General features: G+C 25.5%; 165 protein-coding genes, 3 tRNA genes, 3 rRNA genes, 1 other RNA gene, 3 pseudogenes and 1 riboswitch (1 of these 176 cut by a window edge). Of the genes and pseudogenes, 83 read left to right on the forward strand and 92 right to left on the reverse strand.

The features are described from left to right. Nucleotides 1-511, reverse strand: partial view of an alpha/beta fold hydrolase gene (locus MCAV_RS03030; RefSeq protein WP_391591651.1) — the 5' portion only. Its footprint begins 308 nt before the window's first position; 511 of the gene's 819 nt are visible here — the first part of the coding sequence; it begins with the start codon at nt 509-511; the stop codon falls past the left edge of the window. A 203-nt stretch (nt 512-714) separates the two neighbouring features. Between MCAV_RS03030 and argS the strand changes: the two genes are divergently transcribed. From argS to MCAV_RS03045, 3 genes are all read left to right on the forward strand, one after another. Further along, entirely contained in the window at nt 715-2385 is a 1671-nt protein-coding gene (gene argS / locus MCAV_RS03035) for an arginine--tRNA ligase (RefSeq protein ID WP_391591652.1), read from the forward strand. 101 nt (nt 2386-2486) lie between these two features. Further along, on the forward strand, nt 2487-4403 hold the full coding sequence (locus MCAV_RS03040) for an MPN338 family protein (RefSeq protein ID WP_391591653.1): 1917 nt from the start codon (nt 2487-2489) through the stop codon (nt 4401-4403). Next, on the forward strand, nt 4396-6363 hold the full coding sequence (locus MCAV_RS03045) for an MPN338 family protein (protein ID WP_391591654.1): 1968 nt from the start codon (nt 4396-4398) through the stop codon (nt 6361-6363). The genes MCAV_RS03040 and MCAV_RS03045 overlap by 8 nt, the downstream gene beginning before the upstream one ends. A 3-nt stretch (nt 6364-6366) precedes the next feature. Here the strand turns inward: MCAV_RS03045 and MCAV_RS03050 are convergent, their stop codons facing one another. Beyond that, on the reverse strand, nt 6367-7068 hold the full coding sequence (locus MCAV_RS03050) for a uracil-DNA glycosylase (protein ID WP_391591655.1): 702 nt from the start codon (nt 7066-7068) through the stop codon (nt 6367-6369). Between the two features lie 194 nt (nt 7069-7262). Here MCAV_RS03050 and MCAV_RS03055 point away from each other — a divergent pair, with 194 nt between their 5' ends. The 4 genes from MCAV_RS03055 to MCAV_RS03070 all read left to right on the forward strand — a co-directional run bounded on the left by MCAV_RS03055 (nt 7263) and on the right by MCAV_RS03070 (nt 11638). Beyond that, complete coding sequence (locus MCAV_RS03055) at nt 7263-8129, forward strand: phosphotransferase (RefSeq protein ID WP_391591656.1); 867 nt, start codon at nt 7263-7265, stop codon at nt 8127-8129. A gap of 16 nt (nt 8130-8145) precedes the next feature. Beyond that, the gene (locus MCAV_RS03060; RefSeq protein WP_391591657.1) at nt 8146-8934 is read left to right on the forward strand and encodes a hypothetical protein; all 789 of its coding nucleotides are present in this window, start codon (nt 8146-8148) and stop codon (nt 8932-8934) included. A gap of 3 nt (nt 8935-8937) precedes the next feature. Next, the gene (obgE, locus tag MCAV_RS03065; protein WP_391591658.1) at nt 8938-10218 is read left to right on the forward strand and encodes a GTPase ObgE; all 1281 of its coding nucleotides are present in this window, start codon (nt 8938-8940) and stop codon (nt 10216-10218) included. A gap of 97 nt (nt 10219-10315) precedes the next feature. After that, nucleotides 10316-11638: a dihydrolipoamide acetyltransferase family protein gene (locus MCAV_RS03070; protein WP_391591659.1), complete on the forward strand. Its 1323-nt coding sequence runs from the start codon at nt 10316-10318 to the stop codon at nt 11636-11638. 104 nt (nt 11639-11742) lie between these two features. On the opposite strand, the gene MCAV_RS03075 is transcribed toward MCAV_RS03070, so the two are convergent. Next, nucleotides 11743-12306, reverse strand: a complete 564-nt coding sequence (locus MCAV_RS03075) for a hypothetical protein (protein WP_391591660.1) — start codon at nt 12304-12306, stop codon at nt 11743-11745. A gap of 661 nt (nt 12307-12967) precedes the next feature. On the opposite strand from MCAV_RS03075, the gene MCAV_RS03080 reads away from it, so the two are divergent. The 8 genes from MCAV_RS03080 to MCAV_RS03115 all read left to right on the forward strand — a co-directional run bounded on the left by MCAV_RS03080 (nt 12968) and on the right by MCAV_RS03115 (nt 32360). Next, the gene (locus tag MCAV_RS03080) at nt 12968-16930 is read left to right on the forward strand and encodes a DUF3713 domain-containing protein (RefSeq protein ID WP_391591661.1); all 3963 of its coding nucleotides are present in this window, start codon (nt 12968-12970) and stop codon (nt 16928-16930) included. A 54-nt stretch (nt 16931-16984) separates the two neighbouring features. After that, nucleotides 16985-21010: a DUF3713 domain-containing protein gene (locus MCAV_RS03085; protein WP_391591662.1), complete on the forward strand. Its 4026-nt coding sequence runs from the start codon at nt 16985-16987 to the stop codon at nt 21008-21010. Nucleotides 21011-21031: 21 nt separating this feature from the next. Beyond that, on the forward strand, nt 21032-25138 hold the full coding sequence (locus tag MCAV_RS03090) for a DUF3713 domain-containing protein (RefSeq protein WP_391591663.1): 4107 nt from the start codon (nt 21032-21034) through the stop codon (nt 25136-25138). A 179-nt stretch (nt 25139-25317) separates the two neighbouring features. Next, entirely contained in the window at nt 25318-25563 is a 246-nt protein-coding gene (gene secG, locus MCAV_RS03095; protein WP_391591664.1) for a preprotein translocase subunit SecG, read from the forward strand. A 110-nt stretch (nt 25564-25673) separates the two neighbouring features. Further along, nucleotides 25674-28268, forward strand: a complete 2595-nt coding sequence (rnr, locus tag MCAV_RS03100) for a ribonuclease R (protein ID WP_391591665.1) — start codon at nt 25674-25676, stop codon at nt 28266-28268. A gap of 34 nt (nt 28269-28302) precedes the next feature. Next, nucleotides 28303-28731: an SsrA-binding protein SmpB gene (smpB, locus tag MCAV_RS03105; protein ID WP_391592248.1), complete on the forward strand. Its 429-nt coding sequence runs from the start codon at nt 28303-28305 to the stop codon at nt 28729-28731. 206 nt (nt 28732-28937) lie between these two features. Beyond that, on the forward strand, nt 28938-31349 hold the full coding sequence (locus MCAV_RS03110; RefSeq protein ID WP_391591666.1) for a GH32 C-terminal domain-containing protein: 2412 nt from the start codon (nt 28938-28940) through the stop codon (nt 31347-31349). Nucleotides 31350-31445: 96 nt separating this feature from the next. Beyond that, on the forward strand, nt 31446-32360 hold the full coding sequence (locus MCAV_RS03115) for a hypothetical protein (protein WP_391591667.1): 915 nt from the start codon (nt 31446-31448) through the stop codon (nt 32358-32360). A 10-nt stretch (nt 32361-32370) separates the two neighbouring features. On the opposite strand, the gene MCAV_RS03120 is transcribed toward MCAV_RS03115, so the two are convergent. The 6 genes from MCAV_RS03120 to MCAV_RS03145 all read right to left on the reverse strand — a co-directional run bounded on the left by MCAV_RS03120 (nt 32371) and on the right by MCAV_RS03145 (nt 43064). Then, nucleotides 32371-34392 carry an ABC transporter ATP-binding protein gene (locus tag MCAV_RS03120; RefSeq protein ID WP_391591668.1) on the reverse strand — a complete coding sequence of 674 codons (2022 nt, stop codon included), beginning with the start codon at nt 34390-34392 and terminating at the stop codon, nt 32371-32373. A 2-nt stretch (nt 34393-34394) separates the two neighbouring features. Then, complete coding sequence (locus tag MCAV_RS03125) at nt 34395-36161, reverse strand: ABC transporter ATP-binding protein (protein WP_391591669.1); 1767 nt, start codon at nt 36159-36161, stop codon at nt 34395-34397. 225 nt (nt 36162-36386) lie between these two features. Further along, nucleotides 36387-37085, reverse strand: a complete 699-nt coding sequence (locus tag MCAV_RS03130; RefSeq protein ID WP_391591670.1) for an MBL fold metallo-hydrolase — start codon at nt 37083-37085, stop codon at nt 36387-36389. Between the two features lie 163 nt (nt 37086-37248). Next, nucleotides 37249-39114, reverse strand: coding sequence for a tRNA uridine-5-carboxymethylaminomethyl(34) synthesis enzyme MnmG (mnmG, locus tag MCAV_RS03135; protein ID WP_391591671.1), 1866 nt, complete (start codon nt 39112-39114; stop codon nt 37249-37251). A 96-nt stretch (nt 39115-39210) separates the two neighbouring features. Beyond that, nucleotides 39211-41331: a type I DNA topoisomerase gene (gene topA, locus MCAV_RS03140; protein WP_391591672.1), complete on the reverse strand. Its 2121-nt coding sequence runs from the start codon at nt 41329-41331 to the stop codon at nt 39211-39213. A gap of 35 nt (nt 41332-41366) precedes the next feature. Continuing rightward, nucleotides 41367-43064, reverse strand: a complete 1698-nt coding sequence (locus tag MCAV_RS03145) for a hypothetical protein (protein WP_391591673.1) — start codon at nt 43062-43064, stop codon at nt 41367-41369. A gap of 333 nt (nt 43065-43397) precedes the next feature. On the opposite strand from MCAV_RS03145, the gene MCAV_RS03150 reads away from it, so the two are divergent. The 7 genes from MCAV_RS03150 (at nt 43398) to MCAV_RS03180 (ending at nt 49902) form a co-directional block, all read left to right on the forward strand. Beyond that, nucleotides 43398-43853, forward strand: a complete 456-nt coding sequence (locus MCAV_RS03150) for a hypothetical protein (RefSeq protein WP_391591674.1) — start codon at nt 43398-43400, stop codon at nt 43851-43853. Nucleotides 43854-43936: 83 nt separating this feature from the next. Beyond that, nucleotides 43937-44902, forward strand: a complete 966-nt coding sequence (gene recA, locus MCAV_RS03155) for a recombinase RecA (protein ID WP_391591675.1) — start codon at nt 43937-43939, stop codon at nt 44900-44902. Nucleotides 44903-45274: 372 nt separating this feature from the next. Beyond that, complete coding sequence (locus tag MCAV_RS03160; RefSeq protein ID WP_391591676.1) at nt 45275-45664, forward strand: hypothetical protein; 390 nt, start codon at nt 45275-45277, stop codon at nt 45662-45664. Beyond that, nucleotides 45657-46610 (forward strand): ABC transporter ATP-binding protein, encoded by a 954-nt coding sequence (locus MCAV_RS03165; protein ID WP_391591677.1) that lies wholly within the window; start codon nt 45657-45659, stop codon nt 46608-46610. The genes MCAV_RS03160 and MCAV_RS03165 overlap by 8 nt, the downstream gene beginning before the upstream one ends. Next, on the forward strand, nt 46603-48285 hold the full coding sequence (locus MCAV_RS03170; protein WP_391591678.1) for an ABC transporter ATP-binding protein: 1683 nt from the start codon (nt 46603-46605) through the stop codon (nt 48283-48285). The genes MCAV_RS03165 and MCAV_RS03170 overlap by 8 nt, the downstream gene beginning before the upstream one ends. Before the next feature lie 145 nt (nt 48286-48430). Then, nucleotides 48431-49135: a DUF402 domain-containing protein gene (locus tag MCAV_RS03175; RefSeq protein WP_391591679.1), complete on the forward strand. Its 705-nt coding sequence runs from the start codon at nt 48431-48433 to the stop codon at nt 49133-49135. 14 nt (nt 49136-49149) lie between these two features. Then, on the forward strand, nt 49150-49902 hold the full coding sequence (locus MCAV_RS03180) for a DUF3196 family protein (protein ID WP_391591680.1): 753 nt from the start codon (nt 49150-49152) through the stop codon (nt 49900-49902). A gap of 21 nt (nt 49903-49923) precedes the next feature. On the opposite strand, the gene MCAV_RS03185 is transcribed toward MCAV_RS03180, so the two are convergent. The 3 genes from MCAV_RS03185 to greA are packed head-to-tail and all read right to left on the reverse strand — an operon-like array spanning nt 49924 to nt 51428. Next, nucleotides 49924-50457, reverse strand: coding sequence for a hypothetical protein (locus tag MCAV_RS03185; RefSeq protein ID WP_391591681.1), 534 nt, complete (start codon nt 50455-50457; stop codon nt 49924-49926). 6 nt (nt 50458-50463) lie between these two features. Beyond that, complete coding sequence (locus MCAV_RS03190) at nt 50464-50925, reverse strand: hypothetical protein (protein ID WP_391591682.1); 462 nt, start codon at nt 50923-50925, stop codon at nt 50464-50466. 26 nt (nt 50926-50951) lie between these two features. Then, nucleotides 50952-51428, reverse strand: a complete 477-nt coding sequence (gene greA / locus MCAV_RS03195) for a transcription elongation factor GreA (protein ID WP_391591683.1) — start codon at nt 51426-51428, stop codon at nt 50952-50954. A gap of 108 nt (nt 51429-51536) precedes the next feature. Here greA and ssrA point away from each other — a divergent pair. The 5 genes from ssrA to ylqF all read left to right on the forward strand — a co-directional run bounded on the left by ssrA (nt 51537) and on the right by ylqF (nt 60079). Next, nucleotides 51537-51982, forward strand: a transfer-messenger RNA (tmRNA) gene (gene ssrA, locus MCAV_RS03200). A gap of 566 nt (nt 51983-52548) precedes the next feature. Then, nucleotides 52549-54561 carry a hypothetical protein gene (locus MCAV_RS03205; protein ID WP_391591684.1) on the forward strand — a complete coding sequence of 671 codons (2013 nt, stop codon included), beginning with the start codon at nt 52549-52551 and terminating at the stop codon, nt 54559-54561. Nucleotides 54562-54997: 436 nt separating this feature from the next. After that, entirely contained in the window at nt 54998-57775 is a 2778-nt protein-coding gene (locus MCAV_RS03210) for a hypothetical protein (protein ID WP_391591685.1), read from the forward strand. 246 nt (nt 57776-58021) lie between these two features. Next, on the forward strand, nt 58022-59206 hold the full coding sequence (locus tag MCAV_RS03215; protein ID WP_391591686.1) for a YitT family protein: 1185 nt from the start codon (nt 58022-58024) through the stop codon (nt 59204-59206). Between the two features lie 9 nt (nt 59207-59215). Further along, the gene (gene ylqF / locus MCAV_RS03220; RefSeq protein WP_391591687.1) at nt 59216-60079 is read left to right on the forward strand and encodes a ribosome biogenesis GTPase YlqF; all 864 of its coding nucleotides are present in this window, start codon (nt 59216-59218) and stop codon (nt 60077-60079) included. Here the strand turns inward: ylqF and MCAV_RS03225 are convergent. Further along, nucleotides 60010-61170 (reverse strand): bifunctional folylpolyglutamate synthase/dihydrofolate synthase, encoded by a 1161-nt coding sequence (locus MCAV_RS03225; protein WP_391591688.1) that lies wholly within the window; start codon nt 61168-61170, stop codon nt 60010-60012. The two genes, ylqF and MCAV_RS03225, sit on opposite strands and share 70 nt — an antisense overlap. A 120-nt stretch (nt 61171-61290) precedes the next feature. Here MCAV_RS03225 and MCAV_RS03230 point away from each other — a divergent pair, with 120 nt between their 5' ends. Then, a complete protein-coding gene (locus MCAV_RS03230) occupies nt 61291-61605 on the forward strand; it encodes an HPF/RaiA family ribosome-associated protein (RefSeq protein ID WP_391591689.1) in 315 nt (104 codons plus the stop codon). 76 nt (nt 61606-61681) lie between these two features. Next, nucleotides 61682-62932 (forward strand): serine hydroxymethyltransferase, encoded by a 1251-nt coding sequence (gene glyA / locus MCAV_RS03235; RefSeq protein WP_391591690.1) that lies wholly within the window; start codon nt 61682-61684, stop codon nt 62930-62932. Between the two features lie 47 nt (nt 62933-62979). Here glyA and MCAV_RS03240 read toward each other — a convergent pair whose 3' ends face one another. Beyond that, entirely contained in the window at nt 62980-63906 is a 927-nt protein-coding gene (locus MCAV_RS03240) for a hypothetical protein (protein ID WP_391591691.1), read from the reverse strand. Between the two features lie 287 nt (nt 63907-64193). Here MCAV_RS03240 and MCAV_RS03245 point away from each other — a divergent pair, with 287 nt between their 5' ends. Continuing rightward, nucleotides 64194-65381, forward strand: coding sequence for an acetate/propionate family kinase (locus MCAV_RS03245; RefSeq protein ID WP_391591692.1), 1188 nt, complete (start codon nt 64194-64196; stop codon nt 65379-65381). A 3-nt stretch (nt 65382-65384) separates the two neighbouring features. Next, the gene (locus MCAV_RS03250; protein WP_391591693.1) at nt 65385-66242 is read left to right on the forward strand and encodes a GNAT family N-acetyltransferase; all 858 of its coding nucleotides are present in this window, start codon (nt 65385-65387) and stop codon (nt 66240-66242) included. Nucleotides 66243-66256: 14 nt separating this feature from the next. Here the strand turns inward: MCAV_RS03250 and MCAV_RS03255 are convergent, their stop codons facing one another. From MCAV_RS03255 to MCAV_RS03265, 3 genes are all read right to left on the reverse strand, one after another. Beyond that, nucleotides 66257-67393 carry a J domain-containing protein gene (locus tag MCAV_RS03255; RefSeq protein ID WP_391591694.1) on the reverse strand — a complete coding sequence of 379 codons (1137 nt, stop codon included), beginning with the start codon at nt 67391-67393 and terminating at the stop codon, nt 66257-66259. Between the two features lie 85 nt (nt 67394-67478). Beyond that, nucleotides 67479-68384: a glycerol-3-phosphate 1-O-acyltransferase PlsY gene (gene plsY, locus MCAV_RS03260; protein ID WP_391591695.1), complete on the reverse strand. Its 906-nt coding sequence runs from the start codon at nt 68382-68384 to the stop codon at nt 67479-67481. Between the two features lie 127 nt (nt 68385-68511). Next, nucleotides 68512-69795: a hypothetical protein gene (locus tag MCAV_RS03265; RefSeq protein WP_391591696.1), complete on the reverse strand. Its 1284-nt coding sequence runs from the start codon at nt 69793-69795 to the stop codon at nt 68512-68514. Between the two features lie 545 nt (nt 69796-70340). On the opposite strand from MCAV_RS03265, the gene MCAV_RS03270 reads away from it, so the two are divergent. The 5 genes from MCAV_RS03270 (at nt 70341) to MCAV_RS03290 (ending at nt 78404) form a co-directional block, all read left to right on the forward strand. Then, nucleotides 70341-71339: a hypothetical protein gene (locus MCAV_RS03270; RefSeq protein WP_391591697.1), complete on the forward strand. Its 999-nt coding sequence runs from the start codon at nt 70341-70343 to the stop codon at nt 71337-71339. A gap of 189 nt (nt 71340-71528) precedes the next feature. Then, on the forward strand, nt 71529-72620 hold the full coding sequence (locus MCAV_RS03275; protein WP_391591698.1) for a M42 family peptidase: 1092 nt from the start codon (nt 71529-71531) through the stop codon (nt 72618-72620). Between the two features lie 292 nt (nt 72621-72912). Continuing rightward, entirely contained in the window at nt 72913-74307 is a 1395-nt protein-coding gene (locus tag MCAV_RS03280) for a substrate-binding domain-containing protein (protein WP_391591699.1), read from the forward strand. A 41-nt stretch (nt 74308-74348) separates the two neighbouring features. Beyond that, nucleotides 74349-75797, forward strand: coding sequence for a substrate-binding domain-containing protein (locus tag MCAV_RS03285; protein WP_391591700.1), 1449 nt, complete (start codon nt 74349-74351; stop codon nt 75795-75797). A 1155-nt stretch (nt 75798-76952) separates the two neighbouring features. Then, nucleotides 76953-78404: a substrate-binding domain-containing protein gene (locus tag MCAV_RS03290; RefSeq protein ID WP_391591701.1), complete on the forward strand. Its 1452-nt coding sequence runs from the start codon at nt 76953-76955 to the stop codon at nt 78402-78404. Between the two features lie 104 nt (nt 78405-78508). Here MCAV_RS03290 and rplA read toward each other — a convergent pair whose 3' ends face one another. The 5 genes from rplA to rplU form a co-directional block, all read right to left on the reverse strand. Next, the gene (gene rplA, locus MCAV_RS03295; RefSeq protein WP_391591702.1) at nt 78509-79189 is read right to left on the reverse strand and encodes a 50S ribosomal protein L1; all 681 of its coding nucleotides are present in this window, start codon (nt 79187-79189) and stop codon (nt 78509-78511) included. Nucleotides 79190-79203: 14 nt separating this feature from the next. After that, nucleotides 79204-79659 carry a 50S ribosomal protein L11 gene (gene rplK, locus MCAV_RS03300; RefSeq protein ID WP_391591703.1) on the reverse strand — a complete coding sequence of 152 codons (456 nt, stop codon included), beginning with the start codon at nt 79657-79659 and terminating at the stop codon, nt 79204-79206. A 172-nt stretch (nt 79660-79831) separates the two neighbouring features. Further along, the gene (rpmA, locus tag MCAV_RS03305; protein ID WP_391591704.1) at nt 79832-80134 is read right to left on the reverse strand and encodes a 50S ribosomal protein L27; all 303 of its coding nucleotides are present in this window, start codon (nt 80132-80134) and stop codon (nt 79832-79834) included. Between the two features lie 25 nt (nt 80135-80159). Continuing rightward, entirely contained in the window at nt 80160-80462 is a 303-nt protein-coding gene (locus MCAV_RS03310; RefSeq protein WP_391591705.1) for a ribosomal-processing cysteine protease Prp, read from the reverse strand. Between the two features lie 3 nt (nt 80463-80465). Beyond that, nucleotides 80466-80819, reverse strand: coding sequence for a 50S ribosomal protein L21 (gene rplU, locus MCAV_RS03315; protein ID WP_391591706.1), 354 nt, complete (start codon nt 80817-80819; stop codon nt 80466-80468). A 118-nt stretch (nt 80820-80937) separates the two neighbouring features. After that, a riboswitch (TPP riboswitch) is annotated at nt 80938-81045 on the forward strand. A 76-nt stretch (nt 81046-81121) separates the two neighbouring features. Between rplU and MCAV_RS03320 the strand changes: the two genes are divergently transcribed. The 3 genes from MCAV_RS03320 to MCAV_RS03330 all read left to right on the forward strand — a co-directional run bounded on the left by MCAV_RS03320 (nt 81122) and on the right by MCAV_RS03330 (nt 84375). Continuing rightward, nucleotides 81122-81859: an ATP-binding cassette domain-containing protein gene (locus MCAV_RS03320; protein WP_391591707.1), complete on the forward strand. Its 738-nt coding sequence runs from the start codon at nt 81122-81124 to the stop codon at nt 81857-81859. Between the two features lie 6 nt (nt 81860-81865). Further along, on the forward strand, nt 81866-83596 hold the full coding sequence (locus tag MCAV_RS03325; protein WP_391591708.1) for an ABC transporter permease subunit: 1731 nt from the start codon (nt 81866-81868) through the stop codon (nt 83594-83596). A 119-nt stretch (nt 83597-83715) separates the two neighbouring features. Continuing rightward, nucleotides 83716-84375, forward strand: coding sequence for a superoxide dismutase (locus tag MCAV_RS03330; protein ID WP_391591709.1), 660 nt, complete (start codon nt 83716-83718; stop codon nt 84373-84375). Nucleotides 84376-84483: 108 nt separating this feature from the next. On the opposite strand, the gene MCAV_RS03335 is transcribed toward MCAV_RS03330, so the two are convergent. The 3 genes from MCAV_RS03335 to MCAV_RS03345 form a co-directional block, all read right to left on the reverse strand. Continuing rightward, nucleotides 84484-89319 (reverse strand): type ISP restriction/modification enzyme, encoded by a 4836-nt coding sequence (locus MCAV_RS03335; RefSeq protein WP_391591710.1) that lies wholly within the window; start codon nt 89317-89319, stop codon nt 84484-84486. A 755-nt stretch (nt 89320-90074) separates the two neighbouring features. Then, a complete protein-coding gene (locus MCAV_RS03340; RefSeq protein WP_391591711.1) occupies nt 90075-90344 on the reverse strand; it encodes a hypothetical protein in 270 nt (89 codons plus the stop codon). Nucleotides 90345-90456: 112 nt separating this feature from the next. Then, on the reverse strand, nt 90457-90789 hold the full coding sequence (locus tag MCAV_RS03345) for a hypothetical protein (protein WP_391591712.1): 333 nt from the start codon (nt 90787-90789) through the stop codon (nt 90457-90459). 256 nt (nt 90790-91045) lie between these two features. On the opposite strand from MCAV_RS03345, the gene MCAV_RS03350 reads away from it, so the two are divergent. After that, nucleotides 91046-91180: a hypothetical protein gene (locus MCAV_RS03350; protein ID WP_391591713.1), complete on the forward strand. Its 135-nt coding sequence runs from the start codon at nt 91046-91048 to the stop codon at nt 91178-91180. Between the two features lie 918 nt (nt 91181-92098). Next, nucleotides 92099-92497, forward strand: coding sequence for a hypothetical protein (locus tag MCAV_RS03355; RefSeq protein WP_391591714.1), 399 nt, complete (start codon nt 92099-92101; stop codon nt 92495-92497). Between the two features lie 684 nt (nt 92498-93181). Here MCAV_RS03355 and MCAV_RS03360 read toward each other — a convergent pair. Next, nucleotides 93182-94354, reverse strand: a complete 1173-nt coding sequence (locus tag MCAV_RS03360) for a hypothetical protein (protein WP_391591715.1) — start codon at nt 94352-94354, stop codon at nt 93182-93184. Nucleotides 94355-95108: 754 nt separating this feature from the next. On the opposite strand from MCAV_RS03360, the gene MCAV_RS03365 reads away from it, so the two are divergent. After that, nucleotides 95109-95546: a hypothetical protein gene (locus MCAV_RS03365; protein WP_391591716.1), complete on the forward strand. Its 438-nt coding sequence runs from the start codon at nt 95109-95111 to the stop codon at nt 95544-95546. A gap of 527 nt (nt 95547-96073) precedes the next feature. On the opposite strand, the gene MCAV_RS03370 is transcribed toward MCAV_RS03365, so the two are convergent. The 24 genes and pseudogenes from MCAV_RS03370 to MCAV_RS03485 all read right to left on the reverse strand — a co-directional run bounded on the left by MCAV_RS03370 (nt 96074) and on the right by MCAV_RS03485 (nt 131904). Beyond that, on the reverse strand, nt 96074-96361 hold the full coding sequence (locus tag MCAV_RS03370) for a hypothetical protein (RefSeq protein WP_391591717.1): 288 nt from the start codon (nt 96359-96361) through the stop codon (nt 96074-96076). Nucleotides 96362-96603: 242 nt separating this feature from the next. Continuing rightward, nucleotides 96604-97206 carry a hypothetical protein gene (locus MCAV_RS03375; RefSeq protein WP_391592249.1) on the reverse strand — a complete coding sequence of 201 codons (603 nt, stop codon included), beginning with the start codon at nt 97204-97206 and terminating at the stop codon, nt 96604-96606. A 107-nt stretch (nt 97207-97313) separates the two neighbouring features. Then, a complete protein-coding gene (gene gatB, locus MCAV_RS03380) occupies nt 97314-98753 on the reverse strand; it encodes an Asp-tRNA(Asn)/Glu-tRNA(Gln) amidotransferase subunit GatB (RefSeq protein WP_391591718.1) in 1440 nt (479 codons plus the stop codon). A gap of 2 nt (nt 98754-98755) precedes the next feature. Further along, a complete protein-coding gene (locus tag MCAV_RS03385; RefSeq protein ID WP_391591719.1) occupies nt 98756-100201 on the reverse strand; it encodes an amidase family protein in 1446 nt (481 codons plus the stop codon). Continuing rightward, on the reverse strand, nt 100191-100478 hold the full coding sequence (locus MCAV_RS03390; protein WP_391591720.1) for a hypothetical protein: 288 nt from the start codon (nt 100476-100478) through the stop codon (nt 100191-100193). Before MCAV_RS03390 ends, MCAV_RS03385 begins: the two co-directional genes overlap by 11 nt. A 14-nt stretch (nt 100479-100492) precedes the next feature. Beyond that, nucleotides 100493-100963 carry a peptide-methionine (S)-S-oxide reductase MsrA gene (gene msrA, locus MCAV_RS03395; protein ID WP_391592250.1) on the reverse strand — a complete coding sequence of 157 codons (471 nt, stop codon included), beginning with the start codon at nt 100961-100963 and terminating at the stop codon, nt 100493-100495. 99 nt (nt 100964-101062) lie between these two features. Beyond that, a pseudogene (msrB, locus tag MCAV_RS03400) lies at nt 101063-101443 on the reverse strand (peptide-methionine (R)-S-oxide reductase MsrB); the annotation flags it as partial. An 89-nt stretch (nt 101444-101532) separates the two neighbouring features. Continuing rightward, the gene (locus MCAV_RS03405) at nt 101533-101880 is read right to left on the reverse strand and encodes an HU family DNA-binding protein (protein ID WP_391591721.1); all 348 of its coding nucleotides are present in this window, start codon (nt 101878-101880) and stop codon (nt 101533-101535) included. A 103-nt stretch (nt 101881-101983) separates the two neighbouring features. Further along, the gene (gene der / locus MCAV_RS03410; protein WP_391591722.1) at nt 101984-103321 is read right to left on the reverse strand and encodes a ribosome biogenesis GTPase Der; all 1338 of its coding nucleotides are present in this window, start codon (nt 103319-103321) and stop codon (nt 101984-101986) included. A 3-nt stretch (nt 103322-103324) separates the two neighbouring features. Continuing rightward, on the reverse strand, nt 103325-103969 hold the full coding sequence (locus MCAV_RS03415; RefSeq protein WP_391591723.1) for a hypothetical protein: 645 nt from the start codon (nt 103967-103969) through the stop codon (nt 103325-103327). A gap of 16 nt (nt 103970-103985) precedes the next feature. Continuing rightward, on the reverse strand, nt 103986-104828 hold the full coding sequence (rsgA, locus tag MCAV_RS03420; protein WP_391591724.1) for a ribosome small subunit-dependent GTPase A: 843 nt from the start codon (nt 104826-104828) through the stop codon (nt 103986-103988). Nucleotides 104829-104958: 130 nt separating this feature from the next. Then, nucleotides 104959-107049, reverse strand: coding sequence for a DUF31 family putative serine protease (locus tag MCAV_RS03425; protein ID WP_391591725.1), 2091 nt, complete (start codon nt 107047-107049; stop codon nt 104959-104961). A gap of 363 nt (nt 107050-107412) precedes the next feature. Further along, nucleotides 107413-109428 carry a DUF31 family putative serine protease gene (locus tag MCAV_RS03430; protein WP_391591726.1) on the reverse strand — a complete coding sequence of 672 codons (2016 nt, stop codon included), beginning with the start codon at nt 109426-109428 and terminating at the stop codon, nt 107413-107415. 130 nt (nt 109429-109558) lie between these two features. Then, nucleotides 109559-111562 carry a DUF31 family putative serine protease gene (locus MCAV_RS03435; RefSeq protein ID WP_391591727.1) on the reverse strand — a complete coding sequence of 668 codons (2004 nt, stop codon included), beginning with the start codon at nt 111560-111562 and terminating at the stop codon, nt 109559-109561. 359 nt (nt 111563-111921) lie between these two features. Then, nucleotides 111922-113952 (reverse strand): DUF31 family putative serine protease, encoded by a 2031-nt coding sequence (locus MCAV_RS03440; RefSeq protein ID WP_391591728.1) that lies wholly within the window; start codon nt 113950-113952, stop codon nt 111922-111924. Between the two features lie 29 nt (nt 113953-113981). After that, nucleotides 113982-116600: an ABC transporter substrate-binding protein gene (locus MCAV_RS03445; RefSeq protein ID WP_391591729.1), complete on the reverse strand. Its 2619-nt coding sequence runs from the start codon at nt 116598-116600 to the stop codon at nt 113982-113984. 18 nt (nt 116601-116618) lie between these two features. Beyond that, complete coding sequence (locus MCAV_RS03450) at nt 116619-119822, reverse strand: hypothetical protein (protein WP_391591730.1); 3204 nt, start codon at nt 119820-119822, stop codon at nt 116619-116621. A 112-nt stretch (nt 119823-119934) separates the two neighbouring features. Beyond that, a complete protein-coding gene (locus MCAV_RS03455) occupies nt 119935-120633 on the reverse strand; it encodes a hypothetical protein (protein ID WP_391591731.1) in 699 nt (232 codons plus the stop codon). Between the two features lie 2 nt (nt 120634-120635). Then, nucleotides 120636-123341, reverse strand: a complete 2706-nt coding sequence (locus tag MCAV_RS03460) for an ABC transporter ATP-binding protein (protein ID WP_391591732.1) — start codon at nt 123339-123341, stop codon at nt 120636-120638. 106 nt (nt 123342-123447) lie between these two features. Next, a complete protein-coding gene (locus MCAV_RS03465; protein WP_391591733.1) occupies nt 123448-124419 on the reverse strand; it encodes an ABC transporter permease in 972 nt (323 codons plus the stop codon). A 25-nt stretch (nt 124420-124444) separates the two neighbouring features. Continuing rightward, entirely contained in the window at nt 124445-125404 is a 960-nt protein-coding gene (locus MCAV_RS03470) for an ABC transporter permease (RefSeq protein ID WP_391591734.1), read from the reverse strand. 354 nt (nt 125405-125758) lie between these two features. Beyond that, nucleotides 125759-127519, reverse strand: a complete 1761-nt coding sequence (locus MCAV_RS03475; protein WP_391591735.1) for a hypothetical protein — start codon at nt 127517-127519, stop codon at nt 125759-125761. 318 nt (nt 127520-127837) lie between these two features. Further along, the gene (locus MCAV_RS03480) at nt 127838-129622 is read right to left on the reverse strand and encodes a hypothetical protein (protein WP_391591736.1); all 1785 of its coding nucleotides are present in this window, start codon (nt 129620-129622) and stop codon (nt 127838-127840) included. 905 nt (nt 129623-130527) lie between these two features. Continuing rightward, nucleotides 130528-131904 carry a hypothetical protein gene (locus tag MCAV_RS03485; protein WP_391591737.1) on the reverse strand — a complete coding sequence of 459 codons (1377 nt, stop codon included), beginning with the start codon at nt 131902-131904 and terminating at the stop codon, nt 130528-130530. Between the two features lie 106 nt (nt 131905-132010). Here MCAV_RS03485 and MCAV_RS03490 point away from each other — a divergent pair. Beyond that, a tRNA-Ile gene (locus tag MCAV_RS03490) sits at nt 132011-132087 on the forward strand. A gap of 1 nt (nt 132088) precedes the next feature. After that, nucleotides 132089-132164: transfer RNA gene (locus tag MCAV_RS03495), tRNA-Ala, on the forward strand. A 176-nt stretch (nt 132165-132340) separates the two neighbouring features. Here the strand turns inward: MCAV_RS03495 and MCAV_RS03500 are convergent. The 8 genes from MCAV_RS03500 to MCAV_RS03535 form a co-directional block, all read right to left on the reverse strand. Further along, nucleotides 132341-135745, reverse strand: coding sequence for a hypothetical protein (locus MCAV_RS03500; RefSeq protein WP_391591738.1), 3405 nt, complete (start codon nt 135743-135745; stop codon nt 132341-132343). Nucleotides 135746-136119: 374 nt separating this feature from the next. Beyond that, nucleotides 136120-136989, reverse strand: coding sequence for a hypothetical protein (locus tag MCAV_RS03505; protein ID WP_391591739.1), 870 nt, complete (start codon nt 136987-136989; stop codon nt 136120-136122). A gap of 238 nt (nt 136990-137227) precedes the next feature. Next, on the reverse strand, nt 137228-139024 hold the full coding sequence (gene lepA, locus MCAV_RS03510; protein ID WP_391591740.1) for a translation elongation factor 4: 1797 nt from the start codon (nt 139022-139024) through the stop codon (nt 137228-137230). Between the two features lie 11 nt (nt 139025-139035). Beyond that, nucleotides 139036-139407, reverse strand: coding sequence for a hypothetical protein (locus MCAV_RS03515; RefSeq protein WP_391591741.1), 372 nt, complete (start codon nt 139405-139407; stop codon nt 139036-139038). An 81-nt stretch (nt 139408-139488) separates the two neighbouring features. Further along, nucleotides 139489-140274 carry a hypothetical protein gene (locus MCAV_RS03520; protein ID WP_391591742.1) on the reverse strand — a complete coding sequence of 262 codons (786 nt, stop codon included), beginning with the start codon at nt 140272-140274 and terminating at the stop codon, nt 139489-139491. Between the two features lie 22 nt (nt 140275-140296). Further along, nucleotides 140297-141043 (reverse strand): thymidine kinase, encoded by a 747-nt coding sequence (locus tag MCAV_RS03525; protein WP_391591743.1) that lies wholly within the window; start codon nt 141041-141043, stop codon nt 140297-140299. A 21-nt stretch (nt 141044-141064) separates the two neighbouring features. Continuing rightward, on the reverse strand, nt 141065-142165 hold the full coding sequence (gene ychF / locus MCAV_RS03530; RefSeq protein ID WP_391591744.1) for a redox-regulated ATPase YchF: 1101 nt from the start codon (nt 142163-142165) through the stop codon (nt 141065-141067). 38 nt (nt 142166-142203) lie between these two features. Next, on the reverse strand, nt 142204-142611 hold the full coding sequence (locus MCAV_RS03535) for a hypothetical protein (protein WP_391591745.1): 408 nt from the start codon (nt 142609-142611) through the stop codon (nt 142204-142206). Between the two features lie 226 nt (nt 142612-142837). On the opposite strand from MCAV_RS03535, the gene MCAV_RS03540 reads away from it, so the two are divergent. Both MCAV_RS03540 and MCAV_RS03545 read left to right on the forward strand, forming a co-directional pair. Continuing rightward, the gene (locus MCAV_RS03540; protein WP_391591746.1) at nt 142838-144496 is read left to right on the forward strand and encodes a phospho-sugar mutase; all 1659 of its coding nucleotides are present in this window, start codon (nt 142838-142840) and stop codon (nt 144494-144496) included. A 403-nt stretch (nt 144497-144899) separates the two neighbouring features. After that, nucleotides 144900-145712 carry a hypothetical protein gene (locus MCAV_RS03545; RefSeq protein ID WP_391591747.1) on the forward strand — a complete coding sequence of 271 codons (813 nt, stop codon included), beginning with the start codon at nt 144900-144902 and terminating at the stop codon, nt 145710-145712. Nucleotides 145713-145771: 59 nt separating this feature from the next. Here the strand turns inward: MCAV_RS03545 and MCAV_RS03550 are convergent, their stop codons facing one another. Together MCAV_RS03550 and MCAV_RS03555 are read right to left on the reverse strand one after the other, a co-directional pair. Then, nucleotides 145772-146347 carry an L-threonylcarbamoyladenylate synthase gene (locus MCAV_RS03550; RefSeq protein WP_391591748.1) on the reverse strand — a complete coding sequence of 192 codons (576 nt, stop codon included), beginning with the start codon at nt 146345-146347 and terminating at the stop codon, nt 145772-145774. Nucleotides 146348-146515: 168 nt separating this feature from the next. Continuing rightward, nucleotides 146516-146589: transfer RNA gene (locus MCAV_RS03555), tRNA-Gly, on the reverse strand. 280 nt (nt 146590-146869) lie between these two features. Between MCAV_RS03555 and secA the strand changes: the two genes are divergently transcribed. From secA to MCAV_RS03585, 6 genes are all read left to right on the forward strand, one after another. After that, a complete protein-coding gene (gene secA / locus MCAV_RS03560) occupies nt 146870-149521 on the forward strand; it encodes a preprotein translocase subunit SecA (RefSeq protein WP_391591749.1) in 2652 nt (883 codons plus the stop codon). Nucleotides 149522-149523: 2 nt separating this feature from the next. Next, entirely contained in the window at nt 149524-151524 is a 2001-nt protein-coding gene (uvrB, locus tag MCAV_RS03565) for an excinuclease ABC subunit UvrB (protein ID WP_391591750.1), read from the forward strand. A 150-nt stretch (nt 151525-151674) separates the two neighbouring features. After that, entirely contained in the window at nt 151675-153984 is a 2310-nt protein-coding gene (locus MCAV_RS03570; protein WP_391591751.1) for a sigma-70 family RNA polymerase sigma factor, read from the forward strand. A gap of 8 nt (nt 153985-153992) precedes the next feature. Continuing rightward, entirely contained in the window at nt 153993-154808 is an 816-nt protein-coding gene (locus tag MCAV_RS03575) for an alpha/beta fold hydrolase (protein ID WP_391591752.1), read from the forward strand. Continuing rightward, nucleotides 154772-155362 carry a peptide deformylase gene (gene def / locus MCAV_RS03580; protein ID WP_391591753.1) on the forward strand — a complete coding sequence of 197 codons (591 nt, stop codon included), beginning with the start codon at nt 154772-154774 and terminating at the stop codon, nt 155360-155362. The genes MCAV_RS03575 and def overlap by 37 nt, the downstream gene beginning before the upstream one ends. A gap of 15 nt (nt 155363-155377) precedes the next feature. Continuing rightward, entirely contained in the window at nt 155378-157570 is a 2193-nt protein-coding gene (locus tag MCAV_RS03585) for a ribonuclease J (RefSeq protein ID WP_391591754.1), read from the forward strand. 15 nt (nt 157571-157585) lie between these two features. On the opposite strand, the gene cmk is transcribed toward MCAV_RS03585, so the two are convergent. After that, complete coding sequence (gene cmk / locus MCAV_RS03590) at nt 157586-158269, reverse strand: (d)CMP kinase (protein WP_391591755.1); 684 nt, start codon at nt 158267-158269, stop codon at nt 157586-157588. A gap of 167 nt (nt 158270-158436) precedes the next feature. On the opposite strand from cmk, the gene MCAV_RS03595 reads away from it, so the two are divergent. Beyond that, a complete protein-coding gene (locus MCAV_RS03595; protein ID WP_391591756.1) occupies nt 158437-159591 on the forward strand; it encodes a lysylphosphatidylglycerol synthase domain-containing protein in 1155 nt (384 codons plus the stop codon). Here the strand turns inward: MCAV_RS03595 and MCAV_RS03600 are convergent. Beyond that, a complete protein-coding gene (locus tag MCAV_RS03600) occupies nt 159580-160230 on the reverse strand; it encodes a hypothetical protein (RefSeq protein WP_391591757.1) in 651 nt (216 codons plus the stop codon). The genes MCAV_RS03595 and MCAV_RS03600 overlap by 12 nt on opposite strands. Before the next feature lie 421 nt (nt 160231-160651). Between MCAV_RS03600 and MCAV_RS03605 the strand changes: the two genes are divergently transcribed. The 8 genes from MCAV_RS03605 to MCAV_RS03640 all read left to right on the forward strand — a co-directional run bounded on the left by MCAV_RS03605 (nt 160652) and on the right by MCAV_RS03640 (nt 172851). Beyond that, nucleotides 160652-162049, forward strand: coding sequence for a hypothetical protein (locus MCAV_RS03605; RefSeq protein WP_391591758.1), 1398 nt, complete (start codon nt 160652-160654; stop codon nt 162047-162049). A gap of 127 nt (nt 162050-162176) precedes the next feature. Next, nucleotides 162177-163127 carry an RluA family pseudouridine synthase gene (locus MCAV_RS03610; protein ID WP_391591759.1) on the forward strand — a complete coding sequence of 317 codons (951 nt, stop codon included), beginning with the start codon at nt 162177-162179 and terminating at the stop codon, nt 163125-163127. A 2-nt stretch (nt 163128-163129) separates the two neighbouring features. Beyond that, nucleotides 163130-163741 carry a hypothetical protein gene (locus tag MCAV_RS03615; protein ID WP_391591760.1) on the forward strand — a complete coding sequence of 204 codons (612 nt, stop codon included), beginning with the start codon at nt 163130-163132 and terminating at the stop codon, nt 163739-163741. Then, on the forward strand, nt 163734-164540 hold the full coding sequence (locus MCAV_RS03620) for an HAD-IIB family hydrolase (RefSeq protein WP_391591761.1): 807 nt from the start codon (nt 163734-163736) through the stop codon (nt 164538-164540). Before MCAV_RS03615 ends, MCAV_RS03620 begins: the two co-directional genes overlap by 8 nt. Before the next feature lie 171 nt (nt 164541-164711). After that, nucleotides 164712-167309: a hypothetical protein gene (locus MCAV_RS03625; RefSeq protein WP_391591762.1), complete on the forward strand. Its 2598-nt coding sequence runs from the start codon at nt 164712-164714 to the stop codon at nt 167307-167309. 112 nt (nt 167310-167421) lie between these two features. Then, a complete protein-coding gene (locus MCAV_RS03630; protein WP_391591763.1) occupies nt 167422-170028 on the forward strand; it encodes a hypothetical protein in 2607 nt (868 codons plus the stop codon). 524 nt (nt 170029-170552) lie between these two features. Continuing rightward, complete coding sequence (locus MCAV_RS03635; RefSeq protein WP_391591764.1) at nt 170553-171482, forward strand: Mbov_0400 family ICE element protein; 930 nt, start codon at nt 170553-170555, stop codon at nt 171480-171482. 211 nt (nt 171483-171693) lie between these two features. After that, nucleotides 171694-172851: an Mbov_0400 family ICE element protein gene (locus MCAV_RS03640; protein ID WP_391591765.1), complete on the forward strand. Its 1158-nt coding sequence runs from the start codon at nt 171694-171696 to the stop codon at nt 172849-172851. A gap of 620 nt (nt 172852-173471) precedes the next feature. On the opposite strand, the gene MCAV_RS03645 is transcribed toward MCAV_RS03640, so the two are convergent. From MCAV_RS03645 to MCAV_RS03665, 5 genes and pseudogenes are all read right to left on the reverse strand, one after another. Next, nucleotides 173472-174446 carry a type ISP restriction/modification enzyme gene (locus tag MCAV_RS03645; protein ID WP_391591766.1) on the reverse strand — a complete coding sequence of 325 codons (975 nt, stop codon included), beginning with the start codon at nt 174444-174446 and terminating at the stop codon, nt 173472-173474. After that, nucleotides 174410-177172 carry a helicase-related protein gene (locus MCAV_RS03650; protein ID WP_391592251.1) on the reverse strand — a complete coding sequence of 921 codons (2763 nt, stop codon included), beginning with the start codon at nt 177170-177172 and terminating at the stop codon, nt 174410-174412. Before MCAV_RS03650 ends, MCAV_RS03645 begins: the two co-directional genes overlap by 37 nt. Further along, a pseudogene (locus MCAV_RS03655) lies at nt 177173-177793 on the reverse strand (DEAD/DEAH box helicase family protein); the annotation flags it as partial. Nucleotides 177794-177838: 45 nt separating this feature from the next. Then, nucleotides 177839-178114: pseudogene (locus MCAV_RS03660) on the reverse strand (restriction endonuclease); the annotation flags it as partial. Between the two features lie 33 nt (nt 178115-178147). Next, entirely contained in the window at nt 178148-178291 is a 144-nt protein-coding gene (locus MCAV_RS03665; protein ID WP_391591767.1) for a hypothetical protein, read from the reverse strand. Between the two features lie 293 nt (nt 178292-178584). Between MCAV_RS03665 and MCAV_RS03670 the strand changes: the two genes are divergently transcribed. The 9 genes from MCAV_RS03670 to MCAV_RS03710 all read left to right on the forward strand — a co-directional run bounded on the left by MCAV_RS03670 (nt 178585) and on the right by MCAV_RS03710 (nt 190006). Beyond that, on the forward strand, nt 178585-181182 hold the full coding sequence (locus tag MCAV_RS03670; protein WP_391591768.1) for a hypothetical protein: 2598 nt from the start codon (nt 178585-178587) through the stop codon (nt 181180-181182). Nucleotides 181183-181236: 54 nt separating this feature from the next. Further along, nucleotides 181237-183759 carry a hypothetical protein gene (locus MCAV_RS03675; RefSeq protein ID WP_391591769.1) on the forward strand — a complete coding sequence of 841 codons (2523 nt, stop codon included), beginning with the start codon at nt 181237-181239 and terminating at the stop codon, nt 183757-183759. A gap of 441 nt (nt 183760-184200) precedes the next feature. Next, complete coding sequence (locus MCAV_RS03680; RefSeq protein ID WP_391591770.1) at nt 184201-184833, forward strand: hypothetical protein; 633 nt, start codon at nt 184201-184203, stop codon at nt 184831-184833. Beyond that, a complete protein-coding gene (locus tag MCAV_RS03685) occupies nt 184833-185504 on the forward strand; it encodes a hypothetical protein (RefSeq protein WP_391591771.1) in 672 nt (223 codons plus the stop codon). The genes MCAV_RS03680 and MCAV_RS03685 overlap by 1 nt, the downstream gene beginning before the upstream one ends. After that, entirely contained in the window at nt 185497-185796 is a 300-nt protein-coding gene (locus tag MCAV_RS03690; RefSeq protein ID WP_391591772.1) for a hypothetical protein, read from the forward strand. The genes MCAV_RS03685 and MCAV_RS03690 overlap by 8 nt, the downstream gene beginning before the upstream one ends. Nucleotides 185797-185807: 11 nt before the next feature. Further along, the gene (locus MCAV_RS03695) at nt 185808-186263 is read left to right on the forward strand and encodes a PTS sugar transporter subunit IIA (RefSeq protein ID WP_391591773.1); all 456 of its coding nucleotides are present in this window, start codon (nt 185808-185810) and stop codon (nt 186261-186263) included. After that, entirely contained in the window at nt 186253-186528 is a 276-nt protein-coding gene (locus MCAV_RS03700; RefSeq protein WP_391591774.1) for a PTS galactitol transporter subunit IIB, read from the forward strand. The genes MCAV_RS03695 and MCAV_RS03700 overlap by 11 nt, the downstream gene beginning before the upstream one ends. 12 nt (nt 186529-186540) lie before the next feature. Beyond that, a complete protein-coding gene (locus MCAV_RS03705) occupies nt 186541-188076 on the forward strand; it encodes a PTS ascorbate transporter subunit IIC (RefSeq protein ID WP_391591775.1) in 1536 nt (511 codons plus the stop codon). After that, the gene (locus MCAV_RS03710) at nt 188069-190006 is read left to right on the forward strand and encodes a transketolase (protein ID WP_391591776.1); all 1938 of its coding nucleotides are present in this window, start codon (nt 188069-188071) and stop codon (nt 190004-190006) included. Before MCAV_RS03705 ends, MCAV_RS03710 begins: the two co-directional genes overlap by 8 nt. A 208-nt stretch (nt 190007-190214) precedes the next feature. Here the strand turns inward: MCAV_RS03710 and MCAV_RS03715 are convergent, their stop codons facing one another. Genes MCAV_RS03715 through tmk form a run of 4 tightly spaced genes read right to left on the reverse strand, consistent with a single transcriptional unit; the run spans nt 190215 to nt 193928 of the window. Further along, nucleotides 190215-191015, reverse strand: a complete 801-nt coding sequence (locus MCAV_RS03715) for a TatD family hydrolase (RefSeq protein ID WP_391591777.1) — start codon at nt 191013-191015, stop codon at nt 190215-190217. Between the two features lie 5 nt (nt 191016-191020). Then, complete coding sequence (mnmE, locus tag MCAV_RS03720; protein ID WP_391591778.1) at nt 191021-192373, reverse strand: tRNA uridine-5-carboxymethylaminomethyl(34) synthesis GTPase MnmE; 1353 nt, start codon at nt 192371-192373, stop codon at nt 191021-191023. After that, nucleotides 192360-193226 (reverse strand): hypothetical protein, encoded by an 867-nt coding sequence (locus MCAV_RS03725; RefSeq protein WP_391591779.1) that lies wholly within the window; start codon nt 193224-193226, stop codon nt 192360-192362. The genes mnmE and MCAV_RS03725 overlap by 14 nt, the downstream gene beginning before the upstream one ends. A gap of 6 nt (nt 193227-193232) precedes the next feature. Next, the gene (gene tmk, locus MCAV_RS03730) at nt 193233-193928 is read right to left on the reverse strand and encodes a dTMP kinase (protein ID WP_391591780.1); all 696 of its coding nucleotides are present in this window, start codon (nt 193926-193928) and stop codon (nt 193233-193235) included. Nucleotides 193929-194261: 333 nt separating this feature from the next. On the opposite strand from tmk, the gene MCAV_RS03735 reads away from it, so the two are divergent. After that, complete coding sequence (locus tag MCAV_RS03735; protein ID WP_391591781.1) at nt 194262-196106, forward strand: P80 family lipoprotein; 1845 nt, start codon at nt 194262-194264, stop codon at nt 196104-196106. 268 nt (nt 196107-196374) lie between these two features. On the opposite strand, the gene MCAV_RS03740 is transcribed toward MCAV_RS03735, so the two are convergent. Continuing rightward, complete coding sequence (locus MCAV_RS03740; RefSeq protein ID WP_391591782.1) at nt 196375-197142, reverse strand: MIP/aquaporin family protein; 768 nt, start codon at nt 197140-197142, stop codon at nt 196375-196377. Between the two features lie 3 nt (nt 197143-197145). Further along, nucleotides 197146-198693: a glycerol kinase GlpK gene (gene glpK / locus MCAV_RS03745; RefSeq protein ID WP_391591783.1), complete on the reverse strand. Its 1548-nt coding sequence runs from the start codon at nt 198691-198693 to the stop codon at nt 197146-197148. 376 nt (nt 198694-199069) lie between these two features. Between glpK and MCAV_RS03750 the strand changes: the two genes are divergently transcribed. Then, the gene (locus tag MCAV_RS03750; protein ID WP_391591784.1) at nt 199070-199720 is read left to right on the forward strand and encodes a hypothetical protein; all 651 of its coding nucleotides are present in this window, start codon (nt 199070-199072) and stop codon (nt 199718-199720) included. A gap of 94 nt (nt 199721-199814) precedes the next feature. Here MCAV_RS03750 and rrf read toward each other — a convergent pair. The 4 genes from rrf to MCAV_RS03770 all read right to left on the reverse strand — a co-directional run bounded on the left by rrf (nt 199815) and on the right by MCAV_RS03770 (nt 205752). After that, a 5S ribosomal RNA gene (gene rrf, locus MCAV_RS03755) occupies nt 199815-199906 on the reverse strand. Between the two features lie 109 nt (nt 199907-200015). Next, nucleotides 200016-202941, reverse strand: a 23S ribosomal RNA gene (locus MCAV_RS03760). Between the two features lie 311 nt (nt 202942-203252). After that, nucleotides 203253-204764, reverse strand: a 16S ribosomal RNA gene (locus tag MCAV_RS03765). Together the 16S, 23S and 5S rRNA genes form the textbook arrangement of a ribosomal RNA operon. A gap of 490 nt (nt 204765-205254) precedes the next feature. Then, on the reverse strand, nt 205255-205752 hold the full coding sequence (locus MCAV_RS03770; RefSeq protein WP_391591785.1) for a GNAT family N-acetyltransferase: 498 nt from the start codon (nt 205750-205752) through the stop codon (nt 205255-205257). A 272-nt stretch (nt 205753-206024) separates the two neighbouring features. On the opposite strand from MCAV_RS03770, the gene MCAV_RS03775 reads away from it, so the two are divergent. Beyond that, nucleotides 206025-206834, forward strand: coding sequence for an alpha/beta hydrolase (locus tag MCAV_RS03775; RefSeq protein WP_391591786.1), 810 nt, complete (start codon nt 206025-206027; stop codon nt 206832-206834). Here the strand turns inward: MCAV_RS03775 and MCAV_RS03780 are convergent. From MCAV_RS03780 to MCAV_RS03790, 3 genes are read right to left on the reverse strand one after another with little or no spacing between them, the layout of a single operon-like run. Further along, nucleotides 206815-207852: a lipoate--protein ligase gene (locus MCAV_RS03780; protein ID WP_391591787.1), complete on the reverse strand. Its 1038-nt coding sequence runs from the start codon at nt 207850-207852 to the stop codon at nt 206815-206817. The two genes, MCAV_RS03775 and MCAV_RS03780, sit on opposite strands and share 20 nt — an antisense overlap. After that, nucleotides 207843-208706: a deacetylase SIR2 gene (locus tag MCAV_RS03785; RefSeq protein WP_391591788.1), complete on the reverse strand. Its 864-nt coding sequence runs from the start codon at nt 208704-208706 to the stop codon at nt 207843-207845. The genes MCAV_RS03780 and MCAV_RS03785 overlap by 10 nt, the downstream gene beginning before the upstream one ends. Before the next feature lie 4 nt (nt 208707-208710). Then, complete coding sequence (locus MCAV_RS03790; RefSeq protein WP_391591789.1) at nt 208711-209046, reverse strand: glycine cleavage system protein H; 336 nt, start codon at nt 209044-209046, stop codon at nt 208711-208713. A gap of 91 nt (nt 209047-209137) precedes the next feature. On the opposite strand from MCAV_RS03790, the gene MCAV_RS03795 reads away from it, so the two are divergent. Beyond that, nucleotides 209138-210319, forward strand: a complete 1182-nt coding sequence (locus MCAV_RS03795) for an NADH-dependent flavin oxidoreductase (protein WP_391591790.1) — start codon at nt 209138-209140, stop codon at nt 210317-210319. Nucleotides 210320-210398: 79 nt separating this feature from the next. Here the strand turns inward: MCAV_RS03795 and MCAV_RS03800 are convergent, their stop codons facing one another. The 6 genes from MCAV_RS03800 to MCAV_RS03825 all read right to left on the reverse strand — a co-directional run bounded on the left by MCAV_RS03800 (nt 210399) and on the right by MCAV_RS03825 (nt 217684). Then, nucleotides 210399-211259, reverse strand: coding sequence for a DegV family protein (locus MCAV_RS03800; RefSeq protein ID WP_391591791.1), 861 nt, complete (start codon nt 211257-211259; stop codon nt 210399-210401). 61 nt (nt 211260-211320) lie between these two features. Then, nucleotides 211321-213051 carry a phosphoenolpyruvate--protein phosphotransferase gene (ptsP, locus tag MCAV_RS03805; protein WP_391591792.1) on the reverse strand — a complete coding sequence of 577 codons (1731 nt, stop codon included), beginning with the start codon at nt 213049-213051 and terminating at the stop codon, nt 211321-211323. Nucleotides 213052-213146: 95 nt separating this feature from the next. Continuing rightward, complete coding sequence (gene rlmB / locus MCAV_RS03810; protein WP_391591793.1) at nt 213147-213917, reverse strand: 23S rRNA (guanosine(2251)-2'-O)-methyltransferase RlmB; 771 nt, start codon at nt 213915-213917, stop codon at nt 213147-213149. Between the two features lie 8 nt (nt 213918-213925). Beyond that, nucleotides 213926-215242, reverse strand: coding sequence for a cysteine--tRNA ligase (gene cysS / locus MCAV_RS03815; protein ID WP_391591794.1), 1317 nt, complete (start codon nt 215240-215242; stop codon nt 213926-213928). Continuing rightward, nucleotides 215229-217280 carry an NAD-dependent DNA ligase LigA gene (gene ligA, locus MCAV_RS03820; protein ID WP_391591795.1) on the reverse strand — a complete coding sequence of 684 codons (2052 nt, stop codon included), beginning with the start codon at nt 217278-217280 and terminating at the stop codon, nt 215229-215231. Before ligA ends, cysS begins: the two co-directional genes overlap by 14 nt. Nucleotides 217281-217306: 26 nt before the next feature. Continuing rightward, on the reverse strand, nt 217307-217684 hold the full coding sequence (locus MCAV_RS03825) for a hypothetical protein (RefSeq protein ID WP_391591796.1): 378 nt from the start codon (nt 217682-217684) through the stop codon (nt 217307-217309). Between the two features lie 231 nt (nt 217685-217915). Here MCAV_RS03825 and hpt point away from each other — a divergent pair, with 231 nt between their 5' ends. Beyond that, nucleotides 217916-218461: a hypoxanthine phosphoribosyltransferase gene (hpt, locus tag MCAV_RS03830; protein WP_391591797.1), complete on the forward strand. Its 546-nt coding sequence runs from the start codon at nt 217916-217918 to the stop codon at nt 218459-218461. Between the two features lie 6 nt (nt 218462-218467). Here hpt and MCAV_RS03835 read toward each other — a convergent pair whose 3' ends face one another. Together MCAV_RS03835 and MCAV_RS03840 are read right to left on the reverse strand one after the other, a co-directional pair. Next, the gene (locus tag MCAV_RS03835; protein ID WP_391591798.1) at nt 218468-219241 is read right to left on the reverse strand and encodes a Nif3-like dinuclear metal center hexameric protein; all 774 of its coding nucleotides are present in this window, start codon (nt 219239-219241) and stop codon (nt 218468-218470) included. Then, nucleotides 219234-219899, reverse strand: coding sequence for a tRNA (adenine(22)-N(1))-methyltransferase TrmK (locus tag MCAV_RS03840; protein ID WP_391591799.1), 666 nt, complete (start codon nt 219897-219899; stop codon nt 219234-219236). Before MCAV_RS03840 ends, MCAV_RS03835 begins: the two co-directional genes overlap by 8 nt. Nucleotides 219900-219993: 94 nt before the next feature. Between MCAV_RS03840 and MCAV_RS03845 the strand changes: the two genes are divergently transcribed. Then, nucleotides 219994-220482, forward strand: a complete 489-nt coding sequence (locus tag MCAV_RS03845; RefSeq protein ID WP_391591800.1) for a Holliday junction resolvase RecU — start codon at nt 219994-219996, stop codon at nt 220480-220482. A 4-nt stretch (nt 220483-220486) separates the two neighbouring features. On the opposite strand, the gene MCAV_RS03850 is transcribed toward MCAV_RS03845, so the two are convergent. Next, nucleotides 220487-221410, reverse strand: coding sequence for a DUF5385 family protein (locus tag MCAV_RS03850; RefSeq protein ID WP_391591801.1), 924 nt, complete (start codon nt 221408-221410; stop codon nt 220487-220489). A gap of 283 nt (nt 221411-221693) precedes the next feature. On the opposite strand from MCAV_RS03850, the gene rpsT reads away from it, so the two are divergent. From rpsT to MCAV_RS03880, 6 genes are all read left to right on the forward strand, one after another. Then, complete coding sequence (gene rpsT, locus MCAV_RS03855; RefSeq protein ID WP_391591802.1) at nt 221694-221954, forward strand: 30S ribosomal protein S20; 261 nt, start codon at nt 221694-221696, stop codon at nt 221952-221954. Nucleotides 221955-222027: 73 nt separating this feature from the next. Next, complete coding sequence (rpsU, locus tag MCAV_RS03860; RefSeq protein ID WP_391591803.1) at nt 222028-222192, forward strand: 30S ribosomal protein S21; 165 nt, start codon at nt 222028-222030, stop codon at nt 222190-222192. A gap of 85 nt (nt 222193-222277) precedes the next feature. Beyond that, nucleotides 222278-223636 (forward strand): trigger factor, encoded by a 1359-nt coding sequence (gene tig, locus MCAV_RS03865; RefSeq protein WP_391591804.1) that lies wholly within the window; start codon nt 222278-222280, stop codon nt 223634-223636. A 161-nt stretch (nt 223637-223797) separates the two neighbouring features. Next, entirely contained in the window at nt 223798-224778 is a 981-nt protein-coding gene (locus MCAV_RS03870) for a hypothetical protein (RefSeq protein WP_391591805.1), read from the forward strand. 30 nt (nt 224779-224808) lie between these two features. After that, nucleotides 224809-225156, forward strand: coding sequence for a thioredoxin domain-containing protein (locus MCAV_RS03875; protein WP_391591806.1), 348 nt, complete (start codon nt 224809-224811; stop codon nt 225154-225156). A 67-nt stretch (nt 225157-225223) separates the two neighbouring features. Then, complete coding sequence (locus tag MCAV_RS03880) at nt 225224-226351, forward strand: ECF transporter S component (protein ID WP_391591807.1); 1128 nt, start codon at nt 225224-225226, stop codon at nt 226349-226351. A 95-nt stretch (nt 226352-226446) separates the two neighbouring features. On the opposite strand, the gene MCAV_RS03885 is transcribed toward MCAV_RS03880, so the two are convergent. Further along, entirely contained in the window at nt 226447-227130 is a 684-nt protein-coding gene (locus tag MCAV_RS03885; RefSeq protein WP_391591808.1) for a signal peptidase II, read from the reverse strand. Between the two features lie 3 nt (nt 227131-227133). Further along, nucleotides 227134-227691, reverse strand: a complete 558-nt coding sequence (locus MCAV_RS03890; RefSeq protein ID WP_391591809.1) for an inorganic diphosphatase — start codon at nt 227689-227691, stop codon at nt 227134-227136. A 303-nt stretch (nt 227692-227994) separates the two neighbouring features. On the opposite strand from MCAV_RS03890, the gene MCAV_RS03895 reads away from it, so the two are divergent. Beyond that, nucleotides 227995-228522, forward strand: coding sequence for an adenine phosphoribosyltransferase (locus MCAV_RS03895; RefSeq protein WP_391591810.1), 528 nt, complete (start codon nt 227995-227997; stop codon nt 228520-228522). A 44-nt stretch (nt 228523-228566) separates the two neighbouring features. Here MCAV_RS03895 and MCAV_RS03900 read toward each other — a convergent pair whose 3' ends face one another. Next, complete coding sequence (locus MCAV_RS03900; RefSeq protein WP_391591811.1) at nt 228567-230648, reverse strand: SGNH/GDSL hydrolase family protein; 2082 nt, start codon at nt 230646-230648, stop codon at nt 228567-228569. Between the last annotated feature and the right edge of the window lie 38 nt (nt 230649-230686).

A 230686-nucleotide genomic window follows, 5' to 3' on the forward strand; every position in this document is an offset into this window, starting at 1 on the left:
TTTCTTTAACAGTTTTTGGATTTGATAAACCACGATGAAAATCATATTCAAAATTTTTTGATGCTATTACAAAATCATCAAATGATTTAGGAAAGAAAACTGGATATAATTGTGGGCCAATTGCTTGAATCGTTTTATTAACTGGACCAATCATAACTACTTTTGCAATTAAATCTAAATTAATTTGATTGCAAACTAAAGCACTAACTGCTCCACCCATAGAATGACCAATTAAAATAATTTTTGTTAATTTTTTTAACTTAATAAATTCAACAACAATTCTAGCATAAACATGAATACTAAAATCAGCAATACTTTTAGCTACATTTAAACCATGACCAGGAAAGTCTAAAGAATAATAATCATAATCTAATAATTTAGCTTGAACTGGCAAATGAATTTGCATATCACTAGAAAAACCATGCAAAAAAATAATTGTTCCTTTAGGTTTTAATGCATGATATTCAAAATAATGAATCAAATGATCAAAAATCTGAATTTTTTTTATCATTAACTTAATTTTTCTTGATTTAAAATTAATTGTTCTAACAAAATTTAAAAAAAATAATTAATTTAATTCTAACAATAAATTAAGAAAGTAATTATTTACATTTAATTATAATGTCAAATTAAAAATTTATTTTAGGCAATAAAAATTAGATTAATTTTTTAATTATTTAATAACTAAAATCACAAAGAAAGAGAAAATAAGTTTTGATTCAAACTATTAAACAAATGATTAATGAGGCAATTAATAAAAATCATTATCAATTAAATCAAGTAATTAAACTAGAAAAAAATAAAAAAATTGCCTTTGGTGATTTTAGTACTAATGTTGCTATGATTATTGCACAATCAACAAAAGAAGATGTTGAACAAATTGCTGCAACATTAATTAAAGATTTAAGTAAACATCAAATTTTTAGTAAAATAACATTTGCTCAACCAGGTTTTATTAATTTCACATTAAATTTAGATCATTTAGTTCATTTTGCTAAAACAGTTCAAATTCAAAAAGATCATTTTGGTTTTCAACCAAAAAAAGCATTAGCATATTTAGTTGAACTAATTTCTGCTAATCCAACTGGTTTATTACATGTTGGTCATGCGCGTAATGGTATTTATAGTGATGTTTTAGTTCGTTTATTAAGAGTTAATGGACATGTTGTATTAACTGAATATTTAATTAATGATAGTGGTAATCAAATTAAAAATTTGATTAAATCAGTTTATTATCGTTATTTACAATTATTAAATCAAAAAGTATCATTAGATGAAAATAGTTATCATGGTGCTGAAATTATTGAATGTGCTCAAGCGTTTTATCAACAATATCAAAATCAGTATTTAAATCAACAACCTGAATTACTAGAAGATTTTGCAATTAATTTTTTTATGGATCAAATTAAGCGTGATTTAGCACAATGTAACATTGCCATTGAAACTTATTTTTCTGAAAAAAAGATGGATCAAAATCATGAAATTAAAGCTGTTTTTCAACAATTTCAAAATGATATTTATCAAAAAGATCAAGCAACATGATTTGCTAGTTCTAAATATTTGGGAATTAGTAAAGATGAAGTTTTAATTAAATCTGATCAAACAATTACTTATTATGCTAAAGATTTAGCATATCATTTAAACAAATTAAACCGAATTAAAAAAATTAGTCCAAAATATCAACTCATTAATGTTTGAGGTGCTGATCATCATGGTCATGTTTTAAGAATACGAGCATTTTTAAAAGCGATTAATGAAGATCAAAATGTAATTTTTTTAATTACTCAATTAGTACGCTTAATTAAAGATAATCAAGAAGTGAAAATGTCCAAACGTTCTGGTAAATCATTATTATTAAAAGACATTTTCAGTCTTCTAGGACAAGCAGAATTACGTTGGTTTTTAGTAAGTCAATCAATTAATTCTCACATTGATATTAATTTAAACATTGTTGGTCAAAAATCAAGTAATAATCCAGTATATTATGTGCTTTATGCTTATGCACGAATTTGACAAATTATTCATAAAGTGCCAAATTATCAGTTTGAACCAGAAAAGTTTAATTTACTAACAACGACAATTGAACGTGAAATGATTAATCAATTATATTGTTATGAAACAACAATCATTCAAGCAGGACAAACTTTTGAACCATATCATATTTGTAATTACTTATATGATTTAGCAAAATTATTACATAGTTTTTATAATCAAAATCCGATTTTAAATTTAAATGATCTACAATTAAAAAAACAACGATTAGATTTAATTTATCTTGTCCAACAAATTATTCATAATGGATTAAATATTTTAGGAATCCAACATTATGATCGAATGGATTTTTTAGAAAAACAATTTGATCAAGAAAATAAAAAATTAGTTTAATAAACTAAAAGATTTATAATTAATAAATTAGTGTTTTTATCAAAGAACAATAAAAAAATTTATAAGGATGTGACTATTTTGGGAACGATTTAATTAATGGCTTGAAGCTAAGAAATGTTTACACATTCTTTATTGATAACATCAATCAATTTTATTTTGATTACACACAAAAATTAAAAAATCGCAATATTAGTTTTTTTCATCATAAAACTACTGTTGAATTAGATAGTGAGCAAATTTATTTTAACTTGAACGTTAAAATTTTGCACGCAATTAAAACCTTACTTAATAATTCTTTACTAAGAATTAGTCGTAAAATCGCAGAACAAAATACATCAATTTTTCTTTTTGAAAATAATTGGTGTATTTTTGAGTATGAAAAAATTAATGATTTTAAAATTATTGGTCATAAAAACTTTAACCGCCAATATAATTTTGAAATCAAAATTAATCCTACTAGTTATGTTTATCATTATGCTCAAAAAATTCAATTATCATTTTATTTAGATGAAAAAAATCAAATGGTTTCTGGTGGTTTTTCTGTTAACTGGGGTGAAGTTAGTCAAATTGAACAAAGTTTTAATCAAATTACTAATCAAATTTTTTTAAATGATGTTTGCAATACTTTTATTAGCAAAGAAATTGTTAATATTTCAATTAATAAAATCATTGAATTAATTGAAGAAAAAGATACACCTAAAAAATCTGGTAAATATCCTTCATTATTTGCTAAATGATTAAAATTGTTAGAACAACGTTATCCACTCCAATTTGATCAAATGATCAAAACTAAACAAGCACATAAGTGATATTTTTCATTACTAATTATTTTGTCAGCTAATTTAATGATGTATGAAGATTTGCGCAAATTTTTTCAAAACAAACGACCGATTGCTATTATTAATAAAATTACTAAACATAAATTTCAACCATTAATTATTAAAAACGAAAATAATAAAATTAATCCTAAAAAAGATTGAATTGCTGTTGTTAAAATTATAAGGCAATTTTATTCAAGTACTTTTAATGTTAAAGATGTGAAAAACTTAGAAGATATTGAAAGTATTGTTGAAACTGCATGAACTAAAAGTGAAGATAAATCTTTTTTACTTCCAGTTCCATCATATGAAATTACTCGTAAATCAACCCAAAGTTTTATTGATGAAGAACAACATATTTTTTTAAATAATAATAATTTCAAAATTTTTTTTCTATTAACTATGGCACCAAGTTTGTTTGGTTTAAATGAAGATAGTGATCGTAATATTAGTTATGAAAAATTTATTGAAAAAATCAACCATTTAAATGATGATATTTTATTTGAAGAAACTTTAGCAGATTATGTAGAACAAAACATTTGTGAATGAAATTATGATTATGCTGGTTTTGTTAATAAAAATTTAGTGACATTAATTATTAAAAATGAAAATCCTACCATATTCACCCAATCAGGTTTAGATGTTGTTGATGTTAACTTAACGATTTTTAATAATTATTTTTGAGCAATGATTTACACTCAAGCACGATTTTGAAAATTAACAGTTTTTGAAGAGCAATACAATCAAATTTATAATCAAGATCCTAGTAAATTAAGAACGATTTTATATGAACTCAATAAGCTTAAATTTGACTGAAATGATGATTTTTATAATATGAAAGAAATTAGAAAATTAGTTAAACGTTATGTTGCTAATAATAATTTTGAAAAATATTTAAATTTATTAATTAATCGTGTTAATCGTAAGGATCATAGTTATGGCAAAAGTAAAGAACGCAATACTTCTCATTTTGCTTTAATTACTGCAGCAATTTTTGGTTTATTAGATTTTTTTACCACAATTTATTCAATTTTACCAGTCAGTCAGGCAAAAGCGAACGAATTATCAGTTGATGGTTTAATTTTTATTATTATCGGCTCGATCTTATCATTAGTTTTAATTATCACCTTCTTTATAATTTGATACAAATTTTATTGAAGAAAAAAAATTTTAATTTGAAAGAATAAAAAAAATGGATAATTTTGAAAACACTACAATTAAACGATTAAAACTAAAAGAAATTTTTCCTTTTTATATTTCTGATATTAATGATAAATTTTTCATTAGTTTAAACAATCATCCTAATAAAACTTTTACCCAAAAAGTTTTACCAGTTTTAATGAAAAATTTAAAAGAAGAAGATATTGAAGAATTAAATTCATTAGATAATTTAACTAAAGCTGAAAAAATTAAATTAATGTTAAATTTAACTTTAAAAAAAATTATTGCTAAAACTAATGGTTCTAAATTTAAGTTTTTCAAAGCCCAATCAAATTTAAATAATAATCCAATTTATATTGATTATATGCACAATTATAATCAAGAAGGCAGTAATCAAGACGAATTTAGTCAAATTGAACGACGTTACAATTTTTTTATTGATATTGATAATCAATCTTATTTACATAAATACATTCAACAAATTCAATTATCATTTTATTTAGATGAAGATAATGAAATTTTATCTGGTGGGTTTTCACTAAACTATGAAACGCATGAAAACATTAGTTTTGCTGATTCAGTTCAAAAAATTTATTTAAGAACATTGATTCGCAATTTTATTCTCAAACAATTATATCCAATGTCATTAGATAATATTTTTGAATTAATTAAAAATTATTGTCCTGAAAAAACTAAAATTAATAAAAAATCAAAAACTAATCGATTGCAATTTGTCAACATTACTGTTAATGATATTAAAAATTGTTGAATTGATTTAATTGATAAAAAATACTTAAATTATATTAATGTTGATGAAACAGTAAAAAAACATTTTCATGATGATTTATTTTTTGCAATTATGACAACAACATTTGTTATTTTGTCATTATATGAAGAATTAAGAATTTATTTTACTAGTGAAAGTCCTGAAATTATTTTAGGCTTATTAAACAAACCAGAAATTTTTGAAGAACAATCTGATCCTAATCCTGAATCTGATTTTTTATCTTTATCAAAATTTTTAGTACAAAATTATTTCAGTCAAAAAAGTAAGATTGACATTCAAAAAGTTAAAACAACTGAAGAATTAATTGAAATTGCTGCTTGAGCAAATGCTAAAAAAGGTTATGAATCTTTTGGTTTTCCTTTACCAGTTTATGAATTTTTGGATGATCAAAATAAAATCTTAATTTCTGCTGATAGTTTTTTTAAAGAAAATGACAAAATGAAATTGTTCTATTTAATGACAATATCACCTGAATTATTTGGAATGGATGAAGATTCTGGTCATTTTATTGAATATGGTCAACTATTAAATGTGCTTGCAACTAATAAATTCACTTCTAAAAACATGCCATTATTTTATGAAAAAGTCCAAAAAACTAATTGTGAACTAAATTATAATTTTGCAACATATCTTAATGAAAAAACGATGTTGATTTTAAAAAACGAAAAAGTTCATGTTTATCATGATTATTTTTGAGCTCAAATTTATGCCCAATCAATTAACTGAATTCGTAAGGACATTGAATTTGATTTTGATAATGATCTAAATCCTAAAAAAAATAGTTTGTTATATCAAGAAAAAATTAATACTTTAGAAAACTTAATTTTTGACTGACAAGATGAATTTTATGGCATTAGTCAAATTAAGCATATTGTTTATAAAATTGATGAAATTAATAATTTAAAAACTTCGATTCAATTATTAATTGAAAGAATTAATGAAAAAGATCATATTTATAAAAAAGATATTGAACGAAGCATTTTAATTTTTGCTTTCACTATAGCAGCATTAATTGGTTTTAATAATTTTTTTGGCATGATTTATACTATATTATCTGTTGGTCAAGATGTTAATTTACCAACTGCTAATATTATCACAATTGCTTTTTCAGCAATTTTAGCTTGTATTTTAGTTGGTCTATTAAGTTGATACTTAATTCGTTTTTTTCGCAACAAAAAATATGTCAAAAACAAAAAAGGATCAATTGTTTAATTTTTATCACCAAATAATTGGGGTTTGATTTAGTTTTTGTAAAATTAAATTAATCGCTTTAAAAATTGGGGTTTTAAAAAAAGAAATTTGTGCTGATAATGGTGAAGGGTGAGAACAGAAAATTTTATATTTAGCATTAAAACAATTAGTTAAAATCATTTTTTGTGCAAAATTGCCCCAACCAACATAAATTAAATTAGGATGATATTGTGCGCAAAATTGCATTAAATGATTACTAAATTCAGCTCATAAATAACTATGACTATTAGGTCGATTAGTAATTACTGATAATGCTGTATTAATTAAAAAAACACCTTGAACAGCTCATTTTTTCAAATCAAGTCATGAAATCATTTCTCTTTTATATTCTTGACTTAATTTTTTAATAATATTTTTTAATGATCCAGGAACAGTAGAAGAAGAATTAATTGCAAATGCTAAACCAATTGCTGTTTTTGGTGTAGGATAAGGATCTTGTCCTAAAATCATTACTTTCATTGTTTCAATTGGTGTTAATTCAAAAGCTAAAAACAAATTAGTGATTTCTGGACTAACATTTTCTTTACTATAAGCTTGACTTAAATTATTGATCAGTTTAATTCATCATCTTGTTGTAATAATTTGATTAAAAAAACTTTTTCAACCATCACTTAATTTGTTAATTCTAGTAGTAATTATTTGAATAATTTGATCATGATTGTTCATTACTTAACCTATTTGATAATTGTTAAATTAATTTTAATCAATAAATTTATGGAATCATTAACTAATTCTCTTAATCATTGTAATTAATTATTAGTTTTTAATTATTAAGTTTAAAATTTATTTATAATTTATTATTTTAAGTTAATTAATCAATTTAACCAATTAACATTTAATCAAAAAAAGAGGAAAAAATAATGGATCCAAAAAATTTTTTTGTTAGTAACACAAAATATCAATTAGATGATATTGTTGAATGTGAACAAATTAAATTAGGATTTAGTAATGAAATTTATCGTCTTAAAACGAAAAATAACAAAAATTTTCAAGTTCGTTTTGGTTTAAACAATGATATTATTTTTCGCGATAATGAAAAAGCGATTTTAAAAATTATTAATGATCATACTTATTTGTATTATGATCTTAAAACTGGTAATAGTATTCGCAAATGAATTGAAGGTCGTAATCCAATAACTAGTGATTTAGACATTAATTTTTTAAAAAAACTAGTAGAAAAAGTTGAAATCATTCATCAAGCAGACATTAGTGTTAATGCTGCAAAAAAAATTAGAACTCATGATAATTATATTTTTGAAAAATTTATCGATCAACGTTTAGATCCAAAATATTATCAAAAATATTTAGAATTAGTTAAGTTGTATGAAAATTTACCAAAATGTTTATCACACAATGATTTAAGTTTATTAAATCTAATCTATAATGAAACAACTAAAGATATTACCATTATTGATTATGAATGAGGTAGAATTAATAACTATTATTGGGATTATGCTAATTTTGTACGTGATTGTGATTTAGATTTAGAACTAGCAACTTGATTAGCTAATTTTGCCAAACTAGAATGAAAAATTCTTAGAGACCATATTTTTATTGTAACTTGTTTTGCATGTCAATGATCAATGAGTATGGAACCAACTTCAGGTATTAATGCTTATTTAGCAAAATCTTTAAAATTATTAGAAAAGTATTATCAAAAGTTTTATAAATCAAAGAAAAAAAATAATTCAGTTATTTTTAAACCTAAATTTAAAACTTTTGTTTAAATTAATAAAGTTAATTATGAAATTAAAAATTAAGAGCAATCCTTTAGTATTATGAATTTGATTAACAATATTTGTTATTGTTCCAATTATTGTTTTTTATCTTTGTTTTGGTGAAATTAATTTATTAAATACTAATTGAATTATTGCTAAACAGCAAAATACCCCCTACTTAACTTTTCCTGTTAATAAAAGTAGTTTTAGTAATAATTATTTTTCATGAGTTGCTAATTTACCAAAACAATATCATGAATATTTCACAAACAATTTTTCTAACTATCAAAATCAGTACTATATCAATAATGTTTTAACAATTAATAATCAAGTTCAAAAAACTGATCTTTTAGCAACCTTTTTTTATCCTTTTGCCACAGTTCAAGTTTTACCATTATTAATTTTTTTAACTTTTCTGTTTATTTATTTAACTTTATTAGGAATGTATCATTTCATTTGCAAAATCTTCTTAAAAGAACCAATTCTAAAAACTGATAGTTATGTTTTTTTAGTTGCTTTTTGATTTGTTGGTCTAATTTGATTTTATTCAGGTGCATTTCCTGGATTTGCTAATGGTTCGAATTTAGTATGATATGTCATTATCATTCGCATCATAATTATTTTATTAGCAATTTATTTTGGTTTTAAACTACCGTTTCTTCTATTTAATTATTTAAACCGTAATTTAAATGAAGTAGTTTATTTAAATAATTTAGAAGAATTTAAAGCCGAATTAGAAGAAGAAAAAATTGATCAAAAAACCAATTTGCAACATCAGAAAAAATGATCTAATTTTATTAAATTAAGAAAATAGTTTATGAATCAGCAATTTATTGATGTTTGCATTTTAAAACTACAAGCTGGTAATGGGGGTAATGGTGCTTTAGCATGAAGAAGAGAAGCACATTATCCACAAGGTGGACCTTTTGGGGGTAATGGTGGTAATGGTGGAGATATTGTGATTGTTGGTGATCAAAATTTAAATAATTTGTTTCATTTACGTCATCTGAAAACTATTAAAGCTGATAATGGTGTTAATGGTGCAACTAAAATTCAACATGGTGCTAATGGAGCAAATAAAATTATTAAAGTGCCTTGTGGTACAGTTGTTATTGATTTAGCAACTAATGAAAAAATTTGTGATATTGTTTTTCACCAACAATCACAAAAATTATGTCAAGGTGGTAAAGGTGGTAGGGGTAATTTTTATTTTAAATCAGCTACTAATCAAGCACCATCATTATATGAACGTGGTGATTTAGGTGAAACTTTAAATGTTAAATTAGAAATTCAATCAATTGCTGATGTTGGTTTATTTGGTTTTCCAAATGCAGGTAAATCAACTTTTTTATCACAAATTTCAAATGCTAAACCAAAAATTGCTGCTTATCCTTTTACAACATTAGAACCAGTATTAGGATTAGTTGAACATCATCAAGAAAAATTAGTTTTTGCTGATATTCCTGGTTTAATTGAAAATGCTGCACAAGGTTGTGGTTTAGGTCATGATTTTCTCAAACACTTAAACCGTTGTAAAATATTAATTCATTTAATTGCGACTGATAATGAATTAGATTTAGTAACTAGTTATCAAATCATTAGTAAGGAAATTGCTCAATACTCTTCTTTATTAGCTAATAAACCAACAATTATTGCAATTAATAAAATTGATTTAGGTTTTGATCAAAAACAGTATGAACAACTAATCACTCTTAGTAAAAAAAATGTTTTTTTAATTAGTAGTGAAAAGCAAACTAATTTTCAATCATTATTAGATTGTGTGTTTCAAACTTTTAAACAATTACAACAACAAATTGAGCAAAAAGTTTTAGAAATTAATAATACAATTAGCAAACAAGAAGAAAAAATTGATTTAAAAATTATCAAAAATGAATCAGGATGATCAATTCAACACCCTCATATTGCCTATTGAATTCATAAAATTCCCCAAAACACAATTGATAATCGCTTACGTTTAAAACAAAAATTAGCTAAATATCAAATTGAAACTAAATTATTAGCATTAGGTGCTAAAAAAAATGATCAAATTTTTGCTTATGGTTTAACATGAAGTTTTTTAACTAATAATGATTATTAGTTTAATCATTTATAATTATCTAATGTTAAATATCATTAATCAATTAATTAATAAAATTAAAAATTATCGTTGATAAGTTGGAAAGAATAAATAACAAATGTATTATTTTAAATTTGCTGACATCGGTGAAGGTTTACATGAAGGAAAAGTAACTAAAATTCTTGTAAAAGTCGGTGATACAGTTAAAGATGGTGAGCCTTTATTTGAAGTTGAAACTGATAAAGTAACTTCAGAAATTACTGCACCAATTAGTGGTAAAATTCATGAAATTAAAATTACTGTTGATCAAACAATTCATGTTGGTGAAGTTGCTTTTATTATTGATGATGGATCAAATTCTCAAACTGATGATCAAGCAATAGAAGCAAAAACTTCTAGTGAACAACTTAAATCACAATCTGTTCAACAACAGAAAATAATGACAATTACACAAGAAACTAATACTACTGCAAGTGATTTAGCAACTAATGTTAGTCAACAAGCACTAACTTCTGATTTTAGTCAAATTAAAATTTCATCACTTGCTAGAAAAATTGCTTTAGCTGAAGCAATTGATTTAACTAATATTAAAGGAACTGGTCCTCAAAATCGCATTATAGTAGCTGATTTGAAACGAAGTGAACTAGTTATTGAAAAACCAGTTATAACTGAAACAGTTGCATCAAAACAAATTATAAAATCTGAACCATTAGTGACACTTAATAAAACATTCAGTCGCACTAGACAAATGACTAAAGAACGTCAAAAAGTAACTTCAGTTCAAATAGCAAATGGTTTAAACTGAAAAAATTCTTGAGAAAATGTCGCTTATGTCACTCAAGTAGTTGAAGTAGATGTGACTAATTTATTAGCATTAATTGCTAAACATCAAAAAATTGTCAAAATGAGAACAGGAATTGAATTAAATAATTTAGCTTTTGTTGCAAAAGCAACATCATTAGCTTTATTAGATTTTCCGATCTTTACTAGCACATATGATTCTAAAACTCAAGAATTAGTTTATCCTGAAACACTAAATTTAGGCATTGCTGTTGAAAGTCCTAATGGTTTAATTGTACCTAATATTAAAAACGCACAAACCCTATCAGTTTATCAATTAAATCAAAAAATTGAACAATTCAAAATCCAAGCGCAAAATCAACAATTAAGTGAAGATAGTATGGTTAATGGTCATTTTACTATTACTGATTATAGTTGTTATCATGCTATTTTTGGAGTTCCGATTGTTAAATTTCCAGAAATTGCCATTTTAGCAGTTGGTTCAGTGTTTCATCGTTTTGGACATGATCAAAAAGAACACTATTACATTTATTTAACTGTAGGTGCAGATCATCGTTTTGTTGATGGAGCAACAATTGCTAATTTTGCAACAAGAATTAAAAATTATTTAGAAAACCCTTTTTTATTAGCGGTTTTCTAAACTAATCACCAAACAAAATAATAAAAATACTCCTTATTAATTAATCAACAAGTAAGGAGTATTTTTTATTGTTAAAGATGAAATAATATTAAAAATAATTTAATTTAAGCATTAGCCTTTTGATTAATTGATTGTTCAATTTCTTTCAATAAAGATTTTTTAGCACTTTTTTTATCAGTTTTCAGTTTTCTAATTTGGATTTTTTCACCAAATTTCTTTAAGTAAAAATGACTAACTAAAAAACCAATTAATGGAAAGAACATGGCACTAATACCAATATTTAAAACAAAAGTGTTTTTTGATTTATAACCTAAATAAATTAAAACAACACTAACAATAAAATTAAGCACCACAAAAACAATTGTTAGTGGATAAAAACCTAAAACTAATTGTCAATAAGTTCCATTACCTAATGGTGCACCAAAAAAAGCAGCAAAACCATTGGCACTAATATATCCATAACCAAAACCAGCAGCAATTGTATTGTTATTATCATCAGTACTAATATTTTGACCATTAGCACTAAGAACTTGATAGTTATTAGGTAATAAAACCCCAAACTGATAGAAGAAAATTATTATTAATAAAGTAATAATAAAAAAAAATGAACTAAGATTAAAAACACAACTTGCAATAATTCATTTTTTTAACAATGAATTTAATTTCATCAAATCTCCACTAATTAATAAATTTGCATCTAAAAAATTAATTAATTCTTTTTTTAAAATTTATAATTCTAAAAATTATAAATTAAAAATAATTAATATTAAACTTTGTTTTTTTAGATACAAACTACTTACAAAATAATTAAAAATCAAATATTAATATTAAAATAAAAAAAATAGTATTCTATACTGATTTATTTTAAAATAATAAGCAAAGTAATAATAATTCGTCTTTTAACTAATTTTAATACAATTGATTATATAGAATCAAACTAGTTTTTAAAATAAAAAACACATAATTCTACCTCTTAATTAAAATTTTTTTAAAAATATTATTAAAAGTAAAGTAAAATCTAATGTAGTTCTTAATAGATTCAATTCGTCTTGAATCAAATTAGCGTATTGATAGAAATGTTTATATTTGTTCAAGAATCTTATATCTATAGTCATGTAGCGATAAAATTACTTTTTAATTGTTAAGACAATTGAAAATACATCCTTTTATTAATAAATTTTCGTTTTTATTTTGCAATAAAAAATTTTTTAATTAATCCAGAATCAATTAATTGCAGAGATTTTTTGTTTTAATTTACACTAAAGTTAGGTAGGATTGAATTATTAAGTTCGATTGCTGAAAATTTAATTTAATTAATATTTATTAACAATGAAACGATATTTGTTTAAAAAGTCGTCCAAGTATTACTTAGGACTTTTAAGTTTTATTTCAATATCTGGAATAATATTATCAGCTTGTAGTGGCGTTCAGGTTGGTAGTAAATCAAATGCCTTAATTAATGTTGGTGATCGTAGTAAATTCAGTAGTGATAGTAAATATTCAATATCACAATTTACTGAAAATGTTTTAACTAAAACTGATGCTAGTAAAACGATTTTACACAAATTTGTTCAACAATTAATTACTAATTGGTTTGAAAAACAATCAAAAATTGATCCTAAAAAATCAATTAGTATCCTAACAGATGTTCCCAAACTATATCAAGATACTAAAAAAAGATTACGCGATCAGTTAGCTAAACAATTAAGTAGTCAAGGCGGAGATATTGGTAGCGCTAGTGCTTTTTCTCAAAGAGAAATTTTAGATGCTAGTGGTGGAAACTCTCAAACATATTTAAATGATAAGTTACTAGATAGTTTTTATGAATCATTTAGAACTAGGTTTGCTACTTTAAATATTGATAGTTTTAGTTTAAAGAAAAATGCTACTTTTGAAGCTGACAATAAATTAAAATATGATCAAAAATCTTATTTAAGTGAAAATGATAGTGATCAATTCACTAAAGATGATTTATATACTTCAACTAATTGGTCAAAAATTGGTTTTTATCCTCTTTTAGACCAATCTGAACATAATGCTGATAATAAAAACATTGCTATTGGAATAGCAAGTTTTGCTAATTATGCTTATAGTAAGTGGCAAGAGACTGCTAAACCAGTTAATGTTGTCATGTCGTTGTGAAAATATGATGATAAAGCTACTAAAAGTCAATTATTACAAGTTTATAATGAAGCAAAATTAGAAAATCATTTTCCAACTAAAGCGAATTATAAATTTCCTTATTATGGTCAAAAACCTGATGCTAACAATAATTTAGCAACTAATAATGCTGTTGTTAAGTTTGAACAGTTTACAAAAAATCTGGACCAATTAACACCAACTAGTGCTTCAAAACCAGATTTTAATATTCCTTTAGCATATACTGATGATAATGGAACAAGTATTACTGCTAACTTAAATGACATTTTTGATAAATTATTCCCACAGTTTGCTGCTGGGGTTGTTCATAAGTTTTTACAAGCAACAGGTGGTAAGGATTGGAATGATAAAACTAATTCAGTAGCAAACGTTAATAAAATCAGTAAAGATGATCTAAAACAAAAAGACTTAATTAGTTTATTTCTTGCTAAAAAAACAGATGCAACTACAAACCAATACTCAGGAATTGAAATTAATCCTGAAATTTTCAGTTCATCAAATTATAAAGGTAGTAGTGGTAGTGAAAATAATTTTGTTTTAGATCAACGTGATGTCGAAAATACTCCCTGATTATTTTTACGTAATATGGCTGGAGTTCATGCGATTGCAATTGATGGATATCAATACATTAAACATGGGCCAAATGGTTCAAGTTCAACTACTAATAGTGAACCTGATAAAACTCAAGACGCACTAAAACGTAGTTATCAATTTTATAATTTTAAAATTTTAGAAAAAATTTCTGCTAGTAGATTAAACATTCAAGACAAACAACTAATTAATACTGAACCGTTTGCTGATGCTAATAAATTTATTGTTGATAATTTTGATGCAGTTATTTATGATTATTATCAAACTCATAAAAATGATCCAAATTCAATTTTTCATGGTGTACAAGATCCATCAGATCAATTATTAGGTTCACTAAGAGTTGATGGTAAACTTGATAAAATTAGTAATCCATCAGCATCTGAAGATTTAAAAAAGGCTTTAGACGCATTAGTTAAAATCGAACTAGCAACACCGTTTCTAACGATTTTAAATAACATGGGCACTAAATTGCAATCTGAATATTTAAAATTCAATTTAGAACCTGAGCAAAAAACCAATGGTAGTACTACAGATTTAGTATCTAATAAAGAAAATGGTTTAGCATCAGTATTACCATATCCAATTGATGCTGATTTTAGTAGTAGTTCAACTATTAATACTAATACTGGTTGATATCAAACTTTAGCACCAATTTATAATAATGATAAATATAGTTCTTTTAGTGATATTTTTGATTATTCAAACACTACTAAAAATAATTTAAAAAAACTTAAAAAAGAGCATGATGATGCTATTAAAAGTTTAATTACTAAACTTAATCTAAGACCATCACAAAATTTAGAAAACCCTAGTGGAACCCAAATTATTTTAAGTAATGTTGATGTTTTTAATAGTGCATTAAATAGTTATTTAAGTAATGATAGTAATATTGCATCGATTATAACAACTAATTATAATTTAAATGACTATTTAAAAAATTGGATTGATCATAGTAATTATTCATTAAACCAAGATAGTAAATTAAGTAATAATTTAAATTCAGTAAGTTCAAATAGAACACAATTAAATCCAGATAATCAATCATCTACTACTAATAAAATACCACTTAATAATGCAATTAATAATACTTTTTTTGCTAAAAGTTATTTATCAAGTGAAAACCCACTAATTTATGGTGGTTTTCAGTTTTCTCAAAGTCAAGCAACAAAAACAACTAGTACACAAAGTTCAGCAAGTAATTCAACTAATGTTTCAATTAATCAATTTGCTAGCAACTTTAATAGCAAACAAAAAAATTTATTTGATCGCAAATTTTATTATGAAACTAAAAATGGTTATTCACCATATTCTACTAATAATAATGATTATTTCAAATACTTACAAACTTTAGAATATTTAACTAAAGATCGTTTTGAAAATTTACGCTTATATTTAAAAAGTGCTTTTTCAGCACAAACTAATGCTGCTTTTGCTTGAATTGTTGATGTTGATAAAAATGATAATACTAATTTAAATACAACATCTGCTGCTACTGAAAAATTTAGCAATGTTAAATTAAATTATCAAAACAAGTTAATTAATCCGTTTGTTAATACAAAAGCAGATTTTAATTTTTATAATAAAGAATATACAAATTCACTAAATTTCACTGAAGTAAAAAACACAAATAATACTAGTTCAAAAGCCAAACGTGATGTAGCAAATACTAGTTCTGCAAAAACAACATATCGTGGTTTTGAAGGATTAATTATTGAAAATCCGAATCGAACTTGAATAACACCTAATAGTGCTAGTACAGTTATTGATGCACTAAAAAACATTCAAAGTTATACTAATAGTGCTAAAAATGGTGTTTTATTTAGTTTTGGTAGTCGAGCTAATTTAACTAAATTTATTAATAATTTTGATACTGAATCAGATGTTACAAAAACTGCTGAAAAGTTGCAAAATTTAGTAAATACTTTTGATATTAGTTCAATCAAAACTACTGTTGTTCAATTAAAAAAAGATACTAATGATTCTAATCCAACAACTCATGTTTTAAATTTCTTTGAAAAGAAAAATGCCTTATTAGCTTTAGTCAATAATCATAAAGCCCCTAATGTAACTTCAGCTATTACTTATGAAGAATTTAAAAATTTTTATGGTACTGATCCAACTAATAATTTTGTTTCAGTTAACAATAAATATGAAACTAAAACTAGTGGCACTGATTTTAATTCCAACATCGCTGATGGATTGTTCCAACGTCTAAATGATGTTTTTGAATCTACTAATAATAAAGATAAAACTAATAATAAATTTGCTTTTCCAATCGCTAATAATAATCAGTTTAATCAATTAATTTATAGCATTCAAGTTAACGCTAATGACTTTGAAACTAAAGAAAACTTTTTAAACTTAATTGCTAATAGTTTAGGTGATAATGTTTTTGCTAATTGATTAGCACAATTGGCTAGTGAAAAATTTTTCCAAGATTTAGCTAGTGCTGATTTTGAATCAACAATTAAACCTGTTACTGTATATGATGCTCGATTTTTAAAAGCATTAGCTCAAAAATACATTACTAATCCCAAATAAAGAAAGATAATATTGAGATAAGTTTATTGAAATTAAATTTATCTTTTTTCTGATATGCCAAATTTTTTTAAAAAAAGAATTTCAAAAAACGGTTTATTCTTTGTCGCTTTTGTACTTTTATTATCATCTTGTTCAACAATATCCCAACAAAATATTGATAATAATACTGCTTCTAAAGTAACTAAATTGGATAATGAAACTTTAGCAAAAATCGATGGTAAAGATTATAAATTAAAAGATGCAACAAAAGATTTTATTGCAACTGTTACTGGAAATAAAGTTTTTGTAAAAAGTTTTAATGACTTATTAATTTATAACTTTTATAACTCATTAGTATTTTTAAATCAAGCTGATAGTCAAGCATCATTTGTTGCTAATAATTTATTAAACCAATTTAATACTGTTGTTAATGAAGTTAATAGTGAATGAGATAAAACTGAAAAACTAATTGAAAATTCCAAAGATCCTGAAAAAATAGTTGAATCACGACAAACAAGTTTAGATGCTTTTGGTGGTAATTTAATTCGATATAAAAAATTTAAGGCAATTGAAAAATTACGCACGAATTTTATTAATAGTCTTTTAAGTACTAATTACTTAAATTATGATGGTAATGATTTTGTTGACAACACTCAATTAAGCCAGAGTCAAAATTGAAGTAAATTAAAATTCAAAAATGATAAATTAACTGATTCAGTTGCTAAAGTTTTTGCTAATTTTCAAGATTTCTTATTTAATGATTGATTTGAGTATGAACGACCAGTTCCTGTAGTTACTGTTTCTTGAAAATATGCTGCTGCTGATTTGAAATTGAATAGTGGTGCATCAATTTTAGAATCAATTTATGATAAAGATCAATTATCACAAAAAGGAATAACATTACCAAATGCAGCGAACTATAATTTCCCAGCATTTGATAATGTTTCTAATAATGCTAATAACACTGCAACTAAATTTAAAAACTTTGCTACTAATTTAAAAACTAATACTTGTAATGGTGTGATTCCTGAAAACGTGAGAAACTTTTCAGACACACCTGAAGAAACTTATAAAATTATTAGTTTAACTAATTTAGGATCACAAAGCAACACATCACAACGTAATGCTGCAATTTTGCAAGTTTATAACTATAATACTGGTCTTGCTAATTTAGTTAATGCATTAGAAAGCGATAAAATTGATTCAGATAATTTACTAAAAAATTTCTTATCATCATCAAAACAAAATATGCAAATGATGCACACTCAAGCGCATAATAATCAAAATAATAAGTCGATTAGTATTGCTGGAAATGTGCTTTTTAAACAAGATACAAGTACTAATTCTTCTAATTCTAATATAAAATATCATGAAGTTAATGAAGTTAAAGATTTAGTTCAAATTATTGAAAAAAATACTTCTGGTGGTTCGCAAATGAATCATGAATGTTGAATATTATATAAAGATATTAATGGTGCACATGCTTTAACAATTGATGGAATTAAAAATATTAAGACTGATGCTGAATTTATTAAACAACTTATTTTGTTTAATAGCATGCAGTTTAAAAATAATTCTGCTATTGATTCAATTAAAAAATATGATTTATTTTCAACATTAAAAACATATTTGCAAAATAATTTTGATGCAATTATGTTACGTTACTTAATCAAAAATTTTACTGATACAAATAAAAGTACTGACAAAATTGAAGCAACACTAAAAAAATCAAACCAAACTAATATCACACCAACTCCATCAATTAATAATACTAATGCATTTAATGGTCAATTAGTTACAAATGATAAGAATTTATTGTTTTATGGTACTTATAATCCTTTTTGAAAAAATGATGAAGTAACTACTGGAAAAAATAAACCAAGTTCTGATCCTGATATTGTTGAATTACTAAAAAAAGCATCTGATTTTTTAAATGCAACTTTTTTTGAAAACAAACTTTTCAGTTTACGCCAAAAATTAACAGCAAGTTATAGTGGTTTTATTACTACTCAACCATATCAAAATGATACTGGTACTACTGGTAATACTAATCAACAAAATAATAATTATGTTGCTAATTTAAACAATGGTCTTGCAAGTAGATTACCTTATAAAATTAGTGCTGATTATAATAAAGATCCAATTAATTTTGAACAATTAAACCAATCAAAAAATCCAGTTAAAAATGCACAAGTTGTTTCATCGCCACAAAATAATAATTATGCTAATAATGATAATAATGGTGGTTATCATGAATTAGAAAACTTTTATTTAAAAGATTGTTGCATGTTATCACAAGATAAGTGTACTTGTCCAATGGGTGATAATGTTTATCAAAAATATTTCTTACCTGGTAAAATTCAAGCAACATATAATGCTTATAAAGTGCAATTGGATGCTTACTTCAATCAAAAAAAATTTGACTTTAATTTTAAATATGATAGTGAAGCTGCTCAAAAAGTTTCTTCTAGTTTACATTTTGCTGAAGATTTAACAATTGAAAAAAATCGATTATTGATTTCTAATATTGATCAAGAATTAATGGAAGCAACAAAAATTGCTGCTGATCAACAAAATGGTTTTAGTATTTTAATTCAACAGCAACAATATGCTAAAAAAGGAACGGATTTTTTTTATGATTTTATTAAAAATCAATTTACTAAGACAAAATTAAAGAATCCTAGTTCTTGAATTTATACAGAAACACTTGAAAGTGCAATTCAAAAACATTTTTATTTAAAAAAAGTTGGATCAGATTTTATTAATGAATCTGTTAAACATATTTTTGGTGGTTATAAAACAAGTGGTAGTTCAAATTTAGAAGAATTTAATAAATTATTAAAAAATATTTGATATCAAAAATATTATGTTAATTCAGCAAAAGGTTATGATTTATTAGGAACTGATCTTTTAAATGAATATCAATATTTCTTAACTTTATACTGATTAATTAAAGATGATTTTGCTAACTTTAGAAATTATTTAGCAAATTATATTGGTGTTAATAATGTTGCTGGTTTTGTTTGAGAAAACCAAAACAATAAAAACGGATCATTAAATGCTACTTTTGGTGCTAGTCCCTTTTCAGCAACAAACAATAATGATTATAAATTTTCAACTAATCCTTCTAATATTTTAGAAACACCATATATTGCTGATAAAAAATTCCAACCAATTATGAATTTTAATACGGCAACTAATAATTGAAGTTTTGCTAATATTAAAATTAATCAAAATGGTATGAATAAAACAACAACAACAGCAACAAAACAAGAAGTAGTTGGTTTTAAAGGTTTAGTTAAAATTGATGATGCTACAACTAAAACTAATGCTACTGTTGGACCATTATTGTTTGTTAATTTTGAATCTAATGATAGTAGTGGTAATAAAGTAGGAAAATTGTATAAATGAGGTAGTTTAAACAATTTAGTTAATACAATTAAAGCAGTAAAAACATATAGTGAATTAAATGAAATTACTAGTTCATTAGCTAAAGATTTTCCTAATGTTTCTTTTGAAAATGTGAATCGCAATGAGATTAAAAGTCCAGTAGCTAATTCATCAACAATTAGATTATCATTACAACAAAAAATTAATGCTTTATTAAATATTGTTTATGGTTATAGTTATACTTATAGAACTGAAAGTGAACAAGTTTTCAATACTTCTGTTCAAAGAATTTATAACACCACACCAACAACACCACAAACTAATATTCCAACTGATACTGAAACAATTACTAGTGCAGCATTTCAACAATTTTCAGGATCAATTCAAAATGGTAATGAAAATTCTACTAATAAATATGCTATTCCTGAAACTAGTTCTAGTTTTACTAACTATGTTGCTTATTTTCAACAAATTAATTACAATGATGTTATTAGTGCAACCAACTTTAAAAGTTTTTTAAACAACATTTCATCAGATGTACTAATACAAACCATTTTAGATGTTGCTAAAATAGCTGATATTCAAAATGAAGCTAATTTTGAGTTTTTAAATAGTTCTGATTTTCAAAAAATTGTTGTTTATGATCAAGCCTTAAAAAATGATTTAGGTAATAGATGATCAATTACTAAATCAGAAGCTGAAAAAAAATAAGAAAATCAATCATAACTTATAATGAATTGAAACAAAATAAGAAAAAACAATCATTTCAAAAAAATTAAATGAGTTGGTTTTTTAATAACAAGTTCACTAATTCTTAGTGCTTGTTCAAGTATTATCAATCCTAGAATTGATCCTAAAGCCAATACTACTAATCAATTAGCTAATAATTTTAATTTAACTAATTTAAAGCAAAATAATTTAACAAAAGCAATTTTATTAGCTGATTTAAATAAAACACGAACTAAGTTAATTGATGTTATTGCTAATAAACTAAAATTCAATTGAGTTAAAGATTTTGCCCAAGACACAACAGTTGATCAAGGTAGTAGTTTATTTGCAACTCAAACAACAATTAAAAATTTTGTTGAAAAAGGTGAAGAAAGTTTTGATAATTCTTTAAAAAGTTATCAAAATGGTAATAGTTCTAATTGAGATCAATTATTTCAAAGAGTTATTAATCCTTTTGGTGGGACTAAAGATGGTTGAATTATTAATCATGTTGGTCCTGCAGTTAATAAAAGTTTAGTTGAAGCAATTTTTAATCAGTTGTTTTTGAATTATAAAAAAACAGAAAATAAAACAACAATTATTACTAAAACTGCTAGTGCAAGTGATATTAATAATCCAAGTAATTTTAAAAATTTTGTTTTTGAACCAAGTCAAGAAGATTTAGAAATTGGTAATCAAAAATATCAAAAAATGTTTGCTAATTTTCAAGCCTTTGTTTTTAATTATTGGTTTGAACATGAACGACCATTTTTAGGTTGAAATGTTGAATGAAAATATGGCACTTCAAGTATTAATAGTTTAACTAATATTTATAGTACTAATCAATTAGCTAAACAAGATGTTAATTTACCAACTGATCCTAATTATAACTTTCCTGCATTTGATATTGGTGATAGCAATACCACTCAAGGGATTTTACCATCTTTTAATCGTTGACAAATTGGAGTAAAAAGTGGTTCATTATTTAACAATCAAACTGGTGGACTTAGTTTAACTAGTGTTTTTAATGATAATAAACCTGATTCAACAGCTCTAACTTCTTGAAGAATTTATACTAATGAAGAAATCGCCAACATTAATGATGGTTATTTATCATCAGCAATTGTTCATCAGTACAATAAATTATTTGATACTAATACTACTAATCCAAGTGGAAATTCTAATCAATTAATTAATAAAATTGATTTAACTGGAAACAATAATTGAACTACTAATAAATATGACAAAGATCCCTTAAATTTATTTTTAAAAAAAGATAGTAATCAAGTAGTTACTACTGCATCAATTCCTACTACAAATTCTGAACCTGGAATTAAAATTGATCAGCAAATTTTTAATCAACTAAATGATAAAAAAGATACTAATTTCATTTATCCTTTAAGAGATATTGAAACTGAATCAAAAAATTCTAATCAAGCATCTAATGACAATCAAGCATCTAATAGCAATAAACATTCTTATTGAACTGTTGCACGATCACAAACTGGTTTTAATGCACTTACAATTGATGGTGCTCCATTAATTGCTAAAGAAACTACTTTAGTAAATAAATTAGAAAAAGTTAAACAAAATTTATTATGACGTCAAGCAGCATTTAGTTTAAATCCACGCAAAGATGTTAATGCTGTTTTTGATCCTAATTTATTAGAAGTACTAAAAAAATATGCTGAAGATAATTTCAATCAAATTTTAGTCGCTTATGCTCTTAGTCAAACAACTAATCCAAATACTAAGTTATCACAAAACACTAATAACGATTATTTTTTTAGTCAACAACAAAATTATTTAACTAATACAACAAAATATCAAACCTTAATTGCTTTAGTGCAAGAATTAGAACAATTAAATCAAGGAATTAATAGTCAAAAAACCTTAATTGATTTTCTTAATAAATTAGCTCAAACAGTTTCTAGTTTAGCAACTAGACCATTTCGTAATTCATCTAGTTCTAATGTTGTTAATAATCAACAACAATCTAATGATTTAAAACCACCATATGCTAATGGTTTAGCAACCCCATTAGCCTTTAAACGAAATTTAAATACAACTAGTGATGATCCAGTTTATCAACCATCAGATCAAATGACTAAAAATAAGCAAACGAATCAAACTTATCAAAATGATGGTGATTATCCTGAAATTACTAAATTTTATAAGAGTGAAAAAATTAATACTAATGCTAAATATTTTGGAATTAATTTCTTATATCAAAATAGTAAAACAATTGCAACAAAAGTTGAAAATTGATTAAAAACTTTAAAAAATTCTAATGATGGTTTATTTTTCAATCAAGATTTGATTCATTTAGATAGTTTAGAATTTAATTATTTACTACAATCATTATTAGATGAGCAAGATAGTAATTTAAAAACTTACATTCAAAATTTGTATTTAGCAAATGAAATTAAATATGATTATCAAACTGATCGAATTGATTATGATTTTGAGAATAAAACCTCATTAGCAACTGATTTTTCTAGTGAAAAAGATAATTTAAAAACTGAAGTGGAAAATGCTATTGCTGAAACTGTTTATTCAGAAGCTTATTTAGGATCAGTTAATAACATTAATAATGGTCGGGATTTTATTGGTGGATATAAAATTGAAGAAGTTACTACACCTAAATCTCAACCAATGATGCCTATGGCTCAAGTAACTAATGATCCTAATCAAAATAACATTAAAAGTTATAATGACAAAGTTAAATCTTATTGAAAACAAATTTTATATTCCTTTAGTAATCAAGGTTGAGAACTAGGTTCAAACTATACTTCTAAATACATTAGAACACTATACACCATACAATGATTATTAGAAGATAATTATGCCAATTTACTTAATTATTTACAAAGTCAAATTGCTGCTAATAGTTATGGTGCAATTGTTTGAGCTCAAGAAAAATCATTAAATGAAGATGCTAAATCTGGTGAAGCAAAAACTAGTGGAACTAATAGTGTTAATAGTGAATTAGCAGATTTTGCAACTAATTTTCAGTTTAATCCAAATCCTAATAACGTTTTATCTAATCCTTATTTTAGTTATAACTTAAATGCACCAACAACTAGAGCATCTAATAGTAGTTTATTTAATTATGTAACTGCAAAAGCACCAACTCAAATTACTAATTCCAATACTGCTAACACAACAAGATTAAATGGTTTTTATGGTTTAGTATTAGATAATAAACCATTACCTAATACTCTACCACAAGTAGTTCAAGATGCTTTATTTAAAAACTTTGCTAAAGCTAATCCTGATGGTAATTTAAGTGCTTTTGATAGTACTAATAATAATTCTAATAATAAAGAAGTATTATCGCGTGGAAAGTTATTTGGTTCAGCCATTAATAGTAAAACTTCTAATGTTAGTTCAACTTTAAACTTTATTTTTGAATCAGTCAAAAACATTAGAACATTTAATGCTTTTAATCAGTTAGGGCAAAACTTAAGTAACTTGTTTCCTAAAATTGCTAATTATATTAATGATGTAATTAATACTAATCAAGTTAGTCAATTAGAACCTAAAAAAGATAGTAATGGTCAAGTAATTAATAACCAATTTCAAGATTCAAAAACATTGCCACCACTAAAAATTAATTTAAGTCAAAAAATTAAAGCCTTAACTAATGTTTTAAATGGTATAGAATATAAATTAGATCGAACTAATAATGATCGATTAATTGCTTCATTTAAGAGTATTTATGATCAAATTCAACCTAAAAAAGTTAATTTTAATTTAATTAATTCATCAGATTTAGAACGGTTTGTTGGAACATTACAAAATCCTGATAATCAAGATTCAATTTATACTAATTTAAAGTACTTTCTACCAAGTTCAAAAAATTCGCGAATCGGTTATGTTGCTTATGCATTTCAAATTAATAGTAATGATGTTAGTGATGTAACTAATTTTAGAAATTTTATTAAACTATTAGGTTTTGATGCTTTTATTAAAACTGTTGTTAATTTAGCGCGATCTTCTGAAGTACAATCACTAGCTTTTGATAGTTTCATTTTAAGACCTAGTTTCAATCGTTTAGTTACAAAAGATGAACGAATTGTTAATCTATTAGGTTTAAGTTGAGCTACTTTAGAAAAAGATCAAAAATAAATTATTATTAATAAAATAAAAAAATTGATTCGATCATTCTTAATAAATCTAAAAAATTAATTTATGATAAAATAAGTTAATTGTTAAAAATTAGTTGTTATTATTAAGCAATTTAATTAATCAAAATGATCAAAAAATTAATTAAGTAAATTTTGATCATTACTAAAAATAACTATCACATGAGTACGCTTGAAATTATTGTATATGTAATTGCCATTATTATTTTAATTATTGGTTTATTATTGTCTAATTCTGGATCAACAGAAGGATTAGCATCTTTATCAGGACAAGATTTGGAAATTTTTAAAAAAACTAAAGATCGTGGATCGATCAAAATTTTACAAATTATTATGTTCAGTCTAGTATTTTTATTAGTAATTGTTGGCATTGTTTATCGGATTGTTATTGCTAATCAAATACAATAAATTAAAAATGAAATTTAACACTGACAAAAACAGTTCTACTAATTTTTAAAGACTAGTGGAACTGTTTTTTGCAGTTTCAATCAATCTTATTAAATTACAAGAAAATAGTGATGAAATTTAAAAATAAAAATCAGAATCGGACTAATAAATTTTCTGATTCAAGAAAAAAAAGTTTTAATCAAGAATGATCAAATCAAAACTCTAAATTTGATCATCATAAAAATAAAAAAACAAAGCATAATTATCAAGAAGATAGAAAACATTCTTTTCATTCTCAATCTAAATCAACAAAAACTAATCAATGATCTTATCGTGAAGCTAATCGAATTAATTATCAGCAAAATTCTCGGTTTGATTTTAATCAAAATAAAAAAAATTATCCTTTCAACAATGATGATAAACCAATTCCAATTCATAATAATGATTATTTAGAACAACTATTAACCCAATCAGTAATTCAAGTGTTAAAAGATGATCAGTTTGCTATGCCTTTATTTGTTTTAATTAATAAAACAATTAAAGAAATGAAAAAAACTGATTATCACCACTATATTGAAAAAGGTCAAGTTTTATGAATTATTAATTTACTTGAAGAACGTAATATTATTGCTAAAAACTCACGTGATAAATATTATTTAGATTATTTAGAATATCCTGAAATTCCTAATAGTGAAGGTGAAGGAACTTTTAAATGTAATATTCGTGGTAATTTTGGTCATATTATTGTTAAAAACTCTGATCAAGAACCAATTTCTTATTATGTTCACAAACGCAATTTTAATCATGCAATTGATGGAGATACTGTTAAATTCATTCAATTAGACACATCTTCATCAAACAAAATCAAACAATCACAAGATGTGAAAATTCTTGAAGTTTTAGAACATCAAAAAGATCATTATGTTGGTGAAGTAAAAATTGATCTTACTACAGGAATTGCTGCTGAATCTTATTATGCTTTATTAGATAATCCTAAAATTAAAACTTTAGTGAAAATTACTAATCCAATTGGTATTGTTGAAGGTCATAAAGTTTTATTAAAAATTACTGATTTTAATTCAGTTCGAATGGTTGGTGAAATTGTTAAAATTTTAGGTCATAAAAATGATGTTGGAATTGATATTGAATCAATTGTTTATGATAATGGCATTGAAATTGATTTTCCTCATGAAGCAATTAAAGAAGTTGAAAAAATTGATCATGATTTTAGTCGTTTTGAACAACAAAAATGTCGCATTGATTTAACAGATGTTCCTTTTTATACAATTGATCCAAGCACATCAAAAGACTTTGATGATGCTATTCATGTTCAAAAAGAAGTTGATCATTATTTATTGCGTGTTGCAATTGCTGATGTTTGTTCATATGTGCCAATAAATTCAGCATTAGATCATGCAGCAGAAAATCGTGGTACATCAGTTTATTTAATTAATGCTGTTATTCCAATGTTACCCCATCTTTTATCAAATGATTTATGTTCACTAAACCCTCATGTTAAACGTTGTGCTATAGTGTGTGATATTAAAATTGATTTCAATGGAAAAATTGATTTTAGTGCAACTAAAGTTTTCCCTGCCTTAATTAAATCACACAAGCGTTTTAGTTATGATCAAGTTAATGAATACTTTCGTCAAACAACTGATTTTAATCAAGAAGCAATTGCAGTGAAAACAAGTATTGATGTTGCTTATGAGTTGTTTAAAAAATTAGAAATTGTCAAAAAACAACGTGGTTACATTAATTTTTTTGCCATTCATGAACCTAAAATTATTGTTGATGAAAATAATGAACCACTAAAAATTGAAATTTATCAAACTTATCATGCTCAGCAAATGATTGAAAATTTTATGGTTGCTGCTAATGAAGCAGTAACTGCTTATGCTCATCTTCATAAAATTCCTTTTATTTATCGTGTTCATGGTTTACCAGCATTAAAAAAATTAGAACATTTTAGTTTAGTTGCTAAAAAACTTAATTTTAAAATTACAACTAAAATTAATAATCAAATTAGTTCAGGTGACATTGCTAAATGAATTGATGATAATCATGATCATCCTTATAATCAAATTATTCATATGATGTTATTACGTTCAATGGATAAGGCAATATATTCAAACATTAACACCTATCATTTTGGTTTGGCTTCACAACATTATACTCATTTTACTTCACCAATTAGAAGATATCCTGATATGATTGTGCATCGTTTATTTTGAATGTATCTTTTTGATCCAACAAATTATACTGATGCTGAACGTAATATTTTTAAAAATCGTTTAGAAGAATTGTGTGCTAAATGTTCTGAACAAGAACTAAAAGCAACTCAAACAGAACGTGATGTTAATGATTTAAAATTTGCTCAATACATGCAACAATTTATTGGCAATGAATTTGAAGCAATTGTTTTAGAAGTTAATGCTAAAGGTTGTTATGTCCAATTATCTAATTTAATTCAAGGATTTGCTCCAATTATTTTAACTAAATATGATTTTTTTAAATTTGATCAAGTTGATGAATCATTAATTGGTCAAAGAACACAAAAACGTCTAACAATTGGTAGTGAAGTTTTAGTTAAAGTCAATAAAGTTGACTTACATTTACGTAGTATTGATTTTGAAATTGTTGACATTTTAAACCAACCAAAATTTTATCAACCTTTAATTAGTCAAGATGATCAAGAAAATCAAGAAACTGCTGCTTATTAATTATTAATCATTTTTAAGATCTTATTTTATGAAAATTCTTGCTAAAAACAATAAAGCTTTTTATAACTATACAATTTATGATACTTATGAAGCAGGTGTTGTATTAAAAGGAACAGAAGTTAAAAGTTTAATGAAAGCACACACTAGTTTAAAAGAAGCTTATGTTTTAATTAAAAATTATCAAGCATATCTTTTCAATGCTCATATTCCTTGATATGATCATGGTAATATTTTTAATGTCGATCCAACTAGAACAAGAAAATTATTGTTACATAAAAAAGAAATTATTAAATTAAACTTATTAGTTAAACAAGAAAAATATGTTTTAGTGCCCCTAAATTTTTATTTGAAAAAAAATAAAATTAAACTTAGTTTTGCTACTGCTAAACCAAAAAAACTTTATGATAAACGTGAAGATTTAAAACTAAAAGATCTAAAACGAAAACATGCAAAAATTTTTTAATTGCAAAATTTGAAAATGATAATTGATATAACAAGATTTTTCTAAATAATAAATGATTAATCAATAATCATTAAGTGATTAATTTTATTATGTTATGATTAAGCAAAATTATTAATAATAATTAAAAAAGTTAATTGTGAACCAAAAATTATCTTTATAAGTTTTATAAAAATTAAAATGAGTCACTAATTTGGTAATTATTAGTTATGAAATATCAATCAAAAAATCCACGGCATCTTTTTAGTGAGTGTTACTATTATTTAAAAAACTTTTGGTTAAAACAGCGTTATGGAATTGCAACTCATTTTAATGAAATTTATAAAAATAATTTATTAATCAAAAATGATCCTTATTATAACCAATTGCATTTAAATGGTTGTGGTGGGGCTGTCATTGAACCGCGTAGCTTTATTAGCACACAACAAAAAATTAATTTTTTTTATCAAGCCAATCCCTTTATTCCATTAGAAAATTTTAGGTGTTGTCATCAGTACACTACTACTGATTTTATTAATTATCTTCCTATAAATATTAAAAATGATGATCCAAACCCAGCATTTGGATCGATTTTTTTTGTAATTATGATTGAAAATTACTATTTTTATTTTTGATTACAAAAAAAACAAGAATTACAAAACAACCAAAACAAAAATATTTATTATTGTTGTGTTAGTAGTGATAATCCTAAGTTTTTCAAAAATAATGCTAAAGTGGTTTTGCAACTTGATGCTACTAAATATTCTCAAGGATTTGGTACACCCAATTTAATTAAAATTAATGATCAATATTATTTAATAATTAGTGTTCAAAAAATCGATCATACAGCTAGTTTAATTATTTATCACTATCATCCTGAACAACAAAACGCTACTTTTTATGGAGAAATTAATTTTTTAAAACAAAACTTTCTAAAACCAAAAGTGATGATTAAAAATTTTAGTTGAAAAAATATTAATAAACAAACACTATTAGTTTTTTGTTTGCAAGAAATTAAAATTAGCAATCAGAAAAAAGAAATTATTAATGCAACCATTTTTGTTAAAGGAGTAATGAATTGATCTAATTGTCTTTTTGAAGTTGATCATATTCAATCAGTTGATTTAAGTAATGATTTTAGTAAACCAATTTTTTTAGAACATAATCATGATTTATATTTAATTGGGTGTCTAAAAGCAACTAATAGTAGTATGATTCATCAATGAGATTATATGCATACTAATTGTTTTAGTTTATTAAGAAAGTTGCAAATTACTAATAATTGAATTTATCAAACACCATTTACTAATTTTAAAAAACTACGAATAACTAGTAAGCAAAATTTGTTAAACCAAATGATTTTTAATCAGCGCCTAAAACAATTTTATTTCACTCCTAATAAACAAGATTTTAGTTTGCAATTTTCTGCTGCAGAAAATTTTAAACATCGCGTTTTAATTAAATATCAAAAGCAACAATTAATTATTGATCGTTCATCAATGAGTCAAGTTTTTTTAGAAAAAAATCAAAACATACTTAAATTTGATATTAAAGAAATTAAAAACATTGATTTAATTCTTGATCAAAATGTAATTGAAATTTATTTAAATCAAGGTCAATATGTCATTTCTTTAAATTATTTTTTATTAAATGATTTAGTTTATTCTTCAGAAAATTTATGAGGTTGTTTTTTTGATTTAAAACCAATTAATATAATTGAACCTTCACCACAAAAAATTTTAATTCCATCTAATCTTGTTATGGATTATTGAAGTTATAAAACCAAGCAGAAAAAAATAGTTGCTAATCCAACAATTAATATTGCAACTATTTTAAAAAAATGAGATTATCAGCCTTGTTTATTAACTGAAATTAAAAATCATGGAACCAATCAATTAATTCAAGAGCAAATTGAAACTAATCAATTAAAAAGTGAATTGATTAAAATTAATGATGAAAATGATCCTAAAACAAATAATTATGAAACACAAACTAAAATAACTAAATTAATTGATCAAACTGATTATTTACTACTTTGTGATCCTGAAGCTTTTTTTAAAAATGATATGCACAAAATTTATCAAGATTTAATAATTGAAGCACAAAAGCAACAAAAAATAATTATTTTTGCTCCCAACTTAAAGAAAAAAATTGCTGCGCATGAAATTAAAAATTGAACAATATGAGTTGAAAAAAATTTAATGACAGCTAATCTTGTTTGTTTATCTCAAGCAGAATTAAATTTATTAGTAGCAAACCATCATTTAACTAAGCAAATTAAATGACTTCAAACAATGAATCCTAGTTTATTTTTAATTGTGCAAAAAAATCAAGAATATATTATTGCAACAAAATCTAGTTTTGGTAAAATTAAAACAATTGGCAATGATACAAATAATTCAAAAAATTATCAAATTATTAATTATGATGGGTTTTTAGCCACGTTTATTGCTCAATTAATTAGTTATCCATCTTTTCAATTAACAAAAATCAAATTAGAACAATTAATTAGTACTACTTTTTGAGCTAATTTAGCAAATAATTTAACTAATTTAGCTCAAACTAAAAAAACAAAAATGCCCTCATTATTAGATTTACAAAAAACTTTTAATCAATGAGTTTATCAAACAAGTAAAAAATAGTTTTTTAACTATTAATTGCCTTCTTCTTATTTTTGATTTAATTTTTAATTTTAAATTATTAATTTCTAAAATAAAAACAATTAATCACTTTTTATTATGACATTGAAACAAAATAAATTAATTAAACTAACTAATCAAACTGCTTTAGATCAAATCAATCAAACTCAAAGTGCTAGTGTGTCATCACAAATTGATTATTGAAAAGCAAGTATTTTTTATTCTTATCAAAACAAAATTACTTATTTAATTAAGAAAAAATTTAAAACTAAACACCAATTAATTCAAAAATATATTGATCAAAAATTGATTTATAAGCCAGATTTTAATGATTTTAAATATTGTCTTAATGCTGATTTATCTCATAATACTTGTCAAGATATGATTAGAGAATTAGTTAATGATCAATTCATTATTTTTCGTGAATTAACTTCTTCAATCGAATATTTCAGCACTAATGATCAAGAAAAATGAATTCAAATGAAAAACCAGTTCAGTCATAAAGATCGGTATTTCCCACTAATCATTGAAGATTTTGAACGTTTAATTCCTAAATTTTTTAATTGAAACATTATTAATGATTTTTGTGAAATTGAAATTTTTAAGGCAAAAACATTTGATCAAGCATTAATACTAACAATTAGTAATCTAATTTTTGATCATTTAGCAGAATTTATTCCAAAAATTAGCATTATTATTCGTCATCAAGAAATTGCTGATCACACCCCTTTTGCAATCAATCATGAGCGTATTTTACTTTTATGAAAAAAATGTTTAAATCTTTGACATGCAATTATTCTTAAATATTTAGCACCAACAGAAATTTTTGAACAAGAATTTTATAAACTTTTAAATTTAAGTTCCAAAATTGCTGCCTATCGTTCCACTTTAAATCCTTATACACAAAATGAAATTATTCGTGATTCACCAAGAGCCAAAAAACAATTAATTAAAATTACTCATAATCAGCCAAAAAGAAAAAGATGATTAATTGCTAAACTTTTAAAAAAATAAAACAATTTTTTTATTCAAAATTAGTTTGAGAATGATACATTTGAGCATATAAACCATTTTTTAGAGTTAATAATTGTTCATGAGTTCCTTGCTCAATAATTTCACCAAATTTTAGAACAATAATTAAATCAGCATTTCTAATTGTTGATAAACGGTGGGCAATTAGAAATGTTGTTTTGTTTTTCACTAAATTTAGCATTGCTGCTTGAATCTCAACTTCTGTACTAGTATCAACTGAAGAAGTTGCTTCATCTAAAATCAATAATTCTGATGGTGATAAAATCGCTCTAGCAATTCCAATTAATTGTTTTTGTCCATGAGATAAATTTTCACCATTGTTTTTTAAAACTGTATCATAACCATTTTCCAATTGCATAATGAAGTTATGAGCTTTAGCCATTTTAGCAGCTTGAATCACTTCTTGTTCAGTTGCATTCATATGACCATATTTAATGTTATTGAAAATCGTATCACTAAAAATCACATTATCTTGTAATACAATTGAAACATTGCTACGCATACTTGGTTTAGTAATTTTTTTAATAGATACACCATCAAATAAAATATCACCTTTACTAATATCATAAAACTTAGTTAATAGGTTAATAAAAGTTGATTTACCACTACCAGTTGGACCAACAATGGCAACAGTTTGTCCTTGTTTTACAGTGAAATTAATGTTTTTTAAGACCCACTTATTAGGTTCATAAGCAAATGATAAGTTTTTCACTTCAATGTTTGTGTGCAAATGAACTGTTGGTAAATAATGATAATATGCTGGTTTTAAATAGGGCAAACGTTTTTCACTGACATATTTTTGATAAATATTCAGATTTTTTTGGTTTAAAAATGCTGGTAGTGGTTGAATTGTTTTTTTAGTTAATTTATCAGTAATTAATTTCACATTCAAATTTTCTGAATCCAAAAATTCTTCAGTTGCATCAGATAATTCTTTTAAACGCTCTGATGAAGAGAAAAATGATTGCATCACATTCATTGTATTAATCACTTGATATAATGGCTCTTGAAAGTTGCGTAACATTAGTAAAAAAGTGTTAATAATGACAATATAACTACCATAATAACTAATTTGGTTTAATGGCTGATTAGCATTTAAAGGAAATAACATATAATCATAAATCCCATAAGTAGCAATATTGTTATAAGCAAAACTTAAACCAATGACATTAATCATAATTAACATTAATTGACCAACAAAACGGTTTCATGGAAAAATGAAAGAAAATCAAAAATCAACTTTATACTGATTTTTTGAATAATTAGCATTTAATTTATTAAATTTTTCTAAAAACTTAGTTCTTTGATTAAATAAATTAACTTCATGTTGTCCACTAATTGCTTCTTCAGCAAAAGCGTTTAATTCACCTAATGTCGCTTGACGAACCCGATAATATTTTTGTGATTTTTTCACAATGAAAATTGCACCTAAAAAAGAAATTGGTAAAATTAAACCAACAAAAACTGTTAATAACGGACTAATAATTAACATTGCAATTAACATTGATATTACAATTAAAATCGTTGCAAAAATTTGTGATAAAGTTTGGGGTAATTGCGCAATCGCTGCATCAATATCATTATTTACCCGGCTTAAAAATTCACCTGTTTTCATACGATCATAATAAACAACTTGGGTTCGTAAAATTTTCGCATATAAAAAATCAGTTAATCTTTTTCCCATTGATTCAATCACATAAGAAATTGTTAGTGATAAACCATAATTAATGATAAATGTTAAGCAATATATGGCAATTAATATTCCACCATAAAAATTAATTGTTGCATTACTAATCACTTCATTTCTAGCACGAGCATCAATTTGTTGGTGAATCAAAGAATTAAATTGTTGGGCTAAAAAGACGTTTGCTAAACTTAGAGCACTAACAAAAACAGCAGCAATTGATGCACCAATAATAAATTTTCAACCTTTACTTAAAAAAGAAAACATAAAGCTAATAATTGCTTTGCGATTCATTTTTCTGCGACTTTGATTTTGTGTGTGCTGTTGCATTTTTAGTGTTTTGCTCCCATCATTTGTAAATCAAAAATTTGTTGATAAATTTGACAATCGTTTAATAAATCATGATGTTTACCTTTAGCAACAATTTGGCCTTGATCAAAAACTAAAATTTGATCAGCATGAATAATTGAAGAAATTTTTTGGGACACAATAATTTTTGTTAAATTATTGATTTGATTTAAATTAGCAATAATCTTTTGCTCAGTTTTAGCATCAAGTGCTGAAGTTGCATCATCTAAAATTAAAATTCGTGCTTTTTTTAATAATGCTCTAGCAATACATAAACGTTGTTTTTGTCCTCCTGAAAGATTAGAACCACGTTGTCTGATTTTAGTATATAAACCATCAGTTTTTTCTTTGACAAAATCTGCAGCACAAGCGATTTCTAAACTATCCCACATTTCTTTTTCTGTCGCATCATCTTTAGCCATTTGTAAATTAGAAGCAACCGTACCTGAAAATAAATTATTTTTCTGAGGAACCATTGTTACTAAATTACGTAATTGCATAAAATTAATTTGACTAACATCAATTCCACCAATTTTAATTACTCCTGATGTTGGATCATATAATCGAGCAATTAAATTAATGAATGAAGATTTACCACTACCTGTTTTACCAATAATGCCTCAAGTTTGATTAGCATTAATTGTTAAATTAATATTTTTTAAAACTAAATCTGAATGATCAAAATAAGCAAAATTGACATTATTAAAACTAATTTCATTACTATTAATCATTTGCTTATTTGCATCACTAACAAATTTCATAATTGGTTGATGATTTAAAACTTGATAAATTCGTTTAGCAGCAACATTAGTTCTTCCTAAATTACTTAAAACAAAACTAGCAATAATAATTGATAAAACTAAATAGGATAATGTTTGAGTAATCGCTAAAATTTGTGACAAGTTAAGTAATGATAAATAATTACCAACCCAAATAACAATTAAAATTAAGAAACTAATTAGTAAAGTAATTACTGGACTAAATAACATTTCATAACGATAAGTTTTCATAATTTTTTGACGAAATGTTTCAGTAATCGTTGCGTTTTTATCATACATTGCTGTTTCTAAATTATATGATTTAATAAAATGAATTCCTAGAAATGTTTCTTGAATGTTATTGTTTAGTTGATCACTAACTACTTGAGTAGCTTGATAAGTTCGTGAAATATAAAATTGTGAAATACCAAGAAAAACTAAATTTAAGATCACAAAAGCTAATACAATTAAAATGATAATGTATCTTAAATGTTCATTAGGACTAATAATATTATTAAATGGACTATATAAAATAAAAAAGGTTGCTAATGCCCCACCAATAAACATAAAAATTGAACGTAATAAAACTTGATTAGCAAAAATTAATCATCCTAAAATATGATTTAAGTTTTTACCCAAACGATTAATTAGTGAACTTGAAGGAAAAACATTTAAATCAGCATCAGTAAAACTAGTTACTTTCTGATAAAACTCAGAACGAATTGTTGCACCAAATTCAATCGTAAATTTAGCACCAATAATTCTAGCAATAACACCAATAATAAATCCAGTAATATTAATGGCAAACATTGAAACTGCTAAAATTACAATCATTTTAGTAACTTGATCAACTGGTTGTTCAAAAATACTAATTAATCTTTGTAATAAAATTGGAATCGCTAAATCACTAACAACTTGTAACAAAAGTAAAATTTGTACTAAGATGTATAATTTATAATGTTTTTTTAAAACAGCTTTAATTATTTCAAACACAAAAATGCCTTTTAGATGTTAATCATCAACTTGATAAAAAAACAATTAGTCAATATTTTGAATCTATTCTTAATAAATATTGAAAAATTTAATAACAAATTTTAATTAAATTAATATTAATTAATAATCATTGTTTGATTCTAAATCAAAAAAATTGATTTAATCGAAAACAACGTCTTAAATTTTTAAGTTTTGATTTAATCGAAAATTAAATCACTGATTTTCTTAGTGAATTATCTTCATTTTTTTTAAGTTGTGATAAACATCACAAACTCTAACTTTAAAATCAAGATGACCAGGTAATACTGTTTGGTTACGATCATAATGATCAAAAAATTTTTTTAAACTATGATCCATTAACTCAGCTTGATTATGTTCTAAATCAGTCCGACCAATTGAATCAGCAAAAACATGATCACCAGAAAAAACATAATCTTCTACTGAAAAACAAACTGAACCAGGAGTATGACCAGGAGTGTGTAAAACACCTAATTGAAAATTATTAATTTTAATCACATCATGATCTTTTCAATCATGAAATTCAATTGCCTCAATTGCTAAATCATCAGATTGAAAATGCGGATCAATTCTTTTAATCGATTTTCAAGCAGATTCAACTACGACTTGATCTTTAAGATGACAATAAATTGGTACTTTAGCATATTCAACTAATGATTTGGCATTAATTCAATGATCCCAATGACCATGAGTTAATAAAATCGCTTTAATAATAATTTTATGTTTTTGACAAAACCTAACAAGATAATCACCTAAAAAACTAGGATCAATCACTAAACCATAATTATCATCTAATAATAAATAACTAGTGTTTTCTAATCAATTATCATCATTATAAAATTGTAATAATTGATTAGTGATTCTAATTAATTTTGGTTTAGTTTGATACAAGTCAATTGTGTTCAATTTTAGTTGTGCTCCACTAACAAATTATTTCTAATTTTATAAGATTTAAAATATTTTAAATTATTTATTACTAAACTTTAATTTTAGCATTTAATTTGAATCCTTTTTTTAAAAAATCATCTTAAACATGTAATAGAAGCAAAAATTAAATTCTTAATTGAAATTAAAAAGAATTAGTTTCAATCATTTTCTGTTTTTCTAAATAAACTTTAATATGAATAATATCATTAAGATTAATTCCAGCAATTTTCATTGCTGCTTGAACTGTTAATGGTTGTGCCCGGTTTAATTTTTCAACTGCTTCAGCAGCTAAATTAGGAATTTGAGAATAATCTTTAATAACAGTTAATTTCGTTTTTTGTCATTTGGCAATAGCATTAATTTTAATTTCTTGTTTGCGAATATAACCTTGATATTTAATTTTAATCATTAATTTTTCAATTGCTGCTTTTGATAGGGGTCGTAATTGATCAGCAAGAATAGTAGCTACTTGATGATAAGTAGCTTCTGGTCGTTTTAATCAATTTAATAAACTTAAAGGACCAACATCACCACTAACTAAACCATAAGATGGTGCATAATGTTTTTCAAGAATTGCAATATTAGTATCAATGTCTTTTCATTCTTGACTAATTCTTTGATAAACATCTTGATCAATTAAACCAATTTGATAACCATAATTAATTAAGCGTTCATCAGCATTATCATTACGTAAATGTAAGCGGTTTTCAGCACGAGAAGTTAGTAAACGATAAGGATCATTAACACCTTTTGAAGTTAGATCATCAATTAAAACACCAATGTATGCTTCATGACGTTGTAAAATTAATGGTTCTTGTTTTTTAATTTTTAATGAAGCATTAATTCCAGCCATTAAACCTTGACAAGCAGCTTCTTCATAACCTGATGTTCCATTAATTTGTCCAGCAAAATAAAGCCCACTAATTTTTTTACTTTCTAATGTTTTATGCAATTGAATTGGATTAATTGCATCATATTCAATTGCATAAGCATAAGATTTAATTCTTACATTTTCAAAACCTTTTAGTGTTTTTAAAATTTGCAATTGCATCTCTTGAGAAAATGAAGTTGATAAACCACCAACATAATAATAATTATAATTTTTTGCAATTGGTTCAATAAAAATCTGATGTTGTAAACGATCAGGAAATCGCACAATTTTATCTTCAATACTAGGACAATATCTTGGCCCAATCGCATCAATTGAACCATTATAAATTCCTGATAAATGAATGTTATTTTCAATTAACTGTTTTGTTGCTAATGTCGTAAAAGTTAAATAACAACTCATTTGTTGATCAAAATCAAGTTTAATTGGTTTCACAAATGAAAAAGATAAATCAGCATCATCACCACGATCTTCTTGCATTTGACTTAAATCTAATGAATCAAAATAAACGCGTGGGGGTGTGCCTGTTTTTAATCGTAATAATTCAAATCCTTGTTGTTTTAAAAATGAAGATAAAAAATTAGCTGCAGGATTTTGATCAGGACCTGAATCAGCAAATTTTTGTTCGCGAAATAATGCTGCTTTTAAATAAGTTCCAGTTGTAATAATAACTGCTTGAGCATAATAAATTTCATTTTGATTAACTTTTAAACCTTGAATTTGATGATTGTGAACTAATAATTCTTTCACTTCAGCAATAATTAAATCTAAGTTTGTTTGTTGTTTAATTTGCTCTAAAAACCAATGATGATAATCTTCTTTATCAATTTGAGCACGATAACATCAAACACCAGGACCTTTAGAATAGTTCAGTTTTTTAATTTGAATTTTAGTGGCATCAACAGCAATTGCTTGCATGCCTCCTAGTGCATCAATTTCTCGAGTAACAATTCCTTTAGCAGGTCCACCAACCGATGGATTACAAGGTAAATTAGCAATACTTGCAATGTTTAAATTAAATAAACCTGTCTTCAACCCCATTTTAGCACTAGCAAAAGCAGCTTCTAATCCAGCATGACCTGCACCTACTACAAGAACATCATAATGTTTAATATTCATTCATTATCTCTTAATATTATTTCTTTGTGATTTTTGATTAATAAAACTAATAATAATTAAAAAATTAATTTTTGATTTTGATCATATTTGCATTAATTATTTTTCAGTTTTAGTTTGATTTTTAAAATTGTTTTTTCGTGGTTTTGGATTATCAGGATCTTCTTTAATAAAACGACATTTAGGAAAACTACTGCAACCAAAAAAAGTACTACCATAACGACTTGTCCGTTTAACTAATGGTTGCTGACAATCAGGACAAGTTTCATCAAGTAAAATTGGTTTAGATATTGGTTCACTAAATTTACATTTAGGAAAATCACTACAACCAATAAAGCGTGAAATTCTTGATTTACGAAACGAACGACGATAAATTAATTCATGCTGACATTCAGGACACTTACGATTAACATATTCAACTTCAGGTAAGGGTTGTGATTGATTTGCTTCATATAATGTTTTTTCAAATTTAGCAAAAATCACTTTTAAAAAATCTTTTCAGTTAACTTTATTTTCAGCAATTTCATCTAATCCTTCTTCCATTTTTCTTGTATAGTCAAAAGAAATAATATCAGGAAAGATTTTTTGTAAATTAGCAACAATTTTCATCCCAACTTCAGTTGGAACTAATGCTAAATTTTTTTTATTAGCATATTCACGCTTTAAAACAGTATTAGCAATTGTTACATAAGTTGAAGGTCGACCAATTCCTTCTTTTTCTAAAGCACGAATTAATGTTGCTTCATTATACCTAGCAGGTGGGTTTTTATCATGTTGTTCAATTTTGGTATCTTTAACTAAATAATTTTCATTTAATTTTAATTTGGCTAATTGTGCTAAATTGTTTATTTGATTATTTTGATCATTAGTTTTTCATAAATGATATTGTTGATAAATTTTTTCATAACCATCAAAAACTAAGCTACGACTATAATTATTAAACAAACAACCTTTGTTTTCAAAATCATAATAACGATATTGATAAACACTATTTGTCATTAATGATCCTAAAGCACGAACTCAAACTAAACAATATAATTGGTATTTAACTTTATCTAAATAAGGCTTAACTACTTCAGGAGGATATGATAAATCAGATGGTCTAATTGCTTCATGAGCTCCTTGAACTAAATTAGTTTTAGTTTGATCATTAGTACTAGTTTTTTTCTTTTTAACACCAGATCAGTATTCAATACCATAATGATCTTTAATATATCTTTCAGCATCACTAATAAAAGTATCAGATAAATCATCACGATCAGTTCTTGGATAAGTAATTAATGAAATTGTTTGCCCATTAATTTCAACCCCTTCATACAATTTTTGTGCTGTTGCTTCAATTGTTTTTGAAGATAATTTAAACCTACTAATTGCTTCTTGTTGCATTGTTGCTGTTTTTAGAGCTGATTTAGGTTTATTTTGTTCTTTTTTAGGTGGGTGTTCACAAACAAAAGTATAGTTTGGACTTAAATAATCCAAAATTTTTTGAGCATCTTGAATTGTAGTAAAATTAACTTTACCATCATTAACTGAATCATTTAATTGGTAATTAGTTAAATCACTACTAATTTTTCTTAAATCTAAAATTAAGCCATTTTTTAAAAATGCTTTAATTGTAAATCATGATTCAGGAACAAAACTATTAATCTCATCTTCACGAATTTTTAAAAACTTTAAAGCAACACTTTGAACTCTTCCAGCAGAAATACCACCTAAAAATTTTCTGACAAAACTTGAAAGTTTATAACCAAAATTACGATCTAAAATTCTTCTGGCCAAATAAGAATTAACTTGATTTAAATCAATATCACGAGCATGGTTTAATGATTCATTAATTGCTCTTGCAGTAATTTCATTAAAAACAACACGAAAACATTTTTTCTTATCTTGATCAGATAATAATGATCAAACATGTCAAGCAATCGCTTCACCTTCACGATCAGGATCAGTTGATAAATAAATCTCATCAGCCCTAGCAGCTGCAGCATGAATTTGTTCTAAAATTGATTTATTATCTGCTTGATCTTTATTTTTAGTTTTAATATTACGATCAACAAGCACTCATTTGGGTTCTAAATCTTTACTAAAACCCATACCAAATTTTGATAAATCACGTAAATGACCATAAGTGGCTAATAACTCAAAATCTTGGTCTTTTAAATAATGAGCAATTGTTTTAATTTTATTGGGCGATTCAATAATCATTAATTTTTTGGACATATCAATTTTTATCACCTTATTATTAATTTTTTAAATTAAGGAGTAACGTTAAATTGACCAATAGTAATTAAAACTAATGGTTTTTTTTGTAATTGACGATCAATTAAACGTTGGATAATTTTTTTTAATTGTAATTTTAATGCTTTTAAATCTAAATCACGATTTTCTGCTAAAGCTAAATTTTTTAATAATTCATTTTTAACCATTTTAATAATTAATTGATCAAGATCAGAATTTTTATCATGATCAGAAGAAATTAAACCAATACTACTAATTTCAGGCTCACTAAAACATTTTTTTTCTTTGCAATAAATAAAATTAATGTTCACTAAACCATAAGTGTACATATTTTGCCTTTCTAGTAAGGCTGAAGTTTTAATATCAACAACACCATTAAAATCAACATATTGTTCATATATTGGATAATGAAACGTTTTTGGTAATGATTTCTGATCTAAAATTGCTACTTCACCATTATCTAAAAAACGCACAATATGAGGATTAATGACTGAACTAACTGCTTCTAGATAAGCATTAAAATCTTTATGATAACCAATAATTGGAAAAATTCATTTAGGATTTAAAAGATTAACTAAAAACTTATGATCTTCATTGCCAGCAATTGGTGCATGAATCGTTCGCTTAATTTTTTCTGTAGCAACATCTTTGCGTGATATTTCATCTAATAATCGCGCTTCACGTAATTCAATTCCTGATTGGGTAATGGTATTTAAAACAAATAAATCTTGAGAATTAAAACTAATATTTTGATCTTCTCCAGTTAAAATTTTATGCATTTTATGATACAAACGATCTTGATTGCCAGTAATAATGACAATTAAATCTTGATCATTAGGTACTTTTTTACTATCAATAAAAACTAAATGATCAATATTAACATAACCCATTTTCACCATTTGATTAAAAATTTTGGTTCACGTATTAGAATAAATCATTACTTTTAAACCATAATTACGAGCAATTTCCACTGCATTTAATACTGTCATAAAGTCATGATCATAACAAGCAATTAAAATACGATTAGTACTATTAGCAATAATTCTTTTTAAAAAACCATAATTTTGATAATTAGGAACAGCATAACCTAAATTTTTACCAACATTTTGTAAACCCACAATTAAAGCTAAAACAGAATTTTGAGTAATTCTAGGCAAATAATGAATTTGTGATTCAAAACCTGGTTTTTTACTGTTGGCTAAAATAAATTGGTCAATAAAAACAATTGATCCTTTAGTTGTTTTAAAGGCTCAACCAAATGAATCAGGCATACTATTATAAACTTTAAAGGGAGTAACTTCAACATTACCAACAGTAATTGTTTTTAGTGGTCGACAAACTTTAATTTGGGCATACTTTTTACGAAAATTTTCTGATTTACTTTTTCTTGAAAACCAACTAGTAATAATTGTTTTACCAATTTTAGAAGTAAAAATTGGTACATCTTCTAATGTTTCAAGAAAAAATGGTAAAGAACCAATGTTTAAAAATTCAGGTGTACCTAAAAAGATTCCTTTAATCCGTTTTTTATTCTCTTTTAGAAAATTTAGATCTGGAATAACTTTAGAAATACCAAATTGGTTGGTAATATCATCACCAATTCCCGTATTTAAAATAAAAATTTGATCATCAATTTCAAGTACGCCTGAATATTTTGCTTTCTCATCTTGACCACCAAGAGCAAAATATTTAATGTTTTTTGAATAATTTTTCATCATTTTTTAATTTTTTGATCATTTATTGATCATATAAAATATCATATATCAACTATTTTGGGTATTAAATCGTCTGATTTAATAATTTTATACTGATTGTTTTTTTATAATTAAATAAATATCTGAAAATATTTTATTTGTTTTAAATAAAAAAAATCATAAAATCATTAAATCAATAAATGTTATAAAGATCATCATAATTAACTTAATAAAAATTTTTCATTTTGCTTTATTAAAAAAAGATTCTGCTTTTGCATTTTTTATTATTAATAAAATAAGTGTAGGAAAAATTAATTGATTTCTAAAAAATTAAGATAATCAATCTAATTGCTTATGAACAATCAAATCACAACAATCATTAATAAAATTACAGGAATAATTAAAACTATTTGTGTGTTTGAAGATGGTTTTAATGGTTTGATTTTGAATCAATTTCAAGAACATTTCAAGCAAAAATGCACTATTTATGGTTGAGTTGATCAGCAATTAAAGTTATATCAAAAGGTTTTTGATCAAAAAAAATTATTATATGTAAAAGATGATCAAATTGAGTTTCCAGCATTAACATTAAAAGTAATTACTGCTAATATTTTTAAAAAAACTCAAGATGATCTAATTTTAGCAGCAATAATTTATCAAGATCATGCATATGTTGCTTTAAACTTAATGGGAACTTACTTATATGAATGTCAATTTCAATTAATTAATAATGATGATCATGATAGTAAAATTTATAGTGCTTATACAAAAATTATTGAATTCATTCTTGAAATTATTTCTAGCATATAATGAGTAAAAAAAGTCATCATCTTAAGTTACAACAACTTGAATTATTTTCCTACCAAAAGAATAATCTTCCCAAAGGAAATGCAATGAAATCAGAAGAAAATAAGCAATTAAGTGAAATCCAGAGTTTTATTGGTTCACAAAAAGTTTTTTTAGCAAATGATCAATCTTACAACGTTAATTTTTTTTCTACTGGATCTTACTATTTAGATCAAATTTTAGGCACTAATGGTTGGCCTAAAGGACGTATTATTGAAATTTTTGGCTCTGAATCATCAGGAAAATCAACTTTAGCACTAAAAGCGATTGCTGAATGCCAAAAATTTGATGGTAATGCTGTTTATATTGATTCAGAAGGTAGTTTTGATATTAAATGAGCTGAAAAGAATCAAATTGATACTAATAAACTAATTTTGGCAAGACCTGAAACTGGTGAACAAGCAATTACGATTATTAATGCTTTAGTTAAAACTAAATTAGTTGATTTAATTATTGTTGATTCAGTTGCTAGTATGACACCAGTTGTAGAAATCGATGCTAATATTACTGATCAAAGTATGGGATTACACGCTCGTTTAATGTCTAAAGCGATGCGTTTAATTCAATCTAGTCTGCTAACTAACAACCGTACAACAATTTTATTTATTAATCAAACTCGAGCAAAAATTGGTAATGTTTATGGTTCAAATGTTACTACAACAGGTGGTAATGCCCTAAAATTTGCTGCTTCAATGCGCATTGAACTGAAAAAATATGAAGCGATTCGTGATGGGGCTGATATTATTGGTTATCAAATTAAAGCAACTGTCATTAAAAACAAATTAGCTGCTCCAATGAAATCAGCCCTTTTACCTTTTTATTTTGATACTGGATTTGATATTAATGCTGAAATCATTCAAGAAGCGATTAGAAAAGAAATCATCATTAAAAAAGGTACTTGATATTACTTTGATAAAAAAAATATTGGTCAAGGATTAGTTGCTGTTAAAGAAAAACTAAGTAAAGATCGTGAAATTTTTAATGAAATTAAAAAACTAGTTTATCAAAACTAAATTGATTAACTTCTAAAACTTATCTTAAAATTTAACTTATCTAAAATATCTTATCAAAAATTAAATCTAGAAATGAAGTATTAAAAAATTTCATTTCTAGATTTTTAGTTTATATAATTCTTTTTATATAAGATATTAATTAATTATTCACTATTAAACTAGATTTTTACTAGTTAATAAATTAATAATTTTTTAGTAAAATAAATTATAAGTTAATTCATAATTTTTCTAAAATTAAACCAAAGTTTTGTTTTTGATTAACAAATATATTAATTACTTTTTATGATATGATACTTTAACTATTATTAGATTAAGGGTTTGCACTAATTTTTAGTATAAAAAGTGATTTTCAATTAATCTGGAGTAAATTGTATGATCTTAAAAAATCGTCTTTTTTTCAATTTCCGCTTTCAAGGTTGAAATAAAAAAGCGAAAAATAACAAAACAAGCATAATTCAACAAATTTATGATGCAGAAGCCAAACAAAAATTAAATCGTTATGATTTGCGTGTTCTAAAACGAAAAACACGCATTTTATCTGCAAAAAATGTTAAAGCAAGACTACTTGAAGAACCTAAAGACACTAAAGTCCTAAATCATTTACCAGTTCAGAAAAAAGATGAAGAAATTACAAAATTCTTTAAAGTTTTTGAAGAATCTGGTTTTGCTGATGGATCATTAGAATTATTAAGAAAGCAAGAGCAAGAAAGATTAATTAAAGACAAAAAAATCTTTCGCATCGATTGATCTAATAATGATTAAAAGAAATACTAATAGACAAACGCTTGATTATTTTAAAAAGACTTTTTTAAATAAAAATAAGCTAAAAAACCAACAAGATGATTTAGCAAACAACTTGCAAAAACCAGAAAAAGATGCTAAGTTAGAACGAGAAGCAAAAAGCAAAAACCGTCGTGCAGTTCGTTTAGTTAAAAGAATGAATTCACGCAAACGCAGTGGTAGTATTTATTATAAAAATTCACCCAATTGCATTATTGAATTAGAAAATGTTTCTAAGTGATACACTAATAATTTTACTGTTAATAAAATTCTTGAAAACATTAACTTAACAATTAAACGTGGTGAGTTTGTAGTTATTCTAGGTCCAAGTGGATCAGGTAAAACAACTTTATTAAACATTATTTCTGGTATGGATCGGGCTTCTAATGGCCAAGTAATTGTTTCTGATCATAATTTAATTACAATGTCAAATAAACAACTAACAAGATTTCGTCGTGAATATGTTAGTTTTGTTTTTCAACAATATGGATTATTAAATGATTTAAAAATTCGTGAGAACATTGAATTAGGTGCACAATTACAAGAAAATTATCGCAAACGTTTAGATATTGATGAAGTAATTGAAAATTTAGGTATTCTTCAACATAGTTTAAAATTTCCCCGTGAGATTTCTGGTGGACAACAGCAAAGAGTAGCAATTGCAAGAGCATTAGTAAAAAATCCTGAAATTCTTTTTGGTGATGAGCCTACAGGTGCTGTTGATGAAGAAACTTCAAAACAAATTTTAAAAATGTTTTGTGAAATTAATAAAATTTATAAAACAACAATTGTTATTGTTACACACAACCCAATCATTGCTGAATTAGCAACTAAAGTGATTAGAGTTAGTGATGGAGCACTAAAAGAAGTTAGAGAACAAATACCTAAAACTGTTGATCAATTAAATTGGACCATTCAATATGAATAATCAAAACCCCAAATTTCAAACTCAAATTTTTGACAAAGATTTTGTTATGAATCAATGTCTGAAATTCGTTGAATCAAACAGACAAAAATTACGTAATGACCGTCCTTTTAAGTATTGGGCGCTAAATCAAGATGTTTATATCAATTTAACAATTATTTTATGATTGATTTGACAAGCTTGATCTTTATCAGTGATTTTGCCTAAACCAACTTCGATTAATGAGCATTATAATAATCCTGATTTATTGCCTGTTGATTTTTATTTAAAAACCGTTTTTTGAAAGATCGGTAGTATTACTGATAGTTTAGTCCAAAATGAAGATACGGTCTCTGTTTTATATTCTTATGAAGCCTATATTTTCAATGCTTTCACGATTCTTGTTTTCTTAGTTTCAATTTATACTTTAGTTGTTACTACTAAATATATTAATGAAATTAAAAAAGCGACCCAAAAAAACAACATTAAATCATGAAATATTAAAGTTAATATTTTTTTAGTTTTTGTTTATATTTTTGCTTTTTATGGTCTAATCATGTTTGGTTGATTGCTTTTTGGGATGTTTTATATTCCTGCAGCACAAGTCAGTCAAGATTTTGAAACTTGAGTTTTTCAAATTCCATCTAAACAAGCCTTAATAGCTAATACGCCAATTACTTTCACTACTTCAGGAATTGCTTTAATTATTAGTAATGCCATTAATTTAGCAATTTTATTATCTTTATACATCTATTATTTACACCAACGTTTTATTGGTTATCGTTACTTTTTTTCTTTTGAGAAAAAAGCGTGAAAGAAAATTAATTATGTTGGTGAAACTATGGGTTGACGCGAAGAGTATAAACTTAAAAAAGATAATAAGGCTCACAAAGGAAGTGAAATTGCTGTTAATAATCCTGGTTATATTATTGAAATTAAAAAAGTTAATAAATTTTTTTTAAGTCATGGTTTAAAACTACATGCTTTAAAAGACATTGATTTAAAAATTAAGGCTGGTGAGTTTGTTGTTATTTTAGGTCCAAGTGGATCTGGTAAAACAACACTATTAAACATTATTTCTGGAGTTGATCGACCAACTAATGGCGAAATTGTTGTTGCTAACCGTAACATTATTAACATGAAAACTGAAGCTTTGACTAAATATCGTAGAGAAAAAACCGGTTATATTTTCCAACAATATAGTTTGTTACCTAATTTAACTGTGCGTGAAAACATTATGATTGGTACATATTTAGCTAAAAGTAGAACTAAAGAAATTAATAAAGCAAAACAACAAAAACGCTTTAGTTTTAAAAATTTGAGTTTCCGTTCAACTAAAAATAGAATGGTTGATGAAATTCTAAAATTATTAGATTTAGAAATTCATGCTAATAAATATCCCTCACAACTTTCAGGTGGACAACAACAAAGAGTTGCAATTGCTAGAGCTTTTGTGAAAAATCCTGATATTCTTTTTGGAGATGAGCCAACTGGAGCAATTGATGTTGAAATGTCCAAACAAATTTTAGAATTGTTCCATTTAATTAACAAACTTGCTAAAACAACTGTTTTAATGGTAACTCATAACCCAGTAATTGCCCAAATGGCAACAAGAATTATTGAAGTTAATAATGGTCAAATTACTAAAAACATTATTAATCCATATCCAAAAAGAGTTAATGAAATTAATTGGGAATAAAAATTTAATTAACTTTTATTTCTAAAATATTAAACAATAAAAAATCCATTTTGTTTTCTAAATTAACAAGATGGATTTTTTTAATTACAATTTAATCTAAAAAAAATCTTATGATCAAACTTAAATAATTTAAAATATCTAAGTTATGTATAAACCTAAAAAATATATGATTCATGCCTATAAATATAATGGTTGATTATACCGAATTGTTGAATCACCTTATGTTTTATATGAAACTTCAGATGTTTTATGTTTATATTTACCAGTTCAAAGTGTTCATTCAATTAAATGTGAAGAATATGGTAAACGTAATTTTCGTTATGTGAACACTTTACAAAAATTTTGGTTCTTTTTTAGAAAAAAGTGATTTAACATTATCGTTCATATTTTTGAAGATCGTTACAGTTTTTATGTTAATGTTGCTAGTCCTTACATAATTGAAGAAAATGCGATCAAATATGTTGATTTAGATTTAGATTTTAAAATTCAAAATAATGATAGTTACTCGATTTTAGATGAAAATGAATTAGAAAATAATTGTCAAAAATGAAATTATCCTCAAGAATTACTAAACAAAATCGAACAAGCAAAAAACGAAGTAGTTCATCTAATTAAAAGCAAATGGTTTCAAAAATTGTTTAATCCCAAACAATTAAAATTTGCTAACCAATTAATTTTAAAAAAATTTGCTGATTATCCTGAATTATGTCGATCATTAATTTATTTATCAGATAATTTAGCAAAGCAATCATCTACTAAACCAGCAACAATTAAAAATTTTACTAAAAAATCATCAAAGCGCTTATTTTCTAGACTTAAAAGAGCAAACAGTGAAAGAAATAAACAATAATTAAATAAAATCTTATGATCTTATCATCCTTACATGAAAATTTAAATGAAATTAAAAATGATATTAAAAATGGCGAATATCAAATCGCTCACATTAAATTAGAAACATTAATTAGTGAGTCAAACTTGAATCAAAAAGATCAAACAGCATTAATTGATTTAAAAAATCAATTTGAAAAATGTTTTTTAAGTCAAGATCATTCATTAAATAACTTATTTGACTGTGCTTTTTTTGCTAATCTCTTTTTAGATGATTATTTTTTTAAATGAGTTAATGCTTTTGCTGAAACTGAAATTTTTGAATTAAACCAAAAACAATTAAAAACATTAGCTAATTTTTTTACAAGTGAAATTATTCCAAACTTTAATAAATGTCTTGTAATTGAAAGTTTAGCATTTCTAAAACTTGATTTAGATGTTAATTATTTAAATGTTGCAATTAAACAACTTGAAACAATTAATACTTTAGAAATAAATGAATTACCAATATATCAAAGAAGAGATCAATTAATATCCCAATTAGATAATATAGTTTTTCAAGATCCTAGTTTAAAAAATATTGTTAATACCTTAATTTTAGGGCTTTTTTGATATCATTTTCCTAAAGATATTAATTTTAGTAATCAAGAATTACTTGATGGTTTAATTAAATATGCTCAAACACAATTAGAACCTGATAAAAAAGAAATTTTTTTGCAACTAGAAAACAAAAAATTATTGAAATTTTTAATTAATTTATTAGAGTCTAAAGAATTCTATTACTTCTAAAAATGTTAAAAAAATAATAACTTATTGTTCGGTTTTATTTTTTTTAATGCAACAAAATTTTTTAGTTCGATTGTATTTTTTAGACCAAATTGTTTCAAAATCAATTGGTTCAATTGTTTTTTTAGTTTTAATTAAACATTTTTTTGATAATCAATGATTTAGTGCTTGATTTAAACTTTGAAAATGTCGCATTGTTGGGATTGGTTTAAATTTTTTAGCGATTTCTTCAGGATGAATTTGCTTATAAGATAAGTTTCAATAAAAATTAACTTTAACTGTTTTACTAATTTGGACTGATGATTTCACACCATTTAAAACCATGAAAGAATAACGACCATTAAGTTTGAGAATATCTGCATTTTGTTCAAATTCACTAATTTGACTTTTACAACAACGACCGATTTTACCATCAAAATAAACATAACAACAACCATTAGGTTCAATTTTAAAAACTTGACCACTAACAATAATTGGATTATTATCTAAGTTGTTTTTAGTTTGGTTTTGTTGTTTATTTTTTAAATTCTGCTGTGTTTTAGAATCGATCTTGTCCATAAAAAATTATTGAGTTTGTTCTCAAGTGATTGATGCATAAATTTCTCTAATATCTAAAACATCTTTACTAAGTTTATATTTCTTTCAATTAATTTGATCTAAAAAACGATCGTGTCATTTACGAGTTATTGCTCTAGTCATTTTCATGTTTGCTTGAATGATCACTATATCTTGCATGTCAATAATTAATCCAATAAACAATTCTAATTTAGCATGACTTAACTTTCAATCATAAATTGGATCATAAATAATAACTGGATTTTTACATGAAGGATTATTACATTTAAAACATTCTTTAGAAGAGTAATAAACTAATTGCTGATTTTTACAACTAGAACAAACTTTAAGTTTTTTGCTATGCACTAATAAATCAGCTAAAATTTTTTTGGCTTTTTTAATTGTAGCAAGACTAGGACGATAAATCGGACTAATTAAGATTTTGGCTTTTTTATTAGTATTTGTTGTCATATTTAATTAAATTACAATTAAATCTTTTAATTAATCGCAATAATTTTTACTTTATAAGGATTAGGAATACCACGAACTTCAACAACATCATCAATTTTATTGCCTAAAATGCTCTTAGCTAATGGTGAATCATTAGAAATTTTATGATTTTCAGGATCAGTATCAAAAAAACCAACAATTTCATAACTCATAGTTTCATTAGTTTTTAAATTAATTAAACTAACTTTATTACCAACTGAAACAACTTTATTAGCATCATTATCATGCTGGTTTTCTTGAATTAGTTCATAGTGTTGCAACATATCTTGCAACTCTTGAATCCGTGATTCAATCACTGTTTGTCGTGCTTTAGATGCATCATAATCAGAGTTTTCTGATAAATCACCTTGATCACGAGCTTGTTGAATTTCCTTAATAATTGCAGGACGTTGAACTTCAACTAAATTACGTAATTCTAGTTTGATTTTTTGTAAACCTTCAACGGTTAAAAGATGTTTTTTCATATTTCAACTAAATATTAATTAATAAAGATTCTTTCATTTTCTTATAAATTTTAAACAATTTATATTATAAAATAATAATGATTTATTCTTAGTGATAAATTTTAATTTGGGAGTGTCAAGGTTTCGACGTGATTTTTAGACATTTAGATGCAGTGGGGTGTGGCCCCTTATAGCTGAAGGTTTCAATAACCGCAAAACCAAAAAACACAAATTATGAAGAAATGGTGGATGTAAATCTATTAGCTTCTTCAAATTTAAATCTAGCTTTAGTTTAAAATAGTTTTTCATTAACTTACAATAAACTTTTATAATAGTTTATTCTTAAATCTAGGCAAAAATAATAATTGATGCATAATAAATTATTGTTTTTTTCATTATGTATTATTTGTTTGTAATGATTATTAACATCCAAATAATTATTTTTATATAATCTTACTAAATAATTAATGTTTTAGATTGATTGTTTAGGACATCTTCTTATTCTAAAACTAAACTGTAGACTCTATTTGATAAGAAAATTGCGGAAAGGGGTTCGATTCCCCTCACTTCCACCATTTTATAATTAAAAAACCATTCATTAGTTAAAGTGAATGGTTTTTTTATTGCCATTAAACTTTTTTTGATTGTTTTTAAACACTTATTGTTCAATTAAGAAGTGGCAATAAAAATTTTATTAATTTTCATTTTTTTCAATTATAATTTGACCAACTATTAATTTTCAAATTAAGTTTTGAATATTTTCTTTTATGAATAATATTTCCATTAGCTTTTTTTGATTCATATTTTTTATTTTTATTATTTAGCAATTTAAAATCTTAATTTTTTCTTTTTTCTTAAGATCTTTTTTTATAAAAGATTCATGTAGAAATAAAAAAATTAATTCTTTGCTATTTTTATTAAACAAAACTAATGATTTTTTTAATGATCATTATTCTTGCTCTTGTTAATAGATCATTTCTTTATTAAAAAATCATTGGCTAAATTCTTATTGACTTATCTAAATTAGTTTCTGTATTTTTTTAAAACAAAATTTAACTTCAAAACTTAATTTAGCAACAAATTATTTATAAATTTTTAATTTTATTAAAAAAATTTTTATTTCAAGAAAGGCAATCATATTTTGAAAACCAAATTAAAATATCAAAAAAGAAATTTTCTAAAAATTTCTCTACTTTTATTACCAATCTCAACAATTACTTTATCTGCATGTGCTCAAGAGCAAAATTTTAAAATTTTATCAAATTATAATGGACAAGCTGATTTGCTCTTATCATTACAAATTCCACCTGATTATTATCCTTATCAATATCAAGAAAATAGTTATCGATCATATTTAAGTAAACCAAGTGAATATATTAAAGTTAATCAGCATACAAGTGCAACAAAACGAACATTAAACCAAAAAATTGACCAACGTTTTCAAAAATTATTAAGTCAAGTTCGTGCTAATGGTCCCAGTTTGTGAAATAATGCAATTTATGATTCAGGAACAGTTAGTCGCAACCAATCATTTTGAACTAATAAATATGCTGCATTATTATTTATGGAACGTTTTGTGCTTGATGATTATCAAACAATAGCAGAAGCAAGAAAAATTTTACCTAATTCTGAAACAATTATTGAAACTAATTTTCGTGCAAGTCGTGATCCGTTCACTACTTTTGGAACTAAAGTTTATCAAGCTGCAGAAAATTTAAATACTCAAAATAGAAGTGCACCAATAAGTGATGAGCAGAAAATTGCAACTGGTTTAGAAAATTATAAAAATCAGTTTCCTAGTCAAGATCCACCTGATGCTTTATACCGTTATCAGTCTTATATTAACTTTTGAAATCAACATATTGAAAAAAACAAAACAACTTTAAATCAATATGGTTTTAATCAATGAATTAAAAATTGATCTGATCATACTAATAATAAAAAAACACCGATTTTTTATTTAGGTAATGAAGCCATTGATCAAAAATTAGCTGAATTGTATTCAAAAGTAATTTTAAGTAATGCTGAAACAAAAACGATTAATAATTTTATTAATCCAAATCAAAATAATTGAAAAATTAATTATCTTGATTCAACTGCTACTGTAAGTTCAGAACCTAAAAAACATAATAAAAAAGTCAAGGTTTTAGATCATCATCCTGCTTTTGAACAACAAGCCAATCCAGGTAGTTCACCAGCTGCTGAAGGTAGTCAAAGAGATACAATGGTTTATTTGTATCAATTAGCAGCAGGAATTGATCAATATACTAAAACTAAAAAAGCCCTTTTTGACAAAAACTTCAAAGATGATCCAAGATATCTTTTCATGCAACATGCTTTAAGTAATGTTAGTTTAATTGCTCAAAACATGCAAAATCGTTTTAAAGCAATTAAAGCGTATTTAAAAGCAATTAATGTTGTTGATCAAAATTATGATCCAGAAAATGACAATTTTATTAAAGATAATTCTAAAGTGTTAAGTATTGTAACTTATCCACCAGCATTTAATGGTAATGCTACAATTCAAACAATTTCTAAATTTGCTTTTATTTATTATGATATTGGTTTAAAACAACCACTACCAGTGCAACATAATCAAACTGAATCAACAAAAAATCAAACAAATCCTGATTTAAGTTGAGTTAAATATGCTGGTGAAACAACTCAAAATTTAAGTAATGATAATCCAGAAAAGGGTAGTGAAATTTTTAACATTGATGATAATGGTTGATGATGAAACTTAGGTGATGGTAAAAAAAGTACAGAAAATTTACAAAATTTCAATAAAACTAGTGATACAGTAATTATTACCGCTACTGATCAAGACTGATCAACCCTAACAGGAAATGCTACATCTGGTTCAAATCCATATGTTAAAAGTTTAGCTTCAATTTCAAAAACTTATCAAAACAATGATCCAATTAATAAAATTAATAGTGATCAATATTCAGTCCATCATGTTGGTTATGGTTTGTGAAACGAAGGTTTAAGATCACCATTTTCAGTCAATATGGTATTAGATCGCTTAGTTGAAATTTTACAAAAACAGTATGATCCTAATTTTAGCAAACCTGATTTGTATAAATCAGCAATGGATTGGGGTAATTATTGATCTGATCATTTCATTAATGGCACTAATGTTGTTCAAAAATAATTAAAAATCATTTTATTTGAATATTAGTTTATTTCAAACTATTATTAAACAATTTTTTAAAATAATCATTTTTCACATAATGAACTTCTTAAAATTAATTATTATAAGAAGTTCATTTTTTTATTAAATTGTTTAAAAATAAAAACAATTTTATTAATGATTAAACTAATCATTAATCATCTAATAAGATCTAGTTATAATTTTCCCCTTTTAATTTAAAACTAGTTTTGTTTAATTATTTATTTCTATTTATATAATGAAATACCAGTTCATAAAGTAGTTTTAAAAAAATTAATAAACTATTTGTGAAAATAATTTTTAAAAATAGATTTATATAAAATCATGTAACATTTTTAAAAATTTAATAATTGTAATGATCAAAACAAATTAAAAGATTTTGTTTTTTTCAAATAAGAAAGTGAATTATCATAGATCAATGGCGATTTTTAAGAAAAAAAAGAAATTTTTAAAATCTAGTTTGATTTTATTAGGATTAGGAATTTTTAACATTCCAATTTTATCTGCTTGTGTTTCTCCAACTCAAGATGTTGCTAAATATTCAACACGAGTTAAAAATAGACCTGAAACATATAAGTTTAAAGCAGCTCAACATACTCCTAATTACTATAAGCCACCAAGATTAGCTTCACCAATTGAAATTGATTCAAAATACACTGGCATCTTTCCTAATTTTGATCAAGATCCTAATAGTGCATCTAATTCTGATGTTAATTCAGTTGAATTTGTTTTAGACCCATCCTTAATTCCTGAAGGCAGAATTTATCAACAAACAATTGCTAATTTAACTAAAGATGATATTAAAAACGATCTTCTAGATTCACTAATTGAAATTATTGAAAACAATCCTAATGTTTATCTTGATTTTAATAAATTAGAACTTGATTTTCGTCTAATTAAACAAAGTTCATCTAGACTTTTAATTAATTCGTTTTTAATGAAACTTGTTTTTAGCAACAATGGGATTAATGCCTTTAATTTATTTAATAGTATTAGTATTCCAGGACAATCAACAGTTGAATTAACAATTAATTTATTTGAAGGAACAATTCGTCCTGATTATAGTGTTGGTTCAGATCGTAATGGTTTACCAGGATCATATGCAGCTTCATGAGCGATTGAAGCAAACGCCTTTGATTTTACTGTTAACACAAAATATATTGCTGGAGCACTATCAGGTAATGAAACTAGTTTTAATCCTAAACGAATTAATTTCATTACTTCACGCAGTTTTGCCATTAACACTTTTTATGCAGGATTTTCATCAGTTACAACTTATGAAATTCTAAAACAAACAGCTAATTATGATTTGGCTAAATTAGATTCTGAAACAATTAAAAAAGATATTAATGATTGATGAACCCAATATTTTCGTTTACAAGCTAGTTTAGGTTATCAAGATGTTGAACGAATTATGAATTATCTAATTGCACCATCAATTAAAGATAGTGATGGTATATTAAGAACGCCATTGTACATTTTGCTAGTTGATAAAAACAAACGTGAAGAAATTTTAAAAATTGCTTTACATAATCCAGGTTTGCGTAACATTATTAATTCCGTCTTAGATCAGAAAATTTTTAATTTTAATGGTAGTGATAAAGATAAACAACAAAAAGCAGCACAAGAGTATGTTGATAATGTCACAAATTTCTTTAAATATTTATTAAATTTAAATTTAAGTACTTTTTTTGATCAAGGAATCGAAGTTCGCGTTGAATGAATTAAAGATCCAGTTTTATACACTACTAACATTAATGATCCTCACATTTCCTTTCAATATAGAGTTAAAGTAACATTTAAAGAAAATTTAAAAATTGATTCTAAGGCTAAATTTATCAATCAAGATAATAAAGAATATCAATATGATATTGCTTCATTTTTACAACTTGATAAAATCATTATTGGTCTTAGTCGTGAAAGTAATAATAAGAAAAACAACACTTCACAAACAGATGCGCTTTTAAATTCATTTGCTAAATTGTTTGCTTTAGATAAATTAGAAGTTAAAAAAGGTGAATCAATTACTTTTGGTTTTGAAGCGACACAATCACCTTTAACATTAGCAGTTAGTCAAACTTTAGATGTTGCTAAAGCTGAAAATGTTAATTTAGGTTGAGAAGCAACTGATACTAAACTAACAGTTGATCTATCAAAAATGCAAACCTTTTGAGAAATCATTTATCATAAAATGAATTTAATCACATATAAGGGTGGTAATACTGGTGGTTTAATTAATGCTTTTAAAGGAATTGGTGAAATTAAAGCTTTAGCTGATCGGGTGAAAAAAGGTGAATATGACATTTTATTTCAAATTTTAGATTATTTATTTGTTAGTGATGCACAACGTCAATTAGTAAATCATCCTAGAAATAAACGTGAAGCACGACCTGTAGAAGTCTTATTTGATACGATTACTAATCAAGAATATTCAGTTGCATCATATCCAATGCGAATTAATTTATCGCGAGCTTTTTATTATTTAGCAGATCAATTTAATAGCAAACCTTTATGAGTTGCAACTAATAATACTAATGCTGATTTTGCTAAAAATACGATTATTAATAATCCTGATTTAAGCTTAACTGATTTAGTACCAACTTTAGGATTTAATATTGAAAATACGCTTGGTAATAATAATACTAATTATGATAATCAAACTAATTTTGCCCTATTGTGAAAAAAACAACAATTTTTAGATCAAACTAATAGTTTTAGTTATCAAGGAATTTCTGCTAAAACTAGTATTTATAAATATGAAGCTGCAGCAGAGCAAATTAAAGCAATTTTAAGTAAAGTGAAAACTGATGAACAGTTATATCAAAGTCAACCACAAATTTTAGATATAGTTAAAAAGAATTTTATTAATCATACTAATTATCAATTTAATCCTAAAGTTTCAATTACTAAAATTCCATTAGATCAAGCAATCCGCTCTGTCTTTCATAAAAGAGTTCAAGCAGGAATTGGTGGTCTTGCTCATTTTGTTAATTTCTTTGATTCAAGTAAATATGATATTAATAGTGCAGCTGATCATATTGTTGATTTAAATCCGCACATAATTAATGTTAATTTACAAATTCCTGATTTCATTTTAGGTGAAAATAGTAGTGGCATTTATACTACTAAAGTTAGTGAAGTAACCACTTGATTTGTTGCTCCAATTGTTGATCCTAATAAAATTAAAATCGATTAATTAAAAAATTAATTAATTTAAAAAAATAAATAACCAAGATTGAATTTTTTGATCTTGGTTTTTTTACTGATTAGTTTTTTAATTAGATTTAAATAAATTATTTTGTTTATAATTAGTTTTTTTAAATTTTTGATTTGGTTATTAATTTATTGTTTAATTTTTTTTATAAAAAAATAATATAATTTAGCAATAATTTTTTAGTTTGATAGTTAAGAAATTATTTGATTAGTTTTGGAAAATTAGTTTGTGAAAAATAAAAAAAATAATAATGCTTTAAAAAATATTTTTATTAAAGATTGAGATTGTGGCCAAGTTAATGTGAAAAGAATTAATTTTGGTAGTTGAAATTTTTTTTCTTTTTATGAACGAGAAAAAATTTTTAAAAGATATCTTTGATCAGCAATATTTGGCTTATGAATTGGCATCACCAGTTTTTTCTTTTTGCAAAAAACTGGAATATATAACTTAGGTGCAACAGGATTTTTTCAAGGTTTATCACGTTTAGCTTTTTTTGGATTAACATATTTCCACAATTACACTACTGAGCAAGCAGAAGTGTTTTATAACATTTTGTTTTGAACGATGAATTTGCTTTTTAATATTCCTTTAGCGATTTTTGGCTACTTTAAAATTGGTAAACAGTTTTCTTTTTTATCAATTATTAATATTGCTGCTTCATCAATCATTGGTTTAATATTAGGAGCAATTCCTGCATTAAAAGATTTTTATATTTTTACTAATCCATTAACTAATAATCAAAGTTTAATTAATAATAACATTCAAGTGCTTGAATGATCTGGAGCTAATGATACTTCAAAAATTATTATTTTACTAATTTATGGAATTGTTTTAGGAGTTTTAGGTTCGATTTCAACAACATTCATTTATATTATGGGTGGATCAACTGGAGGAACAGACTGATTATTGTTTTATCATTCTAAAAAAAATATTTCCTTATTTGGTACAACTAGTTTAATTATCAATTTGATCATTACCATCATTTCCTTTATTATTGGTACTTATATTCCTTATAGTATTGTCTTAAATAATGCAATTAATACTAGTTTACTAGTTGCTAATTTTTTTTCACCAATTTTAATTGCAACATTATTATCAGTAATGTTACGCAAAATGATTACTAAAAAATTTTATCCCCAATTTGATGTTGTCACAATCAAAATCTATACTGATAAAATTGATTTAATTCGTGCTCTTTTTATTAAACAAAAATTAGTCCATGCTTTTACTTTAAATCGATCAACTGGAGGTTATTCACTAAAACCCCACCCTAATATTGAAATGGTCTGTTTTTATCGTGAAGTACCAGAAGTGATATCAATGGTTCGCAAACACGATCAAGATTGTTTAATTATTTCCAGTCCAGTTATTAGTGTCCAAGGTAATTTTCGAATTAGGTCTGATTTTGATTAAAATCTTAATATGAATGATAATTACCAACACAAAAAAGATTTAAGTAAACAAGCAACAAAAATTAATTGGTTTCCTGGTCATATGCATCAAACTATGAACCAGATTATGAAATTAAAACCACAAATTAATTTAATTATTGAAATTAAAGATGCACGAGCAGTCATTGCAAGTGATAATTACCAATTAAGTGCAATTTTTACTAATAAACCGATTTTAAAAATTTATTTAAAAAAAGATTTAGCTGATCCTAATTTATGTCCAAAATTAAGTTTTAATTCTTTTGATTCAAACACAAGAGATCAAATTATTGCTGCATGTGAAACTGCACTAGATTCACAATTAAAAAAAGCACAAAATAAAGGAATGTTAAATCCGATTTTACAAATTTTAGTTTGTGGTTTACCTAATTTGGGTAAATCAACAATTATTAATAAATTAGTTAGAAAAAATGTTGCATTAACGGCTGATACACCAGGATTAACTAAAAAATTTACTGCTTTTAAGTTTCATAAAAATATGTGGGTTTATGATACTCCAGGAGTTTTTTATAAAAAAGTTAGTAATGAGCAAATTGGTTATCAATTAGCACTAATTGGTGCAATTAAACGCGAACTAATTCCACTACAAGAAACATTAAAATATGCATATCAGTTTTTAAGTAAAAATTATTATCATTTACTAACAAATTTAGTTAATCAGCCTTTAAATCATGATTTTGATCAGTTTTTACTACTTTTAGCTCAAAAACAAAATTTTAAAATTAAAAATAATAATTGAGATTTAGATAAAACAATGTGATATTTTTATGATTTAATTCGTACAGGTAAAATTGGTCCGATTTCTTGAACTTTATCTAATGATAATCATTGATAAACAGTAGCAATAAAATAAATTGAACCACAAAAAATAACTCAATGGTTATTAGTTCACTGCTCAATTATTGTTTTTATTGTTGCTAAACTAATCAAATTGACTTGAACATTAAGATCATTTTGTTTAATTGCATTTTTATGATCAAAAAAACTAACATAAAAATTATTAGGAAATTGACTTTTTAATCAACTAATAATTTGTTTGAAATCTTTTGTCTTTAATGAAGAGTAAACAATTATTTTTGCTTGATTAGCAAAATTGTGATTTAAATTAGCAACTAATTTTTTAATTCCATCTAAATTATGAGCTCCATCTAAAATAATTTGATTACTAAAACAAGTTAGTCTCCCTAAAATGTTACGTTTAAAAATTTGATAGTCAATTTGATAATTAAAATGTTGGCAAAAACTAATTACTAATGATGCTGATTCATTAATAAAAAAATCATTACTAATTTTCTGATCTTTAGCAAAAATTAAATTACCGTTAATTTTTTTTAAAATTGTGGCATATTTTTGATTACTATAACTAACAAAAACTGGTTCAAATTTATTAGCAATGCCTAATTTTTGATTAACAATAGCAGTAATTGATGATCCTAATGTATCTTGATGATCATAACTTAAACTAGTTAATAAGGTTGCAATTGAATTACTAAAAAGATTCGTACTATCTCATTTGCCACCAATTCCAGCTTCAAAAACAGCTAAATCACATTTTTCTTCAAGAAAAAATTGAATTGCAATTCAAGTAAAAATTTCAAAAAAATTAATTGGTTGGTTTTGAACGATTTTTTTAATTTGCTGCAAAATTGTCATTAATTGCTGATCACTAATAACAAAATCATTAATTTTAATTCGTTCATTATGTTCTAGAAATGCTGGTGAAGTAAATAAACCAACTTTTAAATTATTTAATCTTAAATTTTTGGCTAAATAATTTGCGCTACTTCCTTTACCATTAGTACCAACCACATGAATTACTTTTAGTTGGTCTAAATCTAATTTTGCTTGAATTAAATATTTTTTAAAACGATTTAAGTTACCTGTTGTTAAATTAAATGAAGTAAAAATGTTAACACTAGTTTTCATACAATAAAATCTTTTGAAATAAAAAATATTAATCTTAAAATAATTATAATAAAATACAATAATAGTTTATACTATCTAACATTTTATTTAAATTAAATTATTAAAATAAGAATCAAAAAAATGACCAATTTAAATTTACAAATCCGTTGAAAAAATATGGATAAAGATGTTCTTGCTGAAGAATATTTTTATAACAAAATAACTAAATTATTAGATTTTAATTTCGTTAATGTTGATGAAAAATTTAAAGCAGAAATTACTTATTATGCTAAAAGTAATAAATATAAATCTAGTCTTTCTTTTGCTATTAAAGGTCGACCAGATGTTCATGCTAAATCTAATGAATATAGTAACTTACAACATTCAATTAATGAATTAGTTGAAAAAACATTAGACCAATTAAGAAGAATTAAAACCCAATTCAAAAATAATTAATAATTAAATCAATTTAGTTTTGAAAATCACATTAATGATTTTTGAAACTATTTTTTTTATTAAAAAAGGAATTAGAATGAATCAAAAATATCAAAACACAATTAAACAAATTTATGATTTAGTTGCAGCTGAACAATTACGCCAAGATCAGCACATTGAACTAATTGCTAGTGAAAACTTTGTTTCTCAACAAGTTTTAGCACTAACAGGTAGTATTTTAACTAACAAATATGCTGAAGGTTATCCTAATGCTAGATATTATGGTGGGTGTGAAAATATTGATGCCATTGAAACTATGGCAATTCAATTAGTCACTGAAATGTTTGATTGTCAATTTGCTAATGTTCAACCTCATGCTGGTACTCCTGCAAATTTTGCTGTGTTTTTAGCATTAGTACCACCACAAGGTAAAGTTTTAGGGATGGATATTAACTCTGGTGGTCATTTAAGTCATGGCACTAAAGTTTCTTTTTCAGGCAAATTATATCAATGTGCTACTTATCAAGTTAATCCTGAAACATTTTTATTAGATTATGATGAAATTGAACGAATTGCTTTAATTGAAAAACCAGACTTAATTATTGCTGGTGCTTCTAATTATTCACGCATAATTGATTTTAGAAGATTTAAAGATATTGCTAATAAAGTAGGTGCTTATTTATTAGCTGATGTTTCTCATATTGCTGGTTTAATTGTTGGTAAACAACATCCTAATTGTTTTCCTTATGCTGATGTGATGATGACAACAACTCATAAAACTTTACGTGGTCCAAGAGGAGCGATTCTAGCTTGAAACGATCCAAAACTAACTAAAAAACTTAATAGTGCTGTTTTTCCTGGAGCACAAGGTGGACCATTAGGACATGTTATTGCTGCAAAGGCTGCTGCGTTTGCTGAAGCACTAACACCAGAATTTAAAGATTATGCTGCTAAAATCATTAAAAATTGTCGCGCTTTTTGTCAAGCCTTCATTGATAAGGGTATTCAAGTAATTACTAATGGAACTGATAATCATTTATTTACAATCAATGTTTTAGCAAGTTATCATGTCACTGCTGATTTAGTTGAAAAATGATTAGAAGCTGCTAATATTACTACTAATAAAAACACAATTCCTTTTGATACACAAACACCTAGAAAACCAAGTGGTTTGCGTTTAGGTGTAGCAGCAATGACAACTAAAGGTTTTAATGAAACTGATTTTATTCAAGTGGCTGATTGAATTCATGAAATTATTATTAGTCATGGTGATCAATCAAAAATTAGTACTATTAAAAAAGCGGTGATTGATTTTTTAGCAACTAAAAAACAAACACAAATAAGTTAATATTATTTATTATTTGATTAAAACTAATTATTTTTTAATGCTCATTATTAAAAATTTTCAGTTTTAGATTCAAAATAATTTTTTAAAAAAACATTTTGACGATAAGATAAAATCCGTTTAGCAATTTTTAGTAAATTGTTAAAGATTTTTTCATAACTTTGATCTCAAACAACAAATTTTGCCACACTTTTTTTTCATAAACTAATAAATGGAGCTCAAACAGATAAAATATCTTCTAGTTTTTCATATTTTGTTGCTAACTTTTTTCTAACTTGATATTGTTTTAGTAAAAAATGATTAAATTTGCCAACATCATCTTTTTGAAAAAATCATGATGTCATTAAATAAATAAAGGCATGATCAAAACTAGTTTTTCGTTCAATAATTAAATTTTCAATTTCACTATTAAAACTTTGTCAATCAAAAAAACCAGGAGCAAGATTTTCAAATTCACTAATAATTGCTTTTAATTTTTGATTTTTTTGATCTAAAAAGGATTTAACTTGCTGATATTCTTCTTGATTAGCAAATGTTTTTACTAAAAACGAAGTTTGATAATTACGAAAAATAATTAACTTGTTATTTTCAATTGTTTGAATTAATTTTTGATAATCACTAATTGTTTTTAATTGATCAAAACTGTATCGATTTAATTTTCGATTGTAATTAATTTTAATTTTAAATTGCTGCAAAATTTTTGTATGATCAAATTTAACTTTTTTTAGTAGTGATAAAGTGTAATTATGATAAAAATGCAATAATGGTTTTAAATCATAAGTTTCAAAACTTTTAATTAATTGAATAATATGATCTGAATTATTATTTTTAGTTGGATCATTTTTTAGGTTTGATTCAGTCACTAGTTGGTTATTAGTTACTAGTTCTTTATTAGTAGTAACTACACTATTTTTAGTATTATCTAAATCTAATTTTTTAACTTGATCAGAACGATCATTTTGATTAAAAGATGACATATAATTGAACTAACTCACTTAATAAATTGATCTAAAATAAAAATTTTATTTACTAAATAATTAAAATCTTCTTATTAATAAAATAATTGCAATTTTATTTTATTAATCAAATAAATTATTTTAAATTATTATTTTAAGATTAATGATATTTTAAAAATTATTGAACTAATCTTTTTAAGAGCATAATTAATTTAAACAAATTTTCTTGTAATAATTTTTAAAATAAAGTTTAAAATTTAACTCTAATTTTAATTGATATTTATTAGAAGATTTTAACAAGTATTATTGTGCAACAACAAATTTTAATTATTAACGCTGGTAGTAGTTCGATCAAATATTCAATTTATTCAATCCAAACAGCAAGCCCCATTACTGAAGGAATTTGTGAACGAATTGGAGTTGATGGTTCATTTACGATTAAATTTAACGATCAAAAAACAACTTTAAATGCTGATTTTCCTAATCATGCTCAAGCTTTAAAATTTCTATTTGATTATTTAGAGAAAAATCACATTTTATCTAATCGTAATTCAATTATTGGTGTAGGTCACCGTATTGTTCAAGGTGGTAATTATTTTAAAGATTCAGTTATTTTAAAAGCAACTGAAATTGCTAAAGTTAAAGAATATATTCCTTTAGCACCACTACATAATGAAGCAGAAATAACAATTGTTGAAGAATTACAAACAATTCTTCCTAATGCCATTAATGTTGGTGTTTTTGATACTGCATTTCATCAAACATTAACTGCTGAAAATAAAACTTATGCGATTAATGCTGATTTAGCTGCAGAATTAAAAATTCAACGTTATGGTTTTCATGGTACTTCATATAAGTACATAACTGAACAAATGCAACAAATTTTAAAAAAAGATCAAGTCAATTTAATTGTTTGTCACTTAGGTAATGGTGCATCAATTACAGCAATTAAAAACAATCTTTCCATTAATACTTCTATGGGACTAACACCACTTGAAGGTTTAGTGATGGGAACAAGAAGTGGTAATATTGATCCGGGAGTAATTAAATATTTAGCTGATGTGAAAAAATATGACATTAAAAAAATTGATACTTTATTAAATAAAGAATCAGGACTATTAGGACTTTGTGGCACATCTGATATGCGTGATTTAATTGCTAATGTTAAAGCTAAAGATCCAAAAGCAATTTTAGCACTAAATGTCTTTTGTAAACGAGTTGCTGATTATATTGTGATTTATGCTAATGATTTAGCAAACCAAATTGATGGTATTGTTTTTACTGCTGGAATTGGTGAAAACGCTAGTGTGATTCGTAAATTAGTTAGTGAAAAAGTATCTTTACTATCATTAAAAATTGATGATCAACTTAATGAAGGCAAAATCGATCGTTATCAAAAAATTTCTCATCCTGATTCTAAAGTTGCTTTGTATGTTGTTAGAACTAATGAAGAATTAATGATTTTTAATGATGTAAAACGCTTGTTAAAAATTTAGTTTATGGTTTTATTGAAATTTAGTGATCATTCTGATGCTTATTATCAAGCTTCTCTTTTATTTCAACAATCATTTCATGAAAAACCAAATGCTTTTCACTATTTATGACAAGCAAGTGATTTAAATCATTCTTATTTTTTTAGATCAAATAATTCTTCAGAAATTATTGGGATGTGCTTGAACACAACTAAAACTTTTAATTTAGTTAATCAAGCAAAAATATCAACGATTTCATTATCTTGTGTTTGTATTGCCCCTAAATATCGCAAACAAGGTTTAAGTCGAATTTTTTTAGATCAAGTGATTAAAAAAGTTGAAAATGAATTTGACTATATTTTATTACAAGCAGAAAATTTTAATTATTATCGCCATTTAAATTTTTATGATGCAATTAATTGTTATCAAACAGAATGAATTCCTCAATATGATAATCAACTATTAATTAATTTAAAAATTTATAAGTACAACCAATTGATCAATTGAAAGCAGTTATATTGTTTGTTTCAAAATGATCAAAAACGTCATAATTGTCAATGATTATTATCTTATGATCATTTTGTTAAATTCAGTAAGTATAAATTAGTTAATCAAGAAATAATTTATCATTATCAAACTAGTTTTTGTTTTGTTGATAGTGATCAGTTAATTTCTGCTTATGGTTTTAGTGATGTTAATCATTTTATTGAATTATTAAATCATTTACCACATCAAAAACTAACTTTAATTTTAGATCAAGAAGATTTTGATTTAATAAATCAAAAAACAAAAAAATTATTAGTTCAAAACAAAGTTTTAATGGTGCAAATTAATCAAAAATCAGGTAGGAAACACCAATTTTGTTTGTGAAGTTATTTTGTTTAATTAATTTTAATTTTTTAAATAATTTTATTCTCTTCAATTTCATCAATCGAAAAATTATCCATATGATAATCAATTACCATTTGACTATTTTCAAAACCAAAATTTTTCTTAGGAATTAATTTTAAAATTAAATCACCCATAAAATTTTCATTACGATTACCAAAATTTTTATAAACAATCGTTTTAGTAGATAACTGATCTTTTTTTCAAGCAATATTAACTGCCATTCGCTCTTTTAAATAACGTTTATTAAAACAAAAATGACAATAATTATTTTTATGATGTGATGTTGATTGACAAAAATTACATTGATACAAACGATAATAACGAATGATTTTTTGAAAATCTTGACTTAAATAAAATTCATCAAAATAAAATTTTGCTGATAAATTTAGTTGTTCTTTTTGCTCATCAACGCTTTTAACAAAAGTTTGATAGTCTTCACTATGAACAATGACACTTTTAAAAACGTTTTCAGCTAAAATTTGTTTAGCACTTAAACGATAATGATCAAAAAAATGTTGTTGATAATAACAACGCAAATAAATTTCTTTTCTTGCTAAATTTGATTCGTTTAAAATTTTTAGCACTACTGCTCAATCAATTTGAAATGCTTGACAATATTTTCGAATAATTTTACGATCAATTTTAATGTCAAAGGAATTATCAAAATAATCATTTCAACTTTTAGTTTCACGATTGGTTTGATTATGATCTTGATATTCTTGAGAAAATTCAGTAGAATCATCATAATTGTTTCAAAAAGTTTTAGTGTTTCTAAAATCAGAATTATTAAAATCAGAAGTGGTTGTTTCATTAAAGCGATTATTAAAACCATAAATTTTATCAAAAACAGAAGTGGTTGATCGCCCTTCTTCTCAAGCATCTGATTTATAGTTTTCAAAAAAATTATCAAAATCTTGATCCAAATAATTTTGTCCAAAAAATTTTGAATCATAATTACGTCGTGATGCTTCATCAGATAGAACAGCATAAGCCTGATTAATTAAAATTGTAATTTCATGAGCATCATCTTTTTTATAAACATCAGGATGAAATTTTTTTAAAAGTTTATAATATGATTTTTTAATTTCGTTGATATCAGCATTATAATCAACTTTTAAAATTTGATAGTAATTGATTTCTTTCATATTACACTTTTAGCAATAATTTATAAATAGATTCAAATAATTTTTTAAGATTAAAAATTATTTTTTAATGTTGTTTCATGACAATTTAGACATCAGTTGGGTTTTTATTAAAAACACTAGTAATTTTATTTAATATTTTTTTAAATGTACGATTGTCTAAAACATCAAATTTTTTCTCTTGATGGTTCAATAAGCGTTTAATATTGGCTTTATGACGTAAAATAATTAAAACAACTGAACAGAAAATTAGGAAAAAAACATAAGTAGTTAATACTCAATCGACTGAAAGTCGTTCTTGCATCGATCCACCACTATTACTATAATCAAAAAGAAAAAAGCCATGAGCAATTAAATTGTTTTGACTAATTCAATAAAATGATCTTAATTCATTAATTCAATAAATAATAGCAATAATAATTACAGAAATAATTGATGATAAAGAAACATATTTAAATGCAAATTGTAATGTTCATCAAATAATTACTAATGCTATTCCTAATCAAGGTGAAATAAAAAAAGATAAGCCTAAAAACGAAGCCACTCCTTTACCACCATTTCTAAATTTAGAATAAATTGGAAAACAATGAGCAAAAACAGCTACAACAGGAGTTAAATAAATAATAAAAATGATTTTATAAGGAAAATCATTATGCTTGAAGACATTGCTGAAAAAAATATTGGGAACAAAATCATTTGGATTATTAATAGATGCATTATTAAAATTAAAAATGATTCGACCAACATAATAAGCAAAAAGATAAAAGAAAAAACCAGCTAAAATTACTTTTATCATGTCAAAAAAAGCAACTAAAAAACCTAATCAAAGTTTACTTAAACGGGCTAGATTTGTTGCGCCAGCATTTTTACTACCTTGATTTAAAATATCAACTTTAACTAATTTGCTTAAAATAAGAGAAAATGAAATTGATCCAAATAAATAACCAATAATAATCGCAACTAAAATAAAGCAAATCATAATTAAAACAATCATAAAAACAAATATTTCTTCCTAATAAGATATTGATTATTATTGAAAATCATTTAGTTCAAAAATTATTATAATAATTATTAACTTATAATAATTCAGATTGCTTAATTATATCTTAACAATTGATAGATTAGTTAATTAACTTTGAAATTAGCACAAATCCAACAATATATCCAATCATCATTAAAAAAATCAAATTAGTAGATAACCAACTACGTTTACAACTAGGTCTACTTGCAGATGTTGCTAATAAAACATAAAGAATAATTGAAAAACCCATTCATGGTATTAATCGTTTGGCATCTTGATTGTCAATTGAAGGATCATTTAGTAATTTAGCAAAATTATTGCCATATAATGGATTGAAACTAATAAGATTACTATAAAAGGGAATTGATAAATTAAAAACACTAGAGCCTAAAATACTTGCTCCTGCAGTTGCAAATAATCTTTTGCGACATAATGTGATAAATAAAGTTATTTCAGGCAAACTAGTAGCAATACTTAAAAAGAAACTAGCAGCAGCACTTTTAGGAATGCCAATCACTTCTGAGCGATTAACAATTCCACTATTAAGATAAGCAAAAAACGCTAATGAAGCTGAAAAAAAGATAATGAAAAAAATTAAAAAATATGGATTAATTTTTCAAGCTCATGTTTTTGTTAATGATGGACTATACAAATCTTCTGATTCAGGATTAAATTTATAAGTATAAATCGAATAAGTTAATCAACTTAGAAAAAATAAAAAATTAATAAAACTAAAACCATTAACACTAAAAACTTCACCTCAAGATGGTACTAGTAAAAATAATAAAATCAATAAATATTCAATTAATGTAATTAATCATAAAATAAAATTAACTTGAATGATTGGATTTCAATTAGATAAATAAAATTGATTTAATTTTTGGTTCTTATTAATTAACTCATTAGTTGTTTCAGATGTCTTACTACTAATGGAGCTATAATAATAATTAGATATAGTTTTAAAAGGCAAAAAAACAACTGATTGTTTGATTCGATCTAGTTTAGAACGAAATTGTTCTTTATTTTTAAAATAAATTAAAAATAAACTAAATCCAAAAATTGACAAAATAAAAATTTGTACAGCATTAGCACCAGTAATATTGAAAAAACTAAATAAAGTTTTTTCAGGTAAATTTGTCAAACGATCACTAACACCTGCATAAATGCTTGTAAAAAATTCAGGCAATGATGTAAAGGTTGATAAAACAACCCCACCAATAAAAGTTGGAGAAATTTTAAATTTAATCGCAAAAATTTTAATGCATTTTGCAGCAAATGAAACACTAACAATTACTAAACACGAAAAAAGAAAAAATCAGCCAATAATTTGTGGACCATTTCACAAATGATCTGGAAAAGGAATCCCACCTATATCATTTAACATTATTAGATCAATTCTAATTTTTTAAAAATAATTCTTATTTAGTTGTAATTTAATTGATTAAAAAGTAATATTTTCATTTTTTCAATCAAAAACACAACTTATTATCTATTTTTTAATTTTTTTTAGGCAAATAAGCCTTGAATTATAACTTGCTGAATCAAACTATACATGAAATTATTGATTTACTTATATTTTTTTATTTATTTCTGATTAATAACAATTAAACTAAAAAATTAAGATTATTCAAAAATAATCTTCTTATTGTGATAAAATCAATCGTGATTAAATTATTTTTAATAAACCAAGTGTTTATTTTAAGCATTTTGGCTTATAAAATAATCATCATAATTACTTTTTTTATAAATAATAAAAGTAAGTTATTAAAACGAATTTTGTTTTAAACAATTAGAATAATTTCAAGGATTAATAGAAAAAATAGATTATATCTTCTTCTATTTGAAATTAAAATTAATTTAATTAAATCATTAAATATAAATTGCATTATCATAAAATGATTTTTGCTAAATTTAATCAAAAAATCTAATATGAAAAATTTAATCAAAAAAAATAAAAAAACTCAGCCTTTACTAAGCAAACAAAATAAAAAACTAAATGCAATTACTGAAGTTAAAGTCGATCTTTCTAGTTCTAGAAAATCATTTGCACCTTTTACTAAAGTCAATAAAGTAAAATTAAGTAAAGGTTTGTTTGCCAAAATATTATTATCATTAATTGGTTTTAGTGCCTTTGCTTTTGTTCCATTAGCAACTTTAACAGTTAGTGATAATGATCCATATAACACTAGTTTGTTTCGTGAAATTAGTAGTAAAGATATTGATAATGAAACAGAATATGCTAAATTACCACTTGTTCCAGTTTCATATGGTGAATTAATTAGAGGCACTACTCGTTATAATGATGGTAATTATGTTTTATATTTAGGGACTGGAGCATGTTCACATTGTACTGAATTTTTGTTTGATGAAGCAAAATATGCCAAAAATGGTGTGCCACCATTAGGCAAATCAGAATCTAATGCTAGATGATCAAGGGGGATTTGAGGTAAAGGAATTAAATACGCATCAACTAATTTAACTCCTAATAAAATCAATTACTTAAAATCAAGCATTAAATTTGTGATGTTTGAAGATGAGCCACCATCATCAATTCAAAGTTATAGTGATCGTTTATATACTTTTCCATGAAAAAAAGAAGAAGCTAATAATTTAAAAAATGGCATTATTGCTGGTCAGTATGTTAGATATGATCAGTCTGCTCATAATTTCCGTAAAATCTTTGCTTATGCTAAATCAATTCATTCAGAAATTATTGGTACACCAACTGTAATGGCGTTTAGAGCGGGTAAATTCTATTGGTATGATTTTAATAAATCTGCTCCAACTCCTGCTCCAGCTAAAACTGATGATAAAGATAAAAATAAAGATAATAATGAGAAAAAAAATAATACTACAGAAGTAACATCATCAGGCTCATACACTAGTTTTGCTACTTTTTTAAATAGTACTTATCAAACCCTATTTTAAGCATTCAAAATTTTCATAATGATAATTGCTAAAATCACTACTTTAAAACTTTAATTAAGGTAGTGATTTTTATTGTTAAAAATTAATTAATAATGATATTTTAAATTTTTCCTTTTAAAATTAATCCTAAATTTTAAAATTGATAAAATAAGAAAAAATATTTTTGAGAAAATAATTAAATTGCTAATTATGAATGATGAATTGAAAAAAAGTTATCAAACAATTATTAAATACATGCAAGTTGATGGTCTTTCTGGTTATGAAGAAGCTGTAGTTGATCTTTTTAAACAAGAAACTGCAAAAATTGCTTCACACAATCAATTAAGTTATCAACGTGATGGTTTAGGATCGATTATTGCTCATTATCCTAATGCCAAAGGACCAAAAATTTTATTAGTTGGTCATTTAGATGAAATTGGGTTTTTAGTTCAAGACATTTATGATAATGGTCAAATTGCAATTGCTAATGTTGGTGGAATTTGACCCCAAGCAATTACTGCTGCTAAAGTTGAACTAACAACAAGTTCACAAAAAAAGTTTTTAGGTGTAATTGGTCATACATCAATTCACATCCTACCATTTGAAAAACAAAATCAAGCCTTGAAAATGAAAGATTTATTTGCTGATTTTGGTTTTGTTTCAAAAGATGATGCAATTGCTCATGGAGTTGAAGTTGGTGATCTGATTCATTTTAAAACCGAACCATTTTTAATGCAAAATAATTTATTTGCTGGTAAAGCAATTGATAATCGAATTTCTTTAGCAATTCTAGAACTATTAATTGAAAATTTAAAAGATGATAATTTAATTAATAATCCTTATTTTGTTGCTACTAGTCAAGAAGAAGTTGGTTGTCGTGGTGCTAAAACAATTGCTACAAAAATTAAAGCTGATCTTGCAATTGTGATTGATGTTTGTGCTTCTCATGATACTCAAGGAGCAATTCCAGGTAACACTAAATTAAATCAAGGTGTTGCAATTGCTGTTAAAGATGCTTATAATTTGATTAATCCTAAATTATTAAAATACATTGTTAATTTAGCTCAATCGCACCAAATTCCCATTGTTAAATATATTTCTCAAGGTGGTGGAACTGATGCTAGTGAAATTCAGTTTGGTAGTGATGGTTTACCAACTTTAATTGTAAGTATTCCTGAACGTTATTTACATTGTAGTATTGGTGTTAGTAGTTTAGATGATTTTAATCATTTAGTTAATTTACTAACTGTTTTTATTAAAAGTTTTAATTCAGAATCACTAAAACAAATTCAGTATCATTAACTTAAATTGTTTTTTAATCAATTAAAATTTGACAATAATTTTTCGTTTTTGAATTATTAATTAAAGGTTTAAATAACTGATTAATCAAATCAAACTAATCAGTTTAACTATTAATTAACTAAGATATTGAATAGTTAACTATAATGTCAGTATAAGATTGTATTAAATATTAAATATCCAATATTTCTTCTTATTTAAATCAAAATTATAAAATATTCAATTTATTAATTAAATTAAAGTTATTAATTTAATTAATACTTAAATTATTAAAATCATAAAGAAAATTTATTATATGAAATTGAAGCGATTCAAGAAAAACAGCGTCTTTTTTGGACTGCTTGCAATCAGTGGTAGTTTAGTGCTGAGTGCATGTAGTAACAATGTTGCAACTGTTGGTGAATCTAATACTGATCGTATTTTGGTTGGTTTAGCTGATCCTGATAATCCTAGATGAGTTAATGCTAGAAAAGAAATTGTAAATAGTTTATTGCAATATAAAGATAAAGAAAATAAAACATATAAAGTAACATCAAATATTACTAAAAGCCAAGTTGAGCAAACTAATTTTTTGCAAACCCAATTATCATTAAATCCAATTCCAAAAGCGGTTGTTGTTGGCGCTAATGATGATGGTGCTGCTACTATTGCTAATGAAGCAAAAGCCAAAAACATTCCTTTTATTGCATATGATCGTTTAATTAATTCTAGTGACCAATATTATTTTTATGCAGCTTTTGATAATGCTAAAGTTGGTGAATTACAAGGTTTATGATTAGCATCCAAAATATTAGGTAAACTTACTAACAACAAATTATTTCAATCAAAAACTGATTTAGAAACTTGAATCAAAGCGGGTGAAACAAGTGGAAACCATGAAGTGGGCAAACCTCATTTAGATCAACTTGAAGAACAATATATTTATGCAATTGCTGGAGCACCAACAGATAATAATGCTAAGTTTTTCTATAGTGGTGCAATGGGTGTTCTTGATCTTATTACTAAAAATGATAAATTAAAAAATAAAGTAAAAATTGTTGGTGGTACTGAAACTTTTGATAAAGCAGCAATTGCTAACTGAAATTATAGTGCTGCTCAAACAAAAGTCGCAGGATTTTTAAGTAGTCCTGAATTTGCAAAAACTAAAGCCTTTTTAGCACCAAATGATGGTATGGCATTAGCAGTTATTAATGCTTTAGAAGCTAATAAAAATGATGCTAAAAAATATTACATTAGTGGTCAAGATTCCAATTCTGAAAATTTAAAAAGAATTTCTGATGGTTATCAATTAATGACCATTGCAAAATCTGATAAATGGAATGCAAAAGTTGTTGCGATTTGAGCTGATTACATGATTAAAAATAATCCAGTCCTTACTAAAGAAAATAGTAAAACAATTGCTCAAAATGTTTTAATTGAAATTAACAAAGATACAACAATTGCAAAATTCAAAGCAGATTTGAAAAAATTAAGTGGTTTTCCAACAACAACTTCTAGTGGACAACCTACAGATACACAGATAATGATAGATAATTTTGTTACATTAGATCAAACGACTTACAAACCTACTAACTCGGCTGGTGGTGAGTTTGATCCAGTAAATACATTCTTATTAAATCCAATTTTAGTTGATGGTGCTAATATTAATGTATATAATCAGATTTTTTCAGAATCTAAAGAATCTAAATAATAAAAAAATTAATTAATAAAATCTTACAGAAAGTTTATTACATGAAATTTAAGCGATTTAAGAAAAACAGTGTCTTCTTTGGACTACTTGCAATTAGTGGTAGTTTAATACTGAGTGCATGTAGCAACAATGTTGCAACTGTTGGTGAATCTAATACTGATCGTATTTTAGTTGGTTTAGCTGACCCTGATAATCCTAGATGAGTTAATGCAAGAAAAGAAATTGTAAATAGTTTATTGCAATATAAGGATAAAGAACAGAAATCATATAAAGTAACATCAAATATTACTAAAAGCCAAGTTGAACAAACTAATTTTCTTCAAACCCAATTATCATTAAATCCAATTCCAAAAGCGGTTGTTGTTGGCGCTAATGATGATGGTGCTGCTACTATTGCTAATGAAGCAAAAGCCAAAAACATTCCTTTTATTGCGTATGATCGTTTAATTAATTCTAGTGACCAATATTATTTTTATGCAGCTTTTGATAATGCAAAAGTTGGTGAATTACAAGGTTTATGATTAGCATCTAAAATACTAAGTAAACTTACTGGCGGTACTGTATTTCAATCAAAAAATCAATTAGAAAATTGAATAAAAATGGGTGAAGCAAAAGGAGCGCACGGTACTGGTGCTGGAGGTATGGGTGGTGATACTATAGGCATGAGTCCAATGGGTATGGAAACCGCTCATTTAGCTCAACTTGAAGAACAATATATTTATGCACTTGCTGGAGCACCAACAGATAATAATGCTAAATTTTTCTATGATGGTGCAATGGATATTCTTAAAGTTATTACTGAAAATAATGTATTAAAAAATAAAGTAAAAATTGTTGGTAGTAGTAGTTTTGACACTGCAGCAGTTGCTAACTGAAATTATAGTGATGCTCAAAAAAGAGTTGCAGGCTTTTTAGGTACTCCTGAATTTCAAAAAACTAAAGCCTTTTTAGCACCAAACGATGGGATGGCATTAGCAGTTATTAATGCTTTAGAAGCTAATAAAAATGATGCTAAAAAATATTACATTACTGGTCAAGATTCTAATTCTGAAAATTTAAAAAGAATTGAACAAGGTTATCAATTAATGACCATTGCAAAATCTGATAAATGAAACGCAAAAGTTGTTGCAATTTGAGCCAATTACATGATTAATCATAAACAAACACTTGATAAAAATAATAGTAAAATGATTGCTCAAAATATTTTAACTGAAATCAATAAAGATGCAACAATCACAAAATTCAAAGATGATTTTAATAAATTAAGTACTGCTAAACCTAAAACAACCTCTGCTACTCCAGAAACAGCGGCTATGCACACAATGGTAGATAGTTTTGTTACATTAGATCAAAATACTTACAAACCTACTAACCCAACCGGTGGTTCATATGATCCAGTAAATACATTCTTATTAAAACCGATTTTAGTTGATGGTAATAATATTACAACATACAATCAAATTTTTTCAGATTCTACTCCTAAACAATAAATAAAAGTTAATTAGTAAAATATAAAAACCATTTCTTCTATGTTTTTAGAGGAATGGTTTTTTTATGATTTTTTTTAATAATTGAAAATTCTAACTTAAAAATAAATTCAAATTCGATTTTTAATGTTGATTTCATTGTTGTTGCAAGAGAAATATTTTGAATATAATTTCCTTTAACAGTACTTGATTTATGGGTTAGTAATAAATCAATAATAGTATCATAATTTTTTTTAATTGATCAACACTAAAATTGTTTTTATCAATTCGAATATCAATATTATCAAAAAATCAATTCCACAAGTAACAGCATCTTCTTGATCGAATAAATCATCCATTACTAAAATTCAAATTGATTTACTTACACTATGTACTAAAGCAAAATTATCATGTAATTGTTATTCAAATTTAGTAGTGTTTAAATTTAGTTTAAAAACAATATCAACTAATTCAACCAATTAAGCATTTGTTTGTTCTTTTAAAATTTATAATGCTTTTTTTTAACAAAACTGTTGTTGTAGTTATTTTTATAAAAGTAAATAATTTATCTGTATAAGAAGTAATAATTGTTGTAACAATATCATTAATTTAATGTTTAGTACATTTTGTTGAATTGCTTAATAAATTCACTCATATTAATTCCAATTAAAACCAACGCTAATCCTTTTAGTTTGATCACTAATTAATTTGATTTTAGTAATTAAATTAATTTTTTTATGCAATCAGATGTGAAACTTTGTTAAATAATTTTTTTATTCTTATTGTAATTGAATAATGAACATCATTAAAATCTATTTACATAACTGTTAAATCTTATCAAGTTAATGATTAAGATTAAAAATTAAAATATAAAAATTTAAATTGATTAATTTTAGTTAATTAAAATTTAGTTAATTTTTAGTTTTTTGAATTTTTTTAATCATCCAACTAAAGTTTTAAATAACTGATTAATCAATTAAACTAGCAAGATTAAGTATTAATTAAATAGGATGTTTAATAACTAACTATAATAACAATATAAGAGATGATATTAAATATTAAATATCAAATATTTCTTCTTATTTTTAAATTAAAAATATAAAATCTTCAATTTATTAAATTAAAGTTAAAAATTATTAATTTATATAAATTATTAAAATCTTACAGAAAGTTTATTACATGAAATTTAAGCGATTTAAGAAAAACAGTGTCTTCTTTGGGCTACTTGCAATTAGTGGTAGTTTAATACTGAGTGCATGTAGCAACAATGTTGCAACTGTTGGTGAATCTAATACTGATCGTATTTTGGTTGGTTTAGCTGACCCTGATAATCCTAGATGAGTTAATGCAAGAAAAGAAATTGTAAATAGTTTATTACAATATAAGGATAAAGAACAGAAATCATATAAAGTAACATCAAATATTACTAAAAGTCAAGTTGAACAAACTAATTTTCTTCAAACCCAATTATCATTAAGTCCAATTCCAAAAGCAGTGGTTGTTGGAGCTAATGATGATGGTGCTGCTACTATTGCTAATGAAGCAAAAGCCAAAAACATTCCTTTTATTGCGTATGATCGTTTAATTAATTCTAGTGACCAATATTATTTTTATGCAGCTTTTGATAATGCAAAAGTTGGTGAATTACAAGGTTTATGATTAGCATCTAAAATACTAAGTAAACTTACCAATGGCGTAGTGTTTCAATCAAAAGAGCAGTTACAAACTTGAATTAAAAAAGGTGAAGAGAGCGGAAAACACGGTACTACTGGAAGTATGGGTGGTGATACTATGGGTATGAGTCCAATGGATATGAAAACCCCTCATTTAGATCAACTTGAAGAACAATATATTTATGCAATTGCTGGAGCACCAACAGATAATAATGCTAAGTTTTTCTATAGTGGTGCAATGGAAGTTCTTAAAATTATTACTGAAAATAATATTTTAAAAAATAAAGTAAAAATTGTTGGTGGTACTGAAACTTTTGATAAAGCAGCAATTGCTAACTGAAATTATAGTGCTGCTCAAACAAAAGTCGCAGGATTTTTAAGTAGTCCTGAATTTGCAAAAACTAAAGCCTTTTTAGCACCAAATGATGGTATGGCATTAGCAGTTATTAATGCTTTAGAAGCTAATAAAAATGATGCTAAAAAATATTACATTACTGGTCAAGATTCTAATTCTGAAAATTTAAAAAGAATTTCTGATGGTTATCAATTAATGACCATTGCAAAATCTGATAAATGGAATGCAAAAGTTGTTGCAATTTGAGCTGATTACATGATTAAAAATAATCCAACACTTAGTCAAGCTGGAAGTAAAGCAATTGCTGAAAAAATTTTAGCTGAAATTAATAAAGATGCAACAATTACAAAATTCAAAGCAGATTTAGATAAATTAAGTCCTAAACCAGCAGCAAGCTCTACTTCAGATAATAAAAATCAAGTGGCTCAACACACAATGGCAAATACTTTTGTTACACTAGATACAACTACTTACAAACCTACTAACTCAGTTGGCGGTGAGTTTGCTGCAGTAAATACATTCTTATTAAAACCAATTTTAGTTGATGGTGCTAATATTACAACATACAATCAAATTTTTTCAGATTCTACTCCTAAACAATAAATAAAAATTAATTAAGTAAAATATAAAAACCATTCCTTATAAAAAATAAAAGGAATGGTTTTTTTATGCTCTTTTAATATTAAAAACTTTAATTGAAAAATAAATTAAAATTCAATTTTCAATCCTGGACTCATTGTTGTTGAAAGAGAAATATTTTGAATGTAATTTCCTTTAACAGTACTTGGTTTGCGAGTTAGTAATAAATCAATAATCGCATCATAATTTTCTTTTAATTGATCAACACTAAAATCGGTTTTACCAATTTGCATGTGAATATTACCAAAAGAATCAGTACGATATTCACTTTTACCTTTTTTAAATTCAATTACTGTTTTCACTAAATCATTAGAAACTGTACCTAATTTAGGATTAGGCATTAATCCTTTAGGACCTAATAGTTTACCTAATTTAGCTAAATGAGGCATCATTTTTGCTGAAGTAATAATTAAATCAAAACCTAATCAACCTTGTTTGATTTCATCGATTTTATCCATGCCACCAAAAAAATCAGCCCCACAAGCATCAGCATCTTCTTGAGTGAATAAATCATCAATTACTAAAATTCGAATCGGTTTACTTACAGTATGTGGTAAAGTAAAAGTACCACGTAATTGTTGTTCAGGTTTAGTAGTATTTAAATTGAGTTTAACAGCAATATCAACTGAAGCAACAAATTTCACATTTGATTGGTTTTTTAAAATTTGTAATGCTTCTTTAGCAGGATAAATTTTTTTAGAATCAATTGAAGCTAAAATTGCTTTATATCGTTTAGAACGTTTTGCCATAAATATTTTTTAGTTTAACCTTCTGATTGATCTTTCTTATTTTTTAATGGATTGACACCTTCAATTTCCAATCCCATTTGTTTTGCAGTTCCTGCAATCATACGCAACATTGCTTGTTCATCATAAGCATTGGCATCACTTAATTTATAACGAGCAATTTCTAAAGCTTTTTCTAAACTAATTTTGCCAACTTTTTCTTTGTTAGGAACTTTAGCACCTTTTTCAATTCCTGCTGCTTTTTTTAATAAAACTGTTGTTGGAGTTGTTTTTACTTCAAAAGTAAATGATTTATCTGTATAAGCAGTAATAACTGTTGGAACAACATCATTGATGCGATCTTTAGTACGTTCGTTGAATTGCTTAGTAAATTCACCCATATTAATTCCAATTGAAGCTAATGCTGGTCCAGGTTTGGCTTGACCACCAATTAGTTCAATTTTAGCAATTCGATTAATTTTTTTTGCAGCCATATAAGCAACTTTCTTAAATATTTTTTCTTGTTCTTATTGTGGTTAATAATGAGCAATCATTAAACTCTACCACATAACTGTTTATATCTTATTTTTAATGATTAAGATTAAAATCAAAATATTATCAATTTAATTTATTTTAGTTATTTGATCTATATTTTTAAGTTAATTACTAATTGTTTTTTGTAGTAACAACAGGAACAATTTCAACTTTAGTTTTGCGTTTTAAATATGGGCGGTATTTAACAATTCCATCTTTTAGAGCAAACAAAGTATCATCACCACCTTGACCAACGCCCTTACCAGGAAAAATGCGATTACCACGTTGGCGATAAATTATTTGTCCTGTTTTAGCAGTTTGACCATCAGCTAGTTTAGCGCCTAGAAACTTAGGATTAGAATCACGACCGTTTTTAGTTGATCCAACTCCTTTTTTAGAAGCAAAAAATTGCAAATGATAAATTATTTTTGACATTTTAACAACTTCCCTTTCTTTTAATTTAATTAATTTGCTTAATTTGAACATAATTAGGATAATGTAATGCAATCTTTTTTAGTTGAAAAATTAATAATTGCCTTTGAGCAACTAATTGTTGGTTATTTAAAGCAGCAGTAGTAAATTTCGCTTTAATTTGTGCTGGTTCAATTGTTTGTTGAATAATTATATTACTGTTTTTAATTCATAATTGACAAGCACCTAAAACTACTGCACTCACTCCTGCACATACAATATCATTATTATTGTCATAATTAGCATGTCCAGTAACAATAATTGTTGATGGACTAATAAAAATTTCAATCATTCATTAAACTTTAATTTCTTTAATGATTAATTTAGTATAACCTTGGCGATGACCTTGACGTTTAAAGTGGTGTTTTTGAGGAATAAACTTGATAATCTTAATTTTTTTTTGTTTACCATGTTTAACTACTTCACATAAAACATAAGCATTAGCCAATGTTGGTTTACCAACTTGATTATTAGCCATTAAAACTCGATCAAACTTTACTGTTTGACCAACTTCAGCACTAATTGGTTGAACGTATAAAGTATCACCAACATTAGCAGTATATTGTTGACCACCAATGACAAAAACTGCAGCCATAATTACCTCCTTCTTATAATTTTTTTTAATTGCAAAACTAATTTTTTGCAGCAAACAAACACTAGATTTTAAATTCCTAGTGTTGATGAAAATTAACTAAATAACATTTAAATCAATAATATCTAAAAAATTATATCAAAAAAGATAATAAATAGATATAATAACTTATTATAGATAACATCAGGGGCATTTTTAAAAATTCTTTTTTAAAAATTGAGAAGTACTCTTAAATTAGCTGATCTAGTTAATACTAGCGGAGCAAGAATGTTAAAAGATCATTTTTGATTAAAATAATAATTCTTGCTTAGTAGAAAATCATCAATTACAAGCAAGAATTTTTTATTGTTTTAATCAATATGGCTTTAATTAAGTTTAATGCAGTTAATGTTGCATATAATCCTAAAATTAAAATCAATCTACAAAATATTAGTTTTAGTGCTAATCACAATGATGTTGTTTGCATTATTGGTAAATCAGGCACAGGTAAAACAACTTTACTAAATTCGATTTTACATAAAGAAATGGTTGTTAGTGGCAACATCATTTTTTTAGATCAAGATTTGAAAACATTAAATAAAAAAACGTGAAAAAAAACAGTTAGAAAAATTGGTTATTTATCACAAACAGTTAATTCTTTTGAAGATGATACTGTTTATTTAACAATTAAACGTGATTTAATGAACCAGCAAGTGTGATGGAAAAAAATTTTATTTTATTTAGACTATCAACAACGACTTAATATTTTTCAAACACTTGATAAGCTAGGAATTATTGAACATGCTTTTGCATCAATTAACCAATTATCTCAAGGGCAAAAACAAAGAGTGGAAATTAGTAAGTTATTATTAAAAAAACCCCATTTAATTTTAGCTGATGAACCAACTTCAGCTTTAGATCAAGTTACTGCTGAATTAACGATTGATTTAATTAAACAATTACAAAAAATTCATTCTTGTTGTATTCTAATTAATATTCATGATCTTAATTTATTAAAAAAAATTTCTAATAAAACTTTAGCAATCAAAAATGGCAAAATTTTATTTTATAAAAAAACTAAAGATGTTACTAAAGAGGATCTAGACTTAGTTTATTAAATAATTATGATTAAACACAACTGATTTTTTGATTGGTATTATGATCAAAATCACACATTAAAAAAACAAATTCGACCTTGAGTTAAGTTCACATTAGTAGTTTTAGTTATTAGTGGTTTAATTGTTTTATTTTGATCACAAAATGTTGGTTTTTACTCACAAAGTTTTTCACTATTTACTAGTTATCTTAAATTATTATTTAATCCTATTAATGTTAATTCAAGTTATCCTTCATACAATTTAACATTATTATCAATTAACTTTTTATTTATTACTTTAGGTAATATTTTTTTAGGAACGATTGCAGGATGAATTACTGCATTAATTACTGCTTATTTAAGTTCATATCATTTTTTAAAACAACGTTGGCTTTTAATCATTAATTGAATCATTATTATTTTAAGAGCCTTTCCTGTTTTTGTTTTTATTGGATTATGAAAAACTGGTTTTAATAATTATAGTGTTGCCATTATGATTTATTATTGGTTTACTTGATTATGATTACATAAGTATTTTATTAATCTTTTCAGAGGTTTAGATAATAAACAATATCATTTTCACCATCGTATTGGCTATAACCAATTTATGTTGTTTTATCAATTTGTTTGACCACAAATTCAAGATAAAAGTTTTCTGTTTTTAATTTTTTCAATTGAATCTAATTTGCGTTGGACATCAATTTTAGGATCATTAGGAATTTCTGGAATTGGTTCATTAATTTATGAACCAATTGTTAAAGCAGAAAAAAACTTTCAAGAAGTTTTAATTCCATTTGTTTTTCTATTTATTACTTTATTATTTTTTGAAATTTTATTAAGTTTTTATAATAGTTTAACTAAAAAAATAAAACGAATTAAATCATTAAATCCTAAAGTTAATGCCAAAAAAATTTATCATTTTGATCAGCTAAAATTAGTTTTATTCTTTTTTTTCACCATCATTATTATTTATTCACTAACCCAAATTAATTTTACTAGTCCAGATAATGCTAATATGATTAATTATATTGCTCAAGTTTTTGATATTAGATGAAATCTTTTTGGTATTAGTAGTCTTGATGATAATCCCTTTTATTTATTCTTTTTAGTCATTTTACAAGCAGTTACAATTTTTATTTGAACGATTGTTTTTGGAATCATTTTTGGAATTTTATCTTCTCATAAAGTGATTAATAAATATTGTGCTTATAGTTTTGCTGTATTTAATTTATTAATGCGATCATTTCCAATTGTTTTATTATTCTATTTATTTAATCCGATTTTTAATACACCCCAATCAACTGCAGTTGTTTTAATTATCTTTCATAATAGTTTTAGTTTAGCTAAAAAAATTAATGCTGTTTTATACCGGATTTCAAGAACCCAAATTAATTATTATCGAATGCTAAAATACTCTTATTTTTGAATTGTTTGACATTATTTATGACCTAACATTAAAAAAGAAATTATTAATTTAAGTGGGTTTGAATTTGAAATTGCCGTTCGTGATGTTGTCATTATGGGTGCGTTTGGTGCTTCACTTTTTGGACAAAAATTTGTTGCTCTAGAAGTGAGAAATCCTTCATCGTTTGCTGTTTATTTATGAACTTTTTGGGCTGGTATATTATTTTTAGAATTTAGTTCTTATTTACAAAGAAAATTGTTAATTAAAAATATTCAAAAAAAATATTTTTGATCTAAAATATGAACTAATCTTTATTGACAATTCAAAAACAAAATAAGATTAAACAAACAATAATGTGATTAATCACTAAAAATTTAATTTTTAATTATCTTTAAATTAGAAATTAAAATATCCAATATTAATATTATTATTAAAGTCATTGAATTAATATCTAATATTACAAGAAAGAAATTATGTTTAAACTTCCTAAACTAAATTATGATTACAATGCTTTAGAACCAGAAATTGATGCTAAAACAATGGAAATCCACTATACTAAACACCATCAAGGTTATTTAGATAATTTAAATGATTGTTTGAGTAAATTTTATCCTGAAGGATTTGAAGTTCCTATTGCTAAATTAATGATTGAATTTAACCATTTGCCTGAAAACATTAAAACAGTTGTTCGTAATCATGGTGGTGGTTTTACTAATCATAATTTTTTCTGAGAAATTCTATCACCTGAAAAAAATCAAGCAATTCCTGAAGAATTAGAACAAGTTTTAATTAAAAGTTTTGGCAGTTTTGATCAATTTAAAGCAAAATTTGAACAAGTTGCTAAAAGTCGTTTTGGTTCAGGATGAGCCTGATTAGTTTTTAATACTAATAATACTTTAGAAATTATTTCTACTCCTAATCAAGATTCACCATTAATGAATCATCAAATTCCAATTTTAGGACTAGATGTATGAGAACATGCTTATTATTTAAAATATCATAACCGTCGGGCTGAATATTTAACTAATTTTTGAAAAATTATTAATTGAAAAAATGTACATCGTAATTTAATTCATGCTCAATCTTCTTATAGTGATAATCCTGAAAAAGTATGTTGTAGTGGTTGTTCATAATTAATTATGAAAGATTAATAATTCTCACATAAACTCATAATAAAAGTAGTTGCTTTCTTAATTAAAAGATTGCAACTACTTTTATTTATATTGCATCATTTTAAAAAATTAAATTTCTTGATATTCTGGTAATTGATCAATTAAGTCAAGTGTTTCTAAACTTAGTGTAATTAATGACAAAATTAAATCAAAAACATATTTTCCACCTTTAACTTGATCGAATTTATTGGGGTCATTAATGATATTTGATTCAGGATCAATTGAATATTGATATTGTCTAATAATTCAATTTAAAACTGGTCGACCACCTACTTGATAATCATGCATTTTTAAAGGAATGTTTTTGATCGTAATATAATCATTAAATTTCAATGTTTGTCTATCTTTAGATAAGGCCATTTTTCTTATTTCATAATGTTGTTTGCTCAATTGGTTGGGATCAACATTAAAGTATTCAATCTTAACATTTTGATTAGCTGGAACATCTTCATAATTAACATGAAGATCCAATAATTTCTGACCGATTTCCACAATTTTTTCAAAGTGGTTCAAATAAGGAATCCGTGGTAATTCTTGCATCAAATTGTTGTGATATTTTTCTTTGTAAGTAGGATGATGAAATAGGGCGTATATATATATATATATATATATATATATATATATATGGAACTCATTGATATTAGGATTATTATATTTTTTCCTAAATAAATTAACTAATTCTGAATTAATTGCATAATTTTTATTACTAGAATTATTTTCAAATAAGTTAGGTTCTTTGTTGTTTTGATATCAATATAATGGATAACATTGGTTCCCTGAAATAAAACCACGATCTACTAATCCTTTTGTTGCTAAACAACTAAATTCTGATCAATCTGATGATTCTGATGTGGAAATTAAAATATTTTTTGTATCATTTTGAGGAAAAATATTTAATGAACGATATTTATTTTGAATAATTTGTTCATTAAAATAAAGATAACGTTTAACAAAAGGTTTGTAATAACAAGTTCTTATTTCAGTTTTTTTATCATCTATAAATTCTTTGTTACAAATCAATAAAAATTGAGAATAACTAATTTTTATTTTGAGATTTGAATTATTGTTAATATAATCAATAACATATTTTTCTTGATCATCAGAATTGTTTATTGATTGAAATTTAGCATCATTATGTAATTCATTTGCTAATCTATTGAATTCTTTGATATACTCCTTCATTTTTTCATTTAAAGATTCTTTGTCAAATGAATATAACCATTCGTTTTTAGTTGTTTCAATTCCTAAAGAATAATTTTTATTAAATAAAGATATTTGATTATTTTTTTTATTGCCAATACTAATAAATTTATAGAACTCTGGATTTTTATGATTTAATCAATCATTATTTTTATCAGGAATAATTTTTTTAAATTCTAAATTATAAATCGATTTCGTTTTTTGAATTTGATTAAGTTTTTCTTGAGTTTTTAAACTATTAGTTATTTGATAATAATTAATATGTGATTCAGAAATTTTATTATTATTTTTTACAAGAAAAACAATACTTACAGCTGTGCCACATTTTTGTCCAAAAACATTACCACCTTCTTTTGAATTAAATTTTCTAAAATTACCTCTTAAATCAATAATATAAACTTGATAAAATTCTTTTTTTAATGCTGCTCGAAATTTTCTAAAAGCAAGATTTTTAATAAAACCGCCATTAGTAATGAAACCAATAATTCCATTATCACCTAAACGATCAGTTGCTCATCTAAATGCTCTTACATATGAATCATAAACTAAACTTGAATTATATGAACCATCTACATATTTACTTCTAACGATTTTATCAAAATTGAAATAACTAGTTCTTTTATTATTATCTGATCGATTTTTTTGTTTGCCAGAATATGGCGGATTACCAATAATAATGCGAATATTGGCTTGATCTTGTTCTTTAGCTTTATTATCAACTTCTTGAAACGGGTAATCATTTTCAAATAAAGAAAAATTTTTGTTTTTATTAAAACGTTTTTCTGATAACTGAAAGGTATCGGTTAATAGAGCATGATTAAAAGATAAATATTCATGAGTTAATCGACCATAAATATCCTCGATATTAATTAATGCAATATAGTATGCTAATAAGTGGATTTCATTACATCAAACATCATTTAAATATTTATATTTTAAAGTCTGATTATCAGCACCTAATTCTTTAAATTTTTCTAATAATCGAACAATAAAAGTTCCTGTTCCTGTAAATGGATCAAGAATTTTAATATTTTCTTTTGCAATTGATTGATTAAATTCTCTTTTTAAAATTTCACTAACTGAATTAATAATAAAATCAACAATTTCAATTGGCGTATATACAATACCAAATTTTTCTGCAGTTTTAGGTAAAGCGTGTTGAAAGAAATTTTCAAAAAGAGTTTTAATTAATTTTTGTCTTCCTTCTGATGCTTTAATATTTTGAACTTTTTCTTCTACCTCTTGATAAAATTTTGCTAAATTTTTTCTTTCAATTTCAGTGCCATTAAATTTCTGTACCATTGCCTCCATTAATTGTGCTACAGGATTAATATCAATAATTTTATTTTGATGAAAAATAGCACGTAAAACTGGTAATGTCACAACATGTTCTGCTAACATATTAATCACTTCTGTTTGACTAATTTTTGGATTTAATAATTCTTGCATTTTCTTTAAAAAAACATTAAAAGAATTATTTAATTTTTGATTATTTTCTAATTGTTGTTTAATTTTAATGGCAATATTATTAGTAATTTCACCAACATTTTTTGATCAATTTTCTCAATATGAACGATCGCCACATTTTTCAACAGTTGCTGCTGTAAAACTTTTAGCAATTGATTTTAAATCTACTTCAGTTGCTAAAGTATATTTTAAAGCAGGATTTGTTGTAGGTTGATCAGTATCAAATCCTTTTTGATCATAAAAACCATCAGGAGAATAAAATTGATTTAGTTTAATGACACAAATATTATCAGGCAAATCTCCTGTTACATCTGCTTTATTAATTTTAGTATTTAATCTTTCATCATGTGATCTTAATGCTTTAATCACTCTTCAAACAGTTTTATATTGATCTTTTTTTATTATTTCTGCTTCAATTGATTGAACATCATTAACAAAAACAGGAATAATAACATAACCATATTTTTTTTCATCACCCTTACGCATCACTCTACCAACTGCTTGAATAATATCAACTTGAGATTGTTTATCATTCATAAAAATGACTCCATCTAATAAAGGCACATCAATTCCTTCGGTTAAACATCGTGCATTAGTTAAAATATGGCAATGATCAGATTCAATTTCTTTACTTAACCAATTAATTTTTTCAGTTTTGATCTTAGATGGATCTCTACCTCTAATAACATCTGCAACAGGAATAACAATTCGATCATCATTTAAATAGTTGTCTTTAGAAAATTGATTAAATGCAGCAGCAATATTTTCAGCATCTTCAATTCTGCTACAAAAAGCAATAACGCGTTTCATTGGTGTTGGATCATAACTAAAATTATAAGTTTTGCTTGAAATTTTTGAGATGGCATTTAATGATGCAATTACTTTAGCATTAGTATCAAGATCAATTTCTAATGATCCATCAGTTGCTTGTTTATTGGTTACTTCAAAAACAATAACACGATAGTCAGATAAAAGTTCTTGAGTAATTGCTTGACCAAAACTTAAACGATGAAAAAGCGGACCATAATGCTCATCTTGGTCCATTGAATAAACATCATAACCTTCTTTTTTAGCTTGTTTTTTAGCACGTTCAGTATAAATTTTTTCAGTTGCTGTCATATACAAACGTTTTTTAGCAGGCACATAACGATCTTCATGAATTTTCATGAAATTAACATTTTCTTTTTCATCATGTTTAAGATAACCACCAATTGTTCTGTGTGCTTCATCACAAACAGCAATGTCAAAAACAAGTTTATGTTTTTTTGCTAGTTCAGCAATAACATTAATTGATTGATAAGTTGAAAAGAAAATATTAACTTTTCTAAAATGACTATGATATTGATTAGCAATTTTTGCTACATCAGTTGTAGCGCGAATTGGTAATGAATTTAAAATTTGATCACTTAATTGATCAATATTTTCAATATCAGCAGAACCAACATCTGAACAAATGGCAAAAGTTCTTAAATCATCAAACTCTGCTTGAATTCTTCATTCAATAATTGTTTGTGATAATAAAGCAATTGAAGGAACTAAATAAAGGACATTAAATGCTTGATTAGGTTGATGATGTTGGTGATAAAGTTGTTCAACAATTTTTAGTGAAGTAAGTGTTTTACCAGTTCCACAAGCCATAACTAATTTCCCACGATCACTTGTTTTAAAACCATCAATTACAGCTTTAACAGCATCTTCTTGATCCCTTCTTAATTTCTTTTTTTCTAAAAAATTAATTTTCTGATTTTTAAAAAAATCTTTTCATTGAAATTGATCTCAATCAATATCTAATTTTGAGATTTTTTCTGGACCAAAAAAGATAAATTTATTTTGATCAATATTTTTACTAATGTTATTAGTAGTAGCAAAAAGATAGCGATCATTACTAAAAGAATGGGTTTGATTGTCAATAACAAAATCAAAAGTAGTACTTTCAGAAACGAAAGTATCAACATCCTTTTTTTGAATTTTGTTATTGGGATTAAAAAATTTACATTGAATTGCTCGATAATTATTATCTTTATCTAAAGCAACAAGATCAATTCCCATATCGGTTTTCTTACCTCTTCCAGGAAATTGATCCCACATTCAAACTTCTTTAATTTCACTTTTAAAAAAGGGATCAGTTCTTAAAATCGCTTGACATAATAATTCAAAAACTCTACCTTTTTCACTAGTGTTTTTAACACGTTGTTCTAGTTGATCAAGTAGATCTGAAAATTTTTCTAAATTGGTCATTATTATTTTCTTTTTATCATCAAAATTTTTATTCAAGATATCAATTTATTGTTGACATCAATTACGAAAATTATAATCTTTTTAATTAGATTAAAATTTTAAATTTTGCTATTATTTCTTGTTCTTGTGATTTTAAAAATAGTTGATATAAATCTAGACAATATTTTTTATTTAATTAAATCTATTGCATTGAAACGATACTAATAATTTTAGTATGATAGTATTGATAGTAATTTTTAAGTTCACAATTTTAAAAATTAAACACTGCAATTTTAGTATACACAAGATCAATTTAATAAACAAACTAATACTATTAATTTTTTAGAAATTAGAACATAATAACTATATCTACAAAAACCAATCATCTTAATACTCATTAACTTGATAATAATTATTAATACTAAAATTTCTGAAATCAATTATTTTATTATTAAGATTATGATTTTGAAATCAAAATACCAAATAAACAACTAAAATCATTGAACTAATGATTGCTAATTTAAGTTTAATTATGTTAAATAATATGATAAAAAAATGCTGATAAAAATTCAATATCCATTATAAAATAATATGATAATCACATAAAAGATTTTAAGTAATTACTTTAATAAAAATTAAACATATAGAATAAAAATTAATAGATGTTTGATCAATAATTAATAAAATTATCAGTCTTGATTTTATGATTAATTTTTAGTAATAATTAATATAAATTTTTGTTATTAGTAATTTATGTGCAATTAAATTTTAAACAATTAAAAATTAGTAAAAAGAAGGTAGCTTTCTCAATCTATATCAAGTCGTTTTTTATAAAAATTTAAAGAAATATTAGTAAACACGTTATCATATGGCAAAAATCCAAAATATTTACACTTTTGATCATAAACAGCAAAATCAAAAACAATATTATATTTTTTTATTAAATCCATAATCACATTATTTGACTCATAGGTTGAAAAAAATATATTAATTCTTTTAGAAGAACTATTACATTTTTCAGCAATTGCTTCTAAATCGTTTGTCATAAGAAATGGTATTTTATTATTATTATTATTAGAATAATAAAAACGTTCTTTTTGATATGTGTCTTCATCACTAGTTCTAAAATATCTACAAATTCCAAAAATTTTTAAATCTTTAAAATCATTTTGATTTTTTAATTCAAAAATAGTTTCTCATAATTCAAAAAAACGAATTAGCTAAATAAAGAATATTAAACGATTGATTTGGTTTATGAAATTCATCATATAGTTTTTCAAAAATTTTTAGTAAAACAAGATTTCAATTTTTTTCACATCTAAGATCTAAACCTAATTCTCAATAATCATATTTTTTAAAGGTGCTAATAATATCATCAACAATACAAAGTTCATGGTTTTTTAGTTTTTTATTTTCAACAATTTCAAGTTTTGAATTTTCATCAAATTGATTTAAATCAAATTTATTTCAATTAATTCCGATAATATCCATTTTTTCTTGTCCAAAAACAATAGCAATATCTGAATCATCTGCAGAACGAATTGTACTAAAAATATATTTTTGACTAAATTTATTAGTGATTCCATCAATGATAAATTCAGCTGAACTTGCAGCAATAAAACTATCAATATCTTTTTTATTGCTTCCATAAGTTTTATTTGTTTTATTACTATTATTCCTATATCATGAATAAATATTATTTTTTGAAAAATAACGTTTAATAAAAATAGGATCATAATCACATAGAATGGCTCAATATTGTCCATTATTATCTAATACTACAAGATCAATTCCTGTATCAGGTAAATTTGTTTTAGCAGGAAATTGATTTCATTTTCAAACTTATTTAACATCGTTTTTTAAAAAATGGAGCAGTTTCTAAAACTTTTTTACACAATGTTTTAAAAATCATTCTTTTTTGATAATCATTAGGCAATTTTTCTAATTGATTTAAAATATTAATTTATTAAAAATGTTAATTTGTTGAATAATATTTTTTAAACTTTATTAAAATAGTAATTTTAAAAAAGTTTTTATTAATTAATAAAAATATTATTTACTTATGAAAATAATTTAAATGTAAAAATTCTAATTAATTATTAATTAAATAAAATTTTATTGAATTTCTAAATGTTTAATAATAGTTTTAAACAAAGATCTTATTTTCAATCGATTTTAATTAGTGATTTAATTGGATTTAATTTTTTTGATATTCTAATAATCGATTAATTATAGTGTTTCTAAACTTAATGATCAAAAGATAAAAATTAAATTAAAAACATATTTTTCATCTTTAATTTCATTGAATTTATTAGGATCATTAATAATCTGTTGATGCAACATCAATTGAATATTAATAATGATTTTAATAATTCAATTTAAAACTAATTGACTATCTACCTTATAATTATAAATTCTTAGAAAGAAATATTTCTGATCATAATTTAATCATTAAATTTCATCATTTTCTTATCTTAAATTACATAATGAAAAAGCCAATAAGTCTTAATTTATTAGATAAAACAAATAATCTTAGATTTTAGATACTTTTTGTCAAAACTAACAACTGTTGTTTATTGTTAAAATATAAAAATAATTTTTCAAGTTTTAATAAGAAATTGAGTTTATTACAAAAATAATTAATAAACCAAGTAATAAAAGAAAAATAACTGAGAAAAATTGCAGTTTTTTTACTAATATCGATTGAAATTCGTTTATTTTTCTTTCTAAAAATCCTTTTTTTGTTTTTTAAGTATATAATTAGTAAGGCCATTATATAAAAAGCAAGGAAATTTTAATGATGATAATTAAGAAATTGAAACAACTAAAAAACTTTGGAATTATTACTATTATCTCGCCACTTTTTACTATTTGTTGTATAATCGCTAATCTTGTATATATAGCAAACAATCCTACAAGTATTATAAGAGGGAGTGCTGTAGATACAATACTTGGAATTTTTATTGCGTTAGGTGTAATTACTAGTTTTGTTTTTATAATTTTAGATCTTGTTTGATTAAGCAATATCAAAGCTTATTATGTTGATAAAGATAAAGCATTATATGAAAAATTTAATACTTGTTTTATTTTGATTATTGTAGGTATTTTTGTTACTTTTGTTCTTTGGGTTGGAGTAATTTTAGCAATTGTAAATGCTAATAAACAATTAAATAAAGAAAATCAAGAACAAGTTTCTTAAATAATTTTTAAGAAATAAGTAATAAGCTTCACATAAGTAACACGAATAATATTTACAAACGCTTTAAAAAAAACCAAGCGTCATATTATAAGTATTTTATTTGTTTGTTTTATTGACTTAATATCTAGTTTTATAATAGTTTATAAATTAAAACAATTAATTTTAAATCATATAGAAGAAAAGTTAGTGTTGTAATAAATATAGTTAATATAAAATAAAATAGACAAGTTAGTTACAACTTGTCTTTTTTTTGTATATAAATTCATTTATTAAAATGATTAATTAATGTTTTTAAATAATTAAAATAGATAAATTAAAATTGCTAAAAAAACAAAAATAAAACATAATAAAAATTTAAAGTTGAAAAATTAAAATCTAATTGTTTTTTTGATAAGCTTTAATAATTTGAATTAAATGTTGTTTTGAAATATTATCAAAGTTTGGATCTTTATTGGATCATTAATTAACTTTATCTTTTTTATCAGATTTGTTATTTTTGCTGTAATAACATTTAAATTTTTTAAATAACTTTTATATTTTTCTTATAAAATTTCAAATTAAATTTTTATCTAAAAAATTAATTAAAGTTGCAATTTTTATTTTAGAATTACTTTTTATTAATAATCAATATAGATTTTTGCTATTAGCCTTTAATGTACAACTGAATTTTAAACAATTAAAAAATTAGCAAAAAAGTGTTCCTTCTCTAGTCATATCAAGTCATCTTTTAGCAGATTTTAAAAAATTAGTGGACATGTTATCATCAATTGAATATTTATGTAAACATGAACCGATTTCTTCAGTAACAGCAACATCAAAAATAATGTTATATTTTTTTCTTAAAGCAATAATGGCATCAATTGATTCATAACTTGAAAAAAATATATTAACTTTTCTAGAAGAAATATTACATTTTTCAGCAATTATTTTTAACTCACTTATCATAGGAATTGGCATTGGAAACAATTGAGACGTTTTATAAACCGTACTATAAAAATTTTTTTGATTTTTATCTTCATCATTAATCCTAACATCTGGATAAAATCCAAAAATTTCTAAATTATTAAAATCAGTTTGATTTTTTCATTCAAAAATAGCTGGTAATATTCACCCAATTGAAGGGGCTAAATAAAGAATATTAAACGATTGATTTGGTTTATGATATTGGTCATATAACCTTTCAACAATTCTTAATGAAGTAAGATATCAAGTAGTTCCATATTTCATATTTAAAGTTCAATAATCATGTTTTTGAAAATTACTAATAAATTTATTAACAACTCGAATTTGATTATTTGTCAGTTTTTCTTTTTCAACAACTTCAAGTTTTGAATTTTTATCAAATTGATTTAAATCAAATTTGTTTCAATCAATACCAACACCAATCATTTTTTTTGGTTCAAAAATAATAATTGTTTCTTCTGTTTTAACACTAATATAATTTGTTGTTGTAAAAATATATTTTTGACTAAATTTATTAGTAATTCCATTAATAGTAAATTCAGTTGAACTTGCAGTAATAAAACTATTAATATCTTTTTTATTAATTTTATAACTAGGGTTATAAAGTGTATCTTGAATTGTTCAAGAACCTTGAAATGAAGGATCATAATCACATAAAATTGCTCAATATTGATCATTATTATCTTGTACTACAAAATCAATTTCTCGATAGTGTTTTTCATTATAAGCAGGAAATTGATGTCATTTTCAAATCTTTTTTACATCTTTACTAAAAAATGGAGCAGTTTCTAAAACTTTTTTACATAATATTTCAAAAATTATCCTTTTTTTATAATGATTAGAAGATTTTTCTAATTGATTCAAAATATTTAAATATTTTTCTAAATTTGTCATTATTAATTTTTTTTATCTTATTACAATTTAATTATTAAAAACATTAATTTGTTAATAATATTTTTTAAGTTTATTAAAAGAATAATTATAAAAAAGTTTTTATTAATTGATTAAAAATATTATTTACTTATGAAAATAATTTAAAATCGGGTTTTTTAATGATTTAATTAGTGATTTGTTTTAATTAAATCTCTTGATATTCTAATAATTAATCAATTTATAAAATTAATATAATTAACTACAAAAATTAAATCAAAACATATTTTTTACTTTTAAATTAATCGAGCTTATTGGATTCATTAATAATTTTTAAATTTTTATTAACTGAATATTTATATTAATTTTATTAATACAGTCACTTAAATTAATAATTTTTTTATCATATTGTTTTTTACTATTGTAAATGCCATTGCTCATATTTTTTATATAATACTTTTTGAAAATAACTAAAAACATTAAAAAATTATTGTGCAATAAATAATACTAATGAAATTACAAAATAAAAATTAGATAAATTAAATAGTCTTAGATTTTAGATACTTTATATCAGAAATAAAAAAGACTGTTTATTTGAAAACTATAAAAAATTGAATTTATTAGAAAAATAATCAATAAATTAAACAAATAAGTTTTTTTGTAATATCGATTAAAATTCGTTTATTTTTATCTCTAAAAATTACTTTTTTTCTTTTTTCTTTTTTTATTTTATATATAATCCAAGTTAATACATATTAAAAAGAAATAAATTTTAATCATGATAACTAATAAATTAAAACAATTAAAAAATTTTGCAATTCCCACTCTTATTTTACAACTTCTTAATCTTTGTTGTATAATCGCCATTATTTATTATTCAATAATTTCTGCAACTTATGCAATAAGTTCTGCATCTACTTTAGCAGATTTAAAAACAGTGAATAATTCATACACAACTACAATAATACTTGTAATACTTATTGTAATAAGTGGACTTACTAGTTTTATTTTTACAATTTTAAATATTATTTGATTAAGTAATATCAAAGCTTATTATATTGATAAAGATAAAGAATTATTTCAAAAATTTAATACTTCTTTTATTTTAATTATTGTAGGTCTTTTTATTAACATTGTTCTTTTAATTGGAACAATTTTAGTAATTGTAAATACTACTCAACAATTAAATAAAGAAAATCAAAAGCAAGTTTCCTAAATAATTTTTAATAAATAAGTAATAAGTATTAAATAAATAATATAAATGATATTTGAGAATAATTAAGAAAAATCAAGTTTTTTAGTATAAGCGTTTATTATAATTTTATTTATTTTGTTTTATTATTGAAAACACTTATTCAGAAATTTATAATATCTATTTTCACTTAACTAATTCTAAATTTACAAATAATCAAAAAAGAACAGAAATTATTATAAATATTATTGGTAATATTTTTAGATCAAAAATTAAAAAAATTAATTTTAAATCATATAAAAAAACTAGTGTTGTAATAAATATAGTTAATAAAAATAAAATAGACAAGTTAGTTACAACTTGTCTTTTTTTATTAAATTGATTTATTAAAATAATAACAAAAAGTTATTTTATTACTTCTTTTCTTAAAATTATCACATAAGAAAAAGTCAGATAAATTAAAATTATCTGACTTGGTTTAAATCTGTTAATTAATTTTAAAATAATTGTTTTGTAAGTAAATTTAATAAATTAAATTTTTATCTAGAAAATTAATTAAAATTGCTAAGTTTGATTTTATGATTCATTTTTGGTAATAATATCACTAAGATATCATTTTCTAGTCATATCAAGTCATTTTTTAGCAGATTTAAAAAATCATTCGACATATCATAATCGTTCAAGTATTTATTTAAATATGAACGAATTTCTTCAGTAACAGCAATATCAAAAATAATGTTATATTTTTTTACTAAATCAATAATGATGCCAATTGATTGATAATTTGCAAAAAATATATTAAATTTTTTAGAAGATTTATTATATTTATCAATAATCAATTTTATCTTATTAGTTATAGGAATTGGCGTTTGAAATAAATTATCATCATAAACTTTATAATGTTTGATTTCATTTGTGTTTTTTCATTAATATCAACATCTGAACAAATTCCCAAAACTTTTAGATCATCAAAATCAGTTTGATTTTTTCATTCAAAAATAGCTGGTGTCATTCAAATAATTCTAGAAGTTAAATAAAGAATGTTAAACGGTTGATTTGATTGATGGTATTCATATAGTTTTTAAACTATTTTTAATGAAATAAAATCTCTTCTATTTAAATACTCACGACAAGATCATCTTAAATCACCATCATTTTGAAACGCATTAATAAAATCATTAACAATTTGAATTTCAGTATTTGTTAATTTTTTCTTTTCAATAACTTCAAGTTTTGAATTCTTATCAAATTGATTTAAATCAAATTTAGTTCAATCAATACCAATATGAGTCATTTTTTGTGATTCAAAAATAACAATTGTTTCTTCTGTTTTAACACTAATATGATTTGTTGTTGTGAAAAAATATTTTTGACTAAATTTATTATTCATACCATCAATTATGAATTGATCTAAACTTGCTCTCATAAAACTATTAATATCTTTTTTAATAATAGCATTATTAGAACTATTAGAAGGATCATAAAAATGACATTTAATTGCTCAATATTGTTCGCTATTATCTAAAACTACTAAATCAATTGCTCGATCGTGTTTTTTATTATAACCAGGAAATTGATTTCATTTTCAAACTTGTTTAACATCATTTTTTAAAAGTGGTGCAGTTTCTAAAACTTTTTGACATAAGATTTTAAAAGATGTTGATTTTAGTAGGGTTATTTTTAACTAATTTATTCAAGTCAAGAAGAATGTTTAAAAATGTTTCTAAATTGTTCATTGTCATTCTTTTACATTTTACTTGATTAAATTTTAGTAATAAAAATCAATTTTAATTATTTATTTTTCAGTAAAATTGCAGCTGTTTGATCATAAGCAGCTTTAGCTTTTAAAGGATTAGCTTGACCTTTAGTTCGCGCCATAATTTGACCAATAATAAATTTTTCAAATTTTGTTGCATTATCTAAAAATCGGTCTAATTTATTTTGGTTATCAACTAATATTTGTTCTACTAACTGATTTAAAAAAGCTAAATCAGTAATTTGTTTTAAATCATATTTTTTAACTGCTTGATCTAATGTTAAGTTTTCTAATAAAATGGCTTCAAAAACTAATTTCACTTGTTTGTTATTTAGTTCTTGTTTAATTTCTACAGCAATAATTGCTGCTATTAATTGTTCAAAAGTTTCTTGTTTTAAATTGGATAAATCATATTCACTTTTGTTTAAAAAACCTAAAATTTCATTAGCAATTCATTTATAACTTTTTTTTCAATCATTTAAATGTTGGTTTAATTGTTGCATCAAACAATACATTTCATAATGATCTAAAACATGATTAATTTCTACTAATGATAATCCTGCAGCTAATAATTCTTGTTCAATTACTAATCAACTTTTAGCTGATTGAGCAATAATAGTCTGATATTCTTGTTCACTAATGCTAAATTCAGGAATGTTTGGTTCAGGCATGAAGAAATAGCCTGTGCTATTAGATTTATCACGTAAAAATTGTGTAGTTAATGTTGTCTCATCTCATTTTCGTGTTTGTTGAGTAATGATTTGATTATCATCTAATAATTGACTCTGCCGTTTAATTTCATAATTAATAGCATTACTTACTGCTTCAAATGAACCAATATTTTTAATTTCTACTTTAGCACCATAAGGATCAGATTGTTGTTTTCTAAGTGATAAATTAACATCAACCCTTAAATTTCCTAATTCAATTTTGCCATCACTAATTTCTAAAAAAACTAATGTTCGTTTTAAGTATTTTAGAAATTCTAAAACCTCATTAGCATTAGTGAAATCAGGTGCAGTCACAATTTCTAATAATGGTGATCCTGCACGATTAAAATCTAATCAAATTTCATCATTAACTTTTAATTGTTTAGCAGTATCTTCTTCAATTTGAATTTGATTAATTTTAATTGTTTTGTTTGCTTGATTTAATTTAATTGTCCCATTAGTTGCAATTGGATGAAAATATTGACTAATTTGATAACCTTTTGGTAAATCATAATAAAAATAATTTTTTCGATCAAAACTAATTTTGTCATAATTTAATTTCATGTTTAAAAAATGACCTAATTGTAATGCTTTATGAACTACAATTAAATTAACTACTGGTAAAGTTCCTGGTAAACCTAAATCTAAATAAGCAACACAACTATTAACTGGTGCAGTTGAACTATTAAGCGCATTAGAAAACATTTTACGTTTAGAAAAAACTGTAGTATGAATTTCTAAACCAATTGATACTAAATAATTCATCTCTATTTATTAGTTTCCAATCATGTTTCTAATCAATAAGCCAAATTTAGTAATGGCCCATCAGTTTTTTCTGGTCCAAATAAATTAATTCCTACTGGTAATTGATTGATTTTAATTCATGGAATGGTAATTGAAGGTAAACCAAAAAAATTAGCAATTTGTAAAATATTATCAATCATATTATTAGGATTTCTAATTTGTTGATCAAAATCTTTCATTAAATAAGTTGTTCCAAATGCTCCTAATGAAAGAATAAAATCACATTGTTCTCAAACTAATGCTAATTTATTAGCAATTACTTCTCTAACTTTTTTAGCTTGCAAATAAGTATTATGATAATTTTCTTGATCTAAAACATAACCCCCAATTGCCATCCGTTTTTTAAACTCAGCCCCAAAAACTGAACGATTGTGATTAATTGAATCAATAAAATTATTACTAGTTTGTTTTAAACCAAAAGTAATTCCAGTTAAATTAGCATAGCAACTAGCTGCTTCAGCATAAGTAATAATTTGATATAAATCATCAATTACCCATAAAAATTCTTGATCAAAATCAATTCAAACAATTTCAAAATTAGAATCTTGAGTTAATTTTATTACTAATTGTTCAAAAGCTTGTTTAGTTAAAGCAAAATTACTATTGGCACAACTACTATTTTGTTCATAATCAAACATCAGTTTAAATAAACCGATTTTAATTTTAGTTGTTAGTGGTTTTTGTACATAACTAAAATAATCACTAATTGCATCATTTCATGAAGTAGCATCATGCTCATCTTTATGTGCAATTGTACTTAAAACAATTGCTACATCTAAAACATATTGACTGAAAATACCAACAGTATCTAATGAAGGACAGAAAGGATAAACACCATAACGAGAAATTAAACCATAACTAGGTTTAAAACCAACAATGCCACTATATGATGCAGGTTTACGAATCGAATCACCCGTATCAGTACCAATACTAAAACTAACAATATTAGCAGCAACTAAATAGGCTGATCCTGATGATGAACCACCAATTAAATATTCTGGTTTATTAGGTAAATGAACTTTACCATATGCTGAAAAAGTACCTGAACCTCCTAAACCAAATTCGTCCATATTAGTTTTAGCAACATTAATTGCTCCAACTGCTAATAAACGATCATAAACTGTTGCATTAAAAGGTGATTGATAGTTTTTTAAAAATAATGATCCACCAGTTGTAACTTGATCAGTAGTAACAATATTATCTTTTAAAGCATAAAAAATGCCACTTAATAAATTAGTTGGTTGTTTAAATTGCTCAACAAAATTTGCTGCACTTGATAAACAATCATTAATAACTGGATTAGCAGTTTGATGAACTTTTAATTGCGTTTTGATTTGTTGAAAAAAATGATCAATTTGCTTAGGTTGTTGTTTTAAAATTTGATGTTGTTGTCAAATCTTAGATCGCATTTTTAACTACCACATAATTATTTTTAACAATTGGAACGGTTTTAAGATTGACAACTGGATCAGAACTTAACTGAAATTGATCTAAAGATAAACTAGTATTAACAATTCATTTTAAAGAATTGCCAATAATAACATTACTAGTATCAATAAATGAAACGCTTTTTAAATCATTTTCAATTTTAGTTCAATGATTAATTAAATCATCAACGACATTAGCATCTAATGGTACATGTCAATCTTTTGTTAAATTAATAATGACATTTTTATCTAATTTCATTTTAAGTAAATTATTTATCTTTTTTTAATATGACAATATCCGTGAGGATTTTTAATTAAATAATCTTGATGATATTCTTCAGCTAAATAATAATTTTTTAAAGGTAAAATTTCACTAACAATTGGTTTAGTTCAATATTTTTGTAATTTTGCAAAAAAATGTTTGATTTTAGTTGCATCATCAAGTTCAGAATAATAAACGCCTGAACGATATTGACTTCCTCTATCATTTCCTTGTTGGTTTAATGTAGTTGGATCAACATGAGAGAAAACAATTGTTAGAAGATGATCTAAATCTAAATATTTTTTATTATAAAAAACTTGAACTGCTTCAGTTGCTCCAGTATCACCAGAACATACTTGACTATAAGTAACAGGTTTGTCACTATTAGCATTAGCATAACCAACAGTAGTAAAATAAACACCTGAAATATCACGAATTAAATGTTGCACACCTCAAAAACACCCACCAGCAATAGTAATCATAGCAACATCTTTTTGATTTTTGGCTTTAGAATGACTTCAAAAATCAATTCATGGTTGATGTCCTGAAGCAATAATCTCTTTTTCACTAATGAATTTTAAAGCAGCAGAATTAATACAATAACGTTGTGCTCCTTTTGCTAAAACATTAGGATCAAGATCATCAAAAACATGACCTAAGTGCAAATCAGTATTAGCTGTTCTTACTTCAGTGCGATACATATTGTGACTATAATCTTCTTTAGTTTTAACAAGATGAGATTCAATTGGACGATAAAAAGCGGGTCAGCCACAACTTGAACTGAATTTATCATAAGAACTAAATAAAGCATCCCCATTAGAAGGATCAACATAAATCCCTTGTTCTCAATGGTTTCAATATTCGTTATTAAAGGGAGATTCAGTTCCGTTTTGATATAAAACTTCTTTTGATTTACTTGATAAATTTTTTTCTGAAAAGCGATAATCAACAAATTTTTTCATTAAAATTTCCTTTGCAATATAATAAAACCACGTCCTTATTAATTATAAGCACATGGTTTTATTGGTTAAAATTAATAATTAAAACAAAATTAATCACTAGTTTTATCATTAACAAGTTCTTTAATTTTTTTAGAAAAAGTAAATTTAGGGCTATTTTTAGCCTTAACAATAATTTTTTCTTTAGTTTTAGGATTAATTGCAGTACGTGCTGGGGTTGCTACAATTTTTATTTTTCCAAGATCAAAAAGACGTACTTCTTTTTCTACTTGCAATGTTTCAAGTAAGACATCAAAATAAGTTTCTAATAACAAATTAATGTCTTTTTGACTAATGGAATGATTCGATTTAGTTTTAGTTGCAAGCAATTCACTAACTCGACTTAAAATTTCTTTTTTATTAGAAGCAACTACTTTATTAGACTTGCTATTAACAGCCATTTAATTTTTATCTCCGCAATATTGATTTAAAATTAAATTATTTTATATTTTAAATTTATTATTTTATTAAGTTATTATAATGATAAATTAGTTGATTTTATAATTATTTGTTTCGAATTCGAGCATTTTTTGATTTGTAATAAACTTTAATTGGTACTAAATTTAATCCTAAAGCTGATTTAATTTGGTTCTCAATAAAACGAGCATAAGAAAAATGTAATAATTCTGGGTCATTACAAAAAATGACAAAAGTTGGTACTTGACCTTGAACTTGAACAGCATATGAAAGTTTAATTTTTTTACCATGAACATTAGGAATGGGATTTAGTGCTTGGGCTTTTAATAATAAATCTTCTAAAACTGAAGTTGCCACTTTAATTTTCAATTGGGCTTGAATTTGCTCAAGCATCTGAAAAATTTTATCAATTCTTGTCTGATTTAGTGCACTTAAAAAAACAATTGGCGCTCAACTTAAATAAGCAAAACGATTTTGAATTAATTTCGTTGCTTGATTCATGCTATTAGTGCTTTTATTAGGATAAATATCTCATTTATTAGCAATAATAATTGTTGGTAAATTGGCTTGATAGGCTAATCCGCCAATAATTTCATCTTGTTCACTAATACCATTAGCAATATCTAAAACTAAAAAAACACACTTACTACGCATTAATGATTTTTTTGCTTTAAGCACAGCATATTTCTCTACTGCTAGTTTATTTGCTTGTCCACTTCTTCTAATGCCTGCTGTATCAATTAAACAGTATTGTTTATGATGATAATTAAAATAACAATCAATTGCATCTCTTGTTGTGTTAGGAATGTTTGAAACAATTAGTCTCTGATCACACAATAAGGCATTTGCTAATGATGATTTACCAACATTTGGTTTACCAATTAAACAAAATGTTAAAACATCAGCACTAGTTGATTCATTAGTTGTCAAATTTAAATTTTTAACAATATCATCTAAAACATCACCAATTCTAATCCCATGTTCTGCAGCAATTAAATATGGTTCACCAAACCCAATTTTATGAAATTGACTAAGATCATCATAACTTTGTCAATTTTCTGACTTATTAACTAGTAACATCACTTTTTTTGGTTTTAATTTTTTAATTACAGAAGCAACATATTGATCTTCTAAAGTCAAACCATCAAGATATGAAACCATAAATAAAATTAAATCAGCTTCAGCAATAGCAATTTTTGCTTGTTGGTTAATATTTTCTTGAAAACTTAAATTTTGATTAGTTATTCCACCTGTATCAATTAATTCAAACTTTCGTGTTAGTCATTCTACTGTTGTTTTAATTCGATCCCTAGTAATTCCAGGTTCAGCTAAAACAATCGCAATTTTATTTTTAGCTACTCGATTAAAAAAACGTGATTTACCAACATTAGGTCGTCCAATAATTGCTACTTTTTTCAAGTTCATGATTTAACTAATTCCAATGCTAATCACTAAACCAATCATTGCTAAAAAAATTAAAAAACTAAATCCAAAAATTAAATAAAAACTAATTTTAAATCTTGTTGATTTCTGTTGTCATTTTTGTTTGGCAAATATTTCGTTTTTATTATCATTAATTTTTAAATAATCTTTTGCTCTTAATAATGTTTTTTCTAACAAACTTAAATTATAGTCTAAATTAATTTTGTACTGTTCTAAAGCCGATTTTAATTTTTTTGCTTTTTGTAAATGATTTTGCTTCATAGCATACTCAGGAATTTTGGCTAATTCCTGTTCAAGAAAATTTTGGTGTTTAGTTTGAAATAAAGCAAAATCATTTTTATCTAAAATAACTTGTGCTTCACTAATAAATTGATTAATTTTTTGATGGTCAAATTCTTGATTAAATGCTTTAATTCTTTGATAAGTATCACTAACAGTACTTAATTGATACACTTGATGTTCTAATAATTGTAATTGATTAATTTGAAATGACAAATTAGGAACTTGATAACGTTTTAGTTCTTTAACATAATCAATAATTTTTTTATTTTGAACATTAATTAATTTTAGTTTTTTAGCATTTGCTTCAATTTCTTCACGATATTTAGCAAAACGTTTCATTCGTTTCATAAATTAGCCATTTTTCTTAGTTCTTATTTAAAAAATTTAAATAAATTTGATAAATTGTTTGATTAATTTTTTTTGCTGCTACAGCATTAATAATAGCACAATCAACATTAGGATTATTATGCAAACAATCATTAAATTTACATTGGCATTTCAAATCATGAAAAAGATGTCAACCTGAAGCAATATCTTGTTTAACTAATTTTAAATTTAAATTATTAAATCCTGGAGCATCAATAATTTTAATTTTATCAATTTGATAAATTTTAGCTGTAGTTGTTGTATGTTTACCTAAATTTTTACTATTTAAAGCTTGAGTTAAAATTTGTCAATGAGGATTAAGTCAATTTAAAAAAGTGGATTTTCCTGCGCCTGAATAACCTGATAAAACAATTAAATGATTTTCAATTATTGCTTTTAAATTGCTTCAATCATTTGGATTATGATAATCAAACGCTTCAACTTTTAAATCACTAATTAAATTACTAATTGTTTTAATTTTATTAATACGATCTTTTTCAGATAATAAATCACTTTTGGAAAAAACAACTTTGACATCAAAATTAATTGATTCATAAGTGAGAATTCATCATAATAAATCATCAAAATTATCACTACCATTTAATGGATAAATAATTAAAATTAGATCAATGTTAGCAACTTTAGGACGAATTAAATAGTTTTTGCGTTCTAATAATTGTTTTAGAAAAAATTGTTCTTGTTTTTGTTCAACTGCAATTCAATCACCACAAATAATTTTTTGCTGAAAATTTGTTGGAATTAAAATCGTAATTAACTGATCATTAATTTGCGTCAATATTTTTTTATTGAAAGCTTGATAAACTTGTAATTTTAAAAGCATGTATTATTTATTTGTAATAATTGATTTTTTTTATTTAGTTCCTTAATTAAAAAAATTAGTAAAAAAGTTTGTTTTTAATTATATCTAAAAATTTATTTTTAAGATGATTCAAGAAAATATAATGATTGATTTAAATTGATATTGGATTTAGAGAATAAGTGTGAATATTATTCTTTTTAAAATAGTTAGTGATTTGTTCTTTGTAATTAATATGACCATAATTAGTGCTTCAAAGACCACTAGTTGATTGTAATATTGGTTCAATTTTCTGATCTTGTAAAATCATATTAACAAATTGATAAGCAATTTGATTCACTGCTGATTGAAATTTTGATTCTAACAAATGATTAATTCCCATTTTAATTTTATTTAAATATGTAATAGCATTATAAGTATTATTTGATAAAGGTAATTCTAAACCATATTTAGCAACAAAATTTTCCATGATATTTGAAAGTGTTGCAGGGTCATTAATCCTTGTTATTCCTATAAATTGAGTTTGATCAGTAGGATAAATTGCTCCTGATGAATATAAAGAAATGAATTTGTCTAAAATTGTTTGACTTAAACTATTAATTAAATTCTTACTTAAAGCATAAATTAAAGATTGATTAACTGGTTTCAGATCATGGTTTTGATCATAATTTAATTTTTGATCACCATAAACAAACTTTAAAGGTAAATTTCTTGTTACTAAACGAGAAATTCGATCTTGAACATCGGGTTTATTATATAAAGGTTGAAAAGCTGAATCTTGACTAAATTTGGTTACTAAATTAGTGCGATTAAAAAAGATTCCTCAATAAATTCCAACAGCATTATAATCTTTATCAATTACTAATGAACCAGATGATCCTCCACCTGTAACATAATCATCACTTGATAAAATATCAATTCCTGATCTTGGAACTTGATCTTGATCACAATAAGATAAATATTGAAAATCAGGATTACATGCAAAATTATCTAAAACTAAAGTTTCACCATTACCAACAATTCTTTTATTTTTAGCAGTACTTTTAGCAACACGAAAAGTTGGTCCACCTTTAGAGCGATAAACTAAATTTTTTTTGATTTGTTCTAAAGGATATCCTGCATGATAAAAATCAATTGGATTAATATCTGGATCATAATCACTAGGTAAAATATTTTCTTGTTTAAACCGTGGAAAAGTTCATTGGTTATATTTTTTAGGATTAAGAAAATAAGGAAAGTTAGCTGCTAAATAATCATCAGGAATGCTAACTTTTAATGTTGCCATATCAATAAAACCATAAGCAGGTAATTTTTCAAACTTCAGTTGTTCTTGCTCTTCAGGGCTTTTAAAAAATTGTTTTAATTCATTTGCAGTAATAGATAATTTATGTTTAGTTGATAAAATATTAGTTTTAGAAAAATTATTAGATGCTAAATCTTTTTGAAACATAAATTTAATAATGTTATCTAAACTAAAAACAGCAGATTGAGGATTTTCAATAGTTTGATAAATTTGTTGTCATTGCTTATTTTGAAATGAATCAATTGTTTTTAATAATGCTTGTTTAGTTTTAAGATCAATATTTTGCTGATTTTTTTTCAAAATAAAGTTATATTGACTAGGACTAGAATCAAAACTAGTAAAACTAAGCGGTTCTAATTTTACTTCAGTTAAAATCCGATGCTCTTGATCAGCATGATTTTTAGAATTAATACTACCAACAGTTTGATAACTTGCTGGAGTAATTTGACGATGATTATTATTTAATAATTTTTGATCTAGTTTTTGTTTACCAATTGCAAAACGAAAAATATCAGGATTAGGTTTATTAGTTTCAAATTCTGGATTTATTGGACCAGCATTAGCAACGTGAATGTTAGTAGCAATATAAAAATTGTTAGTGCCAACTTCACGATCAACAATTCAAGCTGTACCATAACTACTTTGGAATGGAACATCATCTTTGCTATATTCTTTATAGATTGAAAAACTACGATCATTAAGATATTGATAATAACAAATATCAATATTATCATTTTGACAATCTTTTGGATTTGGTGCAGCTAAACCTGCTTGATCTTGATCATAAACCTTTTGATCAATGCTTTCTAAATCAGAATTAATATTAGTTTTAAAAATTTCATTCGGATTGATTGCTCTTCCTACATCAGCCGGTCTACAAGCACTTAATACTAATGTACCAAGCATTACTAAAATATAAAAAAAGCGTTGTTTTTTTCACATAAAAATAAAAATCTTTCTTGAAATATCTAATGATTAATTTTCGATTTAGTCAATTAATTTATAAGAGTCAAAAAACAAATAATAAAATTAATTAATTATTTGTTCTCAAAAATAAAAATACTAAATATAAAAAAATAATTAACAATTTAAAAACCTAAATTTTTAAACGTTAATTATCATTTTGAATTTTTGATATAGTAAAAAATTATTTTTTATTAATATTAAAAAATAATAATAGGTATTATCCAAAATAACTTTCATTAAAGTTATTATAATTAAAGATTAGTTGGTTTTGAAATAAAGATTTAGACAAATCATTAAAAAACTTTTAATAAAATGGGCTTAATAATTATATTAATGACATTATTTGGAATTATTTAAATGGTAAGTTTTAATGTTATGATCTTTAAAATATTGAGTTATTTGTGATTTGTAATCAACATTACCATAATAATTATTAGTTGTAATTGTATTAATTGATTCTAAGCTAAATTGAACATCATATTCATCTGAAAAGAACTTAATAGCAGTATAAGCCATTTTAGTTAAAATACTATCAATATCATCCTTTCCATTTGTACCTGTTTTATCTTTAGCAATTTTTTTAACATCATTTTTAATTGATTCAAATTTATTGTTTGAACTAGTATCATTTGCTTTTGTTTTGACTTTTTGTAATAATGTTTGTGATTCTGTTGTATTACTTAATAAATCATTAACAAAATTGTTATAAAAATTTTCTTTTAAAGCAAATAATAATGCATCATTAAATGGTGAATTTTTAATACCATCTTGATCGTTTTTATCAGGATTAGTATAGTCAAATTCTAATAGTAATGTACTTGTTACATCTAATTCAACTGCTTGATCAGAATTACCTTGATTATAAAATGGTTGAAAGGCAGAATTTTGACTAAATTGTGTTATTAAACTAGTTTGATTAAAAAAGACACCCCAATAAATTCCAACAGCATTATAATCTTTATCAATTACTAATGAACCAGATGAGCCCCCACCTGTAGTATAATCATCATCTGCTAAAAAATCAAGTCCAGCTCTTGGTACTTTATCTTTATCACAACCTGATAATAAGTTTTTTGTAGGATCACAAGTAAAGTTATCTAATTCTAATGTTGAATTTGCTCTTACTTTTTGCACATTTACTAATTTACTTTTAGTTGAACGAAAAGTAGGTCCACCTTTAGAGCGATAAGTCAAGTTTTTCTTAATTTGTTCAACTGGATAACCTGCATGATAAAAAAATACTGGATTTTTATCATAATTATCATAAATAGTCCATAAGTTTTTTTGACTAAATCTTGGAAAGGTTCATTCATTATATTTATCAGGATCAAGAAAATATGGAAAATGTTTTGCTAAATAGTCATTAGGAATATTAACTTTTAATGTTGCCATATCATTATATCCTTGAAAGACTCTTGGATCATTTTCTTCAAATTCCAATGATTTTTTTTCTTCATCTGTTTTAAAAAATTTATGTAAATCAGTTTTAGTGATACGTAATTTTTGATCTTTAGAAACATTTTGACTTGATGAAAAATCATTAACTCATAAATCTTCTAAAAACATATAATTAAAAATGTCATTAAAATTAAAAATTTCTTTAGTTTCACTATTAGAATCAATAACAGATTTAAAAGTTTCTAAATTAGGAAGTAATTCTTCTGCTAAAAATTGACTATCTCCAGTGCCAATTTTTGCACCTTGATAAGTAAGACTAAAATTATAGTTATCAGGACTAGTAATTTTTGGACCATAAGAAATTGGTTGATATTTCACTTCAGTTAAAATCCGATGGTTACTATCAGCATGATTATCTGAAGTTCATTCACCAACACTTTGATAAGAAGAAGGAACAATTTGATTAGTATTTTTGTTTAATAATTTACGATCAAGTTCTTGTTTGCCAATTGAAATATCTAATAATTGGGGATCAGGGTTTTTATCAGTATAAGGAGTTGTTGTTTTACCAAGATTAGCAACATGAATGTTAGTAGCAATATAAAAGTTGTTAGTCCCAACTTCACGATCAACAAATCAACCAGTACCAAAACCACCACCTAAACTATTACTTTCACTTTTAGTTTTAATAAAAATTGAAAAACTACGATCATTTAAATACTGAAAATAACAAACATCACGATTAGTTTCCTGACAATCATTAGGATTAGGTGCAGCTTTAGCTTGATATTGTGAACCATAAACTTTTTGATTAATACTTTTTAAATCAGAACTAATATTAGTTTTAAAAATTTCATTAGGACTAATTGTTCTTGCTATATCAGTAGGTCTGCAAGCGCTTAACACTAATGTACCAAGCATCATCAAAATATAAAAAAAGCGTTGTTTTTTTCACATAAAAATCTTTCTTAAAATATCTAATGATTAATTTTGATTTATTTAATTAATTTAAAAGGGTTAAAAAAACTTTTAATAAAATTACTTTAATAATCTTTAAATTTAATAATATTAATTAAGTTTTTTAGGATTAATTATTTAAATGATATGTTTTAATGTTATGATCTTTAAAATATTTAGTCATTTGTGATTTGTAATCAACATTGCCATAATAATTATTAGTTGTAATTGTATTAATTGATTCTAAACTAAACTTAACATCAAAACTAGTTAAAAATAATTTAACAAAATAATAAGCCATTAAATTAAGAATGCTATCAACACCTTTTTCTGAAGCAATTTTTTTAAGATTATTTTTAACTACTTCAAATGTATTATTTGAATTATTATCGGATGCTTGAGTTTTGACTTTTTCTAATAACATTTTTGATTCTGTTGTATTACTTAATAAATCATTAACAAAATTGTTATAAAAATTTTCTTTTAAGGTAAAAAATAATGCATTATTAAATGGTGAATTTTTAATGCCATTTTGATCTTTTTTATCAGAATCAGTATAGTCAAATTCTAATGGTAATTTACTTCTTGAATTTAATTTAATTGCTTGATCAGAATTACCTTGATTATAAAATGGTTGAAAGGCTGAATTTTGACTAAATTGTGTTGTTAAACTAGTTTGATTAAAATAGACACCCCAATAAATTCCTACAGCATTATAATCTTTATCAATTACTAATGAACCAGATGAGCCTCCACCTGTAGTATAATCATCATTTGTTAAAAAATCAAGTCCAGCTCTTGGCACTATATCTTTATCACAACCTGATATTAAGTTTTTTTCAGGATCACAAGTAAAATTGTCTAACTCTAATGTAGAATTAAACAATACTTTTGTAACATCTACTAAACGACTTTTAGTCGAACGAAAAGTAGGTCCACCTTTAGATCGATAAGTTAAATTTTTCTTAATTTGTTCAACTGGATAACCCGCATGATAAAAAACAACTGGATTAGCCTTATAATTATCATAATTAGTCCATAAATTTTTTTGACTAAATCTTGGAAAAGTTCATTCATTATATGTATTAGGATCAAGAAAATATGGAAAATGTTTTGCTAAATAATCATTAGGAATATTAACTTTTAATGTTGCCATATCATTATATCCTTGCATGACTCTTAAATCTTCATCAAATTCTAATGATTTTTTTTCTTCATCTGTTTTGAAAAATTGATCTAAATCAGTTCTACTAATACGTAATTTTTGATCTTTAGAAAATTTAATACTTGATGAAAAATTATTTCTTAATAAATCTTGATAAAACATGTAATAAAAAACATTATAGAAACTAAAAATTTTTTGAACTTCAATATTTATGTTTTGAAAAAGAGAGTTAAAAAGAGAATTAAGACTATTTGCAAAAGTAGGAAATCCTTGCGCTAAATTCCGACCATATTGATAGGAAATTTTTTTATCTTGATGATTATAAAGACTAAAATTATAATCTTTAGGATTTTTAAATTCAGGCCCATAAGAAATTGGTTCATATTTAACTTCAGTTAAAATCCGATGGTTTTTATCAGCATGATTATTTGAAGTTCATTCACCAACACTTTGATAAGAAGAGGGAACAATTTGATTAGTATTTTTATTTAATAATTGACGATCAAGTTCTTGTTTGCCAATTGAAATATCTAATAATTGAGGATCAGGATTTTTATCAGTATATGGAACTATTGTTTTACCAAGATTAGCAACATGAATGTTAGTAGCAATATAAAAGTTGTTAGTCCCAACTTCACGATCAACAAATCAACCAGTACCAAAACCACCACCTAAACTATTACCTTCACTTTTAGTTTTAATAAAAATTGAAAAACTACGATCATTTAAATACTGAAAATAACAAACATCACGATTAGTTTCCTGACAATCATTAGGATTAGGTGCAGCTTTAGCTTGATATTGTGAACTATAAACTTTTTCATTAATACTTTCTAAATCAGGATTAATATTAGTTTTAAAAATTTCATCAGGATTAATTGCTCTTCCTACATCAGCTGGTCTACAAGCACTTAACACTAATGTGCCAAGCATTACTAAAATATAAAAAAAGCGTCGTTTTTCTCACATAAAAATCCTTCTTGAAATATCTAATGATTAATTTCGATTTATTTGATTAATTTAAAAGGATAAAAACAAATAATAAAATTGATTAATTATTTGTATAAAAATTGAAAATAGTAAATATAAAAAAATAATTAACAATTTAAAAACCTAAATTTTTAAACGTTAATTATCATTTTGAATTTTTGATATAGTAAAAAATTATTTTTTAGTATTTATTAAAAAATAATTAGGTATTATTCAAGATAACCTTCATTAAGGTTATTATAATTAAAGATTAATTGATTTTGAAATAAAGATTTAGACAAATCATTAAAAAACTTTTAATAAAATTGATCTAATAATCTTATTTTAATTACACTATATTAATTAGGTTTTTTTGGATTATTTAAATGGTAAGTTTTAATGTTATGATCTTTAAAATATTTAGTCATTTGTGATTTGTAATCAACATTACCATAATAATTATTAGTTGTAATTGTATTAATTGATTCTAAACTAAATTTAAAACCAATTCGTTTTAAAAATAATTTAACAAAATAATAAGCGATTAAATTAAGAATTTCATCAATATTTTGTTTTGAATCAGCAGCGATTTTTTTAACATCATTTTTAATTGATTCAAACTTATTGCTTGAATCAGTATCATTTGCTTTTGCTTTAATTTCTTCTAATAATTTTTGTGATTGTGTTGTTCTTTTATTTAATAAATCATGAACAAAATTGTTATAGAAATTTTCTTTTAAAGCAAATAATAACGCACTATTAAATGGTGAATTTTTAATGCCACCTTGATCCTTATTATTAGGATCAGTATAATCAAATTCTAATGGCAATGTACTTGTTGCATCTAATTCAACTTCTTGATCAGAATTACCTTGATTATAAAATGGTTGAAAGGCTGAATTTTGACTAAATTTTGTTACTAAACTAGTTTGATTAAAATAGACACCCCAATAAATTCCTACAGCATTATAATCTTTATCAATTACTAATGAACCAGATGAGCCCCCACCTGTAGTATAATCATCATCTGCTAAAAAATCAAGTCCAGCTCTTGGTACTTTATCTTTATCACAACCTGATAATAAGTTTTTTGCAGGATCACAAGTGAAATTATCTAACTCTAATGTTGAATTTGCTCTTACTTTATTTACAGACACTAATTTACTTTTAGTTGAACGAAAAGTAGGTCCACCTTTAGAACGATAAGTCAAGTTTTTCTTAATTTGTTCAACTGGATAACCTGCATGATAAAAAAATACTGGATTAGCATCATAATCATCATTAATAGTTCATAAGTTTTTTTGACTAAATCTTGGAAAAGTTCATTCATTATATTTATTAGGATCAAGAAAATATGGAAAATGCTTTGCTAAATAATCATTAGGAATATTAACTTTTAATGTTGCCATATCATTATATCCCTGCATAACTCTTAAATCTTCATCAAATTCTAATGATTTTTTTTCTTCAGTTGTTTTAAAAAATTTATGTAAATCAGTTTTAGTGATGCCTAATTTTTGATCTTTAGAAATTCTTTGACTTGATGAAAAATTATTTCTATATAAGTCTTGAGTAAGCATAAAATCAAAAACATTATCAAAACTAAAAATTTTACCAACTTCACTATTAGAATCCATACTTTTAAAAAGAGATCTAAAATTTTCTGCAAACCTAGGTAAATTTCGTGCTAAAAACAAACTATATTGATAAGGAATTTTTTGATCTTGATAAATAAGACTAAAATTATAGTTTTTAGGACTAGTAAATTCTGGACCATAAAAAATTGGTTGATATTTCACTTCAGTTAAAATTCGATGGTTACTATCAGCATGATTATTTGAAGTTCATTCACCAACACTTTGATAAGAAGAGGGAACGATTTGACTAGTATTTTTATTTAATAATTGACGATCAAGTTCTTGTTTGCCAATTGAAATATCTAATAATTGAGGATCAGGGTTTTTATCAGTATAAGGAGTTGTTGTTTTACCAAGATTAGCAACGTGAATGTTAGTAGCAATATAAAAGTTGTTAGTTCCAACTTCACGATCAACAAACCAACCAGTACCAAAACCACCCCCTAAACTATTGCCTTCACTTTTAGTTTTAATAAAGATGGAAAAACTACGATCATTTAAATACTGAAAATAACAAACATCACGATTAGTTTCCTGACAATCATTAGGATTAGGTGCAGCTTTAGCATGATATTGTGAACTATAAACTTTTTGATCAATATTATCTAATGTTGGATCAATTGGTGTTTTTAGAACGCTTGATGGATCAATTATACTATTAGATGATAAATAACTATTAGGTGTACATGCTGATAAAACTAATGTTGCAATTGTTAGTGAACTTGTTGTTAGTAAAAAAGATTTTTTTCTCATAGTTAGTAAAATTGCTTTTTAATAATTAGTTAACTGTTTAAAATTTCTTGTCCAGGCAAGGCAATATTTTTATTATTTTTTGGTTTAGCATCAAAACGATAAGCACTAGTTAAATTACGAGGAAAACCAAAAAATGATGCTCTTCCAGAACCAACAATACGACTAGCAAAATAAGTAGCAGAATAAGAACTGATTGGAATTGAAAAAACATTATCACGCATTAGTTTTTCTAAAATAACATAAAAATCTGCTAGTAAATAACCATTATTAATTTTAAATTCAGAATTATCACCAACAGCTAATGGATTTTGAATTACAACATTATTTCTAAAGAAGAAATAATTCGAATTTGAACCAATTCCTAGTCCTAAATGAAATAAATAGTTTTTAAGAAGATCATGTTTTTGTAAGGCTGTAGGATTTTTCCATTTGTTATCTAATAAAATTCCATTTTTAACAGTTTCATTTCAATCAGGTAAATTTTTAATTGTCTCTGAATCAGATTCAATGTATTGATCTAATGTTTGCAATAACCTTCACATATAGCCTGCTTTAGTTTGAGATTCTGGGTTAGGATCTAAACCAAATGATGCCAATCGTTCTCTACCTGCTTGAGTTGTTGCTAATCTTCTTGCATAAGCACCAATCGTATCACCAAAATATTTAGTTTGTGAAGCTAAACGACGATCATTAGCAAATGTTGTTGTGGCATATCCAAAATATCAGTTATAACTACTTGTTCCTAATCGATCAATTGTGAAACCAGGTTCAAAAGTCATTGTAAAATCACCAGTTAATTTTTTGCTTAATAGTGTTGTTGATAAAGTTGGTTCTAATTTCAAACTAAAATTATAATCAGCAAATAATGACTCTCATTGTTGTTGTAAACTAATTGCTAAATCTTCATCAGCAGGATCAAATTGAAATGGAAACACTGGATCTTTAACTTTGTATTTATCAACCCAACGTTTAAAAAACTTCTTTGCTAATTCTGGTTTATAAACATTATCAATTGGTTTACCACCTAAATAGTTAGCATAATTGTTAATAGCACGATCATCAGTTGTATAAGATTCTAATTTATATGGTTGTGCTCCTGGATAATCAGGTACCATTTCTTGTTTAGCAACATAACTGTATAAATTTAAATCACCAGGAGTGAAAAAATCTAAGTTGTTATTAGGAATTGTAATCGCACTAGGAATTAAACCAAAACGGTTTTGAGCTTCTAATGTTTTAACTCGATTTAAGCCATAATATAAAGCTCTTCGAAAATCAGGATCTAACATTGGTGCTAAACCAGGAATATTAGCAATTCCTGATGCTGAAAATTGTAAAAAACTACTTACAGCAGAAGCCCCCCCGCGCACAATTGTTTGACTAATTGATGGATCAGAATTAAATACTGGTAAAAATTGTGGGGGGATATTACTAATTTCAGAAATATCACCATCACGAAACAAATTAATTTGAACTAAATTATTTGATGATGTTCTGACTGTTAAATTTTGTGAAAAAACATCTTCTTGATCTCAATACTGGCGATTTTTTTCTGCTTTTAAAATGTATTCAGGTGAGAATTGGGTTAGTTTAAAAGCACCATTTGATAAAAAACTATTTTCATCTAAACCATAATCTAAAATTGATCGTGGTAACTTTTGAATGAATTTTTCAGGTACAGGTAAAAAAGTAACTCCACCTAATAAATCTAATTTGCTAGCAATCGTAGTTACTGAATCACCTTGTTCAAATTCATATTCAACCCAATTATTATCAAGTGCACGCACTCCAAAACCAGTATTAGCTAAAACTTTATTAGTTTCTGGATCAACTGGATCAATTTTAGATTGACAACTAGGCGCTTGGTTTCAAGTTTGATCACCTGTTAAATTAGGGTTTTGCTGAATCAAATTATAACGTTCAACAAAACATTGGTTAGCATTTTTAATTTGTAAACGATTAACAACTTCAGTATATTCTAATGATCCTTTAGTTGGATCTAAAATATATTTTAGAGTACTAACATAATCATTAGGAGTAACAGGATCACCATTAGATCATTTCAAATCATCACGAATGTGAAAACGAATAATTCGGTTAGCAATTTTTAGTGAATCATCTTCTTTATTAGTACTTGTAGCATAAGGTGAAATTTCTTTGCCTAATCCAACAATGACATCAGCAGCACCAGCATAATATTTATCTAATGATTTATAACGAACCTTACCTTCACCTTCATAAATATCACCACCATTACTAGAATCAGTTGTTGGATCAAAAAAACCATCTTGATCACGCTGAATTTTATTAACATCAAAATCAATTTTACTTAAAACACCATCATCATTAGCTGTATAAAAACGAGTATTAAGATTAGGATTAGTTAAATAAGGTTGGATCGCACTAGTTGGTTTCACCTTAACTAAAGGTTCAACTAATAATTGGATAATATCACCTTTTGCAACATTACTTTCTAATGGGTAATTTAATGATCCAATTTGGGTTGGTAATGCTAATGATAATTCATTATTTATTGACTTACTAACTGTTTCAGTTGCAGGTTTACATGCACTTAAAATTAATGATGGACCAGCAAGAATCATTAACCTTTGAGTAATTTTTTTGTTTTTTCTTAAAAAATAGGTCATTGTTATTATCCTTAAAAATTAATTTGGTAGGATCCAATTCTTTTTAACATTAACAAAAAATTGTTTTGTTGTTTGATCATAACCATATCTTAATGGAGCAAAGAAGTTGGAATAACCATTAACATTAGTATTAGGATTAATCATCAAATCATTAGCGCTTGTTAGAGGTTGATTAGATTTAATATCTAAATAATTTAATGTGTTATTACTATTACTAATCGCACTAAAATCAACACTTTCAAATAAACCAAAATTCATGCCGACTGCTGCAAAACCAACTAGTTTGTCTAAATTAGGATCAGTATAATTAGCTTGTGAAAAACCACCAAACTTAGCAGCTCAAGTAATTTTTGGTTCTAATTTAACAAAATCAATTTTTCTTTGGTTGAATAAATTAGTCATTTCTGAAATATCATAACCTTTTTTGAAATAACCATTAAGCATTAAAAATTCATCAACTTTTTCATTAAATTGCATGTTAGCAAAAAAGTATTTTGTTCCTAAAACTTCTTGATCAAATAAGTTAATAATTGTTTTTGCTACATCAGTTATTTCACCAGTATTGTCATCATAAAGTTTTAGACCATTACTACTAAATGAACTTAAAAATTTCAAATAAGCTAATTTATGATCAATTACTTCAGCATCAGTGAATTTTTCACCATTTGGACTTTTAATTGTTTTAATTTTATAGTATTCATTATTAATGTTTTGTTGGTTTAATAATGCTAAGATTGTTGGAATATTACGATGATAACTAGCAATATTTTCAAATCAACTAATGTTAGAAAATTGTGTTTTAGGTTCATAGTTAAATTCATCACCATTATCAGTATAACCATAAGCACCAGTTGTGCGATTAATTGAACTTGTATTTAAAGAGGCACTTGCTGATCTTAAATATTGATTACTAAAACTATAATTTCTTGTTCCACCTAAATTAACAAAATAAAATAATGCTGCTTCATTGAATTGATCAATTGAATCTCAGTGAATGTTACCAGGATCAACATTATGAACATTATATTTAGGAATTGTTGAAGCATAATCAACAATATTGTCATACAATTCTTTAGCAATTTGATAAAAAGTATAAGCATTAGCTTCTGAAATAATACTTTGACGTACATTAGGAGTTAAACTATACTGATCTTTATTTTTTTCATTAATAATTTGAAGAAGGATTGTTTCATTTTTAGTAATGAAATCATTTCTATTAATTGGTGATGCTGTATTTACTGCAATTCTATTACCAGTACTATCTAAATAATATTGGACATCACCACGAGATTGGTTAATAAATTGGTTATAAAGTAAATTAACTGCATTTAATAAATGGAATTTATCATTATTATCAACTGAACGTGGATTAAAAGTTTTATCACCAATTTCAGTTGGATTTTTTCTTAAATAATTAATTTCTTTAGTAACAAAAATTTTCATTAATGGTAAAAATTGTTGCACAAAAATATTTAAACCTGGAGTATTAACTAAATAAGATTTAGCACTAATTTGTTTGGTAGTAGAATTTTGAGTATTATTAGATTGAGTAACAAATCCTTTTGTATTTGTTTCATTACTAATAGAAAAATTTTTATCTTGATAATAATTAAATGCAAAAGTAGCAGTACGTAATGAATTAAAATAAGGTTGAGTATTTCTAAATAAATTTTTTGTATCAATATTTTTTTGATTAAATGCGCCTGATTCTGGATCAATTGTTGATGGTGAGAAAGGAAAAGAATTAGTTGTTAAACTAAAGTTACTAGGATTATTAACTGAAAGATAACTAGTTGAACGTGCAGCATATAATGGGATATAAAAATTAGGATCTCCCTTTTTAGGTTTACCAGTAGCATCAATTCCTTGATAGTAATCATTAGTAATATCTTCAGAACGAAAATTATAGGCACTAGTATTACCTTTTTCTAATTGATTAAAAGTTAAATCATAAAAATCACTATCTCTAACAAATTTATCACCATCTTTAATTTCAGTAGCTTTTTTTAATGCTGCTTTAAATTTGTCATATACATCTTTTTTCAAACCAATATAAGCATTAGTTGAAGTAATTCCAGGAGTACCATAACGTTGATAATTCTCATCATCTCAACCCATGTTTTGCAAAAGATATTTAGTAATTTGTTTATAAGTTGCTATTAGTAGCGCTAATTTCAAATCTTCTAAAAAACTAATCGCAAGATCTTGTAATTTGCTTCTAACTAATTCTTTCACTTCTTTAATGTTACTACCTAAACTCTTAAATAATGGTTCATCATTATCGCCATTTTTAGTAGCATCTTTTGGTTGAACTAAATAACTTAAAATTTGAGAATGACTAAAATCACTACCATCATTGAAAAAAATGTCACTAAAAGATTTTTTTCAACCTGCATAATCAGTATCACCAATCAGTTGTGTTTCTAAAAACTCACTATAAGCACCTTTACGAGCTAAAATTGCAAAAGCAAAAGCATTAGCAAATTTATTGTCTTCACTTAAAGTATCAACATCATTAAAAGTTAATGGTCTAAAGTTTTTTAACATGTATAAGTTATAAGTGTTAATTAATACACCATAAACATCAACTGTTGGTCGTGCACCATACTCTTGAAAGGTAACTTGAGTATCAAAACCAATGTTCATTTCACTAATATTTCTATTAACACCAGTATCAACAATTTCAACTGGATTTAATCCTAAAACATTAGGAATAAATGGTGCTACTTGATTTAAAAACTGACCAACAAATTCAAAAGCATCAATTGATTTAGGATTTGGTTTTGTTTTACTTTGATAACCAGCAAACTTCATTAATTGCGCAATTAATAAATCAGTTGTTAGAAAAGAACTTTTATTAGTAAAATCAGTTGGATATTTACTAATATCATCAGACTTGTGCATAGCAAAAACACCTTTGCCATAACGTCATAAATCTAAACCATTAACTGATTTAGCTGGTTTTGCTGGTTGATTATTTTTCTTTGCTTGAAAAACTTGTTCAACTTTTAAAGAATTATTTTTAGTATTTTTTTGTGCAGCTGCTGATTCAATTCGAGCTTGAGCAAGTGCTTGATAATTAATAGCATTTTTTTCAGCATAAGTTCCTGCAGCTTTTTGAATTGGTTTTAAATTAATATAACCAGCTACTGCACCAACTGTTGTAAAGCCTAATCCTAATACTCCACCAATTGTTAGAATTTTTCGTGTTTTAAATTTCATAAAATTTTAATCTCATCAATTTCAATTATCATAATTAAATATTTATTAATACTTAAGATTTAATCAACTTAATTAACTATTTTTTAATTTTGCATTATTTAAAAAAAGTTAATTACTTTCTTTTACTATAAAAAAAATCAATTAATTTTTCACTATTAATTTCTTCAAGGGTTTCAACATTATCAGCATTTTCAATTACTGTTTTTTTATTGTTGGATTTAGATTTTAAAAACTTATTAAATAAAAAAGTTTTAATTTTATTATGTCAAATAAAAATCACTCTTAACTTATTAGCACTATAATAAAATTTCAATAAAATTAGTAAATAATAAGTTTGTAAAAAATAAACTGGAATTAAAATTAAAAACGAAAATAAACCAGTTACATTGTTTGAATTAAAAGTTGATGGACTATCAAACAATAAACCATAAAACAAATTTAATAAACCAAATAAAATTAGAGAAATAATTAATAAAAATCAATTAAAACGCAAATTAGGGTGATGAAACTTATAATAATAAACTTGTAATAAAACAATATTAACTAGCATTAAAACTAAAATAGTATTGGCAATAAAAGCTAAAATATAACTAATCTTTTGTAAGTTAATTAATAATTGATTATTATTAATTACATTTTGAAATAAAAAAACAATGCTAATTAAATAGGACAAAAATGATGTGATATTAAAAATTATTGTTGATGAAAGAATTAGTTTATCTTTTCAACTAAAATAACGATTTAATCAATAGAAAATAAAAAATAAAGCTAAAGATATTGGAATACTAATTCAAAAATATCAGTATGACATATTTAATATCTCCCTTTGATTCAAGCATCAACTTCTGATTTTTTAGCAAAAACATAATGATTTTTTTGATTACTAATTTGATGCAATTGATTCACTTCATTTGAATCATGATGATAATGTTTATTAGGATCAAAAATAAAAACATTAGTAATATTTTTGTTATATCCTTTATTTAAAGATGATGAAACTAACATCTTAGTATATGGATGAATTGGATTAGCAAAAACATCTAAAGTAAAACCCGATTCAACCATAATTCCTTTATATAAAACATAAATTCGATCAGCAATTTGTGATAACATTTCCAAATCATGTGAAATAAATAAGGTTGACATATTATTTTTTTTCACTAAATTACCAATTAATTTAATAATATCAGCTTGTAAAGATACATCTAATGAAGCAATTGGTTCATCAGCAATTAATAAGTTGGGTTTTAAAATTAAGTTTCTAGCAATTGCTACTCGTTGTTGTTGTCCACCTGATAATTGTCAAGATAACATTTTCATGTGCACTTCATTTAATCCAACTTTTTTTAATGCTTGTAACACAAAAGTTTTAATTGCTTCATCACTTAAACGGTGAACTTTCTTTTTATGTTTTAATAATGTTTTTTTAATTAAATAAAGACTGTGAATTTTGCTCTTAATTTTCTTTTGTAACACATGATCACGTGAAAGTGTTAGTAATAATTTATTTTCTTTAGCAACTTCAACTTTAATTTTATTTAATTCTGCAACAATGCTTTTATTATTAGCAATTAATTCTTGGCGTTTAACTTGTGCGTCTTTAATTAATTTTTGGTGCAATTCTCAACGTTGTTTTAACCGATCTAATATTTTGGTTTGTTTTACTGATCAATTTAATTTTTGTAATTTTTTTTGTGATTTTGCACTGTTATAAAGTTCAAAATTAAAAGTCGTTTGGTTTGAAGCAATTGATTTTTTTAGAAAACTAAGTTGACCATTTAAATAATTAATTTTATTAATTTGTTGGTATAAAACTGTAGCATCAATGTTTTGTTTAGCATTAAATTCACGTTGGTATAATTCTTGAACTTTACTATTTAATAATTCACTATGAAAAAATAATGCTTCACCAACAATTTTTCAAATTGGTTTAAAAACATTTAAAGAAGAAGCAGGATTTTGATAAATCATTTGTACTGCTCGAGCAAATCTAGTTCTGACTTGACCAACAATTTCTGAAGCAAACCGTGGTGATTCAATTCCCATAATTTTTGCTTCAATTGCATTAAAATCTAATAGCCCAGCAATTGCTTTAGCAATTGTTGATTTGCCACTACCTGATTCGCCAATTAAACCAACAATTTCATTAGGATTAATGAACATACTAAAATCATGAACAGCTTTACTAATTGTTTTTGAAGTTGCATAAGTAATATTCATGTTTTTAATTTCTAAAATTTTTGATTGATTATGATTAATCTCATCATGATCAACTAGTTTAATTTCTGCTTCAGATAAAGCATGATCATTTAAATAAGCATCTCATAATTCTTGAATTGGTTTTGGGGGTTGATAACTTGGAGCATGTTCTGATAATAATCAAGAAGCAGCATAATGAGTATCACTAATTTTAAACATTGGTGGTTTTTCACTAAAATCAATTGCTAATGCATAATTAATGTTTCTTGAAGCAAAAGCATCACCAACAACTAAAGATAAATCATTAATAACCCTACCAGGAATCGAATATAACTCTTTTTGATAAGAGGGAATTGACATTAATAATCCTCATGTATAAGGATGTTGGGGATATAAATTAATTTCTTTAGTAGTACCAATTTCGACAATTTGTCCAGCATATAAAACAATAATTCGATCAGAAAAGGTGGAAACTAATTTTAGATCATGAGAAATTAAAATTACTGAAGTTCCTTTAGCAACAATTTTGTTTAATAAATCAATAATTTGCAATTCCACAACAGCATCAAGTGCAGAAGTTGGTTCATCTAAAATTAAAATTTTTGGTTGTAATAATAATGAACAAGCAATTACCACTCGTTGAATCATTCCACCAGATAATTCATGAGGATATGATTGAAAGATTTTTTCAGGATTTGATAAATTTAGTTCACGTAAGGTTTCAAGAACTTTATTAATTTTCTGAGCTTTAGTTTTATATTGTTTATTACCTTTTAGAGCTTCAAGTAATTGTGTGCCAATTTGTAAGTATGGATTCATTGTTTGTAAAGGGTTTTGAAAAACATAACTAACTTTTTGACCACGAATTTTCTGTTTTTGAATTTGGAAATTTGATAATTTAACAACATCAATTCCATCAACTTTAATTGAACCTGATTTAATTGCATCAACACCTAATAAACAAGCAATCGCATTAGCTAAAACAGTTTTGCCACTACCTGATTCACCAATAATTGAAATTTTTTCACCTGCATAAAGGTTTAGATTAATGTTTGATAGAATTTGTTTAACTTTTCCATTTAAACTTGATTCAAAACCTAAAGAAAAATCACGAATCGCAACAATAACATTTTTTTCTGCATCTAAATCATTAACATATTTTTGGTTGTGCTCTTTTTGTAAGGATTGCAACACTTCTTTATTAATGAAATTTTTTTGATCAGTTACTGGATTAGCATTCAAAGCCACTAAATTATTAGCATTATTAGTAGCACTAGAAGCAATTATTTTATTGATGTAACGATTTTTGTTGTAGTTCATAAAAAAATGTAAAAAACTTATTAATTATTAAGATCTTATTTTGATATTTCTACTTAATAGAAATTGCCAGTAAAAATAATTTAAATATTGAAAAAAAGATAAATTATTAACGATTCGAACGAAATGCGTCACTAAAACCAATTGAAATCATGCGAATATTAAAAATAATGAATGTCAAGATAAAAACTGGACCTAAAAGTTGTTGGGGATAAATCGTAATAACACTAATAGCAGCATTAAATGTCGAACCTAGAGTAGGTAAATTAGGAACAACAATTCCTAAAAATGCTAAACCACTATCAGCTAATAAGGCTGTTGGTACATTTAGAATTAAAATCGAGAACATTGTTGGTAGTAAAAAGGGAATGAATCCCATCATAATGCTGCGATTAGGTGTATCTAATAATTTAGAAGAAGTAATAAAGTTTTGGTTTGAAACTTGTAAAACAATTCCTCTAACAGCCTGGGCCATACCAATCCAACCAGTTAAGACAATTCCTAAAATAATACTACCAACATTGGCGCTTAAAATAATTGAAATTAAAATTAAGATAATAATATTAGGGACTGAGTTAAGCACTTTAATAAAGAAATTAAAAATGCGATCAAAAAAACGATAATATCCCATTAAAATGCCTAAAACAACACCTAAAAGAACATCAGCTAAAGTTGCTGCTGTTGCAATGCCAATCGAATTACGTAAGCCCCATCATGTTCGAGCTCAAATATCTCGACCCAATCGGTCTGTGCCTAAAATAAAACCACGTAAACCAAAATCTAAAAAAGCATCATCAGCACTAATCGTATAAGGACTTTTAGTAGTAAAAGGAATAATTAAACCACAAAGAACAATCAAAGTAAAAAAGGTAAAACCTAGAACACCATATGGTGATAGAAAAAAAGTTTTCAGTCGAGCAAAAGTAACTTTAACTTCAACATCATTAGGTTGATTCATTCGTTGTTCTACATATGATGGCGCAACAAATGCAAATGGGTTTAAATAATTGATTGGATTAGTTTTATTATTAGAAAAAACTACTGAATGATTTTGTTTTTGTTTAAGAAGTAATTTTTTCATAATATTGTTTCATCTTTTCTTAATATTAAGTTAAAACCCGAATTAAACGAGGATCTGAAAAAACATAAAGAATATCACGCAATCAAAAAGTTAAACTAGTCATAAAAGCAAACAAAAGAATTAAAGTTTGAATAATATCATAATCTTTAGTAATGATTGCTGCTCCTAAAACTCCACCAATTCCAGGAACTGAAAAAATCGAATCAATAAATAAACCACCAATGATAATTCCTAGTAATAAACCTGGTAATTGTGAAATAACTGAAAAAATACCACGACGAAATAAATGACGGGTCATAATTGTTCATGTATTAAGGCCTTTGGCCTTGGCAAACTTAATATATTGTTCACGGCTCTGATTAATAATTTCACCAGAGACTAAGTTAGCTAATACTGCAGTTGTTGGAATTGATAAAGTAATAATCGGTAAGATTCACGTTTCAACTTGCTCGTATTTAAACAAAATCAAATTAGAAGAATTTGTTAGTGAGACAATCGAAACAACAATTGTAGCAATAATAAAAGATGGTAGTGCTAATAAAAAAGAAATTAAAACATTACCCGCATTACCTAAAAAATTTCTATTATTAATTCCAAAATATGTCCCAATTAAATATCCGACAACTAAAGAAATACCTAATGAAATTAATCCAATAACTAATGATAAGAAGATTTTTGGTCCTAAAATATTAACTACAAGATCATTAGTACGAACTGATAATGAAATTCCAAAATCTAGTTTAGTAAAAATATTACCAACATAAATAAAGAACTGAGTTGCTAAAGGTTTATCTAAACCATATTGGGCAATTAATGCTCTTTGTTGTTCTAATGGTAAAGCAGCATTAGCCAATTTAGCAGTAGACCCAGGAATTATGTGCATTAAAATAAAAACTAAAACAAAGGCAATAAACATCAATACAATTAGTTCTACTAATTGCATGCCAACTCGTTTATTAAAAAATAACTTACTAACACGGAGCATACTGTTTTCAGATTTTATATAATGAATTACTTAATATCAGCTATTGAAAACTTAAAAGCAAAAAATAAACTTTATTTAATTAGCAAACTAATTATTAAATTGCTAATTTTTATGATATTATTACAATTGCATTTGTATTTTTTTAATTTTAAAAATAAAAATAAAATTATAAAAAATCCTGTTTAATATAATACAAAAGTCTAAGTAGTAAATAAACCACTTAGATTGTTTGTCAATAAAATAAAGTTATTCTTTTCGATTTAAATTATAACTTAAGTCGATTATATCAAAAATTTTAAATAATTTAAAAATTATAATCACTTAATTAATAATAATTAATTAAATTACTATCAATTATCTATACGCTGATTTGTATGGCGTATTCTCGCCTTGTCTAATCCCAAAACTACTAGGTTGCTTAATATTTGTCAATCATAAGTTAGGTGCAAAACCAAAAAGTGCTGAATTGTTGTTGTTAGTGAAAAATGCGCGCAAGCCTGGAACAACACCGTTTGCATTTGGACTAATAATATCAGCATTGCTATTTGTCAACTTCAAAAAACTGATTTTATTATTCACTCCAGTAGTATTGTTTAAAGTTTGCCCACTAGGACTTAAACTAATTGTTTGATTGACATTATCAGTAGTAGTTGCATCATAAAAAACATTGCCATCATATACAGGTGTGTATGCTTGGCGGCGATGAGATCTAGCAAAGCTTTTAGCACTTACTAAATAAGTGCGAAATGGTTTATAGCGGGTTCAGTGGATGGGGTGGTTTGCTCCGGCTGATTTGTTATTTCCAGTGAAAAAACTGGGGCTTCAATTCCCACTAAATTGTCTCACCCCCCATCAGCCATGAGGGTCTTGTCCGTTTTTTCCACTAATAAAATCACTAATGTTGGGGGGGATGGAAGAATTACCACTACCATTTTTAAACACCTTAAAATCACTTGCTTTAGGTACGGTTCATTTGATGCCTTGACTATTATCTGATCCGTTTTTATAAGATGTACCCGCATAAGGATCAGGTTGTCCCTGTTGGTTCCCTCCATTACTAGTCATCTGGACATTATTATCCCACATGTTCCCTTCAGTCCCATCAGCCCTACTATCCTCCTTCTGCTCAAACAGCCCATAACCATTAAATGATCGTACAGTATAAACACTATAAGTGTTTCAAATGTAGCTTGTTCCTGGTAAATATTGTTTAGTTTGTCCAATTTGATTAATTCAAGGATAAATACTATCAGGTTCAGGAACTAGTAGTTCAGCATTGTTATTGTCTGAGAAGGGGGTTTTGTCTGTTTGTTTTTCATATTTTTCAATAATCATCTTTTGATCCATATGATATTTTGATTTTTGAAAATCCTCTAATCCTACAAACAAGTTGACACTTTTAGTTTGAGGGGCAATAATTGCATTTGGATCATAATTAACATTGCTTTGCTTAAAAATCATGGGCGCAACTAGATGGTTGTTAGCAAAGTTGAAGTAGGGTTGATTGCCTCCAGAGTCAGGGTTAGTGCCACTACCTCATTTAACCCCACTATCAAACTGGTTATTACTATCTGGCACATCATTAAAATTACCAAAAGTTAGTCCTTTAATTGGAAAAGGCATTGACCTTCATCTAGCTACTTGCTCATCTGTGTATTTTCAAGATGAGCCACTCTTCTCACTTGTAGCATACACATTAATTCCATATGGGCCACGAATCTTAGGATCTTGGATTGGAAGTAGACCATCAGTATTACTTGTTTGCTGCAACGAATATCATGAAATGCCATACACTCCTAGTGGATCTTTGTCTGTTCCAATTCCTAATAAGTTGTTAGCAAGATCAAAGTAGGCCAGCTTAATTTTTAAGTAGTATCTAGGGATTTGTTGAATTTGGTTATTATTTAAGGAGAAGTATCTTGGGACACCATCTTTAATTGGATTGGTGTATTGTGCTAGTGCTTGGGATTTGGTGACATTATTAGAATTTGCCCTAGTTGTTTGATTATTAGAAGAATTTGGGTTAGGATCTTGACACATCTCTGTGTCACTCTCATTACTTGCATTTGCACACCAATCAAACGGATCAAGCACATATGAACTAACATCAATCATTTGCTTTAAATGAGCATTATTAGCACTAATTTTATATAGTTTTGGGAAATTGGTTTTTTCAAACTTGATAGGATAGTTGCTATTATCAAATTGTAAATTGATTAAAAAAACATTTTTATTATCAAATATCAATCAAGATGTAATAATTAAATTATGTTATTAAAACTATTAATTATTATTTAATAGTTAGTTTTAAATTTAAATTTATTTTTGAAACAAAATAGTAAAAGAATCATAAAAATAAAATAAAAATATCATGCATTAGATTTCTAAACATGATATTTTTATTATTTATTTAAAAGTGAGACTGTTGGTTTATTAAACCATTGTTTCTTTTGTTTTTTTCAAAAACTCACTCATTGCAGGGAATTGGTTTAAATCAGGGAATAATTTTGTATCAATAAAATATTTATAAACACTATAAAGTTCTTTTCGATTAGCAGTTTGACCCTGTTCTCCCTTATAGTGCAAGTCTCTTTTAACAATATTAAAATTATCACTAATAGGGAAATTTTTAGGATCTACAAATGATAAAGCTTGATCTAAAGTAATGTTAAATTGTGCTTGAAGCATTACTAAAGTTGCAAGAAGAACAGTTGAAGTAGGTTGAATTCCAAACAACTTTGTTTTTACATTATTTTTTTCAAAATCTTTCTTATCTTTATCAAATAAAAGTGAATTTCCACTTTCAATTTCTTGCATGTCTAAAGCAAGCATGTTCTCTCAAGAAATAGAAGGATCTAAAATAATTGCTTGACCTTCATGTCCATTAGTAAAGTGTTTAATGTATTCTAATGCTTGTTCTCCTCTATAAACTGGATGAAGTTTATAGAGATAATTGTATTCACTTGAAGGATAAAGCTCTAATATTTTTTTAAAGTATTTATGCAACTCACTTCGAGATTGAGTGTCTGAAATAATTCTTCATTCTTTACCTTGATCTTGTCTGAAAAGTGAAGAACCAACAAAAATTAAATTCTTTTTACTTTTATCTAATTTTTCTTTTCCATGAACAATCAAATCTTCTAGTTTTTTATTATGTAAATTAACTAACTTATTATAATCATCTAAAAATTCTTTTTCATTTAATTCAGACAGATATTTATTTAGATATTTAGCTATATTAGAATAATTAAGTGGATAATCATGAATGTTAATTTTAGCTCAACTTAAATTTTTTTTATCTAAATCATCATTAAATGCTTGAATATACTTTCCTGATAAATTATAAATACGAAACTTTTCTTCAAGAGTATAAAAATAATGATAATCAATTTGAGATGGTTTATCAGTTTTTAAACTATCTCATGCTTGAAGAAGTTGCTCTTTTGTATAATGCTTTTTTTGGTTTTTAATATAATTAATATAATTATCATTAATAAATTTATATGGTTGAGCATTTCCATCAGATAAAATAACAATCTTATTAGCGTGTTTTAAGATAAAATCTCTAGTTTGTTTATTTAATGCAGTATAAGAAATGTCAGGAATGTAAAAATCAAACAACTCAACACAATTATCTAAATAAGGTTTTAAGTAGGCTCTTAGTTCTTGTTCAGTTCTTGGGAAAATTGAATAATCAGAAAAATAATCTGAAAAAGAATAATTTTCTAAATATTTGGGATTATCAAGAACTAATAATTTTCCTGAGTTAACATTAAATTGTTGTGAATATGTTTTTAATGCTACATCTCCATATTTACTTAGTAAATGTGCAAAATTAAATCTTTGTGGTTCATTATTAAGTGTTTTTTGATAAGAATTAACTTCAGAATCAATTAAGTAAACTACATCATTATAAGGGTGTTTATTTTCTTGTTTATTAATAAGTTGCAATTGAGCTACTAATGCAATAAAACTAGAAATAAAAAATTGTGATGCATTTCGAGATATAAAAACACTTGGATGTTCATTATATGCTGATTCAATTATTTCATTGTTGAATTTTTCAAATTTTAATCCTATTGGATCATTTTTTATACTTTCAAGATTTAAAGTTGGTTTATTAATATTACTATTATTTTCCTTCATTGTTTTTGAACTACAATTACATGGAGCAACTGAGTTTTGACTACATGAAGCAGCTATTAGTGAAGCGCTCATAATTAAAGGAAAAATTAATCAATTTTTTTTATAATTTTTATATTTTTTCTTATATATATATATATATATATATATTTCATATGGATAAATTGCTTATTTAATTAAATAAAATTTAGTTAATAAGAGTTTTTACATCTTTTAACTATTAATATAATTATGACTGAAATTTTACATTTTTATTAATGTTCTAAAAAAAAGGATTATTGTGAATTAAAGAATGAAAAAAAATTTTTAAGAAAATTTGATATATCAGATTTTTATAAACCACTTCTGCATTGTTAAACTATTAATATGTATAGCTAATTAAAGCATGAAGAAAAGACGCCATAATTTTCTTAAAACGGTCATATTATTTATTTGTGTTAATACTATTATCAAAAGTGTAGTAAATTTAATGCAACTTTGTTTGCAAAATTTTTGTGTTAAATAAAAGTATTATGCAATATCAATTTTTTCTTATAAATAATTTACTAATTAAATTAAAAACATACATATAGATTATTCAAAAATCTTTTATTTTTTAATTTAAAAATAAATTTTAAAATTAATTTTGAATATAAAAAGCATGCGTTTTTAAGTTCTTTAATGTTGTATCAAATAAATGTTTTTGTATGTAAACCAATATGATAATTTTTATTATATTTTTGAATTAATTTTTGATTATTTTGAATGTATTTAATAAATTCTAAAAAACCAATTTTTCCTTATAATTTTATGATTGTTTATAGTTTAAAAATTAAACATTTTTAGCAATATAAAAATAGTTTTTTTAACTTTTTCACTAAGTAAAAGTTACTTAATATATGACTATAAAATAATATTATTTTCTAGTTTAAAATCTTTAAATAAACGTTTATTTTCACTATGATATTTTTCATGTCTAGATAATAGAAAGAGTCTTTTAATTAATAAATCCAGCGATCAAGTGCAGCTGTGGCTCATAACTTGTATGAGCCATAGGCGGCTTGATTTGTACCAAAAAGTTTCAACTGATCAATGTTAGCACTATCAATCCCATCAACCACATCAGCCACTTGATAAGCAAAATCACGGTTAATCCCCCCTAAATAAGTGTGGCTGAATCAGGGGTTGGTATTACCTCCAGTAACCAATCCCGCTAAATTCGCTCCAACTCAAATTCGGCGAAAATAAGGGTTGAAAGTGGTATCAGAAGGGTCTGCTCCAATCTGGTTGTTTCATGGACTGATTGGTTTGCCCATCACATTTGTTGGGTTGTTTTTGATCATAATTTGCTTGGAGGGGGTTCTTGTGGGTTGTGGCATGGCAGTTCCAGATCCATTGGAGGGGGAGCTGGCTCCCCCTACCAGACCACCCCCACTTCCACTTCCCCCACCAAACCCATACTGAATATTCCCTTCTGGACCTTCTCTTTGATCTTCAGAAACCGTCAACTTCGGTCATAAATACCAGCTGTCTGATGGTTTTTGCTGTGGTCAAAAATCAAGCAACTGGTTGTTAGCAAAACTAATTTTAGGTAAAGTTTGATTGACATCTGCTAAACCCACTCGTTGGATTTTGTCGTTAGCAAGACCTGTACTACCAAGACTAAACCCATCTGGCTTCACATTCACCATCCCCGTACTATAATACTTATTCCAATTCGCTGGATTTGGTCCAGGTCCGTGCAAGGTTTCATAAAACATGTTGTTTGTCACCTTCATTAATGATAAATGATAAAACCAGAACTGCAAGTAAGGTAGGGGTTTAATGCCTAATGGAGGAACATATTTAAGTTTGTTACTACTAAAATTGATGTTAGTAAATAAGTTGGTTGAAACTGGAAATACCTCAATTTGATTATGACTAAAGTCAATATTATTAATGTCTTTAGTGATCATTAAGCGAACTGAACCAAAGTTGAGGCCTTTTAAAGATCTTCCTTGGATTAATCCATCTGAGTCTGTAATAATGCCACTTGCTGAGTCATACATGTTATTATTCGTGTTGTTGGCATTAGAAGAACCATTTTGCTGATTAACATACACCTCCCCATCCTTATTATTAAAATAAAAGTTGTCAGATGAGATGGCGGCAAGGAAGGTGGAGTAGTTTGTGATGGATTTGAGCTGACCATTAGCAATGGAACCAGAACCAGGGGTTCCAGAACTACCACCACTAGTACTCGAACCTTGAGGCAAATGCCTATACATTTTGCCTGGAAGTGTCATCATCAACCACTTCATAATGGCTTTGACTTCAGCCCGATTCATAACATCACTCGCATCATAAGTGTAGGGTTCTTCAGAAGAAGAAGAAGTCAATAAATCATCTTTTATTAAAATCTTAATTTAAATAGAAGAAGAAAGTGTAATATTTTAATTATTTTGTGTATAATTAACTAGCCTGTATTATAATTTTTATTTCATTGGGAATATAGCTCAGTCGGTTAGAGCACTCCCCTGATAAGGGAGAGGTCGATGGTTCAAGTCCATTTATTCCCACCATGGGGGCTTAGCTCAGTCGATAGAGCGCCTGCCTTGCAAGCAGGAGGTCGTGGGTTTGATTCCCATAGTCTCCACCATTTTCTTAAAACAAACTAAACAATACCACTGTTTGATTAACTCTATAGTGGTATTTTTTTATTGTTATTAATAATCTCAAATTTTTACAATTCAAATTAATCAATAGTAAAAAAAATACTAGTTATCCTTAAAGTTGGAAAAACTAGTATTTATTTAACCATAATTAAAAAATTAATTATTTATGTGGAAAGAAGTTAATTCCAGAAATTAATTCTTCATCAAATTTATCGCGATTTTTAATGCGGTATTTTAATTTTAAGATTGTATATTCATCTTTGACTGTACCATTGTAGAAGAATTTTTGTCTTAATGTCATTGAAGCTACTCAAATTAAAGTGCCAAAAGGAAGAATTAGTAAACCTGAACCAATGATACTAATTAAAATGTAAATAAAGAAATTGCGAATTTCAATTAAGTTGAAAATTGCTCCTAAAATGCTTAATAAAACAGCAAAGAATAAAAATAAACAATAAAACAATCAGTTATTTTCAATCGCTTTATTAATTAAACGATAAAAATCTTTGCGAGTGTATAAATGTCATTTATCAAAATTTTCACGATAAACGTGTAATAAGGAAGAATTAGTAATTAAACCAAAAACATAAAAGACTAAAATGGCACCAATAATGTTTCGATCAACACTAATACGAATGATTGCAATCATTGCAATACTTAAACCAATTAGTAAAAAAGTAGTAATTCATAATTGGAAAATACTTGATCAATTAAATCTAACTGCATAATAAACACTAACAATTAATAAACTGAAAAGAATTAATTTAAAGTCAGCATTAATTAATAATTGACTATTAAAAGCACTAACTTGAGCGACACTATAAGCATTTGGTTGTAAAAATTCAGCAAATTTATTAGTTAAAATACTTGGATCAAATGATGAAGTTGTTCTTAAGAAGAAATCATTATTATTAGAAGTAAAATCTTGAACAAAATTAACACCAACTAATTGACCTAAAACATTAGGACTTAGAGCATTTTTAGCATCATTAAGGTTTTTACCAGCTAGTAATGTTAAATTATCAATCGTATAGTTAACACTAATTCCGTTTTTTAAAACAAATGAAGAACCAAAACCAATTGATGGAATGAAAAGAAAACTAATTCCAACAACTAAAACAATCAAAATGATGATTGAATAAACTAGTGTTTTTCAACTAAATAAATTAATAAATAGTTTACCTTCATTTTCATTTTGCGTTCTTTTTCTAAAGTATTCTTTACTTACAAATTTTCTAGCAAATTCTGATTGAATGTTTAGTTCACCAGTAATTGATTTTAAATATGCCCGATTGGCTTTTGATAAAAATAAGTTAGGACGAACATAGTTTAAATGAAATAGTAATCAATTAGTAATATTGCTTAAAACAACAAAAACAAACATCGTAATGAATGTTCCAATTGATAAGTACAATCCAAAACCACGCAATTCTAATAAAGCAGTAAAGGCAAACAAAATCGCTGTAAAAAATACTGGCACTAAAATATCAAAGGCAAAACTAAAATAATTAATAAAAGACTTATTGGCGGCTTGCTTTAATGAGTTTCCATGCTTGACTTGTTTAACAAAATTATTAAGACCATATAACATGATCATTACTGATAATAATATTGCTGTAATAGCACCAATAGCACTATCTGTAGTTAAAGTTAAGTTTAATTGAAAGAAAATTGCTCCAGCACTAATAACTGAACCAAGTCAAAATAAAAAGGCTACAATTCCAGGAACACGATAAATTACAGCCACAACAATACCAACAACTAAAGCAAAAATTAAAGCCGCAATAATTGAAGTTCATTTTGTGTCTAAATTAATAAAACCAACATTGTTTTCAGCAATTGCTGGAGCAAATTTAGTATCAATAGCATTTAATGTGCGAGAAATTCGATCACTTGAATAGACTCCATCACTTCAAATGTTATGAACTTGAAAACCAGTATTAGCATCTTGAACAATTGCTTGCTTACGAATATCAAAATAACGAATTTGATATTTAGTTAGACGATCAAATAAAGTTTGATTATTAATTGAACGATTAATTGAACTGTCAACACTTAAATAAAATTGGTTTTCAGATGGAGTGAATTTTTCAATTTTTTTAGTTTGATTAGATCCATTATTAGCATTATTAGATGGATTATTATCATTACTTGGATTGCTAGTATTATTATCTGGTTTACTAATAACTTCATCATTACCATTTAAAGCATATAATGGTGCTAAATCTTCTTTTTTAGTTGGATCTAATTTTTCTTGAAAGTTTTGGTTAAATCGTGAATTATATTTTGGGAAAAAATTCGTTCAATTACCAGTTGATCCACCTTTAATTGTTGCTAGTAAATGGTTATTAAATAAAGTTGTTGATCCAGAATTAGTAACAAAATTATTATAAATAGCATCAATACTATTAGTAGTACCATCACTTGTAATAAATCGTTCTGGTTTAGTTGCTCGATCAACAGCATCAGCTAAAGAATTAGAATTAGCAACATTACCATTAACAACAATTTTTAAATAATCTTCTGCAAATTTTTTTTCATCATTACTTAAAGCATAATAATTAGCAGTAATTTTTTGATAATTACTTTTCTGCTCTTCAGTTTGACCATTAGCAACATTAGGATTGCCAATAATTCTTGTTACTTGTTGTAATGAAGTGGCTTGGGGTTGATTGAAAATATAAGTTTGATAAATATAATTTAGTCTATATGCTAATAAATCTTTATCAAGCCAAACATTTCATTCATTTTTTACTGTATTAGCAAATTGTGAAGGAATTAAATAAAAAGTTGAATTAGTATTTGCTAAAAGTTCAAATTCTGATTTAGCAATATTTTGATCATAAATATTAAAAGCAACTGCATCAACACCATTAATTCGACTGTTTAATAATCGTGCTTTTGATGCACCAACATTATTAAAAGTAACTAAACGATGCAACGTGGGTGAAGTAGTTGTTTGACTACTACCATTTTCATTATAATCAAAGCCATAACGATCAATTGAAATTTGATTAAAAGCAACATATCGAAATCAAGCATTTTGTAAGTTGAAATCAACTTCAGCAGTTTGAGCACTAGTTTTAGGATCAGTATTAGTAATTTTACCTAAATTAGGTGCATTAAAATACAAGTTTAAAATTTTAGTTGCATCAGTATTTTTAACTAAATCAATGTTGGAATGAGTAACTGAAAAGTCACGAATTCCCCGACTATTATTAAAATTAGTTAATGCTTGAATTGCTTGATTAATTCCTTGATTTAAAGTTGTGGCATTTGCAAAATCATATTCTTTGCCTTCTAAACGAAATTTATTTGGCTTAGTATTATTAGTTGCTAAACTAGTAGTTAATTTTTGATTATGATAAATATTAAGACCAATTGTGCCAACATATCCATCAAGAAAATCACCACCTAATTTAAAATTGCGAACAATACTATAAGTACTACCTGCAGCAACTCCTGCTCCTGTTAATAAAAGAGCAACTACAGATAGTCTTTTTAATGATAAAGATTTGCTAAATTTATGATCTCAAACTTGTTTTAATTTGGCAAAAATCTTCACAATTCATCCTTTAAAAATTAAAATCTTATTTATTAAAAAATTAATTCTACAATGATCACTATTAAGATCATTTAACTATTAAGATCATTTAATCAAAATAATAAATTATTATTAGTGATTAACTTTTTTAATAAAAGTTTAATTTAAAATGATTAGTTTATCTTATTAAGATAAAAAAATCATCATTAATCGATTCATAATATTTTTCAATTATACTACAAGATGCTAATAATTTTACTATAGAAATAAGCAAAATCTTTCTTTAATGATTTTTTCAATGCTTACAATTTAATAAAAAAGCAGCAAGTTATTAACAACTTTACTGCTTTAATATTTTATTAAAAGATTCTTCGTATTATTTTAAGTAAATTAAACTATTTTTTACCAACACGAGCTAAATTAACTGGTTTTGTTTGTTGAACAACAAATAAATCATTTTGATCAACAGATAAAGTTCCTTCAATTACTTCAGGATCTTTATTTTCTGCTAAATTACGCAAGTCTTTAGCAACTGCACTGGCATGAGTACTAGTGTACATACTAGCATCAATTTCATGAGCACCAGAATCAGATAGACGACTTACAGTTCGGCTTAAATCTTCGCCATGATTAAATTTAATTGTACTATTAACATCTTTATTGTTAAATGAAGCTGAATTCAAATTTTCAATTAATAATGTTAAATTGTCAATTTCAATTTGAATTTCTAAAACACGAGATGACAGTGATGAATCAAGCAATTGTTGAGTTTCTAATAATGATTGTACGCGCATGCGATTTTTAACAATTTCTTGACTTAATTGCATTGATTTTTCATAATTTTGAGCAACTGTGTTATATTCTTCATCTAAATTTAGCACACCTGAAGCAATTTCAAATTCGGTTGCTTCACTATAACGATTTCGAATTAAAGTTTGAGTTTCAGCAATTAAATGTTTTGCTTCAGCAACTTTTACACTTAAAACACGATTAGTTTCTAGTAAAACTTCCACTTCTTGTTCGATTTCATTACTTAAATTGTTGTAAGAAGAAACAACTTCATCACGTGAATTAATTAAATAATCTAATGCTTGATTCAAGTAAGGTTTAATAATTACTTGGTTTACTTGTAAAGATAAATGAGCCGCTTTATCTTCAATTGAAAGTTGTAATTGATTCAATGACTGTAAAGACTTAGTTTCCATACTGGTTTGTGAATCAGCTACTTTTACTTCTACAAGTTCTTTGTTTGTTGTATTTTCCATATGTTCAGAAATAAATTATTTCCTCATTAATTAAGATTTCCTTAAATTTGATTATCCAATCCAGACTTTAATTGATTTGCTTATTAATTAAAAACAACTCAAAGAACACGATCTATTAGGCGAATAATCTAAGTCAAATTATAACATTAATTAATTATTTAATGATCAAAAAGTTAATAAAAATAATCTTAAATATTTACTAAAAATGATCATTAAATTTCAAAAACGACTAAAATTTTTAATCTTCTAAAATTTTAATGAAAACATCTTGAGGTACATCAACAACACCAATTGCTTTCATTCTTTTCTTACCTTCTTTTTGTTTATCTCATAATTTGCGTTTTCTAGTAATATCACCACCATAACATTTAGCAGTAACATTTTTTCTTAACGCTTTAATTGTTTCTCGAGCAATCACTTTTGTGCCAATAGCTGCTTGAATGGGCACTTCAAATAAGTGTTGGGGAATAACTTCTTTGAGTTTTTCTACTACCTTTTTTGCCTTATAATAAGCATTTTGCTTATCAGAAATAAATGATAAAGCATCAACAACATTACCATTTAATAAAATATCAATTTTTTGTAATTTTTCTTGACGCATGCCAATTAATTCATAATCTAAAGTCGCATAACCATTTGAAATTGATTTCATACGATCATAAAAACCATAAATTACTTCACTTAGTGGCATTTCATAAACTAAAGTACGCTGATTTTCTAAATCAGCAATTAAATCAAGATAAATTCCCCGTTTAGCTTGACATAATTCCATAATTTTACCAACATATGATTCAGGAATGCTAATGCTAATTTTGACATATGGTTCATAAATTGCTTTAATAGTAGACATATGAGGTAAATCAGTTGGATTATGAATTGTTATTACTGATCCATTAGTTAAATGGATATCATAACTTACTGAAGGTGCTGTTGCAATTAAATTAATTTTATATTCACGTAATAATCGTTCTTTAATAATTTCCATATGCAACAAACCTAGAAAACCGCAACGAATTCCAAAACCTAATACTTGTGATGTTTCATATTCAAAAATTAATGATGCATCAGATAAAGCAATTTTGTTCATAGCCTCTTTAAAAGCAGCATATTGAGCAGTGTCAACTGGATATAAACCACAAAAAACCATTGGTAAGACTTTACGATAACCTGCTAAAGGTTCACTAGCAGGTTGATCAACATGAGTAATCGTATCACCAATTGAGACATCATGTAAATTTTTAATATTAGCAGCAAAATAACCAACTTCACCAGCATGTAACTGATCCACTTCTTCAAATTTTGGTGTTTTAATTCCTAATAAAACAATTTCCATTTCTTTATTAGTAATCATAAATTTAATGCGATCATGATTAGATAAAACACCTTCTTTGACCCGAACGAAAACAATTGCACCTTTATATGGATCATAATATGAATCAAAAACTAATGCTTTTAGTGGTTTTTCAATTGGTGTTAATGCATTAGGAACATATTTAATAATTGCATCTAAAACTGCTTGACAATTCAAACCTGATTTTGCTGAAATTTGTGGAGCATCAGCACAACTTAGACCAATTTGATTTTCAATTTGATCAATTGTTTGAGCTAAATTAGCACCTGGTAAATCGATTTTATTTAGCACGGGAATAATTGTTAAATGATTTTCTAAGGCTAAATAAACATTAGAAATCGTTTGGGCTTGAACACCTTGTGAAACATCAACAACTAATAATGCTGCTTCACATGCTGCTAAACTACGTGATACTTCATAACTAAAATCAGCATGTCCTGGTGTATCAATTAAATTAAGTTGATATTTAGTATTAGTTTTAGGATCTGTATAGTTTAGTCTAATGGCATTAAGTTTAATTGTAATCCCGCGTTCACGTTCAAGTTCCATTGAATCTAAAACTTGGGGTACCATTTCTCTTTTAGCTAATGCTCCAGTCATTTCAATTAAACGATCTGAAAGAGTTGACTTACCATGATCAATGTGGGCAATAATACAAAAATTTTTAATCTTTTTGATCATCATTATTTTATTTATTAATTAGCATTAAATTGAATTGCTTGATCAATTTGATTAGCAATCACTTTACTATCATCACCAAAAATCATTTTTAGATTATGTTCATTAACCATTAAGCCTTTAACACCAATTTTAACTAATACTGGTTTATTGATTTTTTCATAATTAGATAAAATTACTTTAACAGTATTAACTGTTCCTGAAACTGTTTTAATATTATCAATTCCACCTAAAGCAGTAATTAATTGATTAATATCAACACTAGTTGCAGCACTAGTTTTCAGGCTTGTTCGAATTTCTTGTGCTTCAATTAAAACTTGTTTTTTAGTGAAAAACCGACCATTAATAGTACAAATTTTTCAAAACCATTTTTTTAAAAATTTCAACATATTTTTTTTCTAGATCATATTTAATAAAGATGTAATTAATAATAAATATTAACTTAATAAATTGCTTTATTAAACAATTAATTAATATGCAGTTAGAAAAACTGAACTTAATTTTTTAATATAACTTTGACTATCACAAGCAAAATAAACTCAAGCTTCAGATTTAATTAAAGATAAGTTAATTTGCTCATTTTGATCAGTATCAATTAATTCCATACCATCAACACTAATTCGAAACTTGCGAAAATCATTGTTTTTCTTTAAAGTAACTACAGCTAATGGTGGAATAATAATTGGATTGTGAATGGTGTGAATCATTGATGTTGATTGAGCAAACAATTCATTCATAATTCATGCATTAACTTCAGGAAAAATAATTGGACCATTAGCAGATTTGTTATAACCAGTTGATCCATATTTAGTACTAAATAATAACCCACTACCTCGATAATGTTCTAAATAATTATCATCAATATATACATCAAATGATAATAAACCTTTAGCAAAAAAAACAACATCATTAAAACTATAGTAATGATCTTGATTTAATGCTAAATCAATTAAATCAACTTTTTGATAGCATAAATTTTCAAAATCATCACGTTCAACTAATTTTTTAACTTGATCTAAACAATCACAACTAAACATCGAAAAAAATCCAACATTACCTGAATTAATTCCAATAATTTTTAAGTTGGGAATAAAAGCATGTTGGGTTACACCTCAAGCAAAAGTTCCATCACCACCAATTAAAAATAAATATTCAAAATGCTCATCATTTTCTTGATGATCTTCTAAAAGTTGGCGTAATTGATTAGCAATGTCTGTTGCTTTTTGATAATCAGCAGTAATAATTTTATATTGCATCTTAATAAATTAAACTAATCTTTTAAACTACTTTCTTTTGTTGCTTTGGATCTTTTTTAGTTGTGATTAATTTTGGTTTTAAATCATTTTTATTCGTGAAAAAATTATTTTTAGCAACTTTAATGTTTTTTAATAATTCCTTTTGAAAATTAGTTTTACTTTTTTGCTTATTAAAACAATTAGAACAAAGTGCTTGATATGATTCACTATCACCAATTAAAATTTGCTCTTGAGTCATTTCTGGTTTTGGAATTCGATAAGTTCTTGTAGCATCAGATCCACAACTAATACAAATTGCTGTTAGTTTTTTAACAGTATCAGCAATTGCTAATAATTCACCCATAGGACCAAAGGGACGATGGTTAAAATCAGTATCTAAACCTGAAATTAAAACAGTGATTTTTAATGCTGCTAAATCTTTTACAATCTCAATAATTCCTGAATCTAAAAATTGCGCTTCATCAAAAGCAACAACAAAAGGGAAAATTTTAATTTTTTTTAAATGTTCTTTAACATTTGAACTGTGATTAATGACAATTGCTTTTTGTACTCGACCATCACGTGATTTGGCTAAATCATTAGTTCGTGAATCAATTGCTGGCTTGAAAATAATATAAGGCACTTGACAATATTCTAAACGTTTTAATTGTCGTAATAATTCTTCAGATTTACCAGCAAACATTGGACCACAAATCACAACAATTTTACCCCGATGGTTTTTAAGAGCATTATGTTTGGGTTGTTTGATTAGTATATTAATTTTATCCATTAGTCTCCTGTTTTTAATTTGCTAAACATTAAATTTAAAAAAACAAACATCACCATCTTGCATTATATAGTCTTTACCTTCTGAACGCATTTTACCATTTTCTTTAACAGCACTTTCTGAACCTAAGTCAATTAAATCTTGATATTTCATAATTTCAGCCCGAATAAAACCTCGTTCAAAATCAGTATGAATTAAACCAGCACATTGTGGTGCTTTTAAACCATTTTGAAATGGTCAAGCACGAACTTCAACTTTACCAAAAGTAAAATAAGTTGATAAATTTAGTAACTTAAAAATCGCTTTAATTACTTTATTTAATCCTGTTTCAACTAAATTTAATGCTTGCATCATTTCACTAGCATCAGATTCGTTTAGTTGTGATAATTCATTTTCTAATTTTACTGATAAAGCAATTGCATCACTATTAGAAGTTTTAGCATAAGCTAATAATTTTTGATATTCTAAATTAGCTTCAGGATGATTAATATCATCATCATTAACATTAGCAATATACAACATTGGTTTTAAAGTAAGAAAATTATAATTTTTTAAACAATGCAATTCTTCTTGACTCAGTTGCATCATTCTTAATGGTTTTTCTGCTACTAAACAATCTTTAATTCTCACTAATAAATCATTAAGATCAATTTGACCATTAATTTTATGCTGATTTTTTTTAGGTAAATGATCAATTGCTTTACTAACCACTGCTAAATCAGCATAAATTAATTCTAAATCAATAATTTGTGCATCAGTTAGTGCATCGATTCGTTCTGAAGTATTTAAAACTGATGGATCATTAAAACAACGAACAACATGACAAATTGCATTAACATCACGAATGTTTTGTAAAAATTTATTGCCTAAGCCTTCACCTTGTGATGCACCTTTAACTAGTCCAGCAATATCAACAAATTTAAAAGTTGCATAAATAATTTTTTCTGGTTGAATCAGTTCTGCTAGTTTAGTTAAACGTTGATCAATTAAATTAACAACTCCAACGTTTGGTTCAATTGTTGCAAACGGATAATTTTCCACTAAAATTGATAATTTAGTAATTGTATTAAATAAAGTTGATTTACCAACATTAGGTAAACCAACAATTCCTGCTGCTAATGCCATATTGTAATAAAATATTATTGAATTAATTTTTCTTCTATCTATGATCGAATTATTGTGTCAGTAATTAATGTGATGACTAAAACTAATGTACTAATCAAACCAATTGATCATGTTGGAATAATTGATTTTTCCATTTGATTGATTTTATATTCAGCGATTGATAAATTTTTTTTATTTTTATCTGTTTGATTTTTTCTTCTAAAAAAAGCCAATAAATTTTTTAGTGGTAATAATCAAAAAGAAAATAAGAAAAAACGATCAACATAAATTAAAAAACTAAATGCCATAATAATTGCTGATGCTGTAGTAATGGCATCAATTCAACTTCTTTTTTGATAATAAACTAATAATAAAACTAAAGATCAAAAAATGATAATTGCCAAAATTCAACTAAAAATTAAATTTTTCTTATTAGTTTTGTATCATTGATCTTTTCAAAAATTCATAAATTAACTTTTTTTACAATTGAATTTGTTTAATTCATTAACCACTAATTATAATACAAGAAAAATTAATTATTAGTATCTAGTTTTAGTAATCAATTAATAATATTTGCGTATTGAAAATAAAAATTGATAATTTTATTATTATAATTTGATTAATCAAAAACCCATTCTGGTTTTATACTTAAAATAATTAATTTTATATATAAGATTTCTATTAAAAAAACCAATGAATCATCAAACACAAAAACTAGTTGATCTTTGACTTAATTCTACTTTAGTTTCTGATCAAGATAAACAAGAAATTAGCAAGATGAATCAAGCAGAATTAAGTTGTGCATTTTCTGATCAACCACTTAAATTTGGTACTGCTGGAATTAGAGCAGTAACTGGAGTTGGAACACAAAAATTAAACCTTTTTGTTTATCGTAGAATTGCTACAGGATATGCTCATTTTTTAAAAATCAAAAGTAAAGAAAAAAGACCAATTGCCATTATTGTTCATGATAATCGTGCTAATGGTGCTTTTTATGCTAGAAGTTGTGCTGAAGTTTTAGCAGCATATGATATTGAAGTTTATTTAGCACCTAATAATCAATTATTAGCAACACCAATTATCTCTTATTGAATTCGTAAATTACAAGCAACTGGTGGGATTAACATTACAGCTAGTCATAATCCTAAAGCATATAATGGTTTTAAGGCTTATAACAGCAATGGTGTTCAAGTTAATGATCAAGAAGCTGATTTAATTGTAACTCACATGCCTGATAACTTAAAAATTTTTGATCTAAAATTTAATCCAAATTCTAATCTAATTAAGTTTTTGCCAGATGATACAATCCAGCAATTTTATGATCAAATTTTGCATCATTTAGCAATTGAAAAAAATCCAGAATTAAAAGATTTAGCAGTTTTATTTAGTTCACATCATGGTGTTGGTTCACAAACAGTGAAAAATTTAGCAAGACAAATGGGTTATCATCATTTTCAAGAATTTGAAAGTGAATGTAATGTTACTGCTAATTATGATGATCATGAAATTACTAATCCTGAAGAGCCAAAATCTTTTGCACCAATGATTCAACTTGCTAATCAAAAACAAATTAATTATTTAATGGCAGTTGATCCTGATGGTGATCGTTTTGCTATGGCTGAAAGACAATTAGATCAATCTTTTTATTTTTTTAATGGTAATGAAAATGGAATATTATTAATTGCTTATTTAATTGCTACCAATAAAATTAATTCACAAAATTATGTTGTTAGTTCTTATGTAACTAATAATTTTATTGATCGATTATTAGCTAAACATCAAGTTCCAATTTTCAGAACAGGAACTGGGTTTAAATTAATTGCTCAAGAAGTAGAAAATCAAGAACGATTAAACAAGAAATTATTATTAGCTTTTGAAGAAGCAATTGGTGTTTTACTTATGCCCTTTAATCGTGAAAAAGATGGCTATCAAGCTATAGCAACATCATTAGAAATGATTAGTTATTATCAAAAACAAAATTTATTATTAACTGATGTGCTAAACAATTTATATCATCAATTTGGTCACTGGTTTGGTACCACTCATGCTTTTGTCATTAATGATTCTAACTGAAAACAATTAATGCAAGAAAAATTAGAGCAATTAAAAAACACAAAACAAAAATTTATTGGCAATCATCCAATTAAACAAATTGCTTGAAATGAGATTAATAATTGTTTAGACTGAATTCTTGATGATGATAATTGAATTCGTTTTCGTTTATCTGGTACTGAACCAAAACTAAAAATTTATTACAACTTATATGGTAGTGATCAAAACCAATTGCGTGCAGAAATTAATATGATTAAAAACCAATTAGTATCATTACTTCAATTAGAAAAATACTTATAACAAAAAAACTTTTTTTACTTGATTTAAGACTGATTTTTTAAAAAAAATCTTATAATTTAAATTATTAAAAAAATGCTAATCTTAATGTAAAAAATTAAGCTAATAATTAAAAAAATTAAGAAAAATAAAATTATATAAAAATCAGATTAAAGTTTTAAATTCATTTAGTAAATTTAAATTGGTTTTTTTAATTATTTGTATTATAATTTTAATTTATAGATTAAAATCCAACTAAAAAATATCTATAAAATCTAACAACTAAATTTTTGTTACTAATTTTGATATAAGCAATTTTTACTAAAAGTTGTTCGTTTTTATATATATAATATAGATTAAAAAGTTTTATTACTTTTATAATTTATAAAAAGTATTAGATTAGAAGATTTAGAGTTATGAGGATTCAATGATTGCAGAATTAGACGAAAGTAATCATCAACACACCCAAGAATTAAAAAATAAAATTAGTAAGTACATTATTGAAATTTTATTAGATGATGAGAAAACAGTGCCATATCGAGCTTTACGATATAAGTTAATTGAAAAAATTAGAGCAGATAAAGAAGAAGCGTTCATTAAGGATGATTTTTTTATTGATATTTTAAGTGAATTAATTGTTGATGGTAAAATCGGTATTTCTAGTTCACAACGTTATTATATTGATAATTTAGATTGACCTTTGCTTGACGGTAAAGTTTTAACCGGAATTTTTCGTATGGGTCGTAGAAGTGGTGCGACTGAAGTTAGTGCTGCAATTGCAAAAACTGGTCTAGCTCCTAAAAACAATTGGGGTTTTATTTCAGTCATTGATGATGTTGCTTCAATTCAAGGTGAACCTGGAAGTGAACAAGAATCTGAATCAATTGCTAAAATTTCTAACAAAGTAACTCACTATGTTCATGCTAGAAATGTTGAAAAATTTTTACCTGATTTTAAAGATTATGCCATTGTTAAGTTTGTTGAATTAGATGTTTCTGCTAAAAAACTGCAAAAACAAAAAGTTTCTAAATACATTGATGCAAAAATTGTTGAAGTCATAAGAAAAATTAAGCGTTTAAAAGTTTCAGATGAAAGTATTACTAAAAAAGTAGCTGAATTAGCTGAAAGAAAAAAACGTTCGAGTCAATCTAGTAGTTATCATCATGATTATCAAGAAACTCATCCTGAAGAATATGATGAAAAAATCTTTGATAAACCAATTGATTCATCAGAAGAATAAGTTTGATTATTATTATCAAAATCCTAAATCACATAAAAAATCCATTGTTTTTCTTACAACTAACAATGGGTTTTATTGTTCTTAAGTTGACAAAAAGCACTAATTGCTTTTGCACTAATTGGTCCTTTTCGTAAAATCATTTTTTGATCATAATCAAAAACTGTTGAAGCCATTGTAGAATTTGAATTGATATTTGGAGCAATTGGAGCAATAATAAAAAATAAATCGCTTTTGTGAGCAAATTGCATTTTAATATCTTGATAATTTTGAACAACAGGATAATTAGAAATATTAGCAGATGAAGAATATAGTGGTCCAATTTTATTAATTAAATTTAATAATGGCTGATCATTAGGAATCCGATATGATAAACCATTAAGCACAATTGTTAGTGCTCCTGGTCAAAAATGTGCTAGTAAAGATTGTAAATCAGCAGGAATTGTTTGGTTAATTTGTGCTAAACTATTAATAAAAACAATTAATTTTTTTTCAATTGCTCGATCTTTTAGATCATAAATAACATTAGGATCACAAGCAATAATTCCATTAACTGTATCAGTTTTAACAATTGCTGCTTTTTGCTTTTTTAATTCTGAAATAATTAAATCTAAATCATCTCAATGATAAATTTTCATGTTCTTAATCAAATAATTATTTTTAATTGATCAATTAAATAGTAATATTTAATAATATTATTCTAAAATTTTATAGAATCATTAGTTAACTTTTTAATTATTTGATTTCAATAAAAAAACCCTTAATATTAATAATTAAATACTAAGGGTTTTTAATTCAAATAATAATGGAGCAGAATACGAGAATCGAACTCGCGTCTTAACCTTGGCAAGGTTATATTCTACCATTGAACTAATTCTGCAAAATTAATTGTCAAATCTTAATATAATCAATATAAGACTGGTAGGTTAAATTTTAGCAAAAAAAACTAATTTTGCATCATTATTTTGATGATTTTTCAATTTAAAAGATGAAATTGTGCAAAAAATAAGCAAAAAAATGATGATTCAACCAACTTTTTTGACATTTAATTTGAATCAATTGAAATTGAAATCTTAAGTTGAAATCTTTAAAAAAAATTAATTATAATAATAAAACTGATTTGAAAATAACAATTTTATAATCAATCAACTCTTACTTTTATGAAACTTTTGTCACTTTTTGAAAATAAAACATACATTTTAAATAAAGCGCAAAAAATTGTCAATCAAACTGAAGCTTATCAAGATGAAATGCGGGCTTTATCTAATAACCAATTGCGTGACAAAACTAAACTATTTTTACGTCGTTTAGAATTAGGTGAAACTACTGAAGATATTTTACCTGAAGCTTTAGCAACAGTCCGTGAAGCTGCTTATCGTGCTCATGGTATGTTTGCTTATCCAGTTCAATTAATTGGAGCAATTGTCATTTTCTTTGGTGATTTTGCTGAAATGAAAACTGGTGAAGGTAAAACTTTAACAGTAGCATTAGCAAATTATGTTATTGGTTTAGAAAAAAAGGGATTGCACGTTGTTACTGTTAATGAATACTTAGTTAAACGTGATGCTGAATTTTGTCGCAAAATTTTAAACTTTTTAGGATTAACTGTTGGTTTTAACACATCACAACTATCACGAGAACTTAAAAAAGAAATGTTTAGATGTGATGTAACTTATACAACCCATTCAGAATTAGGATTTGATTATTTAAGAGATAATATGGTTACTAATTATGATCAAAAAGTAATTGGTAATTTAAATTTTGCTATTATTGATGAAGGTGATTCAGTCTTAATTGATGAAGCAAGAACTCCTTTAATTATTTCAGGTCAACCACAACAAAACTTATCTTTTTACATTCAAATTGATCGTTTTGTTAAAAATTTAGTTGTTGGTGATTATAAAATCGATCCTGAAAGTCGGGCTGCTAGTTTACAAACTTCAGGAATTAGAAAGTGTGAAGCAGCATTTAATACGACCAATTTATATTCTTTTGAAAACTCTGATTTAATTCATAAAATTAATAATGCTTTAACTGCTAATTTTGTTTTTCAAAATGGTAAAGAATATATTGTTCAGGACGATAAAATTTTATTAGTTGATCATTTTACTGGTCGGATTTTGCATGGTCGAAGTTATAATGCTGGTTTACAACAAGCAATTCAAGCTAAAGAATCAGTGAAAATCGAACCTGAAAATATTGTTGTTGCTACAATTACTTATCAATCATTCTTTCGTTTATATAAAAAAATTGCTTCTTTATCAGGGACTGCTTTAACTGAAGAGCAAGAATTTGCTAAAACTTATAATATGATTGTTGTTCCCATTCCAACTAATAAACCAGTAATTCGTAATGATCGTTCTGATATTATTTTTGGTAACAAAAAACAAAAATGAGATGCTGTAATTTTAGAAATTAAAAAACGTTTTTTAAAAGGTCAACCTGTTCTTGTGGGAACTTCATCAGTTGATGATTCTGAAATTATTCACAGACGGTTATTAAATGAAAAAATTCCTCACGAAATTCTTAATGCTAAAAATAACACTACAGAAGCAGAAATTGTTGCTAAAGCTGGTAAAAAATATTCAGTAACAATATCAACTAATATGGCTGGAAGAGGAACTGATATTAAAATTAGTGATGAAGTGAAAAAACTAGGTGGATTATTAGTAATTGGTACTGAAAGAAATGAATCACGTCGAATTGATGATCAATTACGTGGTCGTTCAGGAAGACAAGGTGATGTTGGTGAATCGATTTTTTATATTTCACTAGAAGATGATTTATTCAAACGTTTTGCAACTAATCGGTTTGAAAAACTATCAGCAAAAATTGAAGATAGTTATTTTGATAGTAAAATGTTTTCTCGTACTTTAGCACAAATTCAAAAAAAAGTTGAAAGTGTTAACTATGATGTTCGAAAAAATTTAATTGAATATGACCAAGTTTTATCATATCAGTGTGAATTGGTTTACAAACAACGTGATCTAATTCTAACAACTAAAAAAAACATTGAGATTCTAAAACGCATTAATCGCAAAATTGTTCCTGAGGTAATTAAGTTGTTTATTGATTCACGTAACACTAATGTGATTAACTACCAATTATTAGCTGAATCATTAAATGAGAAAATGTTTGCTTATCCAATGTTTTTAGAAGAAGATTTTTTTGATCTAACAATTAATGAGGCTGAAAACTTTTTATTAAAAATTTTAAATAAAATGGTTGACATTAAAAGTCAAGTGTTAGGTGCAACTGTTGCTAATAACATGATTAAAGAAATCTTAATTCATAACTTAGATCAAGGATGACAAAATCATATTAGTTTCATTACTAAATTACGTGATAGTGTTTCATTAAGAACTTTAGAGCAAAAATCACCATTATACATTTATGTTGAAGAAGCTGATTTAGCATTTGAACGAATGTTAAATGAAATTGGTCATAGTTTAATTTTAATTTTCTTACATTACAACTTACCTGGTGTTAATAGTCAGTGTTATGAATATGCTCAACAATTACGAAAAGAACGTAAATTATCACAAGAGAAGAAGAAAAAAGCAGTTGAAGTAGTAGAAGATGATCTAAAAACCCAAACTCTAAAAACAACTAAAAGAAAAAATCAATTATTAACTAAAAAACCTGTGACAAAAGTTAATCATAAGCCAAAACCAAATTCAGTTAAAACAAAAAATAATTCAGCATCATCTAAAATTAGTGATAATCAAACAATTAATGATCAAACTAAAAATTTATCTGCTCTAGAACAACTTGAAGCAATGAAAAAAAGAGCAATGGAAAAAGGTAATTAATTTTGGAAGGTTTTGCATTTCAATTAATTAGTGATAAACACCCTAAGGGTGATCAACCTAAAGCAATTGCTGCTTTAGTTGCAGCATTAAAAACCAAAAAAAGAAGTCATGTTTTACTTGGTGCTACTGGTACTGGTAAAACTTTCACAATTGCTAATGTAATTGATCAAGTGCAAAAACCAACATTAATTATTGCTCATAATAAAACATTAGCAGGACAACTTTATAATGATCTAAAAGCAATTTTTCCTAAAAATCGAGTGGAATATTTTATTTCTTATTTTGATTATTATCAACCTGAAGCATATTTGCCTAAAACTGATACTTACATTGAAAAATCATCAGTTACTAATGAAATTATTGAAATGATGCGACTATCAACTCTAACTGCACTAACAACAAGAAAAGATGTAATTGTTGTTGCATCAGTAGCAGCAATTTATCCTGCTTCAAGTCCAGAAGATTTTAGTAATTTTCGAATTTTATTAAAACGTAATGATGCAATTCAAACAATTAAGTTTGTGATTAATAAACTAGTACAACTAAATTATCAACCAAATATGACTCAATTGCAACCAGGAACTTTTGCTCATAAGGGTGATGTGATCCAAATTATGTTAGGTTATACTAATGAATTTATTTTACGAATCTCTTTTTTTGATAATTTAATTGAAGAACTAGCAACAGTTAATCCTTTAAATCAAACTGTGATCAATAAATATGATAGTTATTTAATTACACCAGCTGATGAATATATTTTAGAACCAACAAGACGTGATCAAGCAGTTGATCGGATTAAAAAAGAACTAAAAATTACTGCTAATAATTTTGCTAAACAAAATAAATACATTGAAGAACAAAGAATTATTCAACGCACTAATCATGATCTTGATGCTATTTGTGAACTAGGTTTTTGTTCAGGAATTGAAAATTATGCCTTTCATTTAGAGTTGCGTGATTTAAATCAAACGCCTTTTACTTTATTTGATTATTTTGGTAATGATTGATTATTGGTAATTGATGAATCACATATGACAATTCCACAAATTAGAGGAATGTATAATACTGACCAGTCACGAAAAACTTCTTTAGTTGAACACGGTTTTCGTCTACCATCAGCATTAAACAATCGACCATTAAATTTTGAAGAATTTCAAAATAAAATTGATCAAATTATTTATGTTTCAGCAACACCAAATGATTGAGAAATCCAAGAAGCAGACAATAAAATTATTGAACAAATTGTTCGACCAACTGGATTAGTTGATCCAAAAATTGAAGTTCGACCTTCAATTGGACAAATTGATGATTTAACTGTTGAATTAAAAAAACAAATTAAGAAAAAACAACGCACTTTTATTACTGTTTTAACAATTAAAATGGCTGAAGAATTAACTGAATATTTAAAACAGCATAAGTTTAAAGTTGCTTATTTACATAATGAACTAAAAACATTAGAACGTGATCATGTGATTAATGCTTTAAGGGCTGGAATTTTTGATGTGATTGTAGGAATTAATTTATTACGTGAAGGATTAGATGTTCCTGAAGTTTCTTTAGTTGTTATTTTTGATGCTAATAAACCTGGTTTTTTTCGCAGTGATAAAGCTTTAATTCAAACAATTGGTAGGGCTGCTAGAAATATTGATGGACGGGTTATTATGTATGCTGATGATATTTCTGAAGCAATGCAACGAGCAATTCAAGAGACTAGAAGACGACGTGAGATTCAATTAGCTTATAATCAAGAGCATCAAATTACGCCAAAATCAATTATTAAACCAATTGATGTTGATTTAGCCAAAGCCCATTTAGATCATGATTTAAAACAATTAGTGCATAAATCAAAAAATAAACTAAAAATTGCTGAAACAATTAAAGTATTAGAAAAAGAAATGTTAGAAGCAGCTAATAACCAAGAATATGAACGGGCTGCTCACATTCGTGATACGATTATTGAAATGCAATTAAATCAAAAACCAGTTAAAAAAAATAAAAGATAATTAATATGTTATAAATGATATAATATAAAGTTAATCTTAATTAAATAATTTAAGTTATCTTTCAAATTTTAATTAGTAAAATTATTTTTTTCTAATTCATCTAAACATTCGTTTTATTTTTTTGTTTTTTAAGGATATATTAAAAAAATAATGACCAAAAAAAATCCAAATACTACTAAAACTAAAAAAGTTATTTTAAAAAAAGTTGATCAAACAACGATCAATGCTGAATTAAATCAAGTTACTACCAAGAAAAAAGTAACTAAAAAAAACACTGAAAAGATTGATCTACAACCAACTGAAGTTGTTAGTGAAAACATTGATGCTAATAATCAATTAAAAACAAATACTAAAGCAACTATTAAACAAAAAGCAACTAAAAAAACTGTTACTAAGAAAAAAAGTAATAAAAAAGTTGTTGAAAAAGTTGATGATAATTTATTAACTGAAAATTCTGAAAAAAACACTGAAAAGATTGATCTACAACCAACTGAAGTTGTTAGTGAAAATGTTAATAATAATCAATTAAAAACAAATACTAAACAAAAAGCAACTAAAAAATCTGCTAGTAAATCAACAGCAAAAACTAAAACAGCTAAGAAAAAAAGCGATAAAAATAATGCTGAAAACCTTAATGCTGCTTCATTAACTGAAAGTTCTGAAAAAATTAGTAAAAAAGTTGCTACTAAGAAAAAAACAACAGTAAAAAATTTAGCAACTTCAGTTGATATTGAAGCCTTAACTAAAAAATTTGCTAAAAAAACAAAAGCAAAAACTACCATTATTAAAAATCAGGCTGTTTCTGATAAAATCAAAAAACATAAAGTTAAAAAGAACATTAAAACTGATTTAAATTTCAGTGCTGATAAAGAACATAAAATTAATTTAATTGCACGTTCTGAGTTTGCTAAAAATAAACGTGATCATGTGATTACAACTAAAGCAAAACGTGAGTTAAATAAAAACAAAAATATTTCTAATAAAACAAAAGCAGTGAAATTAACTCACATCATTAAAGATGGGGTTGTTAAAACTAAAAAAGTTAGAAAAATTAGTTTAAAAGCAATTACTGGGATTGATGAAACCTATAAAGAGTTAATGAAAGTCAAACAAATTATTGAGACTCGAATTGCTCATCAAGAAGAGTTGAAAAATACTACTAATAGTATTGCTTTAGAACAACAATTATTTGAAATTAACCATAAAAAATATCGCTTGGATTCTAAAAAAATTAACCGTTCTTTAGAACCATTAATTACTCAAGCTCATGGGGTTAAAAAAGGTAAAAATAAATTAAGCCATGAAATTGTGGCACTTTATTTAGAAGATTATGTACCAATTGCTGATGATAAATGAAAAATCATTGCTAAAAAATTTGCTCAAAACAAAATTAAAATTACTACTTTAACTCCTGAAGAATTACAAGAACATAGTGATTTTGAAATTGGTAATGTTTTTGAAGCCTCAAAAGGTTTTGGTCAAGCTAGTGTTGGTGAAAAAATTCATGATTCTAATAAGGCTTTATTGTCTAAATTAGGTCATTCTAAAATGTTGACTAAAGATCAAGAAACTGAATTAGCAAAATTAATGCTTAATCCTGAAACACGTGAATATGCAACTCACCAGTTAATTACTTCTAATTTACGTTTAATTGTCTCGATTGCTAAAAAATACTTAAATCGTGGTTTAAATTTAGAAGACTTAGTTCAAGAAGGTTCATTAGGCTTAATTAAAGCGATTCAAAAATTTAATTACAAACTAGAAAATAAATTTTCTACATATGCTACTTGATGGATTCGTCAAGCAATTACTCGTTCGATTGCTGATCAAGCACGAACAATTCGAATTCCTGTGCATATGGTTGAAACAATTAATAAAGTTTCAAAAACCGAACGTTATTTAACACAAATTTTAGGACATGAGCCAACTGCTGAAGAAATTTCTAAAGAATTAGCTAAAACTGATTCGACCTATACTCCTAAAAGAGTTACTGAAATTCGCAAATTAAATGTTGATTTAGTTTCATTAGACAAACCAATTGCTCATGATGAAGATTCTAATTTTTCTGATTTTGTCCAAGATGTTGAAATGGATAATCCTGAAGAAGCTGCTGAAAAAGAATTCAAATCAAAAGTGCTTTTAGAATTTTTAGAAAACACTTTAGAACAAGATGAATTAGAAATTATGATGATGCGGTTTGGTTTAGAACCATATAAAAACGCCATGAATCTTGATTTAATTACCAAATGTTTACTAAAAACTAATAAATATAAAATTGTTCGTAATAATAAAGATGATAGTTTATTATTACCTAATCATAATAAAAATCGTGATTATACTCAAGAAGAGTGAAAAATAGTTTTTGATTGAGTGCGAAAAAAAGAAGCCCAAGCAATGCGAAAACTAAAACAACCATCAAAAAATGGTAAGTATCGTAACATTCTTTTAGGATCAGGATAATAACAAAATTGAAAACAAAACAAAATATTGCTTATTTTTTTAAAGATAATCAAAAACCTCAAAATCCAATTTTATTTGTCCATGGATTTTGATCAAGTTATAAAATTAGTCTGCCATTAACTCATTTAGTTAATGATCATGATTTTTATGCCATTGATCTACCTGGACATGGTGATAGTGTAGGACAAAATCCGCTTAATTTTAGTGATTTAGTTAGTGCAACAATTGAATTTATTGAAACTAAAAATTTAAAAAATATTAGTTTAATGTGCCATTCTATGGGTGGAGGTGTTGTTGCTGCACTATATCCTAAAATCTCTCATTTAATTAAAAACATTACCTTTATTTCCCCATTAATTCCAGACAATCAAATTGATCACGCTCAGTGAAAAAAATATTTTTTTGCACAAACCTTTGAACAATTTCAACAATTGTTTAAAATTTTGTATGCTAATGGAGCTAAAGCACTAACTAATCCAACTTTTCTTAAAGGATTAGAAAAACACTTTCAATCGCGTCATCATGATTTTGTACCAATGGAACAATTATATGATTCCATTTTTGAGCCTAATAACTGAAAAATGATTCTTCAAGGTTATAAAACTAATCAAGTGCCTAATTTATTAATTGCAGGTAAACAAGATATCATTTGCAAACCTGATATTTTGCAACAATTTTTTCAAAACAATGTCAAAAATTTCCAATATCATGAACTAGATCATGTAGCTCATGTTGCAATTTTTGAAGATCCTGAAACAGTATATAAACTTTTTAAGGAATTCAACTCATGAAACCAAAATTACAACCAAATAATAATTGATTAATTATTGATCCTCATCCTAATTTACGCAAAATCTGTAATGAAGTAACTTTACCATTATCACAAGAACATCAAATCTTAGTTGATAAAATGGTTAGTTTCATTGATGCATCATATTATGAAATGGCTGATCAATATCAAATTAAAAAAGGAATTGCAATTGCTGCACCACAATTAAATACTCTAGTTAGAATTATTTACATTCATTTTAATGAACCAATTAAAAAATTAGAAAATGGTGAAATTGAATATCTTGAACACAAATATTTACTAGCCAATCCTAAAATTGTTTCTGAATCAGTAATGTGATCTTATTTAGAATCAGGTGAAGGTTGTTTAAGCATTGACCAAGTTTATCAAGGCTATGTTTATCGCAAGAAAAAAATTGTTGTTGAGGCTTATAATTTATTGCAAGCAAAAAAAGAACAATATTGTATGGATGGGATTTTAAGTATTTGTTTTCAACACGAATTAGACCATTTAAATGGCATTCTTTACTATGATCGGATTAATCAAAAAGATCCTTTTGTTAAAAAAGAAGGTGCAGTTAAATATTAAATTATTTCACATCTTATGAACTTTAAAAAAGCTGAAAAATTATCAAATAAAAATTCTAATCAAACTAAAAATGAACCAACTTTAGTTGAACAATCAACAGTAAAAGAACCATCTGAAAATCATGATGATCAATCTTTTGTTAATCAAAATCAAAAACCATTAAATCCAAATGAACATTTAAGAAGAAATTCTTTTAATAAAAATAGAAAAAAATCACATTCTAATAAAAAAACTAAATCCCAACCAAATAATTTAACTAGTCCATCATCATCAAAAAATGAAACAACATTTGCTCGTAACTTTCTTGGTAGTGAAAATTTTGTTGAAACATCTAGAATTCCTAAAATGAAATTATCTGGTTTAGAACATTTAGAAAATGATCATAAAAGAAAGGCTCGATTTCAAAAAAATCGGTCTAAACCTTGTTCAATTCCAACTAAAATTTATGTTTTAGGTGGGATTGAAGAAATTGGTAAAAACATGTACTGCATTGAACATCATGATGAAATTATCATTATTGATTGTGGTATTAAGTTTGCTAATAAAAGAGATTTGCCTGGTATTTCAGGAATTATTCCCTCATTTGCTTATTTAAAAGAAAATGAAAAAAAAATTAAAGCCTTAATTGTCACTCATGGTCATGAAGATCATATTGGTGGTGTACCATATTTACTAAAACAAATTAATGTTCCTGTTGTTTATGCACCTGTAATTGCTTCAGAATTAATTTTACGTAAAGTCAATGAACATAAAAATGCTATTTTACATAAAATGGAAGTTTATACAGATGAATCAGTTTTTCAAACTAAATACTTAACAATTGATTTTTATCGGGTTAATCACTCAATTCCTGATTCATTTGGTGTAGCAGTAAGAACACCAAATGGTAATATTGCTTCATCAGGTGATTTTCGCTTTGATTTTAGTAGTGATGCTGATAAGACTGATATTATTAAAATTTCAGCAATTGCTCATAGAAAAATTGATGTGCTTTTATGTGAATCAACTAATGCTGAAAATGAAGGATTTAATGAGAGTGAAAATCATGTTTTAAAAGAAATTAATAACTTAATTAGTTCGTGTCATGGCAAGATTTTAATTACATCGTTTGCTTCTAATTTAGGTCGAATTGAAGAAATTATTCGCATTGGCATTAAACGTAATCGCAAAATTATTGTTGTAGGACGTTCTATGGTTAATAATATTGCTGTTTCACGCAAAGTTGGCTATTTGAAATTAGATGATTCACTAATGATTCAAGCACGTGATATTAATAAATATCCTGATAATGAAATTATGATTATTTGTACAGGATCACAAGGTGAAGAAACAGCGGCATTAAACACAATTGCTAAAGGCAGACATGCTTGAATTAAATTAAAACCAACTGATACAGTTATTTTATCTTCTAATGCTATTCCTGGTAATTTTGTTAGTGTTGATGAACTAATTAATACAATTAGTAAATCAGGTTGTAAAGTTTATTATAATTCTGCTAACTTAAAAATTCACTCTTCTGGTCATGGTGCTAAAATGGAACAACAACTTTTAATTAGTTTAATTAATCCAAAATATTTAGTGCCAATTCATGGTGAATATAAAATGTTACGAAAATTACAACAGAGTGCTAATGAATTAGGGATTGCTAAAGAAAATGTTTTTATTATTAGTAATGGTCAAGTTTTAGACTTATTTAATCATGTATTAACTCACTCAACAGCAAATCCAGTTGATGCTTCTGAAGTTTATATTGATGCTCATCATGCTACTCTTGAAGGTAGTAAAATCATTAATGATCGATTAAGAATGAGTGAAAACGGGGTTATTTTTAGTCAAATTTATTTAGACTTAAAACAAAAACTAATTGTCTATGTTGCACCAGTAGCTGCTGCAGGTTCATTTTATTCATATGATTCATTAGCATTATTTAAAAAAATTATGTATCAAATTCATAGTGAACTTAATAAAATTTTAGCTGAACCAAAAGTTTTATCAATAGACAAAATGGAAAAATTTATTGCTGCTAAATTGTCATCATTAATTTGACATGAAAAAAATAAAAGACCTGTAATTGTTGTTAAAATCAAAAACATTAATAAGGCAAAATTTTGAGATCATGCCATTAAATTAGTGCCAAAGAAAAATAAAAAACTTGATCAAGAAGATAAACAAACAACAGACTTAAATCGTGATTTAGTGCAAGAATAGTAATAAACTAAAAAATTAAAGATCTAAATTTTTAATTCGTTCTAAAAATAATTGCTCAATTTTTAAAATTACTGCTTCTAAATTTAAGTGATCAGAAACAATTTCAATTGCATCTTTTGCTTTAATTAATGGTGCTAAATTACGAGTTTGATCAGCAAGATCACGATTAATAATTTTTTGTTTAATGATTTCTAAATCTAGAGCTGAACCATGATTAATTTTATTTAATTCTTCATATCTGCGTTGTGCTCTAATTTCAACTGAAGCAGTTAGAAAAATTTTTAAAATTGCTTTTGGTAAAACAATTGTACCAATATCACGTCCTTCCATAACGACATTATTTTTACTAGCAATTTCTCGTTCTAATGATAAAACATAATCTCGAACATTAGAATTTTGTGATAATAAAGAACTAAGTTTGGTAATTGTTGGTTCAATTAAATGCGCGTTAATTTTCTTTTTGTGATAAAAAATTTCATTGTTAATCGCTTGAAAACTTCGGTTCTTTTTTAATTTAAGCATCATTTGATCAACAGAAATTTGTGGATTTTTCTTTCTTTCTTGTTGATAAACAAAAGCAAGGCCACGAAAAAATAAGCCCGTATTAATATATTGAAAATTTAAACGTTCAGCTAATTTTCTAGCAGTTGAACTTTTACCAACACCAGAAGGTCCATCAATTGCAATTTGAAAAATCATAAATAAAATTAATAAAAAAATAATTATTGTTTTACTAACTTGTAATTATACTTAATAATAAATTTATTTTTAAACTAATCATTATTTACTAGTTTAATTTTAATTACATTAAAAAAGAAAAAATTATTTTATGATTTTTTTGAAATAATTAATTGAAAAAAATAATTATGTCTCAACCTAAAACTTCATCCAATCAACTAAATAATAACCAATTTTTTAATCGTAAAAAAATTATTGGCATTGTTATTTGAACAATTGTTTTAATTGTTTTGATTGCTCTAGTACTAAAATTCATTTTAGATTTAGATTTTAGATCATTTGTTAATAATTTAAAACTAATTAACAATCAAAATGATCATTTTTTACTATCTGCAATTTTATTATCAGTATTTTATTTTTGTTTTGCTATTTATGCACGAATTTTTAATTATGCAATTAAATTAAAAAAAGAACTAAAAAACAAGGTTCGATGGTATGAATGATTAAATTTTAGTGTTGTTGGTACTTTTTTACAAATTATTACCCCATTTTCAATTGGTTCTGAACCATATTTTGTGTGATGGTTATCACGTAAAGGGGTTAATAAACAAAAAATTGGTTCAGTTGTTGGGATTAATCTAATGACATGATCATTAGTTCAAACAATTGTTACTTGACCATCATTTATTGTTTATTCAATTAATCATGCTACTGAAATTAATAATGGTCAAATTACTTTAATTTATTATTTGATGTTACTTGGTTTATTTGTTGATATTTTAATGATGTGCTTAATATTTAGCATTAATTATTCACGTCACATTCACGTTATTATTTCTCGTTTTACTAATTATTGTCGTAAGTGATTAAAATTAGAATATTTAACTAAAAACCAAATTGAAGAAAAATATGTTTTAAATAGTTTATATAAAAAAGCATTTAAAAAAGAATTATTGCAATGAAGTAGTTTAGTTATTATGTTCAATCATTTAATTATGGCATTACTAACATATGTCATTTTTGTTTTATTTTATTTTAGTTTTAATCATGTATCAACTAATAGATGACCAACGATTTTTAACATTGTTAATATTGCTACTACAGCTAATAATTTTGTGCCAATTCCTAATACTGAAGGAACTTTACAACTAACATTGCAAAACTTATTAAACACTACAGAAAAAAATGATATTGCTAGTACTATTTTTGGCTGAAGGTTTTTTACTAGTTATGCTAGTTTTATTTTTGGTTTAGGATGAATTAGTGTTTTAGGATTAAAAACAATCATTAAACAAATTATGCTTAAAAAAACAAAAAAGCCAAATAAAGCATTATTTGTTTAACTTCACATCGTTAATTGATTGATATTTTTTACGAATAATTTTTTTAATATAATCAAAACTGCGTTTGACTGTTTGGTATGAAACATGATTAATTTTAGCAATTTCATGTGATGAATATCCTGCTAGTTTACCCTCAATAATTTTTAGATAAAGTGGTTTATGATTTTTCAATAAACTTTTAATGATGGCAATTTTCTGTTGGGCAATTGCTGCATCAGTTTCAATTAGTTTTGGTCAACTTAAATAATTATTTTCATCTTTTTGCAATTTTTTGTAATTATTAACTACTTTTCAATTTGTTGTAATTTTAAATTCTTGCATTGTATAAAAATTAATTAGACGAAAAAAATAATTTTTAAACGCATTTAAACTTTTAATTTGTTCTCAGCGAAAGTGTTTTATAGCATAGTTAAATGCAAAATAAACATAACTTAAAATTTCGCGATGTTCATATTTATTAATATATGATTGATAACGTTTTTCATTAATCAATTGATAAGCATAATAAGTGCCTAAAATAAAAATTTGTTTTAATTCAATAGCAGGATAGTCTAATTGCTTTTCTGCTAAGTGTGAATCTAACATAGCATCATGATAATTAAGATAAGATTTAATATAATCTAGTTGGTTGTTTTTCATAAAGATCAAAAATTATTAATGTTATTAAATTGAAATAAAAATTTTGTTTATGATAAAAATCTTAAAGTTTTTCTTTGAAAAAAAGAGAAATAAAAAGTACCATTTTTAAATTGTGACTTAAAAAATGGTAATTTTTTAATTCTGCTTTAACTCAAAATAAAAATAACTTAGTATAAGATAAATCATTTCTATGATTTAAATCTAATTTGATATAATACTAAAATTGAGTTATTATTGTTTTTATTACAATAATTTCCTTATTAATAACACTAGTTAGTATTTAATTAATATAATAAGAATTTTTAGTTAACTAAAAATCTAGTTTCAATAGTAAGTGTTTTAGCAACAATAGTTATTTAAGAAAAATTAAACAATAGATTTGATAATAATTTTTCAATCAGATTTTAAGAATTTAGCAAGTATGAAACAGAAATCTTATAAAAAAAAGTTATTAGTTTTATTTACAAGCATTTTGCCATTAACAATCGCTCTAACAGCGTGTGATCAAGTTGATTATGTCTTTCCAGTAAAATTAAATAATAGTTTTAAGATTCAACAAGCCAACAAAAATCATCGTGTTGCTGTTTTTGGAACAACTTCACGTCAAAAAGATCTTTCAATTAATCACGCTACTTATGATGGTGCTTTTCGTACAGCAGTGCAATTGAACACACAAGCACCAAGATTTTTTCCTAATAAAGATCCTAATTTAAAAGCATCTTATTTTGAATCTTATGATGAAGCTAGAAAACTACCTTATTTTAAGTACTGATTTTTAGTAGGGCAACAAAATTTAGAACCAATTAAAGAATATTGAAATATTTATCAAAGTTTTTTTGAAAGTAATGAAGTCTTTTTTGTTGCAATCGATTTCAAATTACCTGAAAATTTTGCTAATGGTCGCTCCATTTCTTATCAATTTGATATTACTAATCCTGCTTATATTATTGGTTATGCTGCTTCAAAATATATTGCTAATGTTATTGCTAATCGCGAAAATCGTGGCATTAGTGTTTTTCAAGGTGCAGATTATCCAGCATACAATCAATTCAGCCGTAATTTTTTAGATGGTGTATTAGCATATAACTACTTAAGTGAACCAAGAGATCGAGTTTTTATTACTAAAGAAAATATTGATCGTAGTGCAGGTTTATTTAATAGTCCCCAATTAAAAAATGCAGTTAAGAACAATATTAGTCCAAAAACAACACTAACATTACCAATTGCTGGTTTAGATGGTACTAAAGAGACAATTGATTATTATCAAGAAAACCGTCAAATCGGTTATGTTGTTGGTGTTGAAGGTAATCAAGAATTAGATTTTTATTATCAAGATTATCGTTTCTTTAGTTCAATTACTAAAAACTATGCTCAAGTTGCTTATGAAGTTGCTGCTGATTTGTTTGGTAGAACTAATATAGTGCTTAAAGATTTAAACTACAATCCTAATAAAGATAATTTAAACCCAGGAATTAATCTGCTTTTTTCTGGACCAGAATATGTTAGTTATACTAAACCAACAACAGCTAATCCTACAGTTTCACAAAGATATATTGATGATGGTAAAAAACTACTAGATTCACTTGATAATAATGAGCGAATCAATGTTTTTGGGATTGATAGTGCTTTTGAAGCAAATGTTAGTGGTAGTTTATTATTTAAAACCCAACAAATTAATAGATTGTATCAAAGTAGTGATTCTCCAGCTACTGAAGATTTATATCCACTTCAATTAGGGCAATTAGCCAAAGACAATCCTGCTGCTGCTCAAGGTAATTTCCTAGCACCACCAAAACCTAATTCAACTTCAAATCAATAAAATTCAATTAATCTCAATTAAATTTTAATAATTTGATTGAACTTAACAAATAATTGTGCTTTGTGAAATTATTCAATCATTAAAAACTAACAATTAAGTCAGTTTTTAATTTGTTAAAATTATCAACATGCCAGTTCATCAAATTAAATTTCAAAATTTAGCTAAAAATAAAATCAGACTTGATACTTGTTTAGTTGATCATTTAGGTTGAACTAAAACTAAAGTACAAAAACATATTAAAAATGGTTGTGTTCAAGTTAACCAAAATGTTGTGCTCAAATCAGGTTTTATTTTAGATCAAAGTGATTATCAAATTGAAATTAAACCAATTGATTGACTTATAACAAGTGAACAAACTAATCAAGATTTGAAATGATCTGATCTTTGAAATAAAATTATCATTGTTTATCAAGATGATCATCTTTTAATTATTAATAAACCATCAGGTATATTATCACACCCAACAATTAAAAACGAAAATGATACGATAACTGATTTTTTAAGTTTTTATTGACAACAACAAAAAAATCAAATTAATTTGTTACGTAATGGTTTAAGCCATCGTTTAGATAAAGAAACATCTGGTTTAATGATTGTTGCTAAAACAGAATTAGCTCTAAAACAAATTTTAGCTGACTTTGCTACAAAAAAAATTGTTAAAAAATATTATGCTATTGTTCAAGGAAAATTACCTGCTAAAAAAATAAAAATTAATTTACCAATTGGTCGATCTAATAATGGAACTTTAAAAATGCGTGTTAATGCTACTAAAGATCTTAAAGAAGCAATAACAGAAGTTAGTGAAATTGAAGCATTACACAATCACACATTAGTTGAATGTAATTTACTTACAGGTAGAACCCATCAAATTCGGGTCCATTTAGCTCATATTAATCATCCCGTTTTAAATGATTATCTTTATGGACATAAAATTGTTAATGATCCTTTTGGTCAGTATTTACATGCAGGATACATTCAATTAAATCATCCGATCACCAAGCAAAAATTAGTTTTTCAAGTTGCTTGACCAGAAGAATTTGAAGCTAAATACCAACAATTAAGATTTAAGGAAATTTAACAATGAACAATAAAACTAAATATAGTTTATATTTTGGTAATCTAAAAGATGAAGTAATTTTAATTTTAATTAAAACAACAGCAAAATCAATTAGTATTAAATCACAAACAATTATGCAAAATAAAATTAGTGATTCACTATTAATTCATGTCAGACAATTTTTAAGTCAAAATAGTTTAACTAAAAATGATTTATCAGCAATTTATATTAATCATGGTCCATCCAAATTTAATGCTGATCGGCTATTAACTTTAACAACAAAAACTTTAGCATGTTTTCAAAATATTCCTTTATATGTTATTAGTAATTTAAAATTGCATTTGTTGTATGCTAAAGCTAATGCCATTATTATTGAAGATAATTCTAATAATTTTTATCTTGCTCATGTTGAGAAACAAAAATTAATTGAAGTTTATTTACCAAAAAGTGAACTTGATCATTATCTTGAACAAAAGCAAATAAAACCAAATAAAATTACTTGAATGAATTTAGAAGAACATAAAGTGGCTGTTTTAGAAAATTTAAATAATTTTCATTTAGTTTTAGAACCAGCATTACTAAAAACTAATTATGTAAAAGATCCACTAAGAATAAGAAAAAATGAAAATGAATAAACGTATTTTAGTTGTTTGTGACATTGATGGAACATTATTAAATCCCCAACACCAATTAGATCAATTTACGATTGATACTTTTAAAAAATTAAATCAGCAACGTTCTGATGTCATTATTTGTTTAGCAACAGGAAGAAGTTGAGAAGAAACTAAAAAAATTTATCAGCAATTAAGTTTAAATACAGTTACTATTTGTTGTAATTCATGTCAAATTGTTAATTATACTGATAGCAATTTTAAACCGCGCCATTTTACTTTTGATCGTAGTTTTTTAGTGGAAATTCTATCTGATCCAGTATTTATTGATGATATGGAATGAACTTCATTAATTACTGTTGATCAAAACTATCTTTTTAAAAGTGAAAAAGAAATTCAACAGTTTTTAAATCAAAATTTTCATCAGTGTCATCATGAAATTGTTTATATAAGAACTAAATTCAAATGTAAAAGTTCAGTTAATTATTTATTTGGTCGGGTGAAAAAAATTGCTGCTAATTTACTAATTCAGTGTTGAGAATATGCCAATAAAGAAATCTATTTTATGGAAATTGGTGTTCCTTATGCTACTAAAAAATTAGGCATAGAATTTTTAGCTAGTTATTACAATGTTGATTATCGCAATATTTATCTCTTTGGTGATAACATTAATGATATTACAATGCTACAAATGCCATGTAATACTTATGCTTTAGCTAGTGGTATTAATCAAGCTAAAATTTATGCTAAACACATTACTGAAAAAGGGAATGATCAGTGTGGAGTAGCAAATGAATTAATTAAAATTTTCAACATTAAATAAAAATTTATATCAAAAATGTTTGATATTCTGTTATAATGCTGTTCTAAAATTAATTTTATTAAGAATTAAGATCATTTCTGATGATTGTTTAATAGTAAAAACAATCATTTTGATCACTATCTGATTAATAAATTAATTAATACCTTATAATTCTAATAATAAAAATTTTACATGAATATTAAAAACAAATTTGGTAATAAAAAGTTTCGTTTTAAATTTATTTTCTATTCAGTTTCACTAATTGCTTTATCTGCTATTGTTATTGCCACTCCTTTAAGTCTAATAAGAAATTTAAGTAATGATAATGATTATTTAAAACAAATTAAATTTAACGAACGTGATCAAACATTAAATCTTGTTTTTAATACTGTTTCAGCAATTCAAAAAGAAAATGGTGCTAAAGTTGCATTATTTTTAGTTAAAAAAAATGATCAGCAACCAATTATTAAACAATTGGATTTAAAACCTGATCAAGTTAGTTATCTTTTTAATCTTGCTGATCTAATTCCTAATGAAGAGTATCGTATTAGTCAAATTGTTCAAAAATCAAACCAAAATACTCTTAATATTGTTCCTAAATCTCCTTTTGTTTTTGTTTTTAAAAATGATGCTAAAATTAATGATCTGAACCAATTAGAAACAACAAAAAATCCAGTACCAAGTGCGACTTTAGATCCAAAACCAACAGAAACAAAACCAACTACAGATCCTAAACCAGCTGTTCAACCAGTTAAACCAAGTGTTAAACCAGTAGAACCAATTGTTGAATCAACTAAAACACCACCACAACTTGATAATAAAACACAAGAGCAATTAAATGCTCAAACTAATGATGTTTCAAGTTTGGCGCAAATGATCAAAACCACACTAACTAAAACAGATATTAATAACATTAAACTTACTCTTGATTTTAGTGCCAATGCTACAAACAATAATTTCTTTCAAAAACTAGAAAACAAATTTCCAACTTTATATTATGTTATTGCTAATGATCAACCATTAATTATTAGTCAAACACCAACTGTTAATAAGCAAAATCAAGAATTACAATTTCATGGTAGTGAAAAAATTAATAAAAATAAAACACAATATCAATTTACATTAAATAATTTAGATCTTAATCAAACTTATTTTTTACAAAAAATTGTTTTTAATGATCAGCAACAAATTAGTCCAAAAAATAATTCAGATAATACAACTAATTCATTAAGAGCAAAAAGAAGTGTAACTAATGCTTCAACAAATGAAATTATTTTTTCAACTAGTGAACAAAATAATTTAGTGATTGAGTTTACTTTAATTGATAAACTAACAGTTGAAAAAAATGTTGGTTCAGCTAAAGTTAAAGTTCATTTGAAAAAAATTGCGCGTGATGAAAAAAATAATAAAACTTATCAACTAGCTTATAAAATTAAAAAAGATCAAGAAGTAGTTGGATTAACACAAAATCAATTGAATCATCAAGAAACTAAATTTGTTATAGCTAAAATAAATGATCAAAATAAAAATGAATTAGAGTTTCTTCTTGATGACTTAAATTTAAATACTAATTATCAAATTACTGATTTACAACAAATCTTAACAAATAGTCAATCAAGTTTGATGATTAATAATCATTTTTCTTTAAAATACAATCAAAATATTATTACTGAAGGAATTGATTTAAATAATGAAGTAAATAATTTTAGTTCATTTCCGTTTAATTTTGATTTAAATGCCAAATTAGTACAATTTAATAATTTTAATGAAGCAACTTTACAAGCATCATTTGTTGTTAATCATAATTTTAATAATAGTGAACCTTTAAAATACAAAATTACTTTTTCTCAAAAAATTAATGGAGCAACAACTGTAACTGAAAAAGTTTATCAAGACTTTGTTACAACTAAACAAACTAATAATCAAATTTTGCACACCATTACTAATAGTGGTTTAAATGAATCAGACAATCAAACTTTAACATTAAAAAAATTAGAAGTTCAGAAAACTAATAATTCTAATTCATGATTAACAATTCCAGATAAAGATAACTTTAATAATAAATCAGTAAATATTTTAAGTAAAAATAGTTATTTAAGAAAAATTGATCAAACAATTCAAACTGATGCTAATATTACTAATTTAAATAATTATCCAGCACAATATATTACTAAAATCGGTAATCAAAGTACAGCAATTCAAAAATTATTTAATGATCAAAAAGTAAAATTTGATGGCTTTTTTAAAACAAAAAGAAACTTAAAAGACGTAATAATTTTGCGTTATAAAGTTCTATATCATAATAAAGAAGAAAATCGCAGTATTACTTTAGATCAAATTCCCCAATTAATTGCTACTAAAAATAATAATCAATATTGAAGTGTTAGTGCTAATTCTCAAGGTTATTATTTTTCTAAATATTATGTTGCATCTAATACTTTATATGAAGATGATAATTATTGGTATTCTGATCGATTAAATCGTGATATTGTTTTTAAATTAACTCCTAAAAACAAAAATCAAGGACGATACATTAATTATTTAATGGTTTATACATTTAATAATAATGATTATTATGGAAATAGCCAATTATTACCAAAATATCTTGATCAAAACAATCAAACTAAAAAAATTAATGTTCAATCTTTTCAAAGATTAAACAAAAAATATGTCGCATGAACTATTTTGGTTAATGATTTTGTTAAAGAATTTTCGATTACTTTTCCTAAAGGCAAACAATCAAAATGAACCTCAATTACTCATTTTGAAATTAGTACAACAAAAAATTAATTTAATTAATTTAGATTAAAAATAAAACTATTTTATTGCTAAAAGAAAATAATCTCGATAAAATTATTAATATAGATTAGTTGGTACTAATAAAAAAAGTGAAGTGATCATTATGAAAAATATTCAAAAGCATATCATTAAATGAATTAGTTTTTTGTCTACTGCTGTTTTTCTTAGTTTAGGTTTAAGCTATAAATCAAGTAATGATCATGCCAATTTAACTAAAACAAGTTTTATTCAAAATGCTTTAGTTAGTCAAAAGAATAATCATTCTAGAAATCAACCACCAATTAATTCATCAAATCTTTCTAAGTCAAAACCATTAATTACTAATAAAATTAAAGGTTATTCTAATATTGAATTAAATCAAAAAATTGATCTCACTTTAAAAGAAGTTAATCGCATTTTCAAAAATAAGTTAAAAAGTAATAATAACTCTTATCCTCAATCACAAAAAGAAACTGATGATCAAGCAATAACTTATCTGTTAACAAAAATAACTAATAAATCAAGTGTATGATATCCAATTGTTTTTGATCGTTTAAAAAATATTTTAAATTACAATTTTCAAAACCAATATTTTCAACATAAGATTAGTTCAATTGACACAAAATATTTTCCTTATAAAAAATATTTAAGTGCAAATAATTCATTAATTTCATATTTCAATCAACTAAATTTTGATCCAATAGTTCTTAACACTTTAAGAGATGATGAAATTAAACAATCTGTAACAAATTTTTTAAATAGTTGAAAAAATTATTTAACTGATAAAAATTGGGCATTATTGTATAACCGTTTTGGTGTTGATTGGTATTATCTTCTTTTTAAAAAATCAAATCGTTTTGGTTTTGCTTGATATGATCTAATTCCTAAAAAATTAATTCCACATAAAGAATATAATGCAGTTTTTACTAATCAGCATTATCAAAATTTAATTGATGCAATTACATCTAATAAAGCAAATAGTAATATTATTAATCGTGCTGGATTAAGTAAAGAACAAAATAATGTAGAGAACAAATTAAATGCCAAACTTGAAACAGATAAAAAATTTTTAGAAGATAAGATTGCAAATAAGCAAAATCAAATATTTACTGATCATACACCAGATAAAGTAGCAAAATTTATTGCTGAATTATCAAACCGTGATCCTAAAGATTTTGATTTCAAGTCAAAATGAAATTTAAATTTTAGTGATTTAAATGATATTTCATTTAACAATAATATTTTTGATAATTTAAAAAACGATGTTAAATTAGTTGAATTTAAAGTTATTGGTGATGATAGTTCATATTATCCTGATATTTCACCAAAACTTAATTGAACATTACAATTAAATAATGCTTTTATTTCCAACCAATCTGATTTTAATTATCAAAATACTGTTGAAGAATCAGCATATCAAATTTTTCAATTACTTTTTGAAACAATTTCAAAACAACCTAATGCTTATCTTGAATTAAAAGAAGGTGCAATTGATCGATTTATAAAAAATCAAAAATTTGATAATTATGATTTCAAACTTATCAATGATTTAGGATCTTTTTTGAACAAGAGAAATCTATTTTTAAAAATTAAAGAAATTGAAACTGGATCTAATATTAATCAATATCAAATTACTTTAATAGGTTATTATAATTTCAATGAACATGCTTATAGATCTGATTTTAGACATGAAGAAAAAAATAGTTTCAAACATTTCACTTATCATTTAGATTTTGATTTAGAACAATCATTATTAAATCAAGCCCCACATTTAAAACCAAAAATTATTAATAACAATTTTCAAGCAGAAGCAATTTCTACATTGCAAAAAGATGATTTAAAATACGATAATCCTAATTCAATTTTTAATTATCAACCAATTTCAATAATTTCTAAAAATCAAAATTCATTAGATCCAAAATTAGAAATTACCACTTTAATTACTTTAAATCATCCATTAACTACTAATAAATCTCTTACTTATGTTACTAGTTTTGATCTTAATGACTTTAGTAAAGATTTAAGTAATTTTGATCAATTGGCTTTATTTCTAACTAAAGAAATAATTGCAAAAGAAAAATTAGATGATGATTTATCAGCTTCTAACTTAAATAATATTTATCAAAAAGCTTTAGCAAAAACAAAAAGTGATCCTGAATTCAATAATCGTTCGATTAATCAAAATCTGAAAATCTTTAGTGAAAATTATCATGATTTAATTAAACAATCACATAAATTAACACCTGAAAGTATTAAAAGTTATCAAGATTATCAGCAATTAAAAAATCGTTTAGAAAAACAATTAATTAAAGCAGGAATTAATTTAAAAAGTAAATTTGCTCAAGGTTTATTTAATCAAATTAATCAAACTCAAGAAGAGTCATTAACTAATCCTAATGCCACTTTAAAACCAGAATTTTTAGATTTAATTGATTTTATTAATCGATCAGAAAATAATTTAAACACATTTAAAGCACTTACTAGTTTAATTGAAAAATATAGTCCTGAAGAAATTAATTTAGCTCTAAATCAAACCCAAAAAAATTTATCTTACGCATTCACTGGAATTAGTTCATTAATTGTTATTAGTTCAATTGGAATGATTGTTAGGGGTATGAAATTAAATAGTAGAAAATACCAATTAAGAAAATCAATGATCATTACTATTGGAGCAATTCTTTTAATTGTTAGTGTTTCTGGATTATCATACTTACTAACAATTCTTTTATAAAAAAATCATCAGTAGAGATATAGTTTTAGAAATTATCTTAAAGTTGATGGAATTCTAGAAATTATCAACAAAAACATCCTAACAACAAATTAGGATGTTTTTTTATTTTCTTCAACTAATTTTGATTCATTAAAAAATAATTTTTATCCATAAGCAAAAATATTAAAATGGTTCATAACTTTCAAAAAATTTTAAATTCAAAAACGATTGAACAATAAATTTTTTAAAAATCCATGTCAATTTGTAAAAATAAATCTTGAAAAATTCACAATTAATCAAAGGAAAATAATTATTTCAAAAATCAAACAACTGTTTTAAAAAATTTTATTAAAGTAAAAGAAAGAAATTAGTTCTTAAAAAAGACTAAATTCAGCACTAATCTTGAACAAAAAACTTACTGCATACTAGTTAATCATATTTAAAAACAAGAATCAAAATCAGACAAATTTTTTCTTAGATTTAAAAGATGGGTAATATCAAAAAAATTTAATAAAATAAATCTAATTAAAAAGGAGTAAATAAAGATGAATATTGAAAAAATGAAGCCAATTTTTACTAAAAATAAAACTGACATTACTTTTAATGAATTGGGTCAAAAATTAGGACATCATCCAATTATTATTCTTTATTTAGAACGTGAAGATGAATATTGTTATTTAAAAATTCGTAGTGCTAGAGATGATGATGGAAGATTTAAAAAACCTAATTTTAATGATGTTTTTCTTCCTGCAAATCCTAATGCTAAAGGCATATTAAAAAACGATTCTTATGTTGATCCTACTAAGATTTATCACATTAAAAGATCTGAACTTGAAAAATATGTTGATCCAAATAATTCTCATTCTATTGGTTCAATTGATCCAATTAAAGGATTAGATATTTATTATGAAGTACTACATAACTTAAATCAAAAACCACCCTTTTGTTCAATAATGAAAGTTAGTTATGATCAAAATTTAAACAAATTTATTAGCAAAACCGAGTATGCTCATGAAGAATTATTAAATCATGAATGAAGATTATTACAAAAAAAAATAGAGAAAGAATCTGATGAAATCAAAGAAAAGTGAAGCATTGAATTTGAAAATTTGAAAAAAACCGTTCATGAAAACGCTCCTAACTTTTTTTGACCTGCATGAACTAACAAACAACTTTGCGAAGATATTGCTTGTTGTATTTCTGAAGAAAGTAATTATTATTGAAATGACTTTTTTTCATTACACGAGCCCTTAGATGCGATTTATGAAAAGTTACAATATCAAAAAATTAAAGTTTTTAAAGCGGCTTCTGATCCTAATCGACCATATAAAATTAAAAATATTATCGAGTTTGAAAACTTTTTAAAAGAAAACAATTATATTCAATATCATACTTATCAAGAAATGGAAAAAATAAGAGAAGAACAAGAAGAACAAGCAGAAAAAACCAAAAAATCAAATTCATACGAACGATAAGAAGTAATATTTAATAATAATTAAAATTAATCAGCATTAATTGTGCTGATTTTTTTATTAAACAAACCTTATTAAAAAATATCAATTTAAGAATATTTGAAGAGATAATTTCATGAATTAATGAATTATTAGGCATTCAAACGAATTTTTAGTAGTAAAAAAAATTAAAAAATTTAATAAAATAAATCTAATTAAAAAAAGGGGAATAATTATGAATCTAGATTTAAAGTTAAAAACAATAATTCCTGATAAAAAAGCAGAAGTAACTTTTAGTGAATTAGAAAAAAATTTAGAAAATCGTCCATTTGTTGTTTATTTTCCTGATGATAATTATGATTATCGCTATTTAAAAATGCGTAGTGCTAGAGATAATGATGGAAATTTAAAAAAAATTAAAAATAAAGAAATTTTTGTTCCTAAAAATTCTAATGAAAATAAATTTTTGGACCAAGATTATTATATTGATACAACTAAAATTTTTAATATTAAGCAAGAAGAATTTGATCGATTTATGAATTGAAAAGAAATTTATAATATAGAAGAAATTGATCCAGTATATGGGTCATGAATTTATTGTACTTTAATAAAAAACTTACGACAAAAACCACCATTATGTTCATTAATTACAGTAAATTTTGATCAAGATTTAAATAAATTTATTAGTAGAACTGAATATGCTCATAGAGAATTGCTTGATTATGAATATGATCAATTAATTGATGAAGAAAAAACAAAATATGATAAAGTTTATCGATTTTTAATTAAAAACCGCTGTAAAGCTACATTTAAAATTTTACGAAATTGTGAAAGTATTAATAATGGTTTTGATGAAGATTATCATTATCATTATAGTCAATATAGATATCATATTGATAAAAATACAGATTTTTGCGATGAAATTGAAAAATTATTTATTGATAATTGAAACTATTTTCAAAACAAAAATTTATCTAATGAAGATATTAAAGATGGATTAGAAAAATTTGATCAAAATTTGAAAAATTTATTATCAAACAAATATGTTCCATTAAAAAAAACAATGTCATATGAAGAATATGAGAAACTAATAACGTTGTTAACTGAATGACTAAAAAATTTAGATCAAACAAAATTAATTTTAAATCCAACAGAATTAGTGACCTTAAAAAAGAATTGTGATTCTGATTTGGTTTATAAAATTGTTGATCCAAAAACAAATGAAATCTTATTAGAACATTTAAATAATCAAGGAATTGAAGTTGATGTTAATGATATTTTAAAGGAAAAATATTATCTTAAATACATGATTATAAATGAATACATTCAAGAAGTTAATTTTAAATATTTAAAAATAAATCCATATCATATAGACTATCACAAAAAACAATAATTAATTAATAATTTAATTAATAATTATCAAAACAATCAGCATTAATTGTGCTGATTTTTTTATTGAACAAATTTTATTAAAAGATATCAATTTAAATATTTGAAGCAATAGTTTAATGAATTAATGAATTTTAAATTAATATCATATTTTTAATAATGCGATCAAACTAAAAATAATGCAATTTTTGAAAAATTTATGAAATCAATATTTTAATAATTCTAAATTAAAAAAGTTTATTAATCAATTAAAGATTAAGTATTAAAAAAACCTAAAAATAATTATTTAAAATTTCAATCAACGATTAAAAATTTGTGATTGAAAATATGAATTAATTGCCGATTTAATTAAATCAATAAATTTAATCAAACTAAAAACAAAAGAATGGGATCAATTTATTGAACAATGAATTGAACAATTTAATCAAATTTTATCAACTAAAAACGATTCCTGATAGACTCTGTTATGATGTAATGTATTGTTATCATATTTTTTGAGATATTTGTTGTTATTATCTTCAAATCCGTTTATTGGTTCAAAATCATTTTTGTTCAATAAAAAAGATCTCTAATAAAAACAAAGAGATGTTTTTTTAATAATTAAATTAATTATTTTAGTGCTAATTAAATTTCTTGATATTCTGGTAATTGAGCAATTAAATCTAGTGTTCCTAAGCTTAGTGTAATTAGTGACAAAATTAAATCAAAAACATATTTACCACCTTTAATTTCATCAAATTTGTTAGGGTCATTGACAATTCCTGATTCAGGATCAACTGAATATTTATATTGATTAACAATTCATTCTAAAGGGGATTTGCCACCTACTTTATATTGATTAGCACGAGTAGGAATATTTTTAATAGTAATATATTCATTAAATTTAATTTCAGTTCGATCATTAGAAAATTTTAATTTTTTAATTGTATAGTCTTCTTTTTTGATATCGATTTCAACATTTTGATAAGGTGAAATTTCTTCATAATTCACATGTAGATCCATTAATTTTTGTCCTATTTCAACATACTTTCAAAAGTCTTTTAAATACGGAATTCGTGGAGATTCTTTTGTTAAATTGTTGTAATATTTTTGTTGATAAATTTTGCTGTGCAACATTGCATATATATATATATATATATATATATGAAAAGCAGTAATATTTAGATCATTATATTTTTCTTTAAATGAAGTTACTATTTCTAAATTGATTGTATAATCTTTAATCTCTGAATCATTCACAAATAAATTAGGTTCTTTATTTGTTTTATATCAATACAATGGATAACATTGAGCAGTTCCAATAAAATGTAGATCTGTTAATTCTTTTATTGCTAAACAACTAAAATCTGATGATTCTGATGTTCCTGATGTGGCAATTAAAATATTCTTTGTATTGTTTTGAAGAAATATATTTAGTCAACGATATTTATTTTCAATAATTTGTTCATTAAAATAAAGATAACGTTTAACAAAAGGTCTATAATAACAAATACGAATATTATTTTTTTCTTGATTAATTAACTCATTTTTTAATGCTATAGAAGATTGAAAATAACTAACTTTTATTTTTGGATTAGAATTTTTATGAATATATTCCATAACTTTTTTTGTTTATTTTTAGAATTAATCAACGATCTTAAACTTAAATCATTATGTAATTCATATACTAATCTATTAAATTCTTTAATATATTCATTCATCTTCTTTTTTAGTGCTTGTTTATTAAAAGAATAAACTCATTTATCTTTAGCTGTTGCTATTCCTAAAGAGTAATGTTTATTAAATATAGATATTTCATTATTTTTTTTATTACCTAAACTAATAAATTTAGAAAATTCACTATTTGTTTTATTTATTCAATCATTATTTTTATCAGGAGTAATTTTTTCAAATTCTAAATTATAAATCGATTTACTATCTTTAATTAATTTTAGTTTTTCTTGAGTTTTTAAATTATCAGCAATTTGATAATAATTAATAAATGATTCAGAAATTTTATTGTTATTTTTTACAAGAAAAACAATACTTACAGCTGTACCACATTTATTACCAAAAACATTACCGCCTTCTTTTGGATCATATTTTCTATAATTACCTTTTAAATTAAAAATATAAACTTGATAAAATTCTTTTTTTAATGATTCTCGAAATTTTCTAAAAGCAAGACTCGTAATAAAACCACCATTAGTAACAAATCCAACAATTCCTTGATCATCTAAACGATCAGTCGCTCAACAAAATGCTCTAATATAAGAATCATAAAGTGAATTTGAATTATATGAACCATCTATATATTTTTCTTTAATTTTTTGATCTAAATTAAAATAAGTGGTTCTTTTATTATTATCAGCAGTATTTCTTTGTCTTCCAGAATATGGTGGATTACCAATAATAATTTTGATATCTGTTTTATCTTCTTCTTTAGCCTTATTATGAACTTCTTGAAATGGATAATCATTTTCAAATAAAGAAATATTTTCATTAGAGCGTTTTTCTGATAACTGAAATGTATCAGTTAAAACAGCATGATTAAAAGATAAATATTCATTAGTTAATCGACTATAAGTATCTTCAATATTAACTAAAGCAATATAATAAGCTAATAAACTTATTTCATTACACCAAACATCATTTAAATATTTGTTTTTTAAGGTTTGATTATCTGCACCTAATTCTTTAAATTTTTCTAATAATCGAACAATAAAAGTTCCTGTTCCTGTAAATGGATCAAGAATTTTAATATTCTCTTTTGCGATTGATTGATTAAATTCTTTTTTTAGAATTTCACTAACAGAATTAATAATGAAATCAACAATTTCAATTGGCGTATAAACAATGCCAAATTTTTCTGCAGTTTTAGGTAAAGCATATTGAAAGAATTTTTCAAAAAGCGTTCTAATTAATTCTTGTCTACCTTCTGTTAAATTAATTCCTTCAACTCTTTTAATTACTGAATCATAAAAATTTTGCAAGTTTTCTTTTTCATTTTCAAGTCCATGAAATTTTTGTACCATTGACTTCATTAATTGAGTTACAAGATTATCATCAATCATTTTTTGATCTTGAAAAATCGTTTGTAAAACTGGTAAAGTAACAACATGTTCAGCTAACATATTTATTACTTCTAATTGATTAATTGTTGGATTTAATAATTTTTGAATTTTTTTCAAAAAAACATTAAAAGATTTATTTAATTTTTGATTATTTTCTAATTGTTGTTTAATTTTAAGAGCAATGTTATTAGTAACATTACCAATGTCTTTAGATCAATCTTCTCAATAAAGACGATTGCCACATTTTTTAACTAAAACGCTTTTAAAATTTTCAATATGTTTAAAATCAGCTTCAGTTGGTAATTTAAAATTTTCGCTATTATTAGAATCAGGTTGATCAGTATCTAATGCTGCTTGATCATTAAATGCATCAGGAGAAATAAATTTGGCTAATCTAACAACTCAAATATTTTCAGGTAATTTATCTGTATAACCAATTTTATTAATTTGATTATCAATTCTTTCATCATGCGATCTTAGTGCCGCAATTACTTTTCAGACTGTTTTATAATCATTATTTTCTGATAATTTTTGATCAATTAATTTATCATCATTAACAAAAACAGGAATGATGACATAACCCATATTTTTGCCATCACCCTTACGCATTACTCTTCCCACTGCTTGGATAATATCAACTTGTGATTGTTTTTCATCCATGAAAATCACACCATCTAATGAAGGAACATCGACTCCTTCAGTTAAACAGCGGGCATTAGTTAAAATATGACAACAATTATTTTTAACATCTGCACTTAATCAATCTATTAATTTTCTTTTTTCAGTGGAACTAAATTTTCCTTCAATTAATTTTGCTTCAGGAACAATAAATTTATTTTCTTCTAAATATTTACTTGTTTTAAATTGATTAAATACGTTAGCAACATGTTCGGCTTTTTTAATAGTTGAACAAAAAGCAATTACCCGTTTCATTGGATCATCTAAATCATTACTTAAATCTTCATAATTATGATTAAGATTGGCAATTGCATTAATAACTGATTTTTTTGAAATTGCATTTAATGCTGCAATTACTTTAGCATTAGTATAAGTATCAATATTTAATAAACCTTTAATAGCTTCACTATTTTGAACTTCAAAAACAATAACACGATAATCAGATAAAAGACCTTGACTAATTGCTTGACCAAAATTTAAGCAATGAAATAAAGGTCCATAATGTGTTTCATCATCCATTGAATAAACTTCATACCCTTGATTTTTTGCTTGGTTTTTTGCGTTATCAGTATAGATTTTTTCTGTTGCTGTCATATATAATCGTTTTTTGACAAACACATTAGAATTATCATGAATTTTTTTAAAATTAGAAGTTTGTTGTTTATCATTTTCAATATAACCACCAATTGTTCGATGTGCTTCATCACAAATAGCAACATCAAAAATAATGTTATATTTTTTAGCTAATTGAATCACAACATCAATTGATTGATAAGTTGAAAAGAAAATGTTAACTTTACGAAAACAACTATTATATTCTTCAGCAATTAAATCTACATTAGTAGTTGCATTAATTGGCATTTCAGATAGATCATCAACAAATTGATCAAATTACTTTTTAACTTTTTTATCTTGACCTGCAGTAGCATCTGAACAAATCCCAAAAGGTCTGACATCTTTAAATTCGGTTTGAGATTTTCATTCAATAATAGTTTGTGTTAATAAAGAAATTGATGGTACTAAATAAAGCACATTAAAAGCTTGATTAGCTTGATGGTATTGTTCATAAAGTTTTTCAACAATTTTTAGTGCACTAAAAGTTTTACCTGTACCACAAGCCATGATCAATTTACCACGATCATGAGTTTCAAAACCTTTAATAACATCATTAACTGCTGCTTTTTGATGTGGTTTTAAGTGTTTTTTTTCAACAATTGCTAGTTTTGCATATTGATCAAATTAACTTAAATCAAATTTAGTTTAATCAATCCCGATATTAGCGATTTTTTGTGGTCCAAAAACACTAAACATTCCTTTAGCATTAGAACTAATGCGATCAGTTGTGCTAAAAACACATTTTCGACTAAATTTAGTAGTGATCCCATCAATAGTAAATTCACGTGTACTTGCAGCAATAAAACTATCAATATCTTTTTTAGCAATTATATTATTAGGATTATAAAATTTACATTGAATTGCTCAATATTGATCGTTTTGATCTAAAACTACAAGATCAATTCCTGTATCAGGCAAATTTGCCTTATCAGGAAATTGATTTCACTTTCAAACTTACTTAACATCATTTTTCAAAAATGGCGCAGTTTTTAAAATTATTTGACATAAAGTTTCAAAAATGCTGCCTTTTTCAGGATTATTGTTAACTAGTTTTTCTAATTCAAAAAGAAGATCTAAAAATTTTTCTAAATTGCTCATAATTACTTTTTTGCTTAATTGTTAATAAAAGTGAAATTAAAAAAATTAATCTCAATTGTTAATATTTTAATGTTTTTTATCAAATTGATTCTGAAATAGTTTTAGAAAAATTTAATAAAAATTTAAAATAATTTTAAATTATCTGATTATTTATCAATAAATAAAAAACTTTTTAGCAACTAAAAACTATAGCACTTTAATGATTATTTTCTATAATAACTTTTAATAATCTATTAAATTATTAAAATATTAATTACAATGTTAATTAATAATAAAAGATCGCTGTTATTATTATGAAAAAACATTATAAAAAAATAACTAAATTAGGAGTTGTATTATTTGCAACTACTTTTATTGGTCTAAGTTCAGCTTATAAATCAAAAAATAATAACAATTCAAATTTAATTAAAAACACTTTTTCTGATGTTATTAAAACAAATTTTCAACATCAATCTACTTCTAGTACAAAAAGTTCTGATTCAAAAAAGACTAATTCTAACAGAGGTTATAATAGTCTTGAATTAAATAATAAAATTAGTCAAACTTTAACAGAAATTCATCAAGCTTTTAGTATAAAAATTAACTCATATAAAAATAGTTATCCAAGTTCTCAAGAAGAAATTACTCATCAAGCAATAACTTATTTATTATCAGAAATAACAAATCCTTCACAAAATATTTGATATCAAAATCTTTTTAAACAATTAACAAATATTGTTAATTACAATTTTCAAAATTCTCAATTTAAATGAAATATTAATTTAAATAATAAAAATATTTTTCCTTATAAAAAATATTTAGAAAATGAAAAAGATTTTACTCAACATAATAATAATAATAATGTAACTGTTGTTAATACTTTATCTGATCAAGAAGTAAAAACTTCAGTTGATACTTTTTTTAACACTTGAAAAAGTTATTTAATTGATAATAATTCACAAAACTCTTCTAATAATCATTTTGGATTTAGTTGATATAATCAAATTCCTCAACCATTAAAACCACATAAAGAATATAATAAAGTTTTCAGTTCTCAAGATTATCAAAATATTATTGATGCAATTGTAACAACTCGTGCTAATAGTAAAATTATTACTGATCATGGTTTATTAGAAGAACAAACAAAAGTTGAACAAAAATTAAAAACTCAATTAGATAGTGATAAAAAATTTTTAGAACAAAAAACTAATAATCAAAAACAATTTCTAATTGATCAAGGACCAGGAAAACTAACAAAAATTTTATCTGAAATATCACAGCAAAAAGTAGATGATTTTAAAGATAAATGGCATTTAAATTTTAGCAATGTTAATGATATTTCATTAAATTCTAATGTTTTTGAAAATAAAAAAGATGATGTTAAATTAGTATCAGTTAAAATTGTTCATACTGAAAATAAAAATGATCGAAATTATTATTGACCATATCCATCATATAGATCATTGTATAGACCAGATTCATTAGAATCAAAATTAAATGCAGTAATATCATTAAATAATGCTTTTATTTCTAAAGCATCTGATTTAGAATATAAAAATAATGATGCTGAAGTATCATTAGATGAAATTACCAAATTAATTTTTAAAACTATTAAACAAAATCTTTATGCTTTTATTCAATTAAGTCCAAACGCAATTGAAAATTTAAAAACATATGCCCGATTAAATCAAAAAGATTTTGTTATTAATAATCGTTTAGTAGAATTCTTAAAAGAACATAATATCAATTTAGACATTACATATGCTGGCGCGACATATGTTGATAGAAAAGAAAATATTAATAAATATTCAATCACTTTGGATACTAGTGGTGTAATTAAAGATTCTCTTTATAATAATCCAGATTATAATGTTGGTATTAATGGTAATAATGAGGTTTTTCAATATGAAATTAAACCTGATTTAGAACAACGATTATTAGATGAAGCACCTAGATTAGAACTTATTATTACTAAAGATGCACTAACTACAAAAGATCTGAAAAGTTCAATAAAATATGATAATTCAAATCGAATTTATCAATATCAAACTATTGATGCAGTTACTAATTATCAAGATTCGCTAAACCCTAAACTAATTGTTACTACTAAAATTAGTTTAATCGATAAATTTGTAACTAGTAAATTTGTTAATTATACAAAAACTGTTTTAATTAATGACTTTAAAAATAACTTAACTGATTTTGATTTATTAGCAGCTCTTGCAGCTAAACAAATTATTGAGAGTCAGCGATTAACTAATTTAGATCAAGATCTTCTAAAAACCATATTTCAACAATCATTACAAAAAACTAAAAACGATCCTGAATTTAATAATCGTTCAGTTGATCAAAATGTTAATGAATTTGCTAAAAATTATCAAGATTTAATTAATAATAATCAAAACACTTTAAATAAATTAGCTCCTGAAAATATTAAAGATTCTCAAGATTATAATAATTTACAAGATCGATTAAAAAGAGCATTAATTAAAGCTAATATTGATTTAGAAAGTAAATTTGCTAAGGGTTTATTTGAACAAATTAATAAAACTCAAAAAGATTCATTAGTTAATGCTGATGCTAATTTAAAACCAGAATTTTTAGAATTAATTGATTTCATTAATAATTCAGAAAATAATTTTGATATTTTAAAACCAATTTCTTCATTAATACAAAAATATAGTCCAGATGAAATTAATTTGGCTTTAAGTCAAACTCAAAAAAATTTATCTTATGCATTTACTGGAATTAGTTCATTAGTTGTGATCAGTTCACTTGGAATAATTGTTAGGGGTTTAAGATTAAATAGTAGAAAATACCAATTAAAAAAATCAATGATTATTACTATTGGTGTTATGCTTTTATTAATTAGTGTTTCTGGATTATCATACTTATTAACAGTTATTCTCTAAATAATAAATTAATGATGTGATCAAAAAGATTTTATTATTCAAACGATTTATAAAATGAAACAATGAATTAAACCATTAATTAAATTAGGATTTATATTATTTACTACTACAGCAATTGCATCAGTAGTGAATCATAAATCTAGTTTTAGTAATGCTAATTTCATTAAAAATCAATCAATAAATTTCAGTCATACTCAAATAGAAAAAAATAATTTAGATTTAACTATTAAGGGTTATAGTGAACAACAATTAAAACAAAAAATTGATCATATTTTATTTGAAATTAAATCGGTTTTTCAAACTAAAGTAAATAATCCCAATTTCAAATATCCAGCTAATAAAAATGATCAAATTAATCAAGCAATTACTTATCTTTTATCAAAAATCGTAGATAAATCACAAAAAAATTTTGGATATTCAAATCTTTTTCAAAAATTAAAAAATATTATTAATTACAATTTTCAAAATAAAAAATTTTATCAACAAATTAATTTAAAAAATAATTCTGATTTAATCTACAAAAAATATTTAGAACAAGAAAAATCTTTAGAAAATGTTAGTACTAACAAAGTTGTTATTAATACTTTATCTGATCAAGAAATAAAAGATATAGTTGATAATTTTTTAAACAATTGAAAAAATTATTTAATTGATCATAGTTTAAAAAATAAAACACAAAATTTTTCATCTAATCATTTTGGCTTTAGTTGATATGATCAAATTCCTGATTCACTAAAACCAGTTTTAAAATATAATTCGGTTTTTACTTATCAAGATTATCAAAATATGATTGATGCAATTGTAACAAATCGTGAAAATAGTAAAATTATTAGCAATCAGGCTTTATTTGATCAACAAGATAAAGTTGAACAAAAATTACAAGCACAACTAAAACATGATCAAACTTTTTTAAAAGAAAAAACTGAAAATAATCAAGATTCATTATTTATTGATCGTGCACCAGATAACTTAGCTAAAATTCTAGCTAAATTATCTAATCAAAACCCAGATGATTTTAATTTTAAAAAAATATGAAATTTATACTATAGTAGAATTGATGATATTAAATTAAATTTAAAACATTTTGCTGATCAAAGCAATCAAATTCGTTTAATTAGTAAAGAAATTGTTGAACCAACAACAAATAATGATTCATTTAAACTCAATTGAAAATTATCATTAAATAATGCTTTTTTATCTAATCAATCTAATCTTGGATATCAACTTAATGTTTTAAATTCCACTAAAAATATTTTTGACTTAATTTTTAGTGCAATTGAAAAAAACCCAAATCAATTTATTAAATTATCTTTAAATGCGATTAATAATTTTAAACAACATTTATCTTTTTCTAATGAAGATTTTATCGTTGATGATTTACTTTACTATTTTTTTAAAGATAGAAAAATTGATTTAAAAATTATTAATTTAACTGAAAATGATTTTCCAGAAAGAACTAACATTAATCAATATAAATTGAATTTAGTTGCTTCATTACAATTAAAAAATAAATCTTTAAAATCAACTTCTTATTCTTTTTCTACAAAAAATTTCATTTACACAATCAATCCTGATTTAGAACAAAGATTATTAAATAGTGCGCCACACTTAAGACCAATTTTGAATTTGAAAAACCGATCAATTAATGACGTTTTAGGACAAGATGCAATTAAAAACCAATTATTAAATTATAATAATGATCAATCAATTTTTAAGTATCAACCAATTTGAATTGTTGCTGGAGATCCAAATTCATTAGATCCAAAATTAGAAATTACGACTTTAATTACTTTAAATCACAAGTTTGCTACTAATAAATCTGTAATTTATTTTACTAGTATTAATCTTAATGAGTTTAGTAAAAATTTAAGTAATTTTGATCAATTGGCTTTAAATTTAACTAAACAAATAATTGCAAAAGAAAAATTAGATGATAATTTATCATCTTCTAACTTAAATGATATTTATCAAAAAGCTTTAACAAAAACAAAAAGTGATCCTGATTTTCACAATCGTTCAGTTAATCAAAATCTGAAAATCTTTAGTGAAAATTATCATGATTTAATTAAACAATCACATAAATTAACACCTGAAAGTATTAAAAGTTATCAAGATTATCAGCAATTAAAAAATCGTTTAGAAAAACAATTAATTAAAGCAGGAATTAATTTAAAAAGTAAATTTGCTCAAGGTTTATTTAATCAAATTAATCAAACTCAAGAAGAGTCATTAACTAATCCTAATGCCACTTTAAAACCAGAATTTTTAGATTTAATTGATTTTATTAATCGATCAGAAAATAATTTAAACACATTTAAAGCACTTACTAGTTTAATTGAAAAATATAGTCCTGAAGAAATTAATTTAGCTCTAAGTCAAACCCAAAAAAATTTGTCTTATGCATTTGTTGGTATTAGTTCATTAATTTTATTAACTTCTATTGGAATCATTATTCGTGGTTTAAAAATTGATCAGCAAAAATTTCAATTAAAAAAACCAATCATTATTACTATTGGAATGATTCTTTTGATTATAAGTATTTCTGGATTATCATACTTACTAACAATTCTTTACTAAAAATCATTTTTCTTATAATAAAAAAGATCTCTTTGTTTTAATTAGAGATCTTTTTTTAATGAACTAAATTAATTATTTACATATTAATTAATAATTTAATTTTTTATTTTTTTTAAAATTTTTGAAATTTTTAAACGATTAATTTTATTAACTTTGCTACAAAATTAGTAACAATTATTTTTGTTTTAAAAAATGATTGAATCAAACTAATAGAGCAAAAAATATTCAACTAAAGTGTTTATTAATTCTAATTAATTGTTAAATTTAATCCTTTTTTAAGTTTTTATTAAAAAAACATTAAAATAATTATGAGGGATTATTAGTAAATAATGAAATAAATTTTTAAAAAGTGATATGCAATATTTATAGTTGGAGGTTCAATAATTTCTCTTTTAATAAAAGATATTTCAAAATTTCTTTAGTGGTGAAAGGATAATTTTAATGAATTTTCTAACAATAGTCATCATTTGTTTAGGTAGTGTTCTAGTTTTAATTCTATTAGCAGTTATTATTTGACGAATTTATCTCAAATATACTAATAAAGATACAAATAAAAAAACTAATGATATTGGTCACACTACAAAAGCAACAGTTGATAAATTAAGTATTTTAAATTCATTAAATGATGCAGTTGTTTTATGCAATATTTTAGTAAAAAACCCATTTGCTAAAAGAAAACATAGTTTATTTTCTGGTGTTGTTATTGCTAAAAATAAAATTTATATTCTTACTGATCTGATATTAGCAAAAACAGAACAAATATTGTTCAATAATAATGGAGCACATATTTGAAAAAATAAGAAATTAATTAAAAAACCTCGATGAGAAATATATTGGCTTAATGAAATGTCTGGTTGATTAAACCGTAGGTTTAAAGATCAATATGAAATTGTTATTTTTGTTGATGAAACAATCAATTTAAATCAAATTGATAATCAAACTAAATATCGTTGTATGAGTATTAATCAATTGAATGATGAAATTTTAAGTGATCATCATAAAAATATTAATGTTGATAAAGCAGTTGATATTTTTTTAAAAAATAACTTATTTCAAGGAAATTCAAGCAGATAATGAATTTTATTACTTTAGGAAGTTTATTTTTAATTATTATTTTATTAGTGCAATTATTTACATACTATGTCTATAGTTTTAATTTAAAAGTTAAATATCAAAAAGTTAAATTAACTTATTGTGAATCAATTTTAAGCAAAATTCAAAAATCACTTACAAATAAGTATCAAACTAATTTTAAAATATCACTTAATCCTAATTTTTTTAAACCAACTTTAAATGTAGCTAAAAATACTTTAAATTTAGATCGCAATTTTTTAAATTCCAATATTTATGGCTTGGTCAATTTAGTCTTTTTGTGAAAAATGTGTGAATTAATTGGACCTAAACAACAAAAATGACAAATGGGATTTAAAATCAGTGCTGTTATTTTAATAACAACATCATGAATTTTATTAATGTTAAGTTTTTGAATGATCGCAATTGCTTTTTTTCTTGCTTTTTTATGTGTGATCCTAATTGATTTTTCATCCTATTATAAAATTTATCAAGTTGTTTATATTAAAAGTTCTGATTATTTAATTCAAAATTATCATCAACAACATTTAAATTTAATTTTGTCATACTTAAAATACAAAAAATTTTATATCTTAAGAAAATATTTAACTTTTTATATTGAAATCATCTCACCAGCAATTATTGCTTTTAAAAATTGGGGTAAAAATGAATAACACAAAAGAAGAAATGATTGAACATTTAATTTATAAATATCAAATTAATGAACAATACTTAAATTCCTTATCAGAACAACAAATTAAACAAGTATATCAGCAAAAAGAACAAGAATCACTTATTTTAGCTAAAAATCCTAATAAGTTTTTTCACATTAAATCTTTACCAGTTCCTAAAGATGTGAAAACAAAAACTTCAAGTAAGGCTGGTAAATGAGTTTTTATTGCTTTTTTAATTATGATTTTATTAATATTCACATTGTTTATGTTAGTTGCATTCTTAATTAATTAAAAAGAGTCATTATGAAATTATTTGATCCTCAAATGATGCAATATATTGATCAAAACATCGATTGAAAACAAGCAGTTCATATTGGTGTTGGTATGCTTGTTGATTGCAACAAAGCAAGTTGAGAATTAGAAGAGAAAATTTTAGAATCAACTGAAAAATTTGGTGCTTATTATGTTTTAGAAAAAGGAGTTGCTCTATTGCACACACTTGCAGGAGATTATTGTTATCAAGCAGCAACATCAACTTTAATTCTTGATCAAGAAATTATTTTCAATAATCAATCTGATAAGATGGCAAAAATAATTATTACTTTATCTGCACCAGATAATAATTCACATATTGCAATTATCAAAGAATTTGGGCGTTATTTTATGGATGTTAATTTTAAAGAAAAAGCACTTGCTGTAAAATCAAAACAAGAATTTTTAAATTTAATTACACAATTTGGAGAAAAATATGATTATTAAATGTGTTTGTGGTTCAGGTTTGGGTTCATCACTTTTATTAGAGATGAATGTTAAAACAGTTCTTGATTCATTAGGTGTAGATTATCAATCAGTTGAACATACTAATATTTCTTCTTTTGATCAAAGAGGAGTAGATTATGTTATTGTCGGAGCTGATGTGGCTCCAGTTTTAGATTTTCCTAAAGATAAAATGGTAGTTCTAAAAAACATTTTATCTAAAGAGGAATTAACTGAAAAACTAAAAAAATTATTAAATCTTAAATAAGAGAGATTCAACATGCCTTTTTTATATTGAATGCTTGATTTTCTAAAATCATTTGTAGCAACACCAGCATTACTTGTTGGTATTTTTACGATGATTGGTGCTTTAGTATTGCGCAAAAAAGCATCACAAGTAATTATTAGTACTTTTAAAGTAATTGTTGGTTTTTTAATTTTAGGTGGGGGTGCTACAGTATTAGTTGGTTCATTAAATAAATTTCAGCCTGTATTTCAATCAGTATATTCACTAAATGGAATTATTCCTAATAATGATGCTTTTGCTGGAGCATTAGCAACTGCATTACCAGCAATTGGAACATTAGGTTCAATAATTATGGTTGTAGCAATGTTATTAAACATTGTTTTAGCACTAACTTCACGTCTTAAATATGTTTATTTATCAGGACACGTTTTATACTATAGTTCTTTAATGTTAGCAGCTATTATGTATGTTATTGGCTTTGATTTTGCTAACAAACCAGAAGACTTTGCTATCGCTTTATTTACTTCATCAACCTTAATGGCTATCTATATGGTAGTATCACCTGCAGTCCAACAGCGATACATGAAGCAAATAATTGGTAGTGATGAAATTGCACTAGGTCACACTGGTGGATTTGGATATGCATTGTCTGGTTTAATTGGAGAAGGAATTAATAAACTACAAAAAGGTAAAGTTTTATCAACTGAAGAAATTAAATTTCCCCAATCACTCTTCTTTTTCAGAAACATTTTAGTGTCAATTTCAATTACAGTTTTTGTCTTTTATCTTGCTGCATTTTTACCTGGAGGCATTTTGTTTGAAATTGGTAAAATTACTAAAGAAAATTCACCTGATGCATTTAAGGTCTTATCTGAAACTAATTGACTAGTTAGGATGTTTGTTGAAGCATTTAAGTTTACTGCAGGAGTAGAAATTATTTTAGCAGGGGTAAGATTATTTGTTGGTGAGCTCGTACCAATGTATAAAGGTTTTAGTGATAAATTAATTAAAAATTCTAAAGCAGCTGTTGACTGTCCTGTAGTCTTTCCATATGCACCAAATGCTGTTATCATTGGTTTTATTTCATCCTTTTTTGCTGGTTTAATTGGCATGTTTATCACAATTGGACTTGGTAAAGCAGCACTAATTCCTGCTGTTGTTCTTCCTGGATTAGTACCACACTTCTTTCTAGGAGCAACTTCTGGAGTTTTTGGTAATGTTAAAGGAGGAATTATTGGCGCAATTGTTGGGCCTTTTGTAGGTGGTTTAATTATTACCTTTATTCCCGTTTTATTTGTTGTTGGTAATTGAGCACCAACAAGCAATAACTCATTAGGTGCACTAATCCAAAAAGGTCATGAATTAAAAACTTCAATTACAGCACTTAACTGAGGTGATACTGATTATTTAATTGGTTATATTCCAGGCACAATTGGACTAATACCAAAAGCAGGTAAATTTATTGCTTTTGCTGTAATTGTTAGTACTTATCTTGGTTTGATTACTGATGGATTAATCAAAAAATTTGTTTTTGATAAAAGAAAGCAGGCAAAAATTCAAAGTGTATAAAAAAAGTTTTACTCACAAAGAATTCATTGCTAATATGCGTGCAATTACAATTGATGGGATTAACAATGCCCATCAAGGTCATATTGGTATGGGTTTAGGTGCAACAGAAATTTTCTATTCAATTATAGGCAAAATTTTAAAATTCTCACCTGAACATCCTAAATGATTTAACCGTGATCGTTTCGTTCTTTCTGCTGGACATGGTTCAATGGCACTTTATTCGTTATATCATTTCATGGGATTACTAACATTAGATGATATTAAACAACATAAACTTTATCATTCAAAAACACCATCACACCCTGAAATTGATAAATTAGAGTATATTGACGCTTCAACTGGACCACTTGGTCAAGGTTTAGCTATGGGTGTTGGTATGGCTTATAGTAACAAATATTTAAGTAATCGTTTTAATCAAAAAGATTTTAAAATTTTAAATCACAATGTTTTTGTTTTATGTGGTGATGGTGATTTGCAAGAAGGAGTTGGTTTAGAAGCAATTGCCTTTGCAGGAACTAATCAATTAGATTCACTAATTATTGTTCATGATTATAATAATATGCAAATTGATAGTTCAGCTACAGAAGTTAATCAGATCAATTTTGAACAATACTTTCAAGCAGCACGTTTTAAAACAATTATTTTAACTAACAATCGTTCTGAAAACATTATTGCAGCGATTCAAGCAGCCAAAAAAAGCAAGAAACCAACTTACATTCAAGTACCAACAATTATTGCTTATGGCACTAAAGTGGCTAATACTCCAAAAGGACATAATGGTATTTTAGATCCTCAAGCAACAATAGAATACAAATTAAGTTTGGGTTTATCACAAACAACACCATTTGAATATGATCATCAAGCATACCAATTTGGTTCTAAATTACTTCAAACTAAAAGAAAAGAATACATTAAATGAGAAAATAAATTTGCTAAATATCAAAGTCAATTTCCCCAATTAGCAAAAGAATTAGTAGCAATTATTAATCAAGAAAAACACTTTGATTTCAAAGGTTTTAAATTCCAAAAATCTAATGCACCTTCAAGAGAATATCTTGATGAAATTATGAAATATATTGATCAGCACTACACAAACTTTTTAGGTGGATCAGCCGATTTAAGATGTGCTACTAGAGTTGGTTTTAATTCAGAGCGCAACATTAAATATGGTATTAGAGAATTTGCTATGGTAGCAATTAATAATGGGATTAACTTACATTCAGGTTTAGTCACATTTGGTTCAACTTTTTTAGTCTTTTCAGATTATGCAAAAGCAGGATTAAGATTAGGTGCACTTATGCAATTGCCTAATATTACAATTTTTAGTCATGATTCTTATCAAGTTGGAGGTGATGGACCAACCCATCAACCAATTGAACAATTAGGTAATTTACGTAGTATTCCTAATTATTTAGTGTTTCGACCAGCAGATGAAAATGAAATGTTAAACTCATTTAAGTATGCTTTAGCACTAAAAACAACTCCTTCTGCAATTATTGCTACTAGACAACCAATGAAGTCATTTAACTTACAAAAAGATCAATTTCAAGCAGCATATTTGATTCATAAATCTAAAAATGCCCAAATTAACTTATTAGCTAGTGGTTCAGAAGTAGAATTAATTTATCATGTCAGTCAAAAATTAAGCGAACAAAAAATTAATGCAAATGTGATTTCAGTTCCTTCATTACAACTTTTAGTCAAAGATGATCAATTAATTAAAAAACTAGAATTAAGTAAATTACCAATGTATGCTGTTGAAGCCTCAAATGATCCATTGTGATTCAAACTAGCTCAACTTAATAAATTTGATGCTCATTTAGCTGAAAAATATGGACATTCAGCACCTGGAGACTTTGTTTATCAACTAAATGGATTTACTGTTGAAAATATTTTAGCCAAGATAAAAGCTTTTTTACTAAAATCTTAAATAAAATTTATTGTTCCTAATCCATTTTATATAGCACTAGTTTAATCGTTGTTTTTCAGTTCAACTAAAATAATTATTGAAGATTTAAAAAATATTAAATATTAAAAAAATCAATAATTTATTACTATTGATCTAATGCTTTATTTAATTAGTGTTGCTAAATCGTTATATATTTATCTAACAATTTTTTTCTTATTAAAAAGTTAATTTATTTTAAATTCAACTTAAAAATTTTCATTGTGTTATTTCAAATAACACTAGCACATGCATTTAAATCTAAATTTTTAATCTCAGCAATTTTAGTTAATGTTGCTTTAGAGTAATATGGATAATTAGTTTTGCCACGATATGGTACTGGAGCTAATCAAGGTGCATCAGTTTCAATTAGTAATTTATCTAAAGGAACTTGTGCAACTGCATTAATTAATAAATCAACTTTTTTAAAAGTAATTACACCAGGAATTGAAATCATTCAATTATTGTTTAATTTTAAATATTCTAATGCTGTTTGATAATCTTGATTAAAACAATGAATAATTCCATAATGATCAATTGTTTTTAATGTCTCAACCATCACATCATGAGCATCACGAACGTGTAACATTAATGGTAAATCATATTTCTTAGCTAATTGATAATGGATTTGAAACCATTTTTCTTGAATCACTTTTTGACTCTGATATTGATCAGAACTAAAATGATAAAAATCAAATCCCGTTTCACCAATTGCAATAATTTTATTTGCTACTTTATTTGCTAATAACTTTTCAAAAGTAGTAATAATTAATTGTTCATCTTCAATATCACAAACATTAGTAGGATGAATGCCAATCGTACAAAATAGCATTTCTGATTTAGTTGCTTGTTCAACTGCTAATAAACTTGATGCTAAATCAATTCCAACAATATTAACATAACACTGTTGTTGTTCAAGTTGTTTTACAATCGTGTCAAATTGGTCACTTAATGGTGATAAATTTAAATGACAATGAGTATCAAAAAATTTCATAACTTTTACTTTCCAACACAAAAATTAGCAAAAATTTTATTAATCATATCTGCTTCAATTTCATTTGTTATTTTTAATAAATAATCATAAGCTAAATGCAAATTTTCTAAAATTAAATCAATTGGTAAATTATTAATTAAACCATTAAAACCTTCTTCTAATTCACTTAATGCTAATGCTAAATGCTGCACACTTAAATCATTACATAAACCAAAAAAAGAAGCAGAATGATCTTTTTGTTGCTCAAAAAAATGTTCCATTGCTTGATATAAATCAATTAAATCATTATTAATGGCACTAATATAAATATTATTAGTTAATAGTGGTTGTTCAACTAAATCTTTTTTAGAATAAACTGTTAAGACATTTTTATTTTTAATTGTTTGCTTAATTATTTCATCTTCTTGATGGTTTAAGCACGTACTATCAATTAAATGAATAATTAAATCAGCATGATTAATTTCTTTATGAGTCCGATCAATCCCCATTTTTTCAATTTGATCAGTCGTATCATTAATTCCTGCTGTATCAACAAAACTAAATAATTTGCCTTGAAAATAATGTTCAACTTCAACACTATCTCTTGTTGTTCCAGCAACATCTGAAACAATGACTCGATCAGATTGTAAAATTGCATTTAGTAAAGATGATTTACCAGCATTAGCCCTACCAACAATAACGATTCGATAGTTATTAATTTTTTGTGCTTGTGATTGTTTGAAAAATTGTTTTAATTTCACAATTAAATTAGTTAATTGTGGTTTAATTTTAAATCGTAATTTTTGATCATCAATTTCATGATTATTATCAACTTCAGGAAAATCAATATTAATTTCACATTCAGCAATAATATGAAATAATTGATCACTAAATTGACTAACCATATTTGAAACACGACCATCTAAATTAGCCATAGCTGTATGAACTTGGTTTTGTGATTTAGCATCAATTAAAGCAAGAATGGCTGTTGCTTGATTTAAATCTAATTTATTAGCTAAAAATGCTCTTTTACTAAAATCACCTGCTTGAGCTAAACTAGCGCCATTTTTAACTAATAATTCTAAAATAGTGCGAACTAAAAACATACTACCATGACAATTAATTTCAATTAAATCTTCACCAGTAAAAGAGTGTGGAGCAACAAATTTAATTAATAAAACTTGATCAATAATATTATTAGATTGATCAATAATATTAGTCAGTTGTACTGCTTTATTTTTTTTAGTTACAACATTCGTTGTAATTTGATTAACAATTTGATAAGCTTTAGTACCAGAAACACGAATAATATGAATTGCTCCTTGACCATGTGGTGTTGCTAAAGCAACAATTGTTGGTAATAAATTATTGTTTGTCATTCATTTCACTAATAAATAAATTTAATAAATAAATGTATGAAATTCTTGGATTAGCTGATGCAGTTTCGGTTTTAAATTTTAAAACTTGTTCAATTAAATTAATTGTTGTAACTGGATTAAAATCATTTAATAAATAAATTAAATAATCACAAAACAACCGAATTTCTAAAGGAGTTAATTGACTAAAAAAATTTTCATGATTAGTGATTAAATCATTAAAATCTTTTTTTAGATAAGCATTAAAAAATTTTTCACTAAAATGATAAATTTGATGTTTTTGATTTAATGTTTCATAAAAATTAATTTCATTTTGATCATAATTAGCATAAATTAAGGCTTTAATTGCATTAGTAGTTTTGATTTGATTAAGATTAGTTTTAGCATTAATGTTTAAATAAAGACAACGACTTCTAACTGTTTTTAAAATACTTTGATAATTATTAGTAATTAAAAGAATAAACGTTTGCTGGTCACATTCTTCAATTAATTTTAAGAGGGAATTACTAGTTAAATCATTTAATTTTTCAGCATTAAAAATCGTAATTAAACGAATGTGTTGACCATTAATTAAACCGAACTTAGTTGCTTCAAAAATCGGTTCTAAATCTTTTTTTAAATAAAAATTACGTTCTAAATTTTTAATTGGAAAATAATCTTCATAAGCATGATGGTGAAAATTATTAATTAAACTTTTTTTTTCATTTTTACTTAAATTAGGATTTAAATTAGTAACTAAACCAAAAAAATCTTTAACAACTAAATCAGCATCAATATTGCCACTTAAATTAATAATTAATGAGTGGGGTAAATCATTAAAATCTTTGATTTTTTTTGATCAATTGGCAAAAAACATATTAATTTAATTAATCTCAAATTCACTAATGTGTTTAATAATTTCTTCTACTACAGTATCAATTTTACTATCATTTTTAATTGCAATGATTTTTCGATTTTTCACTTCTTCTAATTGATATACTGTTTGATAATCATTTTTAATTTTTTGAAAATTAATTGAATCTAAAACATTGAAATTATGAGATTGAGATCTCTGTTTCATTCTTTCTTGTCATACACTATCTTGAATGTATAAATAAAATGTTAGATCAATTTGTAAATCTTTAATTACTAATTGATTAATTTGATTAACTAAATCATAACCCAATTTTTTTTCTAAGCCTTGATAAACATAAGATGAATCAACAAAACGGTCACTAATAACAATTTTTTTGGCAAATAAATTGGGTTTGATAACATTAATAACATTTTCATTACGAGATGCTGCAAACAATAAGGCTTCAGTTAAATTATTTAATCTTTTCTGATCAGTAGGTTTTAAAATCAAATCTCTAATTGCTAATGAAACTTTAGAACCTCCACCTGGTTCAAAAGTTGTAACATAACCTTGATAACCAGATCAGAATCGATTTTCCTGAAATTTTTTATCTAACTGTTTAACCAACTCTTTTAAAACAGTTGACTTGCCAACACAATCAATCCCTTCTAAAACGACAAAAATGCCGCGACTTCGTAATTGCTCTTGTCTTGACACTTTCATCTTCTTCTAACCCCAAATATCATTTTTTATTAAATTTTTTCAAATTTATTATATTTTAAAATAATAAGAAATTATAGTAAAAATATAGCAAGATTATGCTAAATTCCATTTTTAAACAACAAATTTTTCCTAATTAATTCTATTGCAATTAAGATTTTCAATTAAAAAAATGCTTAATAAAACCTAGATACTAATCATGAATCCAATCAAGTTTTTATTTGAAAAAAAATAAAATTCATTTTAATTATTTGTTATTATTTGAGTGTTAATGATTGATTTAATAAGTTTTAAATCATCTTACATTTTCTAGCATCTCTAAACACAAGAAAAATCATGAAAATAAAGAAAAAATTATTGTTATTTCCGATTTTATTAGCATCTTGTTCTAGTCTTATTCTAACTGCTTGTAGTCGATTTAGTTTTGATAATGTTAATGAAATAAAATTTTCATTACCTTTTGAAAAAGGAAAAGCGCATTTTAATGCTTTAAAAGAAATTACTGAGAAATATAATACATTTTTAAAAAATCATCCTGAAAAAATTAGTCAAGGTTATTTACCTGTTACTTCTTATAGCAATAATCAAAATTATAGTGAAAATGAGTCGCAAATTCTTAATGATTTGCAAAATAACAACCGAAGTAATTTACCACAATTAACATTTGGTTATGAGTCATTAGTGACTAATTTATTGTCTTTAAATAAAGAGTTAAATTTAGCAGCAGTTAATAGCACTTCTAAAGAAGGTTTGCATTCTCAATGTTATTATGAACCATTTAGAACTAACGCTGACATCCAAGGTTTAGATCTTAAAAATAATGCGATGTATTTAGCTAGAGCTGGTGTTAGTACTGAAGTTTTAATTTTATCTCGTCCTGTTTTAAATCATTTATTACAAACAATTCTTAATGATACTAGTGCTAATATTACTATTAAAACTGAAGATCAAGCTTGATTCAAAAAAGAATTAGGTGTTGAAAAAAATGGTACAAGTTCTACAAAAACATCTGAAAAAACTGAAGAAAAATATCAAGTTGATGCTACTAGAAAAACTAATGTGGAAAAAATTTGGGGCCAACCTGATGCAAATAAAATTAAAGAAGTTTTTAAAAGTCAAAACAATACTAATCAATTAAAAAAATCTGATTTTGAAAATTATGATGATTTTTTAGATTTAATGACTAAATTGTCTCAAGTTTTTCTAAAACCAACTGAACGAAAAGAAAATAAATTAGTGGCTGTTTCTTCTTTTTTTAGTAATTTAAACATTTATTCTTTTAACCAATTAGGTTCTGATATTAATAAATTTTTATGACACTTTGATAACAACAAAAAATTAATCTTTCCGTTTTTAAAACCTGGATCTAATGAAAATAATGTTTTCAAAGGTTTCTTTGAAAAACTAAAGACATTATCTAATGCAAATGGATTGTGAATTAATCCGTCTAAATCTTATCCAAGTACTACTTTTTCTGACTTAAAATTAGCAGCAGTTATGGGATCATCAGCAGGTTATAGTTATTATTTTAAAAAACAAGAAGATTTTCAAACAAAAGATGGTAAGAAAAAAATAACAACTAAAACCATTAATGATTATACTGAAGAAAAAGATATTTTAGGATTACCAGGATTGCGTGTTAATAGTAGTAATGCAACTAATGGAGCAATCTTTACCCAAGGTGGTCAATTAATTGGTATTAAAACTGGTAATAGTCGTGTTGATAAAGCAACTAAATTATTTGTTAATTGATTAGTGGAAACTCAAGATACATATACTGTAAGAGAATATGATGAAACCACTAAACAAGTTGTTAATAAGACAGAAATGTTAAATCACATTGATTATTATGCTCTAAAAGGTTCATACTTACCAACAAGTCAAAAATTTTGGTCATTAGATGAAACTAAACGAAAATCATTACTTGGTGTTAATCCATTTATTCTAAAAGCTCAAGAAGTAGTTAATAGCAATAATAATAGTTCTAATATTGATAATGGTAACACTAAAAAAATTAATTACAAACCTTTAAATCCACCAGTTAACAAGTATACCGTTTTTTTACGTAGTGCATTTGATAGTCTATATAACACTTCTAAATCTTTAAAAGACATTGATTTCAATACTTTTGTGCAAAAAATTAATGAAAATCCTTCATTAAAAAATATTGCTGAACAATAAAAAATTAAATTAATTATTTAATTTAAATATTATTAAACTATACCTAATCAATTATTAAAATTTAAAAATTGAATTTAGGTGTAGTTTTTATTGTCTTCTTTTTATAAAGTGCAAAACAATTTTTAATTAAATACATCAAAAAAACTACCCAAAAGTTAATCAGGTAGTTTTTTTAATATAATAATTAATTAAGTTTAACTTCAATGATATTTTATAAAGATTGAAGCAAAATAATTTTTAGTTATTAGAAAATGTTAATAAAGTCTATCTAGGCAATAGCAACAATACCACTAACAAGACCAACAAAAGTTGCACCTACTAAAGGTCCAACAGTGGGAACTCAAGCATAATTTCAATTAGCTTTAACTTTATTAGCTAAAGGTAAAATTTGATAAACAATTCTTGGCATTAAATCACGAGCAGGATTAATCGCATAACCAGTAACTGATCCTAAACTTAATCCAATTGAACTAACAATTAAAAAAGGAAGGATTCCAGTTAAATTACTAATATTAGTTAAAACTTTACCAGATGCTAAAATCAAACCAACTAAAGCAATTGTTCCAACAATTTCATAGAAGAAATTAGTTACATGAGCTTTTGAATGGGTTGGTCCAGTACAATGTGTTCCTAAAACAACACCAGGATCATTTTCAGTAATATGTTTTCAGTTTAATAGATCTAAAACAATTTGACCTAAAAATGCTCCAGTTAATGCACCAAGAACATGAATAATAAATTGCGTTCACACTTGATTTAAATTACTATTAGCAAGAAATGATGAATCAATCGCTACAAAAATACTAACTGCTGGATTTAAATGAGTCGCATCAGAATTAATCGCTGCACCAATTAATACACCTCCAAGTACTGCTAAACCTCAACCAATAGCAATTCCAACTCAGTTAACATTACCATTAGATGCTTTTCTTGCATACATATTTTTAAAATTATAAGATTGACCAACGCCATTACCTAATAAAATTAAAAATAAGGTTCCAAAAAGTTCTCCTGCAAATAAAGTTCCTAAGTTCATAAATTATGACTCAATATTTTTCTTTCAACCTAAACAACGATTGACAGCAATTTGTCAATTGTGAATTTTGGTTTTAATTGTTTTTTGATCAAATTGAGGGTAGAAAATTTTATTAATTTTATTACGTTCAACTAATTCTGATAAATTAGATCAATAACCTGTATGTAGTCCAGCAAAAAAGGCTGCACCTAATGCTGTAACTTCAGAGTTATCAGGTCGATGAATTTCAACATTACTAATTGATGCTTGAAATTGCATTAAATATTCAGAATTAGAAACACCACCATCAACTTTTAAAATTTTAATTTTTTGGTTCAGATCTTTCTCCATTGCTGATAGAAGATCATTACTTTGATAAGCAATACTTTCAATTGCTGCTTTAACAATGTGTTCTCTTTTAGTACCGCGTTCTAAGCCAAAAATTGCTCCTCTAGCATCTGAATCTCAATAAGGTGCTCCAAGACCTGAAAATGAAGGTACAAAAATTACTTCATGACTAGTGTCTTGATTAGCTAATTTAGCATAAAAATCACTTTCAGCAGAATTGTATAAAATGCGTAAATCATCTCTTAATCATTTAATAGCAGCTCCAGCAATAAACACTGAACCTTCTAAAGCATAACAAGCTTTTTGGTTTTTAAATTTTCAAGCAACAGTTGTTAGTAGGCGATTTTTACTTAAAATTGGTGTTTCACCAAGATTTAATAAAGTAAAACAACCAGTACCATAAGTATTTTTTACCATTCCTACTTCAGTACATAATTGACCAAATAAAGCTGATTGTTGATCACCAACAGCTCCAGCAATTTTAACTTCTCCTGTAGCTCTTTGTGATCAGCAACTAGGTAAAATGATGCCAAAATCATCAGCGGTATTTTTAACTTCAGGAAGAATTTCTTTAGGAATGTTAAATAGTTCTAATAATTCAGTTGATCAAGCTAATTTATGAATGTCAAACAACATTGTTCTTGAAGCATTAGTTACATCAGTTGCATGTACTTTGCCACCTGTTAATTTTCAAATTAATCAAGTGTCAATTGTTCCACATAAAAGTTTATTTTCTTTTAAAACTTTTTGTGTTTGTGGAACATTTTCTAAAATTCATTTAATTTTAGTTGCTGAAAAATAAGGATTAATAAATAAACCAGTTGTTTTGTGGACCAAATCAACTGTGTCTTGGTTTTCAGATAGTTTTTGACAATAATCATTAGTTCTACGATCTTGTCAGACAATTGCATTATAAACTGGTAATCCTGTTTCTTTATTTCATAAAACAATTGTTTCACGTTGGTTAGTAATACCAACACACGCAATGTCATTCGATTTAATGCCAGCATGATTTTTAGCGCTTTGTAAGGTTGTTAATTGAGCATTTCAAATTTCTAGTGGATCTTGTTCAACCCAACCAGAATGAGGAAAAAAGTTATTAATTTCAATTTGTGAACAAGCAATTTGTTTAATATCATGATCAAAAACGATTGTTCGACAACTTGTAGTACCAGAATCAATTGCAATCAAATATTTTTTGTTTGCAACCGTATTATCACTCATATTTGTTATTCCATTTCTAGGATGTAATTAATTTAATATATATAATAGTAAGTCAATTAAAATCAAAATCATAATTTTTGAAATAATTTATAATAATATATCAACTATCAATAAAGAATCTTACTAAAATATCAACTAGTTAAATTAGGTTTTATTTTTAATTATTTTTATATTCTATTTAACTAAACAACAAAAAAACAACAAATACAAAATTACTATTAAATAAATCGCAAATGATTTTAATATTGATCACTACATATATTAATACTAATTATAATTTTAATTTTTATTGCAACTAAATTTAGTCTTATTAAGTTGATTAATCAGTTAAAATATTAATTATTAACTTAATTTAGTTTTAGAGTATTTTATAAAAATGAATTCAATTCAACAAATGTTAAATTTAACTTATGATCAGTGTTGTGAATATTTAAAGCAAAAACATGGATTAGTTAAAAAAAATTATTTTTCTAATGAGCAATGTTTAAGTTCTGTGCAATCAATTAAAAGAACAAAAACAGATGGTCTATTTATTCATCATATTGATGAAGATAAAGCAATTATGTTATCAGATCCTAAATTTGCAATTAAAAATCCTTTTGCTTATCAATTAGCTAATCGTTTAGTTTATTGTGATTATTTAGAACATTTAGTACTTCATATTAAAATTTTAGAATATCCTCATAAAGATAAAAATCCTCATGAAAAAGTTGGTTATGGTGGTATTTTTAACTTTTTAATTCCTGAACTAAATGACATTTATTCAAATTGTTGTTATCAACAAATTTGAAAAAAGAAAGCAATTGATTTAGTCATTAATCGCAAATCAGATTATCTTTTATGTCTAAAATATTTAATGACTCATTTTGACATTCCTTTTGAAGCATACACTAATGTTGCAATTAAAAATGCTTGTAAAGCATCTTCTTTTTTCATTGAATCAGAAAAATTAGAAAATTTAGTGTTAGAAATTAATGATCTTTATCAAACAGCATTAGCAACTTCAAAAAATAGAAAAAAAGTTTAATTGCAATTTAATTATTAATTAGTAGAGAACAAATAGTAGACAACAAAAAATCCCTTCTAACTATTAAATAAGTTAAAAGGGATTTTAGTTTTTTGCGCGGCAATATCATTCAACAATGACCCAATTCTGCTTAACTGCTATGTTCGGGATGGGAATAGGTGTTTCCAGAATCGTATCGTTACCGCACTAATGATCGCTTTTTGGCAACTAAAAATAGACATTAATCTTTATGATTATGATTTAAAACTATTGTAATAATTAATTAAAACAATTAATATTGTCAATCCAAATTAATCGTTATAAATCCTCGAATGATTAGTATTGTTCAGCTCAATACATTACTGCACTTACACTTACAACCTATCAACGTTGTTATCTGCAACGATTCTTACTTGCTTTTACACAATGGGAAGATTATTTTAGAAGTTAGTTTCACACTTAGATGCTTTCAGCGTTTATCTATGCCATACATAACTACCCAGCCGTGCCACGGGCGTGACAACTGGTACACTAGAGGTATGTTCAACCCGGTCCTCTCGTACTAAGGTCAAATCTTCGCAATCTTCCTACAGCCACTATAGATAGGGACCAACCTGTCTCACGACGGTTTGAACCCAACTCACGTATCTCTTTAATCGGCGAACAGCCGAACCCTTGGAACCTGCTTCAGCTCCAGGATGAGATGAGTCGACATCGAGGTGCCAAACAGTGTCGTCGATGTGAACTCTTGGACACTATCAGCCTGTTATCCCCAGAGTAGCTTTTATCCGTTGAGCGATGGCCATTCCATTCTGAACCACCGGATCACTATGACCTAGTTTCCTACCTGCTCGACGTGTAAGTCTCGCAGTCAAGCACCCTTATACCATTACGCTCAGAACACGATTTCCAACCGTGTTGAAGGTACCTTTGCGCGCCTCCGTTACCTTTTGGGAGGCGACCGCCCCAGTCAAACTGCCCACCTAACACTTTCTCTTGCCGTGATTACCAGCATAGGTTAGAAAAAATACAAAAGAAGAGTGGTATTCCACGATCGACTCCACGAATTCTAGCGAACTCGTCTCACAGTCTCCCACTTATTCTCTACATCCATTGGACGTTTTCAATATTAAGCTACAGTAAAGCTTCATGGGGTCTTTCCGTCCCGTAGTGGCTAGAGAGTGTCTTCACTCTCACCAGGATTTCACCGAGCTTACAGCCGAGACAGTCAAGAGATGGTTACACCATTCAAGCGGGACGGAATTTACCCGACAAGGCATTTCGCTACCTTAGGACCGTTATAGTTACGGCCGCCGTTCACCAGGGCTTAAGTTAAGAGCTTCGCATTGCTGCTAACCCCCTTCATTGACCTTCTGGCACTGGGCAGGTGTCACCTCATATACATCGGCTTGCGCCTTAGCATAAAGCTGTGTTTTTGATAAACAGTCCCCCCTCGCTCTTTACTGTGACCTACAATAGCAGGCATCCCTTATCGCTAACTTACGGGATCAATTTGCAGAGTTCCTTAGCTGTAATTAACTCGATAGCCTTAGGATATTCTCCTTGACCACGTGTGTTCGTTCTTGGTACGGATAACATAATTGTTTAATACTAGAAGCTTTTCTTGAGAATATGGTGTCACACAACTTCGCTACTTACTAATAGTGTTCGCTCCTATTCATACATCATGCTTTTCTTAAAAGAAATAAAGCGGATTTGCCTACTTTATGCACTAAATATTTAAACAGAAATCCAATAATCTGCTTGTGCTAACCTCTTCTGTCACTCCATTGCCAAATATGTTAGTATAAGAATTTTAACTCATTGTCCATCGACTACGCTTTTCAGCCTCATCTTAGGTTCCGACTCACCCTGGGCGGACGACCCTGCCCCAGGAAACCTTGGTCAATACGGCTTGAAAGATTTTCACTTTCATACGTTACTCACGCCGGCATTCTTACTTGTATACCGTCCACATGTGTTCACACTCATGCTTCATCCAGTATACAACACTCGTCTACCGCTATGTACTTTTAAATACATAACCCGCGAATTCGGTGTTAAACTTAGCCCCGTTACACCTTCGGCGCAAAAACACTAGACTAGTGAGCTGTTACGCACTCTTTAAACGATGGCTGCTTCTAAGCCAACATTCTAGCTGTTTTAGTGTTTTAACATCCTTCTCCACTTAGTTTAACTTCGGGACCTTATTCGACGGTCTGGGCTCTTTCCCTTGTGACAATGAAGCTTATCCCCCACTGTCTGACTGCTAGAGTAGGCTTGTTGGTATTCATAGTTTAATTTCATTCAGTACACGAAGGCCGCGCCATCATGAATTCAGAGCTTTACCCCCAACAAACCAATAATCTAACGCTAGTCCTAGAACTATTTCGACGAGAACCAGCTATCACGGAGTTCGATTGGAATTTCACCCCTAGCCACAAATCATCCGCTGTCATTTCAACGAAAGTCGGTTCGGTCCTCCATTTGGTATTACCCAAACTTCAACCTGTTCATGGCTAGATCACTCCGTTTCGGGTCTATTGCAACATACTAAACACCCTGTTCAGATTCGCTTTCGCTACGGCTCCACTTCTACAGTTTAACCTTGCATGCTACAATAACTCGCCGGCTCATACTTCAAAACGCACGCCATCACCCATAAACGGGCTCTGACTCTTTGTAAGTTAATGGTTTCATGGTCTATTTCACTCCCATCTCTGGGTTCTTTTCATCTTTCCCTCACGGTACTGGTCCACTATCGGAGAATGGTTAGTATTTAGGCTTACCCAATGGTCTGGGCAGATTCAGACAGGATTCCACGTGCCCCGCCCTACTCAGGATACATTTAGGTATAAAACTAATTTCGCATACGGGGCTATCACCTTCTATGGCGTTGCTTCCCAACAACTTCTGCTATTAATCTTAAGTCCATATTAATGTCCTACAACCCTAGAATAAATTCTAGTTTGGCCTCTTCCCAGTTCGCTCGCCGCTACTAAGGGAATCACTTCGTTTTCTTTTCCTCTTGCTACTGAGATGTTTCACTTCGCAAGGTATCGCCTTATTAGTCTATGAATTCAACTAATAATAATAGTCATCTCTGACTACTGGGTTCCCCCATTCGGAAATTGCCGGATCAATCGCTTTTTATCAGCTCCCCGACACTTATCGCAGATTAACACGTCCTTCATCGCCTTCCATTCCCAAGAAATCCACCACTAACTCTTATTAATTTATAACGTTTGTATTGATCAATAAAAATTATTTAATTGTTAATTACTCGGTTTTAATCATCACTACAAACCAAAAAGTTGTTTAAAAATTTTGGTTATAGATCAGAAAGATTGTCTATTTTCAGTTGTCAAAAAGCAATCATCTGAGAAAAACGAAAGTTTTCTCAAATCCGAAGACTATCCCCATTGTATCTTGATAAATAATTACTAAAAAATAATAACTACTTACTTGGTTAGTAGAAAAGTACACTTAAAAAATATAATAAAGGTCAATAATAAAAAATTAATTAAAAAATTAATTTACTTTGACTCCAAAGAAAGGAGGTGATCCACCCCCACGTTCTCGTAGGGGTACCTTGTTACGACTTAACTCCAATCAGTAAATCTATCCTAGACGCATATTCCACTTTGCAGGTTAATTTTGCGGTTTTAGATATACTTACCTCTCGTAGTTTGACGGGCGGTGTGTACAAGACCTGAGAACGTATTCACCGCGATATAGCTGACACGCGATTACTAGTGATTCCAACTTCATGAAGGCGAGTTGCAGCCTTCAATCCGAACTGAGATTGACTTTTGTGATTATGCTTTACATCACTGTATTGCCCACTTTGTATCAACCATTGTAGCACGTTTGCAGCCCCGGACATAAGGGGCATGATGATTTGACGTCATCCCCACCTTCCTATAGCTTTCGCTTCAGTCTTTGTAGACACTTAACTACAAACAGGGGTTGCGCTCGTTGCGGGACTTAACCAAACATCTCACGACACGAGCTGACGACAACCATGCACCACCTGTCACCTTGATAGCCTCCACTATATTTCTATAGCTTTGCAAGGGATGTCAAACCCGGGTAAGGTTTTTCGTGTATTGTCGAATTAAGCAACATGCTCCACCACTTGTGCAGGTCCCCGTCAATTCCTTTGAGTTTCATTCTTGCGAATGTACTACCCAGGCGGGATATTTAATGCGTTAGCTGCGTCACTGAGACTCTAGTCCCAACAACTAATATCCATCGTTTACAGTGTGGACTACTAGGGTATCTAATCCTATTTGCTCCCCACACTTTCAAGCCTAAGCGTCAATTACAGCCCAAGTTCTCGCCTTCGCCACTGGTGTTCTTCAATATATCTACGCATTTCACCGCTCCACATTGAATTCCAGAACTCCCTACTGTATTCTAGATTAACAGTTTCTAATGCAAACAATAGTTAAGCTATTGCCTTTAACACCAGACTTGTTACTCCGCCTGCGCTTGCTTTACGCCCAATAAATCCGGATAACGCTTGCAACCTATGTATTACCGCGGCTGCTGGCACATAGTTAGCCGTTGCTTATTCAAAAGGTACAATCAAATTAGAAGCATTTCCTCTTCTAATCATTTTTTCCTAATAAAAGAATTTTACAACCCATAGGGTCGTCATCATTCACGCGGCATTGCTCCATCAGGCTTTCGCCCATTGTGGAAAATTCCCTACTGCTGCTTCCCGTAGGAATATGGGCCGTGTCTCAGTCCCATTGTGGCTGTTCTACCTCTCAGTACAGCTATGCATCATCGACTTGGTAGGCCATTACCCTGCCAACTATCTAATGCACCGCACCCTCATCCTTAAGCAACGCAAACGCGTCTTTAAAACAAAAAACTTGTGTTTAATGCTCCTATAAGGTATTAGCCAGTTTTTCAACTGGTTATTCCTTACATAAGGGTAGATTGGATACGTGTTACTCACCCGTTCGCTACTAAAGTATTGCTACTTTCGTTCAACTTGCATGTATTAGGCATGCCGCCAGCGTTAATCCTGAGCCAGGATCAAACTCTCATAAAAAATTAACGGATAGTCTTCGGATTTCAAAAAACTTTCAATCACACACTTTAGAAAAGTAAAATGTGACTATATTTCAAAATGTTACTAAATCAAAAATTAAATTTAATTTTTTAGATATGATTTATAACAAGATAATAAGTATAACAAAAATTTTTAAAAAAAATAATTTTTTTTCAAACAATTTTAAAAAGATTTAATTTTGTTATTAAGAACGTTAACAATTACTCATTTAAAAAAATATTTTAATAAAATATTTATAAATTTTGGCTGCAACGTTAGTAAATAATAACAGATTTTTTGCAATTTTTGAAAAAAATTTTTCTTAAATTAACTATTATTTGATCAACTGAGTCAAAAAACTAGGAAAATCCTAAGTTTTTAGGATAAAATGGTATGAAAATTTCTTTGTAAATTCAATAAAAAGGATTAATTTAGATCAAAAAATCAGTTGTTTTATTTAAATAAAACAACTTTTTTTAAACTTAAATTATTATTTTAATTGAAACAAACTTTTAATTGTTGGTTTGTTTTTTTGAATGATATTAAAGTCTGATACATGACAAAAACCAGCTTTTAATAATAAATTAATTGAAGCATAGTTATGTTTAACTGCTTCAGCATAAATTTGATAATCTGGATATTTTTCTTTTAAATAAGCTAAAAAAATTTTAACAGCATACAAACCAATGCCTAAATTTCAGTATTCATTATCAATCACATAACCAATAAATAAATGTTTGTTCTCATGAGAAATCTTAACACATGATACTGTTCCAATCATTTTGCGTTTATAAAGAATACTTCAAACATTAGTATCATCTTTAACACTTTGATAAAAAGCTTCAGTTTCTTTAATTGATGTTACAGGTCCTCATGGTAAAAATTTAACTACTACTGGTTTTTGACCATATGCAAAAATTGCTGGAATATCTTCTTCTTTAACCATGCGAAATTGCACATCATCAACTAAAAATTTATATTGTTTCATAAAAAATCTATTCACTTCTATTTATTAATAAATTAGTTTAAATCATAATCTTATGATCTGAAAACTTATTAGTTATTACAATCTAACTTATTAACATTTTTACTAAAATTATAAGATTTTATCAAGCAAATTACTAATAATTTTTAATCATTATTAGTTTCAAAGTACTGAAATTGATTGTTTTAAAATCAATCTAAATTATTTTCGAATAAAATTTTTAAAGAAAGAAAATAAGATAATTTAAAAAAATATTCAATAAATAATTAAATATTATGAACAATTTAACAATTTCAATTTTCAACTATCATGTTGAATACATTGAAAAATTAAATCCTAATGCACAAAAAACGATTGTTTTTGTTCATGGTTTTACTAGTAATTTTGAATTATTTGAACCTGTAGCACAACACTTAAGTGAATATAACTATTATGCTCTAAATTTACCTGGACATGGTAATACTTTAGAAAATGAGATTCAAGATTTTGATCTTTTAAAATATGCTGATCTTTTGCTTGAGTTCATTAAACTTAAAAAACTTAAAAACGTTCATGCAATTGGTCATTCTATGGGTGGAGGTGTGTGCAGTTTTGCAATTGCTAAAGAACCAGAACATTTTGCTAAACTAATTTTAGTTGCTCCATGAAACAAAACATCACAACAAACTGGTTGAGCAACTTATTTTTATTTTTTTCCTAAAAGTTTAAAAGACTTTTATCAATTAGTTCTAAAATATCAATTTGATTTTGATTTTAATGATTATACAAAAATCAAACAAGTCATTAATTGAATTCGTTTAATTAACTCTAATACTTTAAGAGCAATTGGTTATCGCGTTTTAGGACCTAGTATGTTAACTAATTTTTTAATTGACAAAATTGATCAAGCAACTAAAAAACTGCAATTACCAGTGTTATTAGTTTATGGTGATCGTGATTTTATCATTAATGTTAGTGCAATTAAACAATATTATCAAGCAAACGTGTCTAATTTAACAATTAAAGTTTTTCCTAATACTGGTCATAAACCTTGATCAAACAATTTAATACCATTTGTTAATTTAATTAAAACGTATTTTGATTAATTAAAAAATCAACAAAAAGATTTAAATCTAGATTGTTAAAGTAACTTGAAAAATCGATTTTTTCTAGTAAGGTTAGTAAATCTTGTTTAACTAATTTTGTGCCAACTAATTGTTTTTCTAGTTCTGCAATTGGTTTTTTAGCAAAAAAATCACCATAAATTTTACATTTAACAATTCGTTGTTGATCAATTTCTAATGAAACATCAATTGTGCCAACATTAGTAAAATAACGACTTTGATTATAAGTATATTTTGGATTATTACCATAAACTCATTCTCAGTTTTTGTATTTTTCAACTAACATTTGATCAATTTGAGCCCAATCATGATCAGTTAAATGATACCTTTTGGCTTCACTAAGATCATTAAGATTTAAAAGTTTAGCACAAAATAAGTTTTTGAATTCAATTGATGTTAAATTTTGATATTCTGGTTTTAAATATGGTCTTAAAGCAGTAACGTGGGATTTAACTGATGCTACTGCTTTTGAACTAATTTTTGCTTGATTAGGCTTTAGTGCTAAATCCATTGCCTCATAATCAACATCTAATAATAGTGAATAACCACCATAAATTTTGTCATTAACAATTTTCATTGCTTGACCACTAACTTTTTTATTATTAATAGTTAAATCATTTTTACCACTATATTGAATTTGTTCAACTCCTAATTCTTTTAAAATTTTAATTGCTGGTTGGTATGCTTGAGCAAAATTAGCAAAAAAAGCATCACTTTTTTTAATTAAATAACAAATTCCAATGCAACCTTGATCTAAATAAATTGCCCCACCACCTGTATCACGTCTAACTACTAAAATGTTGTTTTTTTCAATATAATCAGCATTAACTTCTTCTTGTGTGTTTTGAAAGACACCAATTTGAACATTAGGATTAACAACAAATGGAAATAAAATATCATCATCTAATTTCAAATTTTCTTGAACATAAACTTGTAATGCTAAAACAACAGCACCATCAGCAAGATATTTGTTGTTTCTAATTGGTTCAATTAAATACATAATGGTTGAAATAAATTTTCCACTTTTTCTTGAAAATGAATTACTTGATTTTTAATCTTTTTAGGATATTGATAAGTTTTTGGATTAACAATTACTAATAATGCTTGCTCATTTTCTTCTAAATACTGATAAAACGGTAATTTAATAAATTGGGGAGTGACAAAACCAACTCCAATTTCTAGTAATAAAACTTTTTGGTTTTTAATTTTTTTTAAAAAACGCAAATAATTTTCTTCTTGTTGTCTAAAAGTAGCATCTTCAATCATGCCTTTATGTGCCACTCTTTTATTTAATTCTAAAAAACTTCCACATTCAGGACATTTAGGAATTAATTGATAAGGAATTGCTAAATTTTTTTGTTGTTGCACCATTTGATTAATTAAATTTAGATCTTGATAAGTTTGATTAGAACAAAAATGGACACATTGCATTTGACAATATTGTCCTTGAATATAAAACAAACGATTAAGATCAAAACCAGTTTTAATTAATTGTTGATCACTATTAGTTGTAATTACAAAATAATCTTTTTTCTTAATTAATTTTTTTAATTTTAAATGGTTAATCCCTAATGGTTGATCAAGAAAACAATGTTTAACAAAGCGGCTTTGAAACGCTCAATATTCTTGTTGATTAGGATAATCATAAAGTGATGCTTGTAATAAGTCAAGAAAATGATATTTTTGTTGAAAATCAGGAAAATATTGTAATAAATATTTTTGTGAATAATCAAAACCATCAGCACTTGATAGTCCTGCACCAATTCCTACTAAAAGATAATCAGCTTGCTCAATTAAGTTAGTTAATAATGTTAATTGATCATTAATTGTGTGATCAATAATAAATTTTGACACTAAATTAGATCGCATCTTCTAAAGCATTAAATTGAGCAAAATCAACATCTTGAAGTTTAATTAACCAATTTTCTGCAATATTTTCAGAATTAAGTAATAATGGATTAGTAATTGCTGCTTGATTAATAGCAACAACTGTTCCTGATATTGGACAAGTAATGGTCATAATTGTTTTTGATGCTTCAATGCGTAAAATTGGTTCATTAAGATTAATTTTGTCACCAACAACAAATTTAACATAACCAATTGTTCCTAAATCATCTTGTAATTCAGCACTCATACTAACAATAACTTGATCGTTATTTTTTGTTAGGATTAAATAGTTAGCTATTTTTTTCATATAATATATTTTAATTAGTTGATGAAAAATTTTTAATAGTTTATTTTAAAAAATCAAGTTTTTAAGTTATTAGTTGTTAATTACATTAATTATGGTCAAAAATTACCAATTGCTTTTTAGTTCTCATAATTTAAATCATAAAGTTGTTTTGCCCAACCGATTTGTTCTAAGTCCAATTACTTTAAATCTTTGTACTAAAACAGGTTTTATAACACAAGCAGAAATTAATTATGCCTTAAAAAGAAGTCATAGTGCTTGCTTGCAAATTACAAGTGGAGCATATATTAATCAAGCAGGCAAATTGTTTGAAAATGGTTTTGGCATTGATCATGACAATAAAATTAATGGTTTAAAAAAATTAGCACAAGCAATTAAGGCTAATAATGCTAAAGCAATTATTCAACTAGCTCATGCAGGTAGGTTTAGTCAAGTTTTTTTAAAGCAAAATCGTTTTAGTTATGGAGTAAGTTCTAATCATTATCATCTTCCATTTGAACATGATGTGATTGCTATGAGTGAAGAGCAAATTCAGCAAACGATTAATGATTATGCTCAAGCAACTAAACGAGCAATTTTAGCAGGATTTGATGGAATTGAAATTTCTTCAGCACAAAAATTATTAATGCAAGAATTTTTTTCAGTATTTTCCAACCAACGAACTGATCAGTGGGGTAGTCAAAATTTGGTTAATCGCGCTCGTTTTAGTTTAGCTGTTTTTGAAGCAGTGCAAAAAGTTATTGATCAGTATGCACCAAAAGATTTTATTTTTGGTTATCGTGCTACTGCTGAAGAAACAAGACAAGCAGAATTGGGTTATAGCATTGATGATTTTATTTGGTATTTAAATCAAGTTTTAAAAGTTGCTAAAATTGATTATTTAGCAATTGCTAGTTGGGGTAAAGATGTTTATTTGAATAAAGTGCGAACTAAAGGGCAATATTATGGTAAACTAGTTAATCAAGTAATTTATGATTTATTTCATCAACGACTAACAATTATTGCTAATGGTGGCATTAATGATCCAACTAAAGCAATTGAAGCATTAAAACACGCTGATTTAATTGGAGTATCAACACCATTTATTATTGAACCTGATTTTGTTACTAAAATCGCCAATGATCAATTAGATTTAGCACAAATTACTCTTAATGAAGCAAAATTGAAAGAGTTAGCAATTCCTAAAAAAGCGTTTAAAAATTTAGCTGCTTATATGGAATATAGTAAATCAATCACTCAAGCACAAATTGATCTTTTAAAAAAATTAACAGAATAATTGATTTTAAAAAAACACTCTTTTATTTTTTAGGATGTTGTTTTTTTAATTTGTTTTTTATCTTAATTGAACTAAGCAACTATTGTAATTCAACATGAATTCCATAAGTTTCAGGTCCTGTATGAACAAAAACAACTTGAGGAACATCAATTAATTTAATTAAATTGGCTTGAAAATTAAGTTTTTTAGCAACTAATTTAATTAATTTTTCTAGAATGCTCACTGTTCCTAAACCATTGTAAATTAAAACGTTTTTAATTTTATATGCTCCCATTTGACTTAATCTTTTAAAAGTTAAATCAACCATTTTTTCAATTGCACCATTTAAGGTTCGTGAAATGGATTCTAAATTATTTTCATTCTTAAATAAAATGATCGGACGAATAATTTTACTAAAGTATTTTAGTAATTTTTTACTACCCCGACCTGATCGAGCAATATATTTGACATTTTCACAAGTGAAATAATCAAAGTGTTTTTGATCAAAAGTTTCAATAATTGTTTCAATTTGATCAATTTGAAAATTAGGTTGTTTTACTTGATGAGCCACTTGAATTGCTAATGTACTTAAGCCATGACCAGAAGTTAGTGAATCATAAACTAAAACTTTATTAGCTGGAAATTCATCTTTTAGTAAATTAGAACATTGCGAATATTGACTAGAAATTTTTGAAGAAGTTACTAAATAAATTACTTGATCATATTTCATTAGTAAATCTTCAATTAAATTAATCAATAAATGAAATGGAGTCGTACTAGTTTTAAACAATTCGTTTTGAACCATACGTGCACCAATATCCTTATTTTCTAAAGTGTTAAGCAAATCATTACCTGCTTGATCAATCACATTTAGGGGCAGTAAACTAATGCCATGGCTTTTTGCTTCAGATGCTGATAATGTACATGAAGTATCAGTTAATACACAAATTTTTTGGGTCATAGAATATTAAATAATTGTTTTTGAAAAACCTTGATTTTACAATATAAAAAACGTATCTATTTTAATACCAAACTATATCATTGTCAATTAAAAATTGCGTTACTAATTGATTAACTTCTGTTTCAGTTTCTAAAGTTAATGCGTGAGCTACTAATTTTTGACATTCTTTATGATTTAGTTTGGAAATAACATATTTGATTTTGGGAATTGAACTAGCTGACATAGAAAAAGCATCTAAATTTAAACCTAATAATAGGGGTACTGATAAAACTTCACCAGCCATTTCACCACACATACCAATCATTTTATGATTAGCATGTGCTCCATCAATTGCTAATTTAATCATTGTTAGTAATGCTGGTGAATTTGGTTGGTATAAATAATTAACTTTATCAGACATTCGATCAACTGCAAAACTATATTGAATTAAATCATTGGAGCCAATTGAAAAGAAATCAGCATGTTTAGAAAAAACGTGAGCAAATACTGCTGTTGTAGGAATTTCAATCATCATGCCAATTTGAACATCACCAACTGGAATATTGGCTTGGATCATTTCAGTTTTTAAATCTAAAGTAATTTGTTTGGCTAATAAAAATTCATCTAAAGTAGCCACCATTGGAAACATAATGCCTAATTTACCATGAACACTAGCACGTAATAATGCTCGTAACTGTGTTTTAAAAGTTTCACGCAAATCTAATGATAATCTTAGAGCACGATAACCTAAAAAAGGATTCATTTCTTTAGGAAACTCAAAATATTTTAAATTTTTATCACCACCAATATCAAGTGTGCGAATTAGCACTAAATGATCAGGAATTTTTTCTAAGACTTTTTTATATGATTGATATTGCTCTTCTTCACTTGGTCAATTAGATGAATCCATATATAAAAATTCACTACGAAATAAACCAATTGAACTTGCGCCATTAACTAAAACCCGATCAACATCTTGATCATGACCAATATTACCTTCAACTAAAACTTTAACACCATCTTTAGTAACTGCATCTTGATTTTGGTATTTAGCTAAATTTTCAAGATATTTTTGGTACTGATTTTTTTTAGTTAATCAGTGATTTTTAGTTGTTTCATCTTTAATAATTTCAACTACTCCACTAGTACCATCCATTGCTAAAACAACATTATTTTCAACTTGTTCAGTAATGTTTTTTAAAGCGACAACTGCAGGTATTTCTAAAGTTCGTGCCATAATTGCAGCATGACTAGTTCTTCCACCAATATTATTTAAAAAACCTTTAACAAATTTAGCATCTAATTGTGCTGTTTCACTTGGGGTTAAATCATGAGCAACAATAATACATTCATGATTAATTGTTAGTAAATTAGGTAATTGAAGATTTAGAGCAATTGCTAATAAACGTTTTTGAATGTCTTGAACATCACTAGCTCGTTCTTTAAAATACTGATCTTCCATATTAGAAAAAATTTGATAGTAGTTCTGATAAACTTGTTGGATTGCAACTGCTGCTGGTTGTTTTGCTTGAATTAATGATTTAATTTCTGTTTGAATTTCAATATCATCAATTAGTTGTTTATGAGCTTCAAAAATCGCTAATTTATCTTCTTTTAATTTACTTTGAGCAATTGTGATAATTTGATCAATATCAGTTTTGGCTTTTTGACATCAAAGTTGATATTTTTCTAGTTCTGATTTTTCATCAGTAAAAGTTTGATTACTTAAATCAAAATTTAATTCTTTAATCACAAAAGCTTTAGCAATTGCAATTCCACTACTTGCACCAATTCCTTGTAATTTATTGTTCATAGTTGTTAATCCTTCATAATAATTGACTTCTAAAAATTCAATTAACTAATTGTTTTTAACTTATTTTTTGAAAAAAACTAATGCTAAATTTAATTTTAACATAGAATCTGATAGAGTAAAATTCCAGTTGCAACTGCAACATTTAAAGATTCAACTGCTTGATTCATTGGAATTTTAATTTTAAAATCAGTATTTTTACTTAATAAGTGACTAATACCATTACCTTCATTACCAACAATTAAAACACTTTTTGGTGCATAATCAATTTTTTTAAAATTTTGTGCATGATGATCTAATAATGTTGCATATGATCAATAAGCTGCTTTTTTTAGTTTTTCTAAAGCCATATTTAAGTTATTAACTTCAATAATATCAATTAATAAGCCTGATCCTGCTGAAACTTTTAAAACAGTTGTTGTTAGTTTCACTTGATTGTGACTACTAATAATAATTGCATCAACATTAGTAGCAACTGCAGTACGAATAATCGCACCAAAATTATGCGGATCTTGAATTTGATCAAGCATTAAAACAACACTTTTAGTTTTATTTTTCGTTCGTTCAATTAATTGGTCTAAATTAATTGTTTTTTTTGCCTTAATATAAAGACAACAATTTTGGTGATTATCATGACTAAATTTTTGCTTAAATCATGATTTAGGTTTAATTAAAACTGGTAAATGAAATTGATCACATAATTGCAATAAATGATGTTGTGAACTTGATAAACAAACTTGTCTAATTCGACTTAGAAGAAATGAATTATTAATCGCATCATGAATTGCTTTTCTTCCTACTAAAATTAAACAATCTTGACCAAAATTAACATTATTAGTTAATGATTTATGCTGTTTTGCTTTATCCATATGATTTTTTATCAAACTCCTAAATTAATTAATTGCTCACGCATTTGATCAGCTAATTGATAGTTTTTTGTTGCTAGAAAATTACGTCATTGCCTAATTTTAACTATTGTCATTTGATCATGTAAATTAGGAATAATAAAACCAAAGGATTCAAGATGAAACACTAGTTGTGCTAAATGTAATGCAATTAAATCATTTTGATTTGTTTTTAAAACTTGATTTAAATTATTTTTTAATTCTTCTAAAAAAGTTAAATAATTAGCTAAGTTAAAATTATCACTTAAAATATCAACTAATTTTTGATCAATAGTAATTGTTGGTGTTTGATAGGTTTGATCAACTAATTTTGTTCGTGCAACATGAATTGGGTGAAATAATTTAATGATCATTTTTTTAATTAATGCTAATTTATCCCAATTAAAATCAAGTGGGTTTTGATAGTGGGTTTGACAGAAAAAATAGCGAATCACATTACTATCATACTGTTCTAAAATATCTTTAACTAAAATAAAGTTGTTTAATGATTTAGCCATTTTCTGATTATTAACAGTAACAATGCCAATGTGCATTCAAACTTTAGCAATTGCTAAATCATAAAGTGCATAATTTTGCGCATTTTCATTTTCATGATGGGGAAACTTTAAATCTAAGCCACCACCATGAATGGTTGCTTGAGGCCCAATAAAATGATTAATAAAAAAAGCACATTCAGTGTGTCAACCAGGACGACCAACTGATCATGGTGCATTTCAATTAATCCCCAAATTAGTTTTTTTTCATAATACAAAATCAACTGCATCTTTTTTATTAGCTTGATTATTTAATTCACGACTTTGATTAATTAATTGATCTAAATTTTGTTTTGATAATTCACCATATTGACTAATTCCACTAACTTTAAATCAAACATCACCAGCAACAACATAAGCTTTATTTTTTTGAATGATTTTGTCAATATAACTAATAATGCCACTAATATTAGTTGAAACTTTAGGTAAAAAGTTTGGTCTAATAATTTGCATTTGATCTAAAATTGCTAAATAGGCATTTGTGTATTTCTCTACTAAATCAGTTTCACTAATTTCTTCTTTTAGTGCTTGATTAATAATCTTATCATCAACATCAGTAATATTATGCACGTATAAAAACGGACGATTAATTAATTTTAGAAACCGAGTAAAAAGATCAAAAGTTATTGGGGTTCTTAAGTTACCAAGATGAATGTGATTATAAACAGTTGGTCCACATGCATATATGGAAATTATTGGATCATTTAAGATTTTTTTTTGATTAGTAGTACTATCAAAAATTTTAATTGTTGTCATTATTAATTAACTTTCTAATTTCAGTTTGATCAATTGTTTTAATGTTTCATTTTTCTGCTTTAATTAGTTTAGAACCTGGATTAGTGCCAACAATTAAATAATTGGTTTTTTTAGTAACTTGATTTTGAATTTGACAATTAAATTGTTGGTTTAAAATTGCTCCTAATTGATCCCGACTAATTCAAAATGTTCCAGTAATTACAACATTTTGATTTTGTAAATAAGAATTATTATTATTGTTATTATTATGAACAACCACTTTGGGTTTTTGTTGAAAATTAATTCCTACTGCTGCTAACTTAGATAATAATAATTGATTGCTTGGTTTATTAAACCAATTAATAATTGTTTGAGCTGTTTTAGGACCAATGTCATTAATTGCTGCTAAATCAGTAAAATTGGCTTGAGCTAAATTAGTTAAATTATGATATTTATCAACTAATAATTTTGCTACTTGCAAGCCTACATGTTCAATTCCTAATCCAAATAAAACTTGGTGAAAATCATTATTTTTAGATTGATTAATAGCATCAATTAATTTATCAAATAGTTTATCTTTAATATTAATCTTAGCATTTAAAATCAAATCTTTATGTTGGTCTAAATGATATAAATCACTAATATCATGAACAATTTTTAACTTTTGAAATTTAGCAATTGTTTTTTCAGATAAACCAACAATGTTCATAGCATTTCTAGAACATCAATGAATAATTTGCCCACTAATTTTAGCCATACAATTTTCATTAGGACAAAACTGATCGACTTGATTAGCTAAAACAATTAATGAATCATCACAACTTGGGCAATTTAGCACTGGTGTTCAAGCAACACTATGATCATCACGACAATTAAGATCAACTTCAATTACTTGAGGAATAATTTCACCTGATTTATAAACACTAACAAGATCATTAATTCTTAAATCTTTTTGAATAATATATTGTGCATTATGTAAGGTGACTGATCGAATAATTGTTCCATCAATATCAACTGGTGCTAATGTGCCAACATAAGTAATTTTCCCAGTTCTTCCTGTAGTTGGTTCAATTTTTAATAACCTTGTTTTCTTAATTGTTGAAGGAAATTTATAAGCAATTGCTCATTTAGGAAATTTAGCTGTATAACCAATTAAATCATGAACTAATAAATTATTGACTTTAATCACTAAACCATCACAAGGAATTAATAATTGATTTTTAACTAATAAAAATTGATCAATGAATTTCACTAAGTCATTAAAATCATTTTCATGAGTGACATAATTTTGATCAGGAATGCTAAATTGTCATTTAACTAATTGTTGATGAACTTCTTTTTGAGTTGTAATCTTTAAATCAATGGCATTAACAATTTGATAAAATACTGCTTCTAAAGGTCTAGTTGCAACTAGTTGGGGATTAAGTAAACGTAATGTTCCTGCAACAATATTACGTGAATTACCAACAGTAATAACTTTATTAGAAGTTTGATCTTGTTGATCTAAAACAGTTTGCTTGTATTTTTCATAATTAGGTTTTGATAAAAAAATTTCACCACGAACTTCAAAATTACCAGGCCCATTAGCAACATAATGGGGAATATTTTTAATTGTTTTAATGTTGTTTAAAATGCTTTCACCAACAAACCCATCACCACGTGAAACTGCATCAAATAAATAATTATCACGATAAATTAAACTAATACTTGAACCATCGATTTTGGGTTCAATCATAAATCCTTTTAAATCATGAGTCACTTTAAAACAATTTTGATAAAAAGTATTTAATTCTGATAAATCAAAAGCATTATCTAATGATAGCATTGGCACTTGATGGTTTTTTTTCAAAAAAACATTTTTAATCACTGTGCCAACTTGTTGACTTGGTGAATCATTAGCAATTAGTTCAGGATATTGTTTTTCTCAAGCAATTAATTGACGTAATTGCGCATCATAAAATTCATCATCAACTAATGGTTGACCTTGATAGTATGCATCATTTCACAAATTAATTTTGTTTCTTAATTTTTTAATTTTTTCAATAATTTTCTGATCCATACTAATTTAGTTCAAATATTACTTTTTTATCTAAGGGCACTAAAAGCAAAATACAATCCTGTAATAATTGCAATAATTGCACTAAGAGAAATAACCACTCGTAATATTTTCTGATTTCTTTCTAATGCTGATCATCAAATTACTAAATCTTCTCATTGATCTTTAAGTCAAAAATTAAATTTTTGACGCATGCTTTTTTTTACTTTAGTAGTTTCAGATGTTGAGTTAGGATCAGTTTTAGATAATGAATTATTAGTTTGATCATTAATTAAGATTTGGTTATTTGATTGATTAAGGGCACTAATCGTACTTTTAATACTTTTAGTTGCCAAATTAGTGTTCTTATTGGGTTTGCTAACAACAACATTTGCTTTAATTTTTTTCTTCTTATTTTGTTTAGCCATAATTTAAAAAATCATTATTAAGTTCTAGTTGCTAAAAATTATAGCAAATAAAAAATTTGAATTCTAGTGTTATTAATCATTTAACAATTAAATATTTGTTTGAATAAAAAATTTATTTGCTAAATCAATTAAAAGATTTATTTATAATCTGAGAATTTTTTGTTTAAAATCTATAGATACAAAAAATTAAATTTATTGATTATTATAAGAATAAAATTTATCCACCTAATTATGGATCATCGGATTCAACGAATTTTAATTACAACTGAAGAATTAAAAACTGGTATTAAAAAAGCTGCTGATTATATTAATAAGACTTATCAAAATTGTCAACAACCACCAATTTTAGTTGGCATTCTTAAAGGCTGCATTCCTTTTATTGGTCAACTATTACCTAATATTAAAATTGATGTTGAAGTTGACTTTTTAACAGTTTCATCTTATGAAGGTGGCTTAAAGTCAACTGAAAATGTCAGAATTGTCACTGATTTAGTAACTGATATTGCTAATCGTGATGTTATTTTAATTGAAGATATTGTTGATACTGGTAGAACAATTAATATTATCAAACAAATCATTTTATCAAGAAAAGCTAAATCAATGCAAATTGTTGCGATGTTAGATAAGCCTTGTCAACGTGTTTGTGATTTAAAAGTTGATTTTGCTTGTTTTACTATTGAACCACTTTTTGTAGTTGGTTTTGGTTTAGACTACAAACAAATTTTACGTAATTTGCCATATATTGCCATTCTCAAACCAGAAATTTATCAAAAGTAGTTATTTTTATAAATAAACTAATTTTAAATGGGTTGGCACTGTCACTAAAGTCGCATCAGACTGACAGTGGGTTTTAATTATGTTTTTAATGGCATTAACAAAGATTTTTTCTGTTGTATGATGACAATCAATTACTGCTAAATTTAAATGTCTTGCTTTTTGCCAATCATGCCATTTCATATCACCAGTAATATATAAATCAAGGCGGTGCATTTTTTTGACTTGATGATAATGATCTAATTCAGATGCACCTGAACCTAAAATAATTTGAATGTTTTTAATTAACTGGTTTTTAAAATAGTGATCATAAACAATTTGATAACATTGATGTTTTTCATTAATTAAATTAGCAATATTAGCAACTGTCATTGCTTTTTTTAATTTCACAAAATAACCATGTTCTTGAGCATAAGTTAATTTGCTATCAGCAAATGTTTGAGCCATAAGAAAATTCATTCCATTTTGATGAAAATCAAAATTAGTGTGTAACATTAAAATTGGAACTCGTTTTTTAATTAAAGTTTGTAACATTTTCTGATCAGTTGGTGTTTGACTTAAAACAATTGGATGGTGCATAATTAATAAATCATTACTAGTTAGTTCTTGATTTTCAAATCATGATTTTTCTAAATCTAACATAATAAAAATGCGATGACAAGGTTGGTGTCGATTTTTAAGATGGCAAATAAATTTTGATTGATCTCAATCTGCTTGTAATTTTAAGGGAAAAATTTTAATCAGTTTTTTATAAATTTCTCAGTGAGTTAAATATTTAATCATAAAGTTGTTCTGTAATTAAGGCTAATAATTTTTTTTGTTGGCAACTCAGTTTAGTAACTGGAATTTTTAATAATTTAGTTTTTTGTTGCTTTCAGTAAAGACAAAAGTGATCTCAATTTGATGGATGGTGATAAAATTGCTTCAAACCGAACCAAAATTCAGTTTGATTTTGATATTGTAATTGACTTAAATGATTGTTTTTAACTAAATAAATTAGTTCATAAATTTTATTATAATCACTAACCATAACTTCATTAAAAACATACCAATGATGATTGGTTGCTCATTGTCTTAGTTCATAAGCTAATGTGTGTGATAATAAAATAATTTGATCAACATAATTTGGTACATTAGATAAAATTTTTAAAATTGTTTTTGATCCAATCCCTGCACAAACAAGTGTGGCTGATTGATGATAATCATGTGGTAATTTTTCAAACCCATCACTATGTCAAAAAGACACTTGATCTAATAAATTAACTTTAGCATAATTATGATAACAATTTTCTAGAGCATAAGCACTAATTTCCACATTTCAAACTAATTTCACTTTTTTTTGATTTAGTGCATTAATACCTAAATAACCATGATCACAACCAATATCAATTAGTAATTGGTTATTAAGCATTAGTTTAGCAATTTGATCAATTCGTTTCATTACTTATTTTTAATTCTAAATTTATTACTACTAATAAAATCTGCTTTTAATTAATTTTAACTTATTAAATTAATAGTAGGATTTCAATATAATAATGCGACTATATCAAAATCGGGGCATGTTTACTGAAAGTTTAGTAAAAAACAGTATTCATTGATACTACACTAACAATATTGCTTTCTTTCAAAAAAACCACGTTCCCATTAAATTAAGTAATGTTGATAAAAACAACAAAAAAATTCATGGCTACATTGCTAAATCTGGTTTAGATTATTATGGTCTTTATCAAGGTAAATACATTGAATTTGAAGTTAAAGAAACTGAAAACAATGTTTTTGAATTAAGTCAATTAAAACGACACCAGTTAGAACAAATGCAGCGCATTAAACAATTTCAAGGAATTAGTTTTTTAATTCTTAATTTCATTACTGTTGAAAAAATCTTTTTTATTACAGCAGATCAAATTGATCATTTTAAAAAAAACAAAATTAGTAAAATAACTTTAGAATGGTGTGATCAAAATGCTAAAGAATTGCCGATTCATTTTCCTGGAATTATTAAATGACTTGATCTAATTGAATAAAAAATTATTTTTTGGTTTTTAATTTGGCTATAAAAACTCTCACTTTTTTTCTTGTTGCTTCAGGAAAAACTTTTTGGTGTCATAATTCTTGATTGCGTTTTTTTAATTCGTGCAATTGATCTTTTTGCATTTGTCTTAATGCTCGTTTTTGATCTTCAATTGCTCTTTTATCATCAAGATGTTTAATTGGTTTAATTCAAGCCATCTCTTTTTCAAGATCTAATTCTTTATTAATAATAATTTTGCGATGACTAGTTTTTTTATCAATAAAGTTTTTTAAAATTTCCACTTCAATCGCTCTTGGTTCTAAAAGTTCTTGAGTTCGTGAGTTTTTAACTCTAAAAATTAAAACATAACGTTCACGATCAGATTGGATTTTAGCGGTTTCATTAAGATCCTTTTTTTTCCAAAAAGTGAAATTGATTTTTGGTAAGACAAATTTTTTAGAATTATTTTTCTTAGTTAAATCAATTCGATGGCTTTTTTGGTGTAATAAGGCATTATTAGAAACAGTATTAATACTTTCAGTAGCAAAAGTTTCACGTTGAACTTGACTTATAGCATAAGTTTCTTCAGCTAATTTTTCAAAATATGTTTCTAAAGGAAATTTGTCTAATATTTTAGGTGCGACATATTTTGTTTTATTTTTTTTAGCAATTTGTTTAGCATCAAAAATTAATGCTTGTTTTAATCTTTTATGAAGTTCTTTTGGTTTTGGTCTTTGGATCGAATAAGTTGAGACAATTTCAAAACCTTTTAAGTTTTGTGATCTTAAATATTCTTTAATTGTTCTTCAAACTTCATCGCGTTTTTGCCCACCACTACGTTTATCAAGCTCATTAGACTTAGCGTTTGATTTCTTTTTTTTAACAAAAAAGAATAAAACTGCAGCAATGACAAAAACAATTACTATAAATGCTGAATTCATAAAAAATTATTAGTAAGAAATTGATTCTTTCTAAAAGATTCCTAAAACGTTTTTAAAATATATAATTAATAATAAAATTTTTAATCATAAATTAATCACTAATCAATTATTTTAAGTTAATAAATTATGATTTTTTAAAAATTTTTTCATTATAATTTAAAAAGTTCATTTTATCTTAAAAAAAATTATAAAATGAAAATTGATCTTTGATTTTTATTATTTAACAAAAATAACAATTTAAGAAAAAACAGCATTTCAATTCTAAAAAAGAAATTAATTTCACGTGGCAAACATTAAATCAAACGCTAAAAGTGCTGAAAAAGCACGTAAGGCGAGAGTTATCAACAAAGCACAAAAATCATACTTAAGAAATCGAATTAAAGAAGCTAAAGCAACTGCTAATAATGATAAAGTTAATTTAGCTTTTAAAACGATTGATAGTAAAGCAAGTAAGGGTTTAATTAAAAAAACTACAGCCAACCGCTTAAAATCCCGTCTTGCTAAACATGTTAATAAGTTAAATTCTCCCCAAGCAACTGAATAGAAAAATTGTTAAAAATAAAGTCAAAATCAATATTATTAATTTAATAGTAATTGAACAGGAGGTGAATCTTTCAATGGCAAAAGTCAAGGTGGTTAACAATGAGGTTGAACACGCTTTAAAAGAGTTTAAACGTATTTCTAGTGAAATTCGTCGTACTAAAAAGAAATATGATTTTTATTTACGTCCTGGTTTAAAAGCACGTGAAAAATCAAAAGCAGCTGCTAAAAAACGTCATTAATTAAAATTAGTAAAATTTTAATTAAAACTAATTTTTATAACGTGCTAAATCGATAATAATAAAAAAACAAAATAAATTTAGATAAATGAAAATTTTAGATTTTACTACTGAAAATAATACAACTCAAGTTAGAGTATTAATTGAGCCCAAAATCTTTAAAGAAGCTAGTGAAAAACAATTAAAGGTGTTATTATCTGAAGTTAAAGTTCCTGGTTTCAGAAAAGGTAAAGCCCCTGTAGAAATGGCTGAAAAATCAGTTAATAAGGAGGAATGGTTAGAAAAAAGTTTAAAAAAAGTTTCATTAATTGCTAGTAATTGATTAGAAAACCAAGATGATGAACGGGTTGAAGAAATTCTTGGTGAACCAATTGGTTATGAAGTGATTAAGTTTGATCCCCAAGAGAAAACTGTTGAAGTCAAAATTAATTATGAATCATTACCAATAGCAACACTTGATGATTATACTAAAATTATTTCTCATAATCCTGATGTTAAAATCGTTAAAGTAACTGAAGAGCGATTAGCAGACGTTGTTGAAAAACGTTTAGCTGAAAATGCGATGCTAATTTCAACAGATCAACCTGCAACTAATAAAGACGTTGTCATTTTTGATTTTCAAGGTTCACTAAACAATAAAATTCTAGCCAATGCTAAAGCTGAAAAATATGAATTAGATTTGGCTAATTCTCATTTTATTTCTGGTTATGCTGAAGAATTAATCGGTTTAAAAAAAGGTGATAAAAAAACTTTTACAATTAAGTTTCCTAACAATTATCATGCTGAAGATTTAAAAGGACAAAACGTTGTTTTTGATGTCGAAATTCATGATGTTAAAGTTAAAGAAATTCCTAAATTAGATGAACAATATGTCTCTCAATTTACTAATCTAAAAGAAAAAACAGTTGAGGGCTATAAAAAATACATTCATGAACAATTAATTGCTGAAAATAAAGATAAAAGAGAAAAAGCATTAAAAAATGAAGTTTTAATTTGGTTGTTAAATAATAAAAATAATAAAATTAGTTATTTACCAGAAAATACCATTAAAAAAGAATTTGCTGGTTTTTATCATGATGCAGTTAAAATGATTGATGAAACTTATAAAAATATGGGTGGGTATAAAAAATACTTACAACTAATTAATGTTACTGATGAACAATTTAGAGAAAATGTTTATTTTGATACAGTTAATGCTTTAGTGTTATATGTAATGACTCATGCTATTGCTAAAAAAGAGAACATTAAAGTTGAAGAATTAGATCTTGAAGTTGCTAAAATCGAAATTCAAAATCGTACTAAAAAAGTCATTAACAGTTTTGATGAAAAAACGACTTTAAAACGAATTGCTTTACAAAAAAAAGTAATTGATTTTTTAACTAATAATGTTGTTTATGAAGAAAAATTCGAAGAGAAAAAAGACGAAGCACAAAAAACTAATGATTAAGAATTAAATTATTTATGTATATTAGTTTAATTTTGCTTCTAAAACGTTGAAAATAATAATCTAAACAAATAAATGCCTTTTAATAAAAATAAGTTGTTATAATTAATAAACATATTTAGATTGTTGAAAAATTTTAAAAAAATAGGTTTTGCTAAAAAATTATGGAATCAAAGAAACCAGTTTACCCTGACGAAAATTCATGATTAGTCAGTCATATTATTCGTTATTTTAAATCAATTAAAACTCATAATGGTTATACTCTCTGAGATGAGTTAAATTTGTTTTTTCAGCCTGATAAGGATGAATGTGATTATATTTATGATGCAACTGAGAATAATATTTTATATCCTATACTATCATATCAAACAAAAAATCGCAAAGTAATTCTTTCTGATTTTGAATGAATTTGTCCTTTAGTCCATGATTTAAAAACTGCTAATTTTTTAAAATCAAACGAACCAGCATTAGATCATAGTTCTTCTAATGGCACCAAATTAAATCACGAATCAGTTCAAACAATCAGTCAAATGACTAATGAACAACAAATGCAACAACAACCAGTTGCTAAACCAGTTGTTCATAAAGAAAAACGGGGTTTTTTTGCTTGATTAGCTTCACTATTTAAAACTCGATCCAAAAAAATCGAAACCACTAGTGAACAAATTAATAATAATGCTACAACAAATAATCATTCTACTATGACAAATCAGTTAGCAGTGGTTGAAAAAAATAATCAGCAAATGATTTCTTATCATCATGATCAAATGTCACAAACAACTGAAGAATCAGAAATTAATTTAGACATTGATCAATATGCTGCTAAATTAGTTGATATTAATGGTGTTGATTTGTTTCAAGCAAAAGAAGTATTATTAGCAACTTCTTATAATCGAAGAGCTAGTTATCGTTTATTTGTTTATAACTTAGAAACTGATTTGGAATTAGGATTGCCAATTTTAAAAGTTAATTTTGATTTAAGTTTCTTATACAATTCTGGTATTTTTAATTCTGAAATTGGTAAAGAATTCAAAAAAATTTTAGAAAATAAAAAACAAGTTGAATTAGAATTTAAAATTCATAGTCCTGAACCAATCATTGATGCTCAATTAGAAGAATCCCAATTGATCAAAATTGCTGCTTAATTTAAAAAATTAATTAAGAAAGGATCAATGATGAAATCATATATTACTGTTGAAACTGCTGCACAATTTAAGAAATTATTAGAAACTGAAAAGTTTTTAATTGTTGATTATTTTGCTACTTGATGTCCTCCTTGCAAAATGTTTTCTAACACTTTAGACACAGTTATAGTTAATGACTCTTTATCAAATTCTATTCAAATTGTTAAAGTTAATGTTGATGATTTAACAGATATTGCAAGTCAACAAGGAGTGCATACTTTACCAACAGTGGCGTTTTATCATCAAGGAAAAGAAGTTCATCGTTTTTTTGGTTTTAAACCAATTGCTGCGTTTTTAGAAGAAACTAAACACGCTTTTGGTGAATCTGCTATTAAATAAAATTTAATAATAACACTTGTTTAGTTGCTAACAGGTGTTATTTATTTTATTGCAACTTATAATAATTATGAAATCAATAATTACCCACCAACTATCTCAAGTAGTTAAAGTTGTGAGTCAAAATGCTATCACAACAACTAATGATGAACCATCATCTAATTTACCACCATTAAATGAAACACAAGCAATATTAGTTTTTTTTGGTTTTGTTGGGTTTATTTTTCTTTTATCATTAATTAAAAAAATTTACTATTGATTTTGGTTACATAAACGATATTACATTATTCCAAGAACCCAAATTAAAGGAATTGCTAATATTGCTATGGTAATATCAATGTCAGTAGCAATTATTTTCTCACTAACAATCTTATCAGCTAATTCATTAGGTGTGATCTTTCGTGTTTATGTTGGTAGTAGGATTAGTATTGAAAGTATTTTAATTCGGATTGGTGGGATTTTATTTGGACCATTTTTAGGGATTATTATTGGAGCACTAACTGATTTATTAACAGTGATTTTAACTTCAGGAATTTTCCATTATGGTTATTTCATTGCTGCAATCGCTTATGGTTTTTTATCAGGCTTAGTTAAAACTTTTATTGTTTATTCAAAAAATAAAAATTTTAACTTCTCTTGTTTGTGTACTGTTTTAATTGCTCTAATTATTGGTCTAACAGTTTTAATGTTTGAAAACTTATCTAGTGATTTTAAAATTGATAGTTTTGTTAGTTTTTCTTTTTTAAGTAAAAACTTAATGTTTTATGCGATTATAACTTTATGTTTATTATCAGTATTTATTATTTGAGTATTATATCCATTATCAAAATACCGTAAATCAGCTCGTAATAACAAACCATATTTCATTAACTTACCAAAATATGGACAAGTTAATATTGCTCTAAAAGGTCATAATCGCAGTGAAGTTAACTGGTACATTTTATTTATTGCTTCATTAACAATTAATTTAATGATTCAAGTTGGTATTGACTTATTTTTATTACCAGTTTTTGATATTTCTATATCAACATTGCCTTTCAACCAATGATTTGCAGCGCGATTTGTTTTCTTATGACCAATGTTATTTGTAAATACAATTTTAATTTATTTAGTTTCACGTCTAGTTTTACCAATTGTTAAATACCAATATACAGATGATATGGTTGAAGATATTTATCAACCTTTATACTACAACTAACAATTAAGTTGTTCATCACATTAAAAAAACATCCCATCATTTTTTGATCAATGGGATGTTTTTTATTTGATATTTATTGATTTTAAGATGATTAATTATGATTGTACTTTTTTTTGCTGATCATTATTTTCTGATTCTGCTGCTTCTTCAGCTTTGATTTGGTTTAATCTAGCTTTAGCATCTTGTCAAGAAAAATAAAAAGATCCTAGAACAACTAGACCAATGCCAATTAAAATAAAAACATCAGGAAAGTTAAAAATGGAATTATTATCAATTGTTCAATAGTCAACAACAGCATTAACTGCTAAATAAAGGTTGTTATCAACTAATTGAGTTTTATCTAAGTTAGTACCAAAATAATCAGGAACTAAACGATCAATAAAATTAGACATTCCTGATGCAAAAACTAAAGTTACTGCTATAGCATTATAATATTTCGTATTATGAATTAAAATGATCCCTGTTAGAATTACAGGAATAATTTGTAAAACATAAACAGCAGCAGCATTATTACTTAATAGTCCAAAAGAAATTCCAGTATTTGCTGCAATTTTAGTTGTTGCTTGATTAAAATTAGCAGCAAATGTTAAATTAAGATAATGTTGTCTTAATCCAAAGGAAATGCCAAAAATAATAATCATTACTAATGAAGTAATGGCGTAATTAATTAAAAGTTTTTTGCGTTGCACAACAAATAAATCAAAATAATAATTTCTAATGTTATTTTTTTGTGCTAATCAAAAATTAGGATCAACAAATTTTTCTAATACGTTTTTCACAATTTATTTACAATATTTCTCAGGATGTTTTTTTTGCATTAATTTTAAAAATTCAGATTTATCTAAATGATGATATTGCTCATATAAATGTTGGCATTCTTGTAATTCTTGAATTGCATAATCTAGATCATGAAAACTACCAACATCAACTTTTTTCTTTTCTAAATTTTTATAAGTCATAAAAAAGTCTTTAATTTCAGCTAATAAATGTTCTGGTAAATCTTTTAATGATTGATAATTACTATATCTTGGATCAACGTCAATTACAGTAATTAGTTTCGTATCAGTTTCATCTTGATCAACCATACTCATTGCTCCTAAAACTCGTACAGGAACGATTGATCCAACTTGAAATGCTTGATCAGCAATTACTAAAGCATCTAATTCATCCCCATCCCAATCAATTGTTTTTTCAATTAAACCATAATTGTGAGGGTATGATCCTGCACCATATAAAATTCGATCAACATAAATTTTATGATCACTACGATTATATTCATATTTAATTTTAGAAAATTTTGGGATTTCAATCATTACATTTAAAACAAAACTGTTTTTCATATCATAAAACCTTTCAAAAATTATCAATTGTTATTGATTTATTATCAAATGAATCAATTTTTTTAAGTTTATGCTCAAAATAGCTTAAAAAAATTAATTACTAATTTTTTAATTATATTGCAACTATTGAAAAATATAATATTAAATCAAAAACAAATAAAAAATTTTATCTTTTTTTAGCCATCAAGTATTAACAAGTTTTTTTAATGAGATTAGTTAGTAATTTTGTTACTAAATTGTTTAAAAATAATTTAAAATTATTTTTTCCTATTTATTAAGTGTTTATCAAAATTAAAAAATTTTATGGATCAAAAGTATTTAAAAGAAATTTATCACCAAATTGTTAATGTGGACAACTTTCCTATTAAAGGAATTAATTTTAAAGATATTACACCATTGTTTTTAAAGCCAGAATTAGTTAACAAAATTATTGATGAATTAGTTGTTTTTGCAATTGATATGAAAGCTGATGTTATTTTAGCACCTGAATCACGTGGTTTTTTATTTGGTCTACCAACTGCACTAAAGGCCAATTTACCTTTTGTTTTAGCAAGAAAACCAGAAAAATTACCACGAGAAACTGTTAGTGAACCTTGTGTTTTAGAATATGCTAAAACTGCTTTTCATGTTCATCAAGACGCAATTCTACCTAATCAAAGAGTTTTGATTATTGATGATTTATTAGCAACTGGTGGAACTACTAATTGTTTAGCAAAACTAATTAAAAAACTTGGTGGGATTTTAATTGGTAGTGCTTTTTGTGTTGAAATTAAAGCACTAAATGGTCGAGCCAATGCTTCTACACCAGTGTTTGCAGTTGTTAGTTACTAAAAACAGCCAGCATAAAATCACAAATTAATTCTAAAATTCTTTTATTATTTTTTTGCTGTTGAATCAGTTGCATTAGCTTGATTGCGATCAACTAGTGTTACATTAAGAAGTGTAGCAAGAATTTTGACATTATCAAAAGATCAGTTTTCAACAAGATAATTAAATTCATTTTTTTGATAACCCAAATCATCTAAACCATTATTATTTTTAATTTGATTGTTAGCAGGAGATGGTCTAACTGTTTTTAAATTACTGTCAAATAAAATTGCAGCAAAATCTTTAATTCAAGTTTTTAACTTAGTATCAAAATCTTGATTGTTATTTAAAACTTGAGTTGGTTTAGAATTATTTAATTCTTTAATTGCATCAAATAATTTTTGATATGTTTCATTAGTTCAATTATTAACATTTGATAATAAAAATCTTAATAAGTTTTCAAAAAAACTAACAAGATCTTTTTTGATGTTTTTTAATAAATAATTATTAAAAAATTGATTTGGTTCAAAAAATTCAAGAAATTTTTGAGCAACTTGATTATGAATCTGATTAGATTGATTATCTTTTGTTGAAGTTGTAGTTGAAGTTGATGAATTAGAATTATTTTTTAAATCTTGAAAGTAATTGTTATTAACTAAATCTTGACCTGCTTGAATTAGATTAATCATGGAACTATTATTAATCTGATCAGCAACAATAAAATTAAAATTATTGACTAAATCAGATTGACTTAGTTTTTTTGTGCCCACTTGATCTAAGTTTGTTGTTAAATTAAAAACTAAATTATCAGTAAATTTAGGATTATTTGCTAATCAACTAACTAGTTTTTGATAATTATTATTTGCACTAATAAATGTATTAAATGAATCGTTTGCCATCACACCTAATCATTTAGATAAATATAGTTGATAAAAACTAATTCCTGATGATTTAAGTAAAGCTAAAAATGATTTACCAGTTTGATTTTGGGATAAAATCTTATTTAAACTGGCATCATTTTCTAAAGTTGATTTTCTAAATACAGTTTCATTACCCTTTGTTCCAGCAATTTCATGTACTAAATTTTGATCTGATAAATTAAGTTTAAAAAGTTGTTTGTGTTGATGAGCATCAGTTTTTAAATATTGAAGATCTCATAAAGGGTTTAATTTGTGTCATTCACTAACTGTTGCTTCAGGTGTGTTTTTTGGTGTTAAACTTAATTTTAAAAAGATGTCTTGAGCAATTTTTTTATGACCAATCATTGTTGGGTGAATGTCAAACAAATTATGAGCATATTCTCTAGCATGATTGTTTCAATTAGCTTGATCATATACATGAACTCAATTAACATTATTGGTTTTTGCTATTTGACCAATTGTATTAACATTTAATTGGTTTAAAAGATCATCTAATGAGAACTTAAATAAACCATGACTAAATGCTTGTTCAATGGTTTCACTAATTCTTAATAATGGTTTAGGATAATCAGTTAAAACAATTTCAGCATTAGGATTAATGGCTTTAATGCGATTAATTAATTTTTGATAATTAGTAGCAATGTTAAGAAAAAAACTTATACTACTTTCTGGAGTAATAAAATTTAGGAATTGATTTGATGATAATACTGATAATAAAGCATTGCCACCTAATGAAATGGTAATTAAATTAGCGTTTTTAATTTTATTAATTACTTGATCAAAATCTGAAGCAGCAAAATTTTTAAAATAGTTTTCTAGACGATTTTTATATGGATTGTGCTCTAATTGATTATTTTGTTTGACTTGTTGAAAATATTGAATTCTTTGACTAACTTGATAATCTGAATTAGGTTGACCTAAAAAGTATAATCAATCAGTAATTTGTGATCCTGAAACTGCTAAATTAGTAAAATCATTTAAAACTAATGAATCATTACTATTAATATAATGGGCTAAAAATGCTGGATAACTTCATCCATTAACATTTTTTAAATTATTATATTCACCACTAGCATCAATTCCACCTAAATCAGCATTATAGCCAGCAGCAATTGAATCACCAATTGCAACATAATTAACTGCTTGTTGTCTGTTAGTTGATTTTGTTGGTAATCGTGAACATGCTGAGAGCACAATTGATCCAGTCAAACCAATTGTTGCAACAAACATTAAGTGTTTTTTAAATTTAAAGTTTTTTATAGTTAATA

Origin of the sequence: [Mycoplasma] cavipharyngis, assembly GCF_042984175.1 — a bacterium.
In the GTDB taxonomy this organism is placed as follows: domain Bacteria; phylum Bacillota_I; class Bacilli_A; order Mycoplasmatales; family Mycoplasmoidaceae; genus Mycoplasma_N; species Mycoplasma_N cavipharyngis.